At 43.0% G+C, this 230,686-nt stretch carries 186 protein-coding genes, 2 pseudogenes and 1 riboswitch (2 of these 189 only partly in view); of the genes and pseudogenes, 86 read left to right on the top strand and 102 right to left on the bottom strand.

Going from position 1 to position 230,686, the window contains the following annotated elements:
* Window positions 1–415 carry the 5' portion of a Fe(2+) transporter permease subunit FeoB gene (gene feoB / locus L884_RS0114760; RefSeq protein WP_028768215.1) on the bottom strand. The gene continues 1,880 nt to the left of window position 1, outside the view, so only the first 415 of its 2,295 coding nucleotides appear in the window; it begins with the start codon at window positions 413–415; its stop codon lies off the left edge, out of view.
* Window positions 408–647, bottom strand: a complete 240-nt coding sequence (locus L884_RS0114755) for a FeoA family protein (RefSeq protein WP_028768214.1) — start codon at window positions 645–647, stop codon at window positions 408–410. The genes feoB and L884_RS0114755 overlap by 8 nt, the downstream gene beginning before the upstream one ends.
* Before the next feature lie 437 nt (window positions 648–1,084).
* Between L884_RS0114755 and L884_RS0114750 the strand changes: the two genes are divergently transcribed.
* The 12 genes from L884_RS0114750 to L884_RS0114690 all read left to right on the top strand — a co-directional run bounded on the left by L884_RS0114750 (window position 1,085) and on the right by L884_RS0114690 (window position 22,364).
* The gene (locus L884_RS0114750; protein ID WP_425423495.1) at window positions 1,085–2,047 is read left to right on the top strand and encodes a DmsE family decaheme c-type cytochrome; all 963 of its coding nucleotides are present in this window, start codon (window positions 1,085–1,087) and stop codon (window positions 2,045–2,047) included.
* Window positions 2,048–2,062: 15 nt separating this feature from the next.
* Window positions 2,063–4,177 (top strand): MtrB/PioB family decaheme-associated outer membrane protein, encoded by a 2,115-nt coding sequence (locus L884_RS0114745; RefSeq protein ID WP_028768212.1) that lies wholly within the window; start codon window positions 2,063–2,065, stop codon window positions 4,175–4,177.
* A gap of 147 nt (window positions 4,178–4,324) precedes the next feature.
* Window positions 4,325–6,217 carry an OmcA/MtrC family decaheme c-type cytochrome gene (locus tag L884_RS0114740; protein WP_028768211.1) on the top strand — a complete coding sequence of 631 codons (1,893 nt, stop codon included), beginning with the start codon at window positions 4,325–4,327 and terminating at the stop codon, window positions 6,215–6,217.
* 98 nt (window positions 6,218–6,315) lie between these two features.
* Window positions 6,316–8,475, top strand: a complete 2,160-nt coding sequence (locus L884_RS0114735; RefSeq protein WP_028768210.1) for an OmcA/MtrC family decaheme c-type cytochrome — start codon at window positions 6,316–6,318, stop codon at window positions 8,473–8,475.
* A 448-nt stretch (window positions 8,476–8,923) separates the two neighbouring features.
* Entirely contained in the window at window positions 8,924–11,311 is a 2,388-nt protein-coding gene (locus tag L884_RS0114725) for an OmcA/MtrC family decaheme c-type cytochrome (protein WP_245603138.1), read from the top strand.
* A gap of 436 nt (window positions 11,312–11,747) precedes the next feature.
* Window positions 11,748–13,961, top strand: a complete 2,214-nt coding sequence (locus L884_RS0114720) for an OmcA/MtrC family decaheme c-type cytochrome (RefSeq protein ID WP_028768207.1) — start codon at window positions 11,748–11,750, stop codon at window positions 13,959–13,961.
* A gap of 359 nt (window positions 13,962–14,320) precedes the next feature.
* The gene (locus L884_RS0114715; protein ID WP_342665505.1) at window positions 14,321–16,330 is read left to right on the top strand and encodes an OmcA/MtrC family decaheme c-type cytochrome; all 2,010 of its coding nucleotides are present in this window, start codon (window positions 14,321–14,323) and stop codon (window positions 16,328–16,330) included.
* 111 nt (window positions 16,331–16,441) lie between these two features.
* On the top strand, window positions 16,442–17,428 hold the full coding sequence (locus L884_RS0114710; protein ID WP_028768205.1) for a DmsE family decaheme c-type cytochrome: 987 nt from the start codon (window positions 16,442–16,444) through the stop codon (window positions 17,426–17,428).
* A gap of 13 nt (window positions 17,429–17,441) precedes the next feature.
* Window positions 17,442–19,541, top strand: a complete 2,100-nt coding sequence (locus L884_RS0114705) for an MtrB/PioB family decaheme-associated outer membrane protein (protein ID WP_028768204.1) — start codon at window positions 17,442–17,444, stop codon at window positions 19,539–19,541.
* 215 nt (window positions 19,542–19,756) lie between these two features.
* Window positions 19,757–20,335, top strand: a complete 579-nt coding sequence (locus tag L884_RS0114700; protein WP_028768203.1) for a hypothetical protein — start codon at window positions 19,757–19,759, stop codon at window positions 20,333–20,335.
* A 31-nt stretch (window positions 20,336–20,366) separates the two neighbouring features.
* Window positions 20,367–20,996, top strand: coding sequence for a uracil-DNA glycosylase family protein (locus L884_RS0114695; protein ID WP_084221449.1), 630 nt, complete (start codon window positions 20,367–20,369; stop codon window positions 20,994–20,996).
* Window positions 20,997–21,203: 207 nt separating this feature from the next.
* Window positions 21,204–22,364: a sugar diacid recognition domain-containing protein gene (locus L884_RS0114690; protein ID WP_028768201.1), complete on the top strand. Its 1,161-nt coding sequence runs from the start codon at window positions 21,204–21,206 to the stop codon at window positions 22,362–22,364.
* A gap of 20 nt (window positions 22,365–22,384) precedes the next feature.
* Here the strand turns inward: L884_RS0114690 and L884_RS0114685 are convergent, their stop codons facing one another.
* The 8 genes from L884_RS0114685 to L884_RS0114650 form a co-directional block, all read right to left on the bottom strand.
* On the bottom strand, window positions 22,385–23,374 hold the full coding sequence (locus L884_RS0114685; protein WP_245603137.1) for an OmpA family protein: 990 nt from the start codon (window positions 23,372–23,374) through the stop codon (window positions 22,385–22,387).
* Window positions 23,371–24,462, bottom strand: coding sequence for a hypothetical protein (locus L884_RS0114680; protein WP_028768199.1), 1,092 nt, complete (start codon window positions 24,460–24,462; stop codon window positions 23,371–23,373). Before L884_RS0114680 ends, L884_RS0114685 begins: the two co-directional genes overlap by 4 nt.
* A 1-nt stretch (window position 24,463) precedes the next feature.
* Window positions 24,464–25,192 (bottom strand): fimbrial biogenesis chaperone, encoded by a 729-nt coding sequence (locus tag L884_RS0114675; RefSeq protein WP_028768198.1) that lies wholly within the window; start codon window positions 25,190–25,192, stop codon window positions 24,464–24,466.
* 3 nt (window positions 25,193–25,195) lie between these two features.
* Window positions 25,196–28,138 carry a TcfC E-set like domain-containing protein gene (locus L884_RS0114670; protein ID WP_028768197.1) on the bottom strand — a complete coding sequence of 981 codons (2,943 nt, stop codon included), beginning with the start codon at window positions 28,136–28,138 and terminating at the stop codon, window positions 25,196–25,198.
* Window positions 28,135–28,668, bottom strand: a complete 534-nt coding sequence (locus tag L884_RS0114665; protein ID WP_028768196.1) for a hypothetical protein — start codon at window positions 28,666–28,668, stop codon at window positions 28,135–28,137. Before L884_RS0114665 ends, L884_RS0114670 begins: the two co-directional genes overlap by 4 nt.
* A gap of 35 nt (window positions 28,669–28,703) precedes the next feature.
* Complete coding sequence (locus L884_RS0114660) at window positions 28,704–29,285, bottom strand: hypothetical protein (protein WP_028768195.1); 582 nt, start codon at window positions 29,283–29,285, stop codon at window positions 28,704–28,706.
* Between the two features lie 370 nt (window positions 29,286–29,655).
* Window positions 29,656–32,583, bottom strand: a complete 2,928-nt coding sequence (locus L884_RS0114655; RefSeq protein ID WP_028768194.1) for a hypothetical protein — start codon at window positions 32,581–32,583, stop codon at window positions 29,656–29,658.
* Window positions 32,584–32,888: 305 nt separating this feature from the next.
* Window positions 32,889–33,818: a helix-turn-helix domain-containing protein gene (locus L884_RS0114650; RefSeq protein ID WP_028768193.1), complete on the bottom strand. Its 930-nt coding sequence runs from the start codon at window positions 33,816–33,818 to the stop codon at window positions 32,889–32,891.
* 298 nt (window positions 33,819–34,116) lie between these two features.
* On the opposite strand from L884_RS0114650, the gene L884_RS0114645 reads away from it, so the two are divergent.
* From L884_RS0114645 to panP, 3 genes are all read left to right on the top strand, one after another.
* Window positions 34,117–35,475, top strand: a complete 1,359-nt coding sequence (locus L884_RS0114645; RefSeq protein WP_028768192.1) for a GntP family permease — start codon at window positions 34,117–34,119, stop codon at window positions 35,473–35,475.
* 135 nt (window positions 35,476–35,610) lie between these two features.
* Window positions 35,611–36,765: a glycerate kinase gene (locus tag L884_RS0114640; protein WP_028768191.1), complete on the top strand. Its 1,155-nt coding sequence runs from the start codon at window positions 35,611–35,613 to the stop codon at window positions 36,763–36,765.
* A gap of 288 nt (window positions 36,766–37,053) precedes the next feature.
* On the top strand, window positions 37,054–38,700 hold the full coding sequence (gene panP, locus L884_RS0114635; protein WP_028768190.1) for a pyridoxal-dependent aspartate 1-decarboxylase PanP: 1,647 nt from the start codon (window positions 37,054–37,056) through the stop codon (window positions 38,698–38,700).
* 63 nt (window positions 38,701–38,763) lie between these two features.
* On the opposite strand, the gene sigZ is transcribed toward panP, so the two are convergent.
* Entirely contained in the window at window positions 38,764–39,306 is a 543-nt protein-coding gene (gene sigZ, locus L884_RS0114630) for an RNA polymerase sigma factor SigZ (protein ID WP_028768189.1), read from the bottom strand.
* Window positions 39,307–39,503: 197 nt separating this feature from the next.
* Between sigZ and L884_RS0114625 the strand changes: the two genes are divergently transcribed.
* Window positions 39,504–40,322, top strand: coding sequence for a DUF2797 domain-containing protein (locus tag L884_RS0114625; RefSeq protein ID WP_028768188.1), 819 nt, complete (start codon window positions 39,504–39,506; stop codon window positions 40,320–40,322).
* Window positions 40,323–40,382: 60 nt separating this feature from the next.
* Here the strand turns inward: L884_RS0114625 and L884_RS0114620 are convergent, their stop codons facing one another.
* The 3 genes from L884_RS0114620 to L884_RS0114610 all read right to left on the bottom strand — a co-directional run bounded on the left by L884_RS0114620 (window position 40,383) and on the right by L884_RS0114610 (window position 44,575).
* Entirely contained in the window at window positions 40,383–40,799 is a 417-nt protein-coding gene (locus tag L884_RS0114620) for a hypothetical protein (protein ID WP_037411000.1), read from the bottom strand.
* A gap of 125 nt (window positions 40,800–40,924) precedes the next feature.
* Window positions 40,925–41,494 carry a DUF4136 domain-containing protein gene (locus L884_RS0114615; protein WP_028768186.1) on the bottom strand — a complete coding sequence of 190 codons (570 nt, stop codon included), beginning with the start codon at window positions 41,492–41,494 and terminating at the stop codon, window positions 40,925–40,927.
* Between the two features lie 165 nt (window positions 41,495–41,659).
* A complete protein-coding gene (locus tag L884_RS0114610; RefSeq protein WP_028768185.1) occupies window positions 41,660–44,575 on the bottom strand; it encodes a M9 family metallopeptidase in 2,916 nt (971 codons plus the stop codon).
* Between the two features lie 888 nt (window positions 44,576–45,463).
* Between L884_RS0114610 and L884_RS0114605 the strand changes: the two genes are divergently transcribed.
* From L884_RS0114605 to L884_RS0114585, 5 genes are all read left to right on the top strand, one after another.
* Window positions 45,464–46,057: a LysE family translocator gene (locus L884_RS0114605; RefSeq protein WP_028768184.1), complete on the top strand. Its 594-nt coding sequence runs from the start codon at window positions 45,464–45,466 to the stop codon at window positions 46,055–46,057.
* A gap of 19 nt (window positions 46,058–46,076) precedes the next feature.
* A complete protein-coding gene (locus L884_RS0114600; RefSeq protein ID WP_037410999.1) occupies window positions 46,077–46,643 on the top strand; it encodes a DUF1415 domain-containing protein in 567 nt (188 codons plus the stop codon).
* A 48-nt stretch (window positions 46,644–46,691) separates the two neighbouring features.
* Window positions 46,692–47,444, top strand: coding sequence for a ribonuclease H family protein (locus tag L884_RS0114595; RefSeq protein WP_028768182.1), 753 nt, complete (start codon window positions 46,692–46,694; stop codon window positions 47,442–47,444).
* A 122-nt stretch (window positions 47,445–47,566) separates the two neighbouring features.
* Complete coding sequence (locus L884_RS0114590) at window positions 47,567–47,977, top strand: hypothetical protein (RefSeq protein ID WP_028768181.1); 411 nt, start codon at window positions 47,567–47,569, stop codon at window positions 47,975–47,977.
* A gap of 232 nt (window positions 47,978–48,209) precedes the next feature.
* Window positions 48,210–49,571, top strand: coding sequence for a leucyl aminopeptidase family protein (locus L884_RS0114585; RefSeq protein ID WP_028768180.1), 1,362 nt, complete (start codon window positions 48,210–48,212; stop codon window positions 49,569–49,571).
* Window positions 49,572–49,716: 145 nt separating this feature from the next.
* On the opposite strand, the gene L884_RS0114580 is transcribed toward L884_RS0114585, so the two are convergent.
* The 6 genes from L884_RS0114580 to L884_RS0114555 all read right to left on the bottom strand — a co-directional run bounded on the left by L884_RS0114580 (window position 49,717) and on the right by L884_RS0114555 (window position 56,301).
* Window positions 49,717–50,748: an FAD:protein FMN transferase gene (locus L884_RS0114580; RefSeq protein WP_028768179.1), complete on the bottom strand. Its 1,032-nt coding sequence runs from the start codon at window positions 50,746–50,748 to the stop codon at window positions 49,717–49,719.
* Window positions 50,749–50,833: 85 nt separating this feature from the next.
* Window positions 50,834–52,588, bottom strand: a complete 1,755-nt coding sequence (locus L884_RS0114575) for a flavocytochrome c (protein WP_028768178.1) — start codon at window positions 52,586–52,588, stop codon at window positions 50,834–50,836.
* A gap of 29 nt (window positions 52,589–52,617) precedes the next feature.
* Entirely contained in the window at window positions 52,618–53,364 is a 747-nt protein-coding gene (locus tag L884_RS0114570; RefSeq protein ID WP_028768177.1) for an outer membrane protein OmpK, read from the bottom strand.
* A gap of 317 nt (window positions 53,365–53,681) precedes the next feature.
* A complete protein-coding gene (locus L884_RS0114565; protein ID WP_425423498.1) occupies window positions 53,682–54,845 on the bottom strand; it encodes a sensor histidine kinase in 1,164 nt (387 codons plus the stop codon).
* A 44-nt stretch (window positions 54,846–54,889) separates the two neighbouring features.
* Complete coding sequence (locus L884_RS0114560) at window positions 54,890–55,561, bottom strand: response regulator transcription factor (RefSeq protein WP_028768175.1); 672 nt, start codon at window positions 55,559–55,561, stop codon at window positions 54,890–54,892.
* Between the two features lie 2 nt (window positions 55,562–55,563).
* Window positions 55,564–56,301, bottom strand: coding sequence for a helix-turn-helix transcriptional regulator (locus L884_RS0114555; RefSeq protein ID WP_028768174.1), 738 nt, complete (start codon window positions 56,299–56,301; stop codon window positions 55,564–55,566).
* Window positions 56,302–57,076: 775 nt separating this feature from the next.
* On the opposite strand from L884_RS0114555, the gene L884_RS0114550 reads away from it, so the two are divergent.
* The 3 genes from L884_RS0114550 (at window position 57,077) to L884_RS0114540 (ending at window position 59,078) form a co-directional block, all read left to right on the top strand.
* Window positions 57,077–58,210: a hypothetical protein gene (locus L884_RS0114550; protein ID WP_245603136.1), complete on the top strand. Its 1,134-nt coding sequence runs from the start codon at window positions 57,077–57,079 to the stop codon at window positions 58,208–58,210.
* A gap of 235 nt (window positions 58,211–58,445) precedes the next feature.
* Complete coding sequence (locus tag L884_RS23405) at window positions 58,446–58,571, top strand: hypothetical protein (protein ID WP_281171847.1); 126 nt, start codon at window positions 58,446–58,448, stop codon at window positions 58,569–58,571.
* Between the two features lie 69 nt (window positions 58,572–58,640).
* Window positions 58,641–59,078, top strand: a complete 438-nt coding sequence (locus L884_RS0114540; protein ID WP_028768172.1) for a DUF2059 domain-containing protein — start codon at window positions 58,641–58,643, stop codon at window positions 59,076–59,078.
* A gap of 63 nt (window positions 59,079–59,141) precedes the next feature.
* Here L884_RS0114540 and L884_RS0114535 read toward each other — a convergent pair whose 3' ends face one another.
* The 8 genes and pseudogenes from L884_RS0114535 to L884_RS0114480 all read right to left on the bottom strand — a co-directional run bounded on the left by L884_RS0114535 (window position 59,142) and on the right by L884_RS0114480 (window position 66,129).
* Entirely contained in the window at window positions 59,142–60,350 is a 1,209-nt protein-coding gene (locus L884_RS0114535) for a NupC/NupG family nucleoside CNT transporter (protein WP_028768171.1), read from the bottom strand.
* A gap of 442 nt (window positions 60,351–60,792) precedes the next feature.
* Window positions 60,793–61,278: pseudogene (locus tag L884_RS22180) on the bottom strand (VOC family protein).
* A gap of 1,390 nt (window positions 61,279–62,668) precedes the next feature.
* The gene (locus L884_RS23075) at window positions 62,669–62,989 is read right to left on the bottom strand and encodes a hypothetical protein (RefSeq protein ID WP_156925694.1); all 321 of its coding nucleotides are present in this window, start codon (window positions 62,987–62,989) and stop codon (window positions 62,669–62,671) included.
* Between the two features lie 125 nt (window positions 62,990–63,114).
* On the bottom strand, window positions 63,115–63,687 hold the full coding sequence (locus tag L884_RS0114500) for a DUF308 domain-containing protein (protein ID WP_028768168.1): 573 nt from the start codon (window positions 63,685–63,687) through the stop codon (window positions 63,115–63,117).
* Window positions 63,688–63,799: 112 nt separating this feature from the next.
* Window positions 63,800–64,312 (bottom strand): Imm26 family immunity protein, encoded by a 513-nt coding sequence (locus tag L884_RS0114495; protein ID WP_084221447.1) that lies wholly within the window; start codon window positions 64,310–64,312, stop codon window positions 63,800–63,802.
* Window positions 64,313–64,435: 123 nt separating this feature from the next.
* Window positions 64,436–65,167: a leucine-rich repeat domain-containing protein gene (locus tag L884_RS22650; RefSeq protein ID WP_028768166.1), complete on the bottom strand. Its 732-nt coding sequence runs from the start codon at window positions 65,165–65,167 to the stop codon at window positions 64,436–64,438.
* A gap of 121 nt (window positions 65,168–65,288) precedes the next feature.
* The gene (locus tag L884_RS22645) at window positions 65,289–65,702 is read right to left on the bottom strand and encodes an energy transducer TonB (RefSeq protein ID WP_169731792.1); all 414 of its coding nucleotides are present in this window, start codon (window positions 65,700–65,702) and stop codon (window positions 65,289–65,291) included.
* Window positions 65,703–65,784: 82 nt separating this feature from the next.
* Complete coding sequence (locus L884_RS0114480; protein ID WP_028768165.1) at window positions 65,785–66,129, bottom strand: DUF7716 domain-containing protein; 345 nt, start codon at window positions 66,127–66,129, stop codon at window positions 65,785–65,787.
* Between the two features lie 756 nt (window positions 66,130–66,885).
* On the opposite strand from L884_RS0114480, the gene L884_RS0114465 reads away from it, so the two are divergent.
* On the top strand, window positions 66,886–67,857 hold the full coding sequence (locus L884_RS0114465; RefSeq protein ID WP_037410996.1) for an integron integrase: 972 nt from the start codon (window positions 66,886–66,888) through the stop codon (window positions 67,855–67,857).
* A 215-nt stretch (window positions 67,858–68,072) separates the two neighbouring features.
* Here the strand turns inward: L884_RS0114465 and L884_RS0114460 are convergent, their stop codons facing one another.
* Window positions 68,073–69,665: an ABC-F family ATPase gene (locus L884_RS0114460; RefSeq protein WP_028768163.1), complete on the bottom strand. Its 1,593-nt coding sequence runs from the start codon at window positions 69,663–69,665 to the stop codon at window positions 68,073–68,075.
* A 292-nt stretch (window positions 69,666–69,957) separates the two neighbouring features.
* Window positions 69,958–72,198, bottom strand: a complete 2,241-nt coding sequence (locus tag L884_RS0114455) for a heavy metal translocating P-type ATPase (protein ID WP_037410994.1) — start codon at window positions 72,196–72,198, stop codon at window positions 69,958–69,960.
* A gap of 140 nt (window positions 72,199–72,338) precedes the next feature.
* On the opposite strand from L884_RS0114455, the gene L884_RS0114450 reads away from it, so the two are divergent.
* Window positions 72,339–72,740, top strand: coding sequence for a MerR family DNA-binding protein (locus tag L884_RS0114450; protein ID WP_028768161.1), 402 nt, complete (start codon window positions 72,339–72,341; stop codon window positions 72,738–72,740).
* Between the two features lie 29 nt (window positions 72,741–72,769).
* On the opposite strand, the gene L884_RS0114445 is transcribed toward L884_RS0114450, so the two are convergent.
* The 9 genes from L884_RS0114445 to L884_RS0114405 all read right to left on the bottom strand — a co-directional run bounded on the left by L884_RS0114445 (window position 72,770) and on the right by L884_RS0114405 (window position 83,351).
* Window positions 72,770–74,803, bottom strand: coding sequence for a S9 family peptidase (locus L884_RS0114445; protein ID WP_028768160.1), 2,034 nt, complete (start codon window positions 74,801–74,803; stop codon window positions 72,770–72,772).
* A gap of 54 nt (window positions 74,804–74,857) precedes the next feature.
* Window positions 74,858–75,088: a hypothetical protein gene (locus tag L884_RS0114440; protein WP_028768159.1), complete on the bottom strand. Its 231-nt coding sequence runs from the start codon at window positions 75,086–75,088 to the stop codon at window positions 74,858–74,860.
* 256 nt (window positions 75,089–75,344) lie between these two features.
* Entirely contained in the window at window positions 75,345–76,103 is a 759-nt protein-coding gene (locus L884_RS0114435; RefSeq protein ID WP_028768158.1) for an SDR family oxidoreductase, read from the bottom strand.
* Between the two features lie 4 nt (window positions 76,104–76,107).
* A complete protein-coding gene (gene mmsB, locus L884_RS0114430; protein WP_028768157.1) occupies window positions 76,108–77,025 on the bottom strand; it encodes a 3-hydroxyisobutyrate dehydrogenase in 918 nt (305 codons plus the stop codon).
* 121 nt (window positions 77,026–77,146) lie between these two features.
* Window positions 77,147–78,289: an enoyl-CoA hydratase/isomerase family protein gene (locus L884_RS0114425; RefSeq protein WP_037410992.1), complete on the bottom strand. Its 1,143-nt coding sequence runs from the start codon at window positions 78,287–78,289 to the stop codon at window positions 77,147–77,149.
* Window positions 78,289–79,080, bottom strand: coding sequence for an enoyl-CoA hydratase (locus L884_RS0114420; RefSeq protein WP_028768155.1), 792 nt, complete (start codon window positions 79,078–79,080; stop codon window positions 78,289–78,291). The genes L884_RS0114425 and L884_RS0114420 overlap by 1 nt, the downstream gene beginning before the upstream one ends.
* Window positions 79,081–79,137: 57 nt before the next feature.
* Window positions 79,138–80,295, bottom strand: coding sequence for an acyl-CoA dehydrogenase family protein (locus tag L884_RS0114415; RefSeq protein WP_028768154.1), 1,158 nt, complete (start codon window positions 80,293–80,295; stop codon window positions 79,138–79,140).
* A gap of 194 nt (window positions 80,296–80,489) precedes the next feature.
* A complete protein-coding gene (locus L884_RS0114410) occupies window positions 80,490–81,989 on the bottom strand; it encodes a CoA-acylating methylmalonate-semialdehyde dehydrogenase (RefSeq protein ID WP_028768153.1) in 1,500 nt (499 codons plus the stop codon).
* A gap of 171 nt (window positions 81,990–82,160) precedes the next feature.
* Window positions 82,161–83,351, bottom strand: a complete 1,191-nt coding sequence (locus L884_RS0114405; protein ID WP_028768152.1) for an acetyl-CoA C-acyltransferase — start codon at window positions 83,349–83,351, stop codon at window positions 82,161–82,163.
* A 417-nt stretch (window positions 83,352–83,768) separates the two neighbouring features.
* Here L884_RS0114405 and L884_RS22160 point away from each other — a divergent pair, with 417 nt between their 5' ends.
* The 5 genes from L884_RS22160 to L884_RS0114380 all read left to right on the top strand — a co-directional run bounded on the left by L884_RS22160 (window position 83,769) and on the right by L884_RS0114380 (window position 89,223).
* On the top strand, window positions 83,769–84,467 hold the full coding sequence (locus L884_RS22160; RefSeq protein ID WP_051435646.1) for a helix-turn-helix transcriptional regulator: 699 nt from the start codon (window positions 83,769–83,771) through the stop codon (window positions 84,465–84,467).
* Between the two features lie 156 nt (window positions 84,468–84,623).
* Window positions 84,624–85,151, top strand: coding sequence for a hypothetical protein (locus L884_RS0114395; protein ID WP_028768151.1), 528 nt, complete (start codon window positions 84,624–84,626; stop codon window positions 85,149–85,151).
* 52 nt (window positions 85,152–85,203) lie between these two features.
* Entirely contained in the window at window positions 85,204–85,896 is a 693-nt protein-coding gene (locus L884_RS0114390; protein ID WP_028768150.1) for a fimbria/pilus periplasmic chaperone, read from the top strand.
* On the top strand, window positions 85,893–88,337 hold the full coding sequence (locus L884_RS0114385; RefSeq protein WP_028768149.1) for a fimbria/pilus outer membrane usher protein: 2,445 nt from the start codon (window positions 85,893–85,895) through the stop codon (window positions 88,335–88,337). Before L884_RS0114390 ends, L884_RS0114385 begins: the two co-directional genes overlap by 4 nt.
* Window positions 88,324–89,223 carry a hypothetical protein gene (locus L884_RS0114380; protein ID WP_028768148.1) on the top strand — a complete coding sequence of 300 codons (900 nt, stop codon included), beginning with the start codon at window positions 88,324–88,326 and terminating at the stop codon, window positions 89,221–89,223. The genes L884_RS0114385 and L884_RS0114380 overlap by 14 nt, the downstream gene beginning before the upstream one ends.
* A gap of 76 nt (window positions 89,224–89,299) precedes the next feature.
* Here the strand turns inward: L884_RS0114380 and metA are convergent, their stop codons facing one another.
* Both metA and L884_RS0114370 read right to left on the bottom strand, forming a co-directional pair.
* Window positions 89,300–90,238, bottom strand: a complete 939-nt coding sequence (gene metA / locus L884_RS0114375; RefSeq protein WP_028768147.1) for a homoserine O-acetyltransferase MetA — start codon at window positions 90,236–90,238, stop codon at window positions 89,300–89,302.
* Between the two features lie 74 nt (window positions 90,239–90,312).
* On the bottom strand, window positions 90,313–90,714 hold the full coding sequence (locus L884_RS0114370) for a YbaY family lipoprotein (protein WP_028768146.1): 402 nt from the start codon (window positions 90,712–90,714) through the stop codon (window positions 90,313–90,315).
* A gap of 276 nt (window positions 90,715–90,990) precedes the next feature.
* Here L884_RS0114370 and L884_RS0114365 point away from each other — a divergent pair, with 276 nt between their 5' ends.
* Complete coding sequence (locus L884_RS0114365) at window positions 90,991–91,764, top strand: SDR family NAD(P)-dependent oxidoreductase (protein WP_028768145.1); 774 nt, start codon at window positions 90,991–90,993, stop codon at window positions 91,762–91,764.
* Between the two features lie 82 nt (window positions 91,765–91,846).
* On the opposite strand, the gene ompW is transcribed toward L884_RS0114365, so the two are convergent.
* The 3 genes from ompW to L884_RS22155 all read right to left on the bottom strand — a co-directional run bounded on the left by ompW (window position 91,847) and on the right by L884_RS22155 (window position 93,521).
* Window positions 91,847–92,497, bottom strand: a complete 651-nt coding sequence (gene ompW, locus L884_RS0114360; RefSeq protein WP_028768144.1) for an outer membrane protein OmpW — start codon at window positions 92,495–92,497, stop codon at window positions 91,847–91,849.
* Window positions 92,498–92,875: 378 nt separating this feature from the next.
* Window positions 92,876–93,199, bottom strand: a complete 324-nt coding sequence (locus L884_RS0114355) for a hypothetical protein (protein WP_028768143.1) — start codon at window positions 93,197–93,199, stop codon at window positions 92,876–92,878.
* 142 nt (window positions 93,200–93,341) lie between these two features.
* Entirely contained in the window at window positions 93,342–93,521 is a 180-nt protein-coding gene (locus L884_RS22155) for a hypothetical protein (RefSeq protein ID WP_037410989.1), read from the bottom strand.
* A 909-nt stretch (window positions 93,522–94,430) separates the two neighbouring features.
* On the opposite strand from L884_RS22155, the gene hydA reads away from it, so the two are divergent.
* The 7 genes from hydA (at window position 94,431) to hydF (ending at window position 101,170) form a co-directional block, all read left to right on the top strand.
* Entirely contained in the window at window positions 94,431–95,663 is a 1,233-nt protein-coding gene (gene hydA / locus L884_RS0114345; protein ID WP_028768142.1) for an iron hydrogenase large subunit HydA, read from the top strand.
* Window positions 95,664–95,678: 15 nt separating this feature from the next.
* Window positions 95,679–95,999, top strand: a complete 321-nt coding sequence (gene hydB, locus L884_RS0114340) for an iron hydrogenase small subunit HydB (protein ID WP_028768141.1) — start codon at window positions 95,679–95,681, stop codon at window positions 95,997–95,999.
* A gap of 13 nt (window positions 96,000–96,012) precedes the next feature.
* Complete coding sequence (locus L884_RS0114335) at window positions 96,013–96,693, top strand: cytochrome b/b6 domain-containing protein (protein WP_028768140.1); 681 nt, start codon at window positions 96,013–96,015, stop codon at window positions 96,691–96,693.
* An 84-nt stretch (window positions 96,694–96,777) separates the two neighbouring features.
* Window positions 96,778–98,220 carry a [FeFe] hydrogenase H-cluster radical SAM maturase HydG gene (hydG, locus tag L884_RS0114330; RefSeq protein ID WP_028768139.1) on the top strand — a complete coding sequence of 481 codons (1,443 nt, stop codon included), beginning with the start codon at window positions 96,778–96,780 and terminating at the stop codon, window positions 98,218–98,220.
* A gap of 46 nt (window positions 98,221–98,266) precedes the next feature.
* Window positions 98,267–98,893, top strand: coding sequence for a hypothetical protein (locus tag L884_RS22150; RefSeq protein ID WP_211239205.1), 627 nt, complete (start codon window positions 98,267–98,269; stop codon window positions 98,891–98,893).
* Entirely contained in the window at window positions 98,893–99,930 is a 1,038-nt protein-coding gene (gene hydE / locus L884_RS22145) for a [FeFe] hydrogenase H-cluster radical SAM maturase HydE (protein ID WP_051435645.1), read from the top strand. The genes L884_RS22150 and hydE overlap by 1 nt, the downstream gene beginning before the upstream one ends.
* Window positions 99,914–101,170, top strand: coding sequence for a [FeFe] hydrogenase H-cluster maturation GTPase HydF (gene hydF / locus L884_RS0114315; RefSeq protein WP_028768138.1), 1,257 nt, complete (start codon window positions 99,914–99,916; stop codon window positions 101,168–101,170). The genes hydE and hydF overlap by 17 nt, the downstream gene beginning before the upstream one ends.
* 71 nt (window positions 101,171–101,241) lie before the next feature.
* Here hydF and L884_RS0114310 read toward each other — a convergent pair whose 3' ends face one another.
* The 5 genes from L884_RS0114310 to L884_RS0114290 all read right to left on the bottom strand — a co-directional run bounded on the left by L884_RS0114310 (window position 101,242) and on the right by L884_RS0114290 (window position 105,193).
* The gene (locus L884_RS0114310; protein ID WP_028768137.1) at window positions 101,242–101,976 is read right to left on the bottom strand and encodes a hypothetical protein; all 735 of its coding nucleotides are present in this window, start codon (window positions 101,974–101,976) and stop codon (window positions 101,242–101,244) included.
* A 155-nt stretch (window positions 101,977–102,131) separates the two neighbouring features.
* Window positions 102,132–102,761 (bottom strand): nucleotidyltransferase family protein, encoded by a 630-nt coding sequence (locus L884_RS0114305; protein WP_245603135.1) that lies wholly within the window; start codon window positions 102,759–102,761, stop codon window positions 102,132–102,134.
* A gap of 71 nt (window positions 102,762–102,832) precedes the next feature.
* Entirely contained in the window at window positions 102,833–103,231 is a 399-nt protein-coding gene (locus L884_RS0114300) for a YbaY family lipoprotein (RefSeq protein WP_028768135.1), read from the bottom strand.
* Between the two features lie 37 nt (window positions 103,232–103,268).
* Window positions 103,269–104,135 (bottom strand): acyl-CoA thioesterase II, encoded by an 867-nt coding sequence (gene tesB / locus L884_RS0114295; protein WP_028768134.1) that lies wholly within the window; start codon window positions 104,133–104,135, stop codon window positions 103,269–103,271.
* Between the two features lie 122 nt (window positions 104,136–104,257).
* On the bottom strand, window positions 104,258–105,193 hold the full coding sequence (locus L884_RS0114290) for an SDR family NAD(P)-dependent oxidoreductase (RefSeq protein ID WP_028768133.1): 936 nt from the start codon (window positions 105,191–105,193) through the stop codon (window positions 104,258–104,260).
* 325 nt (window positions 105,194–105,518) lie between these two features.
* Between L884_RS0114290 and L884_RS0114285 the strand changes: the two genes are divergently transcribed.
* On the top strand, window positions 105,519–106,403 hold the full coding sequence (locus L884_RS0114285) for a 1,4-dihydroxy-2-naphthoate polyprenyltransferase (RefSeq protein WP_028768132.1): 885 nt from the start codon (window positions 105,519–105,521) through the stop codon (window positions 106,401–106,403).
* Window positions 106,404–106,475: 72 nt separating this feature from the next.
* On the opposite strand, the gene gndA is transcribed toward L884_RS0114285, so the two are convergent.
* A complete protein-coding gene (gndA, locus tag L884_RS0114280; RefSeq protein WP_028768131.1) occupies window positions 106,476–108,014 on the bottom strand; it encodes an NADP-dependent phosphogluconate dehydrogenase in 1,539 nt (512 codons plus the stop codon).
* Window positions 108,015–108,262: 248 nt separating this feature from the next.
* Window positions 108,263–110,167 carry a propionyl-CoA synthetase gene (locus tag L884_RS0114275; protein ID WP_028768130.1) on the bottom strand — a complete coding sequence of 635 codons (1,905 nt, stop codon included), beginning with the start codon at window positions 110,165–110,167 and terminating at the stop codon, window positions 108,263–108,265.
* 372 nt (window positions 110,168–110,539) lie between these two features.
* On the opposite strand from L884_RS0114275, the gene L884_RS0114265 reads away from it, so the two are divergent.
* The 8 genes from L884_RS0114265 to L884_RS0114230 all read left to right on the top strand — a co-directional run bounded on the left by L884_RS0114265 (window position 110,540) and on the right by L884_RS0114230 (window position 119,265).
* Entirely contained in the window at window positions 110,540–110,935 is a 396-nt protein-coding gene (locus L884_RS0114265) for a MerR family transcriptional regulator (RefSeq protein ID WP_028768129.1), read from the top strand.
* A 94-nt stretch (window positions 110,936–111,029) separates the two neighbouring features.
* Complete coding sequence (locus L884_RS0114260) at window positions 111,030–112,199, top strand: isovaleryl-CoA dehydrogenase (RefSeq protein ID WP_028768128.1); 1,170 nt, start codon at window positions 111,030–111,032, stop codon at window positions 112,197–112,199.
* 84 nt (window positions 112,200–112,283) lie between these two features.
* On the top strand, window positions 112,284–113,891 hold the full coding sequence (locus L884_RS0114255; protein ID WP_028768127.1) for a carboxyl transferase domain-containing protein: 1,608 nt from the start codon (window positions 112,284–112,286) through the stop codon (window positions 113,889–113,891).
* A gap of 57 nt (window positions 113,892–113,948) precedes the next feature.
* Window positions 113,949–114,830, top strand: a complete 882-nt coding sequence (locus L884_RS0114250; protein ID WP_028768126.1) for an enoyl-CoA hydratase-related protein — start codon at window positions 113,949–113,951, stop codon at window positions 114,828–114,830.
* 1 nt (window position 114,831) lies between these two features.
* Window positions 114,832–116,925: an acetyl-CoA carboxylase biotin carboxylase subunit gene (locus L884_RS0114245; protein ID WP_028768125.1), complete on the top strand. Its 2,094-nt coding sequence runs from the start codon at window positions 114,832–114,834 to the stop codon at window positions 116,923–116,925.
* Window positions 116,926–117,822: a hydroxymethylglutaryl-CoA lyase gene (locus L884_RS0114240; protein WP_028768124.1), complete on the top strand. Its 897-nt coding sequence runs from the start codon at window positions 116,926–116,928 to the stop codon at window positions 117,820–117,822.
* 60 nt (window positions 117,823–117,882) lie between these two features.
* Window positions 117,883–118,596 (top strand): CoA transferase subunit A, encoded by a 714-nt coding sequence (locus tag L884_RS0114235; RefSeq protein WP_028768123.1) that lies wholly within the window; start codon window positions 117,883–117,885, stop codon window positions 118,594–118,596.
* 12 nt (window positions 118,597–118,608) lie between these two features.
* Window positions 118,609–119,265: a 3-oxoacid CoA-transferase subunit B gene (locus L884_RS0114230; RefSeq protein ID WP_028768122.1), complete on the top strand. Its 657-nt coding sequence runs from the start codon at window positions 118,609–118,611 to the stop codon at window positions 119,263–119,265.
* 57 nt (window positions 119,266–119,322) lie between these two features.
* Here L884_RS0114230 and L884_RS22140 read toward each other — a convergent pair whose 3' ends face one another.
* Entirely contained in the window at window positions 119,323–119,730 is a 408-nt protein-coding gene (locus tag L884_RS22140) for a DUF4156 domain-containing protein (RefSeq protein WP_051435643.1), read from the bottom strand.
* Window positions 119,731–120,252: 522 nt separating this feature from the next.
* On the opposite strand from L884_RS22140, the gene L884_RS0114220 reads away from it, so the two are divergent.
* From L884_RS0114220 to nrfA, 6 genes are all read left to right on the top strand, one after another.
* Entirely contained in the window at window positions 120,253–120,657 is a 405-nt protein-coding gene (locus L884_RS0114220; protein ID WP_028768121.1) for a type IV pilin protein, read from the top strand.
* A 2-nt stretch (window positions 120,658–120,659) separates the two neighbouring features.
* Window positions 120,660–121,142, top strand: coding sequence for a GspH/FimT family pseudopilin (locus tag L884_RS0114215; RefSeq protein WP_051435642.1), 483 nt, complete (start codon window positions 120,660–120,662; stop codon window positions 121,140–121,142).
* A complete protein-coding gene (locus tag L884_RS0114210) occupies window positions 121,139–121,579 on the top strand; it encodes a type IV pilus modification PilV family protein (protein WP_037410985.1) in 441 nt (146 codons plus the stop codon). The genes L884_RS0114215 and L884_RS0114210 overlap by 4 nt, the downstream gene beginning before the upstream one ends.
* Window positions 121,569–122,099, top strand: coding sequence for a PilW family protein (locus L884_RS0114205; protein WP_028768118.1), 531 nt, complete (start codon window positions 121,569–121,571; stop codon window positions 122,097–122,099). The genes L884_RS0114210 and L884_RS0114205 overlap by 11 nt, the downstream gene beginning before the upstream one ends.
* A gap of 11 nt (window positions 122,100–122,110) precedes the next feature.
* Window positions 122,111–124,039 (top strand): DUF7305 domain-containing protein, encoded by a 1,929-nt coding sequence (locus L884_RS0114200; RefSeq protein WP_028768117.1) that lies wholly within the window; start codon window positions 122,111–122,113, stop codon window positions 124,037–124,039.
* Between the two features lie 276 nt (window positions 124,040–124,315).
* Complete coding sequence (gene nrfA, locus L884_RS0114195; protein ID WP_245603151.1) at window positions 124,316–125,656, top strand: ammonia-forming cytochrome c nitrite reductase; 1,341 nt, start codon at window positions 124,316–124,318, stop codon at window positions 125,654–125,656.
* A gap of 90 nt (window positions 125,657–125,746) precedes the next feature.
* Here nrfA and L884_RS0114190 read toward each other — a convergent pair whose 3' ends face one another.
* Entirely contained in the window at window positions 125,747–126,085 is a 339-nt protein-coding gene (locus L884_RS0114190; protein WP_028768115.1) for a DUF805 domain-containing protein, read from the bottom strand.
* 240 nt (window positions 126,086–126,325) lie between these two features.
* On the opposite strand from L884_RS0114190, the gene L884_RS0114185 reads away from it, so the two are divergent.
* The gene (locus L884_RS0114185) at window positions 126,326–126,763 is read left to right on the top strand and encodes a hypothetical protein (protein WP_028768114.1); all 438 of its coding nucleotides are present in this window, start codon (window positions 126,326–126,328) and stop codon (window positions 126,761–126,763) included.
* Window positions 126,764–126,810: 47 nt separating this feature from the next.
* On the opposite strand, the gene L884_RS0114180 is transcribed toward L884_RS0114185, so the two are convergent.
* Window positions 126,811–127,158: a RidA family protein gene (locus L884_RS0114180; RefSeq protein WP_028768113.1), complete on the bottom strand. Its 348-nt coding sequence runs from the start codon at window positions 127,156–127,158 to the stop codon at window positions 126,811–126,813.
* 179 nt (window positions 127,159–127,337) lie between these two features.
* Between L884_RS0114180 and L884_RS0114175 the strand changes: the two genes are divergently transcribed.
* Complete coding sequence (locus L884_RS0114175) at window positions 127,338–127,823, top strand: hypothetical protein (RefSeq protein WP_028768112.1); 486 nt, start codon at window positions 127,338–127,340, stop codon at window positions 127,821–127,823.
* A 64-nt stretch (window positions 127,824–127,887) separates the two neighbouring features.
* Here the strand turns inward: L884_RS0114175 and L884_RS0114170 are convergent, their stop codons facing one another.
* From L884_RS0114170 to L884_RS0114140, 7 genes are all read right to left on the bottom strand, one after another.
* Window positions 127,888–128,613 (bottom strand): TorD/DmsD family molecular chaperone, encoded by a 726-nt coding sequence (locus tag L884_RS0114170; protein WP_028768111.1) that lies wholly within the window; start codon window positions 128,611–128,613, stop codon window positions 127,888–127,890.
* A gap of 79 nt (window positions 128,614–128,692) precedes the next feature.
* Window positions 128,693–129,358 carry a DMSO/selenate family reductase complex B subunit gene (locus L884_RS0114165; RefSeq protein ID WP_028768110.1) on the bottom strand — a complete coding sequence of 222 codons (666 nt, stop codon included), beginning with the start codon at window positions 129,356–129,358 and terminating at the stop codon, window positions 128,693–128,695.
* A gap of 14 nt (window positions 129,359–129,372) precedes the next feature.
* Window positions 129,373–131,895 (bottom strand): DMSO/selenate family reductase complex A subunit, encoded by a 2,523-nt coding sequence (locus L884_RS0114160; protein ID WP_028768109.1) that lies wholly within the window; start codon window positions 131,893–131,895, stop codon window positions 129,373–129,375.
* Window positions 131,896–131,934: 39 nt separating this feature from the next.
* Window positions 131,935–133,959 (bottom strand): MtrB/PioB family decaheme-associated outer membrane protein, encoded by a 2,025-nt coding sequence (locus L884_RS0114155; RefSeq protein WP_028768108.1) that lies wholly within the window; start codon window positions 133,957–133,959, stop codon window positions 131,935–131,937.
* 18 nt (window positions 133,960–133,977) lie between these two features.
* The gene (locus tag L884_RS0114150; RefSeq protein WP_028768107.1) at window positions 133,978–134,916 is read right to left on the bottom strand and encodes a DmsE family decaheme c-type cytochrome; all 939 of its coding nucleotides are present in this window, start codon (window positions 134,914–134,916) and stop codon (window positions 133,978–133,980) included.
* Window positions 134,917–135,462: 546 nt separating this feature from the next.
* Entirely contained in the window at window positions 135,463–136,956 is a 1,494-nt protein-coding gene (locus L884_RS0114145; protein WP_245603133.1) for a DUF1176 domain-containing protein, read from the bottom strand.
* Complete coding sequence (locus L884_RS0114140) at window positions 136,949–138,994, bottom strand: hypothetical protein (protein ID WP_051435640.1); 2,046 nt, start codon at window positions 138,992–138,994, stop codon at window positions 136,949–136,951. The genes L884_RS0114145 and L884_RS0114140 overlap by 8 nt, the downstream gene beginning before the upstream one ends.
* 336 nt (window positions 138,995–139,330) lie before the next feature.
* Between L884_RS0114140 and L884_RS0114135 the strand changes: the two genes are divergently transcribed.
* The 5 genes from L884_RS0114135 to L884_RS0114115 all read left to right on the top strand — a co-directional run bounded on the left by L884_RS0114135 (window position 139,331) and on the right by L884_RS0114115 (window position 144,688).
* Window positions 139,331–140,197 (top strand): hypothetical protein, encoded by an 867-nt coding sequence (locus L884_RS0114135; RefSeq protein ID WP_051435639.1) that lies wholly within the window; start codon window positions 139,331–139,333, stop codon window positions 140,195–140,197.
* A gap of 186 nt (window positions 140,198–140,383) precedes the next feature.
* On the top strand, window positions 140,384–141,052 hold the full coding sequence (locus tag L884_RS0114130) for an FISUMP domain-containing protein (protein WP_169731790.1): 669 nt from the start codon (window positions 140,384–140,386) through the stop codon (window positions 141,050–141,052).
* A gap of 331 nt (window positions 141,053–141,383) precedes the next feature.
* Entirely contained in the window at window positions 141,384–142,364 is a 981-nt protein-coding gene (locus L884_RS0114125) for a hypothetical protein (RefSeq protein WP_245603131.1), read from the top strand.
* Window positions 142,354–143,298, top strand: a complete 945-nt coding sequence (locus L884_RS0114120; protein WP_028768101.1) for a PA3715 family protein — start codon at window positions 142,354–142,356, stop codon at window positions 143,296–143,298. Before L884_RS0114125 ends, L884_RS0114120 begins: the two co-directional genes overlap by 11 nt.
* 115 nt (window positions 143,299–143,413) lie before the next feature.
* Window positions 143,414–144,688, top strand: coding sequence for a hypothetical protein (locus L884_RS0114115; protein ID WP_028768100.1), 1,275 nt, complete (start codon window positions 143,414–143,416; stop codon window positions 144,686–144,688).
* A 53-nt stretch (window positions 144,689–144,741) separates the two neighbouring features.
* Here L884_RS0114115 and L884_RS22135 read toward each other — a convergent pair whose 3' ends face one another.
* From L884_RS22135 to L884_RS0114075, 8 genes are all read right to left on the bottom strand, one after another.
* Window positions 144,742–144,924 carry a hypothetical protein gene (locus L884_RS22135; protein ID WP_037410982.1) on the bottom strand — a complete coding sequence of 61 codons (183 nt, stop codon included), beginning with the start codon at window positions 144,922–144,924 and terminating at the stop codon, window positions 144,742–144,744.
* A gap of 64 nt (window positions 144,925–144,988) precedes the next feature.
* Entirely contained in the window at window positions 144,989–145,411 is a 423-nt protein-coding gene (locus L884_RS0114105; protein ID WP_028768099.1) for a GNAT family N-acetyltransferase, read from the bottom strand.
* Between the two features lie 81 nt (window positions 145,412–145,492).
* Window positions 145,493–146,440 (bottom strand): alpha/beta fold hydrolase, encoded by a 948-nt coding sequence (locus L884_RS0114100; protein ID WP_028768098.1) that lies wholly within the window; start codon window positions 146,438–146,440, stop codon window positions 145,493–145,495.
* A 96-nt stretch (window positions 146,441–146,536) separates the two neighbouring features.
* The gene (locus L884_RS0114095; protein ID WP_051435638.1) at window positions 146,537–147,001 is read right to left on the bottom strand and encodes a GNAT family N-acetyltransferase; all 465 of its coding nucleotides are present in this window, start codon (window positions 146,999–147,001) and stop codon (window positions 146,537–146,539) included.
* A gap of 494 nt (window positions 147,002–147,495) precedes the next feature.
* Window positions 147,496–148,062: a LemA family protein gene (locus L884_RS0114090; protein WP_028768096.1), complete on the bottom strand. Its 567-nt coding sequence runs from the start codon at window positions 148,060–148,062 to the stop codon at window positions 147,496–147,498.
* 76 nt (window positions 148,063–148,138) lie between these two features.
* Window positions 148,139–149,401, bottom strand: a complete 1,263-nt coding sequence (locus L884_RS0114085) for a DUF3137 domain-containing protein (RefSeq protein ID WP_028768095.1) — start codon at window positions 149,399–149,401, stop codon at window positions 148,139–148,141.
* Entirely contained in the window at window positions 149,402–150,730 is a 1,329-nt protein-coding gene (locus L884_RS22130; RefSeq protein WP_084221445.1) for a DUF3137 domain-containing protein, read from the bottom strand. It abuts the gene before it with no gap.
* Between the two features lie 297 nt (window positions 150,731–151,027).
* Entirely contained in the window at window positions 151,028–151,606 is a 579-nt protein-coding gene (locus L884_RS0114075; protein ID WP_028768094.1) for a thymidine kinase, read from the bottom strand.
* Window positions 151,607–151,987: 381 nt separating this feature from the next.
* Here L884_RS0114075 and L884_RS0114070 point away from each other — a divergent pair, with 381 nt between their 5' ends.
* Window positions 151,988–154,123, top strand: coding sequence for a M3 family metallopeptidase (locus L884_RS0114070; protein ID WP_028768093.1), 2,136 nt, complete (start codon window positions 151,988–151,990; stop codon window positions 154,121–154,123).
* A gap of 342 nt (window positions 154,124–154,465) precedes the next feature.
* Here the strand turns inward: L884_RS0114070 and L884_RS0114065 are convergent, their stop codons facing one another.
* The 3 genes from L884_RS0114065 to L884_RS0114050 all read right to left on the bottom strand — a co-directional run bounded on the left by L884_RS0114065 (window position 154,466) and on the right by L884_RS0114050 (window position 158,219).
* Window positions 154,466–156,046, bottom strand: a complete 1,581-nt coding sequence (locus L884_RS0114065; RefSeq protein ID WP_028768092.1) for a Na+/H+ antiporter NhaC family protein — start codon at window positions 156,044–156,046, stop codon at window positions 154,466–154,468.
* 80 nt (window positions 156,047–156,126) lie between these two features.
* Window positions 156,127–156,350, bottom strand: a riboswitch (Lysine riboswitch).
* A gap of 196 nt (window positions 156,351–156,546) precedes the next feature.
* Window positions 156,547–157,470, bottom strand: a complete 924-nt coding sequence (locus tag L884_RS0114055; protein ID WP_028768091.1) for an electron transfer flavoprotein subunit alpha/FixB family protein — start codon at window positions 157,468–157,470, stop codon at window positions 156,547–156,549.
* A complete protein-coding gene (locus L884_RS0114050; RefSeq protein WP_028768090.1) occupies window positions 157,470–158,219 on the bottom strand; it encodes an electron transfer flavoprotein subunit beta/FixA family protein in 750 nt (249 codons plus the stop codon). The genes L884_RS0114055 and L884_RS0114050 overlap by 1 nt, the downstream gene beginning before the upstream one ends.
* Before the next feature lie 353 nt (window positions 158,220–158,572).
* Here L884_RS0114050 and L884_RS22125 point away from each other — a divergent pair.
* From L884_RS22125 to L884_RS0114020, 6 genes and pseudogenes are all read left to right on the top strand, one after another.
* Window positions 158,573–158,979 (top strand): annotated as a pseudogene (locus L884_RS22125) (H-NS histone family protein).
* A 153-nt stretch (window positions 158,980–159,132) separates the two neighbouring features.
* Window positions 159,133–162,174, top strand: coding sequence for an amidohydrolase family protein (locus L884_RS0114040; RefSeq protein WP_028768089.1), 3,042 nt, complete (start codon window positions 159,133–159,135; stop codon window positions 162,172–162,174).
* 8 nt (window positions 162,175–162,182) lie between these two features.
* Window positions 162,183–163,535, top strand: a complete 1,353-nt coding sequence (locus L884_RS0114035) for an amidohydrolase family protein (protein ID WP_156925706.1) — start codon at window positions 162,183–162,185, stop codon at window positions 163,533–163,535.
* 118 nt (window positions 163,536–163,653) lie between these two features.
* Window positions 163,654–164,034 (top strand): Rcs stress response system protein RcsF, encoded by a 381-nt coding sequence (gene rcsF / locus L884_RS0114030; RefSeq protein ID WP_028768087.1) that lies wholly within the window; start codon window positions 163,654–163,656, stop codon window positions 164,032–164,034.
* 29 nt (window positions 164,035–164,063) lie between these two features.
* Complete coding sequence (gene tsaA, locus L884_RS0114025) at window positions 164,064–164,813, top strand: tRNA (N6-threonylcarbamoyladenosine(37)-N6)-methyltransferase TrmO (RefSeq protein ID WP_028768086.1); 750 nt, start codon at window positions 164,064–164,066, stop codon at window positions 164,811–164,813.
* 2 nt (window positions 164,814–164,815) lie between these two features.
* A complete protein-coding gene (locus L884_RS0114020) occupies window positions 164,816–165,460 on the top strand; it encodes an acyltransferase (RefSeq protein WP_037410979.1) in 645 nt (214 codons plus the stop codon).
* 56 nt (window positions 165,461–165,516) lie between these two features.
* On the opposite strand, the gene L884_RS0114015 is transcribed toward L884_RS0114020, so the two are convergent.
* Entirely contained in the window at window positions 165,517–167,394 is a 1,878-nt protein-coding gene (locus L884_RS0114015; RefSeq protein WP_028768084.1) for a serine hydrolase domain-containing protein, read from the bottom strand.
* A 408-nt stretch (window positions 167,395–167,802) separates the two neighbouring features.
* On the opposite strand from L884_RS0114015, the gene L884_RS0114010 reads away from it, so the two are divergent.
* Window positions 167,803–169,515, top strand: a complete 1,713-nt coding sequence (locus L884_RS0114010; protein WP_028768083.1) for a proline--tRNA ligase — start codon at window positions 167,803–167,805, stop codon at window positions 169,513–169,515.
* A 191-nt stretch (window positions 169,516–169,706) separates the two neighbouring features.
* Entirely contained in the window at window positions 169,707–170,831 is a 1,125-nt protein-coding gene (locus tag L884_RS0114005) for a patatin-like phospholipase family protein (protein WP_028768082.1), read from the top strand.
* A gap of 2 nt (window positions 170,832–170,833) precedes the next feature.
* Here the strand turns inward: L884_RS0114005 and L884_RS0114000 are convergent, their stop codons facing one another.
* Window positions 170,834–171,550, bottom strand: coding sequence for an SGNH/GDSL hydrolase family protein (locus L884_RS0114000; protein ID WP_037410977.1), 717 nt, complete (start codon window positions 171,548–171,550; stop codon window positions 170,834–170,836).
* Window positions 171,551–171,587: 37 nt separating this feature from the next.
* Window positions 171,588–173,537: a monovalent cation:proton antiporter family protein gene (locus L884_RS0113995; RefSeq protein ID WP_028768080.1), complete on the bottom strand. Its 1,950-nt coding sequence runs from the start codon at window positions 173,535–173,537 to the stop codon at window positions 171,588–171,590.
* A gap of 205 nt (window positions 173,538–173,742) precedes the next feature.
* Here L884_RS0113995 and dgcS point away from each other — a divergent pair, with 205 nt between their 5' ends.
* Window positions 173,743–174,651 carry a diguanylate cyclase DgcS gene (dgcS, locus tag L884_RS0113990; protein ID WP_028768079.1) on the top strand — a complete coding sequence of 303 codons (909 nt, stop codon included), beginning with the start codon at window positions 173,743–173,745 and terminating at the stop codon, window positions 174,649–174,651.
* 58 nt (window positions 174,652–174,709) lie between these two features.
* Here dgcS and tilS read toward each other — a convergent pair whose 3' ends face one another.
* The 17 genes from tilS to rpsB form a co-directional block, all read right to left on the bottom strand.
* Entirely contained in the window at window positions 174,710–176,191 is a 1,482-nt protein-coding gene (gene tilS / locus L884_RS22120) for a tRNA lysidine(34) synthetase TilS (protein WP_084221443.1), read from the bottom strand.
* Window positions 176,192–176,208: 17 nt separating this feature from the next.
* A complete protein-coding gene (dnaE, locus tag L884_RS0113980; protein ID WP_028768078.1) occupies window positions 176,209–179,679 on the bottom strand; it encodes a DNA polymerase III subunit alpha in 3,471 nt (1,156 codons plus the stop codon).
* 200 nt (window positions 179,680–179,879) lie between these two features.
* Entirely contained in the window at window positions 179,880–180,497 is a 618-nt protein-coding gene (rnhB, locus tag L884_RS0113975; protein ID WP_028768077.1) for a ribonuclease HII, read from the bottom strand.
* Window positions 180,497–181,648 carry a lipid-A-disaccharide synthase gene (lpxB, locus tag L884_RS0113970; protein ID WP_028768076.1) on the bottom strand — a complete coding sequence of 384 codons (1,152 nt, stop codon included), beginning with the start codon at window positions 181,646–181,648 and terminating at the stop codon, window positions 180,497–180,499. The genes rnhB and lpxB overlap by 1 nt, the downstream gene beginning before the upstream one ends.
* A gap of 67 nt (window positions 181,649–181,715) precedes the next feature.
* Window positions 181,716–182,486, bottom strand: a complete 771-nt coding sequence (gene lpxA, locus L884_RS0113965; protein WP_028768075.1) for an acyl-ACP--UDP-N-acetylglucosamine O-acyltransferase — start codon at window positions 182,484–182,486, stop codon at window positions 181,716–181,718.
* Window positions 182,483–182,944 carry a 3-hydroxyacyl-ACP dehydratase FabZ gene (gene fabZ / locus L884_RS0113960; protein WP_028768074.1) on the bottom strand — a complete coding sequence of 154 codons (462 nt, stop codon included), beginning with the start codon at window positions 182,942–182,944 and terminating at the stop codon, window positions 182,483–182,485. Before fabZ ends, lpxA begins: the two co-directional genes overlap by 4 nt.
* Before the next feature lie 32 nt (window positions 182,945–182,976).
* Window positions 182,977–183,993, bottom strand: a complete 1,017-nt coding sequence (lpxD, locus tag L884_RS0113955) for a UDP-3-O-(3-hydroxymyristoyl)glucosamine N-acyltransferase (protein ID WP_028768073.1) — start codon at window positions 183,991–183,993, stop codon at window positions 182,977–182,979.
* Between the two features lie 4 nt (window positions 183,994–183,997).
* Entirely contained in the window at window positions 183,998–184,495 is a 498-nt protein-coding gene (locus tag L884_RS0113950; RefSeq protein WP_037410975.1) for an OmpH/Skp family outer membrane protein, read from the bottom strand.
* 59 nt (window positions 184,496–184,554) lie between these two features.
* Window positions 184,555–187,038 (bottom strand): outer membrane protein assembly factor BamA, encoded by a 2,484-nt coding sequence (gene bamA, locus L884_RS0113945; protein ID WP_028768071.1) that lies wholly within the window; start codon window positions 187,036–187,038, stop codon window positions 184,555–184,557.
* 31 nt (window positions 187,039–187,069) lie between these two features.
* A complete protein-coding gene (rseP, locus tag L884_RS0113940) occupies window positions 187,070–188,437 on the bottom strand; it encodes a sigma E protease regulator RseP (protein ID WP_028768070.1) in 1,368 nt (455 codons plus the stop codon).
* 13 nt (window positions 188,438–188,450) lie between these two features.
* Window positions 188,451–189,641: a 1-deoxy-D-xylulose-5-phosphate reductoisomerase gene (gene ispC / locus L884_RS0113935; RefSeq protein WP_028768069.1), complete on the bottom strand. Its 1,191-nt coding sequence runs from the start codon at window positions 189,639–189,641 to the stop codon at window positions 188,451–188,453.
* Between the two features lie 4 nt (window positions 189,642–189,645).
* Complete coding sequence (locus L884_RS0113930; protein ID WP_028768068.1) at window positions 189,646–190,503, bottom strand: phosphatidate cytidylyltransferase; 858 nt, start codon at window positions 190,501–190,503, stop codon at window positions 189,646–189,648.
* Window positions 190,504–190,523: 20 nt separating this feature from the next.
* Window positions 190,524–191,324 carry a polyprenyl diphosphate synthase gene (gene uppS, locus L884_RS0113925; protein WP_028768067.1) on the bottom strand — a complete coding sequence of 267 codons (801 nt, stop codon included), beginning with the start codon at window positions 191,322–191,324 and terminating at the stop codon, window positions 190,524–190,526.
* A gap of 251 nt (window positions 191,325–191,575) precedes the next feature.
* Window positions 191,576–192,133: a ribosome recycling factor gene (gene frr / locus L884_RS0113920; RefSeq protein WP_028768066.1), complete on the bottom strand. Its 558-nt coding sequence runs from the start codon at window positions 192,131–192,133 to the stop codon at window positions 191,576–191,578.
* Window positions 192,134–192,165: 32 nt separating this feature from the next.
* Window positions 192,166–192,894, bottom strand: coding sequence for a UMP kinase (gene pyrH, locus L884_RS0113915; protein ID WP_028768065.1), 729 nt, complete (start codon window positions 192,892–192,894; stop codon window positions 192,166–192,168).
* A 143-nt stretch (window positions 192,895–193,037) separates the two neighbouring features.
* Entirely contained in the window at window positions 193,038–193,889 is an 852-nt protein-coding gene (tsf, locus tag L884_RS0113910) for a translation elongation factor Ts (protein WP_028768064.1), read from the bottom strand.
* Window positions 193,890–194,022: 133 nt separating this feature from the next.
* Window positions 194,023–194,751 carry a 30S ribosomal protein S2 gene (gene rpsB / locus L884_RS0113905; RefSeq protein ID WP_028768063.1) on the bottom strand — a complete coding sequence of 243 codons (729 nt, stop codon included), beginning with the start codon at window positions 194,749–194,751 and terminating at the stop codon, window positions 194,023–194,025.
* 292 nt (window positions 194,752–195,043) lie between these two features.
* Here rpsB and map point away from each other — a divergent pair, with 292 nt between their 5' ends.
* The 4 genes from map to L884_RS0113885 all read left to right on the top strand — a co-directional run bounded on the left by map (window position 195,044) and on the right by L884_RS0113885 (window position 200,029).
* Entirely contained in the window at window positions 195,044–195,844 is an 801-nt protein-coding gene (gene map, locus L884_RS0113900) for a type I methionyl aminopeptidase (RefSeq protein WP_028768062.1), read from the top strand.
* A 218-nt stretch (window positions 195,845–196,062) separates the two neighbouring features.
* Window positions 196,063–198,621 (top strand): bifunctional uridylyltransferase/uridylyl-removing protein GlnD, encoded by a 2,559-nt coding sequence (glnD, locus tag L884_RS0113895; RefSeq protein ID WP_342665506.1) that lies wholly within the window; start codon window positions 196,063–196,065, stop codon window positions 198,619–198,621.
* A 35-nt stretch (window positions 198,622–198,656) separates the two neighbouring features.
* On the top strand, window positions 198,657–199,481 hold the full coding sequence (gene dapD / locus L884_RS0113890; RefSeq protein ID WP_028768060.1) for a 2,3,4,5-tetrahydropyridine-2,6-dicarboxylate N-succinyltransferase: 825 nt from the start codon (window positions 198,657–198,659) through the stop codon (window positions 199,479–199,481).
* Between the two features lie 206 nt (window positions 199,482–199,687).
* Window positions 199,688–200,029, top strand: coding sequence for a DUF3718 domain-containing protein (locus tag L884_RS0113885; RefSeq protein ID WP_028768059.1), 342 nt, complete (start codon window positions 199,688–199,690; stop codon window positions 200,027–200,029).
* A 58-nt stretch (window positions 200,030–200,087) separates the two neighbouring features.
* Here L884_RS0113885 and purU read toward each other — a convergent pair whose 3' ends face one another.
* The 4 genes from purU to L884_RS0113865 form a co-directional block, all read right to left on the bottom strand.
* Complete coding sequence (purU, locus tag L884_RS0113880) at window positions 200,088–200,921, bottom strand: formyltetrahydrofolate deformylase (RefSeq protein ID WP_028768058.1); 834 nt, start codon at window positions 200,919–200,921, stop codon at window positions 200,088–200,090.
* A gap of 290 nt (window positions 200,922–201,211) precedes the next feature.
* The gene (locus L884_RS0113875; RefSeq protein WP_028768057.1) at window positions 201,212–201,676 is read right to left on the bottom strand and encodes a flavodoxin; all 465 of its coding nucleotides are present in this window, start codon (window positions 201,674–201,676) and stop codon (window positions 201,212–201,214) included.
* A 356-nt stretch (window positions 201,677–202,032) separates the two neighbouring features.
* A complete protein-coding gene (gene truC / locus L884_RS0113870; RefSeq protein WP_051435655.1) occupies window positions 202,033–202,824 on the bottom strand; it encodes a tRNA pseudouridine(65) synthase TruC in 792 nt (263 codons plus the stop codon).
* Window positions 202,825–202,916: 92 nt separating this feature from the next.
* On the bottom strand, window positions 202,917–203,237 hold the full coding sequence (locus L884_RS0113865) for a YqcC family protein (protein WP_028768055.1): 321 nt from the start codon (window positions 203,235–203,237) through the stop codon (window positions 202,917–202,919).
* A gap of 124 nt (window positions 203,238–203,361) precedes the next feature.
* Between L884_RS0113865 and L884_RS0113860 the strand changes: the two genes are divergently transcribed.
* Window positions 203,362–204,375: a DUF3549 family protein gene (locus tag L884_RS0113860; RefSeq protein ID WP_028768054.1), complete on the top strand. Its 1,014-nt coding sequence runs from the start codon at window positions 203,362–203,364 to the stop codon at window positions 204,373–204,375.
* Window positions 204,372–204,767 (top strand): DUF3301 domain-containing protein, encoded by a 396-nt coding sequence (locus L884_RS0113855; RefSeq protein ID WP_028768053.1) that lies wholly within the window; start codon window positions 204,372–204,374, stop codon window positions 204,765–204,767. The genes L884_RS0113860 and L884_RS0113855 overlap by 4 nt, the downstream gene beginning before the upstream one ends.
* Window positions 204,768–205,997: 1,230 nt before the next feature.
* On the opposite strand, the gene L884_RS0113840 is transcribed toward L884_RS0113855, so the two are convergent.
* On the bottom strand, window positions 205,998–206,330 hold the full coding sequence (locus tag L884_RS0113840; protein ID WP_051435637.1) for an Mpo1-like protein: 333 nt from the start codon (window positions 206,328–206,330) through the stop codon (window positions 205,998–206,000).
* Window positions 206,290–206,928: a GNAT family N-acetyltransferase gene (locus L884_RS0113835; protein ID WP_028768051.1), complete on the bottom strand. Its 639-nt coding sequence runs from the start codon at window positions 206,926–206,928 to the stop codon at window positions 206,290–206,292. Before L884_RS0113835 ends, L884_RS0113840 begins: the two co-directional genes overlap by 41 nt.
* A gap of 235 nt (window positions 206,929–207,163) precedes the next feature.
* Between L884_RS0113835 and L884_RS0113830 the strand changes: the two genes are divergently transcribed.
* Window positions 207,164–207,412: a DUF2789 domain-containing protein gene (locus L884_RS0113830; protein WP_028768050.1), complete on the top strand. Its 249-nt coding sequence runs from the start codon at window positions 207,164–207,166 to the stop codon at window positions 207,410–207,412.
* Here L884_RS0113830 and L884_RS0113825 read toward each other — a convergent pair whose 3' ends face one another.
* On the bottom strand, window positions 207,413–207,784 hold the full coding sequence (locus L884_RS0113825) for a DUF3192 domain-containing protein (protein ID WP_028768049.1): 372 nt from the start codon (window positions 207,782–207,784) through the stop codon (window positions 207,413–207,415).
* Window positions 207,785–207,942: 158 nt separating this feature from the next.
* On the opposite strand from L884_RS0113825, the gene L884_RS0113820 reads away from it, so the two are divergent.
* Together L884_RS0113820 and L884_RS0113815 are read left to right on the top strand one after the other, a co-directional pair.
* Complete coding sequence (locus L884_RS0113820) at window positions 207,943–208,308, top strand: hypothetical protein (RefSeq protein WP_028768048.1); 366 nt, start codon at window positions 207,943–207,945, stop codon at window positions 208,306–208,308.
* Window positions 208,299–209,072 carry a Zn-ribbon-containing protein gene (locus L884_RS0113815; RefSeq protein ID WP_028768047.1) on the top strand — a complete coding sequence of 258 codons (774 nt, stop codon included), beginning with the start codon at window positions 208,299–208,301 and terminating at the stop codon, window positions 209,070–209,072. Before L884_RS0113820 ends, L884_RS0113815 begins: the two co-directional genes overlap by 10 nt.
* A gap of 109 nt (window positions 209,073–209,181) precedes the next feature.
* Here L884_RS0113815 and syd read toward each other — a convergent pair whose 3' ends face one another.
* The gene (gene syd, locus L884_RS0113810; RefSeq protein ID WP_028768046.1) at window positions 209,182–209,823 is read right to left on the bottom strand and encodes a SecY-interacting protein; all 642 of its coding nucleotides are present in this window, start codon (window positions 209,821–209,823) and stop codon (window positions 209,182–209,184) included.
* A 59-nt stretch (window positions 209,824–209,882) separates the two neighbouring features.
* Here syd and queF point away from each other — a divergent pair, with 59 nt between their 5' ends.
* Window positions 209,883–210,740, top strand: coding sequence for an NADPH-dependent 7-cyano-7-deazaguanine reductase QueF (gene queF, locus L884_RS0113805; protein WP_028768045.1), 858 nt, complete (start codon window positions 209,883–209,885; stop codon window positions 210,738–210,740).
* 66 nt (window positions 210,741–210,806) lie between these two features.
* Here the strand turns inward: queF and L884_RS0113800 are convergent, their stop codons facing one another.
* Window positions 210,807–211,727 carry a LysR family transcriptional regulator gene (locus L884_RS0113800; protein ID WP_028768044.1) on the bottom strand — a complete coding sequence of 307 codons (921 nt, stop codon included), beginning with the start codon at window positions 211,725–211,727 and terminating at the stop codon, window positions 210,807–210,809.
* Window positions 211,728–211,953: 226 nt separating this feature from the next.
* On the opposite strand from L884_RS0113800, the gene L884_RS0113795 reads away from it, so the two are divergent.
* Window positions 211,954–213,939, top strand: coding sequence for an alkyl/aryl-sulfatase (locus tag L884_RS0113795; RefSeq protein ID WP_028768043.1), 1,986 nt, complete (start codon window positions 211,954–211,956; stop codon window positions 213,937–213,939).
* A gap of 51 nt (window positions 213,940–213,990) precedes the next feature.
* On the opposite strand, the gene L884_RS22115 is transcribed toward L884_RS0113795, so the two are convergent.
* Entirely contained in the window at window positions 213,991–214,884 is an 894-nt protein-coding gene (locus L884_RS22115; protein WP_051435636.1) for a 4'-phosphopantetheinyl transferase family protein, read from the bottom strand.
* 447 nt (window positions 214,885–215,331) lie between these two features.
* On the opposite strand from L884_RS22115, the gene L884_RS0113785 reads away from it, so the two are divergent.
* The 4 genes in view from L884_RS0113785 to pfaC are tightly spaced (each overlapping or abutting the next) and all read left to right on the top strand, a layout consistent with a single transcriptional unit that may run on beyond the window.
* The gene (locus L884_RS0113785) at window positions 215,332–216,198 is read left to right on the top strand and encodes a helix-turn-helix domain-containing protein (protein ID WP_028768042.1); all 867 of its coding nucleotides are present in this window, start codon (window positions 215,332–215,334) and stop codon (window positions 216,196–216,198) included.
* Window positions 216,198–224,501 carry an eicosapentaenoate synthase subunit PfaA gene (gene pfaA, locus L884_RS22110; protein ID WP_037410968.1) on the top strand — a complete coding sequence of 2,768 codons (8,304 nt, stop codon included), beginning with the start codon at window positions 216,198–216,200 and terminating at the stop codon, window positions 224,499–224,501. Before L884_RS0113785 ends, pfaA begins: the two co-directional genes overlap by 1 nt.
* Entirely contained in the window at window positions 224,501–226,801 is a 2,301-nt protein-coding gene (locus L884_RS22105; protein WP_051435635.1) for a PfaB family protein, read from the top strand. Before pfaA ends, L884_RS22105 begins: the two co-directional genes overlap by 1 nt.
* Window positions 226,801–230,686, top strand: the 5' portion of a protein-coding gene (pfaC, locus tag L884_RS0113770; protein WP_028768041.1) for an eicosapentaenoate synthase subunit PfaC. It continues 1,973 nt past the right edge of the window; only the first 3,886 of its 5,859 coding nucleotides appear in the window; the start codon lies at window positions 226,801–226,803; its stop codon lies off the right edge, out of view. Before L884_RS22105 ends, pfaC begins: the two co-directional genes overlap by 1 nt.

Below are 230,686 nucleotides of genomic sequence, written 5' to 3'. Positions count from 1 at the left end.
TAGCCACGTCAATATTAATACCACGTTCTAGCGCGGCATCAATCTTATTGAGCACAACGACTAATGGAATGCCTAACTCACGAAGCTGTACGGTTAGATATAAATGACGTTCAATGTTAGTCGCATCAACTAGATTGATAATGCCATCGATTTGTTGATCGGCTAGGTACTGCTGTGCAATTTGCTCATCAAGGGAACAATCACAGCTGTTACCTGCAGGGAGAAGATCATAAATTCCCGGTAAATCCGTTAAAAAAACATCAGCGCCCTGCAGAGCAAACTGACCTGTTTTCTTTTCTACTGTCACACCAGACCAGTTACCAACCTGTTGGTTAGAGCCGGTTAATGCATTAAAAAGCGTAGATTTACCCGCATTTGGGTTACCTACAGTAACGCAGTTAAATTGTTTAGCCATTCGCTTTTTCAACCTCAATAATATCTGCTAAATCGCGACGCATACATAATTTACTGCCACGGATATCTAGTTCAACTCCAGAGCCCATCGGAGCTCTACGGGTAAGAGAGAATCGAGTATTTGGGGTGATCCCCATTGAAAGGAGTTTGCGTTTTACAACGGCAGGCAAGTCGATTTCACCGACTCGAGAAATTCTGGCGACATCGCCGGGATTCAATTCACTTAACTTCATGTACATTCCACCTATTTACAGGCCTCGACTCTCTTTGAATTGGCATAGATTCTAAATGAGCTAGATACGTAATAACTTTACCTAGATCAACATTTGAGCCTGTAAACGATAATAGTTTTCAATTGTGTTCACTATTATGTGATAAATCTCTCAACTAATAAACGCTTCTCTAAAAGATAAATAGCCGCTATAAATCCCCCTTAAATAATAATGGTTATTATTTACACTTCATCAATAGACGACCCATTTTGTAATCTTTACATACTAAAGTCTAAATTCATTCTAAAACTCAATAAAAACAGGCATCCCATTCGTTAAATACCCTACATTTGTTATGGATTTGTCACAAAAACTCGCTATTATTAAACATTAGTAATTTACAAAACTACTAATTTTGTTTACCAAAAAAATATCGTTAAAAAAACGAATGGGATGAGATGATGAACAAGAACACCGGATGGTTCTCAGGCAAATCTGCGCTCGGACTATTTTTACTGTCGTTAATTATTAGCTGCAATGTATTTGCCAACCCGTGGGCAGATCAAGACCCACAAGAAGTAGAAGCCATACTCGATAAGAAATTTTCCGAGGGTAAATACTCTCCTAAAGGTGCCGACTCCTGCCTAATGTGCCACAGACGAAGTGAAAAAGTCATGGCACTGTTCGATGGTGTTCACGGCAGCATGGCTTCAGGTTCACCGATGCAAGATTTACAGTGTGAAGCCTGCCATGGGCCACAAGGTAACCATAATCGCGGCGGTAAAGAGCCTATGATTACCTTTGGCGCTAACTCCCCTGTTCCTGCAGAAAAACAAAACAGTGTCTGTATGAGCTGCCATAACGATGACAAGCGTATGGCTTGGCAAGGTAACCACCACGATAATGCCGATGTCAGCTGTGCAGACTGCCACCAAGTGCATACCGGTCATGATCCTATTGCAGATAAAAGCACCGAAGTCGCTGTTTGTACTACTTGCCATACCGAGCAAAAAGCAGACATAAACAAACGATCTGCCCACCCACTAAAGTGGCAACAAATGGTGTGTAGTGATTGCCATAATCCTCACGGAAGCATCGCTGATGCAGGATTAAAGCAAATGAGTGTCAATGAGAATTGCTATTCTTGCCACGCCGAAAAACGTGGTCCTAAACTTTGGGAGCACGCACCCGTCACCGACAATTGTGTCAATTGCCATAACCCTCACGGTAGCGTTAACGAAGGCATGTTAATCAGTAAACCACCTATGTTATGTCAGCAGTGCCATGCATCTGTCGGTCATACCTCTAATGCCGTATTTGGCGGAAACCCAAACGCCTTCAATGCTGGACAAAGCTGCATGAACTGCCACAACCAAGTTCATGGTTCAAATCATCCATCTGGCAAATTATTGCAACGCTAACAAGGAGTGGCCGTCATGTTTAGATTCAATTCACAGTTCAACAGCAAACGCTCTTTATTAGCCCTAGCAATAAGTGCTGCAATATCTCCAGTTTACGCAGATGGCTACGGTTTGCAAAATGCTAACCGAGAAAAAGCTAATACCGAAAAGTGGGAGTGTAAACGCTGCGTTGTTGAAACAGGTTTTAACGGCACAATCAGCATCAATGCTGCATACAATGACGCCGATGATATCCATTTTGGTAATACGACAGGGACAGATAAAGATGGCTTAGTGGCTGGTGTCGACGCTGATCTGATAAACAAATCAAAGTCAGGCTATCAAACCACATTTGTCGCCGATAAGTTGGGATATGACGCAGGGAGTGCACGGTTAGAAACAGGCCGTGTAGGTCAATATAAAATAGGCTTAGGTTATCGTGGTTTAGCTCACTATGATACTAACTCAGCATTAAGCCCCTATGCTAACGCAGGTGATAGCTTAACCTTACCTGCTAATTGGCAAACAGGGGCTGTCACTGCACAAATGCCGACTTTATTCGATGATGCGAAACAAGTAGCTTTAAGCAGCCAGCGAGATCGGTTTTTAGTTGACGCTAACTATACTGGTGGCTTTTACCAAGCTGATATCAGTTATCAACATGAGAAGCGCCAAGGAAAACGCAGTTTTTCTGGTAATTTCCTAACCAATAGTGCGATGTTAGCCCAACCGATAGATGACAGCACTGATGAGTTTAACGCCAAATTATACTTTAACGGCCCCGGCTGGCTAATTGGTATCGATTCTAGTTTTAGTCAGTACAACAACGATCATGACTCACTCATTTGGCAAAATGCTTTCACACCCACTTTTGGTGCAGCCTACACAGGGCAAAGTGCTGTAGCGCCAGATAATAAAGCCTACCGAATTGGTACTAACGCCCAGATCAGTGGGAACGGTCATCAAGTATTAATGCACCTAGGCATGGCTAGTTTTACTCAAGATGATGCATTTTTGCCAGCAACAATTAATGGCCCAAGCCCAGCTCTGCCAACCACAAATTTAGACGGTAAAGTTGATACCACAGATATGCGACTAAAATACACTAGTCGACCGTTACGGCAATTAGCCATTCGTGCCAGCTACGATTACTCCGATAGAGATAACAAAACCGCCATCAAGCCTTTTCCGCAAGTAGTTACTGATAGCTATTACGCAGGGACGGCAATGAACCCTGAATATGATAGAACCAGACAACAAGCAAAAATTGGTGCCAAATATCGTTTTAGCAGAGCCATTTACCTCGATACTGAATACCAGTACGACCACAACGATTATAGCGATTTAGATAGAGACAGACTGCGTGAGAATGGTTTATCGGCCAAAGTTAACTACAAAATATCCTCTGCTTGGTCTGCGTGGTTAAAAGCAGAATTTAGTGATAGAACAGGCAGCACTTATGATCCCGTCAGCTCCACTAATAGCCAGAGTAACCCCTACTTAAGAAAGTCTTACCTAGCAGATAGAGAGAGGGAGCAATACCAAGTTAATGTAAGCTATAACACCAACTCTGCATTTTCTGCCAGCGCCAATGTGCGCGTCAGTAGTGACAATTACGACCAAACCTTAGTCGGCCTCACTCAAGTAGACACCCAAGGTTACGATATATCTGCCAGCTATTTGCTCAATGATAATTTCATTATCAATGCTTACTTAAATCAAGATTGGCGCGACAGTGACCAAGCCGGTAGTAGTAATTTCAGTTTACCAAATTGGTATGTCAACACAGACGAAGAATCAACTTTAGTCGGTGCCGGAATCGATTATCGAAACCTCATAGATAAAAAGCTCGACCTAGGTTTGGACTACAGCTATTCCGATGGCCAAAGCGACACTGAGCTCACTCAAGGGATAAGTTCACCTTACGGTGACTATTTTGCCAAGCGCCACAATATTAGCGCGTTTGCCAAATATCAATTAGGCGAAAAAATGGCGTTACGTTTTGATTGGATCTTTGAAGACTATAAAGATTCAGATTGGCTCAACCAAGGCCTAACTCTAGACGCGATCCCCAATGTTTTAATCTTTGGAGATCTTAGCCACGACTATAGTGCTCACTATGTTGGATTTACCTTTAGCTATGAGCTGTAGCAAAGGAGCTACCCCAAACTTGTCAGCTTAAGTCTGGGTAAGTTATGCCAAATAAAGGGAATTGAGGATATCAAATTGAACATTGAATTTAAGGCGTTAAGCCCAAAGTGCAAACAATCAATCACAAACAAATCAAAGGCTTTCAACATAAACAAAGCCCTAATTTCTTTACTATTTGTGAGTTCACTAGCCGCCTGTAGCGGAGACGATGGTACACCCGGTAACCCTGGAGAGCCCGGAGGGCCACCAGCAAGTGAGATCAATGCACTTAACATAGAAGTGAGTGAGGTCGTTTTTAGTTCAGAAATAGCGACGGTTAATTATCGAATAACCAACGAAAATGACGAGCCAGTTGTTGGAGTTCCATCAGCCACTTATCTTGCGGCCCAGTTATTACCTCAAGGCTTTACCAATGCAGGTGATGCTAGCCAATGGCAATACTTTACTTCAGAGTCATGCAGTAATAGTTGCGATGGTGACTTTGTTGATCACAAAAATGGTCAATATAGCTATACCTTTAGTGGTGCCTTTAATGGCATGAACAATATTGCATTTATGCCCGGTGCGACTCAGCGTGTCGTGATCAAAGTCGGTGGCGATACTCTACCCGACGGCACTGCGCTGCCGGTAACTAACCAGCACTTTGACTGGCAAGATAATGGCAGTGAACCTGCTTACACCCGCAACCTCATTGAGATGCAGACCTGTAATACATGTCATAACGATCTAGCATTTCACGGCAGCAAATATAATGAAGTCGAAACCTGTGTGACCTGTCATAACGCCGACAAAGTAAGCAACCCTGATAACGTGTTTGCCCCTATGGTACATAGCAAGCACCTTACAGGCTTCCCAGTATCACTTGCCGACTGCCAAACTTGTCACGTGGCAGATGAAACCTTAACAGAAAATATGAACTGGGCTCGGGTACCAACCATGCAAGCTTGTGGAAGTTGTCATACCAATATTGACTTCCCATCGGGTCAAGGCCATCCAGCCCAAGTCGACAACAGCAACTGTGTTGCTTGTCATAACCCAGACTGGACCATGAGTGCCCATAGTCAAGCAGATACCGATGCTGTACTCGCGCAATTTAATGCTGAAGTCGTTAGCGCAGAATTGAATGGTGATGCAGTAAACTTTGAGATCAGGCTATCCAACCCTGCAACCAATGAGGTGTATAGCGACAGCGCCGATAAATTGGACTTTATCAATGATTTGCGCGTTTATGCCAACTTCGGTATTAGTGTTGATTACACCACTCGCAGTGCCAAATCAATAAAACTACAAGATATTGAGCCAATATCAGGCAGCAATGGTACATATCAATATCAAATAGCTGGCTTAACCCTAAGCGATGATCCAACAACCGATAAAGGTACCCTCGCCCTCCAAGGCCGACTATGCAGTAATGGCGCAATGCTAGTGAATTGTGATGACACAGAAACAACCACAACCATTGACTCAAGCTATCAGTTCTTTAGTGCCACAGAGGTGACTGACCAAGGGCGCAGAATGGTCGTCAGCAATGAAACTTGTGGTAGTTGTCACGGCGATCAACAGTTGAATTATCACGGTTCACGCAATGACTTAGAACAGCAATGTCAGTTGTGTCATAACCCTAATATGCAAGCAGATGCAAGCGCAATCAACCCTGCCGCTTCAACTGCTGATTACAAGCACCTTGCACATACGTTACATGCTGGCTCCCGCGAAAGTTATCCAGATATTAACTACCCGGGCAATATCGGCAATTGTGCTCAATGCCATACAACAGATGAAGCCGGCATATTAACAGCTGCGCTACCGTTATCAGCAGCAGTGCAACCTTTGGCATTTAACGATGGCAGCTTTACCAGTGCTACATCAGCTATCTGCAGTGCCTGTCATCTAAGCGATAGTGCTAAAGCTCATATGACTCAACAAGGCGGAGTGTTTAATGGTAGTGAGGCTGATGCCACTGCGGGAACCGAAAGCTGCGCAACTTGCCACGGTCAAGGGGCTGCTGTGGATGTACTAAAAGTGCACCCAATACAATAACAATATAAGGCCTAGGCAAACTGCACTAGGCCGCTTTCATTTTAAATGAACAACCAATTTGTGATGCAGACCATGGGTTAAACAACTCATGACAAACAATGGAACGCAAAATTATGGATATAAAAACCAAACAATTAAAACTGAAGCTGCTTGCGCTTACCGCTTCGGCCTTACTTTTTGGCTGTAGTGATGGTAATGACGGTGCAGATGGTGCTGATGGCGTAGTCGGAGTCAATATTGATTCAGCTAGCAGTGTTCAAGCACAGTTTACTGAAGCAACTGTGGAAGAAGGCGTAGTCACCGTTAACTTTAATCTAGAAAATGCCAACGGTGTTGCTGTTCTTGGGTTAACTAAAGACTATGACTTGCGCTTTGGCATCGCTCAATTAGCAAAAGTCACCGAAGTTATCGGCGATGAAGAAGTTGATAGAGGCTATCAATGGCAAGCTTACATCAATCAACTTAAAGAGCCGGGCACTCCGCCAGATGACAGCAGTGGCCTTAATCCATCACCGCAGTATCAGGCAAATGTAGAAGCTGCCAGTAATTGTGATGACTGTCTTATCGATAACAATGATGGCAGTTACAGTTATACATTCCAGCAAAATATCGCCAATGTCACCGAGCCATTAACAATCACCTATGGCGAAGATAATACCCATAGAGCAACACTAGAGCTCAAACTTCCTCAAGCTACCGCTAATGCTCACTATGATTGGCAACCGTCAACAGGGGCAACTGAAGATATCCAAACTCGCAACGTGGTTAATATAAGTGCCTGTTATACCTGTCACCAGCCTGAGAGTTTAGCGCTTCATGGTGGACGTCGTATTGCATTAGAAAACTGTGCGAGTTGCCATACCTCAACCTCGGGGGATCCTGAAAGCGGTAACAGTGTGGATTATACGTATATGATCCATGCAATACACAAAGGGCAAGATAGACAAACCAGTACACCAGACGGCATGGTACCAGCGCCATATAAAATTGTCGGTTATGGCGGCAGCGTACATGATTATGGCAAAGTCATGTATCCGCAAAAGCCAGCGGCAGACTGCTCAGCCTGTCACGTTGAAGGTGAAGGAGCGCCAGCTAATGCAGACTTGTTCAAAGCCGATCTTAGCAATACTGCTTGCGTCAGTTGTCACACAGAAAAACCGTCTCAATCTCACAGCAGCACTAATTGTGTCGCTTGCCACAATTCAACCGATCCTTACCGAGGTACAGGTAGTGCAGAAAAACGTCACGGCGATGTATTAAAAGCTTATGTTGAAGCTGAAGCTATGGGGGTTATGTTCAGTAATATCGGATTAGACCCAAATGGTAAACTGAAATTTGATGTACAAATTCAAGACAGTAGCGGCACGGGCATAGGTTCAGAGTTTATCAAAACAAGTACTCGCGTCATTGTTGCTTGGGACAGTGATAAAGACTTCCCTGCCTATGCAGATGCGTCATACAGTAATCGTCGCTTTAAGCTCGAGGACGGCACATACGATGCAGCAACGAAAACCTTTACCATAGTCGCTGACACTTTCGACATGCCAACGGATGCGACAGGCAAAACCTTCGAACTATGGTCAACGGTTGAGGTTTGCTTTAATAATGGCGGATATGCTGTTGACGAAATTAAGATGACTGAGTGTTCTGACAGCACTCGTTCGGTAGCAGTAAAAGAAGCACCATACCATTTTGTATGGTCAGGCGCCGGTGTTGATGACACTATGCAAGCAGCTATGCGTCGCTCAATTATTGACGCAGCGAAATGTCAAAGCTGTCATAACCAAGAAAACTATCACTATAACAACGGCTATAACTGCCAAACTTGTCATACATCTGATAAAACAACTAAATCAGACGACAGTTATCCTGGTGGCAAAAAGCCAACAAGCTATGCCTTTAAAGCTCACGAGGCCGATGGTCACTACTTAAAGTATGCTGGTGTTCAATCAGGTACAGTCCTAAAAACAGATTGCTCAACTTGTCATACTTCTGATGGCATTCAACTGGGTCGAGCAAGCGACAGAGTGTGGCGCTATGGTGATAAAGAAACCGGTGCTGACATTTGGGTCTCATCTGATGCCGGCACATGTTTAAGCTGTCACCAAAAATACCTGAGTGACTCAGGTGCTAACCATATCGTTGCCAATGGCGGGATCTTAGATGGTATGAGCCCTGAAGATGCTAAAGGTCGTGCAGCAGAAGCTTGTGCAACTTGTCATAGTCCTCAGCAGTTACTCGAAGTGCATGGTAACTAATGCTTAAGTAACCGCTTGTATTAAAGGAGGCTTATGCCTCCTTTTTCATTTCAACTTGATCATCACCAACAATTTGCGCAACAAACAGCCATTGTGAGCAACAATCAAACAAAGACCAAGTAACAAGAGCTAAAGCCAAATGTAAGCAAAGTGTTAATGACAACAAGTTGAAGCCGCTAATTAACTTGATACAGATCAAGCTTGAGGCCAAATAATCACCGCAGTTTAAGCTTAAATTAATCTTATTACGCTCAAAATTAAACCAAGCTGAAAACCACAGTCACAACCCCCTCAACCAATTGAATAAATTGACTTTTAACATTATTTAACCATTAACAATAGCCTTATCGATCCAGCTCACATTTAATTCGCTACAACAAAGGTTGCTACCTCTTTATAGATAAGATCTTGCTGAGGCTCCCCTCATGCTTAAAGAGGTAAAAACCTCATGGCAAATAAAACCTATGCAGGGAATAACATGATGATGAATCAATATAAATTCACAAATGCTGTTAAAGCAGCAATCGGCATTAGCGCCTTATCCTTAGCGCTCGTGGGTTGTGGCAGTGATGGCAAAGATGGCGAAGATGGCGACAATGGCAATATCGGTGTTGATATCCAGCAAGCGACCAGCCTAAAAGCCAATATCTTACATGCAACGATTACAGAAGGTGTCGTCGCAGTTGACTTTGAACTACTCACCGCCAACGGCGTTGCGGTCTCTGGCTTAGAATCTTTTAAAGATATCAATGCTCTTGGTTTTGGCGTGGCTAAGCTTGATGCTTTACAAAAACGTTCACGCCCGTTGCCCGGCTTTGATTCACCAGCACCAGAAGCTGAACAATATAAAGGCGTCAAAGCTACGCAATGGACCAGTTACATAAATACCTTAAAGGAGCCTGGAAGTATTGCCGACGGTCAAGATCTACCTGAAGGCTGGGATAAACACCAAGGCCCGCAACTGCAAGCGAATATTGAAACAAGCTGTAAAACTGACTGCATAGAAGTACTAGGTCATGGCGAGTATCGCTATACTTTCTCCAAAGCACTCAGTGACTATGAGCAAATCGAAGGCCTTGACACTACATTTAATGCCGAACTAACACATCGTATAACGTTGGAACTCAAACCAACCAACGTGGTATCGAATGCAACCTTAATCAACACTCATTATGACTTTATCCCAGCGCTAGATAGAGCTGCTGAAGCTGATGAAACTCGTAATTTGGTTGATCTGCAAGAGTCCTGTATACGTTGTCATAATGATGATTACGAGCATGCTTGGGCGCCAAAGCTGTCACTTCATGGCGGTAAGCGAATTGAGATAGAAAATTGTGTGGTATGCCACACCAGCTATTCAGGCGATCCAGAAACTGGTGCAACAATTGACTTTGGTTCTATGCTGCATCAAATCCACAAAGGTGATTACTTCATGATTGGTTATGGCGGTAAAGCCCATGACTACAGCAATGCCACCTTCCCTGCAGACAGCAAAAGTTGTCAATCTTGTCATATTGAAGGCGAAACTGCGCCAGCACAAGCGGATAACTTCCACTTCCATCGCCAAGAAGCCTGCTTAAGTTGTCATGAGAAATTTGCAGCGCCAGAATGGGATGGCACCGCACGTGGACTATTTCACTCAGAGCAATTCCCACAATACATTGAAGGGGATTGTGCTGCATGTCATGCCGATGCAAGCAACCCTATGGGGGCCGCTAAGTTCCATTTAAATAAGGAGCTCACACTGACATCTGCAAAAGAAGCATACAAGTTCTCAGTAGCAAACGGTGTATATGATGCAGATCTGCAAACACTGACTTTCAATGTTAGCTTTAGTGGCCAAGGGGGGTTAGCACCACATGAAGATGAAGCGATAAATGCACTAAATGTTCAGATAGTTGAGAATCAACACAATGACTTTGCTGATGTTTGGAAGATGAGCCGTGGCGACTTAACAGCAACCCACAAAATGATTAATTTGGCTGACCAAGCAGCAATTGAAGCCGGTGAAATTAGTGTTGAAGCGAGTGCTGATGGTTACCAATACACAGTGCAGTTAACTGGGATCGAGTTTGAAACCGGTGCCCTAATGAGTCATTTAAATATTTGTGCATCCCGTGATACACAAGCGACTGTGGCATGCAGCGAAGAACACATTCTCGCAACAGTAACCACTAACCCAGCAGCGTTTGCCACCATAGGAGAAGTTGCATCACTACGTTTTAATAGCGCGTCAGAGTCTGCCTGCCAAGCCTGTCATGATGATGCGATTGATTTATCATTCCACCAAAGAACATCTTGTGGCTCATGCCATATGCCCGACAGTAAAGAGCAACCTCTATCATTAACCGATGGTAGCTGTGTATCTTGCCACAAGGGACAAGCTCTCCATGCTGTTGCTGATGGTGCATTTAAAGGCAGCCGCGTAGGTTTAGAAAACTCTCTTGACTATAAAGTGATGATCCACACTTTACATGCTAATAAGCGGACTAAAGTAAACAGCAATCGTAATGAAACCATTACCTTTACTAAGCATTATGGTGATTGTGCATCTTGTCATGAAAAGAGCCAATTAGCACTGGAAAACACCGCTAACCTACCTGCTGTATTAAACCAAGGTGAAAACGGCAGCGATGACATTCGCGAATACTCGCCAATTGCAGCGGCATGTGGCTCTTGCCATACCAAAGCAAGTTACCCTGCGCACGTTGAATCGAATGGCGGGGTATTTGGTGCGCCACTTGGCAGCTACAGCGGAAGCGAAAGCTGTGCAACTTGTCATGCTGAAGGTAAGTCTTTTGGGGTAGATAAAGTACACCCTGTTAACTACAAGTAGAACCTAACAGGCTCTGCGACCCATTTAAGCTTTACCAAGGCGAGGAGATAATCTCCTCGCCTTTTTTTGTAATCAAAGACGCATTTTAATGACGCTTGTCACTATGATGTATCAACAAGATAGCTAAAAAACAAACAATTTACTCTCTACCAAACCACAGTGGATTATCGCTACATTACTGCAACATTTGGGCATTTTTCACTGACTTATTATTAATCGATTCTTAAATTAGTGCTAAAACTGCATTTTTATTAATACCTCTAAAGAAATAGTCTGACATTAATCACATAAAGGGCTTAAAACACCTGCTAAAAACGTTGCGCTTATATAGCCTTAGCAATGGAACTAAAATTCCGCACACTGAACATAGTTTGATGAGAACTATTCTCAATAAAAACAGCAGCTCAGTGATGAATAAAACTATTGCAGGGAAAAAATGATGAACAAATTTAACTTAAGCGCTGCTTCAAAAGCATTGCTTACAGCCGGAGCGCTTTCATTAGCCGTTACCGGTTGTGGCAGTGATGGCAAAGACGGCAACGATGGCAACGACGGTGTAGTTGGGGTAAGCATTGATAACGCTAAAAGCCTTAACGCTATTTTCACTAATGCCACAGTTGATTCAGGTACAGTAACCGTTGATTTTAAACTTGAAAATGACAACGGCGTTGCAGTACTTGGTCTAACTAAAGATCATGATTTACGATTTGGTATCGCTCAATTGACTCATGTAACTGAGCTAATGGGTGAAAAGGAAGTTGATAGAGGCTTCCAATGGCAAGCTTATATCAATACTGAAAAAGCACCGAATGAAGATTGGATCCCAGAAGACGAATCACACATTAACCCGTCTAAGCAATTCCAAGCTGAAGTGGAAAAAGCCTCAAACTGCGAAACGTGTTTCGTTGACAACGGCGATGGTAGCTATACCTACACATTCCAACAAAATATTGCTGATGTAACGGCACCTGTAGCCGTTGCTTACAATGCTGAATTCACTCAACGTGCCACACTTGAGCTTGAACTACCTAAATTTGCAGCCAACGCGCACTTTGACTGGCAGCCATCAACTGGCATGACTGATGGTATTCAGACTCGTAACGTCGTTGCAATTGAAACTTGTTATACCTGTCACCAACCAGAAAGCCTTGCTTTCCATGGCGGCCGTCGTATCGACATTGAAAACTGTGCATCTTGTCATACAGCGACATCTGGCGATCCAGAGTCAGGCAACAGCGTAGACTTTACCTATATGATCCACGCGATCCATAAAGGTAGCGAAAGAATGACTAGCACTGCCGAAGGCATGGTTCCGGCTCCTTACAAGGTAATCGGCTATGGCGGCGGTGTACATGACTACGGTGACGTGGAATATCCACAAAACCCAGCTGCGGATTGTACTGCTTGTCACGTTGAGGGCGAAAATGCTCCAGCAAATGCAGATCTATTCAAAGCCGACTTAAGCAACACAGCGTGTATTGGTTGTCACACTGAAAAACCATCTAGCAACCACTCAAGCACTAACTGTATGGCTTGTCACAACGCTACAGATACTTACCCAGGTACTGGTAATGCAGAAAAGCGTCACGGCGATGTAATGAAGCGCTACCTAGATAGCCAAAACTACTCTGCTAAATTTACCAATGTGAAAGTCACTGGTAATGCACTGACATTTGACGTGCAGATCCTTGATGGCAATGGTGAGCCAGTAGCAAAAGAGTTTATCGCTAACCCAAGCAAATACACTAAATCTAGCATCTACTTCTCATGGGATATCGACAAAGATTACCCAGCTTATACCGATACTAGTAAGTACAGTGCTCGCGGCTTTGCGCTAACTAACACTGAAGTTTCAACTTACAACGAAACCACTAAAACATTTAGTATTGACAGCACAAACAGCAAGCTAGGATTACCTAGCGACCTAGAAGGCAAGAGTGTTGAACTATTTGCTGGTGTTGCCACTTGTTTCAAATCAAGTGGTTACGGTGTAGCAGAAGTGGTTCCAGCTGCTTGTGAATACGATGCAGATAAGCCAGATGTATTGCTAAACCCATCTGCTTATATCCAAGATCAGCCACTACGCTTTACTTGGAATGGTACTGACACCAACGAAGCAGCAAAAGTACGTCGTAGCATCATTGACGAAGCTAAGTGTACTAGCTGTCATAACCAAGAAATCGTGCACTACGGTAACGGTGTAAACTGCCAAGCTTGTCATACATCAGACAAGGGACTTTCTGAAACTTACTGGGGTTCAGGTAAGTTTGTTCCAACAAACTTTGCTTATAAAGCACATAAAGCGGAAGGTCACTACACAGGTACTGTTGTGAAATCTGACTGTGCAACTTGTCACGCGGCAGATGATAAAACAGGTAAGCTTGAAGGTATCGCTTTAGGTCGTGCACCGGGTCGTGTATGGCAAGATGTGAATGCAGCGGGCGAAGCAGTTTGGGCATCTTCTGATGCAGGTGCATGTTTAACGTGTCACCGCCCTACTGACCCTTGGTTTAAAGAGTCAACTCGTGCTCACATCGAAACTAACGGTGGTGTACTAGATGCACTTGATAAAGATACTGCGATTAACGCAACAGAGAGCTGTGCAACTTGTCACTCTCCAGAGCAAATCGTAACGGCTCACGGCCACTAGTTCATCAAGATTAACTGAACGTTAATTTCTATCAAAAAGGGAGGCTTAGCTTCCCTTTTTTATGTTTAGTTTTCAATAACAGCCTTAAAGTCAACTTAACAAAATCATCACAAAAAGCATTGAAATAGACAACTTTCCCGCTCCGTACCCATCGCTTTTAATACCTCTTTATAAATAGACAGATCCAAGTCACATCTTAGCACCTGTTATGCAGATTTTAGCCCTGCATTACGTTAGCCTTTCCTTGGGGAATCTTATTTCCAGCATTGACTTAAGCGGAAATTAAAAAATTACAGTCGACCCATGAAAAATCGGGTCACACGTTTAAGACAGTGCCAAACCTATGCAGGGAAAAAATGATGAATGTTAAAAAATCTAAAATAGCGCTGCTTCTAGCAGCAGGTGCTGTCTCCATGGCCCTAACCGGCTGTGGTGGTGACGATGGTAATGATGGTAATAATGGCAAGCCTGGTGGCCCAGCGGCTGAATATATCAACACACTTAACCTTAAAGTGACTGATGTAACTTACGCTGACGGCATCCCGACTGTTAATGTGTTTGCAACCAATGAAGAAGATCTTCCTGTGGTTGGTTTGCAAGATCTTGGGATCACTGGCGCACAGCTAACGCCTCAAGGTGCCACTGGTGCAGGTAATAGCGCACAATGGACTCGCACTGCGCGCGTTTCTGGCACTGACGCATACACTGACAACAAAAATGGTTCATACACTTTCACTTTTGAACCAAGCGAATACGACGCTGACTTAACTCAACGCTTCAACGTATACGCTGGCGGTGAAGGTTCAACACTTGCTGATGGCACTACTTCAGTTCCTCGCCAAGAAATCGTTGCTGATTTTGACGGCCAAGGCTATCAAGCTAAATACACTAAAAATATCGTTTCTCATGAAACTTGTACTAACTGTCACGCTGAAGGTAAGCCTCTAACCACACGCCATAGCAGTTACTACAAAGAAGAAACTTGTGCGACTTGTCATAGCAGCTCAATGTCTACTGAATCACAATGGAATCACCTGATCCATAACATTCACAATACAGCTAAGACATTTGAAGACAAGTACGGTAAAGAATACACAGGTGAAGCGGCTGAAGCGCTTATCCAAAACAACTGTAAGTCTTGTCACGTAGCGCCAGAAGAAGGCAGCGATGAGCTAAGCGAATGGGGCAACTGGTCAAGTGTTCCTACAATGGAAACCTGTACTAGCTGTCATACTGGTATCGACTTCAAAGCAGGCAAAGGTCACTCTCAACAAGCTGACAACTCAAACTGTATCGCATGTCATAATGCTAACTGGACAGAAGAGCTACACACAGCTGGCTTTGCTGATACGTCTGCTTTAATCAACCAATACGGTATCAATGCAGCTTCTATCATTGATGCAACAACTCAAGCTGCGACTATTAGCATCCAAGTTGTTGATAGCAATGGTGAGCAAGTTGATATCGATACCCTACTACCTAAGATCCAACGCTTTGAAGTGATCACTAACGTTGGTCCAAATAACGTGACTCTTGGTTACAGCGGTAAAGACTCTGTCAACGCAATTATGAATGGCGTTGTCGATGCTAAAGCTAAGATTGAAGCTGGCAAGCTAGTGTACACCACGACTAAAGATCTTAAGCTAGGTGCAGCAGGTGAAGATGCTGAAACTGCATTTACATTTGTTGGCTGGGCTATGTGTTCAGAAAATGGTGAATTTGTTACTTGTGACGATCCAAGCTTTGACGGCAAAGATACTAGCAAGTATACCGCTATGAAGTCAGATCTTGCTTTTGCCACACTATCTGGTGAAGCACCAAGCATGCGTCACGTTGACTCAGTGAACTTCACTTCATGTGCAAACTGTCACTCTGATGACTTCCAAATTCACAAAGGCGGACATCATGCAGGCTTCGTAATGACTGAGCAACTTGCTCACACTAACGATGCCAACGGTGAGCCGATTATCGGTGTAGATGCATGTACTACTTGTCACACTCCAGATGGAACATACGCAGGTGGTGCTAATCAAGGTGCATTAGAAATGAAACTGCACAAAGTCCATAGTCAAGGTGATTACGCAGTCATCCCTGGCTTGAACTGTGACCAGTGTCATAACGACTTTGACCGCGATGCATTCAAGAAGAAAGGCGCTATCGCTACTGACGGCGGCCAGTACTCAACGCCTATCGCTGCAACTTGTGTATCTTGTCACAGCTACAACATGGATAGCTTCAAAGCACACGTTGAAGGTCAAGGTGCATTAGTTGGTGTTTCTAAGCAAGAAGCAACTGATGCTGCACAGCTAGAAAGCTGTTTCTACTGTCACGCACCGACTCCAGGCGATCACACTTCTGTGAAGATGTAATTTGCGCAACTCAACTGGACTCAAGCCTTAATCACTTGAGTCCAAGAGTTTAGAAAAGGGGGAGGCCTCTCCCCCACTTCTCTTCAAATTGTGCAAATTTAGGAAGCTATTATGAAGATCACAAAAACAATCAAAAACCTACTACCAGCCCTAATGGCATCGGCAGTACTTTCACTTGGTTTTGCCCACACAGCAACAGCCTCAAAGTGGGATGCTAAGATGACGCCTGATGAGGTTGAAGCTACGCTAGATCAGAAGTTTGCAGAAGGTAAGTACTCACCTAAAGGCGCTGATTCTTGCTTAATGTGTCACCGTAAGTCTGAAAAAGTAACAGATATCTTTAAAGGTGTTCACGGCTCTGTAGACTCAAGTAAAAGCCCTATGGCTGGCCTGCAATGTGAAGCATGTCATGGCCCAATGGGTAAACATAACCGTGGTGGTAACGAACCGATGATCGCTTTCGGTCCAGAGTCAACGCTGGCACCTGAGCTACAAAACAGTGTTTGTATGAGCTGTCATAAAGACGACAAGCGTATGGATTGGAATGGCGGACACCATGACAATGCAGATGTAGCTTGTGCCTCTTGTCACTCAGTACACACAGCTAAAGATCCGGTTCTGTCTAAAAACACAGAAATGGAAGTATGTACTAGTTGTCACACTCAACAAAAAGCCGATATGAACAAGCGTTCAAGCCACCCAATGAAATGGGCTCAAATGGTTTGTAGCGACTGTCATAACCCACATGGCACCATGAGCGATGCCGATCTGGTTAAGCCAACGGTTAATGACACTTGTTACTCATGTCACGCAGAGAAACGCGGCCCAAAATTGTGGGAGCATGCACCCGTAACTGAAGATTGCGTGGCATGCCATAATCCACACGGCAGCGTTAACGAAGGTATGCTTAAAACTCGTGCTCCTCAGCTTTGTCAACAATGTCACTCTTCTGCCCACAGCGGACAAGCATTATTTGGCAACACTGAGCAAGGCTCTTCAGTTGGTGGCAACGCCATGACTGGTGGTCGTAGCTGTTTGAACTGTCACAACCAGATCCATGGTTCTAACCATCCATCTGGCAAGCTATTCCAGCGCTAAGGGAGACGAGAAGATGAAATTCAAATTAAATTTGGTCACGCTCGCTTTGATTACCCATGCCGGAATGCTATCGGGTGCAGCCGTTGCTGCTGATGGTTACGGTATTCAAAATGCGAACACCGAAAAAGTAAAGTTCGACAAATGGGTTTGTAAAAACTGTAAAGTTGAAAAAGGCGTATCAGGTACTGTAGGTATTGGCGCAGGCTATAGCGACAGTGACGACATCCGTTCAGCTAACGCTTTTGCAACCGAAGACGGTTTTGCTGGTAAAGTTGACGCAGATGTTAAATACACAGGCGAAAACGGCTATCAAGCAACAATCGAAGCTGACAACTTAGGTATGGAAAACGGCCGCGCTGACATCAATGTCGGTAAGCAAGGTCAATACAACCTCAACCTAAACTACCGCCAAATTGCGACCTATAAAACCGATAAGGCTATGAGCCCATATCAAGGTATTGGTGGCGATAACCTAACCTTACCGGGTGACTGGGTGCACGGTGGCAGCACACAAGATATGAGTACTCTGTACTCAAGTCTTAACCCACTTGAGCTATCACTTAAACGTGAACGCGCTGGTATTGGATTCGAATATCAGGCTGAAACACTGTGGAGCACTTACGTTAATTACCAACGTGAAGACAAGACAGGGTTAAAGCAAGCTTCTGGTAGCTTTTACAATCAATCTATGATGATTGCAGAGCCAGTTGACTACACCACAGACACTATTGAAGCGGGGATCCGTTTTGCTGGTGACAACTGGTACACAGCAGTTAACTATAACGGTTCAATCTTTAAAAACGCATATAGCGAACTATCATTTGAAAATGCGTTTAGCCCAACCTTTGGTGCGCAAACCACAGGCTATATGTCACTTGACCCAGACAACGAAGCCCATACTGTTTCGCTATTAGGTCAATATGTGGCAGGTCGCACTATCATGAATGGTCGGGTTTACTTTGGTCAGATGACCCAAGATCAAGACTTCAGCACATCAGGTTACGGCTATCAAATGCCTGCTGAATCATTAGATGGTCAGGTTGACACTCAAGGTGCTACGTTAAAAGTGGTCTCACGTATTAATCGCCAGCTTCGTTTAAACGCAAGCTATGATTATAGCGACCGCGATAACAAGACCAATGTTGAAGAGTGGACTCAAATCTCTATTGACTCAACTACAGGTCAAGCTGCTTACAATACGCCATACGACATCACAACCCATAAAGCTAAATTGGGTGCTGACTATCGTTTAGCACGCGGCCATAAGCTTGAAGGTGGCTATGACTACCGTAAAGATGAGCGCAGCTATCAAGATCGCGAAACCACTGAAGAAAGCACACTTTGGGCTAAGTACCAATTAAGCGCTTTTGCCAACTGGAATATGTGGATCAAAGGTAGCTACGGCGAACGTGATGGCTCGACTTATCAAGCCTCTGAGTGGACGTCTAGCGAGCAAAACGACCTGCTACGCAAGTACAACCTTGCCGACAGAAAGCGTACCCAAGTTGAAGCTCGTGTGACTCACAGCCCAATCGATAGCTTAACGCTAGATTTTGGTGCCCGTTACGCTCTTGACGATTATAACGAAACCCAAATCGGCTTAACTGAATCAAAAGATTTAAGTTATGACGCAAGTGTTAGTTACCTAATCAATGATGACATGACTGTTACGGCATTTTATAACCGTCAGAATATCGATTCAGAGCAAGCAGGTAGCAGCAACCTAGGTGCGCCAAACTGGTATGGAGTAGTTGAAGATCAAGTTGATGTACTTGGTGCAGGCTTTAGCTACAACAACCTATTGGAAAACAAACTACGTTTAGGCGTTGATTACACCTACTCAGACTCAAACAGCAATACACAAGTTAGCCAAGGTATTACCGGTGATTACGGTGATTACTACGCTAAAGTGCATAACGTTAATGTTTACGCCTTATACAAAGCAACCGAGAAAATGGATCTACGCTTAGACTATAAGATGGAAAACTACAAAGATAACGATGCGGCCAATGACATCACGCCTGATGGCATTTGGAATGTATTGAGCTTTGGTAGCAATAGCCACGACTATAATGCCCATTTCATCATGCTAAGCATGAGTTACCGCTTATAGTGCTCTAAGTAAACTTAACTATGTAAAGCCCGCTTCTAGCGGGCTTTTTATTATTTTGGCTTTAACGAGAAAAATAGACCAACTGCCATTATCGTGAAGCCGATCACCTTAAGCATACAAAAGCCGTTAAAAACCTAGTCAAATTCGCGAACAGCTTGAACTTATTGTGGCTTTAAGAGATCTTAATACTAATTAATATAAGCTAAAGTACTGCAATGACTCGTTCTATCAAAGCCTATCAATCACTGTTACTCGCTACATTCATTGCGCCATTACCAGCATTTGCCATGGCGTCAGACACCACCAATGTATTATTACTGGCTATTACTCTCGCAGGTTTTAGCATACTCAACCTGGTACTCAATGGTCTGTTTTACTTTACGGGTAAATATCACAGCCGCAATTTTGCCAAAATGCATGCGCTTATTGCGATAATTCCCGCCATTATTGCGCTATTTATTGCCCTAATTTATTTTGATACTGCTGGGGCTATTTCAATGAATATCGGCGTGATCATTGTTAGCATTGGTTTAAGCCTATTACCTCTGCAGCTAAACCTTTCTGCTCACAAAGCGCCGACTAAACACACGGCATTAATTATTGCACTAGCGGCAATAGTATTACTCTTGGCAGCCTACTACATTGCACCTATTGCAATACTTGCTATTGCCTGTGGCCATGTCGCGCTCACTAGCCAAGCAGATATCAAAGTTAAGTTTATCTCACTATCGACGTTAGCTATTGCCTATGGTTATTTAGGGTATTGGGGCTATCAAATAGTCCAGTTTAGTTAAAATTAGCGCGAAAACATGGAGGCAAGGCGTGATGACTCAACAATTCAGCAAACCAGTATTGAACAAACTCACCTTTGCTGAGCTACAAGAGAATATCGCCCAATGCCAACTATGCGCTGCAGACTTACCCTTGGGAGCAAAACCCATAGTCCAATTGAGCCCATCTGCCAAAATACTTATCGCAGGCCAAGCACCGGGGCGCAAAACGCATGATAAAGGACGCCCTTTTGACGATGCCAGTGGCAAGCGTTTGCGAAGTTGGCTTGGAGTAACAGAAGCACAGTTTTATAACCCACAACTGTTTGCAATTTTACCCATGGGCTTTTGTTTCCCGGGCAGCTACTCCAAAGCTGATAAGCAAAGTGGTGATAAACCACCACGAAAGGAGTGCGCCGTAAAATGGCGACAAGATGTTTTAGCTCAGCTCAAGCATGTTGAGCTGACTATACTCGTTGGAAAGTACGCCATTGAATGGCATTTACAGCAAAAAATGAGCGTGACTCAGTCTGTGGCTAACTGGCAATCACTTTGGCCACATACCTTAGTGATGCCCCATCCAAGCCCAAGAAATAATATCTGGCTTAAACAGCATCCCGAGTTTGAAGCTGAAATTATTCCCGTTTTAAAACAACGTATTGCTAGCTTAGTTGCGACGTCATAAATGCGACTTTACTACGCAGCAAAGCACTACACAGCTGCTATAATAGCCGCGACAAAACGAAATCAACCGATTAGTACCAACCAGTATCAACCTGTGATCTACTCCGAGCGGAAGCCGTTACTGAGGTAATCACCTCGCCTCAAAACCGTTACACTGGCGTAGAGTGACTAACCGTTTATATTGATTGGTAAAATGTAAGGAAAGCTTGTGTATTTTCTCGACAGCTCAATCGCAAGACAAATCGTCCAGCGGACAATGAAAATCATCGGTCATAATATTAACGTGATGAATAACCATGGTGTCATTTTGGGTTCCGGTGATCCCCATCGCGTTGGCGAGATCCATGAAGGTGCCCTACTCGCGATTAGTCAAAAGCGTACTGTTGAGATTAGCACTAAAAACACCGGTACCTTGCAAGGCGTAAAACCTGGGATAAATCTGCCGCTGCACTACAAAGGCGATATCATTGGGGTCATTGGGATCACTGGTGAACCTGAAGCACTAAAAAGTTATGGTGAGCTACTTAAAATGACCGCCGAGCTTATCGTTGAACAAGCCAATACACTTGAACAAGCACAATGGCATTATCGGCAAAAAGAAGAACTCATTATTGAGTTGATTAAATCTGAGGGCCCATATAGCCAACATCAACGAAACTGGGCATCCCAGCTCAATATTGACCTCGACATTCCCCGCGTTGTTGCCCTGATAAAAATTCAAAATGATGAAGAGGAAACCGCGGCTAATTCGATGTTAAAACAAGTGCTTCATCTACTGGAAAATCCATCTAGGGGCAACTTAGTCGCAATGACGTCTATGACAGAACTGGTGATCTTAAAACCCGCTTTCCTTGATGGTAAGGCTTGGGATCCCGCACTTGAAAGTGAACGTATTGATCAGTTACTTGCTCGCTTACCAACAAGACTTGCCAGCAGACTAAAAATATCATTGGGTCATTTTTTCCCAGCAACAGAAGATCTTAACCGCTCCTATCAAACCGCCATAGAGACCTTAGCAATTGGTCAGCAAATCAGGCCTGAGCAAAACAAGTATTTATATGAGGATTACTCCTTGTCGGTACTACTTTCGGCATTGAAAGACAGCTGGCGCGGTAAAGAGCTACTATCACCTTATCAAGCTTTACTCTGCGCGGATAAAAATGGTCAACTAGTCAAAACCTTAAGTGCGTACTTACAGCATTTTGGCGATCTGCAGCAATGTGCCAACAGCCTATTTATTCATCGAAATACGCTGCGCTACCGCCTCGATAAAATCCAAAGAATGACAGGTGTAAACATTGACCAACTCGATGGCCTGCTGCAGTTGTATATAGGTCAAGTGGTACTAACGAATCAATCTACAAGTTAAACAACACTTGTCTCACTCAACTAATTCAGCTCTATTTCAACCCGTCGATTACGCATTCGACCACTGTCGGTTAAATTACTCGATATTGGCGCCGCCTCGCCTTTCCAGTCGATTTGGATCCGACTCGGCTCTACACCGTTAGCAATAAAGTAGTTTCGAGTCGCTTCAGCCCGCAGTTTCGATAGCGCTAAGTTATACTCCTCTGTACCTAAATTGTCAGTGTAAGCGGTAATACTAAGTTCACTATCCTTGCTCGCTTTAACCTGTTTTAGCACCTCAGTTAGCTCTGCAGTTGCAATTAGCTTACTGCTATCAAATCCAAATAAACTTTTGGCACTGATTGATAACGGCTTTGATGTCGTCATCATGCTTGTTGTCGATGTAGCAGCAACTGCAGTTTGCTTTTTATGAATTTGATTAACCACTGGACGCGCAGGCTGATGTGAGACAACACCAAACTTATAATTAATCCCTAGCGTAAATTCATACAAATCATCGTCCGTGCTTGGGGTATCTTTAATCCAGCGATAGCCACTATCAAGCTCCCAGTTAGGTGATAGTCGATATTTGATACCTAAACCACTGCTAAGCGACACATTATCTTCAACCCAAGCAGGACCTAATTTAACATACAGCGCCGCATCATCACTGAGTCGATATCGAGTCGACAAATAAGCCCCAACAGCAAATAAGTTTTTATCTTCTGCAGAACTTTCATCTTGATATTGTCCTAGATAACTCATATCCGTTTCTACTGATAAGTAGGAGTTGATGTTATATCCAAGGGTCAAACCTGAGCTAAGGTTAACCGTTTTATTCTCCCCTGGCTCTAGCGGCTTTTCAGTATCTAGCAGTACTCCTCCGATTTTGCCACCAAAATAGAAATCGCCATCACTATAAAAACTTTCAGCAAGCGCAACATCCGAGCAGAGCAGTAATATACTGACAAAGCAGCTAGACTTTATCAGGCTTACTTTCATCGAACTCATTTTTTTCAGAGCAAACTTCACAACTGCACCTCAAACATCAGAGTAAAACTATCGCTATAACGTTGCTCTTCTACATCGTTTACAGAGACATTTTCAAAGCCAACATTAAGCATAAAGGGGATCATAGTGGCACCGGGCGCATCTATCTTTGCTTCCCCTTTATCAACTATATGACCATTGGCAACTATCTCTGATTGACTGCTGCATCCTTGGCAACTAATGCTATATGGGATCTGAGTAGCACTGCCAGACTCTGGCTTTAAGTTATAGTCAGCGGCATCTTTGTTAATTAACCGAAACCTCAGTCCATTTTGAAATTGACCTAACACCGATACCTTAAACCCAGTATTGCCACTCACCGTATGCTTGTAGGTGTCATATTCTGGAGTAATATGACCATTACCCAATACATTAATACGGCTAATGACACTCGGGTTATAAGCGATCTGCATCGAAAATGTGATGGGTATATTGCGATAAGTCTTTACCGCTTCAGAAATATTCGCCTTAAACCCATAGCTAATTACCCCTGTGACGGTACCTGAGTATATTCCTTTAGCCTTACCCTTTAAGCGATTAATAAGCTCTGCTTTATCGAAACGAATGATCGGCTGATAGCGCTTAAAAGGCGTTGTAGGGTTAGCAAACTGAATACTTTTATCAGCAATACAAAATCCGCTACGGCTAGTGTTCATGACGGTACTGGTTGCGGCAACACTCGACTGCTCACAAACAGGATAGCTATCAGCATATGGTATTTGCGAAAACTGCCCACTAAGCTGATACTTCACACCGCTTAATTTTATCGGCATAGACACATGCTCTGTACCGCTCGACAGCTCGATATTCAGCTGGGTAGGTGTTGTGTAAGTCCCCGGTACCCACATTGTTGTTTGCGGTAGTCGCACAGGAGTAAACCAGTAATTAGGCCGAATATATTCACCGTCGTTACTGGCATTAGCCCACTCGAGCTTATCACCTGTTAGCGTGCCATTAATGGTGAATGCGCTCGCTGACATAGATGTAGCAAGCAATAGACTCACTACCAACGACATCAACAGAAATCCAAAACTGGCCGTCACTGGCAGTTTGAAGGCAGCAAAGCGCATCTTACTCTCCTCGGCTCAAGCGGATCTCTTCACGATATGACTCATCGTGATTTAACACCATCACCTCTAGTTCATCGGCTTGTAATACCTCAGGTACGTGAACGTCTCGAGTTCTGCCAGCCAATATAGTGAAATTGGCTTTACATAATGCTCTGTCATCCTCCTCATCGATAATTCCATCTTTATCGCATTGATCTATGACGATATCTATCATGGTATTACCTGAATTTTTGGCTGTAATCGTGTCGCCTTTATAGTCGAGTAGGTATTCAACCTTACTCACTTTAGCGGGTACGATGTAATAAGGAGAGAAACCAAATAACATGTTGATTTTCGATTGCTGTTTGCCTTCAGTGGTGTAAGAAACAGGTTGGATATTGATCTGATAAACTTGGTCTTCGTCAATATCACAACGCTCGCCACAAATGCTTTCCACTTGGATCTCTTTTACCATATTTGGCTCAATGACCAATTTCGAAGGCTTAGTGGCTATGTCCCACGAGTCAAGGTTATCGCGAGTATAGGGCGTCTTGATAATCTTGTTATCAACAATTTCAACCTTTGATACAGATGTTTTAAGAAAATAGGTGATTTCATCTGTATTATCTAGGGTGAATACCCCAGCTTTAGCTTCCGAATTGGTCAGCATTAAACTGCTAATCGCCATCGCTGATGCATCGAAAACAAACAGAGATAATATGGTCAATAATAAAGGTTTAGTGATCTTCATAATTTAATTCCAGTTGTTAGCAAAGTTGTCATCGTCAATCAGACTCTTCGCATAAAGGCTTAATTCGTTTAATAGCGATACTTGGCTAGCGCTAAGACTTGATTCATTGGTCACGTACAGATATTGCCGCTGACCAACGATACGAGTGATGACCGCCAAACCCGCTTCTTCAAGTTTGCGGTTGGTGCTTGCTCGTTCATCTTCATTGGTAAAAACACCAATAAAGTAATATTCATTGCCATCAATTTTGACCGGCTGCAGCGACTTACCTTGTGCCAACATTAATGTGTCATCATTGTCTAAACCTGGTAGGCAATAGTTATTACCGGTATTAACAATATGAGTTGAATCTCTATCTAACGTTGGCGTCACACAGGTTTGATTTTCTGATACCAACTGATAGTCAGAGCCCGCAATCACAGAGATCTTAAACACGCCCTCTTCAACCTGTTCAACATCAATACAGCCCTCACCTGTGCACTCAACTTCGCCAATAACTTGATGATTCACATCATCAAAAGAAGAGATGAAGGTTTTGACTTTAACTAAGTCGAGATCCAGCGAGATAACGGTACCAGGTAAGCTATAACCAGAGACTTCTCGCGTCTGATCACTAATATAATTTGATGACTCCGTATCTAAACGCGCATTAAATGCCTTGTATTTATCGACTGGAATAATCGTCTCTTCTCGATCAATATTTTCGCTATAGTTCAGCGTGTTATCGTCATAAATAGACAGCAGACCACGGTGAGCGTCATCGCTCCCCTGATTGTTCGCATCGACAATAATGTATGCGTCACTTTGCTCAGAGGTAAAATAAACTTCCCCTTTGCCCGATAACACTTGAGTGCTATTAAAACTAGTGCTTACTGAATGAGTGCCATCAGAGCTGATATAGGCGTAGGTATCAGAGGCCACGTAACCATTGTTATAGTTAATATTGCTGGATAGATCGCTACTCATATTTCGCTCAATATCCGTGCCGTTATAACTGATCCCGAGTTCGTTATTCATCGACAAGTTACGGCTCAATTGTCTGTCATTCGCCACACTGTTTCTAAATTCATCGAGCCCTTGGCCACTCACCGATACCGATGAACTAGCTGTCCAACCGGCTGACAAAGGCACAGACCATAGCACGCCCGCATACCAGTCATCTTTAACGCCAAAGCTTTCGCCACCTTGAAATGTTGCAGAAAAGTTCAGCACCGAATCCGCTACAAACGAATGTGAAAAACCAGCACTCACCGACCAATAGTCACTTTGATCAATAAAGGCTTGCGCCACATTTTCAGTATCGAGCTTGTTATTTACATAAAGCACATAGCCCTGACCGCCCCAAAGCTCAGCAGAAAAGTTCACATTAAGGCGCTCATATCCAGTATTGGACAACATGAAGTTATCCAAACCGAAGTCGCTATCGGCTGAATCAAACTTCTCATAGCCAACACCGATATTGTAAAAACTCACATCTGCCGCAATAAATTGGCTACCATTTGAAAAAGAAGCGTATTTCAACTGTGCTGTAGAGGCATCACTCAATGACGTTTTAACACCTAGTTCAGATAAGGTGTTGTCTGAGTTTGATAAAATTCGCCCACCTATCATGGTGCTATCTGTGATCTGGTATGAAAGCTTACCTTCAACAAAGTTATTATTTTCCAGTTGCAACGAATAATGGTCCGTTAACGTTTTCAGGTAGGCATTAAGCCCGCCAGTACGTTCATAGGAATAATCGTTATCATGAATATAGCCATCGGCATATAAAAAGCTGTCAGGCCCAACTGAATAACCTAATTTAGCTTGTAACTTTTTAAGCTGAGTTTGCTCTATGGCGCTGTCATAACTATTTTCATATCTATCACTGAATCGTCCTGCCGAGAAACTATAGTCAAACTCACCTTTATTCAGTGAGAAAGCGCTATTGTTAACAATCTGCTGCCGCTCTTTTAAGATCTCACGACCAGCAGAGATCACCACGATTGAAGCCGTGTACGAACCATAGGGAAGATCACGAAAGGCGATACTCTGCTGCCCAGCATCCACATTTTTGCTATAGATTAAATTGCCATCTCGATAGACCTCAATACGCCCTTTGTTAGGCAAGATGTAAAATAAACGGCGATTATTTTGCTTACCTCCATCGAGCAAATTTTGCGAAGATGAATAGTTGATAATATCCTGAGAATAGCTACCGGATAGATCCATAAACGCTGTGGTATTTTGCTCATAACCATACTTAAAATGACCAAATTGAACCCGCCTATTTTGGCTTTCAAAGTCATAAGATAGCTGCTCAACTTCAAATTGGTTTGCCGCGGTATCCGTATAAAGACTCGACTTAACCGAGCCATATTTTAAACCAATCAAGGTTTCATCACGGCCGATAAGCGATGAACCACCATCACCAAAATAGTGATAGTTCAGGTTAACGCTATTAATCACACCGTACTGCTGATTAGTTGCCTCGTGAAACCGACGAGCCGTCTTTTGGCTATCAATTAAGTCAGCATTAATGAATAAGCTCAGTTTCTTATGCTCAAAGTCATAGGTGAAGGCATAGCGCTCAGGCATCAACTCACATTCAGACACCTTGCCCTGACATAGAGCCGATGTGGAAATATTTTCCATGGCTTTGATGATGTCTATCACCGCCTGTGGTTTCACATTCAAATGAGTCAAGTATTGTTCAACACTGACTTTGCTTTCTCTATTTAAAGAGGCCGAGGTGGGTGTGGAGTTGAGCTTAATCACTAACTGCTCTGTAGCGCTGGCTAATTGAAAATCAAACACCTCAGTGCTGCCAGAATAGAGTTCGGCAAACTCATCAGGGATGGCAATCCCCTCGCTCTTAACCGAAGCATAAACTGGTAAAGATAACTGTGGAGCAAGTGTGCAAGACAGGCCAAATAGGACTGATAGGGCGACTTTGTTGTATCTCATATTGCTAGCTCTATACTCATCTTAATCATGCCTTCGCAGTAGTCATCTTTTAAACTGACAGGTGCAAACTTAAGCTCAACATCGAACTGGCTGTATTTACCAACACGGTTAACGCCATCAAACTCCAAACTATCTAGCCCTTCTCCTTTATTAATAGGTGCACCATCAACGCTTACAGACACTAAGTTCTTACTATCTGTCGGCACGCCATTGACGTCGTAACAGGCGGAACTATTTTCAAGCAGATTGAGGCTATAAGTGTTTAGTGGATCACTCTTACCTATCGAGGTTTCTAATAGCAGCACATCTGAAATATCATTAAATTTGAAATTACGACCATCGAACTGCAGTTCCCAGTTCTGCTTAACAAACTCAAATTTAATAATCTCTCGGTCATAAAACTTATCCAGCTCTATTTGGGTATCAACATGAAACTCACGTTGCTCACCGGAAGCAGACATATCAAGAGCCAAGACATCACGTGCCGCAAATAGCAGACATGCGGAAAAGATAACTTTTATATAAGTCATAGTTGGCTCTTGATATATCTGAGGAAAAGGGAGTCTTAGATAGCTTTCGCTGAATTAATAACGGTGTGGACTTCGATATTTTGACCAGGCTTCAGCTCTGTACCCATTGCGGTTTCAACATTTTCAGTGTTTTCAGTAGTAAAGGTAACGGTACCGGTTGTCGCTGTAACTGGTTTAGATTTCTCCATTGGTGTACCTTCCATCTTAACAACAGTAGCTACACCTGTAGTGTCTAGCGTACCAATAATGGTCTCTAGTGAACTCATTGTCCAAGATGCATCAGGAATAATATCACCAACGGCTTCAGCAACCTCACCCTGCACAAATCCGCTAGCACATGCGCCTTCGATCGGTGTAGTACCATCAGTACATAAACGATAGTGCAGCTCTAAAGAGATCTGATCTGAAGTGAAAACACCCGTTGTATCTTTAACATTAAGTCCAGCGGTGTCGATATATGGAACACGTCCAGATGGACCTGTGATGATCACTCCAGCACCAGGCACAACAGTCGGTACAATTCCTTTCCAGTGAAGAGTCGTTGTTGCATCATCAGCAGCAAGAGCCGCTCCAGATAATGTCAATAACGCAAGGGGCAATACAATTTTAGTATTCATAGAAACATCCTCATTAAACATTTATTCGTCATATTTGCGTTATCAAAAAATAAATACCTAAATCGGTAATAAATCACTTTCTTTTGCAAATATGTCTGATAGGTAACTTTCAGCGCATATATTAACGAGTGTATATATTCACAACAGGTCAAAACTGATTTCAAAAAATCAAAAATGCCTATAGAAAATTATAAACAGGCAAAAACACACCACAAATTGATCTAAAAACAACAAAAATGAAACGTATAATAAGAAAAGAGAGAGGGGGGAGATTGGGTAAAATAATGGCAGCCCCCAACTTATATCAATCTATATAAGCTAAGTGCTGCCATTTTTTGCGATAAGGAGCTAAGGGTAGATTAGTAAAAGGTTAATTACTGTATTTATCAAGTTGATCATTACTATCAATGTCTTTATTACCATCGTAAGGGCCAAATTGATTATTTTTATAGTCACCAACAATGTGGCTAAAACGGCTTTGATAGTTACCTTTACCCGTTGCCTGATAGCGATATTCAAAACTATCTAACACATCATCACCATCGCTGTCAGATAAAATGGGTTGTGAACAATATTCGATATCACCACTATGGTACTCTGTACGCTCAGCTAAACACGCTTCAACTTCATATGCAGTCGACAAACCATCATTATCTAAATCGACTAAGTCAGGGTAGACCTTACCTGTAGCATCTTCATTAGCGAAGCGCACCTGCGGATAAACACTCACTCCAGAGCCCGTTAAGGGGATCACAGCTCCATTCATTTTAAAATCAATATAAGTACAACCAGTTAAAATATAGGGATAAGTTACATCACCCTGTTTGGGTTTTTCACAGGTTAAACTTGAGTGAAGCTCTTCCAGCGGACTGAACAACTGCCAATCTTCTTCAGCGCCGTTTTTATTGCCACGTGCAAAGAAAGTACTGAGTCCTTGACCAGCAGTTTCAGTACGGACACCATAAGAGTTGGCTGAATCACCTACGATATTATAATGATGATCTCTACCACCATACTCTTTAAGTCCCTTATTAGTCAGTATTTTTAATCTGTCATTTATGATTAAAGCAACCGCATTCGCCGTATTCTCATAAAACTTCACTTTTTTACGGTCACTACGACTTAACTTATTAAATTTTATGGTCATATCGACCTTTTGCCCGTTCGGCAATGCCTCTTGGTGATATTGGGCATAACCGTTAAATTCTAAATAATAACTATCCTTGGGCTTGCTGCTAGTCACATTCTCATCGCTGACTTTGGCGCGATCGTCATCTTCAACCATATGCATATAAGTCACATAATTGGCCGCTTGTTGGTAATCATTTACTCTCGTGGCGACTTTCTTGACTTTATAGCTTTCTCCATTGCTATCTTTACCATCAAATAACACATAAAGATCGCCATTTTGGGTTAATGCAGCAATACCTTTAGTAACTTGGGTACTTTTAACTATCTTCTTACCAGTGTTTTTAAAGAAATTGGCAAACTTAAGAAAAATATTGCCCTTCTCATCAATCTCGTGTGGGCCAACCACACGCACAAACGCCTGCTGAGTTTGATCTTTATTCAAACAGTAGAATGAGCCATGGGTTTTGCCATTATCTGGCGCATCCCAACATTGGGAAACTTTATCAATATATCGCGTCCAATCAGAGCTAATAAATTTACCTGTACTGCCGCAGTCAATGCTGTAATATTTTGCGGTTCCATTGCTTAAATAAACCACAGCTGAAAATGGACCAAAACTTTCGATCTTTTCAACACCGCTGAGATTCAAGCCATTAAACTTTTCAACAAAGTCGCCATAACAAGTATTGCTTGTACCGTATATTTGGTTATGTGCAATAGCGTCACCATACTGTGTGACCTCATAAACGATACCACCGTAACCCATGATGCGATCAGCATAGGTTAGTCCATAATAAACTTTGCTAGTGGCCGGCAACTCAATCAATGTTTCGATTGGTTGAAGTGCATTTAGTGCTGTAAATAAAACTATCTTATCTTCACCACCACTTTCACTACTCATATCAATACGGTAATTACCGAAACCGATATTTTTAAGCGCTGTCGCATAGTAACCATGATTTTCCATATATGGCAGTAGTGTCTCTTTAAAGGGTTTTATCAAGGTGTTACGCCCAACAGCCCCTAGGGCACCATCACCAAATAATTTAATAAAACCATTGAAGGAGAACTCTAAAATCCCTTCTCGTACAAAACCAGTTTCTATACTAATAAACCCGCTACTCACCCCATCAACTTCATGGTCATAAACTGTGTACTTGACTTCATAAAGCCCCTTTTCACTTGCTGAAAAAGTAAATTGAGTATTATTGACATCAGCAGGATTAACCAGACTCACATTGGCGTTATACACCTGCACGCCAACAAGTTGCACCTTATCGCCTTCCCTGTCGTTAACCAGTGAGCCAACCCCTGGAAAATTTAAAATATCTAATGTTAGAGAATCCTCAACAGCCACCAATCGACCATATGTCTCATCTTTTGTTACTGGCGCTGTATTACGGTTGCCTGAAACATCAATATTAATGACACCGGTAAACACTAGCTTATTGTCATCAACAACAGAATAAGTTACCGAAGTCAGTCCTATTTCAATGCCTTGATAGTTAAAATCCCCATCCTCACTAACATTAGCCGTACCGCTACCGACTACCACTGTTGACGTCTCAAACCTAGGGTTAGTCATGGTCAAAAACTCTGTAGCAAGTTCGTCTTGAATATTAAAACTAAGCGCTTCTCCTTGAGTCAGAGGCTTGCTGATCTCAGGTAAAACCCCACCTGCTGGTAACGTTAAACCCTGCTGCTCAGCAATAAGCTTAGCGCTATTGTTGGTAAATAAGATTGAAGCCAGCGCAGAGGTTTGCTCGGCACCATCGCTAACCGTATAGCGATAGTCACAACTGAGCGAATGATATGGGGTAACAGAGAAAGATAGGGCTAGTTGATCTAGCTTGGTGATCTCACAACCTGCGAGATTACCTAATACCTCGATCTTATCCAGACTCAACTTACTAGCCGCCATTAGGTCAGTATTTGCATCTAGTCTATTTCTACTACTGATATAGTTAGATAAATTGAAAGTGACTGGCTGAACGATATCATCAGCAATCGTTACAGACTGGCGAAAGTCCATCGCCGTGATACTTGATTTTACCACTGGTGGAGGCGGTGGCGGGACAACGCTTCCGTCTTCACCTTCTGAACCGCCGCCACAGGCCGCTAATACTAATAGGGGTAACAATAAGAATAATTTGGCAAAAAATCGCATCGCAAACCTTAATATCTGTTCGTGTAACACTCAGCACCTAAGGCTCTTTATGTGATGACTATGCTGCGCCATAGCCAAACAATGACCAATCGCAAGCGACCAGCTTACGCATAAGAATAATCAGCGATGGTCTAAACAGTAATTTGTGGAATTACACAATAGAGAGAAACAAGGTGCGGTAATTTTGAGCAGATGCTAACAGCAAGGAGCGAGCTTCTACAGGGCACTTTAGAAAAACAAAATCTAACTATGCCTATAAAAGCGCTAAAGCAAAATGTGAAGCCGGTGAATAATCGCTGCTCGAATCAAGCTTGGGCTTTCATAAAGTGTGCATGTTCTTTTAACCAAGTGATCACCCCATGATGTGATAAGTAATCATCGCGACTAATACCAATAAGCTTACGTATGCCTGCCAAAGGATTTTCTTCCTCATACTCGGCTAAGACTTCAAAACCAAAAGCGACATAAGGTTGTTCTGCATTTTTGTCACGAACAATCATAAAGATCTCTTTAATATCAGGATTGTCGAGTAAAAGTTTTAGTAAATGAAAAACACCAAACTCCCACCAGTGATAATTAAACTTCATGACTGAGTGAAAGAAAACGATTTTGTCGCCATTAATTTCTGGCTCTCTAGGCGTATTGTAAAAATTGACAAACTCATCGATTAACGCTGCTCTGTCACCAGCGTTATGTACAGAGACAATTGCGTGAGCATAGAGGTTATCTTGACTTCCTTCACAGGTCAGCATGTGCAACGCGCCTTGCTCTTGTAACTTTATGGCCCGCTCACATCTTTCTTGCACATCGCGTTCGGTTAAATTAAAAAACTTGGCGCTACTTTCACAAATTAGCGCCAATTTGCGCATATCAGTTAGCGGTGTAGATTCGGTATATTTATGAAAACGGGTGTCAGTGACTGGATAATAGGAAGCTTGAATTAAGTCTTCTTGACCAAATGCCAGAGCCTCAATACGCCTCACCTGATTAATCTTAGTTTTTGATAACTTAAGATCTAAGTCGATTAAATGACTTAATACATCATATTCAGCGAAAGTAAGCAGCTGAATAATTCGTAATGTTGAGGGCATCGACACCCCTCGCTCCCAGCGGCTATAAGTGATCAGATCTAGGTTAGCAAAAACCTTATGAAATAAAGATAATTTTTCCACCATTTCTGCTTGGGTCAAGCCATATTCATTACGAATTTTCAAAAGCAGCGAGAACAGTTCCATAAGTATGTGTAAACCAATATAAACTAACCAAAATCATTATGAGACATAGTAACAAGAATAAGACCTTAAATAAAAACCCTTAACAGCAAAAAACAAGCCACAACCTTTTGTGCTGACGCACAAATATAATCATTAAAACAGTAGAAAAATTAGTGAGCTTAACCAAAGAATTTATCTAGCTAGCACCGCATAATATTTCAGCCTGAAATACCTTGGTGCGCTACTTATCTCAGTGGTTCCCATTTGGCTTTAACAACATACCTTACATATAAATAATAAACCCATACAGGGAACTCCTATGAGCTTAGTATTGATTTTATTGGCAGTCATTGCGTTTATCGTTATTGCCACTGCTAAATTTAAACTCCATCCGTTTTTAACGCTGATTTTAGCGTCATTCTTAGCAGCATTTGCTTATGGCTTACCAAGTGCCGACATTGCCAAAACCATTACCTCAGGCTTTGGCGGGATCTTAGGTTACATAGGGTTAGTGATTGTACTTGGTACGATTATCGGTACCATTCTAGAGAAAAGCGGCGCCGCAATTACGATGGCGGATGTGGTCATTAAAGTACTAGGTAAACGCTTTCCAACATTAACCATGTCGATTATCGGTTATATCGTTTCAATCCCAGTTTTTTGTGACTCAGGCTTTGTGATTCTAAACTCGCTCAAGCAGTCAATGGCTAACCGTATGAAGGTCTCTAGCGTCTCTATGAGCGTCGCGCTAGCAACGGGACTATATGCGACTCACACTTTTGTACCGCCAACGCCGGGGCCGATTGCAGCTGCGGGTAACTTAGGGCTTGAATCAAATCTTGGTTTAGTAATTTTCGTCGGTATTTTTGTTGCCGCATTTGCCGCGCTAGCCGGCACATTATGGGCAAACCGCTTTGCCAACGTTCAACCAGATGGTGAAGGAGCTGAAGAGTTACTCAGTCACCAAGAGGACTTCAACAAGCTAAAACAAGCTTATGGTGAACTGCCTAGCCCAACTCGTGCGTTTGCACCTATTTTCGTACCTATTTTACTAATCTGTTTAGGCTCAATTGCTAACTTTCCGTCAGCACCCGTTGGTAATGGCATGCTGTTCGACATTTTGGCCTTCTTAGGTCAACCAGTTAATGCCTTGATGATTGGTCTATTGCTATCTTTATCTCTATTAAAAGGTAACGACAAAGTCAAAGAGTTTAGCGAGCGTATTAGCCAAGGCTTAGTGGTTGCTGCGCCAATTCTTTTGATTACTGGTGCAGGTGGCGCATTTGGTGCTGTTCTAAAAGCGACTGATATTGGTACCTTTTTAGGTGAGTCATTGTCAGCACTAGGGATTGGGATCTTTATGCCATTCGTGGTAGCCGCGGCGTTAAAATCGGCTCAAGGTTCATCAACAGTAGCCTTAGTAGCAACCTCTGCACTGGTTGCGCCTATGCTAGGTGATATTGGCCTTGCGAGCGATATGGGCCGAGTCCTAACTGTAATGGCTATTGGCGCGGGGGCGATGACAGTTTCTCATGCAAACGATAGTTTCTTCTGGGTTGTAACTCAATTTAGTCGCATGAGTGTTAAACAAGCCTATAAAGCGCAAACAATGGCAACGCTTATTCAAGGTATAACCGCTATGACGTTGGTTTACTTGCTAAGCTTAGTCCTACTTTAAGCGTAAATTACAGATTGAATTAGACGAGTGTAACAGCAAAACCTGCTCGTCTAATTCTCGCAGTAAACTCATCAAATCTTAACTTAAGTCTGCTTCATTCATAGCAAACAGCCACACTTCGCTATAGGAACACCCATGAAAATTGTGATAGCCCCAGACTCATTTAAAGAAAGCCTGACGGCGATGGAAGTGGCCAACGAAATTGAACGTGGATTTCGCACCGCCCTGCCTAATGCAGAATATATTAAAGTCCCTGTTGCCGATGGCGGTGAAGGCACTGTGCAGTCTATGGTTGATGCCACTCAAGGTAGCATAATCAAACTGAACGTCACCGGGCCTTTAGGCACCAAGGTACAAGCGTTTTACGGCGTTTTAGGTGCTGGATATCAAGGTAATAAAAAAACAGCAGTTATTGAAATGGCAGCAGCTTCTGGCCTGCACTTGGTAAATGAAGAGAGTCGTAACCCACTTATCACCACCAGCTATGGCACCGGCGAGTTGATTGTCGATGCATTAAATCGCGGTATCGAACATATTATTATCGGCCTCGGCGGCAGTGCAACCAATGACGGCGGTGCGGGCATGGCACAAGCAATTGGTGCTCACTTACTTGACGATACAGGTAAAGCCATCGCAACCGGTGGCGCTGCACTGGCTCAATTGGCTACTATCGACTTAAAAGACCTACATCCGCTAATCACAAAATGCAGTTTTGAGGTCGCCTGCGATGTCAATAACCCGCTGTGTGGCAACAAAGGAGCTTCAGCAATTTTTGGTCCGCAAAAAGGGGCTACCCCACAAATGGTTGAGCTACTTGACGCAGCTCTTGGTCATTACGCTGATATCATTGCGCAAACAGGTATTGTTGATAATCGAGATTATCCTGGCGTTGGCGCCGCTGGCGGCATGGGCTTAGGGGTTATGGCGTTTTTAGGCGCGCAGTTAAAGCCTGGCATCGATATTGTTATGCAAACCGTTAATTTGGCGGAATGTGTTAAAGGGGCTGACTTAGTGATTACAGGTGAAGGCCGACTAGACAGCCAAACCTTACATGGAAAAACCCCCATGGGTGTTGCTGGCGTGGCAAAAGCTCAAGATGTTAAGGTTATTGCTATCGCTGGGTGTGTCAGTGATGATGCCAATGTGTTACTTGAACACGGTATTGATGCGTTATTTTCTATTACCCCAAGAGCACTGCCACTTGCTGAGGTATTGGCAAGTGCGAAACATAACCTTTACTGTACATCAAAAAACATTGCCAATTTGTACGCATTAGCAGCAAACCGGTAGCACAGCGTTGTAATAGCATCATTGAGTCTCAATAAAAATAACCATTAAAGGGCGCAGCTAAGCGCCCTTTTGTTTTATATTCTATGCCTCAAGAAAAACTTGCTTATCCACCTCTATCAAACGACAAACTTTGACTCTCACGTTATCTGCGTTAGTCTGTGCCCTATACTAGCCAAAAGTATAATGCTGGCCATTTTTATGCTTGAAGCGCAAAAGCGCATAAAGTAAAGTGGCTTCCCATTTTGAAAGGCTGTAGTAACAGCGTGATAAGTAGAGATAGTTAGATCAATGACACCAAGAAAAGCAACCGCTTCAGAAGAGGCATTACTGCGGATTTTTACAGTTCCAGAAGCCCCAGACTCAACCCTGAGTGTCATTGAACAAAACATCTCGCAAAATTTAATGGGTTTTTTGCAAGAAAGCGTTGTCGCTGTAGAAAAACCGCTTTCAGAAGTTGAGTTAGATTTTCAGCAATACCATATTCCCTCTGCGCCGCAATTTGTCTCTGATTACGCCGATAATATGATGCAAACATTAGTGGCACACTCAGTGCACACCTCTGCACCAAGCTTTATTGGTCACATGACATCAGCGCTCCCCTATTTTGTTCTACCACTATCGAAAATGATGGTTGGGCTGAATCAGAATTTGGTCAAAATCGAAACCTCAAAAGCCTTCACACCACTTGAACGCCAAGTGCTGGGCATGATGCATCATTTAGTCTATAACCAAGACCAAGCTTTTTACCAAAGTTGGATGCATAGCGCTGATGTCTCTCTTGGTGCATTTTGCTCTGGCGGCACTGTCGCAAACATCACCGCTCTGTGGACTGCACGCAATCAGTTATTAAAAGCTGACGGCGACTTTAAGGGTATTGCTAAGCAAGGGCTGGTCAAAGGGCTGCGCCATTATGGCTATGATGATTTAGCTATTTTAGTTTCTGAGCGAGGCCATTATTCGTTAGCCAAAACCGCCGATCTACTTGGTGTTGGCCGTGAAAATATCATTCAAGTGCCAACATCAAATGACAATAAAGTTGATGTTGCAAAAATGCGACAACTCGCCGCTAAACTTGCTGCAGACAATATAAAAGTCATGGCTATTGTTGGCGTTGCTGGCACCACTGAAACGGGCAATATTGATCCACTTAATGAACTTGCCGACTTAGCGGCTGAGCTTAACTGTCATTTCCATGTTGATGCCGCCTGGGGCGGTGCGAGTTTATTATCAAACAAATATCGTCATCTGCTTGCAGGTATTGAACGTGCAGATTCAGTCACGATTGATGCCCACAAGCAGATGTATGTGCCTATGGGCGCGGGAATGGTGATTTTCAAAGATCCGACTTTTGCCAATGCCATTAAACATCATGCTGAATATATTTTACGTCAAGGCTCAAAAGATCTAGGTAGCCAAACGCTTGAGGGGTCTCGCCCGGGGATGGCTATGCTGGTGCATGCGTGCTTGCAAGTAATTGGTCGTGAAGGTTATGAGATTTTAATTAATAACAGCCTTGAGAAAGCACGATATTTTGCAGAGTTAATTAGCGCAGAAGCCAATTTTGAATTGGTATCTGAACCAGAACTTTGCCTGTTAACCTACCGCTATGTACCACAATCAGTGCAACTGGCAATGGCGAATGCTCGCGAAACCGGTGATACCGAAACCCTCAAGCAGTTTAATACCTTACTTGATGGCTTAACTAAGTTTGTGCAAAAAACACAACGTGAACAAGGTACTTCATTTGTATCTCGTACTCGAATCAATCCAGAGAACCACCAGCTAATGGATATCAAGGCCGTTGTGTTTAGAGTGGTATTGGCAAACCCGCTCACGACTCATGAGATCTTACAGCAAGTGCTTGCCGAGCAAACTCAAATAGCCAATAGTGATACGCGTTTCTTACCTAAACTATTACAACTTGCACAAAGCTAACCCTGTAAACAGCAGACTCGATTACATCATTTATTATCGAGTCTGGCTGTACCTAAATGCAAACTAACAGCCCTTACAATTGCTATCTTTAGGTTCAAAATCTACAACATTTCCCTGTTTATCCAGTGACAAGTGGCAGCATTCTTCATACAGCCCACGTAGCCGCTCACGGGATTTTTGCACTCGAGACTTAAGTGTTGAATAGCTAATACCATGCTCTGCAGCATATTGTTTTTGTGATTGCCCATGAAGATCAATTGCCGTTAATAACGCCGAGCTATCTTCAGGTAACGCATTGATAAATGGTTCAATACAGCGAGAAAGTGCCTGTTCGTTACTTTCCTCATCTTGTTGATACCATAACGCTTCACCTTCAAGTTGCGCCACACGACCACGTTTACGATAAAAATCTATGATCGCGTTATTGGCAACTTGATATAACCAAGACTTAATTTTTGCCTCTGACTGTACCGAATGCAGATTATCAAAAGTCTTAATCAAGATCTCCTGCAGTAGATCATCAACATCATCAGGGTTTGACACTTTGGCTTTGAGAAATGCCTTGATATTGTCTCGGTATGCCTGCCAAACGGTTTGAATGTCCATCTATTTGTTCGCCAATATCTATCACTGATTTAATACAAACAGTATAAATTAAAATCATCGGTTTCCAATAACACTTGTTATTCACGACCATGAGCTGAACATAATAATATGCCAATTCAGGCAATCGGAAAAACCATTCCAAATCTGGTTTAACAATCTGTTAGACTAAGGCAAATACTGATAAAAATAGAAATATCATGCTTGGAACGTTAAGAAAAATGCGCAGCCACTTAGATGAGAATAATGTGGTGCAATATCAGCTGCCTGTTGGTGAAGAGTTACTGGATTTAAATCCTCTTATTGGTAGCCAACTGACGCTAACTCATACAGGTAAAATTCTTTGCTGTAACTGTGGCAAAAAAACTAAAAAAAGTTACTCTCAGGGCCATTGCTATGTGTGTATGCAAAAGCTAGCTAGCTGCGATATGTGCATTATGAAACCTGAAACCTGCCACTTTGCTGCTGGAACTTGCCGTGAGCCATCATGGGGCGAAGCTAACTGTTTTGTGCCGCACTACGTTTATTTATCAAATACATCTGGTATTAAGGTGGGCATCACTCGACATACGCAACTCCCGACCCGCTGGATAGATCAAGGGGCAACTCAAGGTTTACCGATCTTTAAAGTAGAGACACGTTTGCTTTCAGGTCTAGTAGAAACCGCACTTGCTGAGTTAATCGCAGATAAAACCAATTGGCGTGCAATGTTAAAAGGCAATGCTGACGATATCGATTTGAAAGCTCAAGCAGCAAGCTTAGTACCACAAATTGCAGCACGGTTAACAGAGATCAGTGCAGAGCATGGTGAATTTGCGGTAACTGCGCTTGATGAAGAGATCCAAACGATTAATTATCCGGTAACGACTTTCCCTAGCAAAATTAGCTCACACAATTTTGATAAAAATCCCGAAGTGTCAGGTATTTTGTTGGGCATAAAAGGCCAGTATTTGATTTTTGATACCGGTGTCATCAATATGCGCAAGTTTGGCTCTTATGAAATAAGTGTCAGTCTATAAGCGCTAACAGACATCTTAGTAACAAGCCCTGTAACCAACAGGGCTTGTTTGCATAAATAGTTAATCTTTGTCAGCTTTAAGCTTAACCATCACCTCTAGTTTACCTTTCTTAGTAGCTCCAACTACTCCGAGTGTCTGGCTACCAATACTGTCATAGGTTAACTCAATCGACTTTAACTCGCCTTCTGGCACACTAATACTGCGGCTTGATAAGCCTTTGGTTAATACGCCCAAATTATTAACTTGCTTATCGCTACCGTCAGCCATCACTAACTCAATCTTATGCATGTTGACCGTACCTTGGGTGCAAACCAACTTTATATGGCTAGCCTGTCTTTGTGCTTTCTTAACACTAACTTTATCAGTCTCTGTTTTGTAGTTAACGGTTTTCTCTGCAACCTTGACCCACTCATCAGCGTAGCCTGTTAGGCTCATCATTAAACTGCTAATAAGTACTGCCGCTTTAATTAAGTTCATCAGTATTCCTTCTGCGTTTATGGCGATAACACTACAACAATATAGTCCTGATCTCAGTAATTGGTATCAAAGAGCTGTATTGCTTAAATCCTTATGTCACTATAATACTGCGTACCACTTACTCGCTATAACGTGGGTAATGGCTTAAGCATAGTAGCAAGCAACTGCTCAAAGCGCTGTTCTCGCTGTAATGGTGTTTTATCAAGGTCGGTAAATCCCTGTGCCAATACTCGCCAAACAGGCATTGGCGTCCTCGGGTTAAATAGTGCCACCAACACCGAGCCCTTTTCATATTTATCTGCAACCCCCTCGGTAGATAAGCCAGCTACCAAGCCCGCTTTTTGTAAGATCTCTTTATCACTCATTTCTGACTCTAGCGCTAAACCGTACCCCACCAGCACACTTGGGGTTTCATTGGCTTTAGCAAGATGATAGCCCTTAGTTTGCATCACTTTGGTGATCGCATTTCGCATATGCTGAATAATCACGTCACTATCAAGCGCGTCATTAGCATGTACCGCAAACATAGTGGGATGCCAAGCAAAGGCTTTTGAGCTGGTATTTAACGAGCTTAGATCACCACTTATCACCATAGTGGTGCGAGTTGCGGCCATTTGTTGTTGCTCACTATCAGTTGAACTGCAACCTAAAACTAAAACGAGTCCAACTAATATCATCAGTATTTTATTTATCATCAGTTTAAAGTCCTTCTTGTATCTGATTTCAGGCTATCACTACAACCATTAACCTAACCTGACTCGACCTTTGTGTCGACAGCCATAAAAAAAGCCGGCGCTTAAACGCCGGCTTTAAAAGGGTTAGCTTATATCGCTAGTCCCATGGTGCACTGCAATAATCTACTACTTAATGTTTACCACTAAGCTTGCCCCTGTGCTTGAAGGTGCACCATCAGCGCTAATGTAATACCAACCTTCGCTTGGTGTAGTTATGGTTAAGCTTTCAACGTTGCCTTGGTTTTCAGACTTAACCTCAAATGAGTTAGGTCCTGCCCAAGTTTGGCTATTACCGTATAGGTTTACATCGCCGCTACCATGGCCGCTAGCAACGGTTATCTCTGCTGTGCCTGCTGGTACATAGAAGTAGTAACTAGAATGACCATCAGCAATACAGATTGCCTCACCATATTCAACGCCACCATAGCTATATGGTGATTGTGTTGCGCACGCATCAGCAACTGCAACAGGTTGAGTGCCTGTATCACCACCATCCGTTAAGCTTACACTTAAACTTACACCGTCATACTCAGTATTTGCCACTAGACTGATATAAACCCAACCACGGTTTGCAATAACATTAAGCTGTTCATAGTTACCCTCAGTCGTTGCTTTTGCGGTATATGCTGATGGCTTAGCCCAAATAGTCTGATTGAAGTACACATCAACGTCACCATTACCACCAGCAGTGTTGATATAAAGCGGCGTGTTATCTTCATCTATATAAGTGTAGAAGTAGTTGATGTCGCGACCAGCCACACACTCAGTTTGATCTTGGGTGAGATTACCATCGGTAATTGTGGCAACACCACAATGCTCGACAGGCTCAACGGGGTCATCAATATCGGCATTATCTCCTATGCCATCACCGTCAGAGTCAGCCCACTCCGTTGGATCATTCGGGAAAACATCGGAGTTATCACCATAGCCGTCACCATCACTATCTGTGGTTTCGCTCGCATCGTTCGGGAATGCGTCAGCATTATCGCCGACTCCATCGCCATCGGTATCTCGAGTTTCATTAGGATCAAATGGGAAGTCATCTAAATGATCTGCAACCCCATCACCATCAGAATCCACCGGCTCAACAATACCTGGATCTATGGTTTCGTCATTGCTGCTAACACTTAATAACCAGTCATTCCACTCACTATTGTAGTTTTGACCAATCGTATTATCGATATATGCTAACCAGCCTGCAGCATCACCACCACGGGCAAGCACGAGCAGCGCATCAACATCAGCACGATGTTTTTCAAACATGAAACGCACTGCTAAATAACCCCAGCTGTACACACGCTCTGAGCCACTATTATATGTGTTAGCTAAGATCTCACTTAGGCTATAAGCTTGTGAGCGAGCTAACCCAATCGCACCATCATTGCGGTTTTGCTTAGAGATATATTCAGCTAAACCCTCAGACCACCACACTGATTTGCCGGTATCAATATCAAAGTAGTTGAATGCACCGTATAAGTTAAAGCGGCCGTCGAGATAGTGCACATATTCATGTTTGAGGTTCCAAACTAAAATGTCTTCCGTCCAAGTTGCTTCATGGGCAATAAATCGGGCTTGGTTCCCCTCTTGAGATGGCGTGCCCTCTAAATACATACCGCCATTATCGGTACTAATTCCAAAAATCACTCCAGCATATTGAGCATAGTCGTCGTAACTATCGAAGATATTAACCTCTAAGCTTTCGTTAAGATCATCTGCCACTGGTTGATAACCCGTTGCCAACACATTATGGAATAGGGTTTCTTCTGCTCCCATAAGATCACATGAGTCTTGCAACTCACTATTCGTTAGCTGCTGGGCACGAATATAAATCGTGTCGCTACAGTTGTAATTAATTGGTAGTGCCGTTTGCTCTAGCTCTTCCTCCCAACCACAAATACCAAACTGCTCGCAATCACCAGGATTATAGTAATCAAGGTATCCAGCACCATCAGCCCACTCAGCCGACATACGCTCAAACTTGCTCATGTATAACTGCACGCCATCATTAAGGCGAGTTTTTAAGCTTTGCGGTAAGTTCCAGTACTGCTGATATTCGTAGAAGCGACCAAACTCATGAAAGGCATCTGTTGACTCATATTGATAAGCAGAATTAATGATGTAGTCGCTGGTCGCAATATTTAGCAGAGCGTCAATCAAGTCACCATGTTCCATGGCCTTTTTGTTGTAATCTTCAGCCCAACTACCGTAATACAGTGTTGTTAACGCACTTGTTAATGCCGCACGATGGCGATTACTCGCTAAGAAATCTGCATTAAAGCGTTGTAGATAATCGGTAATAACCGGCACACTTTCTAGAATATGATCGGCACTTGACCAAGAAGTAAAGAACTCGGATAAGGTATCACCTGCATTTTGGCTCAAATCAAATAAATGCGGGTTTTTAGCATACTCAGCCAGTGCCGAGTAAACAGCATCAGCTGCTTGGGTATCACTATAAGTTAAATCATCATTATAGAATTCGATATAAAATGCGCCGCGTAAAAAATAGAACAAGTTACGCATTTCAAGGCCATTGCGGCTATCGTAGCTTGCAGCAATATTCTTGGTTTGGTTAGCAACCGCAACCACATTTTCCACTTGATAGGCAGCTACAGATGCAGCATCGTTACGCGAGTAAAGCTCAGAAATACAAGAAATATCAGCTTGTCGAACAAAGTCGAATAACGCCTGTCCTGTTAAATTAGCAAGCTCACTGCTACAAACATTACTTTCTGCTTCAGCAGCAGGCCCAAGGTTGCCCATTGGTCCTTCAATCTTTTTTGCAGGCTTACTCTTCGGCGCTTGTTGACGCGTACTGGTATCAACACCACGTTGTTGGCCGGGGATATTTGCCCCTTTCTCAAAACGCTTATTTTTATTAGCAACACCATGAGCAGGTTTTGCAGCTTCGGTCACTTTTGCAGTTTGTTGATCTTTAGCAACCGCGATACCCGGCAGCATAACCGCTGAACAGGCAAGAGCAATAGCATGCATTTTAAACTGCGTTTTCTTTATCCATACATTAGATGACTTGATTGACATATGTAACTCCAATTCTGCACGGTCGTTTGGCGAAATCACCTAATGCTTAAAAGTGATCAATGCTGTTTTTAGCACTGCTTACCGTGTTTAGACTGTTATATTTTTATAATTGTTAATCTTTTGTTAAAAAGACATTTAAATTTATAATTTATACAATATTCACAATCAAGTGCTAAAAATGGCAAAACTGGAGTTAGATTTATGAAGTGAATATGACAATTGAATGAAGATTCAACAGTCAAAAATATGGCTATCACTGCCGTTATACCTTTGTACTCAGCTAAATCAACTCAGCAAAACAGGCTTTAAAACTAAACAGAAATGAGTCAATAGAAGCAAGAGACATTCAGACAAAGACGATAAATTAACCCGCCAGCAACCAATAACAAACTGAAACCTGATTACTAATTAACCGCTGAATTTATTAATAGTTTTGGTAACTTCGGCTGACACAATCAGGATTAAAACGCTAAATTCACTTACCTCTATATGCAATTGAACTGCAACTCTGTTAATGCGCTATTGAAAACAATACTGCCTACCAATTCGTCAAAAAATATTTTTATTTACTTTTACACACTAAAATGCGCCTAAAACAGCGACACAAGATGACTAAATATGCAGTAGAAACTCATCAAGCCCTTGTTATAACAAAAAGAAATACCTTATTACTACCAAGGCTTAACGCTAGCTATTAATTACGATTAAGCTGTCACGACTAAACAGCTGAAAAGTCGCAACAACGATTGTGTCCACCATGAAGAGCAATCCAGATAAATGCTTTAAGCTTTCGCTGCAAACTCGCTCATCAAGGTATAAAGCATAGATCTGGCGTGTTTTATACCGCTCGGTAAACTTATTTTTCTATTCGTCGTTTATGAGTTTTTTATGGAACTAATTTTAACCATTGCGCTTTTTGCTTTTTCTTCCGGTATCACGCCTGGGCCAAATAACATTATGTTGATGTCATCAGGGGTTAACTTTGGCGTGAAGCGCAGCTTGCCGCATTTAATAGGGATCTGTATCGGTTTTCCAACTATGGTGCTCGGTATAGGGTTAGGTTTAAGTGCTATATTTCAAACCTACCCCGTTTTACACAGCATCATAAAATATGTCGGCATTTGCTACTTACTCTATTTGGCTTGGTTAATTGCCAGTAGTAGCGCCAAAATGAATGGTAAAAATACCGCAAAACCACTTAGCTTTTTGCAAGCGGCGGCATTTCAATGGGTCAATCCCAAAGCCTGGATAATGGGGATTGGTGCCATTGCAACCTTTACAACGATGGCGCAACCTCTAACTCCACAAGTGATTACGATTGCATTAGTGTTCTTTTTTGTGGCCTTGCCAAGTGCTTTTGTGTGGTTAGGTTTTGGTGTCGCATTAAAGCGCTTACTAAAGAATCAAAGACAACAAAAGATTTTTAATGTCACCATGGCGCTATTGCTTGTGTTGTCGATCCTGCCTATGATCGCCCCATAGCCCTTCAAAGATAACTCCTATGACTCAGGTGATCCCCCAGCAATTACAGCCCTATGCGACTGAAACCGAAAACTGGGTAAAGCAAGTGATTATGAAATATAACATTTGCCCTTTTGCACGACGTGAAGTTGAGCGCGCTAGCATACGTTATGCTGTAATTGATGAATCACGTATGCAAGATGTGCTACAAGCACTTATCGACGAATGCGCTTATTTAGATGAGCATCCTGATGTTGAAACAACGTTGTTTATCATGCCTCGCGGATTTGAAGGATTTTATCTGTATTTAGACTTAGTCGATATTGCCAACGATTTACTCATTGAGCAGGGCTATGAAGGCGAATATCAGTTAGCCAGTTTTCATCCTGATTATTGCTTTGAGGACGAACCACAAGATTCAGCCGCTAACTATACTAACCGTGCGCCTTACCCGACTCTGCATATCATTCGCGAATCGAGCATGGAGCAGGCTTTAGCAAACTATGATGATCCTGAAACTATTCCTGAGCGCAATATTGCTTTTGCAGAGCGTAAAGGGACACAGTTTTTCATCGATCTACTCGCCAATTGCAAAAAAGATCTGTAATTCGATTATAGAACGCCATTATTCAATTAAATTTAGGACATTCGCCTTATGGCTAAAAAGTATTATGTTGTGTGGGCTGGGCGTGAAACAGGGATTTTTACCAGCTGGGATTACACTAAAAAACAAGTGGATAAGTTTCCACAGGCAAAATATAAATCTTTCGCAACTGAAGCTGAAGCCAAAGCCGCATTTGCTAAAGCGCCAAGCTACAGCACTGCAACCAAAAAACCATCCACAAGCAAAACTGCAGCTAAAGCTAGCCTAGATATAGATTTAAGCCGTTGTGATGTTTCTATTTTCACCGATGGCGGCTGTGAACCGAACCCAGGTAAAGCAGGCTCTGGCGTTGCTGTATATATAAACGCTAAGCTGGCGGAACTTTACTATGGCTTGTATAACCCAAACGGCACTAATAACTCAGCCGAATTAAATGCATTACATCAAGCGCTATTGATTGCAGAAAAAGCGCTTAAACAAGGTCTAACGGTACAGATATTATCGGACTCACAATATTCACTTAACTGCATTACCAATTGGGCTTATGGTTGGAAAGCTAAAGGCTGGAAACGCAAAGTTGCCGGTGATATTAAAAATTTAGATATTATCCAGCAATCTCATGCCTTGTATGATGCAATTAAAGATAAACTCGCAATACAACACGTGGCGGCTCATGTTGGTATTGAAGGAAATGAATTAGCTGACCGCATGTCAATTTACGCGATTGATCAACAAAATAGCGCATTCTGTCGCTATCCGGAGCCGATAGTATTAAGCGATATTCTGAGTTTACGTGCAGGCTAAACCGCCCCTGTGCCAGCAAATACAGCAATACTGATTTGAAACCAAGCAGTTGACACTTTTTTACCTTTTAATTTCCAATAGAAGTTAGGGATAAGTTGTCGACTGTGGCACAATCGCCCCCCATGAAAATTTACATCCACCTACATAAAGCACCTATTCGCGTTCTCCGTATTGGCAGACGTCGTTTTTGGCTGCGCTTAAAACGCGATATGTTGGTGTTAAAAGATGCGCTTGCACAAGAAAAGCAAGAGACTAAAGATATGCTAGTCACTTATAAGCGCTATACCTGCAGACAAGCATCAAAAGAAGAACTCACTGAAGCCAACAAGCAGTTTGCTGATCTCCTCAAAGGCTTAGGTCTTGGTATGTTCGCCGTTTTGCCTTTTGCACCAATTACCATTCCCTTAGTGGTAAAACTTGGCCAAATCGTTGGTGTCGATGTACTACCTAGCTCATTCAACAATATGTCTGAACGCAAAGCCAACATGATGCGCATAGCAAGCAAGGCAAACTTAGAGTCTAATGCTGACTAAAGTCATCGGCGAACCTCTCTTAGCCCCTTGACTTGGCTAATAAAATCTCTCCCCTCCTCCGCGAAAACAAAAAACTGTACAGTTACAACAGCGGTTATCCACGCAGAAGTAAGCTGTTTAAACCGCCACTATGTGGCGACCATATATTTATATTGATTGCTTTCTCCAAAATCCAAGGCCTGATACTCTTAATAGCAATTGTCACTATTTATAACAAATACGAGTCCCTTACATGAGCAAGCTTATTATTTCTGGTGCATCCGGCATCCCTTTACTCATTTTTAATAACGACAGCTACAACACATGGCGTGAACAACAAGCACCACGAGTCACTAACTGGTTAGATAACACTAAATACAGTGGCACCGGTGCCAGCTTAATTCCCAATGCCGAAGGTGAATTAGAACAAGTTATTTTTGTGAGTAAAAGCGATGACTCATATTGGTTATGTGGCGATCTCGTCAACCAGCTTCCTGCCGGCCAATATGAATTGCACGCGCCTGACGCACAAATTCACGCAGCGGCCTTTAGCTGGGGACTGGGCGCTTATAAGTTCGACCGATACAAACAAAACACCAAAGAATTACCTGTGCTAATTGTGCCAACCCAAGCTCAAGCTGACGAAGCAAATAAGTTCATTCGTGCCGTTTCTTTAGTACGTGATCTCGTCAACACGCCTGCTGCTGACATGATGCCACAACACCTTGGCGACACCATGACAGAAATGGCAAACGAGTTTGGCGCTGAAATAAAGCAAATTGTTGGTGATGAATTACTTGAGCAAAATTACCCGACTATTCATATGGTTGGCCGAGCAAGTGATAACCAACCGCGTTTAATCGACCTAACTTGGGGCGATGAATCAGCACCAAAACTGACTTTAGTCGGTAAAGGCGTATGTTTCGACTCTGGCGGATTAGATTTAAAACCTGGCTCAGGTATGCGCTTGATGAAAAAAGATATGGGCGGTGCGGCACATGTTATTGGTTTAGCACAGCTCATTATGGCCCATAACCTGCCAGTTCGATTACGGGTATTAGTGCCAGCTGTTGAAAACGCGGTATCGGCCAACGCCTTTAGACCAGGTGATATCATCACTACCCGTAAAGGTATTACTGTTGAAATTGACAATACCGATGCTGAAGGTCGCTTAGTCTTATGTGATGCATTAGCTGAAGCCAATAATGACAAGCCTGAACTGATGATTGACTTCGCAACACTAACGGGCGCTATGCGTATCGCTTTAGGCACAGAGCTACCTGGCTTTTTCAGCAATGACGAGGCCGTAGCCGCTGGCTTTACAGCATCAGGTCTTAAAGTTGATGATCCAGTATGGCGCATGCCTTTACACAAGCCTTATCTTGATTTAACCGGCAGTGATATTGCAGATCTTGCTAACTGCGCTAAAACGCCATTTGGTGGTGCGATCACCGCTGCGCTTTATTTAGAAGAGTTTGTTGATAAAGACATTAGCTGGAGTCATTTCGATGTTATGGCTTATAACGTTCGAAAGTTACCCGGCCGACCTGTAGGTGGTGAGGCATTTGGTATTCGAGCGGTATTTGATTATTTACAAAATCGCTTTCAAGCCTAGATAACCTCCAACGCGTTTAATTCCAGTGAAAATAAAGGCCCGTAAGGGTCTTTATTGTTAACCGAGCAACATTAAGCCCCCCAACAGCAAACTTGCGCATATTGCCAGCAAAGCACTGAGTAGAACTATAGCCCGTAGGGTTTGATTAAACTCCATTTAACCTATCACTATGGTTTAGCAAATAAGGATACATTGCATCACTAAAGCGTGTTTTAAAGCCCTGTTCATTTTGTTCAATGAGCATTACAGCTAAGCCAAGTTGATTAGCTATCTCTATTGAACGGTTTGAATTGAGCACCATAAAAGCCGTTGCAAAAGCATCTGCTACTGCGCACTGACGATGCAATACTGTTGTGGATACCACAGTATTTCTGATTGGCATTCCCGTTGATGGATCAATAATGTGACTTAATGTTCGGCCTTGACTTTCAATGTAATTGACATAGCTTCCTGACGTCGCCAAAGCCATATTGTTTACACTAATGATCTGTTGGTATTGCAAACTGAGCCTTTCTGGCCGAGTTATCGCAACTCGCCAAGGACGGTCTAGTTCATGGTGTCCTTTTGTCACAATTTCTCCACCAATTTCAATAAGGTAATGGTTAACCCCTGCTTGGTCGAGTAATTGTGCAACACGATCAACACCGTAACCTTTTGCGACTGCAGAGGGATTAATCATTAAACTAGGAATAAGTTTTTCGAGCGTATTTGCACTCAAAACAAAGCCATCCATCCCAGTCTTTGAACGAGCAACTTCAAGTTGTCCACGGTCTTTTTGTTGCAAATCTCGCGGCTTAACACCAAATCCCCAAAACTCAATGACCGGACCTAATGTAATGTCTAGCGCACCATCAGTTTGCAGTGAAACCTGTTGAGCTATCTCAAGTACATCATGGAGTTGCTTGGATAGCATAATAGGTGACTTTGAAGTAAAGCGGTTTACTTGAGTTATTTCAGAATCTTCAATAAAAACGGATAATGACTGATTCACCTCAGCTAACTCAGTTTCCACTCGTTTTTGTAACTGTTTTGCAGTCAGTTCGACATTGGTTAAGTCCGCCTGTACCGAGTAAGTCGTCCCCATTGTTTTACCACTAAAATATGCCTTCTCACCCATTGCCCATGCTTGAGGTAAGCATAAACAAAATGCTAAACATACTAATTTGAGTTTGTTCATCAGACCCCTTCTATAAGCCAAATTAGCGAATAAAAAAGTGCCGCTCACAAATGTGTTCGGCACTGATAATAAACACGAATAGGTGTTAGTGAGCTGCTGCTTCTTTGCCAGCGATACGACCAAATACAGTGATATCTGTAATAGCGTTACCACCTAAGCGATTAGAACCATGTGTCATCCCCGTGACTTCACCAGCAGCATATAAACCATCGATGACTTGACCTTCAGTATTTAGTACTCGAGTCTTAGTATCTGTCATCAAACCACCCATAGTATGGTGAACCGATGGTTTGGCTACTAGCATATAGAATGGTGCTTTCATGATAGGCTTTAAACCACCACGATGATTAAATTCGCCATCTTTACCTGATTTAGCAAACTGATTAACGCGCTCTACTTGAGCCATTAATGCATTTTTATCAACCCCAAATTTATCGGCCAATTCCTCTATCGAGTCAGCTTTATACATCATCCCTTTGCGGTTTAACTCAGCAAACTCATCTTTGTGCACTTTGACTGTTTCTGCAATTTGCTCAATTTCACTGCCCCACAACACATAAGCTTGCTGATTAGTTTGAGCTAAGATTGCGCGACTAATGACATCTCGACGCTCAAGCTCTTCAACAAAACGCTTACCTTCTTTGTTAACTACAATCGCACCAAAGAAACGCGAGTCTGCAATAAGTGAAATAACACCAGTATCCGTATGACAAATCGGGTAAGTCTGAATTGACTCCATATTGTGAGTCTTAGCATTTAACTTCTCAGCCATCACAATGCCATCACCCATAATGCCGCGGGCGTTTGTTGTACCGTAACGTTCATCTAACTCAGGTACATACTTAGTGCGCATTGCCACGTTCGCACCGAACCCACCTGTAGCCATCACTACGCCACGATCTGCCATATAAGTAATTTTTTGACCATTTTTTTCAGCTTCGACACCAATCACTCGACCATTTTGATCTTGAATAAGAGCAGTTGCTGTCGTGCGGGTATGAATTGGGATCTCAAGTTCATCGGTTTTTGCCATAAACTTACTGATCCACTCTGCCCCTGTGTGATTTCTTGGGATCAAGCCACGCTTAACGCTGTGACCGCCAAACTGGAATAACTGGTCTTGGTAAAAATCAACTTTAATATAATCGCGTAACCATTCTGCAGCTGGCAACGCTTGTTCAGCCATAAGCTGAACCATTTCAGGATCACCTAAATAGTCTCCGCCTTTGAGCGTATCTTTAACGAAAATATCAATGCTATCTTCAATCCCCATTGATTTTTGCACCCAGTTACCCGGAACATTCATTTGTCCACCAGTGATCAAACTATTGCCACCAACTGTTGGCATTTTTTCAATGATTACGACATCAGCCCCAGCATTTTTGGCTGTGATCGCTGCGCTAAGGCCTGCACCGCCAGAACCAATAACAACCACATCAAAGTTTTGCTCTGTCGCAATCACCTCTTTGTTAGCGTCATTAGTCTTAGCCAAACCTGCAACTAAAGTCACCCCAGCAGCAGCCAGTGAATTTTCTACCGCCTCTTTAAAGGCTTTACTGGTTACCGTTGCACCGCTAATAGCATCAACTTCAGTGCTATTTTGATTGATCATGTCATCTTTCATTTCAGTGTAAACAGAGGCTGCTAATACCTTGTTTTCTTTCTGCTTAATAACATTGATTTCAAGCAATTGCCCATCTTTAGTCGAGGTTTGAACTTTTATCTCACCATGCTTACCAAAAGCAGCACCTTCACTTGTGATAACTTTGCCCGAATCAGGTACAGAACAACCCACGGTTAGTGCCAAAATCGCACTTGCAATTAACGTTTTTTTAATCACGATTAAATTCCTATTTTGTCTATCAAAGGCTAAAAACTAAAACCAACTGCAACGCCATACTCGATACCATCGTTAGGCGTCGATCCCCAGCTATCAAAATGCGTTAAATGTAATTTGGTATAAAAAGAATCTGTAATCTTGGTTTTAAGCGTGGTAATAATTTGATGACCGTAACTGTCATAACCTAAGGTACTCATATGCTCTTCATCGCGGTCAAACTGGCCTTCATAATTAACTGACAAAGCATTTTTTAAACCAAAAGCTGAAAATGGATAACTGGCATTAATTACTGCGGCATAACCTGTCATGCCGTCAAAACTTGCACCCGTAGGAGAAAAACTCGCAGCCGAATAATTAAAACCAATACCTGTATTAATAAACAAATCACCATATTTACGGTTGGTTGTAACACCAAGGTATAGATTGTCCTCCATTACTGTGCGGTTAGATGAAAGGAAGTTTTGTGCCCAATAGTTATAACTTGAGTCACCAATCTGCTTATCGACAATCACTAAAGATTTAACGGTTAACTTCCCTGCTTTATCATCTTGTGCATCCTGCACTTCACCTGGGTTTTCCAGTTTTATGTAAGCTAGCAATGTACCCCAATCCGCTTTATTAAAATGCGTCAATTTAACAAAGGGCTGATCGTAAGCTCCACCATTGTCATCTTTAGTTTCTGAGGTGTAAGCCTTGTAACCAATATCAACAGACGTCGCAGACATTGCAGGGGCAACAAGGAAAACAGAAAGTGCTGTAATAAGTTGCTTTTTCATATGCTGTTCCTAAATGATAAATTCAGCGATAGATTAAACAATCAAGCAACTGACTTTGTGAGCACTATCTCTATCTATGCTCTTTTTAATCATCACTGTGGTTTTAGGAAGTAAATAATTAAAAAACCATAAAACTGACTTAAAAATACTTTCATACAACGTGAAATATTCGTCAAAATATTTCTACTCAATTTTTTACAACGTCAAATTAGTGTCAAAACCAATTAAAACTATAACGTTGTAAATAAATAAGTAATTCACAAAAAAGGGCTAAGCAATATTAACTATTGCTTAGCCCTAAATCAGACCGGTTAAATTTAATCTTTGATAAGTAATGTCGCTCTAAATTCATTATTATCTCTTGTAAGATAATAATTCCAATGCAGTTGTTTTGCTAAACGCTCAACTAGCATCAAGCCTAATCCAAAGCCACTACTATTATATGGAGACATAGAGTTAACTATTTCAATTTTAGTTTTATTCTGATTAATAATGACACTTTCAGTTCCATGCTCCAAACTATTACGCACAAGATTATTCAAGATGATTGTAAGCGGCTCCCGTTGAACACTAACCTTTGTATCATCACATGTCAGAGTAATTGGCTGGTAATCCCCTTTAGCCGCTTGCTGATCACAGATAACCTGTCGCAGCAGCTCTGCCAGCTCAACTTCACTATAATGTAAAGATGTACACTCTGAGCTCATCAACCACAATAAGGTTTCGGTAATCGACCTCATTTGCCGTGTAGCTTGGCTAGCGTGCAACAAAGGCCCTTCCAACTTGCCATGCTGCAGAGTCAAAATATCAAAAGAGGACTGACAAATCGCAATCGGCGTTCGTAACTCATGACTGGCAAAACGTAAAAATGTTAGTTCACGTTGTTGTGCATCCTTTAACTGTTTTATCGATATATCTAGTGCATCCACAATCGACTGTAGCTCTGCATAACATTGTTTTGGAAAGTTTAAGCTTTGCATTTTTTGCCAGTCATGCTGTTTAATTGCTCTGCTGATTTGATGAACTGGCGAGATCACCCTTCTTTGTAAATGAAAAGCTAAACTTGCTACCACGCCAAACGTCATGATAATCAGCAACGAAATAGCGGCCATATTTTTAGGAGCAAACTCTAAATCATGGGTTGCATTATAATTTAGCCAAACGTATAAGTTCTCTCCCGAACTTTGCTTATATACCATTAAGGCATCAATAAATTTTCCGTGACAATGCTGATATTGCACTTCATTTATTTGCGTAGGAGCGACTCCATTTGTTATTGATTTAACTTGCTCAGGAGCAGTATTCCAATCGCTGAATACTTTTATATTATCTGTTTGATAAAGCTTGCCTGTGTCAGCCAAATATAACTCTGCAGCTTGAGCTGCGCTTTTCATTGTAATGCTATGCATACTAAACATCCCAGTACACATCATACAAAGCGGGATAAAAATATTAATTAGCAAAGTAACAGCTAAAAACATCACCCCATAAAATTGATATACACGCTTTAAACTTACCTTGTTGCTTATCGACATGGGCTAACCTTCAAACATAATCCTACACCACGAATGGTATGCAGATATTGTTGCTCAAAAGGTTTATCGACTATTTTTCTTAGCAAGTGCATATGACTTCTCAAGCTGTCACTATCAGGTGGGCTGTCCGGCCATAACATACGCTCAATCTCTTCGCGTTCAACAATTTCAGGGCTGCGTCTAGCGAGTAGAGACAAAATTTGCCAACCGGTACGTGATAAAGCCAACTCTTTACCTAATCGGTGCACAGTATGCCCTGCAAAATCAAATTCGAGTTCTCCCAAACGTAATACCTTTGGCGCCGGCCTTCTTTCAGCAACAACCCTGAGTCGCGCAACCAGTTCAGGCATTGCAAACGGTTTAATCAAGTAATCATCTGCACCAACTTCAAAGCCTAATAGTTTGTCTTGTAATCCGCTTCTCGCGGTCAACATAATAACTGGCGACACAACGCGCTGTTCTTTCCATCTTTTACACGCATGCACACCATCACCATCCGGTAGGTTTAGATCTAAAATGATCGCATCATATGGACGACTATAAACTTGCTCTTCAGCAAGTGTCATTGAACCAGCATAATCACACTCAATATCAATAAGCTCTAAATATTGAATTATGTTTTTAGCCAATAACTGATTATCTTCAACGAGCAATACTAGCATTTCTATATGATCTCCAGTTGATGCGCTTTATAAACCAAGTGGGCACGATTAGTTGCCGCCAATTTATTTCTCATTGATTCAAAATGATATTCAACACCTCGAATCGTAATATCCAACTCATTGGATATCTCTTCATTCAACAAGCCCAAAGCAGCCAACTCTAATGCTCTAATCGCGGTTTTATTGAATAGTTTATGCTGCCTGAAAGGAGTCACTTCATGATGATAGTGTTCAAGTAAGGTCATTTGCGCTTGCTTTAACACGGCTTCCACACCGACTAGATCTAGCTCTTCGCAACAAAGCTTAGATAGCAAGGTAAACCTGCCACGCCACATATTCGATGCAAAATGCTTTAATGGCCAACTAACCACAGAGTTTACGCCATACCGAACAAATAGCTTTTTAGCTTTGTTTTGCTCAATATCGTTCCATGTATAAAAATAAGGTGCGTCAACTTTGAGTGCTTCAGCAAAGTTATGGTCACTTGCAGCAATGCGACTCAAATATTGTTCGTGAAGGTGGCGCACACTCAAGGATGAAGTTATTACCCCATCAGGACTTAACAGCATCTTTCTTGTTAAAAGGCTATTTTGTCCTCTGTTGTAATCCTCATAAGCACTATTGGCGACACCCTGAAACCAAAAGCCGGAAAAACCATACTTTCCAACTGCTTGCTTTACACAAGTAATCGGGTCTATAGCCAAGTCATCCATCACTCTATCGTCCAGTACAACCTTCATAAAACTACAACCTCATAGTTAGCCAAACAGTTTTATTAATACCTATCATTTAAGGAGTCCTGCTAACTAGACACTAAATGATGTAAAAACCAACTAAGTTAAATTTATGATTTAAACATTACTCAAATCAGTTACACATATATAGAAGATTAATTAAGACTTATTAGCTAGGCGGCAAAAAAAACAATTTTGAGTGGAGCGTAATGGTTTTTGACGAACTTTTGACGTTAATGCCTTTATACTTAAATTAACGTCTAAATTTTGTAATGTTTGTCATTGTACCTACGCTAAAAAGATAAGTTGAAGCACTGATAGCTTTTACGATTTGACAAATAGATACAGCATCAATTTTAAGCGTTGCAGGCGCACTTCCCGCTTATGCAACATAAATTTTTAGAGCTATTGTGTACTTTTTGTCAGCGGCAAACACAATAATAAAGTTAACTTTACGTTTCTTGTTGATGATAAAAAACACTGTTTTATCAATGTATCTAAAGTGACTAGTAAAACTATTGCAGCTCGAAAAATATACGAGATTGACACTTACTGGTACCCCTCGTTACTTTTTATAACTTGTAAGTCTCATTTATTCTAATGTTGAGTTAGCAACTGCTTATATCACTACTCCTAAAAAAGTATCACCGACTTCACAATATTAATCAAATGGCACTTTGTTGCTGCTGTGATTGCGTATTCAGTCACAATATCCCGCATAAATATAGATATTATTCGCCTTCTTAATCCAATGTCGGATTTCATTTAGCGAGAATAAAAAGTGAAAAAGTTAAAGTTATCGATTCTTATTGGTGCATTACTTGGCGCGCCTACCGTTGCTATGGCTGACGATTTTCAACCTTCTGTTGAATTAGGTGGCGCATTAAAAGTTAAGTATTTTGTTGATGATGCTAACCAAGCTTCTAAATCAAATGGCGGTGAGTTTGCATTCGACGCATTAGAATTAGATATCGATAGTCAAATTAGTGAAAACTGGACTGCTAGCGCTAAGTACATTTTCAAAAACTCTTCTAGCAACCATTTCGTTAAATACGCTTACGCGGCATACAACGGTGTTGAAGATTGGCAGTTCCAAGGTGGTATCGTTAGCAAGCCTTTTGGTAACAAGAGCTTCATTTCTCACAACTGGTGGGAAAGTATCAACTACTACATGGGCTTTGAAGACGATTACGACTTAGGTGCTAAAGCTATCTATAACTCTGGCGCTTGGACTTCAGAAATCGCATTCTTCAAAAACAGCGAATACGCTGCTAATGACACTCGTAGCTACGCTGCTGATACCTTCTCTGGCACAGTAAATGGTACAGAATACAACAACGAAGAAACTAACACTTTCAACATTCGTCAGTCTTACGTTTTAGACTTCGACAAGCTAACAGTACAACTTGGTGCGTCTCTAGAATACGGTCAAATTTACGATTCTCTACATGATGATCACGGTACATCAACTGCTTACGCAGTACATTTAGATGCACAATACAGCGGCTACCAGCTACAACTACAAATGGTTGATTATGACTACGACCAATTTGATAGCGAAGGTAAAAACGGCCTATACGCTATGAAGATGGGTGAAGGCGCTTATGAAGTTGCTGCAAAAGGCCAAATCTTTGCTGCCAACATCGCCAAGTCTATCGGTTATGACTGGGGTACTGTGACTGTTTATAACGACTACAGCCACCTAACACCAGATACCGACGTTAATCCTAAGCTAAATGACTCTGTGATTAACACGACGGGTGTGAGCATTGCTGTTTCTGACTTCTTCATCTACGTTGACCATATCTATGGTAAGAACGCAGTATGGATTGGCGGTCAATCAGGTCTAGGTATCGAAAACCAAGATGATGATTTCCACTCACTATTTAACATCAGTGTTGGTTACTACTTCTAATTCTGAGTGATAGATGACTTTGAATGTGTATGTTTAGCATGTGAACAAATATCGGCATGTTCTAAACCACGCGTGAAGTCTAGTAGGTGTGCCCTCACCTACTAAACAACAAGGCCTGTACTAAAATACAGGCCTTTTGTTTTTGATGTTAAGCTAGACTCTATGACTACAAACCGTTACCGGCATTGCCACTGATACCTGTAGAAATCCCCACAAGCAGCACTGTATAAAACTAATGCCAGATACCGGTAACAAACAAGTCTCAGCTAAGCAAACCTCAACCTTAGTGGTACTTGATAATATTGCCAGCATGCATGTTTGTATCGACAATCCACATATACGTGATATTAAATTTGATTAAGTTTTGGCTATTTTGCAACTCACTTTCATAGTAGAGTGAGCCTTAATCACTTAACAGCAGGACGCAGTAATGAAACTTGCACTATTACCTCTTTTCGCCGTACTTAGTTTTTCTTCATCCACCTATGCCGAGCAAGCTTCTGCTGAAAGCGTAAAAATATTAATGGATAAAACAGGTGCCGGAGAGCTTGGAGTTCAGGCCATGAACCAAATGTTACCCGCTTTAAAAAACATGGTACCGAATGCTCCAGAAACATTCTGGGATGACTACATGGCAGAGTTTAATCCTGATGATCTGGTAAATATGACACTGCCTATTTACCAAAAGTATCTCACTGAGGAAGAAGTGCAGGCGATTAATGCTTTTTATGATACTCCTGCAGGTAAAAAGCTCATTTCAGTGCAACCTAAAATCATGCAAGAGTCGATGATGGCAGGACAAGAGTGGGGGCGAGCCGTAGCAATGGATGTCATTAAACGTTACGAGCAGCAAACTCAAAAGCAGTAACACACTGCTTTACCTGAAAACAAAAAAGAGCAGCTCAGCTGCTCTTTTAGTTTTAAGGCCAGTCTATAAGCTAATGAAAATACCCGCTAATACCGCACTCATTAGGTTGGCGAGTGTTGCAGCAAGTACCGCTTTTAAGCCTAGGTTTGCCACTTCAGCGCGGCGCTCTGGTGCCATTACCCCAATACTACCCAACTGAATCGCAATTGAGCCAATATTCGCAAAGCCACACAACGCAAAAGTGATAATAACCTGAGAATGCATCGACAGTTGCTCTTTAACTGCGGTGAAGTCCATAAATGCCACAAACTCATTTAGGATTAACTTTTGGCCAATGAAACTACCAGCCAGCATGATTTCATTAACAGGCACGCCAATTAAGAAGGCAACAGGGGCAAACACATAGCCCAGTATGCTTTGCATGGTTAATCCATCAACATTGAACCATGCGCCTACTTGTTCTAAACCCGCATTAAACATTGCAATAACGCTAATAAACGCCAGCAACATAGTACCAATAGCAAATGCCACATGCATACCGTTCATGGCACCCGATGCCAACGCATCAATCACATTGCCATGTTCGCTTTTACTCATATCCACTTCCTGTTGATGAGTAATATCCCCCGTTTCAGGTACTAATAGCTTTGCCATCATCAAACTACCTGGCGCGGCCATAAAACTTGCCGCAATCAAGTATTTCAGTTCAACGCCTAAACCGGCATAACCACCTAATACGCTACCAGCAACCGAGGCCATACCACCGGTCATAACCGCAAACAGTTCTGAGCGAGTCATTTTAGCTAAAAATGGCTTAACCAATAATGGCGATTCACCTTGGCTTAAAAAGATATTGCCAGTTGTGACCAGAGACTCAGCACGGCTGATCCCAAGTAACTTTTGTAAGCCGCCGCCAATAACCTTAATGATCCACTGCATAATGCCGAAGTAATACAACATTGAGATCAAGGCACTAATAAAGATAACCAGTGGTAACACGCGAATGGCAAACACAAAGCTATTGGTTGCCAAATCACCGAACAAGAAGTTAATCCCCTCATCAGCAAAACTTAGAACAGAAGCAACGCCTTGACTCACAGCGCCTAAAATATTTTGCCCCATTGGTACATACAGCACTAATGCTGCTAATACAGCTTGGAGTAAAAACGCAGCCCAAACAGTACGCCACTTAATTGCATTACGATTTTCAGAGAAAATCCAACCACAAAGAATTAAAAAACCAATTCCTAAAAAGCTTATTAACAACGACATCATTTATCCCTAGAGAGAGCTAAAAAGGTAAGTTGTTGGTACTTTGGTTGGATCTAGGCAAAGAAGAGGCAGTCAAAACTACTTTTGGTGGACGCCTGCAATTGTCATCACCTGAGGACAGTTACAAACATTTTAATTTCCCGGCCATTGATACAAGGTAAGCACCTAAACTTACATAAGTTTTGCCGGTCCAGCTCCGTGGGTTGGTCACTTGTCCATGTATCGGCTTGCATATAATTGGCAATAAGAGCAATGCTCTAGCCGGAGCGGAATTATACAAACGCAAACGAACATTAAAAGCGATTAATCTAATTTAGTTACACTCTGTGCTGCTAAAGCGATCTACCACCACCCAAAACGAGATCACGATCACGTAACTAAACTACATAACAATAAAAAGGGGTTAGCAATGCTAACCCCTCAATCTAGATCCTGTTGTTATCTACTCATAATCTGAAGCGTAAGTTTCTTCATATGTATGTGAATAAAGCTCAAACAAGTTGCCAAATGGATCTTCTAAATACACCATTTTAGCTTGCTTACTGTCATCTTCAGGATGATAACGCATGATATCCATGCGTACTTTGCCACCATATTGTTCAGTACGCTTAATTGCGCCTTCAAAGTCATCAGTTTGTAGTGAGAAATGGAAAATACCAATACGCGAAAAGTCCACTTCATGACGCTATTGGCGGTCAACCATCTCAAATAACTCAACCCCAATACCGTCGGTTGTGACTAAATGTGCAATGTTAAAACCTTTAAAGCCTTCGCCAAATACGGCAATACACATTCTGCCAATTGCAGTTTCGCGCTCCTCAACAACTTTAGTATTGCCCATTACCACTTTCAGGCCTAAAGCATGGGTATAAAACTCAACAGCTTTGTCCATATCGCCAACCATAATACCTACATGACTCATCTTCATAATCTTGCTCCACTGTTAACTTTATAACGGGTTATTCGTTTCGATGGAGAGATTATAGGTAGTACAGCATAAAACTAAAAATTATCATTAATTATAAAAATGATTAATTTTAGTTATCACTATCATTCTGTAGTTGGTTTGACGCTTGTTGATAAACGCGCGTTAGTCGTTATTACCACTGGGAGAGTAAACTCAATTTTGGAGCAATACTGATAGAGCCAATGCATTGGGAGTGAGGGCTTTTATAACCCCCCAACAAGGGAGGTTGATAGCCAGCTAAAACTGTTGAATGCCGTGAAACCAGCCTACAGCAGGTTTTGCAGCTTGATCGCCTTGCTAGCAGTACCCTATTTCGTTTCTTTTTTGCTAATAAGAGAAAGCACAATAAAAACAAAGATAAACATAAAAATAGCTTTGTAAAAATCAATGGTTAAATTAGAACTAAAGAGGACATCATATAATAATGAGCCCACTGCAACTCCTAAACTAACCTGAATATTATATTTCATAACAATACTTATCCTTGTACTGCGAATGCCTTACTAATGGCTGGCTAACCAGTAGCGCGTCCTAAATCATAATGCCCAAATTAGAGGCTGAAAATGCTTGGCTAAACTTGCGTAACGCAGTGAAGCCGAGCCAAACTTTAGCAGTCCACACTTAATTGGCGTGTTATAACTCACTTGTTACTTTGGGGTTCTTTTTTGACCAATACCAGCAATAGAACCAACTAGCTGGGAAGAAAAGAAAACTTAGAAGAAAGGTATAAAAGCCCACAAGTGGCAGATTTTCAGACTTTCCTTTTGCAGATTTCAAAGTTAAATACATCATAACTAAGAAATTGATGAATATGACTTGGCCGACAACTGTTGCGTTTATGTTCATTTGTGTATCCTTACACTCGACAGTGTTGTGAATTATAACCCCTACAACAACTGCATTTATGGAGTGCTTACTTTAGGTTTAAAAAGCGAACCTTACCCAAAATAAGCCGCGGAATATAATGTAGGCTTGGTGGCACTCGTTATACATTATTTGGAGGCAATTAATTTTTCACGGTATTCGGTTAAATATTTCCATGCAATAATCAATTCTTCTTCAGATCCACTTCTATCGCAGTCTATACTGGTATCTTGTTTAATTAATTCAACGATTTTAATGCGATTCAAATTTGCTAAATTCGACACTTTGTTCATGCATGATCGAAAATGTGACCACCGATTTTTAATTGCTAAATCCTTATTCAATACATTTCTTGCGTGAGTATTAAAGCTACTCATAATGCCTCACTTAAAATATAACGCCCTGCTAATAAGTGAACCAAGTGCTGGCGGGCGATTTGCTCAGCAAATGGCATGACAGCCTTAGTGAATCTGGATTTAGCAGCTTGTTATACACCGCGATTGATAAAGGCAAAGCGCCCAGTAACACGCTGCCCTCTTTTTTTACCGCACCAAAATTTGTAAAAGGGATATATGCCAGCAGAGCCAAAAAGTGAAAAAAGGAATCCTAAAAAACCATACACTGCGGAGGAGAACAGAAACATTGATGATTCAACCTCTGTCGAGGTTGCCGCTGTGGTGACAACTAAATGCATTGCTAAAGTTGACGTAATAGCAACACCAAAACATACCCATATCGCAACAGCCATAAAGGAATAGAAGTCTAATTGTATTCTTGCTTCCTGACTGTATTGCTCATTAACTTCCATTGTTAATTTAAACTCCACTTGTGGGGTATAACGCCCTCGTTAATGGGCAAAAAATTGTTGGCTAAAATGTTGAGGAACGAAAACAGCCAACTGTTTTTTGTCCTTATTAATTAGCTTGTTATATTTCAATTGAGCACTCTTTCCGGAGTTTTAGTATCTTGACCGATTTCAAGCTTTACTGTCTTGAATTCATCGTCTGAAATAACTTTTTTGTCCAGTAGCCATTGAAATTTGTTTAGTTCATTTTGTGGATCATTCTCATAATTTACCGAGCCATACCAGAGTTTCCATTGCTTCTTTCTACGCTCAGAAATTTCATCAAGTATTTTTGAATGTTGATCATCTTGAATGATGAATATTCTACCTTTTTCTGCGTTAACAATTGTATAGCTTGTAGTTTTAAACCGATAAGTAATTAAACAAATAATTCCAAGCGTTAACCACATTGAACCAGAAAAAGAACCTGACTCCATAAAGCGGTTAGCAATTTGGAATACACCTATAAGCACCCACAATATGCCAACATTTCTAAACCAAGCATTTTTCTCTTCCAATTCGTCAAAATCCTCATCAGAAATAGAACCGTATTCAGTTGAGAATGTTTTCTTTCCCGAAGCATCTTTAATTGAGTATTTAAGCTTTTCTTCACCAAACTCGAATGTTGTTTGATTTGATGACTTTTTCTGAGTTAACTCCATAACCTTCCTTGAAATATAACGCCCGCATAAGGGGCTAAAAATAGTTGGTTATAATTTAGCGAGGAACGAGCAAAAGACCAACTGTTTTGTGTCCCGTTACTTAATGCGCTTGTTAGGTACTTTTTACACCCAACTCTTCGCTACGATATTTATTGCGTGCTTCTTCACTCAAGATTTTAACTGAGCTTGGGCGAGAATTTCCTGTATTTAAGTATTCATCCCAATAATTAGGGTCAAACATGGTATTCCACGGAGTTAAACCAAAACATGCTGCTAAAAAATTTGAGTATAAGCCTGCATCCGATGTAACTGCACCGACATAACCGTCTTCTGCAAATTCTTCATTTGGGAAGTCTGATTTCACTACAACAGGTTCGCATTTACCTAATGATGCCCATGTTCCATTGTTTAACTCTTGCTTCCATGTTGCGCCCAGAGACAAAATATCACTTTTATTTAATGACGGGATAGTTTCAGGAAGTTCTTTAAATTTATAAGAAAATACTGCGATATATACAACATTGGGCATCATTAAATCTATTGCTTGGCAAACACCAAAGCTTCCGTCTTCCAGAGGAATTGCATAAACGCTTCCTTGTTCCCATCGCGCTCTTTTAAAACTCATAACTTCGATAAGTACCTAACGCCCCAATAAGGGGCTGATAAATGCATGGCTATAATGTGAAGCGAAGCGGAACCGAGCCATGCTTTAGCAGTCCCGCTTGATTGGTTTGTTATGTTTTCTTTGCTACCAATCTCGCCATTCTTTCCAGTTTTTAAGTAACCTAGGGTTAGCTTTTTGCAGAGCGCTAATCTGATCCTCAGGCCACCATTTAGCTAAATCAACACCTTTCAATCTAGGTAAACCGTGCAGCGGTTCAAGGCTTTTATCAAGTACCTTTGTATTAACCAGTGTAAGTCGCTCTAAGTTAATTAAACTTTCTATTGGAGAGAGTGTATTTAGCTTTTGAGTGGTCCAAATACTTCCGTTTAAACAAAGAACTTTTAAGGTTGTTAATTTAGCAAGTTCGCTGATATCCGAAATACTCTTTATGTTTTCAAACTCCAACCATTTGAGCTTACTTAGACTTTCGATACCATCAAACGAATTTAGATGAGTTGAACTACCCAAATTAAAATAAACCAAGTTAGACAATTTTTTATAGTCGATGCTCTTAATGTTGGAGTGTTTTATCCATAGTCCTTTTAAGTTTGGCATTTCACAAATAGCATCAAATAACTTTTGATTCACTTTAGGAGCTACCCACAACATTTCGACGCTTTCTAAAGTCGGTAATATATTAGCCCAGCCATCTCTCACCTTTTTTTCTTGGTAAGCACTTAAAGCAAGTTTATTGGGAGCACCACACAATATAAGTCTGTCACTATCAAAGCAATCCTCAATATAAAACTGCTCTTTGGGTTTATCTAAAACCCATTCATAAGTTGAATAGTCAGTTTCATTCCAATTGATCGACAAATGTTTACTCTCCTGAAAACATAACGCCCTAATAATAGGCAAAAAATTGTTGGCTAAAATGTTGAGGAACGAAAACAGCCAACTGTTTTTTGTCCTTATTAATTAGCTTGTTAGAGCTACTTTACCCCATGTTAAAATCAAGTTGAATACTATGACAGCTGCTAGGTTTAGGCTTGTAACGCCAACTAGAAAAAGATTCGACAGCAGCAGAATTAAAAACTTCTGATGGATATGCTTCTATCACATTGATATTTAATGGTTTTCCATCATGCGATATATCAAACTCTAGTTTCGTGTAACCCTGTATTCTATTGCGAGCTGCTTTTATTGGGTATTTAGGAGCCTTTGTTGAAAGCAGCATATCGTGAACTGAATCTGCTAAGTTTTGTTCTTTCGTGTACTCATGCTTCCCACAGCGAGATTCGTATTTAATTACACCATTATTTTCTGAAATTATTTCACTTTGAGTACTTGCGCAACCGACTAAAATTGCTGTGGCAGATATTACCGTAATAAAAATTTTGTATCCTTTCAATGTATACTCCATAGTTTGAATCTGCAGTAGCTCTAACGCCTACAGCACCAATTTTTCTAACTGCCTATAATTGTTATGTTCTTTATAATGTGATGAAGGCGTCGCGTTTATCATAATGATTTATTGCAGCCTCTAAATCCATGTCTGAATAGTTATTTTTCTGTGACTCAATATTTAGAACAACATCTACTAGCTGATCATTACTGAGGAGGTTTCCATAACCCAATTTCTCAGACAATACGGCCTCCTCGATTTTCTCATACTCCTCAGGCTCAAGATCCCAGTCATCTAAAATTACGGGATACACCATCATTTCTAGCGAGTAATCGGGCTGGCTAAATATCATCCACTCAAAGTCAGTGCTTTCATCAATGCAATTCTTGATATGCTCTCGAAGTGTAATACCTAGACCTATTTTAAAACTCATAATCTATCCGTGACTCAGGAACATAACGCCGCCAACAACCGTGGAGTAGTTGGCACGATTTGTTGCGGCCTTTGCAAGAAACGCGACAACTGACGAAGTCGGATTGCTTGGCCTTGTTAAGTCTCGGCTGACTGATAACGCAGCTAATAGATTTATAAATCAATTTTCTTGCAACATGTATAGCAGTTATCCGTTGGCAAACGATAGTTAAAGAAACCAAGCATGATTTGATGTTTCCCACAATGGGGACAAGCATAAAAAATCGCCTTTAGCATCAAGAAGCCCCCAAGCGCCATACCCACAATATAAAAAGGGTTCATATAAAACGTAAGCTCGATAGGAATCGTATTGAACATTATCGTGACAATTATCTGGATAAAAATGAGCAGCTTAAACACTTTAGCCCGGGTCATTCCATTTACCTTACTAAGTAGACTTAACAGTATATTAGGCTGAATTCCGAATAAGAACAGACAGCCGAGTAACTTGAATGTTAACAGGCTAACCTTGAATTTTTACAAATTCAATACTTTACACCTTCATTGTCTGTACTTTTACTCGCTCTTTTCATGGTAAAACTCAGAATTTGCATATTTGTGACAAATTGAGGGTTAATCATCATTGAAAATTGCTTTTAAACAGTCACTTATAAACATCCTACTTGAAATACCTTGCTTGTTTGTTCTCAAACAATGGCAAAAATGTCCAACACCCATTATAACTGTATATACATACAGCGCTAATAAGTGAGGAGCTATGCCATCGTTTTTTATTGAATCCATTCGACAAGTGTTAAGAACTAAACACTACAGTTTGAAAACTGAGAAAAGCTATCTGTATTGGGTACGTTATTTCATTAAGTTTCATCAGTATATGCACCCAAAAGATATGCAAAGCTGTCATATAGAGCAATTTCTTACGTTTCTTAGCTGTAACCGTGGTGTCAGTTCGGCAACACAAAACCAAGCCTTATGCGCACTAATTTTTATGTTCAAACATGTGCTCAGTATGGAATTTGAAGGTTTAAAATATGGCTATGCTAAAAAGCCAAAGAACTTACCAACAGTATTGACGCCTACCGAGGTCGCATCAATATTAAGGCACCTTAACGGTCCATATTGGTTAGTCACTTCATTGTTATATGGTTGTGGGTTGAGGCTACGGGAAGCTCTAACATTAAGAGTTCAGAACGTGAATATTGAAGCTCAATCTTTATTCATTTTTAGAGGAAAAGGTGCAAAAGACCGATATACACTGTTACCTAAGCAATTAAATCAACCTTTGCAAAAACAAATACAGTTAGTCAATCAAATCCATAAAAATGACTTAAATAGTGGAAATGGCCTCACTTCAGTTCCTTCTGCTTTACACCGGAAATACAAATCAGTTTTAAAAGACTTGAGCTGGCAGTACTTATTTCCATCGACAACGACATGTTGCCACCCCATTGACGGATACCTTTGTCGCCATCATATTCATGAATCGAGCTTTTCGAAAAACCTGAGAAACGCAGTAATAAAAAGTAATATTCAGAAACGAGTAACTGCCCATACTTTTCGCCATTCATTTGCTACACAACTATTGGGTCAAGGCAGCGATATACGCACAGTACAAGAGTTATTAGGGCATAAAGATCTGCGAACGACAGAAATTTATACACATGTTCTTGGGCAAAATAGAGCAGGAACAATCAGTCCTTTTGATCGTTTATCGGATATTGTAAGTTAAGAGGATATATCGAAACTTAAAAGCTTGCCTCGCAGTACAAATAAAAACAGCTGAAACAGTTAACTAAAAATATGCTCAGCCTTCATTCCAAGCTAACCAACTTCCAGACACAACGGAAAATTTTTGCCATCCATAGCAATTTTCCATAAATGTTCCAGACACAAAAAAGCCCGATTAACTCGGGCTTAATTTTATCGAACTAGTGTAAAGGTAAATTAACCTTCAATACCTTTGCTCGCTAGGAACTCATCGTAAGTACCTTTGAAATCATTAACGCCGTTTGGTGTGATCTCAAGGATACGGTTCGCTAGTGACGATACGAATGCACGGTCATGACTGACGAAGAACAGTGTACCTTCGTACATTTCAAGCGCGTTGTTCAATGACTCGATTGATTCCATATCCATGTGGTTTGTTGGTTCATCAAGTAATAGGATGTTTGGCTTTTGCATAATGAGCTTACCAAACAACATACGTCCTTTTTCACCACCAGATAGCACTTTAACTGACTTTTTAATGTCATCTGAGCTAAATAGCATACGGCCTAAGTAACCACGAACTGATTGATCATCATCTTCTGGTTTACGCCATTGGCTCATCCACTCAAACAATGTCATGTCGTTAGCAAAATCTGACTCATGATCCTGTGCGTAGTAACCAATCGATGAGTTTTCAGACCACTGAATAGTACCGCTGTCTTGTGGGATATCGTGTACTAATGTACGTAGCAGCGTAGTTTTACCCACACCGTTCTCACCCAAAATTGCAATACGCTCACCCACTTCAGCAATGATGTTTAGATCTTTAAATAGCGTGTGATCAAAACCTTTCGCTAGATCTTCTACCACTAGCGCGTTACGGAACAATTTCTTCTCTTGTTCGAAACGAATGAATGGGTTCACGCGGCTAGATGCTTTTACTTCGTCTAGCTTAATCTTATCGATTAGCTTAGCACGTGATGTCGCTTGCTTAGCTTTAGAAGCGTTAGCAGAGAAACGGGCAACGAAGCCTTGAAGTTCAGCAATTTGTGCTTTCTTCTTAGCGTTGTCAGACATTAAACGCTCACGAGCTTGCTGCGCAGCCATCATGTACTCATCGTAGTTACCAGGGTAAACACGTAGCTCACCGTAGTCTAAGTCAGCCATGTGAGTACAAACTGAGTTCAAGAAATATCTATCGTGCGAGATGATAATCATGGTGCTGTTACGTTGGTTTAGCATCTCTTGTAACCAACGAATGGTATCGATGTCCAAGTTGTTGGTTGGTTCGTCAAGTAGCAATACATCTGGATCAGAGAACAATGCCTGCGCCAAAAGTACACGTAGCTTAAAGCCTGGAGCGATTTCGCTCATTAAGCCAAAATGCTGCTCTACACCAATACCCACGCCCATTAGCAGTTCACCAGCGCGAGATTCAGCGGTATAACCGTCCATCTCAGCGAACTCCATCTCAAGCTCAGCAACTTTAATACCGTCTTCTTCAGACATTTCTGGTAGTGAATAGATACGGTCACGCTCTTGCTTAACTTTCCAAAGCTCTGCATGGCCCATAATTACAGTATCTACCACACTGTATTCTTCATAACCAAATTGGTTCTGGCTCAACTTACCTAAACGCTCGTTCACATCGAGTGACACGTTACCAGAGGTTGGCTCCAAATCTCCGGCAAGGATCTTCATGAAGGTTGATTTACCACAACCGTTGGCGCCGATCAGACCGTATCTGTTTCCGCCGCCAAACTTAATTGAGATGTTTTCAAACAGTGGCTTAGAGCCAAACTGCATGGTGATATTAGCTGTAGTAATCAAAGTGACAATTCCGCTTTTGGTTATATGATTAACGTCATCATAGATAAAACAAAAACCAGTAACTCGGTAACAAGATTATCTCGATACCGACCTACTGGCCGAAGGTTGACGCCGCATGGCACCAAGCCTATAAAATTAAGCGCGATACTATAGCATTTTAGCCTACTTTATCAACTGCCAATGGCCTGCGATGATGACATTTTAGTGAATTATCCTGAGCATGCTTGCGGCTTAAATCACTATTAGCATACTCAGCTATCAATCATCGCTTGGCAATGAGTTAATCAAGCTGCTAATTCAGCTTTGTTCGCCGAAGTCGATTAGCATTGCTGACCACAGTTAATGAAGAAAGCGCCATCGCCGCCCCCGCAACGACAGGGCTTAGCAACATACCGGTAAATGGAAACAATAGCCCAGCTGCTAAAGGGATCCCCAAACTATTATAGATAAACGCGCCAAATAGATTCTGTTTAATGTTTCTCATACTTGCTTTTGCCAATGCTAAGCTGTCGTTAATCACCATCAACCGACTTGATAACAAGGTAAAGTCAGCACTTTCAATTGCAATATCCGTTCCCTGCCCCATTGCAAAGCCAACATCAGCACTGACTAAGGCGGGGGCGTCATTAATGCCATCGCCTACCATAGCCACAACCTCGCCCGCTTGCTGCAGCTCTATAACTTTAGCTTGCTTTTGCTCTGGCAACACATTGGCAATTACCGAATCTATGCCGACTTTGTGCGCCACCGCATCGGCAGTAGCTTGATTATCGCCTGTAAGCATCACAACTTTTAAGCCTTTAGATTTCATAGCACTAATCGCTTCAAGCGCATCAGTTTTGATCGGATCTGCTATCGCCATTATGGCAACCAGCTGTTTATCTACAGCGACAAATATCGGTGTTTTTGCTTGACGACCAAACTCTTCGCTTAACGTCTCACAAGATTGCCATTCACCTATGTGCAACTGCTGCATCAAACTGGCATTACCCACGCTGTATTGCAGCCCATTAACCAGCCCGGTGATCCCTTTCCCTTGATGGTTGGTAAATTGCTCAGGTTCGACCAAGACTAAACCATCTGTTTTCGCTTTAGTGATAATCGCACTCGCAAGTGGGTGCTCAGAGTGTTGCTCTAAAGAGGCCACATTCTTTAAAAGCTCGGCTTTATTAACTGTTGTTGCTAATGCCGTTTCTCCCAACACCAGTAGATCAGTAAGCTCTGGTGTACCTTGGGTGACTGTGCCTGTTTTATCAAGCACCACGGTTGTCACTTTACTCGCCGTTTGCAGTGCTTCACCATTGCGGACTAACACGCCTAACTGCGCTGCACGGCCAACTGACACCATAATCGACATCGGCGTTGCTAAACCAAGTGCACAAGGACAAGCAATAATAAGCACGCTAGTGAGTACGACTAATGCGTGAGACAGCGCTGGCTCTGGGCCAAAGCTATACCAAACCAGCGCACTGATAATCGCTATCATCACCACGACCGGCACAAAATAAGCAGAGATTTTGTCCGTTAAGCGGCCTATCGGCATTTTTGATATTTGTGCCTGTTGCACCAACTCAATAATTTTTGCCAGCTTAGTGTCGGCGGCTTTGGCGGTCACTTTGTAGATTAAACTACCATTAGTATTCACTGTGCCTGCATTGACTTTATCACCTTGCGCTTTGGTGACTGGAATAGGCTCACCGGTTAACATGGATTCATTTATCAAGCTTTGGCCACTTTCGACCTCACCATCTAGTGCGACTTTATCGCCCGGACGTAAGCGTAATCTGTCACCCAGTTGCAGCTGCTCAATAGGCACTTGCTCATCACCCGTGTCGGTAATACGCGTTGCTGTGCTTGCTTGTAATCCTAGCAAAGCCTGCACTGCTTCACTGGTTTTACCGCGGGCGCGCAGCTCTAATCCATGGCCTAAATTAATTAAACCTAAAATCATCACGCTGGCTTCAAAGTAAACATGGCGAGTATCTGCAGGAAACCACTGCGGTGCCAGCACTACCATCATAGAATATAGCCATGCCGCACTAGTACCTAACGCAATGAGGGTGTCCATGTTCGCGCTTTTGGCTTTAATTGCGCGCCACATACCTTGATAAAAATGCCGACCAGTTAGCAGCATAACCAATACTGTAACTACACCAACAGCGCCCCATGCCCATTGCTGATTGTGGTTATTGACCATCATCTCACCGCCGAGCAAGCCCCAAAGCATTAAAGGTATCCCAAGGCCTAACCCTACTGCCGCTTGTATCATTCGCAACCGATATTCTTTAACTTCATCAGCCGCCTTTTGCTCCGCAGCCGTCTTAGCGTCGATAACTAATTCAGCATCGAATCCAACCGTTTTAATAATCTTGAGTGCGGTGGTGCTATCTATATCTCCAGAAACTAACACTAATTTGTCAGCCAGATTCACTGTCGCCGATCCCGATGCACTTGATTGCGCAAACGCGTTCTCAATCTTTGCTACACAGCTGGCGCAAGCCATTTTTGCTACATACAGATTGAAGTTAGCCATCAAACTTTCCTTATTGAACCGCTCTTACATCACAGTCAATAACTGTTAAACATAAAAGACATTAAACTTGTATAATTGATGCTAATGTCTCCCATTAGGGGAGAGTCAAACGCTAAATAAGATTGGTAAAAGGAAGTGTGATGAAGATTGGCGAAGTCGCTAAAATAACCGGGCTTTCGGTCAAAAGTATCCGTTATTACCACGATATCGGTTTAGTGGTAGGCCAACGTAATGACAATGGTTACCGAGAATATAACCAGCAGGCAATCGAATCATTAGAATTTATTCAGCACTGCCGCGCACTGGGTTTTACCTTAGATGACAGCAAAGCCCTGCTCGAACTACAAAATAACACCAGTAGAAATGCTGCCGACGTTAAAGCGCTAGCAGAGCATCACTTGCAAGATATCGACACTCGTATCCAACAAATGATGGCACTAAAAGCGCAACTCGCTGAACTAATCAATGAGTGCCAAGGTGGTAATCAACCTAATTGCGCCATTTTAAGTGGCTTAAGTAAGCACACATGTAAAAAGTGCTAGTAGCCAGCCATACAGTGCAGCATTCGAGCTTATCGCCTGCGCAAATTATCGATATTTTCAATTGCTAATGCTGGCATGCTACCGGCTGGCGTAAAGCCAAATATTTGTCCATAAAACGATAACTCAGCTTCAAGTGCCTGCTTTTTACTTTGTGGTGATACGCGGTTGGCTGCATCATCACTGAATGCCAAATAGGTGACAGGCACACCTTTAGCTTTTACAGCCTCATAGATAATCAGCGACTGCTCAGCTGGGATAAGTGAGTCATTGACCCCTTGGATGAGAAGCAGCGGCTCATTAATCCCTTTTAAGTTGGCCATAGCGGAGCGCTGGCGGTAATTATCTATGCTGCCCAATAGTCGCAGTAAATAATGGGATTCAAATTTATGGGAGTGACGCTTAAACTCTTCCATATCGCTGATCCCCGAATAACTCACTCCTGCACCAAATGTGCTGTAGTTAGCCACTGCCGATAACGCAGTAAATCCACCAGCACGGTTGCCCCTAATCGCGAGTTTACGTCCATCGACATCACCACGATTAACCAGAAACCCTGCAGCCCTTACAGCATCTACAACGTCAGATTTCCCCCAATTGCCATAAAGGCTATTACGATAATCGCGGCCAAAACCAGTACTACCACGATAATTAACATCAAACACCGCAAAACCGCGGCTAGTCCAGTATTGAACATCGCGCCTAAAGGCACGGCTGGCTTTTGCTGTCGGGCCTGCATGCATCATCAATACTAATGGCGGCTCTTTATCGCTTGGCCCTCTAAAGTTTGGATTTTTAGGCGGATACAAATAGCCATGAGCCAGCTCGTCATTCGCGGTTTTGTAACTGAGACTTTGTGGTCGTGAAATAAAGTGAGGGTCCATCACAGGTAAGTTTGGTGCATAAACTAACTGCGCCGCTCGACCTTGGATTTTATATATGCCCTTTTCAGGTGTTTCTTTGGCACCAACAAAAAACACATCATTACCATGTTGAGTCACGTAATCTATCTCAGCAAACTCAACCGCAATAGGCTCGGTCACACCGCTGTGAGTATCAATGCGGATCAACTGAGCTAAACCATCGTTATTGTATGTTGCAATCAACCTATGCTCATTTTCAAAGGCATAGCTGTAGTTACCAATTTGCCAATCTGCATCGGCAAACTCGGCCTGCTGTGCTAATACGATTTCAGGAACATACTGTGGATCTAAACGATAAATGTTCCACCAATTATTAAAATCAGCAATGAAGTAAAGCTGTCCTGTAGGGCTAAATAGAGGCTGAGTAATTGCACCTTGTTGCGCTGTATCTATCTTACGTGGGTTAACAACTGCGCCTTTTGTATCAAGATCAGCTAACCACAACTCAGTCTTATCCCAAGGCATGTTGGGATGGTTCCAAGCGATCCAAGCAAGCTGAGTTTGATCAGGTGACAGCACAGGCATACTATAAAAATCTGCGCCAATCGCCAGTGTTTGCCCTTCATCTGCATAGCTTAAATTAATCCCGACTAAGCTATGCACAGGTTCGCCATCACCACGATGATCTTCACGGACACAAATAAGTCTTGATGCCTTAGGGTTAGAGATACAACCCGCGTGACGGGTGCCATTAGGTGTTAATGCAAATGGTGCTTGATTCGGTGCAATGCGATATAGAATTTGATCAGAAAACTTAGTGGCAAATAAACTGTTACCAATAGCGGCAAAAGGCGCGCCACCGTATTCGTTCACTCTGCTGCGAATATTAAAGTCAGAAGAAACAACTTTTGTGAGGCCTGCTTCTGTATCAAAACGATATACCGCTTTTTTGCCTTCGTTATTTGCGTTACTTTGTACAAAGTAAATGCCCTGAGTGGTAGCGCGGACATCACTGATATCATCGGACAAATCATAGACATCTTCAGGCGTCACAGGCGATGCCCAACTGCCGAACTCAGCGACATAAACGCCATCAACTTTCGGTGCAGTAGGAGTTATCTCAGATGGTTTAGTCGCATTATCGCAGCCTATCAATGACAACAGGCCTACAAATACTAGCAATGTAATGGATATCAGTTTCATTTCTTACCTAACCTGCAGTCCCAAAACGACCATTAGCTTATTTATTATCAATACCTAAGATTTACGACGGAATTTATTCACAAACCAATTAATCACACCGATTTGCTTATGGCGACTTAAACCAAAATAGATACACACCCATGGCGATAACAGAATATACCAAGGGATAGCTGCCGTGCTTTTACCTGTGAATAATAGATAAAAAAAACCGAAATAGATCACCGCCAGACCGACACAACCCACAACTAACATCATTATTTTTGTCGCTCTTTCAAGCTTATCCATTTCGTTCTCACACTCCTTTCAATACTGTTCAGTATATACATTTGGTCGCTCAGCGAGATTGCTGTTATTCGAATTGAATAAGCTTGCCAAAAATCCCCTGAGTCGCTTAGCGGCTTAAGCTATTATGACCCAACACTAAAACATTATTCAAATTCTGATATTTAGCTATAAAAAAACGGGCCAACGCCCGTTTTTAAACTGCAATAGTACCAGCTGCACAACCTCGGCATTGGCACCATTTTCATAGGCAGTAAGCTTACAAACGGATACCACCGTCGATTTCAAATACGCGACCATTAACATAATCGTTTTCGATAATGAAGCGCACAGTTGAAGCGATTTCATCCGCTTGACCTAAACGGCCAACGGGTACCATTTTCTCTAAACGCTCTAGTGCTTCTGGCTTCATCGCCGCAGTCATTTCAGTTTCAATTACGCCCGGTGCCACAGCGGCGCTACGAATATTGTAACGTGCCAGCTCTTTTGCCCAACCCACGCTCATTGCGGCTACACCCGCTTTTGACGCAGCGTAGTTTGATTGGCCCATGTTACCTGCTTTAGCAAGGCTTGAAATATTGATGATCACGCCTTGCTGACCGGTTTCAATCATAGCTGCTGCCGCTTCACGACCACACAAGAATGAGCCAGTCAAATTAACATTAATTACCGATTGGAATTGATCAAACGACATACGGTCATACACTTGGCCCTCTTTTGCTTTAAGCAATAAGCCATCACGTAAAATACCCGCGTTATTCACCAATACGTTTACTTGACCAAAATCCTCTTTAATAAACTGGAAGGTGGCAAATACATCCTCTTCATCAGTAATATCAACCGCATAACCTTGTACTTCAGTAGTGGCACCAATGTTTGCACAGGCTTTTTCCAACTTCTCTTGGTCAACGTCGATAAGTGCTAATTTGGCACCTGCGGCCGCTAAATTCTCCGCCATCGCGTAACCTAGCCCACCAGCACCGCCAGTAATAACAACAACCTTATCTTTTAAATCCATTGGATCACCCTTTATTTTTTATCTGTTCTGAATGAGCAAACTGCTCAAAAATGCTCGAAAAATCACGCTTACCGTTGCCTTGCTTAGCATGATTAACATAAAGACTACGCGCTAAAGCGCCCATCGGCGTGCTTGAATTAGATAGTAGCGCTGCTTCTTGCGACAAACCTAAATCTTTTACCATCAAATCAACCATAAAGCCGCCTTGGTAACCATTTGATGATGGCACAGACTCCATGACACCAGGACAAGGATTATATTTATCCAAAGTCCAATTGCCACCACTACTGACTTTCATAATATCAGACAGTATTTGCGGGTCGAGTCCATGATCTATCCCCATCTGCAAAGACTCAGATGTAGCAACCATAAGTACCGACAGCAGCATATTATTACATATTTTAGCGACTTGCCCAGCACCCGCAGCACCTGCGTGGAAGATATTGCCACCCATGGCATTAAGTACGCCTTGCGCTTGCTCAAATGCGCTATCACTACCACCACAAATAAAGGTTAACGTGCCTGCTGCCGCACCTGCAGTGCCACCCGACACGGGTGCATCAATAAATGCCAGCTCTTTTTCAGCTGCATGTTTTGCCACAAAACGTGCACTGTCGGCATCAATGGTTGAGCAGTCAATGAGTAAAGTACCGGCTGCGACAACATCGATTAAACCTTTAGCGTTATCATCACCCACATACAGACTACGTACATGCTTACCAGCAGGCAGCATAGTGATCACTATGTCAGCTCCAGCAGCTGCGCCACACGCACTATTTGCTGTTAACGCCCCCTGCTCTGCAAGTGTCTGCATGGCCGCAGGAACCAAATCAAATACTTTAACGGTAAAACCCGCTTTAATTAGATTGGCCGCCATCGGCCCGCCCATATTTCCTAAACCTATAAATGCTACTGTACTCATGTCTCGCTCCCGCTCACGTATGTGAGTAATTGGTAAGGATTGTGCTCCCTATTGCGGCTAAAACTACTCACCGCTAGCGTTTAGCTGTTAATCCGTTTAATAAGCTCATCTTGGCTATTAATTAGTGCAAATCCTTTAGTGGATGCAGGCTCTCTTCCCATGGAGATTGCAATAAACTTGCGACAAAGCCATCAGGGATAGCTGCCACATCACTAAACAGCCACTTTGGATTACGATCTTTATCAATGAGTAAAGCTCGCACTCCCTCGCTAAAGTCAGCCTTAGCGCAGCAATTAACACTTAGCCCCAATTCCAACTTAAAGCACTGAGCTAAGCTCAGCTCAGAACTAAAGCTTGACTGCAAATGCACTAAACTCAAGCTAATAGGGCTACCTGCCAGCATGGTTTTCAGTGCCTTAGCTAGCCAAGGCTTATCTTCTAAGACATGCTTTTGTAGTTGCTGCACTTTGGTTTGAATGTCAACAAGCGAACCCGTCATCAGTTCATCAATTAACGATTGATGTTGTTCAAGCTGGCTGACACCTGCTTGAGCAAGCCCGCCAGCACTAATACTCTGAAGCATATAGCTTAATAATTGGTGGTTAGTGTCGGCATCATCTTGCCAATCAAGCTGCGATAACTGCGCCAGCAAGGTGCCTTTGTGGTCAGAGTTAAGGTAGTAGTTGCCTATCCCTACATACAACGCATCGCTAGCCGACATGTTGTAAGCGGTCATACCTAAAAATAAGCCACTTTTGCCCGGCATACGATTTAAGAAGTAACTGCCACCAACATCAGGATATAAGCCGATAGTGACCTCTGGCATCGCAATACGTGAACGTTCAGTAACGATACGATGGCTTGCTCCCGCCATTAAACCTAAACCGCCGCCCATCACAATGCCGTCACCCCAAACAATAACGGGCTTACCAAAGGTATGTAGCAAGTAATCTAGCTGATACTCTTGGCTAAAAAACTCCGTCGCAGATTGAGTTACTTCTCCCGGAGAAGCAATTGATGCTTGATGAATTGCTCGTACATCACCGCCAGCACAAAACGCTTTTTCACCTGCGCCATCAAGTATCACTGCAACAATTGAATCATCTTTTTGCCAAGCGCTGAGCTGCGCAGCTAATAACTGCACCATATTCAGGTTTAATGCGTTAAGGGCTTTTTCGATATTTAACGTCGCCACACCAATGCGCTTAGTCGATGGGGTTTGCAAGGTGCTAAACAGCACTTGCTCGCTATTAACCTCACTCATTAGGCATTCTTCCAATTTGCTTTGCGCTTGTTCAAAAACGCATTTACCCCTTCTGCTTGATCTTGGGTATCAAACAGCTCAACAAATAACTCTCGCTCAAGAGGGAGCGCTTGTGAACGCGGCATACTGCGGCCAGCTTGAACTAGCGTTTTGCAGGCTTTAACACTGCTCGGGCTTTGATTGGCCACTTTTTCAGCCAGCCCCATAGCTGCATTAAAGCCATTACCCTGTGCAACCACTTCTTCAACTAAGCCGATTTTTTCTGCTTTTTCAGCTGAGATGCGCTCACCACACAAAATCATACGTTTTGCCCAACCTTCACCCACAAGAGCGGTTAAGTTTTGGGTACCACCAGCACAGGGCAGTAAACCAACAGTCGCTTCAGGCAATGCTAACTGTGCCTGCTCTTCACAAATACGTAAATCACAAGCCAGTGCCACTTCTAAGCCACCGCCCATGGCGTAGCCGTTAATCGCAGCAATAGACACACCACGAAAAGCACTTAATGTTTCAAAAGCTTCACCAAAATAACCTGCCATTTCAGCGGCATTTTGTTTATCGCCATCAGCAAACAATTTTAAATCAGCTCCCGCAGAGAAAAACTTATTGCCCTCACCAGTGATCACCAAGGCGTAAACGTCTTTATTCTCATTTAACGCTAATACTTCATGTTTTAGTTCTTGTAAGCTCTCAGCGGTCCATGTATTGGCTGGCGGATTATTGATACTAATTACCGCGGTATTGCCAACTATTTGCTGCTTCAATAAGCTATTATCTGTTGCTACTGTCATAAAAACTCCTGTTACAATCCTGAAATCAAGCAAGTGACGACTTGTTAGCGTCAATCTCTATAAAATTGCGCCCGCGTTTTCATCTAACAAACGACGAGAAATAATTAAGCGCATGATTTCGTTGGTTCCCTCTAAAATTTGGTGTACTCGCACGTCACGCATATGGCGCTCTAATGGGTATTCACGAATGTAGCCGTAACCGCCGTGGATCTGTAATGCTTCGTCACACACTTTAAAGCCGATATCTGTGGCAAAGCGTTTCGCCATCGCGCAATAGGCTGTAGCTTCAGGATCTTGAACGTCTAACTTAAACGCTGCTAAACGTACCAATTGACGCGCAGCGACCAGTTCTGTTGCCATGTCAGCAAGTTTGAACTGTAACGCTTGAAACGCCGCCAGCGGTTTACCAAACTGTTTGCGCTCATTCATATATTCAGTGGCACGCTCAAGGGCTGCTTGCGCTGTACCGATTGAACAAGTTGCAATATTGATCCGTCCACCATCAAGACCTTTCATCGCAAAGGTAAAGCCTTGACCTTCTTCGCCAAGTAGATAAGCCACTGGCACACGCACATTTTCAAAGGTGATTTGCCTAGTTGGCTGTGCATTCCAGCCCATCTTGTCTTCAGCTTTACCATAAATAATACCTGCAGCATCTGCTGGCACAGCAATGGCTGAAATACCTTTTGGTCCCGCTTCACCGGTACGACACATCACCACCAACATTTCGGTTGCGCCTGCACCTGAGATGAATACCTTTGAACCTGAAATCACATATTCATCGCCTTCACGCACCGCTTTGGTTTGTAATGATGCCGCGTCACTTCCAGAACCGGGTTCAGTTAAACAGTAAGAGGCAAGCTTTTCCCCTGTGGTTAATGATTCAGACCACTCTTGACGCAATACTTCAGAGCCAAAACTGGTGATCATCCAAGTCGCCATATTATGAATGGTTAGCATCGCAGTGGTTGCGGTACAGCCCATAGATAGCTGCTCAAAAATAATCGATGCATCTAAGCGAGACAGTCCCATGCCGCCTTCTGATTCAGGCGAATATAAGGAGCAAAAACCAAGCTCGCCGGCTTTTTGGATCACGTCTTTCGGGAAGTGATGCTCTTCATCCCATTTCGCAGCAAAAGGTGCAAGCTCTTCTTTGGCGAACTGCTGTGCCAGATCGGCAAATTGGCGTTGGTCTTCATTGAGGTTGAAATCCATCTGGGTACTCCTATTTATACTGTCTCATGCTCTAAACACCACTTAATGTGGGTCAAAGCTTTGGGTCTTGTAATGCCTGCAGCTAAGCAAGCTGACCTCTATTGATTATTAATTTGTGATATTTGCTTGTTGCAGCGACTAATTACACTTATCAGCTCAAAAAGCTCGCCACCATTAAGGTGGCGAGCTTATGTTTATTTAAGGTCAATAGTCATATTCGGTGTTGATGCCACGGCGATATCAGACTCAAACCAGCGCGCTGTAATGGTTTTGGTTTCTGTGTAAAAACGCACTGCTTGCTTACCATAGGCATGCTGATCACCATAGAAACTGCCTTTCCAGCCTGTAAATGAGAAGAAAGGTAGTGGCACAGGGATCGGCACGTTTATACCCACTTGGCCCACTTCAATTTCATGTTGATACTTACGCGCAGCCGCGCCGCTTGCTGTAAAGATTGAAGTGCCGTTGCCATAAGGGCTATCGTTGACAATGGCAATCGCATCTTCCAGGGTGTCGGCATTCATGCAACAAAGCACTGGTCCAAAAATCTCTTCTTGGTAGATGCTCATATCCGTGGTCACTTTATCGAACATGGTTGGCCCAACCCAGTTGCCCGACTCATAGCCCGCGACAGTATAATCGGTGCCATCAAGTAAACATTCAGCCCCCTCTTCCTTACCTTTAGCAATTAAGCCAATAATGCGCTGTTTCGCTGCCGGACTAATGACCGGGCCATAAGCGGCGTCTTTATCATTCCAAAGTCCAGGCTTAACTTTAGCAATCGCCTCTTTCAGCTCAGGGATCCATTCTTTCGCCGCACCAACAAATACCGCTACTGATAGCGCCATGCAGCGTTGACCTGCCGCACCTACTGATGCTCCGACTAAGTTGTTAATCACTTGCTGCTTGTTAGCATCAGGCATGATCACGCAGTGGTTTTTAGCGCCGGCAAAAGCTTGCACACGCTTAAGGTTATCGGTACCGGTTTTGTAGATGTATTGACCTACGTTGACTGAACCAACAAATGAAATCGCTTTGATATCATCATGGCTGAGTAAAATATCCACTGCGCTTTTATCACCATGGATTAGTTGCACCACGCCTTTTGGCGCCCCCGCTTGTTCAAACAACTCTATTAAGCGTTGCGGCGTCATTGGATCTTGTTCTGATGGCTTAAGCACAAATGTGTTACCACAGGCAATGGCTAACGGGAACATCCATAATGGGATCATCGCAGGAAAGTTAAATGGTGTAATACCTGCACACACTCCTAAAGGCTGCGTGTAGCTATAGGTATCGATAGAACGAGCCACATTTTCAACGGTTTCGCCCATCATCATAGAAGCGATATTACAAGCGTGTTCAGCTACCTCAATACCACGCCAAACATCGCCTTTAGCATCATCAAAGGTTTTACCAGTCTCTTGCGCTAAAATGGTGGCAATTTCATCATGGTGCTCTTTTAACAAGTGCTGATACTTAAGCATCACCCGAGCACGTTCTGAGACCGGCACTTCTTTCCAACTTTGAAACGCCTCTTTAGCACCAGCAATGGCACTGAGCACTTCGGCATCCGTTGCCGCATTGACCACAGCTATCGTTTGGTTATTAGCAGGGTTAGTTACGGCGATTTGCTTGTCACCTTGACCTAATACCCATTCGCCATTGATGTAATGCTTCACTTGAGTTGTCATATCGCTTCCTAATTTGGCAAAGTCAATCACTGACATTTGCACCATAGTGAACCTGCTTGGCCTTATTGTTTGGCTATGTTTGCCGTGGCTGTGCGCAGGTTCGGTCTTGTTGATTATTTGATTTACTTACTCGCTCTATCATTTCCCCAATAGAGCGTTAACAGGCTTAAATTACAGTTCAATCGCCATAGCTGTTGCTTCACCACCACCAATACAAAGTGATGCCACACCACGCTTAAGGCCACGTGCTTTAAGTGCATAGATTAGGGTGACTAACACACGAGCGCCCGAGCAACCTATCGGATGGCCTAATGCGCAAGCACCGCCATTAACATTAACCTTGCCGGCATCAAGTCCAAGCTCAGAAATTGCCAACATTGTCACCATGGCAAAGGCTTCGTTGATCTCGAACAGATCAACATCTTGTTTATCCCAGTTCACCTTATTAAGGAGTTTGTTCATGGCACCAACGGGTGCAGTGGTAAACATTGATGGCTCTTGTGCGTGAGTGCTATGGCCCTTAATTGTGGCCAATACATCCAGCTTTAATTCATTTGCTTGGCTACGAGTCATGAGCATTAATGCTGCTGCACCATCGGAAATTGAGCTGGAGTTGGCTGCGGTAATGGTGCCATCTTTGGCAAAAGCGGGACGCAGAGTTGGGATTTTATCAGGGCGTGCATTACCCGGTTGTTCATCGGTATCAACCACGATGTCACCGCGGCGGTTTGCAACTGTCACAGGTGTAATTTCATCGGTAAAAGCGCCAGAGTTAATTGCTGCATTGGCTTTTTCGAGTGAGCTTAATGCAAAACTATCCATCTGCTCTCGGGTTAACTTAAAGTCATCTGCTGTATTTTGTGCAAATGTCCCCATCGCGCCACCAGTGTAGGCATCCTCAAGACCGTCAAGAAACATATGATCTAGCACTTTACCATGCCCCATACGCATTCCACCGCGGGCTTTATCCAATAAATATGGTGCTTGGCTCATACTTTCCATACCACCAGCAACCACAACATTTGCGCTACCAGCTTTAATTAAATCATGCGCCAACATCACGGTTTTCATCCCTGAGCCACAGACTTTATTCACTGTGGTTGCGCCAACAGACAATGGCAACTCTGCCCCAAGCGTTGCTTGACGTGCAGGTGCTTGACCAAGACCTGCGGGAAGCACACAACCCATTAAGACTTCGTCAACCTGCTCACCAGCTAAACCCGTTTGTTGCATAACGCCCTTGATTGCTGTCGCAGCAAGCTTTGGTGAAGCGACACTTGATAGCGCGCCTTGAAACCCACCCATAGGAGTGCGCTTGGCTGCCACAATAACAATATCTTGATCTAACTGAACTGAACTCATAATTACTCCGCTAATACGCTAGTTAACCTTTACTTAAACGACGCCAAAGCCATATAAAATTTGGGGTACAGGGCTTTGTTGTTGAGTCGTTCCGAGGTTATTCTCTAGCCAATATAAATGTGATCTTGCTCAATATTTACCACTCTGACGTTTACGCGAACGTAAAGCAAGTACTGATTGGTCAATTTTATACCTAAGCATGAGTAAGGGTTGTCACTTAATATTTACAAACAAGTTGCGCCAAGAATATTTGATTAATTCAAACCCGCTCAAACAAGCCAATTACAATCTTTGCTAGCAAAATAGCCTAAAGAAGGTAGGTGAAAAAGCATAATAGTGAGCAGCGTCAAGGATTTATTTATCACAACATGACTTAATGCAAGCTAGCCTAAATAGGGTTAATTCAAGGAATGAAAGATGACCGTTCAAAACGAACAATGTATATATATCGTATCAACCAATGACACATGGAAAGCTGTTGTAGCGGCTATTTTAGCCAGCAGATTTGACACTCAAAAAATTATTCAACAACAGAATACCGAAAACCTTTTCCAATTAACGTCAGACACAATTGTGATCCTTGATAACGCGACTTTTGGTACTAATGTTGTAAATGGCATACCTCCAATTCAACGTGGAGGGCAATGGCTATTAGTTAATGCTACTCATATTGACGAAGCGAATGTCGCAGAGATTATTTCTAAAGGTTTTTCAGGTTTAATTACCACTGAACTCACACTAGAAATGCTTATTAGAGCATTACGCACAATCGAAAATAAGCAGTTATGGTTTAGTCGAGATGCGATGTCACTAGCACTAAAAGTCTTGGTTAATTCATCAGAAACCGGTCAGCATTCTTTAAATCAATTAGGTGATAAGTACTTACTTTCTTGTAGAGAGAAGCAAGTTTTTTTCCACCTTTTAAATGGCAGTAGCAACAAGGAAATTGCCAACCAACTTCATTTAAGCCTCAGCACCGTCAAATGCCATGTGTCCAGTATATTGCTGAAAACCGGCAAGCGTAGTCGCTCACAGATAAATAGCTTATTAATGGAGCCAGAAAACAGCAGTGCACAAAGTGCAGCGGTAGCAAACATCAGCTTTCAATGCGCTTAGCCACTAAACAATCTTTCAATCAACTTTTCTTCTCCCTTAAACTAGTTCCAAATTAGTTCTTTTTATAGCACCTAACCATCCCTATGGACGATAACAAACCATACCTCTTTATAGATACACTCAAATTGTCCAAGCCAAACCTCTAAGGTGAATAAAATGAAAACGTTAATCAGTAGTGTTGTGGTTGCTTTGCTTTTTTCAGCTGGTGCAGCAGCAAATAACTGGTCTAGCAACCCTGATGAACATCCAGATGGCGCAAGTCAATTTAATGTCAACTTAACTGGAGAGATCCCGCAGCGTTGCTACATGTATTCAACGCAAGATCAATCCATTGAGTTAGATGTAAAAACTCCCTATGAAGCCGCGAGTGAGTTTAAGTTCCAAGCATGGTGCAATAACGATAATGCCAAAGGTACATTAGTTGTTGGCGCACAAGCGTTTAAAAATAGCAACGGTGTCGATGTTATTCCCCTTGAAGTCTCATTTAATGGAACTTCAGGAACAATTGATTCAGAAAACAATGCAAGTAATAGCCATGCCATTGAGGTGGGGATGGACGTCAGCAACAGCACTGAAGGTTATTTAAGTGCGAACAATACGCTGACGATTAAGCCTGTTATTAACGGTTGGGAAAAGGCCGGCGAATACAAAACATCAATGTATGTTGCACTTTATCCAAGATAAATAACCAAGGTGTTCAATCATTCCGGGGCCTTATGGCCCCGTTTGAGGACTTATGCGAGCATTCATATTTCTATTTATTTCGTTGTTATCCCCATTGGTTCAAGCTTTTGAACTATTTCCTATGGTGAGCTTTTTCTCCGCTCAAGGCAGCAAAACTGAGCAATCGTTTCAAATAAACAATACAACAAATCAACCATTGCCATTAGAGGTCTTTGTTAAGCAAAGACAGGTATCAGATAGCAATACAGAGAAATTGATTGATACCGAGGATTTTTTTATTTTTCCACCTCAAGTACTTGTTCCACCGAGTAGTACGCAAATGATTAAGGTTAAGTACATTGGCGACGATGTTTCTCGTTCTCAATCATATAGAGTGATATTTAGCCAACTCCCAATCAAAGACGATGTCGCTCAAAGCAGCATCAAGATGTTGTTCCAAATCGGTGCATTAGCCTTTGTATCTCCGGACAATGTCACCAATTTAATGTCAGCGAATATCACTTACAAAAATAAAGTACCAGTTGCTATGGAACTTGCTAACGATGGTAATGGAGTGGTGATTATACCGCAGCTATCTTTTACGGTTACAAGTGAACATCAGACTTACCACTGGAAATGGCAGGATATTCAACATCTACTAAGTCAACAATATCTAGTCCCAGGTGAGTCGATAAGTATAGCTATGAACACTTTGCTATCGCCACAAGATAGACAAGTAAAGGTGGAAATAAAGGAAATCTGGTGACGAGTATTCCAGCTTTACCCTTATGGATCAGTTTACTGCTGACATTGCTACTGCCCTTACCTACCCAAGCAATGAGCTTGTCATTGCCGCTAGAAATTGATGGAAGAGTTCTTGGTGATATAGCAGTCAACTTAGATGGAACTGTTGTTGATTCAGTTTCATACCACTCACTAAAATCTTTACTTGGCCCAAAGATCACCGATGAAGTTTGGCAGAGTATTTTAGCGGCAAGCCAAGATAGCAACGGAATGATCTCCCTTAAAGCATTAGCCCAAAAAGGGTTAGATATCACTTTTAATCCATCGACTTTATCTTTAGACCTTAGCGTTAAGCCCGAAGCTTTTGGTTTATATGACGTAGACTTCAGTGATCCATTTAGCTCATTTATTCCCTCAAAAAGTGGTTCTTTCAGCTGGCTCAACAGTATCAATTTTAACCACTCTCAAAATTGGGAAGCAAGGGACAATAGCCATTTTTCGAGCATTGATTGGTTAGCTCAAATGAACTTTGGCGGTGCAACTGGAGTGAACCTCTCGTTAGCAAACCATATAGAAGTCACAGATGAAACGAACAACTTCTTACGTGGAGAATGGGTCGCTTTTTACGATAAACCTAATATGCCCTTCAGACTCTCGATAGGGGATGTTGGCTCTGGTACTAATGTCGCTGGTCATTTGTCAGGGATCAGTATGGGGGGACTTTCTGTATCAAGTAATTATGCAGAACTGCAACCCGATCGTGTTATTGGGCCTAATAACAATCAAGAATTAATTCTTAAAGAAAGCGCTGAAGTTGAAATAACGGTCAATGGTCAGCTAATTTTCAGTGGTAGACAAGAAGCCGGCCGTTTTAATCTTAACAACCTTCCAATGACCAACGGAGCCAATGACATCATCGTCGATGTTACCTATCTTTCTGGAAAATCTGAACGTTTTGTATTCAGTCAATTTTATAATAGCAAGCTGTTAAATGAAGATATGCTCAATTTTGGGTTAAGCGCTGGAGCCCCATCTATCTATGCCGAAAATGGCGTAGATTATTTAGATACGTGGACCGTAATGGGTTTTGCTGAATATGGTGTATCGTCATGGCTAACTCTTGGTGTGAATGGCGCGATAGCACAATATGGACAAATACTTGGAGCAACAGCCACTCTCGGAACTTCTTGGGGCAACCTATCCAGCCGTGTTTCATTAAGTAATTTAGATGACACTGGTGTTGGTAGTGTCGTGTCATTTACATTTGAAAGCACTGTTGCCGGCAACTCTAATAACACTCCCAATCTCAGAGTAAGTGCCGATTTTGCAGACTCATTTACTTCATCACCTTGGGATATTGAAGTTTTACCCACCTCCTATGAGCGCTATTTAGCCAACTATGTCTGGGTAATAAATAATGCATGGGACACAACAATATCGGGCTCCTATTACAAAGACACTCACGATACAGCCCAAAGTAACCTCTCAATGACCATTAATTGGCGTTCAGGTGATTGGACTCTAGGCTCAGGGGTCACCTATAACGATGCCGCGGCTTACAACGATGACAATGACGAAGTAGAGTACTTTTTCACTATTGACTGGCGGCGCTCAAATACTCAAAACAGGCTAAACCTTGCCGCTAACTACAATAGCGCTAACCAATACGCTCGCCTTGAGGCAAGTAAAACCAATAATGACCGAGTCGGCAGTCTTGGCTATCGAGCACAACTAGAATATGAAGATGGACGAGATAGCCAGAACGCTCAATTTGATTACACTGCAAATCGCCTTAGAGTTGAGCTCGAAGTTGAACGAAATAACAATAGCAAAACCAATAACGAAGCAAGTTACACAGCATCAATAAGAGGCAACACCGCAATAGGCATAGTTGATGGACATATAGGCTGGGGACGATCGAAAGAAGGGCCTTTTGTTATTTCTAAACTCCATCCATCACTGTCAGAGCAGGAGATTCTTTTAGGTGTCGATCAAAACCAGCAATATGAAGCCTCTGGCACATCGAATATAGGCGCATTATTGCCACTCGATGTAGCTTATATTACGAACACAATTGATTTAAATGTACCTAATGCCCCTATCGGATATGACTGGGGAGAAAGTCGACTGACAATATCTCCCGGCGCAGCTACTGGCCACGTTTTTATGATTGGCTCCAATCGCTCATACACTGCAAAAGGCGTGTTACAAACAAGTAATGGTGAACCTATTAGCTATTTGCAAGGCACTATTACTAGTAAGGATTTCACGTTAGCGTTTTTTACCAATAAGTCTGGCCGTTTTTATATTCAAGGCATCGAACCAGGTGAGTATGAGATTAAAATTTCGAGTCAAAAATATAAATCCAAGACACTTACGATTACCCAGAACAATAGCCACTTAATCGATCTGGGTACGCTCTATATCTCATGTATTAAGGAGAACTGTAATGAAAGTATGTAGCTTCAATAATACGATCTTAATGCTGGCGATATCTTACCTTAGCTTTACTAGCCTTGCTTATTCACAGTCTCAAAAAGAGCGAGACTCATGTAACGGTGTTTGGCAGGTTGAGTTAAAAACTCAGTCAGCAATAGCAGAAAGCAAGGGCCAAAAAGGCATATGGATCCCAGGTAATATTTATCTCGACAGGCAATTATCTGCTTGCGCAAAAGAGATTGTGATTAGACAACCAACGGGAGGAGAGCCATTGCTCAAAGGGAGCACGTCACAACATCGATATGAACTCAAAAATAAGTTACGCCAGCCACTAACACAAACCGGTAGAAGCGATTATATCCTACCGGTTTTAGGGCAGCGGAAAATAAACTTATGGGCATACATTCCTCATGGAGGCACCTTTTATCCAGGTGCATATCGAGGCATATTGGATATCGAACTCAAAAGTGATGCTAATAGTGTCATAGCGACAAACAACTATTCTTTTAATTATCAAGTCGCTCCGTATGTTCGCGCCAAAATAAGCAATACAAACGACAGTTGGCTTCCTCCAACTGGTACCTCGATTAGAATTGACTTGGGTAATTTAACTCAAAAAAACCGTAAAGAGCTCCCGCTTTTTATCGAAAGTAATAGTTATGTTGATATATCAATGTCGTCATCAAATAAAGGCAGCTTAGTTAACCTAAAAAATAAACAAAACAAAGTTCCATATCAGGTATTGTTTCTTGGTCAACAGGTAAGCTTAATCAATGAAGCAGAGTTCAGTATCAGTAACCGTCTTTTAGATGGGCAGAAAATGGCAATATACTTCGAAAACTCACCTATGCCTTTTGCTCGAGCGGGCTTATATGAAGACATTATTACCATTAACCTATTTGCTAAATAAAGCCTATTTATTACTCAATGCCAATAATTAAAAGTTCATTATTGGCATTTATTTAACATGGTAGCGTCTCACAAGCTTATGACTCCCATGGCGTAATAGCGCTCATGTCATCAAGGTTGTAAGGTGTTAACTGATAGACATAATAATTTAACCAGTTACTGACTAATAGGCTGCCATGACTGTGCCATCGAGCAATTGGTGACTTTTCAGGGTCATTATCACTAAAGTAATTTTCAGGGATCTCAGGCTTAAGCCCTTGGGCTAAATCACGTAAATATTCATCTTTTAACGTCGACTTTTGATATTCAGGATGCCCCATCACAAACAAGTTACGATTATTTGTACTCAGCACCATGTAAGCGCCAGCTGTCTCAGATTCCGTAAGAACCTCTAGCTCAGGATGCGCTTTCAATAAGGCTACATCCATTTCTGCAAAGCGTGAATGCGGCGCGAAAAACTCATCATCAAACCCTCGCAATAATGGGTAGTGCTTAGTTGTTCGTTTATGAGTAAACACCCCAGAACGTTTAGTTGTAAGTAACTTGCGATTTAACCCGTACAGATGAAATAGCGCTGCATGCGCCGCCCAACATAAAAACAGTACAGAAGTGACGTGTTGCTGCGACCAATCAATAATCTCGCGAATATGGTCCCAATAAGACACATCTTCAAATTCAACTTGGCCTAGTGGCGCACCAGTAATAATTAAACCATCGTAGTTTTTGTGGCGCACTTGCTCAAAATCACGATAAAAGTTGTTCATATGATCAATCGAGACATGTTTGGATGCTTTATCGTGGATGCGCAGTAAGTCGACATCAACTTGCAAAGGAGTGTTACCTAAAAGGCGCAGAAGCTGGGTTTCGGTTTCAATCTTATTTGGCATTAAATTCAGTATTAATACCTTCATCGGACGAATATCTTGATTTGCAGCTCGAGTTTCTGACATCACAAAGATGTTCTCAGACTCTAAGATCCCAGCCGCTGGAAGATTGTCAGGAATTTTAACCGGCATATCGCGCCTCTTTACTAATTTGAGTGACCAACCAGAAAGAGACGCACCGAGAGTTGCTAAAGTTTAGCTCTTAGTTAACGCGCCACCTTCTGCACTAGAACTGACATAGGCTCAATGGAGTCCAAATCAATTCGGTAAGCTTGGGTATTAATAAACATCAATTCGCCGTTATAAGTAATGCGCGCACCTATGTTGTAGGTATGCCCTGGTTCAAATTGATCTCTATTAATTAAAAACTGAAACGGTACTGGTGTACTGACATCGTTACGTTCAAACTCTGCAATAACTTCGGCAGGTGCATCAGCTAAAGAAACATCCTGAACTTGAACAGTAATAACTGCATCTTCAGGTAGCATCATGCGCTCCTTGTACCAAACCTCACCATGGATCTCCACCACTGCATTAGGTGTTGCACAACCCGTTAAAATGCCTGCTACAACCGCTAAAGATAAGAAAGGTTTAAACCACTGTTTCATTTTTATGCTCCTAATAATACATCAAGACTTCTAGAAGTCTATATGTCCGAACTTGAATTTTATATTAGTTAACGATCAAATAGTGAATAACAAGTTATTTGACCACTATGTTGAGTTACAACAATCAGATAAATATACGTAAACCGGTTTAACTTACGTGGTTATGGACGCGCATCATCCATTCTCACAATCCGTGTCACAGCAAACGACAATTAATCTTGTTCTAATACACATATCTTTCTATGATAAGTTACCTATTCGAAGTCGAATACCCATATGACACAAGCAACTGCAATAATTGTGGGCGCTAGCTCATTACTTAGCCGTGAAATTGCAAAACAACTTGCAGAAGACGGCGTTGAACTGGCCCTATTAGCACAAGATCCACAATCGCTTACCGAGTTTAGTCAATCATTGCCAACTAAGGCACAGGTTTTTCCACTGCAAATTGACGACCCGCAAGCTGTGATAGCCAGCCTAAATGCCGTTTGGCAATCTTTAGGTGGTGCCCATCTCGTTTTGGTCAATACCGGCCTTACCCATTATGATCCTGAACTGCCTTGGCAACCTGAACAAGATATCATCACAGTTAATGTGCAAGGCTTCTCGGTAATTTGCAATACGGCCTTTAGGCTATTTCGTGAGCAAGGTTATGGCCAACTCGCAGCAATAAACTCTATTGCTGGTCTGCGTGGTGGCCCAAGTGTTGCCTACCATGCCTCAAAAGCCTATGCCCAAAACTACCTAGAAGGTTTGAGCATGCATGCCCAGCGCTTGAAATTGCCAATCACCATCACTGATATCCAGTTAGGTATGTTAGATAAAGCGGCTATGCAGCAAAATCGTTTATGGCTCTCGCCACCTAATGTTGTCGCAAGCCAAGTCATCAAGGCAATGAAGGCTGGAAAGCGCAAAGCCTATGTAACTAAGCGTTGGCGTTTAGTTGCATGGCTAACTAAAGGGCTTCCTGAGTTTGTTTACAATACTCGGCATTGGAAAACCAAAGAGCAGAAAAAAGCAGAACGTGCCGCTAAGAAAGCATCTAAATAACGCTAAGTCTATATAGTTTATAAGTAAAAAGGAGCCAAACGGCTCCTTTTTCATGGGTGGGATTTGTCCAATTAAAATAGGCTTAGAATGTGTAACCCACACTCACCATATAAACCCATGGGTCGATATCGGTTTCAACCTTCTGCGGCGCATCACCTAAATTAAACTTAACGTCAGTGCTGATCTGCGCGTACCAAACAGAAGCGTTAACTAACCAGCTATCATTAATTTGATAATCTAGACCAACCTGAGCCGCAACGCCCCATGAATTAGACATGCTTAGCTCTGATAAACCTAGCTCTTTTGCTTCTGCGGTGAATTCATTGTCGAAAAAGTTAGTGAAGTTAACACCCGCACCAATGTATGGGCGAAGTTTTGAATTAGCATCGCCAAAGTAATACTGAGCAACTAATGTTGGTGGTAGGTGCTTAGTTTCTGCAATCTTACCTAGTGAACCTAATGAAACATCGTGACTAAAAGGTGTTGCCGCTAATAACTCAATACCGATGTTATCAGTGATCATATAACCAAAATTTAAACCTAGCTGTGTGTTGTCGTTGACTCCAAATTCAGCGATATCAGCAACAACTGGGCTAGACTCATTTGGTGCAACAACTACTGCACCAGCGCGAACGATAATATCGCCCGCTTGGTGAGCTAATACTGAAGAAGTGAAACCGGTTGTGAGAAGGGCGGTGGCGATCATGCTAGAAACGATTTTTTTGTTCATCATACTACTCCATTAATACAACAATTAGCGCTGTCTTTATTTTCAATTTCCTTACATTTGCGCAAATCCTGCCAGATCCACTTTTAACAAAAGTTGATCTAAATCAATTCCAAACCCAGATACCCAATTTGATATACAGTTAACCGATCTCGATCACAAAAATAGAACGTATATCGCTATTGCAGCTTTAAATTATGTGACGCCCGCACACCTTGATCACTAAACGAGCAAAGTGTGACAACAATGCAATTAACAAAAGAGCAACGTCCAGAATGTAATAGCAATTGATATTTAGCTGTTCAGCGAGAGTTTAATAACCAAGAAGTGAAGATGAAGCTAAGTTGAAAAGCCTTGAAACGGCATTGAAACGATAAGCGTAAGTTACCAAACAAATATTTTAAAACACAATAAGATGGCAAATACCAATGCCAGCCCTATCCAGCCCAAGCAACGAGTGACAATTTCGGGCGATTGCTGATTAAAATGAGGAAATAAAACGGCAGATACCGATACAGCGGGAACCAAACCATACAGTAAACCCATCTGGCTCGAACTGGCATTCGCAAAAGGTGGCACAAACAGGTAAACCACAATATAAATAGCGTAAAACCCCAGAGCAAACATAGCTTCTACTGGTGAGATCTCACTTTCCTTTGACCAGAAATAGAAAACCACAATTGCGCAAAACACCAGTAAGTTGATCAAAAGCCACCTGCTAAATGAAATAAGACTGAGCTAAAACAAGCCAGCTTTAATAAAGCTAGCCACAAGTATAAGTCAATCAGCACCTATTGTGTTGTTCAATTTAGTCTTGCATCAAGAAACGACTTAAACGCTATGATGGTATTCACTTGTATTCACTATTTTTACGCTTAACAAGCGCCAAGCCTAAAAATGCTATGAAAAATAGAGAGAAAGCCGCTACGCCAAATAGATCCTTTTCAATCAAGTTATAGGCTAGGCCTAAAAGCATTACCCCTGAACCGATAAAGTAGTCTTTTGACGTCGATAGTAAATTTATTTTCAAAACCGATTCCTTTCATGTTGAAAGACGTTAAATTAACCTAATACCATTAAACAAAGATTAAGCTAACAATGATGCTCAACTGCACTCGACTGCATTCTTTGTAAATAGTGCGCTGACATAAAACCATGACGTTCATATAGTCAAGTGCACTAATCGCCAGCGCACTCAAAGTATAAAATAATATTGTTAGCTATTTATAATAATATTTTCATACATAGCTTAAAGCTTACAAATAAAAACAAAACCAAAAATAAAATAACAACCAAAAGAATCCAAAATAAAAAGAGCATTATAAAAGGCAGTTTAAAAATAAATAAAAGTAGCTCAAATAAATTCCCAGCCTAAACCCATAAATAGTATACAACTTAATAACTAAAGTTTAAACCACACCACTTAATTAAGCGAGATATATTGTAGCACCCGATAAATTAGCAATGACAAGCCAAGCTCCCACTTATTTAGCAACTTCAAATACAGCCAAAATAAAAAGGCAAAAAACCGTATAAGCACTGATTATACCTACAGGTGAGCGGTATCACGCCTATCAAGTACTTATGCGGACAATATGTCCCACATCAAAATGACGGGCAAGTATGCTTCAAGTCGATTCAAAACAACAACTTAAGCTTTAAAACGCCTTTATCGCAAAGAATTTAAAGATAATAAAAATTAACTAACCATTATAATTAAAATGAATTTAACCAGCTAAAATATATAGTTCCTCCTCAAAAACAACCCCAATATAAAAAACAGTTATCAATAAATAAAATATCAATAATTTGATCAGCAAAACATTTTAAAAAATATATTTACCCTATATTTTTGCGTCTTTAATTCATCGTAAAAATAATAACCACTAGAAATGCTTTTTATTAAAGCATTATCTAATGACTGAGAATAAGGAACGCTATGACTGTCACCAGCTATCAACCTGGAGAGATCCAAGGTCTGATTGAGATAGATGCATCAAAATGTAAAGGCTGTGATGCTTGCCAAAAGTTTTGCCCAACCAACGCTATTGAAGGCGCATCAGGTGCGGCACATTCAATTAACAAAGATAAGTGCTTAAGTTGCGGTCAGTGTTTGATTAACTGCCCTTTTGGTGCGATTAAAGAAACCCACTCAGCACTCGAAACAGTTATTGAGAAACTTGCCGATAAAGATGTAAAAGTCGTGGGGATTATTGCTCCAGCAGTGCGAGTCGCAATCGGTGAAGAGTTTGGCTTAGGCTCTGGAGAATTGGTCACTGGCAAGTTATACGGCGCTATGAACAAAGCCGGTTTTAAGATCTTCGATTGTAACTTCGCCGCTGATTTAACCATCATGGAAGAAGGTAGTGAGTTTATCCATCGCTTACATGCAAATGTAAAAGGCGAAGCTGATGCTGGTGCACTGCCGCAATTTACCTCTTGCTGCCCAGGCTGGGTGCGTTATTTAGAAACCAACTACCCAAGTTTACTTGCCAATTTATCAACCGCAAAGTCTCCGCAACAAATGGCAGGAACCGTCGCGAAAACCTACGGCGCTGAAGTATATAACATGCAGCCTGAAAAGATTTTCACAGTTGCAGTAATGCCTTGTACCTCAAAGAAACTAGAAGCCTCGCGGCCAGAATTTAACTCTGCATGGAAATATCATCAACAACACGGAGCCAACGTAGCTTCTTATCAAGATGTTGATGCCGTACTCACCACCCGAGAAATGGCTCAACTACTGAAATTACTTGAAATAGATTTAGCTCACACACCTGAATTTAAGGGGGATAGCTTATTTTCCGAATATACCGGTGCGGGCACTATCTTTGGCACAACAGGCGGAGTAATGGAAGCCGCGTTGCGTACTGCGCATAAGGTACTGACAGGCAATGAAATGGCCAAGTTAGAGTTTGAGCCTGTGCGTGGTTTAGCCGGAGTAAAAGCAGCCTCTGTGACTTTGTTTGATCAACAACTATCTCAAGATGTCACCGTCAATGTCGCGGTTGTACATGACATGGGCAAGAACATTGAACCTATTTTACGTGATGTCATGGCTGGCACATCCCCTTATCACTTTATTGAAGTAATGAACTGTGCTGGCGGATGCGTTAACGGTGGTGGTCAGCCTATCGACGGTAATGGGTCATCTTGGATTGCAAACATCTAATTAAGGAGCAACATCATGAACAACAATAAGCATGAATTTGCTGAAGATAGTTTCTTTATATCACGCCGTAAATTTATGGCCATCGGCAGTGCATTCTTAGCAGTAATGGCGATACCTGTAGGCTGGTTTGCAAGCAAAGTGGCTAGCCGCAACGATTACATCAAAAGCCGCAGCGCCGGCTTATACAAAGATGACAGCATTGCAAAATTGCGCGTGAGCCACGCCAACCCTGCCGTTGAAAAGTATTACAAAGAATTTGGTGGTAAACCTCTTGGGCATATGTCTCACGAGCTACTGCATACCCACTTTGTTGACCGCACCAAGCTGAACTCTTAAGGGAGATATGACAATGCATCATGACCAGCATGATATGAGACCAATTCAAAAACACCCACTGAATGTGAGAGTGTTTCACTACATTTTATTACTGAGCTTTTTACCTTTAGCTGCTACTGGCTTACTACTGTTTTTTAAACCTTTATCCCAAAGTGGCATGCAACTCACTTACGATATCCATATCGTAGCAGGTGTTGTTTTAAGCTTAGATGCACTCGCTTTCACCTTGATAGCTTTCGACCGCGTAGTGCTATTTATCGCTCGCGTGTTCAGTTTATCTGAACGAGATGTGAAGTGGTTTATGGTTTTGGGTGGCTACCCACAAAAGTTTTTACTTGGTAAGAAAGTCCCTGTTCCACCAATGAACAAGTACAACTCCGGTCAAAAACTGTTTGGCGCATGTGTAGTCATTGGTGGCACGGTACTCATTTTATCCGGTTTAGTTTTGTGGCTAATTCCACATGCAGCTCCACGTGACGCGGTTTGGCTATTGGGTCAGGCACATTTAGTTGCCGGCTTACTTCTAACTGCATTCTTACCGGTGCACTTGTTCCTTGCTGTATATCGTTTTGATGATTTCAAGGCCATGATGATCCACGGTAACGTACCCTACCACGATGCGGCAGAGTACACGCCTTTATGGGTTGAGCAAGAAATTGTACCTGTTACAGCTAATCAACAACGCAACAAGTAAATTGCGTTAATCCAGCCTAATAACGACAGAGCAGCGGTTATTGAGCCGCTGCTTTGATTGCTAGCAAATAGAGTTTTCCTCATTATGACTACACATGAACACCCGCACACAATTTCTATTGCCGATTACAATGCCAACAAGAGCTTTATTGACGAACAAGCTATTTGGTCAGTTATCAATAATGCTGCTAATCCTTCTGCTGAACAAGTCCGCCAAGTCCTTGCCAAAGCTAAGCAATGCCAAGGGCTAAGTATTGAAGAAACAGCCATACTATTACAAAACCAGCATCAGCAATTAGATGAGGAACTTTTTGCCGTTGCACGCGAAATAAAAAATACTATTTATGGCAATCGTATCGTTCTTTTTGCACCGCTTTATGTTTCAAACCATTGTGCAAACAGCTGCAGCTATTGCGGCTTTAATGCTGACAACCACCAACTAAAACGCAAGACATTAAACCATGAAGAGATAGAGAAAGAGGTCGCGATTCTTGAAGCCATGGGGCACAAACGCATTTTAGCTGTCTATGGTGAGCATCCACGCAACAATGTCACAGCCATTGTTGACAGTATACGCACTATGTATAGCGTAAAAGACAACAAAGGCGGAGAGATCCGTCGCATCAATGTCAATTGTGCACCAATGAGCACTGACGATTTCAAAACACTAAAAACAGCAGCCATTGGCACTTATCAGTGCTTTCAAGAAACTTACCATCAGCCAACCTATGAAAGTGTACATCTAAAAGGCAAGAAAAAAGATTACCTGTACCGGCTCTATGCCATGCATCGTGCAATGGAAGCTGGCATTGATGATGTCGGCATTGGTGCCCTGTTCGGTTTGTATGACCACAGGTTTGAACTACTCGCTATGCTAAAGCATGTTGAAGAACTTGAAACCGTATGTGGCATTGGCCCACACACCATCTCATTTCCACGTATTGAGCCCGCCCATGGTTCGGCAATAAGTGAAAAGCCTCCTTATGAAATCGATGATGCTTGCTTTAAACGTATAGTGGCAATTACGCGCTTAGCCGTTCCTTACACAGGACTGATTATGAGTACCCGTGAAAGCGCAGCACTGCGCAAAGAGCTATTGGAATTGGGGGTCTCACAGATAAGCGCTGGCAGCCGCACTTCACCAGGTGGCTATCAAGACAGTGAGCATGAACAATATGATGCTGAACAATTTAGTTTAGGCGACCACCGCGCCATGGATGACATCATTTATGAACTGGTTACAGAGTCAAATGCTATCCCGTCATTTTGTACCGGTTGCTACCGTAAAGGCCGTACTGGCGATCACTTTATCGGCTTAGCAAAGCAACAGTTTATCGGTAAGTTTTGCCAACCTAACGCGTTAATCACCTTTAAGGAGTATTTAAACGATTACGCCAGCGAAAAAACCAGCGTTGCCGGCAATGCCCTAATTGAATCTGAACTTGCTGCAATGAGTCCTGCAAGAGAGCGTAATGTACGCATTTGCCTTGCAAAAACCGACTCAGGCGAACGCGATATTTACCTATAACAATGTCTCTATTCATCAAAATCACAGCCTTGGGTGACAATGCACTATGAATGGAGTGACAACTTCAGCAGGGTTAAATGTAACGGCACTACTGACCGCCATTGAAGAGGCGAGTTTTATTGTGTTACATGCGGCAATCTACAGTAACTTTGCCAACTCAGAGGTAGGTGAAACAATCCGCCAGCAACTCATCAATGGTCGTTTGCAGCAACTCGATATTATCGAACTTAAGCCTCACCCAGCTTGGCAACAGGAATTTGCGGCAATATTACGGCCGCAAATGCCAACTGATAGCGTCAAACAGTTATTCGTAGAATCCAGTATTTGGGGGGCGCAACTGCAAGCAGAGTTTCCTGTACAAGTGAAAAGGATCACCACACAAGCACTGCCGTTACAGCCGATATTACTTGTAGGCGATAGTGTATTTGTTGGCCAATATGCTCACAGCACTCTCACTTCTGCAGCTGGACTATGGCTGCAATTGCACAGCCCTAGCTTGGGACTAAAGCCGTACATGTTGCAGCATTGGTACCAAAATGGGAGTCCTACTGAGCTCAGTGATAATTACCCATTAGCCATTAGCCGCTATGTAGAAGAGTGCAGGCAAGCAGCCGCGTTTTATGCTCACTCGCAAGATCCTGTAACTCGCCAACTTGAAGAAGGCAATAAATAATGTCAGCGCCTAGCTCCCTTTTAGCTGCCAAATTTAGTCAACAGCAGATTATTGAATTCCTAAGCGGAAAGCACGATGAGTGGCTATTTGAGCAAGCAAAATACGTGACTCAACAGGTATTCAACAACCAAGTATATATTCGCGGTATCGTCGAGTTTTCTAATCATTGCCGCAACAACTGTCACTATTGCGGTCTACGCAGCAGTAATCGTCAAGTTAGCCGTTATCGCTTAACAGATATTGAAATTTTTGATGCCGTCAGTGATATCGCTCAACTAGGAATAGGCACTGTAGTATTGCAGTCTGGAGATGACTGGCAATATAGCGCTGAAAAAATTGCCAAGCTGATAGAGAAGATTAAGCAAGATTTCGATATTGCGATCACTTTGTCCCTCGGTGATAGAAAGCACCACGAGCTCAAACTATGGCGAGCAGCAGGCGCTGATCGCTACCTGCTAAAAATGGAAACTTTTAATCAATCGCTATTTAATCAATGTCGCCCCCATGGTGACTATAACGAACGATTAGCTAGGCTGGAATGTATCCAGTCACTCGGTTATCAAACCGGCTCTGGAGTGATCACCGACCTGCCCGGCATGACTGATGAAATACTTGCAGCGGATATTATTACCTTGTCGGAAATGACACTCGATATGTTGGCATGCGGCCCGTTTATCGCTCATCCACAAACCCCCTTTGCCCAGCATGCCAATGGTGATGTGCTTAGAAGCCATCGAGTCAGCGCGATTTTACGCTTGATGAATCCCGGCGCAAATATTCCGGCAACCAGCTCGTTAGCCGTTCTTCAGCCCGATGCACGCGAACTCGCTCTCATGCGTGGTTGCAACGTTATCATGCCGTCATTTACCCCTGCAGGTGTATACCACAATTACAACATTTACCCTGGCAAAAATGCTGCAACCAAGCAAGTTACGCAACGCGTAGCCAGTATATTTGAACAAATTCAACACCATGGTTTACAGCCAAACTTAAGCCGTGGTGACTCAAAAAGGAATCACTATGTGTCAAGGTGTTAACCCCGAAACCAATCCCGCACAACTTACGCCAAGAGGCATGCGTTACCAAATTGCACTGGTTGGCCGGCGCAACGCTGGAAAGTCATCGCTACTGAATATGTTAGTTGGCCAACAAGTGGCGATAGTATCAGATGTCAAAGGCACCACTACTGACGCAGTGGCTAAAGCTTATGAGCTACAACCTATAGGTGCTGTCACCTTTTTTGATACAGCCGGTATTGATGACGTAGGTATGCTCGGTAAGCAACGAGTGCAAGCGACTCGCAATGCGCTATATCGTGCAGATCTCGCTTTGTTGGTCATAGATGAACAAGGATTAACTGAGCATGATATTCAACTTGTTGACGAAATGACGGCATTGAAATTGCCGTTTGTTATCGTGTTTAACAAAATGGATAAGCGTATGCCTGCAACTGACGATTTAAGTTTTTGTCAGCTCAATAATCTGCCTCATATCAGTGTATCGGCAAGTAAACGATATGGTACGAGTCAATTAAAACAGCTCATTGCTGAATATATGCCTGCAGAATTGACCGCCAAAGCCAATATTGCTGCAGATCTTTATACTAATGGTGCACATATCCTATGTGTAGTCCCCATCGACACTGCAGCGCCTACCGGCAGATTGATCCTGCCACAAGTGCAAGTATTAAGAGAAGCGCTCGACAATAACGCTATAGCAACAGTGGTAAAAGAGTCACAACTGCAGCAATTATTAGCCTCTCTTGTTAACCCGCCGGCTTTGATTATTTCCGATGCGCAAGTGATAAAACAGGTCGCAAGCTTGGTGCCTGAGTCTATTCCATTAACCACATTTTCAACTTTATTCGCACGCTTTAAAGGTGATCTTTCGCCTATGGTTTCAGGGGCAAATACCTTAGACAATCTAACCGATGGCAGTAAAATTCTTATTTGCGAAGCTTGCAGCCATAACGTGCAAGAAGATGATATTGGTAGAGTAAAGTTACCTAACTGGATCCGCAAATATAGCGGCAAAGATGTAAGCTTTGACGTACTTAGCGGCCATGACTTTCCTGAAGACTTAGAGCAATATACGCTTGTTATACACTGCGGTGCCTGTATGTTTAACCGTACAGAAATGCTAAGGCGGATCAGAGAGTGTGAACGCAGAAATGTACCTATAACTAACTATGGCGTTGCCATTTCTAAGCTTCAAGGCGTGTTACCACGCATTGTAGGCCCATTACTAACAGCCAACACAAGGCTTTGTAGTCAGTAAACTTTGCGACTCACAAGGATGTGGATCTCATAACTCACAAAGCTATTTACTTTCCCGATAGATAAATGCGTTTAACTAGCTGTCGGATTGGCATATTTGTGAGAAATCGGATCGGTAATAACTATGGTATCGCCTCTGAGCATATAGTTACCACCATGCAGATCCATTACCCCATGTTCATCAACAAAGCTCAGCACCTCAAACAAGGTGTTAAGTAGCGCTTCATGATCATCAATAATCTGATCATCAATCACCACAGGTTTGCGCTCGTCAGCATTCATATAAAAATGTGAGCGCGGCTCTTGGATCTGCTCAACAAACTCATCAGCCGTTTGTATCTGCTCATTAAACTGCTTTTTAGGATCCGCGAAAGGCAAAGTTAAGGTGCGTAAGGTGCCCCATAGCTTGCCAAAGTCATAATCATGGAAGTGGCTTGGCCGCGTAGGCTCTGTGCCATCGTCGCTAATGTCTTCAAGTCGTTCCATCACATAAAAACGTACGATTCTGCCACTACTGAGTTCGACAGTATCTTCTCTATGAATGGTAGGAACATGGGGGTTATCTTGATTTTCAGGACGCATGCACCAACGTGCAAACAGGTAATAGCCGTCAATTTTACTGTTGCATAGCTTAACAACTTTATCTGGCTCCCCCGGCATCTCATATACTTCGGCGTAGATCCCAGTCGCAATGAGGTCCAGATCGGTAAAACGTTCTAAATAGATAGACACATCATCAACCCGATGGATCTCTTCTGCGTCAGCTAACTCTTTAATCTCTTTAATCGCATCAAGATAAGGTTCCATCGATTACGCCACCATTTACAACAAGTCTCAAATCCGAACTATAGGCAGTCAGCAATCTAAAAAGGTTGCCAGCAAACCAACATCGAGCTAAGGCTAAAATCCCATATCGCTACCGTTACTCACTATAATGCGTAACTTCAGCGGCGCTCATAAGTTCACCAGTTTTTATTATCTCGCAGCTTCGGGTAGGTTTGCAACCAGCGCTTATTTTTCACTCGTTGTTCAAACAATTCATAAGCCGATTTGCTATTGTGCTTAATCGCAAACTCAAATAAACAAGTTAACGAAAACGGCGTATGCAAGGTTAATTTATGAGTTAAATTTAACTCCTTGATTGCGTTCGATTCAACATCGGCTAAAACGCCTGATTGACAACTTACAGCCACAGCCGTTTGCACTTCAGGCCAATAGCTCATTGCGTCAACACTGGATTGATATTGTGAATGACCATTACGTAGATGCATTCTTGCTTGGTTCTTCACTGACCATGGAAGCCTAGGTGCAATCCGTTTTAATTCAGCTTCAATCGCCTTGTCACGCTCAACAGTGATATCACTTAAGTCAAAATAGATGAGGTCTATATCATTCAGTGGTGTTTGTAGCCCGTGCAGCTTATCCCACACCAAATTACGTACAAACCCTGCAGCGAGCATCCAGTCATTGAGCAGCATCTGCTCTGCAACCTGCAGCGCTTGCATGCGCTGGTTATCGGCCAACAGCCAATCTATGATCAGCCGCCGACAACCATTTTCATCTCGCTGTAGCTTCATAAAGTCAACAATCATGTTATTCACTCAAACCATGGACAAATAAAAAGGAGCCTAAGCTCCTTTTCTAGATTATCACTGGTAAAGATTTAAGGTGCAGGCACCGCTTTCATCAATACTTCAGTGGTGTATTTATTATTATTTATCACCGGAAAACGATCATAGGTTTGGAAGATCACCTGTCCTTGATACTGGATCATTGCTACTACACCGTAATTCACACTGCTATCAATGCTGTCTGCTGGTAGTAAGAACTTAAACGGTACTGGCGCTCTGACAATATCAAAACTCTTTTGTGCAATAATTACACCCGGTGTATCTAAATCAATAATCGCAATCGTGATCGCACTACCTTGTGGTAGCGCCAATCTTTCTAAATATCCCGCAGCACCATTTATCACCACAGGAGGTTTTTCTTCTACAGTAACGCATGCGCTAAGTAGCATGACACATAACAATACTATGCTTTTTTTCATCATTGAAATCATAATCTTGATCCTATTTCCCCAAATCATTTATCTCTAACTAGTCTTTTTTTGTCATCCGAATAAGCCCTTCTTGGGTTGCCGATGCAACAAGCTCACCTTGCTGGTTAAAGAATTGACCTTTAACAAAACCACGACCACCGCTAGCATTTGGACTTTCAATGCTATAGAGCAACCACTGACTCAAATCGAATGGACGGTGAAACCACATCGCATGATCAATTGTCGCCATACGCATACCCGGCGTTAAAAACGACACGCCATGGGGCTGAGCTGCCGTCACCAAGAAGTTAAAATCAGATGCATATGCAAGCAAATAATCGTGAACGCACATATTATTAGGCACTTGCCCATTAGCGCGGATCCAAACATGCCTTATTGGCTCGCTTGGTTTTGGTGCTATCGGATCACTTGGATTAACAAGGCGCATCTCAATAGGTGTATCAGCCATAAACTTCTCAAGTACCTTTGACGGTACCTTGTCACGCAAAGTCATTGCTAGCTCTTGCTGATTTAACAAACCTTCAGGGCCGGGAACATCTGGCATCACAGCTTGATGCTGATAACCTTCTTCTGCGGTTTGAAATGAACATGTCATGTAAAAGATAGGCCGACCTTTTTGAATCGCTTTGACTCTGCGAGCGCTGAAACTACCACCATCACGCATAATTTCAACGTCATATACGATCGGCAGCTTTTCATCGCCTGCACGCAAAAAGTAGGAATGGAGTGAATGTACTTTGCGATCAGGGCTAACAGTTTGCTTAGCAGCGCTTAGCGCCTGCCCCATCACTTGCCCACCAAACACATGACCAAAACCTAAATCTTGGCTCTGCCCTCTAAATAGACCTTCTTCAATTTGCTCTAAAGAAAGTAACGCGAGTAAATCATTTAAAACTTGGCTCATTGCAACCTAACACTCAACTAATTATGCAATAAGCTTAACTCAAGAGCGGTGAGTCCTGCTAGCTTTTAGCTAATCACCAACAAAGCAGACTTATCTTTTGCGGATTTTTTGTAGTGCTGAGCTTATTCTAATGGGATATGACGCTTATCGGCTTGGGCTTTTGCCCATGCCAACACTTGCGCTTCCCCACTTTTATGTACTGTCACAGGCTTAGCCTTATAGATGTCAGACCAACGGTCACAAATCACCTCTGGCGTACACTCTTCAGCATTAAAACGACTGGGTGAAAACTCAACCATAGCTGCATGACTAATTCCGCCAGCAGCCGCCAGCAAATGCTGCCCAGAAGGACACTTAGAACTGCATAGGTAAAGCATGGTTGCTGTTACCGTTGTTTTAGAAAATAGTGGTCTGACTGCTGGCGCTAAATGGGCGGCTGTCATAGCAGTGACAGCATGGGGAATAATACTGTTTACAGCAATACCGTACTCTTGACCTTCTAAATGCAGACTATTAACCAGACCGATAACCGCCATCTTACTGGCACTAAAACTAGTTTCGTGCATATCACCATATATTGAACTTGCACCACTCATAACGATTCTGCCATAGCCTTGACGTGTCATATGCGGCCACACAGCCTTGGTCATATAAAAAGTACCGTTGAGATCAACATCCAGTTGATGTTTCCAACTTGCGACACTCATATGTTCAAAGGCACAGGGATGGTGCACTCCAGCATTGTTGATTAAAATGTCTACCCTGCCCCAACTGGCGATAACACTATCAACCATAGCGCTAATATCATCTGAGCAGGTAACATCAATACTGTAGGATTGGCACTCACCACCAATCGCCTTTATCGCCTCACAACAAGATGTAAGGCCAGACTCAGGTGCCATATTGATTACGGGTTTATCACTAACGCCTTCTGTTTGAGCACTCTCATTATCAACAAGGATCACTCTCGCACCACGCTCAGCAAGCGCTATGGAGTAGGCTCTTCCTAAGCCAGATGCAGCCCCAGTAACTATGGCGACTTGTCCCTCAAAACGCATAGTGTTGGTCCCCTAAGCAAACTTTATCTCAAAAATGGCAATATAAAAGTACTAATTAATAACTTACTAAACAATGAATTAGCACGCTTTCAAAACTAGCAAGTGCAATATTGCATAGACGGGTGACTATCAATGTGCGCTGGTTCAAATTTATTAAAGCCTAACAATGAAAAATAGTTAACACACAGAAAAGTGTTAACTTGACCACTTTATCAGCAACAAAATCCGCTTTTTAGCAGATGTTAAATTTGCTATGCTATAGCTCATTCTTTTTATCTTTATGTCATCCCTCTTTGACGTAAACCTCTGTAAGTAAATATAAGCGATGAATCCTTGGATACTTGCCATACGCCCACGCACCTTGCCTGCGGCGATTGGACCACTATTGGTTGGTAATGTACTGGCATTACAGCTAGAGCAATTCAGCTCATTTATTGCTGTAATTTCAATGCTATGTGCCTTGTTACTACAAATTGCAGTAAATCTAGCTAACGACTACTTTGACTTTAAAAGCGGCGTAGATACTGAAGAGCGTTTAGGGCCTGTGCGTGTGACACAAAGTGGAATGCTTAGCCCTACCACCGTGCGTAATGCAATGATTTTATGTTTAGTTTTAGCATTGATCGTTGGTTCGTTTTTGATCTACCACGGCGGCATTGTGATAGCCTTTTTAGCGGCAGCTGCAATACTTGGCGCACTAGGATATAGCGGCGGCCCATACCCTCTGGCCTCCCATGGTTTAGGTGAAGTTGCCGCATTTGTATTCTTTGGTCTTGTTGCGGTTGTGGGCAGTTATTTCCTACAGGCTGGTGATACTGCAACCAGTGCGTGGTTATTAGGCTCTGCCATCGGCTTTCTCAACGCTGCAATCATGTTAGTCAATAACACCCGTGATATGGAAACAGATATCAAGGCGGGCAAGAAAACACTTGCGGTGCGCATGGGGCTAGAGCAATCGCGCATTTTCTATCAAAGCTTTGTGTATTTGCCGTTTGCTATCATTATCGCCGGCTTCTTTATGGGAGCATTACCGGGGATCCCGGTATTATTAGCCGGCCTTGCGTTTATAATGGCGAGAAACCTAAGCCGCGATTTTAATGAAGTAAAAGGTGCAGCATTAAACCCACTGCTCGGCCGCACGGCAAAACTGACTATGATATTTAGTGCCCTATTCAGTGCGGGCTTGCTGATCGATATTTTGCTCGGTTAATCTTATTAAAATCAAAAAAGCCTATCAAATGATAGGCTTTTTTGTAGGTGTCGTATTTTTTGCTTATACCAATTACAGCTTATTTAGCTTGCGGTCACTGCTCCAGTTAAGGTGGTATTTTTCACCTGCTGGCTTATCGGTACGCTCAAACGTGTGAGCACCAAAGTAATCACGCTGGCCTTGCAATAAGTTAGCCGGTAAAACTGAACTGCGATAGCTATCATAATAAGCGAGCGCCGAGCTAATACAGGGGACAGGCACTCCACTCATCACTGCTTGTGAAACAGCAATGCGCCAATCATCCTGTTTAGCTGATAGTTGTTTAGCAAACACATCAGCCATTAATAGGTTTTCTAATTCACTATCTTGCTGATAAGCTTGAGTAATTGATTGCAAGAAGGTGGCGCGAATAATACAACCGGCTCGCCAGATCTTGGCAATCTCAGCAAAGTCTAACTGCCAACCCATCTCTTTTGCTTGCATCGCCATTAATTGGAAGCCTTGAGCGTAACAACTAACCTTGGCGCAATAAAGGGCATGTTCCAGTTGATCAATAAAAGCTTGCTTATCGAGTTCGCTACTCAGAGAAAGGCTTGGGCCAGCAAGCAACTTACTCAATTGTTGCCTTTGCGTTTTTTGAGTACTCACTGCCCTTGCATAAACCGCTTCAGCAATAGTTGGCGCTGGGCAACCTATTTGTAGGCTGCTTACGGCTGTCCATAGTCCAGTGCCTTTTTGACCCGCTTTATCTAAGATCATTTCGACCAAAGGTGCAGCTGTTAATGGATCTGCCTGTTTTAGTACATCGGCACTAATCTCCATTAAGTAACTATTTAAACTGCCTTTATTCCAACGTTCAAACACATCACCCACTTCGCTAGCACTAAGGCCTAAACCTTGGCTCAGCAGGTGATAAGCTTCACAGATGAGCTGCATGTCAGCATATTCAATCCCGTTATGCACCATTTTGACATAATGACCGGAACCTGCAGGTCCAATATAAGTGGTACAAGGCTCTCCTTCAGTAACCGGATTGCCTGGTTCAAATCGCTCAATAGGTAAACCAGTCTTTGTATCCACTTTCGCTGCAATTGCCTGCCAGATTGGTTCAATTCGACTCCAAGCCGTCAAGCTACCGCTTGGCATCAAAGAAGGCCCAAAACGGGCACCGACTTCACCACCTGACACTGCACAACTAAAGAAATGAAAGTCTTGATTGTAACTTAGCTCACGATCAACGGTATCAGTCCAAAGGCTATTTCCGGTATCGATAACGATATCGTCACTTTCGATTCCCGCTTCAATTAACGACTCGCACACACCATCGACGGGTGCACCAGCAGGTACTGAAAGCAACAAAATACGTGGTTTTTCTAAACTGGACAACAGTTCAGAAAGATTGTTACAGCCAAGTATTCGAGCTTGAGTAAGGTGTTTTAAGTATTGTTTCCGTTCGAGTTCTTCTTGTCGAACAGTCTCTTTTACTTTGAGTTCATCAAGATCAAACGCAGCAACCCTGTACTGGTTATCCGCTATATTAAGTGCAAGGTTTTTACCCATTACACCTAAACCTATAACACCGATATCATAAAGCTGATTTTGGTTATTCATATAGATTAATTCCGTAGGTCACAGAGAATTACCTATCAATTATTTTTTATACACAACAATAATTGCTGTTAAACATTGAGATGATAGGTCTAATTTTGTTAGTGATTATACAGAGTTTGGTAACTTAATTACCAGATAAAGACTTAGGAGTTAATAAATCGTTGCAATCTACTTTTCCTATTGGCAATAAAAAAGCTGAAAACTCTGTTTCAGCTTTAAAGCTAGGTTAATTATAGTAGAATCAACTACTAAACATGAGCATCAGCATAGCCCATACGGGTTAAGGTATTTCGAACAATATCTAGTGTCGCCGGATCTTCAATAGTCGCAGGTACATTGTAGTCTTGATTGTCAGCAATATTGCGCATCGTACCGCGCAAAATTTTACCGCTGCGAGTCTTGGGTAGCTTTTGTACTGCGCTAACCAGTCTGAAGGAAGCAACAGGGCCTATTTCTTGACGAACTAATGTCATCAATTGTTGATTAAGCTCGTCATCACTTAGGTTAATGCCTTTTTTAAGTACCACTAAACCTAAAGGGACTTGTCCCTTTAAATTGTCCTTCACACCTATGACTGCGGCCTCAGCAACGGCGTCATGCTGACACAGCACCTCCTCAAAGCGACCGGTAGATAATCGATGCCCAGCCACGTTTATGATATCGTCGATACGACTCATAATATAAAGATAGCCCTGTTCATCTTTATAGCCTGCATCTCCAGTTAAGTAGTAACCGGGATACATTGACAGATAACTATCTTGATAGCGCTGCTCATTTTGCCAAAGTGTGGTTAGTGTGCCAGGGGGCAAAGGCAGCTTTATAACTACGTTGCCAGTCTCATTTACTGCAACTTTCTCGCCTATAACATCGACTATATCAATCTGATAACCCGGTACTGCTAATGCAGGCGAACCGGCTTTTACCGCCACCGGAGCATAACCCATTAAATTAGCTGCAACAGGCCAACCAGTTTCGGTTTGCCACCAATGATCGATCACTGGCTTCTGCAATTGCTGCTCAGCCCAATGTAAGGTGTCGGGATCGCAACGTTCCCCTGCCAAAAATAGGTTTTCAAGACAAGTTAAATCAACCCCTTGCAGAAACAGCCCATCAGGATCATCGCGCTTGATAGCCCGAATAGCGGTTGGCGCAGTAAAAAAGCTTTTCACTTTATATTTGGCTATCGTCCGCCAAAATGCGCCCGGATCCGGTGTTCCCACAGGTTTACCTTCATACAGTACGCTTGTTGCACCCACTAATAACGGTCCATATACAATATAAGAGTGGCCCACAACCCAACCCACATCTGATGCCGCCCAAAAGCTATCACCTGCACTAATGTCATAAATGTGTTTCATTGACCAAGCGAGTGCTACTGCGTGCCCACCGTTATCACGCACAACGCCTTTTGGCTGCCCTGTCGTACCCGAGGTATATAAAATATAAAGTGGATCTGTGGACTCAACAGCAACGCAATCAATATCAGGAGCTGTCGCCACAGCTGTTTGCCAATCTATATCTCTGTTTGCTTGCAGCGTTGCCTCACACTGGCTCCTGTTTAATATGATGCAATGCTCTACTTGATGACTAGCTTGTAATAAAGCGGCATCAAGCAAAGGTTTATAAGGCACAACACCTGAAGGCTCAATACCACAGGAAGCTGACAACACTAATTTAGGTTTCGCATCATCAATACGAGTTGCCAGCTCATTAGCAGCAAAGCCCCCAAAAACCACAGAATGAATCGCGCCAATACGCGCACAAGCCAACATGGCAAAGGCTGTTTCCGGCACCATAGGCATGTAAATCACGACTCTATCGCCTTTTTTAACCCCTATGGAATCCATATATCCTGCCAGTCTGCTTACCTGAGCTAGCAGTTCACGATAGGTAATGCCGTACTCACAGTCAGTTATAGGGCTAACATATTGCAGTGCGACTTGCTCTCCCCGCCCCGCTGCAACATGCCTATCAACCGCGTTATAACAAGTATTAAGTTTGCCACCAGCAAACCAGCGATAAAACGGTGCTTGCCGATCATCGAGGATCGATTCCCATGTTGAGTGCCAGTCTATAGCGTCGGCAGCTTGTGCCCAAAATGTCTCTGGATGGTTAATAGATTGAGCATGCAATTGCAGATGTTTATTATTCACTATGAGGTCTCCCCTTGCTAAAACGCGGCGCTAATACGCTCTCTTCTTTAGCCAGCTTTAGTCTATTTTATAATCACCTGCATTATGTAGCTGTGGCCAATAAATCCCCATTAGACCTTAGAATAAGTAAGTATTTAGCGAGTAAACCGTAGATAAACATGACGCAAATCCAATGCAAAGCATTGTTTATAAATAACAAATAAAACCTAAAGCAAAAGCTTGAATACCGTCAGTCGCCACAAGCTCATGACTCTGGAAAGCGCAATTGACATTACTTAAGTTGAAAATACCGATAAGACCAGCCCACAAACTTTACCTTTACGTAAACTTCATATATCGTGCACTAAATGTAAATAATTATGGTGTTATTTGATGTCTGAGAGTCAGCTGCAACAAACGACATACTCAATCAGTGATTTATCAAAAGAGTTTGATATCACCACCCGAAGTATTCGTTTCTATGAAGATCAAGGTCTTCTTAAACCTAAACGCCGTGGTCAAACACGGATCTACAGCCTTAAAGATAAGGTCAGGCTCAAACTCATATTAAGGGGTAAACGTTTAGGTTTTTCATTAGCAGAGACTAGACGTTTATTCGAGCTTTACGATGCCGATAAAAACAGCAGCAGTCAACTGCACACCATGCTTGAGTTAGTTGAGGAGAAAAAAGTCTCACTACAACAGCAGATGGATGACATCAAAGTCGTCTTAATGGAACTTAACTCTGCCGAGCAGCAATGTCGCGAGGCGCTAAAAAATAACACTTAGCAAATATAAACAATCACTTAAGCTTAAAATAATCTAAGTATCACGGCAAAGATCAGTGGACTTAACAGCAAACAAATTGACAGGACACAAGCAAATGACCCAACTCTACACATCTCTAAACTTCGGCCTAGGTGAAGACGTCGATATGCTGCGTGACGCAGTACAGAGTTTTGCAGCGAATGAAATTGCCCCTATCGCCGCAAAAACAGATCTTGAGAACGCCTTCCCTAATGAGCTTTGGCCTGTGTTAGGTGACATGGGTCTACTAGGCGTGACGGTATCAGAAGAGTACGGCGGCGCCGACATGGGCTACCTAGCTCACGTTGTTGCAATGGAAGAGATCTCCCGTGCCTCTGCATCTATAGGCTTAAGTTATGGCGCGCACTCAAACCTTTGCGTTAATCAAATCAACCGTAACGGTAATAGTGAGCAGAAAGCTAAATACCTGCCAAAGCTGATCACAGGTGAACATATTGGCGCACTGGCTATGAGTGAGCCTAATGCGGGCTCAGATGTAGTTTCAATGAAACTGCATGCTCGTAAAGAGGGTGACAGATACATACTCAACGGCAACAAGATGTGGATCACCAACGGTCCTGATGCTGACACTTATGTGATTTACGCTAAAACCGATTTAGATAAAGGTGCTCACGGCATTACTGCATTTATTGTTGAGCGAGGTTTTAAAGGTTTTACCCAAGCGCAAAAGCTCGACAAGCTCGGGATGCGTGGTTCAAACACCTGTGAGCTAGTATTTGAGAACTGTGAAGTACCAGAAGAGAACATTCTTGGCGGCCTGAATAATGGCGTAAAAGTACTCATGAGTGGCCTAGACTACGAGCGCGTGGTGCTATCTGGCGGCCCACTTGGCATTATGACTGCCTGCATGGATATCGTGGTGCCATACATTCATGAGCGTGAGCAGTTTGGTAAATCAATTGGTCAATTCCAACTCGTTCAAGGCAAGCTTGCGGATATGTACACTGGCATGAACGCAGCCAAATCTTACATCTATAACGTAGCTAAGTCGTGCGATCGTGGTGAAACCACCCGTAAAGATGCCGCTGGGGCCATTCTTTATTCTGCAGAGCTTGCCACCAAAATGGCATTGGATGCGATTCAGCTTCTTGGCGGTAATGGTTATGTTAATGAATACGCTACAGGTCGACTACTGCGTGACGCCAAGCTGTACGAGATCGGTGCAGGAACTTCTGAAATTCGCCGTATGCTAATTGGCCGCGAACTGTTTAACGAATCTAAATAGCCTAACCCGCTCGACAAACAGACAAGCATCAAGGCGGCTCGCTTAACGCCGCCTCACTCAAACAGCTTCAAAAGGATTGAAATTGTGACGCAACTAAGCAGCCGTATAAATGCCCGTAGCGATGAATTCAAAGCCAAGTTTGATGACATGGCAAGCGTGGTTCAAGACTTAAAACTAAAACTCCATCAAATTGAACAAGGCGGCGGTGAAGTCGCTCGCAACCGTCACCTTTCTCGTGGCAAACTGCTGCCACGTCAGCGCGTAGAAAAACTGCTCGATCCAGGCTCTCCGTTTTTAGAGATCTCGCAATTTGCCGCCTATGAGCTTTATGACGATGTAGTACCAGCGGCAGGTGTCATTGCCGGAATTGGCCGAGTAAGCGGCGTTGAATGCATGATTATTGCAAACGATGCTACGGTAAAAGGTGGCACTTACTATCCCGTCACCGTTAAAAAACACCTGCGAGCCCAAGATATTGCCAGCCGCTGTCACTTACCTTGTATTTACCTTGTTGACTCCGGTGGCGCTAACCTGCCCCGCCAAGATGAAGTATTCCCAGATAGAGATCATTTCGGTCGTATCTTCTATAACCAAGCGCAGATGTCAGCCAAAGGTATTCCGCAAATTGCAGTAGTGATGGGGCTATGTACTGCGGGTGGTGCCTATGTACCAGCCATGGCAGATGAGTCGATAATCGTTAAAGAACAAGGCACCATCTTCTTAGCTGGTCCGCCGTTAGTAAAAGCGGCAACCGGTGAAGAAGTGAGTGCAGAAGAGCTGGGCGGCGCTGAAGTACACACCAAAATATCGGGTGTTGCTGACCATATGGCGCAAAACGATGAACACGCATTAGAACTTGCGCGCAAAGCGGTGACTCGCCTCAACCATCAAAAAGAAATTCGCGCCCAACTAAGCCCTGTAAAACCGCCAAAGTATGATATCAACGAGCTATACGGCATCGTCGGTACCGATCTTAAAAAGCCATTTGATGTCAAAGAGGTCATTGCTCGTCTAGTAGATGATTCAGACTTTGATGAATTTAAAGCTAACTATGGCAATACCTTGGTTTGTGGTTTCGCCCGTATTCACGGCTACCCAGTAGGGATTGTTGCTAACAACGGCATCTTGTTCTCTGAATCTGCACAAAAAGGCGCGCACTTTATTGAGCTATGTTGCCAACGCAAAATTCCACTCCTGTTCCTACAAAATATCACCGGCTTTATGGTGGGTAAAAAGTATGAGCACGAAGGCATAGCCAAACACGGTGCCAAGATGGTAACCGCGGTGTCTTGCGCCAATGTACCTAAATTTACCGTAATTATTGGCGGCAGTTATGGCGCAGGTAACTACGGTATGTGTGGTCGCGCCTTTGAACCAACCATGATGTGGATGTGGCCAAATGCCCGCATATCAGTAATGGGCGGTGAGCAAGCAGCAGGCGTATTAGCCACAGTAAAACGAGATGGTCTGGCTCGCAAAGGCGTTGACTGGCCTGACAGTGAAGAGCAAGAGTTCCGTAAACCCATTGTAGAGCAGTACGATAAAGAGGGTCACCCTTATCATGCCAGCGCTCGCTTATGGGACGACGGCATTATCGATCCAGCGCAGACCCGAGATGTAGTCGGTTTAGCCTTGTCTGCAGCGCTAAATGCGCCGATTGAAGACACTAAGTTTGGTGTGTTCCGTATGTAATCCACTCCTGGGATACATAGAAAACATCGACTTAGAAAACACAATGGACAGATTACAATGAATAACTCAGTCACAATGGATACCGCACTGCTCAGTCAGCAATTACAGTATGTAAGTTGTGAGCTCGATGGCGGCGTAGCACAGATGGTGCTCAACCGAGCCGACAAGCATAACGCGTTCGATGAAGTGATGATTAGCGAAATGATCACTGTGCTGGAGCATTTTGCACTTAGCCCTGAGTGCCGAGTATTAGTGCTAAAAGCCAATGGCAAAAACTTCAGCGCTGGCGCCGATCTTAACTGGATGCGCAAGCAAGCCAAAATGGATTTCTCGCAAAACCTTAACGATGCCAATGAACTAGCTAAGCTCATGTCGGTATTGGATAAATTTCCAAAACCCACTATCACCTTAGTCCAAGGTGCAGCCTTTGGTGGTGCACTTGGCCTTATTTGCTGCAGCGATATTGCTATTGCTAATGAGCGCGCCAGCTTTTGTTTAAGCGAGGTGAAACTTGGGTTGATCCCTGCTGTGATTAGCCCTTATGTCACCCGCGCTATGGGCCAACGTGCAGCGCGGCGTTACATGATGACAGCCGAGCGTTTTGACGCACAAAAAGCACTCGAGCTACAAGTTATCCATGAGATAAATGACGATTTAGACGCTGCTGCCGAGCCAATAATTAACGCACTACTGAGCAATAGCCCACAGGGAATGGCGTGGGTTAAATCACTACTTTCCACTTTAGAAGATGGCGTCATAGATCAAAGCACGTTAGAGCACACCAGTGAGCGCATCGCCCGCATCCGTGTTTCTGATGAAGGCCAAGAAGGCCTAAATGCGTTTTTTGAAAAACGCGCGCCACAATGGCCAACTACTACAGACTTTCACGCGGCAACGAACAACAATGACCACAACGCCAGCGGGCAAGGAGCCAAATAATATGTTCACTAAATTGCTAATTGCTAACCGCGGCGAAATCGCTTGTCGGATCATCAGCACAGCCAAAGCCATGGGGGTGCGCACAGTCGCACTGTATTCTGATGCAGATATCAATGCTCGCCATGTTGCCATGGCCGATGAAGCCTTTTATCTTGGGGGCAGCGCACCTGCTGACTCATACCTAAAAGGCGATCTTATTATCGACATCGCCAAAAAATCTGGCGCCCAAGCAGTGCACCCAGGTTACGGCTTTTTATCAGAAAATGCCGAGTTTGCACTTAAGTGTGAACAAGCCAATATTACTTTTGTCGGCCCAAGTGCTGCAGCAATTGACTCGATGGGCAGTAAAAGTGCTGCCAAGGAGATTATGGGCGCAGCCAATGTGCCGTTAGTCCCCGGCTATCACGGTGATGCCCAAGACGATGACTTACTGGTTTCTGAAGCCAATAAAATGGGCTTTCCTTTATTGATTAAAGCCGCCTTTGGCGGTGGTGGTAAAGGTATGCGCATCGTTGAAAATAGCAGTGAAGTACTCGATGCAATTCACTCTGCAAGACGTGAAGCCATTAGCTCTTTTGGTAACGACAAACTTTTGATGGAGCGTTATCTCAGACAGCCTCGCCACGTCGAAGTACAAGTATTTGCCGACAGCCATGGCAATTGTATTTACTTGTCTGATCGCGACTGCTCGATTCAGCGCCGCCATCAAAAAGTAGTAGAGGAAGCGCCAGCTCCGGGTCTAAGTGACGCCTTGAGAGTAAAAATGGGACAAGCGGCAGTTGCCGCAGCTAAAGCGATTAATTATGAAGGTGCTGGTACGGTTGAGTTTTTATTAGATACCGATGACAGCTTCTATTTCATGGAGATGAATACCCGTTTGCAAGTAGAGCACCCAGTAACTGAACTGGTAACGGGCCAAGATCTGGTTAAATGGCAGCTTATGGTTGCCAGTGGTAGTAAATTGCCGCTTAAACAAGATGAAGTAAAAATCACTGGTCATGCTTTTGAAGCCCGCATTTACGCAGAAGATCCACAAAATGATTTTTTACCCGCCAGTGGCAAGCTCGAGTTTTTACGTGAACCGACACAAAGCCAATTTGTACGTATCGACTCAGGTGTGCGTGAAAATGATGTGATCAGTAACTTTTATGATCCGATGATCTCTAAACTTATCACTTGGGATGAATCACGCCCGCGCGCATTGCAGCGTTTAGTGCACGCATTAGATGATTACCAAATCAGTGGCCTGAAACACAATATTGAGTTCTTAGCCAATATTGCCAAGCATACAGCTTTTAATGATGCAAACTTTAGCACTGACTTTATCGAGCGCTATGGCGACGAGTTATTAACCCAGTCAGCCGTTAGCCCCGAGCAACAAAAAATCGCCCTTAGCTTGGCAGCACTTTATCAACTTTGTGTTCGCAAACAACAGGCAAAAGTTGCCGCACAAGCAAGCCGTGATCCCTACTCGCCATGGAGTAACAACAGCGGCTTTAGACTTAACAGCGCCAGCCAACATCAAGTGGCTCTATTAGATGACAATCATCAGATTAATCATCTTGATTTAATCGAATCTCAAATCGCAGGCCAGTCGCAATATCAGTTACAGCTTGATGATGAACTCATCACCCTTTCAGGTGAATTGGTGGCTGAGACGCTGCATGCAGAGATCAGCTTACAACCCCTTAATTCAGAACAAACCGAAATGGGTAAATCTAACGGTCATAAAGTCAGCCTACCTGTTAGCCAAGTCGGAGATGACTTTACCCTGTTTATTGATTCCAGCAGCTACCACTATCGAGCACTCGAGTCAGAAATCGTTGAAGAGCAAGATAACCTCGAGGATAAACTCAAAGCGCCTATGAATGGCACAATTGTGACCCAACTTGTTGCTGTCGGCGATAACGTCAAAGCAGGCCAAGGCATTATGGTGATGGAAGCCATGAAAATGGAGTACACAATAGAATCGCCCTTTGATGGCGTAGTCAGTGCATTTTTCTTCAAACCTGGTGAACTTGTTAGTGACGGCGAGCTTTTAGCCGAAGTAGAGGCGACTGAAGTTGAACTGGCTAAAACTGAGGAAACTGCATAAATGGCTGCTTATCCCAACAAGGTCAGCATCTTTGAAGTGGGCGCCCGTGATGGTCTACAAAACGAAAAGCCGGTGACCACTCAAGATAAAATCATACTCATTGAAGATTTGGCTGCAGCGGGTTTAACGCGCATTGAAGCAGCCAGTTTTGTCTCACCTAAATGGGTACCGCAAATGGCGGACTCTGCTGAGGTACTCGCAGGGATCACACGTCATGAAGGGGTCACTTATAGTGCTCTGACGCCAAATTTAAAAGGCTTGGAACTTGCGCTTGACGCTAATAGCGATGAAGTTGCCATTTTTGGTGCGGCCTCAGAGAGCTTTAGTCAAAAGAATATCAATTGCTCGATTGCTGAATCGATTGAGCGCTTTGCTCCAGTAATGGAGCTGGCTAAAGCCAAAAATGTACCTGTTCGTGGTTATGTATCCTGCACTTTAGGCTGCCCCTATGAAGGTGAAATAGCCGTCAGTGAAGTCGCTCGGGTGTCTGAATTACTTTACAAAATGGGCTGTTATGAGATTTCACTTGGCGACACCATAGGCGTTGGCACACCACACAAAGCCCGTAAAATGGTTGAAGCTGTAGCAGAGGTCGTGCCAATTGATAAGCTCGCGCTACATTTTCACGACACTTATGGACAAGCACTGGCTAACATTCTGGCATGTTTAGACACTGGCGTGAGCGTAATTGACTCATCGGTTGCAGGTCTTGGAGGCTGCCCTTACGCTAAAGGCGCATCGGGTAATTTAGCCACAGAAGACTTAGTTTATATGTTGCATGGATTGGGCATAGAAACAGGCATAGATTTAAATAAACTCGCCATCGCTGGCAATAAGATCAGCCAAGCCCTTGGCCGCGGATCAGGTTCGAAAGTTGCTAAAGCATTAAGCGAGTAGAGAGCAAGAAAATCCTAGGACCTAGGACCTAGCATTTGGCAGAATCAGGAGATAACAATAATGGCAGGACTCAATAAAGTTGTCGCAAGCTATGACGAGGCGCTTGCAGGCCTAACAAACGATATGACGGTCATGGTTGGCGGTTTTGGATTATGCGGTATACCGGAAGGCTTAATCGCGCAAATGGTTAAAACCGGAGTCACCGGACTGACCGCTATCTCAAACAATGCCGGTGTCGATGACTTTGGATTAGGCTTGCTATTAAAGAGCCGTCAAATCGATACCATGATAGCTTCATACGTTGGTGAGAACGCCACCTTTGAACAACAGATGTTATCGGGTGAGTTAAACGTTATCTTGACCCCACAAGGTACCTTAGCTGAAAAAATTCGTGCCGGTGGTGCAGGCATTCCGGCATTCTTTACCGCAACGGGTTACGGCACTCCCGTAGCGGAAGGTAAAGAAACTCGTGAAATTGATGGCCGTCATTATGTATTAGAGCCAGCACTAACAGCAGACTTCGCATTAGTACGTGCGTGGAAAGCCGATACCATGGGTAACTTAGTGTTTCGAAAAACCGCAGCCAACTTCAATCCAATGATGGCAACAGCGGGTAAAGTTACCGTGGTTGAAGCTGAGCATATTGTTGAGCCCGGTGAGCTTGACCCTGACCATATCCACACCCCAGGCATTTATGTTGATCGAGTGATTCAAGGTAAGTTTGAAAAACGTATCGAGCAACGCACCGTAAAATCAACCACAGACAAAGCGTAAGGAGGCTACACCATGGCATTATCAAGAGAGCAACTCGCTCAACGTGTAGCCCAAGAGCTGCAAGATGGTTTTTATGTCAACCTAGGTATTGGGATCCCTACATTGGTGGCTAACTATATCCCTGAAGGTATGCAGGTAATGCTGCAATCGGAGAATGGTTTATTAGGTATGGGCGAATTCCCGACTGAAGAAACCATTGATGCAGATCTTATCAACGCAGGTAAGCAAACCGTAACCGCAGTAGATGGCGCATCGTTTTTCTCATCAGCAGAGAGCTTTGCTATGATCCGTGGCGGCCATGTAGATTTAACGGTTTTAGGCGCATTTGAGGTTGATGAGCAAGGATCGATTGCATCTTGGATGATCCCAGGAAAACTGATCAAAGGCATGGGCGGCGCCATGGACTTAGTGGCTGGCGCTGACAATATTATCGTGACTATGATGCATGCCGATAAAAAAGGTAACTCTAAGCTGCTACCTAAGTGCGAACTGCCACTAACCGGATTTGGTTGCATCAAACGCGTATTAACCGATTTAGCCTTTATGGAAATTAAAGACGGCGCGTTCCATTTATTAGAACGGGCTCCCGGTGTATCTGTTGAAGAGATTGTTGAGAAAACAGCAGGAAAACTAGTTGTACCAGAACATGTGCCTGAAATGACGTTCTAGTTAATATAGAGATATCGGAATCAAAAACGCAGCCAATTGGCTGCGTTTTTATATAGCCTATTTTGCAGCAGTCGGTTGTGCAGTGCTAACAGAGTCCGCCGTTGCACCTGTAGTAGACTCTATTTCAGTTACTGCAGCGTCACAATCATAAGCGTTAGCTATCATAGTTACCGAACCAGTAAAACCAAGCGGCTTATATAGATAAATCGTATCCGCGTTCAATTTGGCCGCTTTAATTCGCATCTCATTAAGTGTACCCCACACCATATCTTTATCGGCATGCAGCCAATAGTCATAGAAATGCCCTTGGGAACCGATCACAGTCCCCTTATGCTCACAGCCAACAAGCGCGTCAGTATCGTCCCAAAGTACTTTTACCGTGTTAGATTCATCTGTTGGAAAAGTGATACAGCCAGAAAGGTTTGCGCACAATAGTGCCAAAGCAGCCGGTTTTACAAGTTTCATTATTTGCAGTCAAAAATTAAAGGGAGGCGATAATATAGACTTTTTGAGTTAAAGGAAATGCCAGTTTGCAAGTTTCATCTAACCTAATAGCAACTGCTAAGTGAATCCTTTAATTTTACATGGCAGAAAATTAGCCTACTGCCTTTCTGTTACATAGCTACACATATAACGTTATAAACTATCTTATATAAATAAAAGCAGCATTTGTTAGCAACAAATATAAACCAAGCTTAAAATTTTAAGGTTACGCTAAGTCAACTAGGGTACGAAAGTAAATTAAACCATATAAAATACTGTTTTATAAGGCCTGAAGCATAAAACCCTTTTGATTACCCACCGAGTATAACGCAATCATTGCAGCCTAAAAAACAATCATAAATATCGATTTCACACTACTAATGATGATCCTAAACCATATATTGTATCGTATTTATATTACGAGCCTGTTTTTTGTTTACATTTTGTTTACACAAAGATAGTCTTTTACTGCTGACACAATGGACTGGTTAGACTAAGGGTTATATGAAAGTTTACTCGCAAGGATTTACCTTAATTGAACTGATGGTGGTTATTGCCATTATTGGGATTTTATACGCCATAGCCCTGCCTGCTTACACGCAATATGTGCAAGAGGCTCGCCGTGCTGATGCACAACAATTCCTATTACAACAAGTCTCTATTTTAGAAAGGCAATTTACTCGGCTTGGCGGATACCCTGATAGTTTCACTCCAGATGCAAGTGACTACTACCGTTTTGAATATAGCCCTTCAAATGCAGCAATCGCAACGCCGAGTAAACTTAATGACTCTAGCATATTCGTCCTTATCGCCAGTCCTATTAATGCACAAGCTAATGACAAGTGTGGCAGCTTGAGCATAGATCACACTGGTGACACTACGGCGTTACAACCAGAGTGCTGGAGATAGCAATGAGGCTATTTGTCAAACAACCACGGTACGTATCGATCAGGATTCAAGGACTCACCTTGGTAGAGATGATTGTGGTATTAGCAATTATCGGAATTTTAGCCCTTGTTGCTCTGCCGTCTTTCTCCTCACAAATCAAAAACGATCGCATCATCACTAATGCCAATCAGCTACAAAGTATTGTTAAATTTGCCCGCAGTGAAGCCGCCAAACGCGATCAACAAGTCGATCTCGTCGTCGCTGGTTCAAAGTGGTTAGTCAAAATAGATAAAGATACAGCTCAAGAGCAAACCCTAGCGCAGTTTTCTGCAACCCACCCATCAATTAGTGTTAATAATCTGCAAGATATGGTGATTTCAAATACTGGCGCAATGGCTGCTGCTAACTTAATCATCACAGATAACGATTACCAAACTGATGATAGATACCTATGTATATTTATCAGTGGTCAAACGCTATTAACCAAGTCGATGAACTGCCAATGAAACAGACGCGCTCGCCTCATAGAGGCTTTTCATTAATTGAAGTAATGATTGCAATGTTCGTCTCTTGTGTCGCCCTACTCTCTTTAGCTGCTGGACAACTAAAGTCTCTACAGTACGCCAGCAATAGCTTTCAATATACCGTTGCCTTGATCCAAGCAAACAATGCAGTAGAAAGAATTTGGGCTGATGCTTGCGATTTACAACTGGGAGCTAAGACATTTGATCAAGCCTATATTGACAATGTACTCGCACCCGATGTCAGTGGTTACTCTATGACTTTAATAGGTACAGCAGCTAACGCCTTTAATAATAATTTTACTATCAATGTTAGCTGGGTTGATGAAAGAGTAAACAATGAAAACCCTGCTATAAACGATAATCAGATCAATATAAATGCCGCATTTCCTCAGTTGCCGAGTAGCTGCAATGCGCCTTAATGATTCATCACAGACAGGCTTTACTATCATCGAGTTACTTATCGGCATGCTGATTAGTACCACGTTGATCTTGGGGGTATCTATGGCATACACCTCAATAAATACTGTCATATTAAGCAGTAAAAATATTGAGAATGCGCAAGAAGTATTGCGCTTTAGCGCGCAAACCTTCACCCGCAGTCTCAAACAAACAAGCTTAGTCACTATTAACTCGCCTACTGAGTTACATGTTAGCCAAGCGGCTAATACCATTGCTTGCGATGGCTCTCGCCCTATCGTCGCTTATGTCGAGAAATATAGCCTTAATGGCATTCATCTCGTTTGCGATATTGGTGCCAACCCACAAACCATTCTAACTGGCATTGAAGACATTCTATTTTCCCGAGCCGGTGATTTGGTCTCGATAACAATCACTCCCAAAGCTCAGCTAGGAGAACCTGCGGGGATCGGCGCAGCAGCACCAATGCAGATTGATATCGCCCTTACAGGCATTATTTTAACAAAAGCCACCGGAGGTTAGTTTTGCAAGGAATGCACACTCGAAGCCTAAAGGGATCTCAACAAGGTTTTACACTAGTCACTGTGCTCATCATGAGTATGATGGCTGGCGTGTTAGTTCTTAACTCGTTAAAAGATAACGCAGCACAAGAGCGATTAAGCGGTAACTTTCAAAAGAAAATGAATGCGCGTCTAGTGGCTGAAAAAGGCGTATTCGACACCTATAACTATCTCAATGGCCAACTAGCTGCAAACCCTAATCAAAGTTTAGAGCAGCTAATTGCGGCGATGCAAACCAGTGGCTCTGCAACTGGCATTTCAAATATGTCCTATAAACTCACTGCCAATATTACAACCGGTTCAAACCGACTATCACTGCAAAGCGACGGGTTTCGTTTTGATGGTGAAACAAAATTAAAAGCAAACTTTGAACTAGTCAGTGCATCATCACAGTCATCATCCGCATTTGGTGGCGGTATTATTGGTTGTGATGGTGTCACCATAAGCGGTAGCGGTAAAATTGACAGCTATGATTCTAGCCAAGGCGATTATGCGACCACGCTGCCTAGTGGCAATAAAAATATCAATACTGACGTCACTGTGAGAACCCTAAATGACAATGACAAAATAATTCTCTCGGGCACGGGTAACATTGACGGCAACCTAATTGCTATCGGTAGTGTCGAGTTTAATAGCTCAGCCCACATTGCGGGTAATGTTTTCAGTAACGGTGCTATTGATATGTTTAACAATAGTACCATCGGTGGCAATGCGACTGCTTATAGTTATTTCAACCAACAAAACGGCTCAGTAGCGGGCAATATCCACACCAATAGATACGTTAACCTAAGGCAAACCCAAGTCGATGGCAACATCACCACTGGCGGATATGTATATGCATTAGGCAACACTATTGGTGGCGACATTTTAGCTGCAGGTAATATCGATCTTCGCCAAGTCAATGTTAACGGCGTCGCGCAAACTTACGCTAATTACGCGCAATATGAAGGTAGTGTTTTTGGCGTAAGGGCTAAGCAAGGTGTCACTCTATCAAGCACTTATTCACAGATCCGCAATAATAATTTAGTTTACGCAGGCAACGGTGACTTTGCCAAAGAGTGGTCTGGAGCTCCCGACTCTGCATACCTAAATCCGCCTTATAAAGTACAAGCACCAGAGCCAACATTGCAGCAAGTCGAGTTAGTTGAGAAACTGCCAGTCGATGATGGCGTGCTTGACCCGAATGATCCCAACGACATAACCTGCGATCCGCTGGATATTGAAAATGCCGTGTTAACCCTTGATGCTTTCGCTGATAACGCTCAAGATCTAGACGTGAGAGACATAGGTTCTGCCGCTACTGTTTATACCCTAAGCAATACCGAAGCGGACTACAACTATTGGCCAAGTGCTTCAAGCAAGCCTGCTGCAATACCTGCTACCAATGCCCGTTTTTTAGGTAAAACTCAGTCCATCCTTATGTATGACAACGTCAATATTAAAGGAAATATTGCGGTCAAAGCCGGCCATAATGCCGTGATGTACGTTAAAGGTAACTTTTCCTTATCTGGAGCTAGCACTTTAACCATCCCCGATGACTCCAGCTTAACTTTAATTGTAAAAGGCGCACTCATTATTGGCTCAGGTTCAACAATAAACACCCCAGCGAAAGGCCTAACTAAAAATGGCATACCTGTATTTTCAATATTCAGTTCTTACAGCGGTACGGGAGTTGATATTTTAGGTGGTGTTGAGCAAATTTACGCGGCAATTTACGCTCCGTTATCAGATGTCCATATCGCCTCTGCCGTAGATTTTAAAGGCTCGGTGTTGGGGAAAAAAGTCAAAGTATCTGGTGCTGGCGGCATCCATTATGACGAAGCTCTTGGTTTAGCTAAGGTAGGCAATGTATCGACGAACTCACCAGCGAGTTTAGTATTTAAAGGCTGGCAATCTTATTAATCACTCCCTCTTCATCTAACTCAGTTACACCTAAAAAGTCGCTAAAAATAGCAAGATTAAACCTATCGATAATAGGGTGAAGCTTTATGCAATGTCGGTGTTTAACTAACGCCCTAAACTAAAAGTAAATTAATTGTAAAAAATACTCGCCAATTACTTTTGACAACATAGCAACAGCGACTACATTTTACATATAACTAAACCCTTATATAAAAGGATTAAACTAAAATGAACGCACTAAAAGCCCCCTTAGTGATTGGTGTTTGCCTAGGTTTGATGAGCCTAAGCGTCACAGCAAAAACTAACCCTGCAGACAGCTCACAATATGAAAAACGCTTTCCAAAGCAATATCAAAGTTGGCAAAAAACAGCTGAGAGTAAAGAGATCACCGATGCATTAGCCGAGGATCCTAACTTAGTCATTTTGTGGGCGGGTTACGGTTTTGCCAAAGACTACAATGCACCACGTGGTCACCAATATGTGATTACCGATCTAAGGAACACCTTACGTACTGGCGCACCTATGAAAGCAGATGAAGGGCCGATGCCGATGGCTTGTTGGAGCTGTAAGAGCCCCGATGTCCCTAGAGTGATTGAAGAGCAAGGTGAAGCTGAATACTTTAAGGGGAAATGGGCTAAAGGCGGCCCGGAGATCGTCCATGTATTAGGTTGTGCAGATTGTCATAAACCGGGTACACCAAAGCTCCGAATTGCAAGACCATTTGCCGAAAGAGCCTTCGCAACCTTGGGAACGCCTTTTGACAAAGCCGACAAAACAGAAAAACAAAACATGGTTTGTGGTCAGTGTCATGTTGAATACTATTTTGAAAAAAACGAAGAACACCCAAACTGGGTTAAGTTCCCATGGGATGGCGGGACTTCTGTAGAAGCGATGGAAGCCTACTACGACAAGCTTAAGTTTAAAGACTGGACCCATCAGCTATCAAAAGCGCCAATGCTGAAAGCACAGCATCCAGGTTATGAAACCACAGCGAAAGGGTTACACGGCGACATGGGCGTTTCCTGTACCGATTGTCACATGCCACGTGTGACGAATGCTGAGGGCAAAGAGTACACAGATCATAATGTCGGCAGCCCATTTGATAAGTTTGAATTTACTTGCGGTAATTGCCACGACCAGAGCAAAGAGCAACTGCAAGCACTAGTTAAAGCCAATAAAGACAAGGTTAACAGCTTAAAGCTGCAAGCTGAAGAAGAGCTAGTTAAAGCCCACTTTGAAGCTGCTGCAGCATGGAAAGCTGGAGCTAACGAAGAGAAGATGGCTGCAGCTCTAACCGATATTCGTCATGCTCAATGGCGTTGGGACTTCGCTATTGCCTCTCACGGTATTGCAGCTCATGCACCGGAAGAAGGTATTCGCATTCTTAAGACCTCACTTGAGAAATCAGCAGAGGCACGCAAAAAGCTAAGTGAAATTCTGAATTCGCAAGGTGTCGTGTCTGCCGTCGCAATCCCAGATATCTCAACCAAAGAGAAAGCACAAGCGGTATTGGGCATGGATATGGACAAGATGCGTGCCGACAAAGCTATCTTTATCGAAAAAGTGGTACCAAAATGGGAAGCAGAATACAAAGCCAATAACGGTGCTAACGAATAGCCTAGGCTAGCAATTATTTGCTTTAATACGCCAACAACAAAAAACCGGGGATGACCCCGGTTTTTTTATGTTAACACTTAAATAAAGCGGTTAAGCGGGTACACCCTCTTTAGGGTTTGCACCGTAATTGTTTGCGCTGTGGCTATCTTGGGCCCAGAACACAATAAGCACGATAAAGCCAATAAGCGGAATGAGTAGCAACAACTGCCACCAACCTGAACGGCCAGTGTCATGAAGTCGACGCGCACCAATACTCAAGTTTGGTACGATTAGCGCTAAGCTTAACAGCATTGAAATGGTTTCTAAACCTAGAAGTGTTAAAACTAATTGAATACCGAAACAAATTAGCATAAACATCCAAAATTCAGTTCGACGCGCACGCCCACTAAATTCAGCATATTTTTTAAGTGGTCCGATGAAATATTCCATATCATGATTTCCTTATGATGTATAAAACGGCCTTAAAGTATCACCCTAGCCCTAGGTGAGCAATAGCCACGACTAATATAAAAGTTGTATACAATAAAATTAACAGATACATGCAGTTAGGCCGTTTCCCACTTAAACAGATCAGACCAGTGGCAAGCCGATTTAAATCAGCAATAAACACAGAGAAACCTGCAGCTGTTGGCTAAACTGAAACTATACAAAGCTAAACAGGGGTAATAATTGAAAATAGCAATTTCTGGCGAGCGAACTGTTTCGGTATTTCAAATAACGGCGGTATTTAGCATGCTATTTGCCCTTATAGGCTTTAGTTACAACGTCTGGCGCATGGAAATCACCGAGTACAATAACAATGTCCGCGCAGCGAGTTTTGAGCTGTTACTGCAACTATCAGAACTCGAATCGATTGTGTTTGCTGCCCATTATGATAACGATAGCGTTTTAGGCAATCCACGCAAAGGCTGGGTGAAGGTTAATTTGATTGCCGATTTGAGCATGATAACTGAGCCTGAGCTCAATGTCGCAGCAGAGAAGCTAAAACAAAGCTGGCAAATAAATTGGCAGCAACTACCTGATGATGAAAGCAGTGCCCAAGCCATTATTATCAAGATAGATGAAACCCGAGCACAAGTACGGCAGCTGCTTAAGCAACTAGATTAAACGGCTGACCAAGCTTGTGTGATCAACCGTAAAACTGATATGCAGTCTTACTTAACCGCTGCAACAAAAGCAATCTCTACTAGATAAGCAGGATCGGCAAGCTCGACTTTCAAACATGCACGGCTCGGTGCACAACCTTCAGGTAACCAAGCTTGCCACGCTTTATTAAATACGCCCACGTTAGCAAAGTCTGTTACGTAAATAGTTACTGATAATAAACGTGACTTATCGCTGCCCACACTAGCAAGCGTGGCCTCAGCTTGGGCAAATAATTGCTCAGTTTGGCTAAGCATATTACCTTCAGGATCTGCGGCAATCTCAACAAAATGCACCATGTTGTTAAATACTGTTGCATCTGACCAATTTGCACACGGATTAATACGTTGGATATCCATTTTTAACGCCTTGTAAATAATCTTAATTCAGCGCTAGATTCTAGCAGAAACCGATTTAAACAAGCGCGTTTTTAGACGCTCATCTGACAATATTGCCGCGCAGCGCACATAAGTTCATTAGCGCTTGCTGTTACAATGCTAGTTTATTGTTATCTTCGTTCACTGAGACATGAAACGTTATGACCTTAAGACGATCCATAGGCCAGCAATGGAGTAAGTCTATTCTTGCCCACCGCCTCGCATTAACTTTAAAAAACTCCGATAAAGTTCAGCAGCTTTTTGGTGGCGCAACATCATTACCAACGGTGACTAACACGATCTCGGCATTAGTCTTCGTCGAAGGCGAACCTGTATGGTTACCGCCAATGGAAGCTGAAGAGCAAACCCCACTGCCTAATGAGCTTGCCCTGCACTGCTTATTTGCCGCTAGCCGCTTGTTGTTTGTCAAAGAGATTGAGCAAGGGGAGTTAGGTCAGTCTGAGCATCTAGTATTGGCTATTGCTTATCAATGGAGCCAATCACTGATTAAGAACAATGTTGAACAAATAACCCTTAGCGAAAACGCCCAGCAGCTTTGCCAGTTGTTACAGACAATCAATACCCAACTAGAAAAAGTACGCAGCGAAAAACGCCAATCGAGCCGCAATATGGGGAGCTATCGATAGCCAATGAGTGACATAAAAAAGCCCGCAATTGCGGGCTTTTTTATATTTCAGAGCAAGTCATCAATTAGCGAAATAAACGCTTATCAATAGCAAGCACTTGAAAGTCTTGTTGCAATTGCAACAAGAAGTCTGAAGTTAATAGCGCTAGACCGCGATAAAAATCGCTGTTGGCATGCTCTACCGCTAATTCACAACAGCGTGTTGCCCATGGTAATAAATGTTGTTGCAATAACACTTGCACAAAGCGGATTAACGCTTGGTTATCTACTTCTGTCTGTAAGCGACCAAAGCTTTGATCTAATACCGCAAAAAATAAGCCGATATGGTCAATAGGCTGCTTATAATCCAGTTGCAATTCAACACCATGAGCGCGATAAAAATCCATCAGTTCAACTGTGGTTCTATCGTTGATCAACTGCTCTTCACACAGATAAACTGAGCCTTGCGGCACAGCTGTCGGTTCACCTGGTCCAAAGAAAAGTTGGCCGTAATCTAGCTTCAAGGTAATTAATGCTTTCTCTGCCTGTGCAGTGTCAGCCTCGTTTGGCCATTGCTGTAAAAAACCTTGCAGCAATTTACGTCCAGTACTATTTTCTGTGCGTTGATTAAATTCAGGCCAACTGCCTGCTACATCGCACTCTTTTAGTCCTTTGATAAAATCGGCTTCAGGATAACGAATAAGGCTATGATGCAATATTCGCGCAAGCCCTTGATACTCAACAAAGTCAATATTGTTTATAGACGATTGAGTCAGCGCTGATGGTGTTAACGGCTGCGTGTTTGAAGACATAGTTTACCTTAAAAGCTAAGCGGGCCATTCAGCCCGCTGATATGTTACATAAAGACGTTTGTTATCCAAGCAACTGACATTAAACTTCAGTTGGGTTTAGGATATCGCCGCCTTGTCCACCATTCACGTTCGCCTTAATGATTAGGTTTGGTGAAGTGATTGACTCTGGTGGTAATGGTGCAATGTGACCATCGCCGTTACCGTATTTAGCGCGTAGGTTATCCATAGTGTCAAAGTCTAGAGCACGAAGTGGGCAAGACTCAACACATACAGGTTTACGGCCTTCAGCGATACGCTCAAAACAACCATCACACTTAGTCATTACTTTACGTTCACGGTCGATTTGTGGTGCATCGTATGGACATGCACGAGCACAGCTTTCACAACCGATACATAGGTCTTGTGCTACGTGTACTAGACCATCTTCACGACGTTTATGCATAGCACCTGTTGGACAAGCTTTAACACATACTGGCTCTGAACAGTGGTTACAACCAATTGACATGTAGTAAGCAAATACACTTTGCTCGAAACAGCCATTTTGGCCTTCAGTCCATTGTCCACCACCATATTCATACACACGGCGCCAAGTTACGCCATTTAGTGCAGGAACACCATTTTGCTCTGGGTTGGTGTTATTACGGATCTCGTTACCTTGACGGTCTTTACAAGATACATGACATGCTTTACAGCCAGTACACTTAGTGCTGTCTACGTAAAAACCGTATTGAGTTGCTTCAGTCATAATTAACTACTCTCTTAAATCTTTTTAATGGCAACACGAATAGTGTGCTGTGGGTTACCTTTAGCGACAGGGCTTGGCTGGTAGCGTGTTAACGAGTTAATCGCGCCGCCTTCATCAATAATGTGACCAGTGCTGCCACGCTTGTTACCTGGGTTGTACCAAGCACCTTGACCTAGTGCGAATACACCTGGCGCTACACGTGGTGTGATACGTACTGTCACTTCAACAGAGCCGCGTTCGTTGTACATTTCAATCTTGTCACCAGAACTTAAGCCGTGCTTAGCACCATCCATTGGGTTAACCCATACTGCGTCTTCTACCGCTTCACGTAACCATGGCACGTTGTGGTAGCTAGAGTGAGTACGACCCTTAGTGTGGTAACCCGCTAACTGAATTGGGTAATCTTGTTTAGCGTCTTCATCTTCATAACCATCCCAAGTCACTGTGTACTGTGGAATCGCGGTAATAGTGTCACCTTTTACGCCAGTTGGGTTTTGAGCACTATTCTCTTGATCCCAGTTAGCTGCACGCCATGCTAACTCAGCAGAGTAGATCTCAATCTTGCCACTTGGTGTAGACAGTGGTTTACCATCTTTAACGAAGCTTTGTAGTGAAACGTGGTTATCGTTCATGTTCTTACGGAAGAAACCAATTTTTTGCGCTTCTTTGTAAGTTGCTGGGAACGCTGGAGACACGTTGATGTTGTTGCTATTCGCTTTAGTGCTTTGGTAAAGCTCTTCTAGCCACTCTTCTTCGTTTTTGCCATCTCTAAATGCTGCGCCAACGCCCATCTTATCGGCGATCATTGCAGCGGCTTCGTACATAGACTTACAATCCCACATAGACTCCACAGATGAAGACATAGCAGTTAAGTAACCTAATGAACCAGAAGCGTATGAATCGTTAACTAAGTCGTTTGATTCTAACCAGCTGGTGTCTGGAAGAATGATGTCTGCAAATTTAGCGCCCGGCGTCATCCAGCAATCACAAGATACGATGAATAGATCTTCCGCATTACGGAAGATATCTGCAGTCTTGTTAATTTCAGCATGCTGGTTCAATAGTGAGCTGTCTGATGCTGACAAAATGAACTTAATGTTAGCGCCAAGCGGCGTGTCTAAACCGTCAGTACCACGAACACCGTGACTACGTGCAGTCATAGTTTCACCGTGGTTAATCGCTTCAGACCAAGTAAAGAATGAGATGCTTTCTTTAACTTCGTTTTTGCCTGTTGGGATACCAGCGCGTGACATGCTGCTCATTGACGGTAGTTCACCGTTTGAAGCACCACGAGTACCAAGCTTACCGGTTAGCACTGACAGCATGTAAAGTGCACGCATGCTTTGCTCACCGTTTGCTTGACGGTTAACACCTGCACCAACAACTATGTATGGCGCTTTAGCAGTCATTAACTTGCCAGCGATGTAACGGATTTTCTCTGCAGAGATACCACAGATTTTTTCAGCCCATTCTGGTGTTTTAGCGTCAGTGTAAATACCTTTACCTAAAATGTAGTCTTGGTAGTTTTCATCTGAGTTCATTACCTTAGCGTATTCTTGCTTAGTCGCATCATCGCTAGCAGCAAAAATGGCTTTTTGATCTTCAATAGACTGCTTGTTGAAACCAACTGAGTGCTCAAGAACAAACGGTAGTGATTGGCTATCGAAGTTTGCGTGGTTGATCATCTCATGAGCTACCGCTTCAGCAAACGCTGCATCAGTACCTGGACGAATTGGTAACCAGCTTGATTCTTTACCTAACATAGAGTCAGTGTAACGTGGGTCAATCATAACTACTTCAAGGCCGTTATTTCTTTGTAGCGCTTGTAGGTAGTCGTAACCTTCACCAGAACCTGATTGACGAATTTCGCTTGGGTTGTAAGCAACACCTAAGAAGAAATCACTGTCTTCGATAGTAATCGTTGATGAACCAGCAGTACTGCCAGTACCGAAAGTGTGCTTCGCCGCTTCCATCTGCTGCGCCCAAGAGTAGTTACCGTAAGCGTTTAGGCAGCCACCATTTAGGTTAAATAGACGGTTGAAACATGCATTTGATGCAAAGCCATAGTAAGCGCCTGAGCCGTAGCTACGGAATACTGATTTAGCACCATTTTCTTGTGCGTAAACAGCTGAAAGCTTTTCAGCAATAATGCTAGTCGCTTCGTCCCAGCTAATTGGTACGAATTCAGCTTTACCACGCTCACCAACACGCTTCATTGGTGTTTTTAAACGGTCTACTGCGTAGTTTCTTTGACGCAGTGAACGGCCACGAGCACAAGCACGAACTTGGTGTAGACCATAATTATCTTCTACTTCGTGATCAGTTTCTACACGGGTCACGATACCGTCTTTAGTGAAGACTTTAATTGGACAGTTAGAACCACAGTTAACTAGGCAAGATGACCAGTTCACCACTTCGTCTGTAACAGGCGGCTGTGGTGGAATAACATTGGCATCATCAGAGCTAGAATTACAGCCGGTAACTGTTGCGGCGCAGCCCAGCGCGGCACTCATTTTTAAGAAACTTCTGCGTTCCATAATTTTGTTTTCCTCAAACTTATTAGTGACTGAGTCGAGTTATTTCAGCTTGTAGCTGAAGGTCAACATCAGTTGATGGGCGTTGTAATTGTGGTTCAGGTCACCCAAGGTGATTAAACCTGGAATGCTATCGGGTGTAACCGCAGCACTGTCGGTATCAAAATAACGTTCAAATTGGTAAGCCAACTTAACTGCTATCTGCTCAGAGATCAGGTATTGACCATACAAACTCACACTGTGGTTGTACGAGTAATAGCTACCGTAATCGTAAGTATTTGAGCTGCCAGTGTTGTAACCGTTGACGCCAGTGTTACTTGATGAATTAGCAAATAGGTAATCTGTACCTAGAATTAATCTGCCATCCATTAAGCCGCTATAGGTCGCGCCTAGGCCTAAGTTAATGAACTCATCATTAATCTCTGTGTGCCAAATCGATGCTTGGTCGCCACTTTGGTCTGAATCGATCCACTGCTGACCAGCAAAGGCATAAACAGATAGCGGTGCAGAAATTTGTGCATGAACGTTAATGTCGTAACCGTAATCTTTAGCCTGAGTTAGGCCGATTACAGTGGCGTCATAGTCATCGTTTGCGTAGTAAGTGCTAACATCGAAAGTTAACCACTCTAGTGGCGCATAGTTCGCACGGGCATTTACTTCAGTGCGCTTACGATCAGCTAGGTTGTATTTGCGCAGTAACGACTCTGTTTCATCGCTAGTCAGCTCGTTAGCTTGGTATTCACTACCGCCACGCTCGCCATAGCTCACACCAAAATCTAGAGTTAGCTTGTCAATAGCGCGAATATTTAGCTTGCTCCAAAACTCGTTATCACGGGTTTCTTCACGCTCGCCATAGCTTCGCTCAACTTGTTTGTAATCGTAACCAGCTTGTAAGCGATAACCACTAGCAATACGGTAGCTTGCGTTAGTCTTGAATGTTTGACGCTCGATATCCATTGGTGTGTTTTGCTTAAACGCACCAGACATTGAATCAAACTCATACTGTGCAAAATCAAACACTGATGAACGATTGTCACGCTTGCTGTAGTCATAGCTTGCACCAAGACGTAAGCGATTACTTACTCGAGTGCTAGCTGCTAGATTTGAGCTTAAGGTATCAACCTGACCATCCCAGTTTTGAATAGGGTTGCCGCTCATCTGGATAAGATCTTGATCTTGGATCATACGACCGGTAACCACGCGACCACTAAATACACTTGACGCTAAACGGTACTGGCCAGATAGCGACACTTGATGCGCTTGGTTATCTGGTGTTGCGCTGTATACATCGTAAGCGTAAGGCAGACTTAAATCGCCCATGTTGTTGTCGTAGCGTGAGCCGTTATAGCTAAGCTCTGACAACCAGTTCGCACCATCAAGTACGATACCTGCACTGAACTTGTCTGTAGTTTCATCAACGGCTTCAGCAAAGTTCGTTGGGCGTGGACTCGTTAGACTTGCACTGCGGTGACCGGTTTTATCTTCACGGTCATAACGAGCATAACTACTTAAACCTAGGCCCATCACTTCTGAGAAGTCATATTCAAAACCAATCCCGCTACGCTGTCTTTGTAACTCAAGATCAAGCACGCGAGTCTGGTCACTTGGTGTTAGCATGCCATTGTTTTGCCATAGGTTTGTTGCTGCATTACTGCCTTGATTAGTGGTAATCGTTTGGAAATCTACATCAAGTTTATAATGGCCGCTTTTACCTGCTTCCATAGTAACAAAGCCGTTTTGCATACCAAGTTGGTGCGCTTGTACTTTAGCTTTGTAACCACTTTGCTGGTATGCAAGATCGGCATTCACACCTGCAACAGCACCGTCATCACCAGTACCAAACTGGTTGATAGCATGATTGTCATCGGCGTCAATCGCGCCAACACTCACACCTACACTACCTGTGTAGCCTTGCGGCTCAACACAACGCTTACATTGATAGTTTGCGGTTTTACCTGCAGCGATATTGGCGTTTTGCACACCAAAGTCTGCCGCATACACGCTAGTACCTGCACCCAATAACGCTAGGGTGATCAGGTTTAATGAAAAAGGTTTAATTAAACGCATATAGAGTCACTCCTAGACTTAACGGGCAAAGTTGCTGCCAGCAGGATGGTTAGAACCATGGATCTTGCTGTGACAATTTAAACAACTCTTACCTGCACTGAACGCATCTAGTCCCGCTTGGCTTGCCATACGGCTTGCGTGGCCATCGTCGGCGTGACATTGCTGACACAACTGCGGTGTACGAGATTTAAGAAGGTTGTCATTTACACTGCCGTGCGGTGTATGACAGCTTGAGCAGTCTTCCATCACTGGCGCATGCTCCCATAGGAATGGGCCACGTTTGTCAGCATGACACTCAGCACAAGTTTCATTTAGGCTAGGCTTGATAAGTGCGCTTTCTGTCATTGAACCGTGTGGATTATGACAATCGATACAGGTCATCTGATCCCACTTCATTGGGTGTGATGAACGCTTGTTCATGTCAGCTTTAGCGCGGGTGTGACAAGAAGTACAAGTGTCGTTAACCGTTAAACGGTCAAGTGCAGGATCTTTAGCTGCGTGAATATCGTGACAGTCACTACAAGCCACTTCTTCAAGGTTATGAGTGCTGTTATGCCATGCCATTTGCTTAGGATCGTTGTGACAGCCCTGACACACACTATTTTGGCTAGCAGCAGAAAGCTTGCTATCTGGACTAAAGCTAATCATTGGCTCTTTACCACCACGATTATGCTTACCTAGCGGGCCATGACATGCTTCACATTGAATGCCAGCCATCGGTGATTTGCTATTGCTCATATCACCATGGACACCATCAAAGATCGCCATGACTTTGTCACTCTTCTTGTGACACATCAGGCAAGAGTCCGCTCCTTTTGGAGAGTACTTACCTTCGCTAAATTTCTCTGTTAATTTTTGTTCGAGTTGCGTTGAGTCAAGCTTATCCCATGGAGTTGCTTGCGCAGGCAAAACACTGATGAGCATAGTGAGTAAACTGCTAGCCATTAATTTGGCCATAAAATTCACTGACTTTACGGTTTTTATTGTGGACATTAACTACAGGCCGGTTGTATATCGAAGGTGGTATTTTATTCTTCGGATATATCTGAATTCAATAATCCGCATATCTGCCAATAACTTGAGGCATACCGCTAACTTTATTGAAATACGTTGACTGGCTCACAATATAAAAAGGTATCTAAGAAGCAGCTTTTAGATGTAAAAATCAATCTAAATTATTAAAATCATACACATGTGCACTAGATGAGAATGATTAGCATATTCATGAGTTACTAATATAATAATTAATTGTTAACGGATTGATTTGAGGTGATTGAATTTTTGAAGCTAGATCACGAAGAAATTTTGCAAGGTTCAGCTAGTTAGAAGGAATACCTCCAAATAAGTAACAAAATTGTATAATTAATCGACTTATTCAGTTATATCGACAAAACGAGTTATAACTTTTTCTTCTGAAATGATGATAAAAATAGCGAGTCAACAAACTATTCACCTGTCTACTCGCTACTTACGCTTATTTAATATGGAAGGTTATAGTCGCTTTTAGTACATTAGCGATTGCTTGGTTAACTGTAGTTGCTGTAAACGCTTTTGGGTTAAATCCACTTGGCAACCAACAAAGAGTGGCAAACTCATCGAGCCTTCTGCTGCACTTAGTTGCTGAGCTTTGCACTCACTTTTACGAAAAGTACGCCACGCCTGCTGTGCTTGGGCAATAGCCGCTGCAGCCTCGCGGCTTTCATCTGCCTTTGTGTTATATTCTGCATGCGAAAATCGTTCAATTTCTGCTAATTGCTCGCTCATTTGCCACTCAAGACCTGCTAACTCACGTTGAGCACATTTCACCATACCTTGGGTGCTATAAGCTTGCTCAGACTCACAGTCGATCCCTGCTGCGGGATCAACACCATTTATTACAGTGCTAACCGTCGTCGGAATATACCATGCACCACCCGGCGCAATTTCACGACACGCTCCTGTGGTATAGGAATCAGCTAAAATAAACTCACTGCCATTCCAAATATAGCGCCTAGCAGAGAGGCAATCGCCAACTCCTCGGCCCCGCATAAACTCATCTATCACGCCATTAGCATAACTCACCGCACTATCGGTCACTAACACAGGTTCAATCTCAGCGTTATCATCAACCAGCCATACAGCTTGACCATAGTTATATGCAGCTGACCAACACATGGTTGATACAACAAGCTTATTTGGTGTCAGTCTGGCTAGCTCAAGCTCTAATGGTTGGTCTTCTGCTGGGACGTTATCACAAGCGTTATTAAGTGCTGTTCTTATTCTCTGGTTAAAATCAGCATCTGTTGCCAATGCAAGATCTGCCGCTGTTGTAACCGGTATTGGCTGATCTGGTATCGAAATAACCGGAACTTGCTTAGGTTGCACAATCCCTTTGCTAACTTGGCCTTTTTTCACAATCGCAAAAGGTGTTTCAACTAGCCCTTGGTAGTCATCCATTTTTAATAAAACCGCAGTAGAGCCTTTAGTCGATAGATACCACTCATCGCCTGTGTTGCTATCAAATTTAATCGATACTCGGCCTTTCATAGTAAGCGCCTTAAGTAATTCGCTGACCTGATTATCAGTCAACTGACGATCGCCACTAAAGCGAATGCCTTTTTGCTCATAACTTGGCAATTCAGGCAACAAAACACTTTGGTAAGTATCATTAATACTCAAGGTAATAGTGTCATTACCAGCGTGCTTATCCTCACCATCAAATGACAGCGCACCAAACTTCACTCTACCCGTAACTTTTGCATTCTCACCTGCTGCGCGCGTGAAAATCACCGAAACCGGACTGTATTCCCCTGCAGTATTTCTTTGCTCGGGATTGTGGTAGCCAACGGCGCGGCAGGTATGGGTGTTATCACATGTTACCTCCCAGTCACCATGAAAAAAGCTTTGCACTTCAGTTTCAAATCCGTGCGCTGGCGTCACCAAGGCAGACATAGATAGCAAGGCCAAACTCGTAGCGACTGTATAGCCATTAGCAATACGCTTTAAATAGTTATTCATCATAATCTCCCACATTTGGCACAGTAAACTCAGCATCATTCCATGGCCAAGGTAATCGTTGTAAAAATCGAGCCAATTCTGGTGTATCCGCATGGGTATCACGGATCACAGCCATAGTGCGGTGCACATGAAACGGGTGAATAGGAGGCTGATTATCAAGCGCATTAAAATACTCGGCTAACACATCTAGATATTCTAGTTTAAAGGCCAGCGACAATACTGCTTCGGCGAACACAGGGATCCCCTTTAAGCCTTTAAGATGACCACCCACACCCCAACTAGCAAATTGCTTGACGATGTTAGCCAGTACACATGCACATTTGTCATCATAAGCAGCCGATGCAAAGAAATCATACTCGCTTTGCGAAATACAACCTGCTATTTGCTGTTCAATAAACGCGAAATAAAGCGCCTCACTCTGGGGATGAGCTTGATAATACAGTCGCAGCTGTGGCATGAGTGCTTCAAGTTGTTGCAACGCCGCTAACCGCGCAGTGTTACAGCTTAGATCTCGGCACACTATGTCAACTTGGCCCGTGGCACTTGGCTGGAAATGCTCCGCACTGTCGATAATGAGATTAACCTCAGGGCGCTCGCAAACTAAATGCGTGTTAGTTGCGCCATCAAAAGTAAACTCATCAGGGTTAACACTAGGCACAGTGCACTGCCATAGGCTGGCATCTTCCTCCTCCCCCACAGCAGCAAACAGACACTGATTAATTTGCCCTTGAATTGTCAGCAAGTCATGGTCATAACTCAAGCCACGTTGTTCACCCGCTTGGTTTAATTGAACCAATTGATATAAAGGCGAGATATTGTCGCCTTGCAGTGACAATTGCTGCGCAACACCATCTTGCCAAGCTAGCCAAATACTATTGCCATCTTTAGCAAACACCGCACTGGTGAGACACTCTATAAACGTTTGTAACCCCTCATGATGTTCTGAGTCGAGATCGCCTTGGGCTATTGCTATTAAAGCTTCAACTATGTCTTCAGCCTCATAATCACTGCAAATTTGCGATACATGAAGTGAACGAACTGTACGGCTCCAACTGACCTGCTTTTGATTTAAATCGATAAGCTGCAGTGAATAATCAAATCGCTGCTGCTGATGGTTGTCACCTTGAAGATCGGTATCTACTTTTGAGCTTTCATTTGATAAGCCTACGGTTTCTGCATTGGCTAATAGCACTAAGCCACGGGCTTTATCTTGAAAAAAGGTGTTACGTACAGATATATCATCAGGCGCGGGTTTGCCCGTGAGTGGGATTTCCTGCACATGAGCGGTGACCGGATTGAAACACACCAACTGATGCGAGCCATGCTTGGAACGTTGATAAAACACCAGCTCATTGTGAGCAGTACAGACCATAGTGTTTCTTGCAAAATCAAACGGCACATCATATTCGCTAACCCACTTACTAAAATGGTCGCCTAACTGTATTTGCATAAGGTTCGATAATGCGCCTACAGCTTGAGTTAAATCCACCACAAAAAGTTGTTTATGACTAAAGCGCCCTGATTGCTTGGCAGCCACCAGCCAAATCTGGCCTTGATAAAAGCAGATATCCTCAGTGGGATAAACAGCCAATGAAAAACAAGCCGACAAGTTATATTTGCCCGGCTTACTCAATTGACCAATAAAAAATTGACCGACATTATCAACCGCCACAAAGTAGGCAGAGCCTTTAGCTGATGAAGCTCCATCAAAGTCTAAGCCATCGATAGCCAGCCACTCTGTTATCACCACATCACCTGTGCTACCGATTAACTCAAACTGACTGTGTAATACAACCCCTTGCTCAGTATCCTCAACCACCTGCAGTTGATTAGTGCCACCGTGATATAATTGGTGCTGCTGAAAACGATACTTTGCAGCAACCTCTTGCAGCGCCTTGCCAACAGTTAATCCTTGATTAGTCATGGCGATATTTTTGAGCTCTGTCGTTTGCTGTGTTGTATTTAGCGCGGCATGTTCGACCTCATCAGCACTAGCAAAACGCTTGAAAAGGGACTTAAGATTACTGCTTAATGTCATAGGGACTCACTTAAGATTTGGCAATTAAGGGCAAGGTTAACGTGTTCAGATTAGTTAACAGCGTTAATCTATCTCAACTTCAAGCTTTTAACTTCTAGCTGTTTTATTTGCAACGAATTATCCATACAATCCCCCAAATATCAATCAACAAAGTTCAATATTATTCTAGAGTTACATCAATAGTCGGCGTTATCTATTAGTGTCATACCTCTTGTAATATTAACAACCATGCACCTTGGCTTAATGCCGTAGTAAGGACACACTCATGAGCAAAACGCTAACAACTGCCACTCGTTTAGAGCATGTGCAACAAGCCTTCCCACAAGTGAGCTTCCAATGTTAATGCCGCTGCGCACAGTAGCGCTTGGACTAACCATAAGCTTACTACCGGGCTGCTCGCTGCTATCAAACAACAATCCGCAAATACAAACCTTAATGACCGACTTAGGTAGTTGTCAGTTTGATGAGAGTGAACGCAAAGCCATGTATCAAGCGGCACAAGCAGGCAATCGTATCCCCTTCCCTTTACTGATCTGTGAGGGTAAGCGAAGTGACTCGTTTAACAAGCGATGGTTAGCAAGCCGCAAAAGTGTTGATTACAACATTCTCGGCAGCTACTTTGAGGCGATAGACACAAAATCGAATGCCAATAATGCGGTATACGGTGCAGCACTGATTGAAATTACTATGCCTGACTGGGGCGCAGTATGCAGCAACCAAGGCTATGACGAAATAACCTGTGACCACATGGTTTATGGCATCAATGCACCGCACATAGATAAAGTCTCAAAAAACAAAGCACTGCAGTTTGAGCTTTATCAAATGAAATTAGCGCAAGTCAAAACGATCCCTTTGATTAAAGACACTATTTTAATGCCACTAAAGCACAATGCTGCCGGCCAATTAGTCGCTAATTGGGTAGAAGATGCTGGCGCACAAAGAACTGCAAAAGCCCTTGCCGACAAACTGGGTGAACCGATTAATAATAACGGTAAACCGTTACCTATCAGCAGCTATAACCTTAAATATGATCTGCTGCAGCAACAGGATTTGCCTGCGCAATATCGTGGTGTGTTTTATTACGCTACGCCGCAATATATTGACTACAGCAACCGTCCGCTAGCGCAATACGCCATACCACTACGTAAGGGCGTACAAGTTAGAGGTTACAAAACCACAATTTATCGCGCCCTTGCTAATTAATAAAATCACGATTTGATCTGCTCTGAGAGATTTTTTAGCGAACATAAGTCAAAGCAAAAAACAGAAAAGAAAAACCATCGGCCAGTCATTATTCAGTTACTCAATAGCACAACTGTAATTGGACTGTATTCCATGGTCAAAGTACCCTACTTAGTTAAAGGTAACCAATTGGTAATGGAGCGATTAATGGGCAAATTATATAATCTTGTTTACTTACTTTTATTAGCACTACCAGTTAAGTCTGCAGCAATAGATACTCCCCCTTCAAGCGGAACTATCACCGATAGTCGGGATGGACGACAATATCACTGGATACGTATTGGTGAACACAAGTGGCTTACTGAAAACATGGCTTTTGAGCTAAAGGAAAGCTATCCGAAATGCGAACTATGTGATGTTAATGACGGTACCGCAAATAACGAAGGTATAACCAAACATGATTATATAGAAAACTATGGCAGACTATACCCATGGGAGTCAGCGCTATCAGTCTGTCCTGATGGGTGGCGCTTGCCGACAATCGAAGAGTGGCAGCACGCGATTGAAGCACATGGCCCCCTATATCTGTCAGGCCGAAAAATGAGTAAAAATGCCGCCGAACTGTCCAGCTGGGGCAATTGGAATGGTTACGCCTCAAATGATCTTGGCTTTTCGGTTTTACCTGCAGGTAGAATTGAGGTTAGCTGGGATAACTTTATTAACTATATGAAAGGCTTTGCTTTCTTTTGGTCTGCAACTACATCATCTAAGGAGCATGCTTATAGTGTAAGTATGAACCACTTTCAAGATGGCGTTGAGATAAGACCAAGAGGCAAATATATATACGCTATGAGTGTTCGATGCATCAATGAATAAAGAAATTGCTCATTTTAAATAGGGCACGTAATACCAATTAGTATAAGAAGCTGATCTACTCAGAGCGATTTTGGCAAACGAATTCAAAGCGAATAACTGAAGGAATGGTTGTTCCCTTGTGACGTTTTTCAACGCAGAAGTAGGCAGCCAAAAGTACTCCAGAATGGCGACCAAATCTTTATACTGCTCCGCTCAAGCATAGTAGCTGGTCGCTATTGATGCCATTAACTAAGACTATCTATGTATTTATATACAAGTTAGAGGTTACAAAACCACAATTTATCGCGCCCTTGCTAATTAATAACATCACTAGGACAAGCTAATCGACCTTATGAATAAATCATTAATTGTTTTTACCGCATTACTATTGACCACTATCTGTAGCGCCAATAGCTACGCACTCGGCAGCTTAAAAAAAGACACTCCTGAACAAGCGTTATATGAGCAACAAAAATCTCAACAACAAGATTGTGCATTGAATCAATTAGGCAGCGTGATCGATTTTGATGCAGCACTCCTCAGCAGAAAGCACGGTATTAGCTCGTCATTATACTATCCTGTGTGCTGGGTGTTGCCACATAATAAAGAGCAAGCGTTACTCTCTTATTTCCAGCCCTACAAAGAAATCGAGCATAACTACACAAGCTATCTATGGCGAGTAATCCTCGTTAACCGCTATAGCAATAAAGTTGAAGCACGCTATACCGGGATCATTAATGAAAATAGCAACATTAAGGTGCATTCTGACACAAATAGTATTGTCCACCGCGAATACGCTTTAAACGACAATACCCCTGCATTGGGTTTAATACTCGACCTCGTCAACTACGACAACTCACCACAAAGCCAACAACATGGCGACTATCAAGCCTTTAAAACCAACCGCTTTATGACCTTGTTTGTACAACAAGGTGATAAGTTACGCCCAGTGCTAAAACACCTACCACTGGATTACGAAATTGAAGGCACAGATCTCGCCGGAAGTAACGGTGGCGTATACCTGCACTATGGTGTTGAAGGTGAAGTAGAGGTGTTACCAACAACTAGCCATGGCTACCATGATTTAAAGTTAATAACCCAAGGTCAGCAATACCGTACCGATGGCGAATACGATCAAATAGAGCCAATCAATTTTAGCAGCGAGCTTAAATATGATGGCAAGCGTTACCCGGTTATCACCGAGCGATTACCCTCCCCAGAGTTTTGGCAAATAAACCAAACTGGCGTCAATTTTTTAAGTGAAAGCGACGATGAGAGCGCGTCGAAAATAGTGCCAAACAGCAATCAACCGGAGAGCCAAGATGCTAACTAACAAGCATAAAACCAACCCATTTTGCTGCAGATTAACCGCGCTATTTAACAGCAGCCTTTTGACTTGTGCGCTTTTGAGTTGCACGTTAGCCTTCTCGTCAACAAGCCATGCCAAGCAGGAGTGCAGCATAGATGCCCTTGAAGCAATGGAAAATGACAGTGGTGATGTTCGAGGGTTCAGCGCCGCGGTATGTAAGCAACTGCCACACCAAGAACAGTTCACCATGGGTGCATACTTGCAATGGACAGGCGGAAGCTATGCAGGTGAAAGGCGTTACACCCTGCGCACCGTCATTATGGACACTCAGACTCATGAGGTTATCGCTCGTCATACTGGTAGTTTATATGAGCGAGCTGGATTAACCATTGTTGCTGACACGCCAGATAACAAAGATCCAAATTCGCCAGCGCCCCTTTGGATTGATACAGCTAACTACAAGCTCAACAGTGATACCCGCGCACTCGGGGTACGAGTACAAGCGCAACAACACCCTGAGGGCGCAAATGAGTATAAATCTGATTATTTAAATTTATTTGTTCATCAAGGGCGCTTTTTAATCCCCGTGGTGGAAAAACTGCCCCTGTACTATTGGAAAGTCTGGAAAAACGAGCCAAGTGGCTACCATGTTGCCAGAACACCTGAGGTCATTAAAAGTGAAACTAACGATAAAGCGGGTTTGACAAAGCGCTATATCGTGGAGAGCGGCAAAGGTGCGCTGCATATTGAGCCCAAACAATACAAAGGCTTTGCCGACCTAAAATTGCTCACTAAAACTAAGCTGTCAGGTGCTTTGCCCAAACGCACAGATAGTAGCCAAAGCCGTACCATTATTACCCATTTGCGGTTTAATGGTGAACGTTATTACATTCTAGAGTCCAAATTTAGTGATAAAAGAGACTGGCAACACAGCGAGCGATGGTGGAAACCTTGGTAAGAGTTTATTGCTACCACATTAAATTCGAATTCAATAGCAGTGAATATTAATACCAAAACGCCTACAGATAGGCGTTTTACTCTGTTCGCACAACAGCGCGACTAGAAGGAATAAAATGAACCACAATAAACGAGTGAAAGCCAATATTGAGCAAATAAAAGCAAATGTTGAGGCCGCCACCACCGAGGCACAACTGATTGAAATTGTTGAATCCGTTAAGCATCATCCCGGCCCACTTGATTACAATGACAAGCTACCTAGTATACTAATGTGGTTACTGCTTGCATTTAGCAGCTATGGTATTTTGGTTAATTATGTCTACCCGCAATTTACCAGCAGTCTTGTTCATTTAGTGTTTGATGTTATTGAGAGCTCTGTCTATTGGCTACCGACAATCTCGGCTCCCTTATTAGTCACTTATCTCGAACGCCAAGGTAAACGCATACCACTGTTTCACTCCATAAGCCGCCCTTGGCTTAGAATGGCAGCCATTGCCGCCTGTCCCTTGCTTGTAGCAAATATTTTTCCTCAATGGCATTTGGCTTATTGGTTCGTATTTGAAAAGCTCATTCAACTCATTAGCCTAAATGGGCAAATTAAAATTCCGATTAACCTAGCGTTATTGGCTGGTGTTATTGTTCCTATTCTGTGGGTTTGGTTACGTATGCGCAAACATTGGCGCGAGTCTGTGTCTGATCGCATCTACCATTTAGACATACTACACGACAACAATTTAACTCAGGTCAAGATAATCCCAGAAGCTAAATCAAAAGCACTGGAAGCTCAGTTCAAAGAGTTTCACCGGGGCAATCACCGCCGAACTATCGATGCCTTTTACGAAGGACAGTATCAAGGTAAAGCACACAGTTTTCAGTTTAATCTGTACCACTTTCATTACGTGATAAAACGCAGACAAACTGATACCGACGCCAATGGTAAAACCACAAGAACCACAGTGTACGACCATTACCATCGCTACGGACTGTTATTTGATTTCCCTTATGTAAAAAGCGTTGCGCTTGATGCTGACGGCCTACCCGCCATAAAAGGCAACAAATATACCGATGCATCCAACGCCTTTAACCAAAGCTATAAAGTCGTTTGCCAACATAAAATGCAAGCCGCTAAATTGTTAAAGCCAGCAACAGTAGAGAAGTTTCTTGAGTTAAAAGGCGCATATCGCCGCTTAGTATTTGAGGTGAACGCCAACGGTAAGTGCTGCTTAGCTATTGACGATGATGATTTACTCACTCTTAGGCGCCAATACGGATTGGCGAGCCCTACAGAGTTTGCCGAAGAGCTAGCTGGTCGCAGTGAATTGAAAAAGTTAAATCATTTACTCGAAGCTGTAGAGCAACTCATGCGGCTCAGCGACAACAATTTTCGATGATGTATCGCTAAAGCCCATCTCTCAGTCCTGTGCGGCACTGAGAGATGGAACTTTTAACAACGCATGCTCGCCTCTAAATGAAATGTTGTTTCAAAGGTACAGCACAAATTCCAAAGTGCACGTTGCTCGGCTTGCTCTTCAATATCGAGCTTGTCGCTATCACTAAATCGACGAACAAACTCAAAAAGTACCCAAGCTTCATCTTCGGTTAGCTTAATCTCAACTCGCTTGCTCATTTACTTTCCATAGCTGCTATCGACACCTATAGATTAATTACAGCTATAGATTTAACAGGTAATGCTAGCTGCCAGAATCTTTGATATAACCTAAAGACTCATAAAGTCTTTGCGCATTTACATTGTTTACCCCAGTTTCTAAGAGTAAGCCCTTAACTCCAGTTTTAATGCCAAGCTCCTTAGCAGCATGCATCAGCTGTGTCGCCACACCTTGGCGACGGGCATTAACGTTAACAAACAGATCATTCAGTACCCAGATTCGTACAGCCGACACAGATGAAAAGCTAGGATAAAGCTGAGTAAAGCCTAAAGCCTTGCCGCTGCTATCAACTGCAAGCAAAATCACCGACCCGTTATTTGCTAAGCGCTCTGCAATAAACTCTTCAGCTAACGCTAAGTTACTCGCCTGACCATAAAAAAACCGGTATGCGTCAAACAAGGGGGCTATCAAGGCTACATCGGCTGGAGTGGCTTTAATAATATCCATATTTATGTATCCGTTTTATCGAGGGTAAGTTATAAACGCCTAACTAAAAGCATCAAACAATAAAGCTGCTGACGATTAAGCTCATTGTTTTAACGCGAAAGCGATGAAACTGTTCGCAGTTTCTTTAGGTGCCTCCATCATAGGCAAATGACCAATTTGCGCCATAATGTCAACTTCAGCACGGGGGATAGTATCCTTCAACTTAGTCGCTCCAGAAACATGTAACACCCTATCTGCTTGCCCCCATGTAACCAAAACTGGCCCCTTGTAACCTTTTAAAACATGATCAAGTGGCGAGTCAGGGTGAGCCTCTCCATTTCGCATTCTATGGATTTGCTCATATATTTTGGTATTCAATACAAGCCGTTGCTCAGCTTGATGAGCTAAATGTGACACTATCGGACTCGGGATATAAGGCGGCTCAACAAATAAAAAATCAACTAACTGAATAAACTCTGCTTCGTTTCTCGGTAACACCATTGGTTGATGACCATTTTTAATTGCAGAAAACATCTCGCTCTTTTCTGAATCAACAACACCAAACGGGCTGATTAACCATAGGTTTTTTACCTTACTAGGATATTTAGCTGCAAAATTACCAGCAATATAGCCGCCCATAGAGCTGCCCGCTAAATTAAACTCTGTAATGTTGAGCGCATCCAAAGTTTTGCTCAACCTCGCTACTTGTGAAAACAGATCATAATCAAGCTCAATATTGTCGGTACTATTACCAAACCCCGGTAAGTCAATTGCAATAACATCAAAGTAAGCAGTGAGATAATTTGCAATACGATTCCAGTTATCTTTATCGGCCCCAAAACCATGCAGTAAAACAAGAGGTGTGCCACTGCCGCCTCGGAGATATTCAATATCTAGCTCATCAATTTTCAACGTATGTAGCGCCAATCCTGAGACACTTCTCTCGGCATTTATCATGTAGCTAACGAGTGTTGAACGGGGAGTGATCAGGTACAAAGTAACAAGCAGTAATACTAAGCAAGTAATAACGAGGCAGATCCTTTTTAGCATAAATATCTCCGTATTCAATCTTATTGCTACTAGCCTACTAAACTCAGGCGCACCGACACAAAGCCCAGCTAAAGCTTTAGTGATTTACCAATAAAGTTAGGCTTCCAATAACATAGGTATATCAACCATACCTTTTTCTCGCCTAATACCTGCGATCCGCTTAAAACCAAAATTCAAATAGACAGTTTCAGCGCCAAGCGCAGAGTTAACGGTAAAACGACCTTGATTGCCTTTTAGTATTGCTTGCTGTTTTGCGGCCTGCCAAAGCTTGCGAGACAACCCGAGCCCTTGAAAGTTATCGTGAACAAATAAATGGTATAGATGCGAGTTATCACGAATGCCTGCAACACCAATAACCTCTTTATTCTGCGATACAGCAACAAAATAGCAGTAGTTACTAGATATATAGGATTCAATACGCTGTTCAGACATAGAGCCAAGCAACACATCATGCACCGATGCGTCGCAGTCTGGACAAACGTATTTTTTTACTAACGGGACAATTAACTCACTTATCGACTTTGCATCACATAATTGTGCTTCTCTGATCTGAATATTCATTATTTGCCCCCGATAAACTACTGCTAAATACTGTTTTACGCGCTTGCTTCAGCCTACAGCAACAACATGATATTTTTAAGCTTGGGGAAACAATTAGTAACCAGATAATCAATGTCAGCCATGCCTGCATAAAGCTAGTATCACTCCGTGTAATACCGCTAAGTTCTAAGACCTGCAAACCAAACACTAACTTTATGCTTTTATCAAAAAAAATAGCAAATGTCGTAGAGGCGTCATGGATGATGGCTCAGCCTCAGCGAAACATGGATGTCCCACCTCAGCCGTTAGGCGATTTTTATTAGAGAATGAAGATTAACAACGCCATAGGGGCGGCTAGGACTCTTTATAAAAAAATAGGCAAGAACGGGAAGCTGTTACCCCCATCTTGCCTAGGTGTGGGATGGAATCCCACGACGTTTATCAAGCGCAGTTTAATTGCTTAAGCTCAGGCGCAGCCTGTTACCCTAACTAGGGCTAAAACCCAGCCCAATGGGTTAAAGGTTCGGCTTATACTCAAACCCTGCTTGTGCTTCACTATCGCTAAAGCTGGCGATTTTTTGCTTACGCACCAACATGCTGTTGATAAGCGAACCTGGGAACATCTCAATCGCGTTATTAAAGTCTTCAACGTTAGCGTTGAAAATACGGATCGCTGCGCCAATTTGCTCTTGTTGCTCACTGATTTCAGCCATTAACTTCATATATACATCAGACGCTTTAAGCTCTGGGTAAGCTTCAACTGTCACTTTAAGGCCTTGCATTAAATCTTGGGTGCGCTGCTCTGCGGCGGCAAGTTTTGCCGTGTCTACACCTGAACTCATCTCGGCAATCGCGCTACGCAGCTCAGTAACCTTAGTTAACACTTCAGACTCGTGCAGTTTGTATTGCTCGACTAACTGCTCAACCATTGGAATGATCTTGTTTTTTTGGCGCTCTTGAGTCAGTACCGACGCCCATGCGCGATCAACCGCATTGTGTTTACCAATAATGCCGTTGTACAACATGATGATAGCGACGACCACAACGGCAATAACAATCAAGCCTATTACTGAACTATCCATTTAACTTTCCTTTTTATCTTCTATTTAACTGGGTAAACATTTTTGGGCGAAGTGACTAATCACTTTGCCCTACTATTTAAGCGCTAGCCTTAAAGTTGTTATCACTAAAGCGCATAATTTCATGCACAAGCTCTAGCATTTCGCTCATTAACTTCAATTCAGTATGACCGGCCAACTCTTCAGCAAAAGCTTTAGGGTTTTCTAATCCATGCACTCGTTTAATCGCTAACAGATCATCGGTTACCGCTACACATAGTCGACCTTGCTGACTAAATTCTAAAACTGGCTTTTTCAACTTCTTAGCAAATAGACTGAGCTTTTCTTCAACCACAGGAGATAGCAAACGGGCAGCTGTCATCAGCTCGGCTGCATGAACTCGATATTGGCGATTAAACTCATTCGAGGCACTTTTATAGCGTTCACCTCGGCGTTTGATACCAAAGTCATTACTGATGCTCATGTCCGCTGCAAACGGAAAATCTAATAACACACCGTGGCGATAGTAATGGTCTCTAACAGTACGAGTAGTCGTTTTACCATTAGCGTCTGTGGTAGTTTCGGTACGTTTTTCTACGTAGTGAAAACGGTACAGCTGATAGTCAAATTGATGCACATCGCCTTGATAAGTGCTTTTGTATAGACTTTGAATTTCGCGTAAATCGTTGCCGCGCTTAAACTCCCTAAAGCTAGCTTCTAGCTCTTTGGCCAGCTTTTTGCCCTCAAACGGAACTGCCTCTAGATTATTATTAAATAGAGCATCTTTTAAAAATATCTTATCTGATAACTTATTACGCCAATTCATTCGGCCTCGAAGCCAAAACAGCATTAACAAGCCTATCACGCCATTATGTGCTGCGAACCCTGAGCTTGGGTACCAGAAACCTAAAAATGACGCCAGCGTATCGAAATACAGATCCCAGTACCAATATGGCCAAGCAGGAATAAAATTTAAGCTGGCACCGACTGCCGCCATTAACGCCATCCGCCCCCATATTGGGCCAGGGATAGGTAGGCGCTTGCCCTTATCCTCACAAAAGCGAGTTATTGTGGCCAAGCACAACATTGGATACCAAATGACACTGTAGCCAAGCGCTGCGCTAAGTATTTGCATAATAACGTCTGGCAGCACTAATCCCAGCTCAAGGGCTACGGGTAACAGGGCAAAAAACAGCGATACTACGCAGAAGAAACGATACCAATTATCGCTATAATCCAGTGGGCCTTCGTGCTGCTCTACCCTGCGAACTAGCGCAATTAAATCATCTTGGCTAGCTGCTTGGTTAACCTCACTACGGATCTGTTCAATATTGCGAGTGACTTGTTGGTTATGGGCAATCATCTAATTATTAACTTCCATTTTAATACTGCTATCTACAACCGTTTCATGGGCAGCTGTTGTTTGTTGATTAACAAAATTATTATCAGACAAACGCATGAGTTCATGAATAGCGTCGAGTAACTTTTGTACCCGTTTTAGCTCAGTATGACCCGCGATTTCTTTATAAAACTCATCAGGTTTTGCCAATGAATGTTTACGCTTTTCAATAATGAGCTTACTGCTAGAGGCGATACACAAGCGACCATCGGCAGTAATTTCCACCATAGGTGAAATAAAATTTTGATTAAGCTTTATAAGCGACTCAATCACCGCGGGACTTAACAAGCGGGCAGCACTGATTTTATCGCAAGCTTGTACGCGATAAATATCATTGAATGCATTGGATTCTGTTTGATACTTTTCTTGATAAACTGAACCTTTAAGCTTTACCTCGTCTTCAGCATCAATGCACAAGCCTTTAGCAAATGGGAAATCCAGCAACATACCGTAGCGATGACGGTCTTCATACACGGTTTTGGTCTTATAGCCCCCATTACCATCTGAGCTAGTTTGCTTACGCTTTACCGTGTATTGAAAGTGATAAAGCTTATAACTAAAGCTGTGTTGCTGACCTTGATAATCTCCTTCAAACATCTGCAGTATATCGCGGCTACCATTACCACGACGAAACTCAACAAACTGCTTTTCAAGTGCATCAAGTTTGTCTTCAGGGCTTGGTTTAGTTTGTTTTAAGCCATTATTAAATAAGGCATCACGGAGGAATATTTTATCAGAAAGGTGTTTACGCCAATTGGCGCGGTAATCTAACCATACCCAAGCAAGGGAGCTAACAATAATCAACATTAACCACAGCGAAAACTGCTTGTCGTCAATCTCACCAGCACTAATTAAATAACCAAAGCCATACATCAACGCCCAATAAATTTTCGGCCACTCTGGCACATATATCGCTACAGCAACCATAGCCGCCACCAGCAGGCTAACATTGACAGACATAGGTACAGGCAACCAACCACGCTCATGACAAAAACTCACTAGCAATGAACTCAACGCGACAGGAAACCAATAACAAGAGTAATCAATCACTAACTTGGCTAATGGCTCTACTTGTTCGTACCCAAGTCGCATAAATATCAGAACGATACTCAGCACACTAGCGCTGATCAATAGCCACTTAATCCCGTGGGTGATCTTATCGCGGTAATCTAACGGACCTTGGTGATTTTTAACTTGAGTGATGATATCGAGCAGATCATCTTGTGAGGTAGCGGCATCAACATCACTGCGTAACTTGGCAATATGTTTAGCTACTATTTGGTTATGCTGCATTCAAAATCCTTGTACAACCACAGACTAAGCGCTTACGGGTAATGGAAAACAAGGGACGCATTATGCAGCAAAATAGCAAAAAATACAGATGATTAAGTCACTATTTACAAACTCAAACTAACATGGGGATTTTATAAAATATAAAACACTTGGTAGGCTTTAAAACTTAGTTATATTTCATCGCAATTAATATAAATAATTGGTCGCTCAACTAAAGTTTAGCGCCATAGAGTCAAGCTAACAAAAAAGGCCAACATTAATAAAATATTGGCCTTTAAAGGTTACGGAAAGCTCAATTTAGTCCCAAATAAACTCTCTAAAATGCTTACGGCATACCGACTCATAACTTTCGTTACCGCCAATCGCTACCTGCTCACCTTCCCGCATTGGCTTACCATTGCCATCAAGGCGCACCACCATGTTCGCTTTGCGACCACAGTGACAAATGGTTTTTAACTCAACTAGCTTGTCTGCCCACGCCAATAAGTACTGACTACCGCTGAATAACTCACCTTGGAAGTCGGTTTTCAGGCCATAACAAAGTACTGGAATATCAAGTACGTCAACCACATAGGTTAACTGCTTGACCTGCTCTTTGCTCAAAAATTGAGATTCATCAATCAAGATGCAATGCAGTACTTGCTGGGTAAGACTTTCACGTACCATCTCAATAAGGTTATCACTCGCGCCAAAAACTTGGGCATCGGTTTCAATACCAATGCGTGAAGCAACCTTACCGACACCGTATCTGTCATCGATTGACGCCGTCATTACTAATGTGTTCATACCGCGTTCACGGTAGTTATAAGACGATTGCAATAACGAAGTTGATTTACCTGCATTCATTGCAGAGTAATAAAAATAGAGCTGCGCCAAACTAAAATCCTTAATGGTGAATTCCGCGCTAGTTTAGCACTAATTTCTATACAAAATCACCTGAAGCACACCGATGTTTCAATAAAGTCACAAAAACCTGTTTCGTGTTAATCTCTACACAACTATCTGGATAATATATGTACTTTAGTGACAAATTCTTAGCTTTTTAGACCAAACACTTATTTTAACTAGTTTTTATGTTTTAACTCGCTACAAACCCAGTATTCACATGCAATTGCAACAAAAAGTAAATGTGTGACATATACAACAAAACCAACACAAAACCCTGCATTAGCGCACAAGATGACTCACATTAAGACAGATTTAATAGCAATGTATTAAATTAAAACCACAATTATAATAAAGGAAGTCTTAATCACTATGCATAAGTCACTCATCGCCGCAGCGATTGCTGCAACATTAACTTTGAGCGCATGTTCATCAACCACACCAACACAAGATACAGATCTTGTTATGGTGCAAGCACAAAACCCATTTTTACAAGCAAGCACCTTGCAGTACCAAGCTCCCGACTTTACCAAAATTAAAGATGAGCATTTTCAGCCAGCATTAACTCTTGGCATGCAGGCGCAGTATCAGCAAATTCTGGATATTGCTAACAATCCACAAGCACCGACTTTTACCAACACGATTGTTGCTATGGAAAAAAGTGGTGAGCTACTTACCCGCACCTCAAAAGTGTTTTATAACTTAGCCGGTACAGATAGCAACCCAACGCTACGCAAAATTCAAAGTGAAATGGCGCCAAAAATGGCGGCTCACTCAGATAACATCAACTTAAATCCGGCGTTATTTAAGCGAATTGAAACCTTATATAACCAGCGCGCTGATCTTGGTTTGTCTGCTGAAGAAACTCGCCTAGTTGAAGTTTATTACAAGCGTTTTGTAAGAGCTGGCGCCAAACTTACCGAAGCGGAAAAGCAAAAAATCCGTGTACTCAATGAAGAGCAATCAACACTAACTAACGAGTTTGCTCAGCGCCTAATGCGCTTAACTAAAGAGATAGCAATTGTTGTTGACTCAAAAGAGCAATTAGCAGGTTTATCTGAGAGTGCAATTAACGCGGCTGCAGCTGACGCAGCTGCCAATGGTCATGCAGGTAAGTATCAACTTAATATTACCAATACCACACGTCAGCCAGTACTCACTCAACTCGAAAACCGCGAGTTACGCCAGCAGATCTGGCAAGCCTCTGCAGAACGTGGCCTTAAAGGCGCTAACGAAACGGCCTCTTTAGTGGCTAGACTTGCCCAACTACGCGCAGAAAGAGCTGAGCTACTTGGTTATAAAAATTGGGCTGAATACCGTTTAGAACCGCAAATGGCGAAAACCCCAGAAGCGGTATACAAGATGTTTGGCTCTATGGTGCCAGCGGTGGTTAAAAACACCGAAAAAGAAGCTGCTGATATCCAAGCTATGATCAATAAAACTGGCGGTGACTTTGAGCTAGCACCTTGGGATTGGGCTTACTACGCAGAGCTTGTACGCCAAGAAAAATACGACTTAGATGAAAGTGCGATTACCCCCTACTTTGAATTTGATCGTGTATTAGAAGATGGCGTGTTCTTCACTTTAAAAGAGTTATATGGCGTAACACTTAAGCCACGCCCAGATCTGCCTGTATACCATGAAGATGTAAAAGCCTACGAAATGTTTGATGAAGATGGCAGCAGCATGGCAATTTTCTATGCTGACTACTTCTCACGTGAAGGTAAGCGCGGTGGTGCATGGATGAGCTCGTTTGTAGCGCAGTCTGAACTACTGCATAACAAGCCTGTTGTCATTAACGTGATGAACATTAAAAAAGCTCCAGCGGGTGAGCCAACATTCGTGAGCTACGATGAAGTCACTACCATGTTCCATGAAATGGGTCACGGCACTCACGGTATGTTCTCTAAAGCTGTGTACCCGACCCTTTCAGGCACCTCGGTTTCCCGTGACTTTGTTGAGTTCCCATCAACTTTTGAAGAAGATTGGGCCGCGCACCCTAAGGTGTTAGCTAACTACGCTAAGCACTATGAAACTGGTGAACCTATCCCACAAGAGTTACTCAGCAAGCTATTAAAGTCTCGCAGCTTTAACCAAGGCTTCGACACCTTAGAATATATGTCAGCTGCACTTTTAGATTTAGAGTGGCACACATTACAAGCAGGTAGCCCACTACAAGATGTTGCCAGCTTTGAGGCTGCGGCACTTAAAAAGCACGGTGTTGATTTGCCGGCCGTGCCGCCACGCTATAAGTCGACTTACTTTGCCCACGCCTTCCCAGGTGGTTACTCAGCAAGTTACTACGCCTATATGTGGAGCGAAATCTTAGCGGCAGATGCATTTGCTTATGTTCAAACTCAAGGTGGACTGAACCGAGAAATCGGTATGAAGTTTAGAAAAACGATCCGTGAAGTAGGTAATACCGTTCCACCTATGGAAGCGTATAAAGCCTTTAGAGGCCAAGAACCAACAACTGAAGCACTGCTAGAGCGTCGTGGTTTAAACTAACCATAGAGCGTCGTGGTTTAAGCTAACGATAGAGTGTCGTGCTTTATAAACCCAGTTAGTCAACAATAAGTAAAAAGCTCCCTTTAAAGGGAGCTTTTTTATTTCCGCTCATTTCTCGCTAGCACCTAGTACTTAGCTTTATTGAAAAACAATCATTGCAGCCATTCGCCTTGAATTTGTTTGCCAAAATCGCTCTGAGTAGATCAACTTCTTATACTAATTGGTCTAACTTCTTATACTGATTAGATATTAAGACCAATAAAAAACCGCTCGTTAAAGAGCGGTTTTTTATTTAAATAAGCTTACTATTTTTCTAATACAATTACTTTATTAGCAAGATATTTATTGCTTGCACGCAGCATCTGGCGAGCAAGATTTAATACGCAGTACGATAATGCTCAGCGCGAATAATACGCTACAAGCAATCAAACCAGCCATTACAGACTCAGTAAAACCAAGCACTAAATAGCCCACCATACTGATCCCTGCAACAATAAGTGCATATGGAAGCTGTGTCATAACGTGGTCAATATGGTGACAGTTAGCACCTGTTGACGACAAAATAGTGGTATCAGAAATTGGTGAACAGTGATCACCAAATACCGCACCCGCAAGTACTGAAGCTAACATAGGTAGCATCATTCCCGTGTGGCTACCCATAGCCATATCAGCAGCGATAGGCAACATGATACCAAAGGTACCCCAGCTAGTGCCGGTTGAGAACGCCGTTAAACCTGCAAGAATAAATAGCACAGCAGGTAGCATAGCAAATGGAATATTACCGGTTGCAAGGCTTGCCATGTATTTACCTGTTTCTAGCTGACCAATTACGCCTGCAATTGTCCAAGCAAATAGCAAAATATAGATTGCAGGAAGCATTGACTTAGCGCCTTCAAATAGGCCTTTTGCGATCAACGACTTTTCAACACCTTGATAAATAACAAGAGCTAGAGTAACCACTAAGCCAATAGCAGCACCAAAGAATAGCGATGAGCCTACATCTGTATTTTCAAATGCGCCAATTAAGCTAAACTCCGCACCTTTTGCTGCTAGTGCATCTCCACCGCTACTAACCATGAAGTAGAAGGTAGCAAATACAAGTACAGTGATTGGCAAGAATAGCCCCATAATTTTACCAGAATCAGCTTCTGGTAAGTCTGAGTTAGCGCCTGGTGGCAATCCTTTAGAGTCATCAAATAGCTCGCCTTTTTGCGCCTTTAACTCATGTTGGCGCATTGGACCAATATCTAAGCCCATCAACGCAACACAAAGTAGTAATAGCAACGCAAAAATTGCATAGAAGTTCATTGGGATCATCTGCACAAACACACTTAAGTGGCCTGTATCAGTAAAACCATGAGCCGTTAAGATCCCGCCAATCAATGCGATGATATATGCCCCCCAGCTTGATACCGGTGAGATCACACAAATTGGCGCAGCTGTAGAATCCAGTAAATAAGCCAACTTACTGCGAGAAATGTAATATCTGTCGGTAAGCGGTCTTGCCACACTACCAACAACTAGACTATTGAAGTAATCGTCGATAAATACCACACAACCTAAAAACATGGTCAGTAGTTTGGCGTCGCGTTTATTACGAATATGGTTACGTGCCCAATCAGCAAATGCTCTTGATGAGCCGCTCACAGTGATTAAAGCAGTGATCATTCCAAGCAACACAAGGAAGCCTAAAATATAAAGGTTCCAGCTATTTAGCGCACCATCATCCCACACTAGCGCTGAAACTTTCTCACTTAGGTATTGCACTGTTTGCATGGCAGAGAAATCGGTAAGCAGTAACGCCCCCAATACAATCCCCACACCCAGTGACAGTAGAACACGACGGGTTAACATCGCAAGTACGATTGCCGCAACTGGAGGTAGCAGCGATAAAGCCGAATCGGCGTAGCTTATAATTGTCATTGTTTTAGTTTCTTCGTTAAATACGAATGGAGGCCGACTGAACTGGTGGGATATAGCAATAGATATCTGATTACACCTGTCCTATCAGTAGCGCTCCATAGCCATATTAATGGTTCGTCATTAATATAAAAATTTCTTATCTTCCAGATAAGAAAATACTATGGCAGTGCTGTCCCTATTCGATCACAGCCCCAGCAACTAGCCCCGATATGCTATGTCACTTCGGCATCAAATCCTTTCTCGATAGATCAGCGGCATCACCCTACTTATCGATACTAATATTTAATGCGCCTCTACTTCTCAGGACGCAATTTAAGACTGGCTCAAAAAGCGTGACGGACATAAAAACATAAGCGGCTTTAGAGATGCTACTCTAAAGCCGCTTATCGTGACACAGATCACGCACAATACCAAATGAACACCAAAGGCGTTAACCAGTTTAACACTAAATTTAAACAACTCACTGAGTTGCAGGGACTGCGCCTAACCCTGTGGTTTAATTAAAGCTGCTCTAAAAGCTGTGGTACCGCATCAAATAAATCAGCCTCAAGACCATAATCCGCTACTTGGAAAATGGGGGCTTCAGGATCTTTATTTATCGCGACAATCACCTTAGAGTCTTTCATACCTGCAAGGTGTTGAATCGCGCCAGAAATACCCACTGCGATGTAAAGATCTGGCGCAACAATTTTACCGGTTTGACCAACCTGTAAATCATTAGGAACAAAGCCAGCATCAACCGCTGCGCGAGAGGCGCCTAATGCCCCACCAAGCTTGTCAGCTAATTGCTCTAAAATAGCAAAGTTCTCACTGTTACCTAATGCACGACCACCAGATACAACAACTGAAGCACTACCAAGCTCTGGACGCTCTGACTCAGTCAAACTTTGTGTAACAAACTCAACTTGTGGGGCAATATCTTGTGATAACGTTACAAGCTCAGCACTGCCATCAAAAGCCACTGCATCAAATGCACTTGAACGTACAGTCATTACTTTCTTGTCATCTAAGCTCTGTACAGTAGCTAATGCATTACCTGCATATACTGGGCGTACAAAAGTGTCGCTGCTTACCACTTCAATCACTTCAGATAACTGAGAAACATCTAATAACGCAGCCACTCGTGGCAATACGTCTTTACCAAAGCTTGAAGCTGCCGCTAATACATGCTCGTAATCAGCTGCAATGGCTAGCATAAGATCTGAAACGTTTTCAGCAAGATGGTTGGCGTATGATGCACTATCTGCAACTAATACATTGCGCACACCACTCAGCTTTTGTGCCTCACTAGCAACGGCGCCACAATCTTGCCCCACTACTAATACATCAATTTCGCCGCCAATGGCTTGTCCGCATGCAACCACTTTTGCCGTATCAAGTTTTAAGCTGGCATTATCATGTTCTGCTAATACTAAAATCGCCATTAGATCACCTTCGCTTCATTTTTTAACTTTTCAACTAACTCAGCAACTGAGCTAACCATCACGCCACCGCTACGCTCCGCAGGAGGTGTCACTTTAATAACCTTTTGGTGTGATTTAAGTGTTACATCAAAGTCTGATGGCGTTAGTGATTCAAGCGGCTTACGCTTAGCTTTCATGATATTTGGTAGTTTGGCATAGCGAGGCTCGTTAAGGCGTAGATCCGCAGTTACTACCGCTGGTAAGCCTAAATTAACCGTTTGTAGGCCGCCATCGATCTCGCGGGTAACCACTAACTTGTCACCATCTAGCTTAACTTCTGATGCAAATGTCGCCTGAGGCATTTTACCTATAGCCGCTAACATTTGCCCTGTTTGGTTATTATCGCCATCAATAGATTGCTTACCAAGGATCACTAAGTCTGCTTGTTCTTTTTGTTGTACCGCATGGATAAGCTTAGCAATAGAAAGTGGTACCAGATCTTCATCAGTTTCAATATGAATCGCACGATCAGCACCTAGTGCTAAAGCGGTTCTCAATTGTTCTTGCGACGCTTTAGGTCCTATGCTTAACACGACAATTTCAGAGGCGCTACCGGCTTCTTTCAAACGAACGGCCTCTTCAACCGCAATTTCACAAAATGGGTTAATCGCCATTTTTAAGTTTGCGGTATCAACGCCGGTATTGTCAGCATTTACCCTGACTTTTACGTTGGCATCGACGACCCGTTTCACTGGCACCAATACTTTCATAGGGCTTCCTTCTTACGTCTCTTTTAATGATCAGGATTAAGCAATCACAGTCAAAATTTGATATAGCCTAGATTGCTAAAATTAAGCTCACTTTACGTGCTGTTAACGTTAACGTCAACTAACATTCAAACACCTGTTCACTCAAGTTGACACTACATAATGTTTGCTTGAATTAAACAGGCTGAAAACATTTATTAACCCAACATCATTTGTTCTGTTATTCAATTTAACTATTAATGGATATAAAATGAGAATATGTTTAATTCAAAAATATTATTTGATCCCTAAGCAAATAGTTTCTATTATTTAACGCAATAATGTAATTACCACCTTATTAATCGGAACTAAATAATATGAGCGATTTTCTTGAAATATTGACCCATGGTCGTCGTTTTAAGGCTGCAGTAAAAGAACTATCACTTAATGACTTAAAAGAACTGACTTAAAAGAACTGGCAGTAAAATTAGATAAAATTATTGAAGAAAAAGCTTCTCAAGAAGCCGAAGAGCAAGAAGCATTAGCTGAACGCAACGCTAAAATTGAAGAAATTCGCAAGCAAATGGAAGCTATTGGTTTATCTGTAGATGATATTGGTGGCGCAGCAATTAAAGCAGCTCCTAAAAAGCGTGCTCCTCGCCCACCTAAATACCAAATTGAAGTTGATGGTGAAATGGTACAGTGGACAGGTCAAGGCCGTATGCCAACAGTATTTAAAAATCAACTTGAACAAGGCAAGACAATGGAAGACTTCTTGATTTAATTTCAAGTCTCGCCATAAAAGCCCGCTTTATGCGGGCTTTTTAGTTTTTAGGTTAAATTTTCACATCGATAGTTACAAATACCGCTTAGTCTTTGTTAATAAGTTAGGATATGCTCTACACACTCCTGTTTATCTAACAATAATAAGTAGAATATGCGTAAACATATAATCAAAACCCCTATCGCAATACTAAGCTTGTTATGCACTCAAGCAGCTATTGCCAATGACCAGCTCACTGACAACACTCCACGGCTCACCGCACTAACCCATGCATCATTGATGCTATCGCCGGGAGAGATGATAGAAAACGCCACATTATTAATAGAAAATAATAAAATTAAGGCCATTGTTAAAGATAACGACATTCCCAAAAATGCGTTTGTGATTGATTTAACTGGCCACACCGTTTATCCGGGCTTTGTTGATCCTTTTACTGATTATGCCATTGAGTATGAACCTGTTATTGAGGATAAGTCGGGACCTGTATATGAAATTAAACGCATTGGTGGCAATGCTAGTAATGGCGCTATCCACTCTGAAAAGCAGTGGTTCAATTATGTCTATCCAGATAAAAAACAGGCAAAAGAGTGGATAGACAACGGATTTACCAGTGTCCAATCGAGTTATTTAGACGGTATATTTCGCGGACAGGGCGTCACCTTATCTTTAGCCGATAAAAAAGCTAACGATGTTATATATAAAGCAGCCACCAGCCAGTTTATGGCATTTAACAAAGGTTCATCTATTCAAGATTACCCGCAATCTTTAATGGGAAGTATGGCATTAATTAGACAAACCTTTGCTGACGCCAACTGGTATAACGCCAACAAGGGTAAGGCTTCTAACTCAAATAATACTGTTGAGTTTAATATCGCTTTAGAGCGGCTCAATGATCTAAATAAACAAAGCTTCATCTTTGACACCAAGAATTTAAATAATCAACTCCGTGCTGCAAGACTTTTAAATGAACATGAACTTAATGGCAGCTTATTAGGTAATGGTCGAGAGTATGCTAGATTATCCGAATTAAAAAACTACCCATTCAGCCTAGTACTTCCGCTTAATTATCCAGCGGCACCAGAGATTATTGATGGAGATAGCGAGCGCGAAGTTAGCCTAGCAGCCTTAAGACACTGGGAACGTGCACCTAGCAATCTATCTATGGTGGCAAATGCCGACATTCCGTTTGCTTTAACTCAACATGGTATTGATTCTGATAAATTCTGGCCACGACTAAAATTAGCAATTAAACGTGGCTTATCAGAACAAACCGCATTAGCAGCTTTAACAACAGAAGCAGCAGAAATATCCGGTATTGGTAATCTTGCTGGTAAAATCAAGCCTGGCTATATGGCGGACTTAGTCGTAACTGATGGCAATATTTTTGCTGACGGCAAAATTGTCAGCATCTGGTTGCAAGGTGAAGAGCAACAATTAATTAATCGTGATAGAGCCTTGCTTGATAATCTTTATCAACTGCAAATTGCCGATCTCAGCTTAGATCTAAAGATTAATCAAACAACTCCACTTAGCGGTACGTTATCGAGCGGCGAGCAAGAGGTCACACTAGCAAACCTGAACTATCAATCCGGTCGCCTAACCTTTAGTGCCGATCTGTCTGAGGCTGGTTTTGAAGGCATTAGTCGCTTTACCATTTGGCTAGATAACCAAGGTGTTAGAGGCACAATGCTAGATGCACACAATCAAGCATTACCGTTTGGCGGCCTCAAGTTAGCCAATGAGGTTGAGGATGAACAAACTCAACAACCTAATTCTATTGATACGTTGATTTCACAACAGACTTCACCGAATGTAGCTTATGGCCTTAAGGCGCAACCTAAACTCGATAAAGTACACATTAAAAATGCCACTATCTGGACTTCTGATAAAGCTGGCGTGCTAGAAAATAGCGACTTAATTATCGCCCGCGGTCAGATTAAAGAGATTGGCAAAAACCTAAGAACTCCTTCTGGCTACAGCGTCATTGACGCAACCGGTAAACATCTTACCGCCGGCATTATTGACGAGCACTCGCATATTGCCCTTAACGGTGGAACAAACGAAGGCACAGACGCTATCACCTCGGAAGTGCGCATAGGCGACATTATTAATCCAGATGATATTGCAATTTACCGTAGCCTAGCCGGTGGTGTAACCACAGCACAATTGCTGCACGGTAGCGCCAATCCAATAGGCGGCCAAGCACAAGTGATTCAGCTCAAATGGGGCGATAATGCTGAGCAGATGAAGTTTGCTGACGCTCCTGCCAGTATTAAGTTTGCACTCGGTGAAAACGTTAAACAGAGCAACTGGGGCGATGACTATAATCGCCGCTTCCCTCAAAGCCGGATCGGGGTAAAGTCTCTGTTTAGCGAAGCCTTTAACGAAGCACTAGCTTACCGTAAGGCTCAAGAAGACTACAAAAAAATGCGTTCTAGTGAACGCCGACGCACTGTAGCGCCGCAATACAACTACCGTTTAGAGGCGATAGCTGAAGTATTAGAGCAAAGTCGCACCATTCATATTCACTCTTATGTGCAGTCTGAGATCTTAATGTTTTTACGTCTTGCTGAAGCCTATAACTTCAAGGTCGGCACCTTTACTCACATTCTTGAAGGCTACAAAGTTGCCGATGAGATGGCTAAACATGGCGCACACGCCTCTACTTTCTCTGATTGGTGGGCGTATAAATTTGAAGTGTATGATGCTATCCCACAAAACACCTGTTTAATGCACAACAATGGCGTACTCACCAGTATTAATTCTGATGACTATGAAATGCAGCGCCGGTTAAATCAAGAAGCGGCAAAGTCTATGATGTATTGCGGTATGTCTGCTGTTGATGCGTGGAATATGATCACCATCAATCCAGCAATTCAATTAGGTATTGCCGACAAAGTTGGCTCCCTTGTGGAAGATAAACAAGCAGATATTGTTCTATGGGACAGCAACCCTCTTTCTGTTTACGCCAAAGTTGAATCAACATGGATTGAAGGCCGCCGTTACTTTGATCGCGAGCAAGATAAGCGTGCACAAGCTAGCGTAGCAACAGAGCGCGCCGCTTTGATTCAAAAAGTCCTGCTCAGCGACGATGAACATAAACAAGGGGAAACACCGATAGATCTCATGGAGCCTGAATGGCACTGCGACACTCACTATAATGCTTGGCAACAGACTGCTAAAGGAGCGCTGTAATGAAATCAATGACCTCTTTTAAGCAAGTAACAGCCCTGCTGTGTTTACCAATAAGCTTTATGGCAAGTAGCCATGACATGTTGCCTGCAGCTCCTCAAAGCCAAGCAGTACTGTTTACTAATGCAACGGTACATACTGTGACAAATGGCGTGTTAGAACAAAGTGATGTACTCGTCGCTAATGGTGAAGTTATCGCTGTTGGTCAAGATCTTGATAAACAGGAACAAGTTAACAGCAATAACGCCACTGGTAGCGAACTCACTCAAGCCGCAAAAGCGGACTATTTAGCTGAGTTAGAGACAGCGCACATAATCGATGCTAGCGGCAAACATTTGTACCCAGGGTTAATTGCCCTAGATACCACCATGGGTTTAGTTGAAGTTGAAATGATGCGCCCAAGTAACGACGCCTATGAGGTCGGTTTTATCAACCCACAATTAGAGGCGATTACGGCATTTAATCCTGATTCGGAAATTATCCCCACAGTTAGAGTGAATGGTATTACTCACGCGCAAGTTGTGCCGCAAGGCGACGGACTAGCGGGACAATCGGCATTAGTCTCAATGGATAGCTGGACCATTGAAGATGCATTGGTTGAGTCTGATAAGCAGTTTCACCTTTATTGGCCTCACGTACGTTGGCTATCTACCGATGAAGATAAGCGCAAAGAGCAGCTGGCAGATTTAGAACGTCGTATCGACAAGGTGTTCAATGCTTTTGCTGACGGTAAACGTTACCTACTCGCTCAACAAGCGGGTAAAGTTGAAAAAATCGATCTTCGCTGGCAAGCACTAGCACCACTTTATGAAGGCAAAGGCCAACTCTTTATCCACGCCCAATCACAACAACAAATTGAACAAGCGATAGCGCTTGCTAAGCTGTACAATTTTAATATCGTGATTGTGGGTGGCTACGATGCTTGGCGCGTAGCCAGTGCATTGGCTGAAGTGAATGCTAAAGTCATTTATACCCAAACCTTAGCACTACCAAAGCGTAAAGATGAGCCAATTGATCTTGCCTTTAAGATCCCTGCGCTACTCAAACAAGCTCAGGTGCCTTTTGCATTAGGTTTCTCATCCGATTGGAATAGTCGTAATTTGCCTTTTGCTGCAGGGCAAAGTGTTGCCTACGGATTAACCAAAGATGAGGCATTGCAAAGTATTACTTTAGATGCAGCAAAAGTATTGGGTATTGATAATATGGGAGCGATTGCTCCCGGCTATAAAGCGAATATTATTTTAGCAACTGGCGATATTTTAGATCCTATGCAAGCTGGAATAGAGTCTATCTATATTGATGGCCGCAAAATTGATTTGAATAATCGTCATCAACAGCTTTATCAAAAGTACCTAAAGCGCTAGAATTTCTAACTTAAAGCGCTACAACAGCCTAACCGTAAAAAGTGCTCTTAATGAGCACTTTTTTATTTGCCACAAAATGTGGATTACCATTACTTCAATAATAAAATAGGCCTGCACCATGAAAAACTTACTTTTGTCTGCAGTCATCATCGCTGTTAGCGGCTGTGCTGGTGACTACACCTTTAATAGTAACCTTGATAGCGATGCCATTAATGATTACTTCAAGGCGTCTGATGTCACCGTTTATGAAGGCACATTACAGCCTGTAGGCCCTTTTGAGATAAAAGGCTTAGTTGAAGGTGAAACCTGTCAGATTGCAGATAATGATGCGCCCGCATCAATTGCCGAGGCTCGCACTCTTGCTCGCCGAGCAGCAGCAGACAAGCAAGCCAATGGGTTAGTCATCAAGAACTGCTTATTTATTGAAGAGGCCAGCCAAAACTGTGTTAGCCGCGCAATTTGCATTGGCCAAGCGATTGTAACCACCAACCAACAGTAATCACTTTTACTATTTTAGAAGTAACCTAAATGTCTTTTAATAGCCAAATTCAAGCCGTCGCGTATTGCCGAACTCCCTATAAACAAAAGTTTGGTATTCCCAGACAACCAGGGCTGGTTAGTGCTGCCCGCGGCTTTGTTGAATTAGCGCCGCCTTTTAATCAAATAGATGCTGTTAGAGGCTTAGAGCAATACTCGCATTTGTGGCTACTGTTTTGCTTTCATGAAAACTTAGCTGCGGGCTGGAAAACCACGGTAAGACCACCAAGGCTTGGCGGTAATGAAAAGCTGGGTGTGTTTGCAACCCGCTCAACATTCAGACCTAACGGTATCGGCCAGTCTGTGGTTAAACTGCATGCTGTGCACAATCATAACGGTAAAGTGAGTCTTGAGATCTCTGGCATGGACTTACTCGATGGTACGCCGATTATTGATATCAAACCTTATATTCCGTTTTCTGATGCCATTGCAAATGCGCAAGGTGGGATTGCCCAAGAAGCGCCAGTTTTAGCGAATGTTTACTTTAACGAGCAGGCAAAGTCACAACTTGAACTGTACCAGAGCAATCCAGCTTACCCTCGCCTACAGGCACTTATTGAAGGGGTATTAGCCCAAGATCCACGACCAGCCTATAAAAAAGCTAAGGAAGATCCAAAGCTATACCAAGTGGCATTATACGATTTGGATATTCTTTGGATTGTCACGGCTGCAGGTATTGAAGTCATAGAATTAAGAGCTTCTACCATTGGCCAAAAGCTGACTTCACAGGCCCATGACTAACTATGCCAGCCTCAAACATGTCTGCTAATTTGCAAGCTAAACCTGACTACCGCACTCAGCATAAAAAGCGCTTGTCTTATATGCCGTGGTTATACTTTTCACTTAAAGACAAACATCTTGAGTGGGCCAAACCTTGGCAGGATGAGGTACAAGCACATTTTTGCGCCGTTGAAACAATAACCATAGGTGAACGCAGTTTTGTTGCCCCAGAAGCGAATTTATTTGCCGAACCTGGACGTAATATTTCTATTGGTGCCCAATGTATGATTGCCGCAGACAGCTTCTTACATGGACCCATTACTATGGGTAATGAAGTGGCGATCAACCATGGGTGCTCTCTCGATGGTGGGCGTCATGGGATCACCATAGGCAATCAAACTCGCATTGCTAATAACGTCACCATTTATGCCTTTAACCATGGTATGGCACCCGATACACCTATTTACCAACAAGCATCAAACTCCAAAGGCGTGGTCATAGGTGAAGACGTGTGGATTGGCGCTCAAGCAGGCATAGTTGATGGCGTGACCATAGGCAATCATGCAGTGATTGGCATGGGCGCTATCGTAACTAAAGATGTGGCCGATTACGCTATTGTTGCCGGTAACCCAGCTCGAGTCATTGGTGATAGGCGTGATAAAGCCTAAGCGAGTCAAAATAAAAGCCGCGTGAATAGCGCGGCTTTTAAATTTATAACTAACCACTACGCCCAGGTTTGTAAGCCAATAATACCAAACCAAGCTAAATAGCAGCCAACCAATAAATGAATAAAAGATGCTAGGCTGCAATACCAATAATTCACTTTATTCATCTCGCTTGCCTTTGCAGTTAACGCGACATACACACCTAGAACCGCAAACACAAAGAAGGTGATACTTGAAATAAGAATACCAACAGAAACGTAAGTAACCGCACCCAACAATTTAAATGGATCAGCACCACCTAGCTGAAACATCACCATAAAATACAACAAAGATAAGCTGGCCAATAAAGGCCACAATCTAATCAACAGTGATTTTCCGGTAATTTGCCTACCCATAAATTTACGAACACCCCATACAAGAGCATAAAGTAAACTGCTGACATTTATGACTAGCCAAAGCGCTAAGACAGCAAATTGACCAAACACGACCACTGCACTTACAGGTTTATAGACTGATGAACCTGAATGGAAAACTGGTCCAGCTATAGGATCTTCAACAAATGCAAGATTGAATTCACCTGACTCTGTAGATTTAAACAACACTTCTGATGCCGCGAAATATTCTTTAGGTTCTCCACCTAAAAGATTACTGCGCACAAGTTTATTATCGTGAATTTCAAATTTATAAATATTGAGCACTCGCTCAAGAAAGTGGGTCAATTGCATGCGCGAGTTAATAGGATAGTAATAACCTTCTAACCTTTTCATTGACTCAGTGATGTCCATGTCTGCATTTATCTGCTTAATCGCCAAATCTTGAGTTTCAAACGCTCTAATAAGCCCGACAATCTTATTCATTGCCTTGCCGTTATCTGAGTTTATCATCACAACATGGCCTTTATTGGCTTCAGGCAAATACTCGAGTTTAGAAATACCGCCATTTACCCCGCCATCGTGCCCACGGTAAACCCACTGTTTGTAAGGAGTCGTATAATTACTCAACCCATATCCGGCTGTTTGGCCCGCTTGCGCCCCCGGAGTTGAAGTCACCTGCTCCATTCTTGAAAACGAAGCTGCTGAAATTAAAGCCTGACCGTCTACATTTCCCCTGTTAATAAAAAATTTCAACAGCTTTGCCATATCATTTGCTGAAGCATTAATCGAGCCTGACGGACGCATAATAATGTGCCAATACTCTTGCTCTTTTCCGTTGGAATATAACGTCGCTCCTTTATTTTTAACATCATCGGTTTGAAAATAAGTCATTGTTTCCACGCCTATAGGTGTAAAAAAATTATCAGCAACATAATCTTCAAAAACTTGCCCTGAGATCTTTTCAACTATCAAAGCCGCAACTGGAGGACCTGCATTACAATAAGCCATTCGACTACCCGGCTTCCAGCGTGAAACTCGAGAGTGGGGGTGATAATCCAAACCTTGTTTGAGTGTTGCAGGCTTAGGATCATTGTGTGCATACTCAACAATATGAATGTCATCCCAACCAGTCGTATGCTCTAATAAATGAACCACGCGAACAGGATCTGATGCCTCCCATTGATTAGTAAAAACAAAATTTGGCAACAAATCCGCAAGCTTATCATCGAGAGATAACTTTCCCTCTTCTACCAATTTCAGTATTGATAATGAGACAAACATTTTAGATGTAGAGCCAATACGAAATAGAGTATCACTGTCTGCGGGAGTTTGATTAGCGATATTGGCAAGCCCTAATGCCTCTACCCAAACAGGGCCATCTTTGTCTACCATAGCGATCGATACAGCTGGTAACTGTTCTGCTTCAACAATGTCACTAATTGCTATCTTTAATTCAGATAAGGTCGTTGGTGTTGTGTCTATCTTAACTTTTTGCTGCGGAGTTTCTGCTAACAATTGATGCGACCATAAGATTGCGATCAATGTAAATAAAACACGCTTCATAATTAATCCTTTATATGAGCTTATTTTGCTAATGCGACAACATCCCTGATTCTTTACAACAAAGAACAACATTAACGTGATTAAATTAAAACCATACAAATAGTTACATATTGCTACAATATTAGCTACAAAAGTAATATCTACTCTTTATGCTGTACATTTCTTCCTTTACAAAACTCTTTCAAGACTATTTCACTTCTGCTCAAGCTGACAAATTCAAATAGCTATATTTAATGAACAGCTAAAACTTTGTTCCAAGAAGCCTTAACTTTGCCTACTAGCAGCAGCTATCGTGGCCTCAAAAACAGGCAAAACGAATAAAATAGGGAAATAGCCTCAATCCGTAGGTGACAGAACCTCTACAAGTGATAAAATAGCGCCCATTCAACTCAAATTTGGACACCGGTAATGCGCGTAAGCAAGTACCTGCTATCAACTCAAAAAGAAACTCCTGCCAATGCAGAAGTCATTAGTCATCAATTAATGTTACGTGCGGGTATGATCCGTCGTAACGCATCAGGCTTATACAGCTGGTTGCCGTCAGGTTTACGTGTTCTACGTAAAATCGAAGCTATTGTTCGTGAAGAGATGAACAAAGCTGGCGCAGTTGAAATTCTGATGCCTATGGTTCAACCTGCAGATCTTTGGGTTGAAACTGGTCGCTTCGAAAAGTTTGGCCCAGAACTACTTCGTTTCCAAGACCGTCACAACCGTGACTTTGTACTTGGTCCAACTCACGAAGAAGTGATCACAGACATTATTCGTAAAGAAGTCAGCTCTTATAAGCAATTACCGCTAAACCTTTACCAAATTCAAACCAAATTCCGTGACGAAGTTCGTCCACGTTTTGGTGTAATGCGTTCACGTGAGTTCTTGATGAAAGATGCCTACTCTTTCCATATCGATCAAGAAACCATGGATGAAACTTATGACGCAATGTTCAAAGCGTATTGCAACATTCTTGAGCGTCTAGGTTTAGCTTTCCGCCCTGTAATGGCTGATACAGGCTCAATCGGCGGTAGCTTATCTCATGAATTCCACGTATTGGCTAACAGTGGTGAAGACTTAATCGCTTACTCAACTGAAAGTGATTACGCAGCAAACATTGAAAAATGTGAAGCGCCAATGCCAACTGAAACTCGTCAAGCTGCTAGCAGCGAAATGACATTAGTTGACACACCAAATGCAAAAACTATTGCAGAACTTGTTGAACAACACGGTATTGCGATTGAAAAAACCGTTAAGACACTAATCGTTAAGGGTGCAACTGAAGAAGCGCCATTAGTGGCTATCGTTATCCGTGGCGACCACGAACTAAACGAAGTGAAAGCTGAAAAGCTAGATGCAGTATTAGCACCATTTGAATTTGCTGATGAAGCCGCTATTCGTGCTGCAGTAGGTGCTGGCACGGGTTCTATTGGCCCTGTAGGTCTAAACATGCCAGTATTTGTTGACCATAGCGTGAGCATCATGAGCGACTTCGGCGCTGGTGCAAACCAAGATGGTAAACACTACTTTGGCATCAACTGGGAGCGCGATCTTCCAGAAGCACCTGCATTCGATCTACGTAACATCATTGAAGGTGAGCCTAGCCCATGTGGTAAAGGCACTATCGCCCTGCTTCGTGGTATCGAAGTTGGCCATATTTTCCAATTAGGCACTAACTACTCAGAAGCAATGAACGCTAGCGTGCTTGACCAAAACGGTAAAGCGCAAACCTTGCTGATGGGTTGCTACGGTGTCGGTGTTAGCCGTATGGTGGCTGCCGCAATCGAGCAAAACCACGACGACCGCGGTATTATCTGGCCAGATGCGATTGCGCCGTTCACTGTTGGTATTTTACCAATGAACATGCACAAATCTCATCGCGTTAAAGATATCGCAGAGAAACTATATCAAGACCTAAACGATGCCGGTATTGAAGTGATGTTTGACGATCGTAAAGAGCGTCCAGGCGTCATGTTTGCAGATATGGAACTCGTTGGTATTCCGCATGTAGTGGTTGTTGGCGATCGTAACATCGACAACGGCATGTTCGAATACAAGAACCGTCGTACTGGTGAGAAGCAAGATATTCCACTAGACCAAATCGTTGAGTTCTTAAAAGCACAACAAGCTTAAACGAGCAATAACTTAATTAAAAACGCCGATCTTAGTATCGGCGTTTTTTTATGGCTAACGTTTCAACTCGCACTTTTTTTCACAATAAAATTTATGCTTTTTTCTTGAACAAGCCTATGGAGTCACATATGCTGAAATTAATACCAACATTATAAATACCTTGTATTTTTCAAACGATAAGGAGCGTCGACTTGCCACAAAAAACGGCGTTAGTACTTGGCGGAGGTGGTGCTAGGGCAGCCTATCAAATTGGCGTGCTTAAGGCGATTGTACAGTTCTACCCACGTAACCATGGTATTCCGTTTAAAATCGTCTGCGGCACTTCAGCCGGTGCAATTAATGCCACGTCATTAGCCACCCATGCTTCATGCTTTCACCTAGGCGTAAGAAAACTCGAATGGGTTTGGCGCCATATTCATGCCAAAAAAGTTTACCATGCCTCCATTGGCGGCGTATTAAAACACTTAAGTAAAATGGCGTTAAAAGGATTACAAAGCAATAGTGCATCTAATAGTGCTGCCAGCTTATTCAATAGTGATCCACTGCGACAACTGCTTAATAATCTAATCAGTTTCGAGCGCATAGACCGTAACATTAATAACGGTGCCTTAGAAGCGGTGAGTCTAGACACATCTTGTTATAACAACTCTCGCTCAGTCACCTTTTTTCAAGCAGATGCCCACATTGATAACTGGCAAAGAGCCAGACGACATGGCGTGCGCACCAGGCTTAATACTGACCACTTATTAGCAAGTGCAGCAATCCCTTTAGTGTTTCCATCAGTAAGGGTAAATCAAGAGTACTATGGCGACGGTTCAGTACATCAATTGGCGCCGTTAAGTGGCCCAATTCATCTGGGTGCTGACAAAATTATGGTGATAAATCTTGAAAGCCCACATAAAGTACAAGCTAAAGAGTTAGCCCATCATCCCAAAACAGCAACCATTGCAGGTCATTTACTCGATACCATTTTCTCTGACACCTTAAATAGCGATCTTGAAAGGCTTGAGCGAATTAATAGCACCCTTGAATTGATCCCAGAAGAAAGCCGTAATCAGCTGGCCTTGAAACGCATAGATACCTTAGTGATTAAGCCCAGTGAAGATTTAAGCGCCATGGCGTCGCGCTATTTTGATGATATGCCTTTTGCGATTAAAATGATGCTCAGAGCCCTTGGCATAAACCAGCATTCAGATTCGAGTATCGTGTCATATTTATTATTTGAGCAGGGATATTGCAGCTCGCTAATTGAGCTTGGTTATCAAGATGCGATGTGCCAAATTGATGACATCAAACGCTTCTTTGATATTAACTGACACTAAACTTGTTTATGTTGCAATATCGCTTTAGCAGCGGCTTTGCCCCAATCTTGATATATAACAGCACCAGGGTGAAAGCCGTCTGATGCCATAGCCTTGCTATCAAGTTGCTCACCAAAATCGAGTAAAGTACAGCGTGGTTCACTCGCAACATAGCGAGCTAAGTGCCGATTAAACTCTTGGCTGCGTTTACCTAAAAACCAACGCAGTGGCTGCGGCAACAGCGGAAAGTCTCCCATAGGTGGTACTCGGGTTATAATTAACCTCTGACAACCTGTTTGCTGCGTTAACAGCTCAACTAACATCCGCTGCTGCTTAATCCAAGTTTTAGCCGATAATGGGCTTAAAACATCGTTAACCCCTAACGAAACCACGACTGCGTCAAGTTGCAACTCAGGTGCTGCAAGCAATTCTTTTTGCAACATGCGCAGTGCTTTTTCTGTGTTATAACCGGATCTAGCCAACAGCTGCCAATTAACCTGATAAAGCTCAGCTAAAGACTGGCTAACAACGCCAAGTAAAGCCTTTGATTGATGCTCAACCCCAACTCCAGCTGCCGCAGAATCACCAAAAACCAGCAGTGAAAACGGTTTTCCCTGCCCAGACTGACCAGCCCTTTCTCCTTGTGCTTCAGCGAGTCTTGGCGCTGAGCGCTTGACTCGTTTACCTTGGAGTATAAATAAAGGCGCTAACACAATTAAAATGAAGTAGTGCATCAATTTTCCTTAGTCAATTCGAGTCGTCTATGCGCTATCAACCTTGCAAAAGAAAGATCTCAGCCTTTTCAATTCGTCTTGGTTTACCAAGCAGTATCAAGATATCTCCAGCCTTGATCTGCCAATCAAGCTCAGGACTTTCAACCTCGGCGCCAGCGCGTCTTACCGCTCTTAATTCCACCTTTAATTTTTGCCACGGAATATCTGCCAAGGTTTGACCAACGGCATTGGAGCCCTTGGGCAAAGCCACTGCGTGCAGCAATTCAAGGGTAAAGTCGGTTTCTGCACCCGAGAAAAAGCCATGTAAATATTGGTAATGGTTACGCCGCTCAATCTCAAGCCGTTTTAAAATGCGTGCTAATGGTACGCCACATTGATACAAGACCTGCGACACCAACATTAAACTGCCTTCTAAGGTTTCAGGGATCACTTGGCTAGCACCCGCCTCTTCTAGCGCTTCCATGCCTGAATCATCACGCGTTCTTACCAAAATATTAGCGTCTGGAGCTAACTGACGGCATAAAGGCAATACTTCCTCTAAAATTCGCTCACTGCTGAAGGTGATCACAATTAGCTTTGCGTCACGCACTTTAGCCTGCTTTAAAATACTTCTTTTCGACACATCACCAAAATATACCGGCTCGCCTGCAGCTCTTGCCTCTGAGACTCGTGTTGGATCAAGATCGAGCACTAAGTACGGAATCGCTTCGGTTTTCATAAATCTAGCAATCGTTTGCCCAACTCGGCCATAACCTAAGATCAGTACTAAATCTTCTTTAGCGTCAACAGTGACATTAAGCGACTCTTTATTATCCGCCTTAGGCTTAAGCCCTTGTAACATTCTGGCGATATCGACACTGTGGCGAACTAGCCATGGCGCTAATGCCATAGACAGCACTGCTACCATCACTAAAGTGGTGCTGGTTTTACCGTCTAACAACTGATAATTAACTGCTAATGCCAACACCACAAAACTAAATTCGCCCACTTGCGCCAAGCTTAGGGCTGTTGCGACAGAGGAACGAAAAGACTCTTTAGCAATCTTAAGCAAACCGAAAATCACCAAGGCTTTACCTAAGATCACCGCGATAAGAATAAAGATGATCTGCCACCAATATTGAGCCACCAGCTCAAAGTCGAGTAGCATGCCGATAGAGATAAAGAACAGTCCCATAAGTAGATCGCGAAATGGTCTAATATCGGCTTCTAATTGGCGACGGTACTGGCTTTCTCCCAGCAGCATACCAGCCATAAAAGCGCCCAGTGCCATAGATAAGCCTAACCACTGAGTTATTGCACCTGTTACCAGCGCAACCACTAAGGTAGATAAAACGAAGAGCTCATTTGAACGAGAGCGGGCAACTTCATCGAACAGTTTTGGTAGTGCCCATTTACCAAACGCCATCAAGGCGATAAACGCTAACACCCCTTTGAATAGAGCAAAAACCACATCATTCCACAATAATGCTTCACCGTCGCTGGCCAGCAAAGGCAGCAAAATGAGTAGCGGCACAACTGCAATATCTTGGAATAACAATACACTGACCGATAGCTCACCATGACGCCGTCTTAACCAGCCCTGCTCATTAAGCAATTTAAGTACAATTGCAGTAGAAGATAAAGCGATAGCTGATCCCACAACCACTGACTCGGTAACGCTTAAGTTGCACAGTAAAGCGATTGCCATGCTTATAATCGTTGTCACAATCACTTGGGCACTACCTAAACCGAACACGGTGCGACGCATCGCCCAAAGCCTTGGCAAAGAAAACTCAAGCCCTAAGCTAAACATGAGTAAAACAACCCCAAGCTCAGCAACAGATTGCATTTGATGTTGAGTAAACCAATGAAAACCACTCGGACCGCTAATTACCCCGGTGATTAAATAAGCCAATATCGCAGGCAACCCCGCTCGCCTCAAAATGGCGATAGACACAATGGCAATCACCAACATCAGCAAAATCTGGATCAAAAAGCTGTGTTCCATCGGTATTGTGTCCTCCTTGTTAAATCTGCACTCGTCAAAATGCCGACACTATTTTATTCCATATCGTTAACTAGAGAGTAACCTAATGACAAATAAAGACAAATATTATTACCCTCAACTATGGCGTGATTTTTGCTTTTAATTATTACAACTAAGGTTAACTCACAGTTAAAACAGTAGCGCGATATACGGGGAGAAAACAACTATGGAATTTGGCTTAGCGACCGAGTCTCTGCCTATTGAATACCGTAAGCCTATGGGCGCAGGAATAGCGACGCTACCTGAGGTTGATCTTGTCGATATTATCCAGCAACTGCATCAGCATCTTGACCCACGGTCAGTATTTGCCTGTTTCGGAAAAATCATGGGGCAACACTTGCCGCTTTATGGTATTTGCCTTGAACACAAAGGTCAGTTGTTGCATTGGGGACAACAGCAAGGCTACGCCATCGAGCAAAAACTTAGCTTCGCTGAGCGTCAATTTACCATCAACTATATGTTAAAAGCGCCATTAGTACCGTCTCAAACTCAAAGGCTAATCCAGCTACAAAAATTAGTACTGCAACCCCTATTTAATGCGCTGCAATATCAAGAAATGTCACAACAAGCCATGTATGATGCGCTGACAAAACTGGGTAATCGACACTACTATCGTGAAAGCCTTAGAAAAGAGATCGCCCGCGCCGAAAGGAACCAACAACCGTTAAGCCTTATTGCATTAGATTTAGATAACTTCAAACAACTCAATGATGATTTTGGGCATCAACTGGGAGATAACGCCCTCATTGAGTTTGCACAATTACTCAATGCTACCATCAGAGACACTGATTTGGCGTTTAGAATTGGCGGTGATGAATTCACTATTTTATTGCAGGCTGACAGCCAAGTTGCAGCGTTACTTTGCCAACGGATCTTAGATGCCCTCGCCAACCATGACTACCTCGAAAAATACCAAGTCAGCACCAGTATGGGGATCGCGCAATGGCGTACTAACGACTCAGAACAAAGCTTATATGCACGAGCTGATAATGCGCTTTACAAAGCCAAAGCTGCCGGCAGACAGTGCTTTCAAACCGATAGTAATCGAGAGGCTAACAAGATAATAATAGACTAACCATCAATAGCTAAAGCAAAGGGCGCCAGCCTATTTTGATAGTCATATCGATATTCAATTAACTGAGCTGAAAACTCAGACCTAAGCTTGTGTCACTGTTTTCAGTGTGTAAATCAGCTTGTGCAGACGTCTGCTTTGTAAAGCCCGCATCAAGCAAAAAGCGTTTTTCCACCCAATAGCCTATCGCAGCGACGAGTTCACCGTTGTAGCACAATAATGGTACCCGGCCTCGTTTCCATGGCGGCAGTTGTAACTCTTGCCACAGCTTCTTAAGTTCACGACCTTTATTTCTATAATGTGGCTGACAGCGTGTACTACCGGGTAAAGCATATACTATGGTGATCTTTTCAGAGGCGAGTGGTAATCGACATAATACTCGGTCTGAATCCGCTTGAGGTTCAAATGAACTATGCTCTTCCCCTTGCCGACGCGTCAACTCAACCAAGCTGGCAGTTAAGCTTTCCCCGCTCGGCAACTGTAACTTGCCACTGGTTAATTGCTCAATGCTAATTTCAATTGGGGCAAGCGGCTCTGCACTATTCTTTACACTGCTTAATGCAATAAAATAACCTGCTTGTTTAAACCGTCGAATTACCACATCGGCTAAGCGGATCTCAACCTTGGCATCATCTTTTGCCCTTAGTAACTGGGCAAGTATTTGCTCGCATTGCACTTTAGAAGGCGGAGCAAAGCCATGCTCATCCATAAAGCCGCGCAATAATAGCGACTGCCACGCTGCTGAGTATTGTGCTAAAACATCGAGCTTTAACACCCAATCATTAGCGGACTGCTGCTTGACTAAAGGCAATTTAGCAGCGATCTCTTCATCAAGTACTGACTGTTGTAAAGCGCATAGCTCAGCACTGCGGCTAGCCGTTGTTGCAATCGCGCTCCAGCGCTGTTTGAGCTTAGGAATGATGGCTAGGCGTAAAAAGTTACGATCGTACTTATCATCAAAATTACTTTCATCTTCGATGTGAATGATGTTGTGCTTAGCCGCATAGGCCTCTACTTGCTCTTTGCTATAGTCCAGCAATGGGCGGAGCAACCAATACTTTTGCTGTAGTCGTTGCACTTTTCCCATTGCTGCTAGACCTTTCGGCCCTAAACCACGTTTAAGTGCTAACAATACTGTTTCTAACTGATCATCTTGATGATGAGCGGTGATCAACACATCATCTTCGTTAAGCTCTTCAAGTAGTGCCTGATAACGAACCTGTCGCGCTTCAGCCTCAATACTTAAGCGCGGTGCTCGCTTTACGCTAACCTGTTTAACTTTGCACTCAAGCGCATAATTTGTGCTTTGGGCACGACAGTGGCTAGCCCAACTATCTGCGTTAGCACTTAAGCCATGATGCACATGCACCAGCAAGCATTCAAAACCGCTATGACTATTGTTGAACTGCGCCAAACCATAGGCCAACACCTCTGAATCCACACCACCACTATAGGCAAGCACCAGCTTACGCCTAGCCTGCTGCGGAGTTGGGACACTTGGTAGCTGCGCTAAACAATTTTGAATGAGAGCGTTAATATTCATGTTAGAAAATCATTAACCTAAAAAACAATCTTAACCTTGTCTGAGCCGGTCAACGACTCAAGTGCAAGCATAAGCTCATCGGTTGGATTAACTCGCCAATCATCACCTAAGGTAAACTGCGCTTGTGATTGTGGCTGCGCATAGTTAATCACTACAGGTACAGCTCCCGCTTTCCAAGGCTCAACGGCGGATTGAAATTGGTTCAACCATTGCTCATTGACTTTATCTGCTTCTAAGTCAATTTCGACAGCATGGGCAAAATGGCTACGCGCCTCCCCCATGTCGATAATGTTACGTGCAGTCATGCGGTTGCCACCGGAGAAATCATCAAAGCTCACTTCACCTTCGATGATCAAGATCCGGTCTTTTTCAAGCAAGTGATTAAACTTCTCGAACGCTTCAGTAAATAACATCACCTCTAAACGCGCACTTTTATCATCAAGGGTAACGAGCCCCATTTTTGAGCCACGTTTGGTCATCATCACTCGAGTAGCCACCACAAGCCCAGCGGCCTTCATGGTTTTACCACGATCAGTTGGATGCACATCTTTCAGTCTGCCAGAAGTGTAATGTTTCAGCTCTTTTAAATATTGATTGATCGGGTGGCCTGTTAAATAAAGGCCTAAGGTATCACGCTCACCTTCAAGCCAAACTTTATCCGGCCACGGTGTACAATCAACAAACTGCTGCTTGCTGTCTTCCGGCTCACTATTGAGTAAACCAAACATATCATGTTGACCAATCGCTTCTGCCTTGGCATGTTGATCGGCGGCTCGAATCGCTTCAGGCAAAGTAGCCATCATTGCTGCGCGGTGTGGACCTAGATTATCTAAGGCGCCGGCACATATTAGTTTTTCGATCACGCGGCGATTAAGCTTCTTTAAATCAACTCGAGCACAGAAATCAAATAGATCAATAAACGGCCCATTTTCACGGGCTTTTAGAATAGACTCGACAGGACCTTCACCAACACCTTTTACTGCGCCAATACCATAAACAATGTTTAAATCATCATCTACCGTAAACCTAAACAAACCTTTGTTTACATCTGGCGGCAGTAATGGCAAGCCCATACGCTCACATTCATCCACCAAGGTCACGATTTTATCGGTGTTATCCATATCAGCCGACATTACCGCTGCCATAAACTGTGCTGGATAATGGGTTTTTAACCATAGCGTTTGGTAAGAAACTAATGCGTATGCTGCCGAGTGGGATTTGTTAAAACCATAGCCGGCAAACTTTTCTACCAAGTCGAAGATTTTCATCGCCAACTCGCCATCGACACCGTTTTTAATCGCACCTTCTTTAAAGGTACCGCGCTGCTTTGCCATCTCCTCAGGTTTTTTCTTACCCATTGCACGACGCAACATGTCAGCGCCACCTAGGGTATAACCAGCAAGTACCTGAGCAATCTGCATCACCTGCTCTTGGTACAAAATAATACCGTAAGTTGGTGATAATAATTCTTTTAGCGACTCATGCTGATACTGCGAATCAGGATAAGATACCTCTTCACGACCATGTTTACGCTCAATAAAGTTATCAACCATGCCTGACTGTAACGGTCCGGGTCTAAATAGTGCTACCAGTGCGATCATATCTTCAAAGCAGTCTGGTTGTAGACGCTTAATCAAATCTTTCATACCGCGAGATTCAAGCTGGAATACCGCTGTCGTTTCATAGCGTTGCAACAACTTAAAGCACTTAAGATCCGTTAATGAGATCGATTCAATTCTTACTCGCTCTTCACCGTTTTTATCTTTGACGGCGTTAACCATCTGCAGTGCCCAATCAATAATAGTCAGCGTTCTTAGTCCTAAGAAGTCAAACTTAACTAGACCTGCGGTTTCAACGTCGTTTTTATCAAATTGGGTTACTGGGTTAAGGCCTTCGGTATCACAATAGATAGGCGAGAAGTCAGTAATTTTGGTTGGCGCAATAACCACGCCACCAGCATGCTTACCCGCATTTCGAGTCACCCCCTCCAAAATGCGACACATGTCGATGAGATCTTTAACTTCCTCATCAGCATCATAGGACTCTTGTAAACCCGGCTCGACTTCAAACGCTTTTGCGAGTGTCATACCTGGCTCTGCTGGGATCATTTTTGAAATGCGGTCAACAAAACCATAGGGATGCCCCAGCACACGACCTACGTCGCGAATTACCGCTTTTGCGGCCATAGTACCAAAGGTAATAATCTGCGATACCGCGTCACGACCATAAAGATCTGCAACGTGATCAATAACCTCATCACGTCTATCCATGCAGAAGTCGACGTCGAAGTCGGGCATAGATACACGTTCTGGGTTGAGGAATCGTTCGAACAGCAAGTCGTATTCAAGCGGATCCAAGTCAGTAATTTTAAGTGCGTATGCCACGAGCGAACCCGCACCCGAACCACGCCCCGGACCAATAGGAATATCGTTATCTTTACCCCACTGAATGAACTCCATTACGATGAGGAAGTAACCCGGGAATCCCATTTGGTTAATAACTTTGAGTTCAACATCAAGGCGTTCATCATACTCTGGACGGCGTTCAGCGCGAACTTCAGGATCTGGAAACAGGAACTCAAGGCGCTCTTCTAAGCCTTTTTCAGATACATCAACCAAATAATCTTCAATCGTCAGATCACCCGTTGGGAAATTAGGCAGGAAGTATTCGTGTAGACGCACCGTAACGTTACAGCGCTTCGCGATCTCAACTGTGTTTTCAATCGCTTCAGGAATATCTTCAAACAGCTCACACATCTCTTCGCTGCTTTTAAAATATTGCTGATCACTGTACTTCTTTGGCCTACGTGGATCTGCAAGGGTAAAACCATCGTAAATCGCAACCCTGATCTCATGGGCGTCAAATTGATCAGGTTTGGCAAATACCACTTGGTTAGTTGCCACAACAGGCAGATCTTTTTGCTCTGCTAGCTCGACCGCCATATGCAAATAGCGTTCTTCATCAGGTCGACCTGTACGCAAAAGTTCCAAATAATAGCGATCTGGAAAGTGAGTTTGATAGAAACTAATTAAGCTATCTACTTGCCCACGGTTCTCTTTCAGAAGCGCGCGGCCAACATCCCCATCTTTACCGCCCGACAGCAAGATCAAGCCTTCACTGTATTTTGCTAACCACTCTTGATCAATAACAGCTTTATCATTGATGTTACCACGCAGGTAAGCATCACTAATCAGCAAAGTCAGATTTGAGTATCCAGTGTTATCCATTGCCAGTGCAGTAATCGAACAAAAGTCATCAAAACCCGGTACTCGCAACCAAAAATCTGTGCCAATAATCGGCTTGATCCCTGCATCATGGCAGCCACCATAGAACTTTACTAGACCACACATATTGGTTTGATCTGTTAATGCAACAGCGGGCATTCCAAGTTCTGCCACTTTACCGATAATAGGCTTAACTTTAGAAAGTCCATCTGACATAGAAAAATCACTATGGACGCGTAAATGCACAAAACGTGGATCTGACATAATTATGGAGTATCTTTAATTTTTGATAGATGAAGACTGCTGGTCAATCTTACAGGGTAAAACATGGGCTAACAGCAAACAAGTTAAACTATTAGCCCGAGTGATAGATGTGTTAGTTTTCGCGCAAGTTAGCCTTAGTTAAACCGATTAACCACAATATAATGGTTATAGCGCTAGTTATTGAGCACTTAAGAGATGTACTAGCTTTGTTCTAACGCTTCACGCACAGGTCTAAAGCTCTTGCGGTGTTCAGGCAATACGCCATGCTCAGCTAACGCTTCAAAATGTGCTTTCGTTGGATAACCTTTGTGCTTATCAAAACCAAATTGTGGATATTGAGCTGCTAACGCATCCATTTCACGATCGCGCACAACTTTGGCAATGATAGATGCCGCACTAATGGCATCAATTAAACCGTCACCTTTTACAATTGCGTGGCTCTCAACTCCGAAGTCAGGGGTTCGATTACCATCGACAAGCACACTTGTTGGTTTCACATTGAGCCCGGCTACTGCGCGCTGCATAGCCAGCATAGTGGCGTGTAAGATATTAAGCTCATCAATCTCAGCTGGCGTTGCTGAACCGACACTGATACTTAGCGCTTTTTGCTGGATCTGCTCAAACAATAACTCACGTTTTTTCTCAGATAATTTTTTAGAATCGTTCAAGCCCTCTATCGGGTTGTTTGGATCTAAAATCACTGCGGCAGTTACCACATTACCCACTAATGGGCCACGGCCAACTTCATCAACACCGGCATAATGACCCACACAAATTTGCGCGACTTGCTCAGGAGTAATCCCCTTAATAACTGCCATTATGCTTGCTCCTCAATTAACTTAATCACCGCATCTGCTGCTCGTGCACTGGCGTCGCATTTCAGGGTTTTATGCATGTCCATAAACCGCTCATAAGTCGGAGTGAAATCATTATCCAACTGCACTGCTACTGCCTGTGCTATTTTCTCTGGTGTACAGTCTGCTTGGATCAGTTCATCAATCACATCATCATTTGCCAATAAGTTTGGCAAGGAGTAACGCTTAGTTAGCATCATCCCTTTAGCAATTCGATAGGTAATTGGGCTAACACGATAAGCAACCACCATAGGGCGCTTAACGAGCATGGCTTCTAGGGTTGCGGTACCCGAAGCTAACAAGATGCAATCAGCTGCGGCCATCACTTCACGAGACTGACCTTCTACTAAATGAATTTCAAGATCTGGCGCGTACTCTTTTAGCGCTTGCTCAAACTGTGCTCGCCTTGCTTGATTAACCAAAGGCGTCACAAATTTGATATCCGGGTAGCGCTGCTTGATTAAAGTCGCAGCCTTAACAAAGGGTTCTGCCAACATTTTTAGCTCGCCACCACGAGAACCCGGTAAAATAGCAAGATATTCAGCGTGCGGTTCTAAACCAAGTACTTGCCTTGCCTGCTGCTTATCACTAACTAGCGGAATATCGTCAGCCAGCGTGTGACCAACAAAGGTACAAGGAACTTGGTACTCGTCATAAAACGCTTTTTCAAACGGCAAAAGCGACAGTACCATATTGGTGGCCTTAGCAATTTTGAAAATACGTTTTGGTCGCCATGCCCACACAGATGGACTAACGTAATGCACCGTTTTGATGCCTTTAGCTTTTAACTTTAATTCCAGCCCGATATTAAAATCAGGGGCGTCAATTCCGATAAAACAATCTGGTTGTAAAGCAGTGATCTCATCTACGAGTGTAGCGCGGACTTTTAACAGTCGTGGTAGCCGTGATAACACCTCGACAATCCCCATAACAGCGAGTTCTTCATAAGAGAAGATTGACTCAAAGCCTAAGGCGTCCATACGTGGCCCACCTATGCCAACGAACCGAGCATCAGGGTACTGTTTCTGCAGTGCCTTGATTAGACCTGCTCCTAAAATGTCACCGGAGATCTCTCCAGCAACCATAGCAAAAACACGAGGATTGTTTGAACTCATAAAGTAAAGTCTATTATTGAAAGGTGGGAAACAAAGAACCCGCTTTTACACGGGTTCGATAATTGACTTAGCGGATAATGCCCCGTTGGGAGGAGGCTACAAACTCAATTAGCATTTGAACCTGTTCATCATCAACTGCAGCTTCTTTAAGCTGCTCAATCGCTTCGGCAACAGTTAAGCTACTGCGATATAGGGTTTTATATGCACGGCGCACTGAAAGCTGAGATTCTTTTGAAAAACCTCGACGCTTAAGGCCTTCAATATTTAAACCGCGTGGGATAGCTGGCGAACCTGACGCCATCACAAATGGCGGAACATCGTTCAATATCAGTGAACTACCCGCTGTAAACGCGTGAGCACCAATATGCACAAACTGATGCACACCAGTCATGCCGCCTAAAATAGCCCAGTCACCAACGTGCACATGGCCAGCAATTGATGCGTTGTTTGCCATAATCACGTTGTTACCAACAACACAGTCATGGGCAATATGTACATATGCCATAAACAGGTTATTTGAGCCAATACGCGTTTCCCACTCATCTTGAGTGGTACCACGGTGAATGGTTACCGACTCACGGATAACGTTATTATCACCAATAATCAGACGAGTTGGTTCACCTGCATATTTTTTATCTTGGCAGTCTTCACCCACTGAAGCAAATTGGTAGAACTTGTTGCCTTTACCAATAACAGTTGGACCTTTCACCACAACGTGTGAGCTAAACCAACAATCGTCACCAATCTCAACATCCGCACCAATGTATGTCCAAGGACCAATTGTTACGTTTTTGCCAATTTTGGCATCAGGATGGATATAAGCTAATTTATCTATCACTTAGAAATCTCTCTACGTGCACACATGATTTCTGCTGAACAAACAACCTCGCCATCCACTTTTGCAACGCCAGTAAACACGCCAATCCCGCGGCGCTCTTTAATCATCTGTACTTCAAAATGAAGTTGATCACCTGGCTCAACAACGCGCTTAAAGCGAGCGTTATCAATACCAGCAAAATAATAAAGCACATCATTAGATGGCTCTGTGCTCATGGTTTTAAACGCTAGAAGGCCGGTAGCTTGCGCCATAGCTTCTAAGATCAACACACCAGGCATCACAGGTTGAACCGGGAAATGTCCCTGGAAAAATGGCTCATTAATCGTGACGTTTTTGATAGCATGTAATGATTCACCTGGAGTGAAATCTAAAACTCTATCGATCAATAAAAATGGATACCTATGAGGTAAAAATTTTAAGATCTCTTTAATATCCATTGTATTCAATTGATTTGACACAAAACTTTCCTTTCTCTGCTTAAAGCAGTTATTTACTTTACGTTATTTTCCAAAGCTTTTACGCGTTGGAATAGCGTATCTAGCTGTCTAAAACGAACTGTATTCTTGCGCCATAGCTTGTTATCCATTGCAACCGTAGCAGATGAGTAAACACCCGGTTCGCGAATAAGGCCAGTAACATTAGTACTTCCGCTGATGTGTACACCGTCACAAATACTCAAATGTCCTGAGATTGCGCAGTTACCACCAATAATACAGTGCTTACCAATAGTGACACTACCAGCAACAACCGTACTACCTGCAATCGCAGTGTTAGCACCAATGATATCGTTATGCGCGATTTGAACTTGGTTATCTAAAATAACACCGTCATGGATTTCAGTGTGCTCAATTGCACCACGATCAACAGTAGTATTTGCACCAATTTCGACACGGTCGCCAATACGAACACCACCAGTTTGTGGGATCTTAATCCATTGACCACGCTCATTGGCATAACCAAAACCATCTGATCCTAAAACAGCACCAGAGTGAATAATACAGTCTTGGCCTAAATGCACATTATGATAAATAGTCACATTGGCCCATAAGCGTGTGTTAGAGCCAATGACACTGTCTTGACCGACAACGCAGCCAGCACCTACTTGCACACCATTGCCTAAAATAACGTTTTCACCAATCACTGCATTAGCACCGATAGCTACATCATCACCTAGCATAGCAGATGCTGCTATTTGTGCTGATGGGTGGATGCTGTCTGCTGCTTTTGGTGTTGTATCAAGAAATTGTGCAATGCGTGCGAAACCCACATATGGGTCGTTTAGTACGATCGCATTGCCTACAAAATCTTCAGCATCTTTTGGCGTCATTAAGATCGCAGACGCAGCTGAACTTGTCAGCTGCGAACGATACTTAGAATTAGCCAAGAAAGAGATTTGACCAGAACCTGCACCATCTAAGGTGCCAACAGCTGAAATCTCAACTGTTTCGTCACCTTTGATGTCTGCATTTAAATGGTCAGCCAATACTCTTAATGTATAGCTTTTCATCTAATTAGTTGCCTTTACCTAAAGCTTCAACCACTTTGTTACTGATGTCAGCACTTGGCTTAACATAGATAACTGCACCACGTTGAAGCACCATGTCATATTGCTCTTTTTCAGCAATAGAATTGATTGTCTTTTGAACTTGCAATAACAGTTTGTTTTGCTCTTCGCCGTTACGACGACGCATATCTTCATCTAGCGCTTTGCCCTTTAATTGTAGCTCAGCTTTCATAGATTCCATTTTTCGAACCATTTCAGTCTTTTGAGACTCGCTCATCAAGGCTGCATCACGTTGCTGCTTTTCTAGCAGACCACGAAGCTCTTCCTGCATTTTTTGCACAGCAGCAACACGATCACCAAATTCAGCCTTCAACGTTTCGTTTACCTGTTCACGCTGTGGTAACTGCTCAAATACTGCTTGCATATCAACAACTGCGATTTTTTCAGCATGCGCCGCTAAAGGTGCACCTAAAAGAACCAAAACCATCATTGCGCGATTTAACATCTTATTCAAAACAAACTCCTTTATCTCAGCAAAACTTGCCGACTTTTATAAACTGATTTTTAGAAAGTTTTACCAATATTAAACGAGAAGATCTCTGTTTCATCATCCTCGTATTCCTTAATTGGCCATGCAAGGCTAAATACCATAGGTCCCATCGGCGATAGCCATTGCACGCTCATACCCCAAGAGGCACGAATACGGCCCGGATCGCTATAATCTTGCAGTTTATCAAACTCTTCAACAGGAAGATAACGATACGAATCGTAGTCAAACTCAGTATCCCATACGTTACCTGCGTCAACGAAGAAACTGGTACGTACAGAATTTGTATAAGCCTCATCCAAGAATGGTGTTGGCACAATCAATTCTAAACTGGCTGTTGCGATAGCATTACCACCAATAGAGCGACCCGAACTCACCTGAATTTGGTTAGGATCCCCAGGTAAGCTACATCCATCTCCTGAAGGATCAGGCGAACATGGCTCACTGCCGCGGTATAGGTAGAATGAACGCGGACCAACAGAGTTTGATTTAAAGCCACGTAATGAACTGCTACCACCAGAATAATAGTTTTCCCAGAACGGTAAGATTTGATCATTATCGTTGAATTGACCATAGCCATTACCATAACCAAGACGACCGCGGGCTAACACAACAAAACTGTGTTTACGGTCAATTGGGAAGTAAAAGTTAGTATCAAAGTCAGCTTTAAAATACTGTAGATCAGAACCTGGTACCGTCATCTTACCATTTAGACGCTGTGAAGAACCGTCAGATGGGAAGGTACCTCGGTTTAAGCTACTACGTGACCAACCTAGACTGACCTCAAAGTTATCAAAGCTTAAGCCAGCGTTAGGGTCATCACTATCACGATAAATATCATAGAATCGGATCGCCTGCTCATAGGCTGAAATTTCAGAAATTTCGTTATGACGATAACCGATACCACCGTTAATACGGTTATATTCGTTGATTGGGAAACCTGAATTTAACGCGATACCGTATGAGCTGTTCTTATAGGCTTCTAAGTTTGCTTCATCGGCGTCGAACTCACTCCAATAAATACTGCCACCTAAGCTCACGCCATCTTTAGTAAAAAATGGGTCGGTATAGTTAATATTGACGTTCTTCGAGTATTTATTGGTATTTAAGTTAACACCAGCTTGGTTACCTGTACCTAAGAAGTTACTTTGCTGAACACCAAACTGTAAACTTAACCCAGACTCGGTACCGTAGCCGACACCAGCGTTAAATGAACCTGATGGCTGCTCTTTCACATTAAATGAGACGTCAACCAAATCATCAGTACCCGGTACTTGTACAGTTTCAGTATCAACCGTTTCAAAGTAACCTAGACGGTTTAGGTTAGATTTTGACAACTCAACTTGAGCAGAGTTTAGCCATGCACCTTCCATTTGACGTAGTTGACGACGCATAACTTCGTCTTTGGTTACTGTGTTACCAGAGAAGTTAATATTACGTACATAAACACGTTTACCCGGCTTAATATTGATGTTGAGGTTAACCTCTTTAGTCTCATCATCAATTTCCGGATAAGTCTTCACCTCAGGATAAGCGTAACCAAAGCGGCCTAGGTATTTACCGTACATCTCTTCAGTAAAGGTAACATCACCACCGTTATACATATCACCTGACTTCAATGGCAAAATGGCTTCTAACACCTCTTCTTTACCCATCAAGTCACCGGTTAGGTTAACTTCTTTAACCTTATATTGCTCACCTTCATCAACGTTAATGGTGATGTATAAGCCCTTACGGTCTGGTGTCATTGCAACCTGAGTTGAAGTGACATCAAAGCGAATGTAACCACGGTTTTGGTAGTAAGTTTTAATGGTTTCAAGATCAGCTTGTAACTTTTGCTTTTGGTAGCGGCGCTCACCAAATAGATCCCACCAAGCAACGTAGTCTTTAAGCTCTAACATACCGATAAGCTCAGCATCGCTAAACTCAGTATTACCCACTACGTTAATTTGACGGATTTCTGCAGCTAAACCTTCAGTAAAGGTAAATTTCAGCTCGACTCGATTTCGAGGCAGATTAATAATCTCAGCCTTAACTTTCGCGCCGTATTTACCCACACCGTAATAAAAATCCTGCAGACCTTTTTCAATGCCTGACAGCATAGTGCGATCGAGTGACTCACCAACTTTTACACCAGAGCCATCAAGACTCTCTTGTAATTGCTCATCTTTAATGTCTTTGTTACCTTCAAAGGTAACTGAGCTAATTGTTGGACGTTCAGTCACTTTGACGACAAGAACGTTGCCATCACGCAGCACTTCAATTTTTTCGAAGTTGGTTGATGCATACAAGCTTTTAATCGCTTGCTGCAGTTTTAATTGATCAACAGTATCCCCTACCTTTACAGGCAAGTTAAGCAAAGCCGCACCGAGCGCAACTCGCTGTAAACCTTCAACTTGGATATCAGCTACTTCAAAAGGCTGGAATGTTTCTGCCCAACCGTTCCCTGAAAAAGACGCTCCGACTAATAACATCGAGGCAAAAAGTTTATTCAATCTCATAGAGCACTTCTAATTATTTGTCTGTCCTTGCTCAGAGTCGGGAAAAGTCATTAAAGAGTGCAACACTCATCAACATCAGCAGCAAAGCTGCCCCAATTCTGAATCCAATTTCCTGTACCTTCTCCGGTACAGGTCTGCCTGTAATTACCTCTATGAAGTAATACAAAAGGTGTCCTCCATCGAGCACTGGCAAAGGCAATAAGTTAATAATGCCTAAGTTAACGCTAATCAATGCAAGAAAACCTAAAAAATATACCAGTCCAACGTCTGCGCTATTTCCCGCACCTTGTGCAATCGAAATAGGGCCGCTTAAATTTTTAACCGAAACGTCACCAGTAAATAACTTGCCAATCATCTTAATGCTGACAGAGACAAGTTGCCATGTTTTATCGACTGCAACCGGAAAAGATTCAAAAAATCCGTATTCTAGTTGCACTTTCATATTATCTGGCCACGGTTGAGCTGTTGGTGCAACTCCAATAACCCCCTCAAGTTTGCCGGCGGCATTTTCTCGAGATTTAGGCGTAACATCAAAACTTAGCTGCTCACCATCGCGGCGCACTGTAATACTAACAAGCTTATTAGCTGAGTTTTGAATGATTTCTACAAATCTTGGCCAATCAGTGTATTTTTCGCCATTAATAGCGACTAACGTATCACCAACTGCTAATCCTGCAAGCCCAGCGGCACCATCTTTACTCACCATAGCCAGTTCAGGTAATACTGATGGGCGGAACATACCAAGCCCAATTGCCGTAATTGGCAGTTGTTTTTCAGGATTTACCTGCCAATCCTTAGTATTGAGAATGTAGTGTTGGCCATTGTCACTGCCCTCAAGACGTTCGAGCGGTGCTAAAGTAATCTCGACTTCACTGTCACCAATATGTCCAGCAAGCGCTAAATTGACTTCTTCCCAATCTCTCACCTTTTGGCCGCCAACGGCCATCACTTGCATAGGCTCTTTAACCACAATTTGTGCTGCGGGAGTGCCTGCAATCGTTGAATCAATGACAGGTTTTATCGCCGGTACGCCAATCAAATACATGGCATAAAGCGCGACTATTGCAAACAAAAAGTTAGCAATGGGCCCAGCACTGACTATGGCAATTCGTTGCCATACGCTTTTGCGATTAAACGCTTGCTCTTTTAACTCTTCAGGTACGTCTTCTACACGCTCATCGAGCATCTTCACGTAACCGCCGAGGGGGATCATCGCAATGACATATTCAGTACCATCTTGGCCTGTTTTACGCCAAATGGCTTTACCGAAGCCAATTGAGAAACGCTCAACTTTAACGCCGCATTTACGTGCAACCCAAAAGTGACCATACTCATGGGCCGCGATCAAAATCCCTAACGCTACAACAAAGGAACCTAGGTTCCATAAAAAATCTATCATCCTTCCCTCGGGACTAATTCAGCTTGCTGATGGCTTCTAACGTATATCGACGACTTTGAGTATCTAAAGCAAGAATGTCTTCAATATTATTTAATGGATGCGTTGCCGTATTAATTAAGCTCTGTTCGTTTATTTTAGCTATATCAGTAAAACGAATCTTACCGTCTAAAAATGCTTGCACTGAAATTTCATTAGCCGCATTGACAACTGTCGTTGCCTCCTGCCCTTGTTTACACGCTTCAATTGCAAGTGCTAGGCATGGAAAACGGTTAAAGTCCGGTTCTAAGAAGCTTAACTGTCCGACTTTGAAAAAGTCTAAAGGTTCAACTCCTGAGGTAATTCTCTCTGGAAAAGACATACAATGCGCAATTGGTGTACGCATATCAGGGTTACCAAGCTGGGCAAGTACCGAACCATCGCGATACTGAACCATGGAGTGAATAACGCTTTGCGGATGAATAACAACCTTTAATTGCTCAGGAGAAGCATTAAACAACCAGCGAGCCTCGATATACTCAAGACCTTTATTCATCATGGTTGCAGAGTCTACCGAGATTTTTCGCCCCATTGACCAATTGGGATGCTTACACGCTTGCTCAGGTGTCATCGCAGGCAGCAAAGATAAATCTGAAGTCAAGAATGGTCCGCCTGAGCCGGTTAACAATATATGAGAAACGCCGGCGCCAGCTAAGTCACAGCGACCAATTTCAAGTTGAGAACGCTCAGATAGGCACTGAAAAATGGCATTATGCTCGCTATCAACTGGCAGAACTTGTGCCCCAGAGTGCTGCATTGCTTCAATAAATAATTGTCCCGACATCACCAAGGACTCTTTATTCGCTAGCAGTACTCGTTTACCTGCTTTTACCGCAGCCAATGTTGAGGGTAAACCCGCAGCACCAACAATAGCAGCCATCACAGTATCGACTTCGGCAGCACTGACTAGTGCTAACAATTCATCTTCACCGGTTGTGACTTCAATATTAAGCGAACTAGGCAATTGTGCCTTCAGTGCGGTTGCAGCTTTGCTATCAACCATATGGGCAATTTTAGGCTGATGCGCAATACAGATCTGCAGCATCTTTTCGACATTAGTATGAGCAACTAATGCGTACACTTTATATTGCTCTGGATTACACGCAACCACACTCAAGGTGCTAGCTCCAATTGAGCCTGTTGCGCCTAAAATCACCATATTTTGCATTTAGTTACATCCAAAAAGCTATATAGATTAAGGTAAATACCGGTAAGGCTGCAGTTAAACTGTCGATTCGATCCAACACGCCGCCATGCCCAGGTAAAATAGTGCCGGAGTCTTTAATTTTAGCTACGCGCTTAAACATACTTTCAGAGAGATCGCCCACTGCAGATGCGAGTGCGGTAAATAGCGTCACCGCAATCAATAAGCCAAGCTCTTGTTCCGGCGATACATACATAACACCAGCAACAATCAACATCGTTGTCAGCAAGCCGCCTAATAAACCCTCTATGGTTTTTGCAGGACTCACATTCGGCATCAGTTTACGCTTACCAAATGTTTTACCTGCAAAATAGGCTCCAGAATCCGTAGCCCATACAACTAGCATAACTAAAAATACCAATGTTGCACCGTAATAGGGTGAACCTTGTGTACCAAGTGCTTTAAGCGAGAGTAAAGAAACAAAGCAAGGGATAAGTGTTAGTTGACCAAACATGGACTTGAACATATGGCTTTTCTCCCAAAAGCTTGCACTTTTAGGGAAAGATAACACCATAACAAATGACAGGAACCACCAAAAGCCACCGATAATGATCACCGCTAAATAAATAGGGTGTAACATGCCTCGGTTCCAGATTTCATCGGCAGGTACCAATAAATTAAGAGCGGTTAGTAATACACCAATAGTAACCGTAAAACTCCATTGCGTCATTTGACAGCGACTATCAATAATACGCCCCCATTCCTTAGCGGCAATTAAAAAGACTCCCAATAGTGCCCAACAAAAATACTCTGTCGGTAAACCGAAAATGGCACCAAAAACTAAGGGGATTAACCAAATTGCTGTTATTATTCGTTGTTTTAGCAAAAAACTTCCCTCACTAATTATTACAAAGAGCGGATGCTGTCGATTTGAGTCCCTGTTAGACCAAATCGGCGTTGGCGATTTGCAAATATAGCGATCGCATCTTTAAACGCATCCTCATCAAAATCTGGCCACAGGGTGTCAGTAAAGACTAACTCTGCATATGCTGCTTGCCATAACACAAAATTACTGATGCGATAGTCACCACCAGTGCGGATCATTAAATCAACTTCAGCTTGATTTTGCATGCATAAATGTTCACTTAACGCTGCTTCGGTGAACTGACTGCTGCTCATTTCACCAGATTCAACTTTTAGCGCAAGCTTTTGGGCTGCTTGCATAATATCCCAACGGCCACCATAGTTCGCCGCCACATTCAGCACTAAATCATTATTGTCTGCGGTTTTTTCTTCTGCGGTTGCAATTTGCTTTTGCAAACGCGCTGAAAAACGGCTGGTATCGCCAATAATATTAAGGCGAACACCATTGTTGTGTAACAACTTAAGCTCACGTTGCAAAACCGTAAAAAACAGTTCCATTAACAAGCTGACTTCTTTGTCAGGTCTGCGCCAGTTTTCACTTGAGAACGCAAATAACGTTAATGACTCTATACCTAAGTTACGGGCAGTACTCACCGCTCGTCTAACGGCCTTAACACCGGCCTTATGACCCATAACACGAGGTTTTCCCTGAGCCTGTGCCCAACGTCCGTTACCATCCATAATGATAGCAACGTGTTTAGGAATAGACTGTTTCACCAAGGATGAAATCTCACTTGGTAATGTCTGAACTGCTTCAGTATCAGACTGGGAATCGATTGACATCTATTACAACCCTTAAAAATAGACAAACGCCGTGTAGTATAACTCTACACGGCGTCTGAACTCTAGGGCATGTTGACCGTTCAAGTTTAATTTTTGTTCGAGTTAGCCGCTTTTATTGCAAGGCGTGAGCTATGAAGCCTTATGCCCTCTATAAAAATATTGCTAATTCTCATTAAAATACAAAATCTGTATCTACACTAAAAAATATAAACTCACATTATCAACAGCACTACGCACTAATGAAAGTCTAATTAGAACTCCATTAGCTCCTTTTCTTTTGCAGCTAAAATTTCATCTACTAGCTTAATGTGCGCATCAGTAAGCTTTTGTACGTCATCTTCACTACGACGAACATCATCTTCTGTACACTCTTTTTCTTTTTCAAGTTCTTTAACACTTGAGTTAGCATCACGGCGTACGTTACGGATTGCAATACGACCGTTTTCAGCTTCAGCACGCACAACTTTAATTAAGTCTTTACGACGCTCTTCAGTCAATGCTGGTAACGGAATACGAATAGTCGCGCCAGCTGACATTGGGTTAAGACCCAAATCTGAGCTCATGATTGCTTTTTCAACTGCGGCAATCATCGTACGGTCAAACACAGATACTGTTAACGTACGCGCATCACCAATAGAGATGCTAGCTACTTGCTTAAGCGGAGTCAGCGAGCCGTAGTAAGGTACTTGGATGGTATCTAATAAGCTTGGGTGTGCACGGCCTGTACGAACTTTAGCCATTTGAGTTTTGGTAGACTCAACACACTTTTCCATGCGAACTTTCGCATCACTTTTGATTTCGTTTATCACGTTATATGTCCTTTTAAGTCACTAAATATAGCTTAGTCAGCTTTAATCAAGGTGCCTTCTTGCTCGCCCATGATCACTCGGCGCAATGCACCTGGCTTATTCATGTTAAATACTAGCAATGGCATATTATGGTCTCTGGCCAAAGTGAATGCAGCCAAATCCATTACTTTCAATTCTTTTTCGAGTACTTCGTTGTACCCCATAACATCGTACTTGACGGCTTCAGGATTCTTAAATGGATCATCTGAATAAACACCATCAACTTTTGTGCCTTTAATCACAACTTCTGCTTCGATCTCAATACCACGTAAACACGCAGCAGAGTCAGTTGTACAGAACGGGTTACCTGTACCAGCAGCAAAAATAACAACACGGCCAGATTTAAGCAAACTAATTGCTTCAGCCCAGTTGTAGTCATCACAAACGCCTTTAAGCGGAATGGCTGACATCAAACGCGCATTTACATATGCACGGTGCAATGAATCACGCATTGCCAAACCGTTCATCACGGTCGCCAACATGCCCATGTGGTCACCCACAACGCGGTTCATGCCTGCATTTGCTAGGCCTTCACCTCTGAACAAGTTACCACCGCCAATGACAACACCCACTTGAATACCTAACTCTACTAGCTCTTTGATCTCCTGTCCCATACGATCAAGTACTTTAGGATCGATGCCGAAGCCTTCTTCACCCATTAGGGCTTCACCACTTAACTTTAAAAGAACACGACGAAATGCAGGTTTAGGATTGGTACTCATATTTATTAGTCCTGATTATGGCGATAGGGAGTTATATACTTAACGCATTTTCCATACAGAGCTAAGCCTGCACAAAAACCTGTTGAGTATATACGATAAGACCGCAGCAATTGCTACGGTCTTATGTTTGCTAACTAAGGAGATTAAGCCTTAGAGCTAGCAGCGATTTGTGCAGCTACTTCAGCAGCAAAATCTTCTTCTTTTCTTTCAATACCTTCACCAACTTCTAAACGGATGAAGTTAGATACTGAAGCGCCTTTCTCTTTTAGGAATTCGCCAACAGTTTTCTTTGGTTCCATGATGAAAGCTTGGCCAGTTAGAGAAACTTCGCCAGTGAACTTCTTCATACGACCGATAACCATTTTCTCAGCGATATCAGCAGGCTTACCTTCGTTCATTGCGATTTCGATTTGAAGAGTCTTTTCTTTCTCAACAACTTCTGCAGGAACGTCAGTTGGGTTTACGTACTCTGGCTTAGAAGCAGCAACGTGCATTGCAAGGTGCTTTAATGTTTCTTCGTCAGCGTCACCAGTAACAACAACACCGATACGGTCGCCGTGACGGTATTCAGCTAGGTTAGAACCATCGATGTACTCAACACGACGTACGTTGATGTTTTCACCGATCTTAGCAACTAGAGCAACACGAGTTTCTTCAAACTGCTCTTTAAGTGCTTCGATAGTAACTTTTGATGCAGCAGCAACGTCTAGAACTTCGTTAGCGAAAGCTAGGAAGTTAGAGTCTTTTGCTACGAAGTCAGTTTGGCAGTTAACTTCTACAAGAGCAGCGAAACCTTCGCCTTTCTTGATTAGAATTGTGCCTTCTGCTGCGATGTTACCTGCTTTTTTAGCAGCCTTAGCAGCACCGCTCTTACGCATGTTATCAATCGCTAGTTCGATGTCACCGTTAGTTTCAGTCAGTGCTTTTTTACAGTCCATCATGCCCGCGCCAGTGCGGTCACGAAGTTCTTTAACTTGGGCAGCAGTAATTGCCATTGCTAAATCCTCTACAGATAATTCTTCAAATTCAATAGATATAGAGCAGGGGCTAGTCACCTTTAGTCACTTCGCCCCTGCTCACCAATCATATACCTTGGTTAATAAGGGTGATGAAATTCATCAACCGTTATTATTCAGCTTCTACGAAACCGTCTTGCTCAGCTTGAACAGCTAGGTCTTGACCACGGCCAGCTTTTGCAGCAGCAGCAACAGACTGAGTGTAAAGACGGATAGAACGCATAGCGTCATCATTACCAGGAATGATGTAGTTGATACCGTCTGGAGAAGAGTTTGTATCAACAACAGCAACAACAGGAATACCTAGGTTGTTAGCTTCTTTAATAGCGATATGCTCGTGGTCAGCACCGATAACGAAAATTACGTCAGGTAGGCCAGCCATGTTCTTGATACCACCTAGAGATTTCTCTAGCTTCTCAAGTTCACGAGTACGCATTAGCGCTTCTTTCTTAGTTAGCTTGTCGAAAGTACCGTCTACAGACTGGCTTTCAAGGTCTTTTAGACGCTTGATTGATTGACGAACTGTTTTCCAGTTAGTCAACATACCACCTAACCAACGGTGATCAACGTAGTACTGGTCACAAGAAACAGCAGCTTCTTTGATAGCTTCGCTTGCAGCACGCTTAGTACCAACAAAAAGAACCTTACCTTTCTTAGATGCAACGTTGCTGATGAAAGCAAGTGCTTCGTTGAACATAGGTACAGTGTGCTCTAGGTTGATGATGTGTACACCGTTACGAGCGCCGAAGATGAATGGCTTCATCTTTGGGTTCCAGTAACGAGTCTGGTGACCGAAGTGAACACCGGCTTGTAGCATGTCGCGCATTGAAACTGTAGTCATTTTATTTACCTTAAAAATGGGGGGTTAGACCTCCACATATCCCATATCTTCGACCCGATTATGGGCACCCCGAAGAACGTGTCGATATGTGTGTGATTTAGTATTTTTCAATAGCCATGTATAATGGCCGCCATCTTAACTCGAACGAATCACCTAAAGTGACATCGGCAAGAGTCAAACATAACGGCGCGCTTTATACCATAATATGAAAAAAAGCACAAATATTTACGTCGTTTTTCATGCATAATCGTCACATTGAAAGACGACAATTTTAAGACTAAGAGACAGCAGAATGAGTATAGTAATTAAGACAGCGGAAGAGATCGAAAAAATGCGCGCAGCCGGCAAGCTAGCCGCACAAGTACTTGAGATGATCGCTCCACATGTAGTTGCAGGTGTTACGACCAACCAATTAAATGACATTTGTGCAAAATACACTGAAGAGCAAGGTGCCATTTCTGCTCCACTTGATTACCATGGATTTCCAAAATCAATTTGTACCTCAATTAATGAGGTAATTTGTCACGGGATCCCTGAAGACCGTCCATTGGTTGATGGCGATATTATCAATATCGATATCACTGTTATCAAAGATGGTTACCATGGCGATACCTCTAAAATGTTCTTGATCGGCAACGTTAGCCCTAAAGACACGCGCCTATGCCGCATCGCACAAGAAGCATTATACGCCAGCATTAAAAAAGTTCGCCCAGGTATGAAACTAGGCGAAATCGGTACCCTTATTGAAAAGTTTGTTAAGTCGAAAAAAACTGGCCTTGAGAAGTACAGCATTGTAACTGACTATTGCGGCCACGGCATCGGTGCAGGCTTCCATGAAGAACCGCAAGTGATGCACTACAAAAACAATGATAAAACAGTATTGCGCCCTGGTATGTGTTTCACCATCGAGCCAATGATTAATGCCGGTCGCCATACTAGCGTACTGGATAAAAATGATAACTGGACAGTGACAACTGCCGATGGAAAAAACTCTGCACAGTGGGAACATACTCTTCTTGTCACCCAAACCGGTGTTGAAGTATTAACGCTTCGTGAAGAAGAAACCGAGTTGCCTCGCGTAATTAATCACTAATTACAATTTGAAAAAGCATTTCAAAGGCGTGCCTTAGGCGCGCCTTTTTTGTTTGTGCATTTTGAAATATGAGTAATCAAATACAGCGCAATGACTGCACTAAAATAAAGCATTGCAAACAAAAGCTCATTTAAGCATGACTAATCGTTATAAAGCCCTTTAAATTAGTTTTTTTTGCATAGATAATCGGTGCAACGGATCCGTTTTTGAAAAGAGATTTGATGAATAGTGCTCAGTCAGCCAAACAGGCGTTAATCGAATTAAACCAAACGATACTCGATAGCTTTAATGCAAAATCAGATGTTCGTTCGATAGTGAGCACTCGCTGCCAACATGTCGATAAGTTATTACAACAACAGTGGCACGCCCATCATTTAGAACAGTACCCTATCGCCCTAGTTGCAGTTGGCGGCTACGGCCGTGGCGAACTGCATCCACAATCAGATGTCGATCTTTTATTTCTCACAGAGGCTGAACTTTCAAACGATGCCGAGCAAGCATTGAGTGCTTTTATCGCGTTTATTTGGGATGCTGGCTTAGAAGTTGGGCATAGCGTACGTTCAATTGAACAAACCCTTGAGCAAGGCCGCGCTGATATCACTGTAGCCACTAACTTGCTCGAATCGCGCTTACTTTGTGGTCCTCAAGCGCTTTACACTCTGCTCTATCGCGCTATTCGTCAGGAGGACTTCTGGCCAAGTAGTGAATTTTATCTGGCAAAGAAACACGAGCAAATGACTCGCCATAGCAAAGCCAGCGCCTTCGATTTAGAGCCTAACTTAAAAAGTTGCCCTGGGGGATTGCGTGATATTCAAACCGTCGCTTGGGTTGCCATGCGTCATTTCAATGCCGAAAAGCTAGAAGAACTGGTTCATCACGGCTTTTTAGAGCCAGTTGAACTTGATGAGCTAATGGAAGCACAGCACTTTTTATGGCAATTGCGCTGCTCATTACACTTAATCTCAGGCCGAGACGAAAACCGTTTATTGTTTGACTTGCAGCCTCAAGTTGCCAAATTAATGGGTTATGAAGATGGTACTCAGCTCGCTGTTGAGCAGATGATGAAAAACTATTACCGCACTGTAAGGCGAGTAATGGAGCTCAATCAGATGCTATTACAGCTATTTAAGCGTGCAACCTTAGAGCATGGTAAAACCCTTGATATCGTAGCAATTGATGAGCATTTTCAGCGCCGCGGTAAATTTATCGAAAGCCTCAGTAACGATCTATTCGATAATCCAGAAAACATACTTAAGCTATTTTTGTGGGTAGCAAAAAACTCCAATATTCAAGCTGTATACGCCGCAACGCTACGTAGTTTGCGTCGCGCTCGGCGCGCACAACCTCAAGCGCTGATGTACCATGAATCCTGCCGTAAATTATTTATGCAGATTTTACGTCATCCACGAGGAATAACGGCCTTATCTTTAATGCATAAACACGGCGTATTATCAGCTTATCTGCCGGCATGGCGTGCTATTGAAGGACAAATGCAGTTTGACCTTTTCCATGCCTACACTGTAGATGAACACACCCATAGGTTACTGCTTAATATCGAACGCTTTGCTCAACCAGAACAAAAAGAGGAGTTCCCTTTAGGCTCAGTACTTATCAATCAGCTGCCTAAAAAAGGCTTATTGGTACTTGGCGCTATTTTTCATGATATCGCCAAAGGACGTGGTGGCGATCACAGTAAACTCGGTGCCACTGACGCGTTAGAATTTTGTAAGTTACATGGTATGAATGATCATGATGGTCGTTTAGTCAGTTGGCTCGTAGAAAATCACCTCGTGATGTCGGTAACAGCCCAGCGCCGCGATATATCAGATCCTGATGTGGTTGCTGATTTTGCTGAGCGAGTGCGAGACGCAGTACATTTGAGCTACCTTTACTGCTTAACGGTTGCCGATATTTGCGCAACTAACGAGCGTACTTGGAATAATTGGAAAGGCTCATTACTAAGAGATCTTTACTTTTCGACTCAACGCGTACTTGCCAGAGGTAAAGAAAAGCCCATCGATATTCGTGCCCGCGTTCGTGAACACCAAGCAAAAGCCAAAAAAGAACTGTTACGCCGTGGCATAAAAGAAAAAGATTTAGATGCACTATGGCTGCGCTTTAAAGCTGATTATTTTTTACGTAACCAACCAAACCAGATCGCTTGGCATGCTGAAGCCATCATAAAACATAAACAAGATGAAGCCTTGGTACTCATCTCTAAACATGCAACTCGCGGGGGCACAGAGTTGTTTGTTTATGGCAAAGATAAGCCTAAATTATTCGCCACTGTGATGGCTATTTTAGATAATAAGAATATTACTGTACATGATGCCAGCATTATGACCTCGAAAGACAATTACGCACTAGACTCTTTTGTCATTTTAGAACAAGATGGCCAACCGGTAACTCAGCTATCACGGATCCAAGGGATCAAAAAGACGTTAATCAAAGCGTTAAGTAATGAAACACCAAAGTTGCCAAAGTTTAGAAATCTTTCAAGAAAGATGAAACCTTTTAAAGTTAGGACCCAAGTCAGTTTCCCTACAACCCGAAGCCATGGTAAAAGTATGATGGAGCTAATTGCTCTTGATTCACCTGGGCTACTAGCAAGAGTTGGGGAAGTGCTTTATCGCTGCGAAATAACCTTGCTAGCAGCGAAGATCACCACCATAGGTGAAAGAGCCGAAGATTTCTTTTTGTTGCAAACCGCAGACGGACAACAGTTGGACGAGCAGCAGCAAAACAAATTACGTGAAGCGCTCACTAGCGCTTTATAGACTTTTATATTTAACCGGAATATTGGGAGAAGTTAATGGAGGCTTTACGCCAACGTATTGAGGCGGCTTTTGAAGCACGCGCAGAAATCACTCCAGCAACAGTTGACGCTAGCGTACGTGCTGATGTTGAGAAAGTCATTACAATGCTAGACACTGGTGAAGCCAGAGTGGCTGAAAAAATTGATGGTGAGTGGCACGTACATCAATGGCTAAAGAAAGCAGTACTGCTTTCGTTCCGTATTTTCGATAACCAAGTTATCGACGGTGCAGAAACTAAATACTTCGACAAAGTTCCAATGAAATTTGCTGACTACGATGAAGCTCGTTTTCGTAAAGAAGCGATCCGTGTCGTGCCACCAGCAGCTGTACGTAAAGGTTCATTCATTGCTAAGAACACAGTATTGATGCCATCTTACGTTAACCTAGGCGCATACGTCGATGAAGGCTCTATGGTTGATACTTGGGCGACTGTTGGTTCTTGTGCTCAGATCGGTAAGAACGTTCATCTTTCTGGTGGTGTTGGTATTGGCGGTGTTTTAGAGCCATTACAAGCAGGCCCTACCATTATTGAAGATAACTGCTTTATCGGCGCACGCTCTGAAATTGTAGAAGGCGTGATCGTTGAAGAAGGTTCTGTGATTTCTATGGGTGTGTACATTGGTCAAAGTACACGAATTTTTGATCGTGAAACCGGTGAAATCCATTACGGTCGTGTTCCTGCGGGTTCTGTTGTTGTTGCTGGTAACTTGCCATCGAAGTGCGGCACTTACAGCCTTTATGCAGCCATCATCGTTAAAAAGGTTGATGAAAAAACTCGCGGTAAAGTGGGCATCAACGAACTATTACGCATCGTAGACTAGTTTAGTTCGAGCATGAACCACTAAAAATCCCGCATTTATGCGGGATTTTTGTTTTTATTTATTCACAATTGACATACTTTGTAACCCACAGACACACTCTGTGCTGCTACCAATATCTTGATACAAGTCTCTAGCAATTTTTCAAGCAACTGCTGTAAGTTGCACTTTACTCAAGCATGAACCCCAACATCATGCAGGAGCATAATATGATTAAAACAATCGTTTTGGCTGGAGCTGCCTTAGCTATATCATTCAGCAGTAGCGCAGCAATGTCGCCTCAGATTGAACACACCTTAATTCAAGTCTGTAAAGCAGGAGCAAGTAATAATACTTTTCAGTTTAATAGAACGATGAAAGACTATCGTATCAATAAAAACAGAGTATTCCCTCGCCTAGTTTGTAATGGTGAGAGCTTCTATAACTTTGCAGTCAATGCGGGTGCCGATAAGACAGCTAGAAAAATAGCCCCTTATAACCAAGGTACAGTCACTATTAAAGATCTTGCAGCACTAAAATCCAATACTGACTTATATGTAATTAACTATTAATTGCTAAAACCAGAAGAGGCTCACGCCTCTTTTTTATTATTGGCTTGGTAAACTTTGGTTAAAACACCACTGTTTTATTGCCGTATACGATGACATCTTCATTGATAACCAATTGCAACGCTTTACTCAATACACTTTTCTCTACATCTCTGCCACAACGGGCAAGATCTTCAGCACTATAACTATGATCCACAGGAATCACATCTTGCTTAATGATCGGGCCTTCATCTAAAGAGTCTGTGACAAAGTGCGCTGTGGCACCAATAATTTTAACGCCTCTTTCCCAAGCTTGTTTATAGGGCGAAGCCCCAACAAATGCAGGTAAAAAAGAGTGATGGATATTGATGATTTGACTAGGATATTGACTGACAAACTCAGGCGTAAGAACCCGCATAAACTTGGCTAGTACAATGTAATCTGGTGCATGTTGCGCAATGATTTCAAGTATTTTTGATTCATGTTCGCTGCGGTTTAGGTCTTGATGGCTAACGTAATAAAACGGAATATCAAACTTATCTACCAAAGGTTGTAATACTTGATGGTTACCAATCACTGCAGCAATTTCAATATCAAGTGCACCAGAGTATGACTTAATCAGAATATCACCTAAACAATGAGCCTCTTTGGTCACCATAATCACTACACGCTTTTTACCCGAATCAACCAAACGAATACGGCTACGCTCAGGTAAAATGGCTTGAATGTCATTAGCAAGCGATGGTGAAAAACGCTCCCCTTCAAGCTCTGTACGCATAAAAAATCGCCCCTGAGCATTATCAACAAACTCACTGTTCTTAATAATATTTAGCCCATTGGCAAAACACACTCCGGTTATTTTAGTGATCAGCCCAGAAGCGTCCGCACAATCAATTATTAATACTTTTCTTTGCATAATCCCCTCAAGCTTCTGAAACGTTTTTCTAGCTATACCTTGTGAGCTATCTAGATTCAATATCAGTGCGATATTTACTGAGATCTTAGCCAGTAAACTAAAGATTGTGGAATTATCAGCTATGATAGTTATCAAATTAGCAATAACTTAAAGAGAGTTTTAAATGAGCTTTGACTATCTGATATAAAACGAACCGCTAGGTGAAAAAATTCTTATATTGATGGTATAAAACTGATATGAAAAAGCGCGACTAAAAAGCCGCGCTTCAATTAAGCTAGCATGCATTTTAGTTAAGCTGCGCGCTCTTTAGCGATCAACTCTATCCAATTAGGCAACCAAGCGAGCGCTTCAACCTCTGGCTCCATGGTCTCCCCTGCATCGACCTTAAGGAAATCACCTAAACGTTTAGCACCTAACTCTTCAAAAAGTGCTAAAAACTGCTCACTGGCACCACAGAACGTCTCATAACTCGAATCACCTAAACCAATCAAACCAAACTTCAAATTAGGTAGGTAAGGCGCTTTTTGCTGGATCTCATAAAACCAAGGCTGAATATCATCAGGAATATCTCCCTGACCCGTTGTTGAACACACTATTAGCAATAACTCATTTTCTGGGGGAATAAAGCCGCCAAGTTGGTCTGGTTGATACAGAGTCGCTTCAATACCTGCATCAGTTAACCCTTGCTGTAAATTCTCGGCAACAAATTGGGCACCACCATAAACTGTTCCAAAAACTAGATTCACTTTTTCCATGTTTTACTTCGCCTAAAAGCCATTTAGTTATATCCTTAACATACTGGATCAGCAAACATTGCTGCAAGCCTTTGTAGCAATTATAAGTGACCTCAAAAAGGGCGAACACATGAAGCATTCTTGTCGACAAAGGCACCGTAAACATCTTCAACGTAGTGCTCATATTCGAAGAATGTGCTATTTCAATACAATACAATGTTTTAAGTCTGCGCAGGCGACAATAAACGACGACAATGAAAGTCGGGATATAACCAGTAGCTTCAGCCCGTTTCCCAGTAAAGCTAATCAAGTGAAGCCATAAAAAAGCTGGAGTCTTAACAAGTACTCCAGCTTATTCAATTAGCGTTTATTATCGGCTAAACAAACTCAATTGATAATTTGTCAGTTGCTAACTCTGTATCACTCCAACCAAGGCCAGTGAACAAATCTAGCCACTCTTGTTCTAGCTCTGTTTCAACACTAATACGCTCACCAGTTCTTGGGTGATTGAAGCTCAACTTCTTCGCTATCAACCACAAGCGGTTAACGCCAAAATGAGTGCGGAAGAACTTATTCTGCTTACCATCTCCATGGGTTGTATCCCCAAGGATTGGATGGCGTAAGTGAGCCATGTGTCGTCTTAACTGATGTTTGCGACCAGTATGTGGAGATAGATGCACTAAACCATAACGACTAGTTGGATAGCGACCCGAAGCATAAGGGATCTCACTATTTAGCAGTGGTTTATATGAGGTAACTGCATCTTGGGCTGCTTTATTAGGATCCACATCTTTATCACCCAAATCATCCAGTTCCTCTTTTAACGGGTAATCAAGGGTCGCAGCTTGGTGCATATTCCCCCTAACTATCGCCAAATACTCTTTATCAACTGTGTGCGCAGCAAACTGTTCACATAATACATTGGCCATTTCACTGCTTTTAGCAAACAGTAAAATACCTGATGTTGGTCTATCTAACCTATGTACAGGGAACACATGGCAACCAACAAGATCACGGGTTAATTGCATGGCAAAAAAACGTTCGCGACGAGCAAGGTAGCTGCGGTGAACTAATAGCCCGGCAGGCTTGTGGATCACAACCACATCGTCATCTTCAAATAATATTTCAATATGCGGCGCAACTTCTTGCTCTTCATTTGCATCCGCCATCTCAATAGGCTGTTGCTCAATCAAAGTCGCATTTTGCTGCTCGGTGAGTTGTGTGATTTTATCACTCATTAAAAAGCTCTCTTATTAACCGACTATCTCGCCTTACTAACAAGCCTATCTAACTCTGCAAGAAGCGAAATAATATTCTGGTAGTTAGTTTTATCAGCCCAAACATGCTCAGCCATCGGTGCAACACTCATTGCGGCGGGCAACGACATACCGTTATCTAGCAAATAATGCATTTTTGGTAAAAATATAAACTGCAGCCATTGCTCAAATGGCATTGCATCACAGGCAAAAGGCGCTGTACTTGCCAAGGCTTGCTCACTTGGCGGCGTTTCACTTAATAAGCCCTGCTTTGCAAGCTCACCCTCTAAAATTCGTAACTTATTTCGCGTGCTATCTGCTACCAAACTCGCCTCTCTCAACGTAGTTTAAAGTCACTATGCTCAGCGTTGGAAAATTAACGCGCGATGATACCATCTGTTCAGAGTTATCCCTATAATATGCGCTAATTTTCCTACACTCGATAACGATATGACACAAATAACGACCCTAAGCGACTTTTTAAAAACGGCTAATACTCAATTCCAAGTCTATGACATGGGGCGTCGAGTACAACATATCGATATGATGGCGTTTCATCAGATAGAAGAATTACATTGTCCTTATCCATCGCCAATTCAAGGACATGCGCAATTTGCAATCGTATTCTGGGACGCCAGTCAGCAACATTATATTTGGTTTATTAAACTGCCTCTTGATGAACGCGGATTACTGTCTCCAGCGCCACGGATCCAGTTTATTAAGATGATTGTTGAAGCATTAGGCCGAGATCCTACCCAGCCATTAACCGAACAACAGCAAGAACAGATGGCCAACCACCCATTTAATTTTAAGCCAACTCAAGAAAAACTTGCGGTATTTAATGCACTAGTAAGAAAGCAATTAGGCCAAAAAGCATCACCGCAATATGAGTTTGCTTATCAATATCTATCAGGCCAATACCCGAGTGAACAATGGCAAAATATTGGCTTACAGGGTATTGCTGATGTCTGCGTAAGAAGCCAACAACTGGATCATCAAGATATCTTAGCTAAAGGTTTTGATAACTGGGCGTTAGAAGTAAAAATTGCCGTTTGTCAGTGTTTAGAACACTTAAATATTGATGAGTCGTTAGCACAAAAGCTAGTTGAACATCTGCAAGCTGCAAAAGTTGAAAATAAGCCATTTTTCCTGAGAGGAATTGCATCACAAACTAAACTCAGCCAGCAAGCAATCGCTGAATTAGATGCAGCTAACCAGCTCGGCGATGAAATGCTAGTGACCATTGCAGCCCGAAACTGGTCAGCCTTAAAAGATGAGCAAACTCTCACTATCTACTTAGAAGCCTTAGCAAAACAGCCGCAGCACTTCTTTAACCAGATTTTTGCTGATATTGTGGCGATACCATTAATTCGCACGCAGCTTCTTGGGCAACTGCGAAACCCTAACCGCAGCGCAGAGCTTGCAGCTGCAATTGGCGGACTTTTCAAGGTAACAAAAGGATGATGACTGATTTTTTGATAATTGCCGCAGTAGTCATGATTGCTGCATTTTTTTGGCAATTGCGACAAATGGCTGAGCTAAGCCGAATATTTGCCAATAAAGAGTGTAAAAAGCAGAAAGTTCAATTACTTGCAATCGCTCAAGAATCTGCAAAGCCTAGCTTAGGTGGCAGTAGTGGCCTCACTTGGAAAGTCAAATACCTATTTGAGTTTAGCACCGACGGTATCAACCAATATCGTGGCAGTCTGTGGATGCACGGTAAGAAAATCCAAAAAATTCAATGGCCAATCTTCCCTGAGCCTGAATGGCATGAGGCACCTGAAGCAAGAGGCTCGGTTGGTGGCGGTTGTGGCGGTCGCTCTCGCGGTAATTGTAGCTCAGGTGGCTGTAAGTAGGTTTTAAGCAAGGATAGTCGGCAAAACTAGCTAAAAAACTAGAAGCTCATAGAAAAGTAAAGGCACGGCCCCGAAGGGTCGTGCCTTTTCTATCATTGTGTAAGCTCATCCCGCTATATATGAGTGCTCCCTGCACCATCCTTGCGTAACTTTGCTCCTGCATCTTCCTTATCCAATGCTTCCATGTACTTTACAGTACGATTCCTTTCTCTTGATAATTCCTGTATCAAGCATACTCAACCTTGAGCGTGTCCCGTTTCTTCCTTGAGCATCCTTTCAGCTACTGTCCTTAGCATGTACCTTCCTAGGTAACACAGTCCATCCTGGATTATTTGGCTATCCTCTAGCTGTTGTGGCAATCCATCCTTAATCGCCTCCTTGATTTTCATCCTTTAAGTGCCATTCCATCGACACTGTGTTTATCCCTAAACCTTATTACTTCCTAACGTGCTTCCTAGCACAATTAAATAATAGACCAAAACATCCACCTTGATCTTGAGCTGAACATTTATTTAACATGCACTTTAATATTAAATTGCAGATGAAAACAAATAAGTTGCTGTATTTATTAATTTAAAATTAATTTAAGCAGATAAATCACTGATACTAAGTATGTATTTCTTACGAGCTTGTAGGAGATCTCTTACAAACATGCGAGCAATTGCGTTCAAATGACTATTAACACAAAGTAAGGGCGCACCTAATGGTGCGCCCTTGGTACTGCTTTATTTTAGCTTTCCCGCTATATTATGTGCATTCCCTGCATCATCCTTGGCTAACTTGCTTCCTGCTTCTTCCTTGTAACTCCCTGTATATCCTTGTACTTGCGTACCGAATCCTTTCATTAGCTTTCCCTAAGCTAAACTCCTCATCCTGAGGTTGTCCTAGTAGCATCCTGCTAATTATCTTCAGCTAATCTACATTCTTAATCCTTTAACGCACTTAGCTCAAAATAATGAAACATCTTACAAAAAACCGATTAAAACCAAATCCTTTCAGTTCAAATCAATTTCTGGTTCCCAGTTTACCTAATTAGGCGTACTTGTTTTGACAAAAAACACCAACAAACAAAGAGACAACAATGACGCAACAAGAGATTTTTACGTTAAACCTCTAATATTAAACAGTTTAATATCTATTGAACGCTCTATACAGCCAATAAACCTATCGATATCCCACACCATCGTAAGAGATCTCGCACAAACAAATTATCTCAATGTGAATTCAAGCTTAATTTCGTTTGGTTATCGCTTGAAACAACATCACCCAATCAGCCATAAAACTATACAAAGGGTACTCAAAAGTAGCAGGACGATTCTTCTCAAACACAAAATGACCAACCCATGCAAACCCATAACCAATAACAGGTAAAAGCAACATCAAGCTCCAGCGCTGACTCAAGCAAATATAGGCAAACAACATTATGACTAAACTGCTACCTATATAATGCAAAACACGGCAAATTTTGTGCTGGTGCTGAGATAAGTAAAATGGGTAAAACTCGCTAAAAGTCTGATAACCTTTATTCACTACTAGCCCCCTTATAAAACAGTAATTCTCCATCCACTTTGCCGATTGCAAGTGACTCAATTTTTTCAAAATGGTGACTAGAAAATAGCTCAATATGTTGTTGATGATTAGCAAACACACCTATCCCATCTAAATGAGGTTGTTCGTCACACCAACTCAGAACGGCATTAATTAACTTACTACCGTAACCTTTGCCTTGCTCTACATTTGCGATGGCAATAAATTGCAACACACCACACTGGCTACTAGGCAAACTTTCTATAATTTGGGTTTCCTTATTCATCAATGCTTGAGTTGAGTACCATCCAGTACTAAATAACATTTTCAAGCGCCAATGCCAGAAGCGAGCCTCTCCTAGGGGAAGCTGCTGAGTAACGATACAAGCAACACCAATAAGCCTCTCACCAACAAACATCCCTATCAATGCTTGCTCTTGCTGCCAGAGTTCATTGAGTTCTTCCCTGATCGCCCCGCGAAGCTTTTGTTCGTACTGAGCTTGGTCGCCACTAAAAAGCGTGTCGATAAAAAAAGGATCGTCATGATAAGCGTTATAGATAATTGAAGCGGCAATGCGCAGGTCTTCTGCCGTGAGATATACTGCGCGGCACTCTTCCATGGCTTGTTGTTCCATTGTTGTGGTCCTTGCTTTTTTCACACAATACCAATGTAACAAGAATGTAAATAAGTGCAATTAATAATCAACTATCGTTCCGATAACCGCACTCGCTGAGTACAGATTTTACAGAGATATAATTGATAAATAGATAAACTGAACGAAGAAGTCGTAAATAATGAAGCATGACTTTTCAACAACTAATTAAGTTATCGTCCATACTAAATAGAGGGTACTTTGAAATGAGTCTGCTATGGATACCACACCGCAAGATCTACCTCATCTTTTTTCACAATTAGGACTAGCGAATGACGATGAGGCTATCGAAAAGTTTATTCACGAGCATCAATTACCTAGTAATATATTGCTACAACAAGCGGCTTTTTGGACGGTGTCTCAAAAACATTTTTTAGCGGAGTCGTTAAATGAAGATGCCCAATGGACAGAAGTTATCGATCAATTGGACACCTTATTAAGACAAACTAAAAGCAAAACTTTGTAGCTAAATCTTGCTGTAAGCCATTTCGCCCCAGCCTACAACAGCGTTATTGCTAATCACAACTGGTGTACATTCATCTTTAGTCGTTTTACCGTCACCTTGTGTGCGTTGAGTCCGATAAAAAAGAACATAAACTTCTTTGTCAGCTTGGATATAGGCTTCATTAAAGTCAGCTGTACCCATTAATGTAACGACCTGCTCTTTACTCATTCCTAAAGATATTTTAGCTAAATTATCACGATTTTTATTTTGTGTTTTTTCCCATCCGCCATGGTTATCCCAATCAGATTCACCATCACCAACATTGACCACACAGCCGGTTAGCCCTAAGCTTGCAATCCCAAAAAACACTAAACTTAATAATTTGTTTTTCATTTTTAACTTCCTGTTATGACGTTTATTTTTTGTTTTGATAAAGCAACTAGCATGCCAAAACACAAGTTATTGTTTTAAGTGATTTTATTTGTTTTAACACGTTTTTAGTTTTCGAACTGTTTGATAAAAATGCTAATTTTTAAGGAATTTGACTAATAATGACTCCTATTGAGCAAGTGCTAACCGCAGCCAAAAAAATCTATAATGACGGCAGAGAGCCTACATTAGCATTAATTAAAACTAAACTTGGTAATAGCATTCCAATGAGAGAGCTCATCCAAGGGTTACAACAATTCAAATCTATGACCGAAGCAGACAAGCAAGCAATACCTGCTGATTTAGCATCTACAAGTCCCTCAAATAATGAGCGAACAAACTTATCCCAAGCCGAACAGGCTGATAGAATTGTGCAGTTAGAAACAGCGCTTAATGAGTTAAAAGCCGAATTCATTACACTTAAAAGCCAATTTGAAGAATTACAACAAAGCCAAATGAAACAAGAGCGTGATACCCAATGCATGTAATTGAGCTTAGATTTGAATGTTTTGACAACACCACAATTACCGCTGCTGAGAAAGCAATAAATGGTTTACTCGAAGCGTATCGTGCGAATGGGCAAGTGCTAGGACGAGAGTTTGCGGTAGCTTTTAATGAAGGTGAATTCAAAGCCCGCATGTTAACCCCAGAAAAAAGCAGCTTAGCTAAACGTTTTAATAGCCCTTGGGTTAATGCAGCACTCAACCAACTCACTGAAGCCAAACTGCTAGCACCACGCGAGAAATATATTGGCCAAGACATAAACTCTGAAGTCTCTAGCCAAGACACACCAAGCTGGCAACTGCTTTATACCAGTTATGTCCATATGTGCTCTCCGCTCAGAAATGGCGATACCTTGCAGCCTATTCCGCTGTATCACATTCCAGCAACGGCGAATGGCGATCATAAACGCATGATCCGTTGGCAAACCGAGTGGCAAGCATGTGATGAATTACAAATGGCGGCTGCAACTAAGGCTGAATTTGCCGCACTTGAAGAATTAACTAACCACCAAAGCGATCTATTTAGACGAGGCTGGGATCTACGTGGCAGAGTCGAATATCTAACGAAAATCCCAACCTATTACTATCTATATCGCGTCGGTGGAGAAAGCTTAGCAGCTGAAAAACAACGAGCCTGCCCTAAGTGTGGCAGTAAAGAGTGGCTACTAGATGAGCCTTTATTAGATATGTTCCATTTTCGCTGCGAGCCGTGCCGCATAGTGTCTAACATCTCTTGGGATCATTTATAATACCAATTGATATAAAGCAGCACTTGTCACGTTAGAGTTTAGCCACCATAAATAAAAATGGCGCCTATCTACTTCTCCTAGATAAGCGCCATTTAGATATAACAGCAGATTATTTTCCGCGTAAATTAGCCCACATGATTTTCATTCTTTGCCAAATACCTGGATGCTCTAATTGTGGCATTGGTTCCTCAACGGGTTTAATCGCAGGGGTAACTTTTGGAGTTAATTGACTTATAAATTCATCTAGACTGTCACTTAATTTTACAGTCTGTACCTCTCCAGCAACTTCAATCCATACGCTGCCATCATTATTATTAACTGTCAGCATTTTATCTTCTTCATCTAAAATACCAAAAAACCAAGTCGCTTCTTGCTTCAGCTTTTTCTTCATCATTAGGTGACCAATGATATTCTGCTGCAAGTATTCAAAATCCGTTTGGTTCCATACTTGAATAAGCTCACCCGCTCCCCAAGGAGAATCAAAAAACACTGGCGCAGAAAAATGTTTGCCAAAAAATGAATTGATCTCTGCCGATAAAGTTAACTCAAGCGCAGATTCAACATTGGTAAACTCTCCAGACTGTTGGCGAACAACGGCTTGCCAAAACACAGCCCCATCAGCGCCCGCTTCAGCAATAACACAGTCAGATGTTTGTCCTTGAGGGTAATATCTTGGCTGTTCACCAAGCTTATCCATATAGGCTTGTTGATATTTAGATAAAAAAAGATCTAAAGCAGGTAAAGAAGACACTTAAGCCAGTTCCAAAATCAGTTATAATAGGGGTCTATTTTGACATGGAAACCGTATTGATGACACAACATCATGATCCCTACAGTAACGCCCCCGAACTTTCAGAATTAACCTTAGGAAAGTCGACAGGTTATCAAGAGCAGTATGATGCATCTTTACTACAAGGCGTACCACGCAAATTAAATCGTGATGCCATTGGCCTCACCAATGAACTACCGTTTCATGGTTGCGATATTTGGACTGGTTATGAATTGTCTTGGTTAAATGCCAAAGGCAAACCTATGGTTGCGATTGCTGACTTTAATCTGAGTTTTGATAGCAAAAACCTGATTGAGTCTAAATCATTCAAACTTTATCTGAATAGCTACAACCAAACACGTTTTGATAGTGTGCAAGCAGTTCAACAGCGCTTAACTGAAGATTTAAGTGCCTGCGCCGAAGGTGAAGTGAGCGTTAAGGTTATCGAGCCTAAACAGTTTAATCACCTACGAGTCGTTGATATGCCTGGTAACTGTATTGACGACTTGGATATCGAAGTTGATGACTATAGCTTTAATCCAGACCATCTAGCCGATAGTGTTGATGAAAAAGTCATGGTAGCTGAAACCCTGACCTCAAACCTATTGAAGTCAAACTGTTTAATCACCTCTCAGCCTGACTGGGGTACAGTGATGATCCGCTATCAAGGACCAAAGATTGATCGTGAAAAACTGCTAAGATATTTAATCTCATTCAGGCAGCACAATGAGTTTCACGAACAATGCGTAGAGCGTATTTTCGTTGATCTTAAACGCTTCTGCCAATGCGCTAAACTAACTGTTTATGCTCGTTACACCCGTCGTGGTGGTTTGGATATTAATCCATATCGTAGTGATTTTGAGCAACCAGCCGAAAACCAACGTTTAGCTCGTCAGTAATCAAGCCTCAATAATTACCTGTAGTGCTAAGCATTACAGGTATTTTTTTGCCTACTATTCGATTATTTAAAAACGATCACTCCGAAGTGCTATCGCTCGATTTAACAAGCCTCTTAACCAAATATTGGCTGGATTTTGTTGTAATTTATGGCTCCAAACCATGTGGTATTCAATCGGCTCTGTATCAAATGGCAGCTCAAATACCTGTAAACCAAACATCTGTGCATACTCATCAGCATAGGACTTAGAAGCAATAGCTAAGGCATCACTTTTAGAAGCTAAAGCCATCATACTTAAAATTGATGATTGTTCGCTGTACATCTTGCGCGCGGGTAAAACCTGCTTAGTCAGCAGATCGGCAACACTTAAATTATCGCGGCGCATCTTAAAGATGATGTGTTTTTCATTAAAGTACTGCTCATGTGTGATACTGCCTTTAATCCGCGGATGCGCTTTCCTTGCGACACATACCAATTTGTCTTGCATCACCTTTTCACTTTTAAAAGAGCTCGATTCAGGCAACCAAATATCTACGGCTAAATCGACTTTTTGCAACTGCAAATCCATCTGCAGTTCCTCCTCAATAAGTGGCGGCTCACGAAACACAATACTCATCGACAAGTTATCAAGTAAGCGCTCTACAACAGACTGTAGTAAAAGAATTGCCGACTCACTAGCATAAACATAGAAAGTTCGCTCGCTGGCGCTGGCGTCAAATAACTCAAAGCTAGTAGCAACCTGCTCCACCTCTGACATAGGTGCAGCTAATTGCTGATATAAATTCATCGCACTTGCTGTAGGTTTAACTCCCCTGCCAACCCGAATAAACAACTCTTCTCCCATTGTGCTTTTCAGTCTAGAGATAGCGTTGCTAACTGAAGACTGAGTTAAATCAAGCTCTTCAGCTGCTCGGCTAAAGGACGAGGTACGATAAACCGCGGTAAAAATTCGAAATAAATTCAAATCAAATGCTTTTTGCTGCGACATAAATCTAATCACTCCTTTGCCCAAACAGAAAGGCTCAATTAAGTCGATTATTTAACACCTACACATTCATAATATAAATATTAAATCTTAAGTTAGCGCTAATTATTAATCAGTTCAAGTTACCTATACTGACCTCAATTAAGCAAATGTCTCATCGGTTGCAACAAGATATTTAACACATGAGGCATCAAAGCTTTGAACTGAGTCAATCTTACGAGGCTAACCTATGAAACAGACTTTAATCGCCATCTCAATCATGTCGGTATTCTCATTCAATGTACTAGCAGCTCAACATGAGCATGACCACATCACAGTGCATTACCAAGGTAAAGAAGCGACAGAACATACCATTGCCCACAACAAGGCGATAGCCGAGACACTTAACTTTGCTGATACCCGTGCATTTGAGCAATCTTCTAAAAACTTAGTCGCAAAATTTGATAAAGCGACAGCTGAGATCTTGCGTGCTGAATTTGCCTTTATTAGCGATGAGATCCCAGACTCAGTTAACCCATCATTATATCGCCAAGCTCAACTTAATATGGTGCCTAATGGCCTATACAAAGTCAGCGAAGGAATTTATCAAGTGCGTGGTACCGACTTGTCTAACCTCACACTTCTCCGCAGCGACAACGGCTGGATAGCTTACGATGTATTGCTCACTAAAGAAGCAGCAAAAGCTTCGCTAAAGTTTGCGCTAAAGAACCTACCAAAAGATGGTGATTTACCCGTTGTGGCAATGATTTACTCCCATAGTCATGCGGATCACTTTGGTGGTTCTCGTGGTGTTCAAGAGATGTTCCCCAATGTTAAAGTCTACGGTTCAGATAACATCACTAAAGAAATTGTCGATGAAAACGTACTTGCTGGTAACGCTATGAGCCGCCGCGCTGCATATCAGTACGGGGCAACGCTGGGTAAACATGATCACGGTATTGTTGATGCAGCCCTTGGCAAGGGCCTATCAAAAGGCGAAATCACCTACGTCGCACCAGACTACACGTTAAACGGTGAAGGCAAGTGGGAAACATTGACTATTGATGGTCTAGAAATGGTGTTTATGGACGCCTCTGGTACCGAAGCCGAGTCTGAAATGATCACTTATATTCCATCAAAGAAAGCGCTATGGACTGGCGAGCTAACTTACCAAGGCATGCACAATATCTACACACTGCGCGGTGCTAAAGTACGTGATGCGCTCAAGTGGTCAAAAGACATTAATGAAATGATTAACGCCTTTGGTCAAGATGTCGAAGTATTGTTTGCCTCTCACTCAGCACCGGTGTGGGGGAATCAAGAGATCAATGCGTTCTTACGTTTACAACGAGACAACTACGGCTTAGTACACAATCAAACCTTGAGACTCGCTAACGACGGTGTAGGCATTCAAGATATTGGCGATGCAATTCAAGACACCATTCCTGAGTCAATTTATAACGCATGGCACACCAATGGCTACCATGGTACCTACAGTCATAACGCCAAGGCAGTTTATAACAAATACCTAGGTTACTTTGATATGAATCCAGCTAATCTCAATCCGCTACCCACCAAGCAGGAGTCTGCCAAGTTTGTTGAGTACATGGGCGGTGCAGATGCAGCAATAAAACGCGCTAAAGACGACTACGCCCAAGGGGAATACCGCTTTGTTGCTACCGCATTAAATAAGGTTGTAATGGCAGAGCCTGAAAATGACGCAGCTCGTCAATTACTAGCCGATACGTATGAGCAACTTGGCTATCAAGCTGAAGGCGCAGGTTGGAGAAATATCTACTTAACTGGCGCCCAAGAGCTACGTGTCGGTATTCAAGCTGGCGCCCCTAAAACGGCATCAGCAGATGTGATCAGTGAGATGGACATGCCAACACTATTTGATTTCCTTGCAGTCAAGATTGACAGCCTAAAGGCTGCAAAACACGGACTCGTTAAGATGAATGTGATTACACCTGATACCAAAGACATTCTCTATATAGAGTTAAGCAACGGTAACTTAAGCAACGCAGTGGTCGACAAAGAGCAAGCTGCCGACGCCAACCTTATCGTCAATAAAGCTGATGTAAATCGTATTCTACTAGGGCAAGTCACACTAAAAGAGTTGCTAGCAAATGGCGATGCCAAACTTACAGGCGACAAATCAGCCTTTAGTAAAATAGCAGAGAGTATGGTGGAGTTTAATCCAGCATTTGAGATTGTACCGACTCCTGTACACTAAATATTATAGCTAATACTTAAACTAAAAACGGGGCCATGATGCCCCGTTTCATCATTTGTAAACTGTTAATAATTCATTTAAGTTCATTTGCTTAGCGTTTAAATTGAGTTTATCACAGCCGCCAACACTGACCGCAAAGCGATAATCTTCATCTAAGTGACCAAGCACACACTGCCAGTTTTTAGCAGCGCTTATGCCGTCTTCTGATATTTGCCCAAGCACTGGCTCATCTATCTGGTTATCATTTAATAAATTTAGCTGTATCTGACTATTAAGATCTATACCGACCGGCTTAATAACTGCTTGTGGACTATCACTTTGGCCAAGCTGCAGCGGCAAGCTACTTTTAACTGCCGTTGAAAAATCAAAAGCAAAAGACTTAAGTGATAAAGCAAGACCAAGCCCTTTGGCTTTTATATAAGATTCCTTAAGCGCCCATAAATCAAAAAAACGATCTCGCTGTAATGCCTCTGGTAACGCTAACAAGGCTCTTTTTTCAGGTTCAGAAAAGTAATGACTCAATATCGAGTGAATGTTAGTCGTGCTGCGACATCGCTCTATGTCGACGCCAAATTCGACAGCATCGAGTTCATTATTGGCCGTTTTAGGTACACAGATGCCAACCAATAGCCAAGCACCACTGTGACTCAAATTAAAATGAATACCAGTTTGCTCAAATTGGGGATCTGTTAATCTCGGCTTCCCTTTATCACCATATTCAAAACACCACTCATTGGGCAATAAATCACTGTGCCGCGAAAGTATGCCACGTAGATAGCCCCTCACCATTAGTCCTTGGGCTTTAGCCTCTTGTTTAATGTAACGGTCAACCTTGATCAATTCGTCTTCAGGCAACCAAGACTTCAACAATTCAGAGGCTTGGCTATCACACGCTTTTATGGTTAACGGACAAAAGTAAAGGTTGATCGAATAAGATTCTGACAAGAGATCCTCTATCACAAACTGGTCTTGTCACTATTGTGACTTGTTTACTTTGAAAAAACAGCAACCTAACTAAAGAAAGTTATTATTAGACCAACGCTGCCACTAGTAAATGTTATCAGCACAAATAGCATTTGCTACCTACAAACACTCTTTGAGTAAGCAAAGTGTAAATATATATTTATCAAACATAGCTCACACTTTTTATTTCACCCTTGATTTTACTACATAAAATATCACTTTAGCGCACAAGTGTTCTCTCAATCTGGTCGTATCTGTGATTAATCAGTCCCAGGTGATTGTATTGCCACATCAGCTCAGGTAGTCTGCTCTGCCATTAGCTAAAGAATATTGACTAAATAACGGTAAAATGTGGCTTAGCGCTAAGTTCATCTTTACTCATATCGTTATTCAGTCCCAACAGATTATTAACGGATACCCGCTAAACTGATGGCAAAAATTAATAGCGAACACTTAAATGAAGCCAATATTTCTTCGAATAAGTGTACGCAAATAGAAAATGAAGCTAGGCATCGCAATGCCACAACCACGCCGGAGATGCGCCGATTTATACAAGAGTCGGATCTCAGCGTGAGTCAGTTGTCGAAGATTTTAAATATCAGTGAAGCCACCGTCCGTAAGTGGCGCAAACGCGACTCTATCGAAAACTGCCCCAATACCCCACATCACCTCAATACCACGTTAACGCCATTACAAGAATATGTGGTGGTTGGTTTGCGTTACCAATTGAAGATGCCGTTAGATACCTTATTGAGGGCAACACAAAAATTTATTAATCCCAATGTTTCGCGTTCTGGACTAGCAAGGTGTTTAAAGCGTTACGGCGTATCCCGCGTCAGCGACATAGAGAGCCCAAGTGTGCCTATGCGTTACTTTAACCAGTTACCAGTCACTCAAGGTAGCGATGTACAAACCTATACCTTGCATTATGAAACACTGGCTCAAACCTTAGCCCTACCAAGCAACGACGGCGACAATGTGGTGCAGGTGGTGTCACTTACCATTCCACCGAAATTAACCGAAGAAGCGCCCAGCTCAATTTTGCTCGGAATAGATCCACACAGCGATTGGATCTATCTCGACATATACCAAGATGGCAATACACAAGCCACGAATCGATATATGGCCTACGTACTCAAACATGGGCCATTCCATTTACGAAAGTTACTGGTACGTAACTATCACACCTTTTTACAGCGCTTTCCTGGTGCGGCGCCAAACCGTCGCACCTTTAAAGAAATGCCTGAAACAATCAACAAGACGCCTGACACTCAGGCACCCAGCGGAGACTCATAATGAGCCAGACCTCTAAACCTACAAAATCAGCAAAAGCGACTGAGCAAGCACAAGACTCACAAGCTGATTCACGCCTAAATAAGCGCCTTAAAGATATGCCTATCGCTATCGTAGGCATGGCAAGTATCTTTGCCAACTCTCGCTACCTAAATAAGTTTTGGGACTTAATCAGTGAGAAAATCGATGCGATTACTGAGTTGCCATCGACGCACTGGCAACCAGAAGAGTACTATGATGCCGATAAAACTGCGGCAGACAAAAGCTACTGTAAGCGTGGTGGCTTCCTACCGGAAGTTGACTTCAATCCCATGGAGTTTGGCCTACCACCAAACATTTTAGAACTTACCGATTCATCACAGCTGTTATCGCTGATCGTTGCTAAAGAAGTGTTAGCCGACGCAAATCTACCTGAAGATTACGACCGAGATAAAATTGGTATCACCTTAGGTGTTGGTGGCGGTCAAAAAATTAGCCACAGCCTAACAGCACGTTTGCAATACCCAGTATTGAAAAAAGTATTCGCAAACAGTGGTATAAGTGACACTGACAGCGAAATGCTGATCAAAAAGTTCCAAGACCAATACGTGCACTGGGAGGAAAACTCATTCCCGGGCTCTTTAGGCAATGTTATTGCTGGCCGAATCGCTAACCGTTTTGACTTTGGTGGTATGAACTGTGTAGTTGATGCCGCATGTGCCGGCTCATTGGCTGCGATGCGCATGGCGCTTACTGAGCTGACTGAAGGTCGCTCTGAAATGATGATCACAGGTGGTGTATGTACCGATAACTCACCATCTATGTATATGAGCTTTTCAAAAACGCCTGCCTTTACGACTAACGAAACCATTCAACCATTTGATATCGATTCAAAAGGCATGATGATCGGTGAAGGCATAGGTATGGTGGCGCTAAAACGCCTAGAAGATGCCGAGCGAGATGGTGACCGAATTTACTCAGTTATTAAAGGTATTGGTGCCTCATCTGACGGTAAGTTTAAATCTATCTACGCTCCCCGTCCGTCGGGCCAAGCCAAAGCACTTAACCGCGCGTATGATGACGCCGGTTTTGCGCCGCATACTTTAGGTCTGATTGAAGCTCACGGCACAGGCACAGCAGCCGGTGACGCAGCAGAATTTGCCGGACTTTGCTCTGTGTTTGCTGATGGCAACGATACCAAGCAGCACATTGCACTAGGCTCAGTTAAATCGCAAATTGGCCATACTAAGTCAACTGCAGGTACCGCAGGCTTGATTAAAGCAGCTCTTGCTTTGCATCACAAAGTACTGCCGCCAACCATTAACGTCAGTCAGCCAAGCCCTAAGCTTGATATCGAAAACTCACCGTTTTACTTAAACACTGAAACCCGCCCATGGCTGCCACGTGTTGATGGTACGCCACGCCGCGCTGGTATTAGCTCATTTGGTTTTGGTGGCACCAACTTCCACTTTGTACTTGAAGAGTACAAGCAAGAACACAGTCGCGATGACAGCGAAAAAGCCAAATATCGTCAACGCCAAGTCGCACAAAGCTTCCTTGTTAGCGCAAGCGATAAAGCATCGCTAGTTAACGAGTTAAACACGCTAGCAGCCTCTGCAAACCAAGACGAGTTTATTCTCAAAGATGCAGCAGCAAACTATGGTATGCGTGAGCTTGATAAAAATGCGCCACGTATCGGTTTAGTTGCAAATACCGCTGAAGAGTTAGTAGGCCTAATTAAACAAGCGCTTGCTAAACTCGCGAGCAGTGACGATCACACTTGGCAGCTACCTGGTGGCACTAGCTACCGCGCCGCAGCAATTGAAGGAAAAGTTGCCGCACTGTTTGCAGGACAAGGTTCACAATACCTCAATATGGGCCGCGAGCTGGCTTGTTACTACCCTGAGATGCGTCAGCAATTTGTATCTGCTGACAAAGTTTTTGCCGCAAATGATAAGACACCACTTTCTCAAACTCTGTATCCAAAGCCAGTATTTAATAAGGATGACTTAAAAGCCCAAGAAGCGATTCTGACCAATACCGCCAATGCCCAAAGTGCCATCGGCGCAATTTCAATGGGTCAATACGCCTTATTCAGCGCTGCAGGTTTTAATGCCGATATGGTAGCGGGTCATAGCTTTGGTGAATTAAGCGCACTGTGCGCTGCAGGTGTTATCAGCTCTGATGATTACTATAAGCTGGCCTTTGCCCGTGGCGATGCCATGGCGACTAAAGCTGAAGCCAAAGACGGCGTTGAAGCTGATGCAGGTGCCATGTATGCAATCATCACCAAGAGTGCTGCTGATCTTGAAACCGTTGAAGCCACTATCGCTAAATTTGATGGTGTAAAAGTCGCTAACTATAACGCGCCAACGCAATCGGTAATCGCAGGTCCAACAGCAACTAGCGCTGATGCGGCTAAAGCACTTAGTGAGCTTGGTTATAAGGCAATAAGCCTGCCGGTATCAGGTGCATTCCATACCGAATTGGTTGGTCATGCCCAAGCACCATTTGCTAAAGCGATTGATGCAGCCAAGTTTAGTAAAGCCAGCCGTGCCCTTTATTCAAATGCAACTGGCGGGCTCTATGAAACCACAGCCGCAAAGATTAAAGCCTCGTTTAAGAAACATATGCTTCAATCAGTACGCTTCACTAGCCAGCTTGAAGCCATGTACAACGACGGTGCCCGCGTATTTGTTGAGTTTGGACCAAAGAACATCTTACAAAAGTTAGTTCAAGGTACTCTAGCCAATACCGAACAAGAAGTATGCACCATCTCTATCAACCCAAACCCTAAGGGCGATAGTGATCTGCAGCTTAAGCAAGCGGCAATGCAACTGGCCGTATCAGGCATAGTGCTAAGTGAAATTGACCCATATCAAGCTGATATTGCCGCACCGGCGAAGAAGTCTCCTATGAGTATTTCACTGAATGCTGCAAACCATATCAGCAAAGCGACTCGTGCAAAAATGGCCAAGTCTTTAGAAACTGGCACTGTAACCTCACAAGTTGAGCGAGTAGTTGAAGAAAAAGTGGTCGAAGTTGAAAAACTTGTTGAAGTCGAAAAAATCGTAGAGAAAGTGGTTGAAGTCGAAAAGGTTGTAGAGGTTGCAGCCCCGACTAATACAACTCAAGCCACCTCTGTTGTCGATCCCCGTATAGAGAGCCAAATCGTGTCTAAAAATAGTAAGCCAGCAACTCATAGCGTTAGCGGTGATGCATTAACTCATTTCTTTGCAGCGCAGCAACAAACGGCGCAGTTACATCAGCAGTTCTTAGCGATCCCACAACAATATGGCGAGACTTTCACAGCATTAATGACTGAGCACGCTAAGTTAATTAGTTCTGGTATTGCTATTCCTGATAGCCTACAGCGCTCAATGGAGCAGTTCCACCAGTTACAGGCACAAACATTACAAAGCCACACTCAGTTCCTTGAGATGCAAGCTGGCAGCAATATTGCGGCATTAAACCTGCTTAATGGCGGCCAAGCAACTTACGCTGCAGTTATTCACAATCAAGCGATTCAAAGCCAAGTTGCAGCTCAACCTGCGATTGTAGCGCCAGTTAACAATGCGCCAGTGCAGTCAACTCAAGCTCCGCAATCACAATCTGCACCAGTAACGGCACCGACACAGACAGTAGCTGTACAACCAGCTCCTGTGGTAAATGCACCAGCAACACAAGTTGTCAGTCAAGCCGCCCCTGCTCAAGCTGCTATTGAACCCACTCATGCAAGCGCAGCATCCCCAGTTGTCGACATTAGCTCAGATTCAGCCTTGAGCGCTGCAAAGGTTCAAGCCACCATGCTTGAAGTGGTTGCCGAAAAGACTGGCTACCCAACAGAAATGCTAGAGCTTGAAATGGATATGGAAGCCGACTTAGGCATCGACTCTATCAAGCGCGTAGAAATTCTTGGCACAGTACAAGATGAGTTACCGGGTCTACCTGAACTGAGTCCAGAAGATTTAGCTGAGTGTCGCACCCTTGGCGAAATCGTGGCGTACATGAACTCTAAACTGGCTGACGGCTCTGAGCTTTCTACAAGTGTCGCTGAAGGCGCAACGCTTTCATCAGCATCTGCAGCGACCATGAGTGATAGCGCCGCGGCGGCTGTTAATATTAGCGCTGACAAGGTACAGGCTACTATGATGTCAGTGGTTGCAGAAAAGACTGGCTACCCAACGGAAATGCTAGAGCTTGAAATGGACATGGAAGCCGACTTAGGCATCGACTCTATCAAGCGTGTTGAAATTCTTGGCACAGTACAAGATGAGCTACCGGGCCTACCTGAACTTAGCCCTGAGGATTTAGCTGAGTGTCGCACCCTTGGCGAAATCGTGACGTACATGAATTCTAAACTCGCTGATGGCTCTGCTAATACAAGTGCGGCTGCGGCGCCTCAAGCTGCTGCGACACCTGTCACGAATAGCCTCTCTGCGGAGAAAGTTCAAAAGACCATGATGTCAGTGGTTGCCGAAAAGACTGGCTACCCAACGGAAATGCTAGAGCTTGAAATGGATATGGAAGCCGACTTAGGCATCGACTCTATCAAGCGCGTAGAAATTCTTGGCACAGTTCAAGATGAGCTACCGGGCTTACCTGAGCTTAACCCTGAAGATCTAGCCGAGTGTCGTACCCTTGGTGAAATCGTGGCGTACATGAACTCTAAGCTATCTACAAGTGCCGCTGAAGGCTCTGCTAATACAAGTGCCGCTGCGGCGCCTCAAGCTGCTCCGACTCCAGTCGCGAATGGCCTCTCTGCACAGAAAGTGCAAAGCACTATGATGTCTGTGGTTGCTGACAAAACCGGCTACCCAACAGAAATGCTAGAACTAGGCATGGATATGGAAGCCGACTTAGGCATCGACTCTATCAAGCGCGTTGAAATTCTAGGCACAGTTCAAGATGAGCTACCGGGCTTACCTGAGCTTAACCCTGAAGATCTAGCTGAGTGTCGCACTCTTGGCGAAATCGTGGCGTACATGAATTCTAAACTGGCTGACGGGTCTAAACTGTCTACAAGTGCCGCTGAAGGCTCTGCACTTTCATCTGCGACGATTGCACCAGCTGTAAATGGTCTAAGCACAGAGAAAGTACAAGCAACCATGATGTCTGTGGTTGCTGACAAAACCGGCTACCCAACAGAAATGCTAGAACTAGGCATGGATATGGAAGCCGACTTAGGCATCGACTCTATCAAGCGCGTTGAAATTCTTGGCACAGTACAAGATGAGCTACCGGGCTTGCCTGAGCTTAACCCTGAAGATCTAGCTGAGTGTCGCACTCTTGGCGAGATCGTGGCGTACATGAACTCTAAACTCGCTGACGGCTCTAAACTGTCTACAAGTGCCGCTGAAGGCTCTGCGCTTTCATCTGCGACTATTGCACCAGCTTTAAATGGTCTAAGCACAGAGAAGGTACAAGCAACCATGATGTCTGTAGTCGCAGAAAAAACAGGCTACCCAACTGAAATGCTAGAGCTAGGCATGGATATGGAAGCCGACTTAGGCATCGACTCTATCAAGCGTGTAGAAATTCTTGGCACAGTTCAAGATGAGCTACCGGGCTTGCCTGAGCTTAACCCTGAAGATCTAGCTGAGTGTCGCACTCTTGGCGAGATCGTGGCGTACATGAACTCTAAGCTGGCTGAAGGCTCTCAACTGGCTGAAGGCTCTCAACTGGCTGAAGGCTCTAAGCTGTCAACAAATACAGCTGACGGCGCTGCTAATACAAGTGCAGCAAATGCTGCAAAGCCAGCTGCTATCTCGGCAGAGGCAAGAGTGGAGCTTCCTCCTCATAGCGAGGTGGCGCTAAAAAAGCTTAATGCGGCGGACAAGCTAGAAAATTGTTTCGCCGCAGACGCAAGTGTTGTGATCAACGATGATGGTCACAACGCAGGTGTTTTAGCTGAGAAACTAATTAAACAAGGTCTTAAAGTTGCCGTTGTGCGTTTACCGAAAGGTCAGCCTCAATCGCCACTTTCAAGTGACGTTGCCAGCTTTGAGCTTGCCTCAAACAAAGAGTCTGAGCTTGAAACTAGTATTACTGCGGTTATCGCACAAATTGAAGCTCAGGTTGGCAAAATTGCTGGCTTTATCCACCTGCAACCAGAAGCTAATACTGCCGAGCAAACAGCAGTCAACCTAGATCCGCAAAGCTTTACACACGTGAGCAATGCGTTCTTATGGGCAAAACTGTTGCAACCAAAATTAGTTGCAGCAGCAGACGCGCGCCGCTGTTTTGTAACAGTAAGCCGTATTGACGGTGGCTTTGGCTACTTAAATACGGATGCTCTACAAGGAGCAGAACTTAACCAAGCAGCACTGGCAGGCTTAACTAAAACCTTAAGCCATGAATGGCCACAGGTGTTCTGTCGCGCGCTAGATATTGCCACAGATGTTGATGCAAGCCATCTTGCTGATGCCATCACCTGTGAACTATTTGATAGCCAAGCTCAGCTACCTGAAGTCGGCTTGAGCTTAATTGAAGGCCAAGTTAACCGCGTAACACTGGTTGCTGGAGAGGCCGCTAATAAAACCGCACCAGCCGAGTTAAATAGCTCAGATAAAATACTGGTGACCGGTGGCGCAAAAGGGGTGACATTTGAATGTGCGCTAGCTTTAGCGGCTCGCAGCCAATCACACTTTATCTTAGCGGGTCGCAGCGAGTTACAAGCATTACCAAGCTGGGCTGAAGGTAAACAAACTAGCGAGCTAAAATCTGCGGCAATCGCGCATATTATCGCAAGCGGTCAAAAGCCAACGCCAAAACAAGTAGAGGCCGCGGTGTGGCCGGTGCAAAGTAGCATTGAAATCAACGCTGCCTTAGCCGCCTTTAGCGAGGTTGGCGCTACAGCTGAATATGTCAGCATGGATGTGACCGATAGCGCAGCAATCAAAGCGGCACTTAATGGTCGCTCGAATGAGATCACCGGTCTTATTCACGGTGCAGGCGTGTTAGCCGATAAGCATATTCAAGATAAAACCCTTGCAGAACTTGCACGTGTTTACGGTACTAAAGTTAACGGCCTAAAAGCATTACTAGCAGCGCTAGAGCCAAGTAAGCTTAAGTTACTTGCTATGTTCTCATCTGCTGCAGGTTTCTACGGCAACACAGGTCAAAGCGACTACGCGATGTCGAATGACATTCTTAACAAGGCAGCATTGCAGTTCACTGCTCGCAACCCACAAGCTAAAGTCATGAGCTTTAACTGGGGGCCTTGGGACGGCGGTATGGTAAACCCTGCACTTAAAAAGATGTTTACTGAGCGCGGTGTATACGTTATTCCACTCAAAGCGGGCGCAGAGTTATTTGCCACCCAGCTATTAGCTGAAACTGGCGTTCAGCTGCTGATTGGTACGTCAATGCAAGGCGGTAGCGATACCAAAACAACTGAGACTGCTTCTGTAAAAAAGCTTAATGCGGGTGAGGTGCTAACGGCATCGCATCCGCGTGCTGGTGCACAAAATTTACCTTTGCAAGCGGTAACCGCAACGCGCACATTAACCCCTAGTTCGATGGTCTTCATTGAAGATCACCGCATTGGCGGTAACTGTGTGTTGCCAACGGTATGCGCCATCGACTGGATGCGTGAAGTTGCAAGCAACATGCTTGGCGCTAAAGTTAAGGTACTTGATTACAAGCTATTAAAAGGCATTGTATTCGAGACTGATGCGCCACAAGAATTAACCCTTGAGTTAACGCCAGTTGATGCAAACCAGCCGACACTGCAAGCATTAATCAGCAGTAACGGCCGTCCGCAATATAAGGCGACACTTGTCAGTGATAATGCCGATATTAAGCAACATAACAAGCAGTTTGATTTAAGCGCTACGGCAATGACTACAGCTAAAGAGCTTTATAGCAACGGTACCTTGTTCCATGGAACGCGCTTACAAGGCATAGATTCTGTAACACGTTTCGATGATCAAGGCTTAATTGCCAAAGTCGTCCTGCCTAAAGTTGACCTAGCAGATTGTGGTGAGTTTAAAGCGCAAACCCATGTTGGCGGTAGTCAGCCATTTGCTGAAGATTTGCTGCTACAAGCCATGCTAGTGTGGGCTCGCCTTAAAACTGGCGCAGCAAGTTTGCCATCAAGCATCGCTGAGTTTACCTCATACCAACCTATGGCATTTGGAGAAACTGGCGTTATTGAGCTTGAAGTGATTAAACACAGCAGCCGCTCACTCGAAGCAAACGTTGCGCTATACCGTGATAACGGTGAGTTAAGTGCCATGTTTAAGTCCGCTAAAGTCACTATTAGCAAAGGTTTGAACTCAGCATTTTTACCTGCTGCGCTCATCACTGATAGTGAGGCTAAATAGTGGAACAAACGCCTAAAGCTAGTGCGATGCCGCTGCGCATCGCACTGATTTTACTGCCAACGCCGCAATTTGATCTTAGCACTGTTGAGCCATCAGTATTAGCCAACTATCAAACGCTGCAGCCAGAGCTAATCCCTCTGCTTAAAGCGGATGCGCCAGCTGATATGATGAGTATCACTATCTCTGATGACAGTGATACCAATAACTTTGAGTCGCAGCTAAACGCTGCGACCGAAGCGATCAACAATGGCTACATGGTTAAGCTGGCTACTGCGACTCATGGTTTGTTAATGCTACCTGCTTTAAAAGCGGCGCAAATGCGGATCCATCCTCATGCACAGCTTGCTGCTATGCAACAGGTTAGCCAAGTTGATGTTAACGAACAGCCATTTCAGCCCGGCTCTCACGCGCTAAATCAAGCCCTTGATCAAGCATTAAACCAAGCTAAACGTAACTTAAGCGATGTCAGCCTGAATGAGTCTTTTGAAGCGCTTAATAGTAAACAACAGTTCACTGCGGTCTATTCACTTATTCAACGGCTTGCTAGCCGCACCCATGTAAGAAAAGCTGTCGAGCTCGGCCCTAAACAGGCTAAAAGCCATTACTGGTTTAGCGAATTTCATCAAAATCGTGTTGCCGCAATCAACTTTATTAATGGCCCACAAACAACCAGTTATGTGCTCACCCAAGGCTCAGGTCTGTTAGCACCAAAGTCGATGCTAAACAGCCAAAGATTGATGTTTGTGTTACAGGGCAATAATCAGCAACAAATTGCAGCATCAATAACTTTGTTAAAACAGCAATTAGACAGCGTACAGATAACAGGTTCTGATGAGCTTTATTTAGAGCAGCAAAAAGTGCTACTTGGCATAATGCAAGACAATTTAATTGATGCAGCCAAACTCATCGAGAGCGATAATAGCAGCGCTTATCATGCCGTCATTCAAGCAAGCTCTGTGAGCGCGGCAAAACAAGAGTTAGCTGCGCTTAACGACGCATTGCCATCGCTTTTTGCTGAGCAAGCAGACTCCAGTTTAACCAGTAAAGGTTTAATTCAATACAAAACTCCGGCGGGCAGTTACTTAACCCTTACACCACTAGGCAATAGCAATGACCACAGCCAAGCGGGTCTCGCATTTGTCTATCCAGGTGTAGGAACGGTATATGCCGATATGCTTAATGAGTTGCATCAGTACTTCCCTGCTCTTTACGCCAAACTTGAGCGTGAAGGCGATTTAAAGTCGATGCTACAAGCTGAGCATATTTATCACTTAGATGCTAAACATGCCGCCAATATGAGCTTAGGTGATTTAGCCATTGCTGGCGTAGGTAGCAGCTACTTGTTAACTCAGCTACTAACCGATGAGTTTAATGTTAAGCCTAATTTTGCGTTAGGTTACTCTATGGGTGAAGCCTCAATGTGGGCAAGCCTTGGCGTATGGCAAAACCCCCATGCACTGATCAGCAAAACCCAAACCGACCCGCTATTCACTTCAGCTATTTCCGGCAAGTTAACCGCGGTTAGACAAGCTTGGCAACTGGATGATGCCGACGCTGAGATCCAGTGGAACAGCTTTGTGGTTAGAAGTGACGCGGCGCCAATTGAGGCATTGCTAGAAGATTATCCCCACGCTTACCTCGCGATTATCCAAGGCGATACCTGTGTAATTGCAGGTTGTGAAACTCAGTGCAAAGCATTACTTGCGGCGCTGGGTAAACGTGGCATTGCAGCAAATCGCGTCACTGCCATGCATACGCAACCAGCGATGCAAGAGCACCAAAATGTGATGGATTTTTATCTGCAACCACTAAAAGCAGATCTTCCTCGTGAAATCGGCTTTATCAGCGCAGCAGATCTGCAACAGTCGCAAGAGTTCAGTGTCAGCCACTGCGCACTCAATAGCCAAGTGGTAGCAAAGTCGATTGCCGACACGTTTTGCCAGACATTAGATTTCACCGGGTTAGTTCATTACGCCCAAGAGCAAGGCGCTAAGCTTTTTGTTGAGATCGGTGCTGACAGACAAAATTGCACCTTAATAGACAAGATCGCTAAACACGATGGCGCCAACGAACCACAACGTCAGCCTTGCTGCACCGTGCCTATGAACGCAAAAGGTAGCCAAGATATTACTAGCGTGATTAAAGCCATTGGCCAATTAATTAGCCACCAAGTGCCATTATCGCTGCAACCATTTATTGATGGACTCAAACGTGAACAGGCTAGCTGTCAATTAAAACTAGCCAATGACACAACCGCCGCAGCGTCAAACGAACATCATATACTGAGAGAGGAAGTCTAATGTCGTTACCAGACAACACTTCTACGCATACTTCAAGTAAGCAGGCTTCACATCCCAGCAAGCAAAGTAAAATTGCCATTGTTGGCTTAGCAACACTCTACCCCGATGCTAAAAGCCCACAAGAGTTCTGGCAAAACTTGCTTGATAAACGCGATTCTCGCAGCACCTTAACCGATGAAAAGCTCGGTGCGAGTTGCAGCGACTATCAAGGCGTACAAGGCCAATCAGACCGCTTTTATTGCAATAAAGGCGGCTATATTGAGAATTTTCAATTTAACCCTGCTGGCTACAAGTTGTCAGAGCAGAGCTTACAAGGCTTAGATGACAGCTTTCTGTGGGCGCTAGATACCAGTCGCAACGCGCTGATTGATGCCGGAGTTGATATCCATAGCGCTGATTTAAGTCGCGCAGGTGTAGTGATGGGCGCATTGTCGTTCCCAACTACCCGTTCTAACGATCTATTCTTGCCGATTTATCACCGCGCCGTTGAAAAAGCGCTACAAGATAAACTCGGCGCAAAAGCATTTAAGTTAAGCCCAACCAATGCCCATACTGCTCGCGCCGCAAATGAGAACAGTCTTAATGCTGCTAATGGTGTCATTGCTCATAACAGCTCAAAAGTGGTTGCCGATGCACTGGGTCTTGGCGGCGCACAGTTAAGCCTTGATGCCGCCTGTGCAAGTTCAGTGTATTCGTTAAAGCTGGCGTGTGATTACTTAAGCACAGGCAAAGCCGACATCATGTTAGCTGGCGCGGTATCGGGCGCGGATCCTTTCTTTATCAATATGGGGTTCTCGATTTTCCACGCTTATCCAGATCACGGTATTTCGGTGCCATTTGATGCCAACAGTAAAGGCTTATTTGCCGGTGAAGGCGCTGGCGTATTAGTGCTTAAACGCCTTGAAGATGCTGAGCGCGACAATGACAAAATCTATGCAGTGGTCAGTGGCGTAGGTCTATCAAACGACGGTAAAGGTCAGTTTGTACTAAGCCCTAACCCTAAAGGTCAGGTAAAAGCCTTTGAACGCGCTTATGCTGCCAGTGACATTGAGCCAAAAGACATTGAAGTGATTGAGTGCCATGCAACTGGCACGCCACTAGGTGATAAGATTGAGCTCACTTCAATGGAAACTTTCTTTGAAGATAAGCTGCAAGGCACTGACGCACCCATAATTGGATCTGCTAAGTCTAACTTAGGCCACCTATTAACTGCAGCGGGCATGCCGGGGATCATGAAGATGATCTTCGCTATGCAAGAAGGTTACCTGCCGCCAAGTATCAATATTAGTGATGCTATCGCTTCACCAAGAAAACTCTTTGGTAAAGCAACCCTGCCTAGCATGGTACAGGGCTGGCCAGATAAGCCATCGAATAATCATTTTGGTGTAAGACGTCGTCACGCAGGCGTCTCTGTATTTGGCTTTGGTGGTTGTAATGCTCATCTTTTGCTTGAGTCCTACAACGGCAAAGGCACTGTAACAACAGCAGCCACTCAAGCCCCACGTCAAGCAGGACCGCTAAAAGTGGTTGGTCTAGCCTCACACTTTGGCCCGCTTAGTAGTATCAATGCGCTCAACAACGCGGTGACTCAAAACGCTAACGGCTTTATCGAACTGCCGAAAAAGCGCTGGAAAGGCCTAGAGCAACACCGTGAGATCTTATCAGAGTTTGGTCTTGATGCTGCTCCAAAAGGTGCTTATGTCGATAACTTTGAGCTGGACTTTTTGCGCTTTAAACTGCCGCCTAACGAAGATGATCGTCTGATCTCACAGCAGTTAATGTTGATGCGAGTGACAGACGAAGCGATTCGTGATGCCAAGCTTGAGCCTGGGCAAAAAGTAGCGGTATTAGTGGCAATGGAAACCGAGCTTGAACTGCATCAGTTCCGCGGCCGGGTGAATTTGCATACTCAGCTAGCTCAAAGCCTCGCTGCTATAGGGGTAAGTTTTTCAACTGATGAATACCAAGCCCTTGAAGCCATCGCCATGGACAGCGTACTGGATGCTGCCAAGCTAAATCAGTACACCAGCTTTATTGGCAATATTATGGCGTCACGCGTAGCGTCACTGTGGGACTTTAATGGCCCAGCCTTCACAATTTCTGCTGCAGAGCAATCGGTGAGCCGCTGTATCGATGTGGCGCAAAACCTCATCATGGAAGATAACCTAGATGCGGTGGTGATTGCAGCGGTCGATCTCTCTGGTAGCTTTGAGCAAGTCATTCTTAAAAATGCCATTGCACCTGTCGCAATTGAGCCAAACCGCGACGCTAATAAGTGGAATGTCGGTGAAGGTGCCGGCGCGGTAGTACTGGTTAAAGACGAAGCAACATCGGGCTGCTCATACGGCCAAATTGATGCGCTTGGCTTTGCTAAAACTGCCGAAACAGCGTTGGCTACCGACAAATTACTGAGCCAAACAGCCACTGACTTTAATAGGGTTAAAGTGATTGAAACCATGGCTGCACCAGCAAGCCAAATTCAATTGACACCAATGCCAGACTCTCAAGTGACTCATACTGCTGCAGAGCAGCGTGTTGGTCACTGCTTTGCTGCTGCGGGTATGGCAAGCCTATTACATGGCTTACTTAACTTGAATGCCCTAGCCCAAACCAATACAGCCAATTGCGCGCTTATCAACAATATCAGTGAAAACCAATTATCACAGCTGTTGATTAGCCAAACCGCGAGCGAACAACAAGCGTTAACGGCGCGTTTAAGCAATGAGCTTAAATCCGATGCTAAACACCAACTGGTTAAGCAAGTCACCCTAGGCGGCCGCGATATCTACCAGCATATTGTTGATACGCCGCTAGCAAGCCTTGACGCGATTACACAAAAAATGGCGCAAGCGACAGCATCGACAGTGGTCAATCAAGCTAAACCAATTAAGGCTGCTGGCTCAGTCAAAATGACTGACTCAGTAGCACCACAAATAACAATTGCAGCACAACAGACTGCAAACATTGGCGTCACCACTCAGGCACCCAAACGTGAATTAGGTACCCCACCAATGACAACAAGTACAATAAGCAATTCAAGCAACAAGACTCTCAATACTGATTCTGGCGATCTCGCTAGTTTTCAACACAATCAGCAACTCACTCAGCAAGCTCATTTAGCCTTTTTAGAAAGCCGTAATGCCGGCATGAAGGTCGCTGACGCGCTGTTAAAACAACAACTCGCACAAATCACTGCTCAGACAAATAGCCCTGCCGTTACCGCAAGCGCAGCAGCAATGGTTAGCAGCCCAAGCCAAACAGCTGCAGTAGCTAGCAGTGTAGTTGAACTCAAGCCAGATCACGCTAACGTGCCACCTTACACGCCGCCAGTGCCTGCACTCAAGCCATGTATCTGGAACTATGCCGATTTAGTTGAGTACGCAGAGGGCGATATCGCTAAAGTATTTGGCAGTGATTATGCCATTATCGACAGCTACTCACGCCGCGTTCGCCTGCCGACCACAGACTACTTACTGGTCTCGCGCGTCACTAAGCTTGATGCGACCATGAATCAATTTAAACCTTGTTCAATGACGACTGAATACGACATCCCTGTCGATGCGCCGTATCTAGTTGATGGACAAATTCCTTGGGCGGTCGCGGTAGAGTCAGGCCAATGTGACTTGATGCTGATCAGTTACTTAGGCATCGACTTTGAGAACAAAGGTGAACGAGTTTATCGTCTACTCGATTGTACTCTAACCTTCTTAGGCGATTTACCACGTGGCGGCGATACACTGCGTTACGATATTAAGATCAACAACTATGCCCGTAATGGCGACACCCTGCTGTTCTTCTTCTCTTATGAGTGTTTTGTTGGCGACAAGATGATCCTCAAGATGGATGGCGGCTGTGCTGGCTTCTTCACTGACGAGGAGCTTGCCG

The organism is Shewanella fidelis ATCC BAA-318 (genome assembly GCF_000518605.1).
GTDB lineage: Bacteria > Pseudomonadota > Gammaproteobacteria > Enterobacterales > Shewanellaceae > Shewanella > Shewanella fidelis.
This window is presented reverse-complemented; position numbering and strand designations above follow the sequence as displayed.

Coding starts and splice junctions, on each gene's coding strand:
- L884_RS0114755 (WP_028768214.1), bottom strand. CDS start 647: ATGAAGTTAAGTGAATTGAATCCCGGCGATGTCGCCAGAATTTCTCGA.
- L884_RS0114750 (WP_425423495.1), top strand. CDS start 1,085: ATGATGAACAAGAACACCGGATGGTTCTCAGGCAAATCTGCGCTCGGA.
- L884_RS0114745 (WP_028768212.1), top strand. CDS start 2,063: ATGTTTAGATTCAATTCACAGTTCAACAGCAAACGCTCTTTATTAGCC.
- L884_RS0114735 (WP_028768210.1), top strand. CDS start 6,316: ATGGAACGCAAAATTATGGATATAAAAACCAAACAATTAAAACTGAAG.
- L884_RS0114725 (WP_245603138.1), top strand. CDS start 8,924: ATGGCAAATAAAACCTATGCAGGGAATAACATGATGATGAATCAATAT.
- L884_RS0114720 (WP_028768207.1), top strand. CDS start 11,748: ATGATGAACAAATTTAACTTAAGCGCTGCTTCAAAAGCATTGCTTACA.
- L884_RS0114715 (WP_342665505.1), top strand. CDS start 14,321: ATGAATGTTAAAAAATCTAAAATAGCGCTGCTTCTAGCAGCAGGTGCT.
- L884_RS0114710 (WP_028768205.1), top strand. CDS start 16,442: ATGAAGATCACAAAAACAATCAAAAACCTACTACCAGCCCTAATGGCA.
- L884_RS0114705 (WP_028768204.1), top strand. CDS start 17,442: ATGAAATTCAAATTAAATTTGGTCACGCTCGCTTTGATTACCCATGCC.
- L884_RS0114700 (WP_028768203.1), top strand. CDS start 19,757: ATGACTCGTTCTATCAAAGCCTATCAATCACTGTTACTCGCTACATTC.
- L884_RS0114695 (WP_084221449.1), top strand. CDS start 20,367: ATGACTCAACAATTCAGCAAACCAGTATTGAACAAACTCACCTTTGCT.
- L884_RS0114680 (WP_028768199.1), bottom strand. CDS start 24,462: ATGCGCTTTGCTGCCTTCAAACTGCCAGTGACGGCCAGTTTTGGATTT.
- L884_RS0114675 (WP_028768198.1), bottom strand. CDS start 25,192: ATGAAGATCACTAAACCTTTATTATTGACCATATTATCTCTGTTTGTT.
- L884_RS0114670 (WP_028768197.1), bottom strand. CDS start 28,138: ATGAGATACAACAAAGTCGCCCTATCAGTCCTATTTGGCCTGTCTTGC.
- L884_RS0114665 (WP_028768196.1), bottom strand. CDS start 28,668: ATGACTTATATAAAAGTTATCTTTTCCGCATGTCTGCTATTTGCGGCA.
- L884_RS0114660 (WP_028768195.1), bottom strand. CDS start 29,285: ATGAATACTAAAATTGTATTGCCCCTTGCGTTATTGACATTATCTGGA.
- L884_RS0114655 (WP_028768194.1), bottom strand. CDS start 32,583: ATGCGATTTTTTGCCAAATTATTCTTATTGTTACCCCTATTAGTATTA.
- L884_RS0114650 (WP_028768193.1), bottom strand. CDS start 33,818: ATGGAACTGTTCTCGCTGCTTTTGAAAATTCGTAATGAATATGGCTTG.
- L884_RS0114645 (WP_028768192.1), top strand. CDS start 34,117: ATGAGCTTAGTATTGATTTTATTGGCAGTCATTGCGTTTATCGTTATT.
- L884_RS0114640 (WP_028768191.1), top strand. CDS start 35,611: ATGAAAATTGTGATAGCCCCAGACTCATTTAAAGAAAGCCTGACGGCG.
- panP (WP_028768190.1), top strand. CDS start 37,054: ATGACACCAAGAAAAGCAACCGCTTCAGAAGAGGCATTACTGCGGATT.
- sigZ (WP_028768189.1), bottom strand. CDS start 39,306: ATGGACATTCAAACCGTTTGGCAGGCATACCGAGACAATATCAAGGCA.
- L884_RS0114625 (WP_028768188.1), top strand. CDS start 39,504: ATGCTTGGAACGTTAAGAAAAATGCGCAGCCACTTAGATGAGAATAAT.
- L884_RS0114620 (WP_037411000.1), bottom strand. CDS start 40,799: ATGAACTTAATTAAAGCGGCAGTACTTATTAGCAGTTTAATGATGAGC.
- L884_RS0114615 (WP_028768186.1), bottom strand. CDS start 41,494: ATGATAAATAAAATACTGATGATATTAGTTGGACTCGTTTTAGTTTTA.
- L884_RS0114610 (WP_028768185.1), bottom strand. CDS start 44,575: ATGTCAATCAAGTCATCTAATGTATGGATAAAGAAAACGCAGTTTAAA.
- L884_RS0114605 (WP_028768184.1), top strand. CDS start 45,464: ATGGAACTAATTTTAACCATTGCGCTTTTTGCTTTTTCTTCCGGTATC.
- L884_RS0114600 (WP_037410999.1), top strand. CDS start 46,077: ATGACTCAGGTGATCCCCCAGCAATTACAGCCCTATGCGACTGAAACC.
- L884_RS0114595 (WP_028768182.1), top strand. CDS start 46,692: ATGGCTAAAAAGTATTATGTTGTGTGGGCTGGGCGTGAAACAGGGATT.
- L884_RS0114590 (WP_028768181.1), top strand. CDS start 47,567: ATGAAAATTTACATCCACCTACATAAAGCACCTATTCGCGTTCTCCGT.
- L884_RS0114585 (WP_028768180.1), top strand. CDS start 48,210: ATGAGCAAGCTTATTATTTCTGGTGCATCCGGCATCCCTTTACTCATT.
- L884_RS0114580 (WP_028768179.1), bottom strand. CDS start 50,748: ATGAACAAACTCAAATTAGTATGTTTAGCATTTTGTTTATGCTTACCT.
- L884_RS0114570 (WP_028768177.1), bottom strand. CDS start 53,364: ATGAAAAAGCAACTTATTACAGCACTTTCTGTTTTCCTTGTTGCCCCT.
- L884_RS0114565 (WP_425423498.1), bottom strand. CDS start 54,845: ATGTTTTTAGCTGTTACTTTGCTAATTAATATTTTTATCCCGCTTTGT.
- L884_RS0114560 (WP_028768175.1), bottom strand. CDS start 55,561: ATGCTAGTATTGCTCGTTGAAGATAATCAGTTATTGGCTAAAAACATA.
- L884_RS0114555 (WP_028768174.1), bottom strand. CDS start 56,301: ATGAAGGTTGTACTGGACGATAGAGTGATGGATGACTTGGCTATAGAC.
- L884_RS23405 (WP_281171847.1), top strand. CDS start 58,446: ATGCCAGATACCGGTAACAAACAAGTCTCAGCTAAGCAAACCTCAACC.
- L884_RS0114540 (WP_028768172.1), top strand. CDS start 58,641: ATGAAACTTGCACTATTACCTCTTTTCGCCGTACTTAGTTTTTCTTCA.
- L884_RS0114535 (WP_028768171.1), bottom strand. CDS start 60,350: ATGTCGTTGTTAATAAGCTTTTTAGGAATTGGTTTTTTAATTCTTTGT.
- L884_RS23075 (WP_156925694.1), bottom strand. CDS start 62,989: ATGGAAGTTAATGAGCAATACAGTCAGGAAGCAAGAATACAATTAGAC.
- L884_RS0114500 (WP_028768168.1), bottom strand. CDS start 63,687: ATGGAGTTAACTCAGAAAAAGTCATCAAATCAAACAACATTCGAGTTT.
- L884_RS0114495 (WP_084221447.1), bottom strand. CDS start 64,312: ATGAGTTTTAAAAGAGCGCGATGGGAACAAGGAAGCGTTTATGCAATT.
- L884_RS0114480 (WP_028768165.1), bottom strand. CDS start 66,129: ATGAGTTTTAAAATAGGTCTAGGTATTACACTTCGAGAGCATATCAAG.
- L884_RS0114465 (WP_037410996.1), top strand. CDS start 66,886: ATGCCATCGTTTTTTATTGAATCCATTCGACAAGTGTTAAGAACTAAA.
- L884_RS0114455 (WP_037410994.1), bottom strand. CDS start 72,198: ATGGCTAACTTCAATCTGTATGTAGCAAAAATGGCTTGCGCCAGCTGT.
- L884_RS0114450 (WP_028768161.1), top strand. CDS start 72,339: ATGAAGATTGGCGAAGTCGCTAAAATAACCGGGCTTTCGGTCAAAAGT.
- L884_RS0114445 (WP_028768160.1), bottom strand. CDS start 74,803: ATGAAACTGATATCCATTACATTGCTAGTATTTGTAGGCCTGTTGTCA.
- L884_RS0114440 (WP_028768159.1), bottom strand. CDS start 75,088: ATGGATAAGCTTGAAAGAGCGACAAAAATAATGATGTTAGTTGTGGGT.
- L884_RS0114435 (WP_028768158.1), bottom strand. CDS start 76,103: ATGGATTTAAAAGATAAGGTTGTTGTTATTACTGGCGGTGCTGGTGGG.
- mmsB (WP_028768157.1), bottom strand. CDS start 77,025: ATGAGTACAGTAGCATTTATAGGTTTAGGAAATATGGGCGGGCCGATG.
- L884_RS0114425 (WP_037410992.1), bottom strand. CDS start 78,289: ATGAGTGAGGTTAATAGCGAGCAAGTGCTGTTTAGCACCTTGCAAACC.
- L884_RS0114420 (WP_028768155.1), bottom strand. CDS start 79,080: ATGACAGTAGCAACAGATAATAGCTTATTGAAGCAGCAAATAGTTGGC.
- L884_RS0114415 (WP_028768154.1), bottom strand. CDS start 80,295: ATGGATTTCAACCTCAATGAAGACCAACGCCAATTTGCCGATCTGGCA.
- L884_RS0114410 (WP_028768153.1), bottom strand. CDS start 81,989: ATGACAACTCAAGTGAAGCATTACATCAATGGCGAATGGGTATTAGGT.
- L884_RS0114405 (WP_028768152.1), bottom strand. CDS start 83,351: ATGAGTTCAGTTCAGTTAGATCAAGATATTGTTATTGTGGCAGCCAAG.
- L884_RS22160 (WP_051435646.1), top strand. CDS start 83,769: ATGACCGTTCAAAACGAACAATGTATATATATCGTATCAACCAATGAC.
- L884_RS0114395 (WP_028768151.1), top strand. CDS start 84,624: ATGAAAACGTTAATCAGTAGTGTTGTGGTTGCTTTGCTTTTTTCAGCT.
- L884_RS0114390 (WP_028768150.1), top strand. CDS start 85,204: ATGCGAGCATTCATATTTCTATTTATTTCGTTGTTATCCCCATTGGTT.
- L884_RS0114380 (WP_028768148.1), top strand. CDS start 88,324: ATGAAAGTATGTAGCTTCAATAATACGATCTTAATGCTGGCGATATCT.
- metA (WP_028768147.1), bottom strand. CDS start 90,238: ATGCCGGTTAAAATTCCTGACAATCTTCCAGCGGCTGGGATCTTAGAG.
- L884_RS0114370 (WP_028768146.1), bottom strand. CDS start 90,714: ATGAAACAGTGGTTTAAACCTTTCTTATCTTTAGCGGTTGTAGCAGGC.
- L884_RS0114365 (WP_028768145.1), top strand. CDS start 90,991: ATGACACAAGCAACTGCAATAATTGTGGGCGCTAGCTCATTACTTAGC.
- ompW (WP_028768144.1), bottom strand. CDS start 92,497: ATGATGAACAAAAAAATCGTTTCTAGCATGATCGCCACCGCCCTTCTC.
- hydA (WP_028768142.1), top strand. CDS start 94,431: ATGACTGTCACCAGCTATCAACCTGGAGAGATCCAAGGTCTGATTGAG.
- hydB (WP_028768141.1), top strand. CDS start 95,679: ATGAACAACAATAAGCATGAATTTGCTGAAGATAGTTTCTTTATATCA.
- L884_RS0114335 (WP_028768140.1), top strand. CDS start 96,013: ATGCATCATGACCAGCATGATATGAGACCAATTCAAAAACACCCACTG.
- hydG (WP_028768139.1), top strand. CDS start 96,778: ATGACTACACATGAACACCCGCACACAATTTCTATTGCCGATTACAAT.
- L884_RS22150 (WP_211239205.1), top strand. CDS start 98,267: ATGAATGGAGTGACAACTTCAGCAGGGTTAAATGTAACGGCACTACTG.
- hydE (WP_051435645.1), top strand. CDS start 98,893: ATGTCAGCGCCTAGCTCCCTTTTAGCTGCCAAATTTAGTCAACAGCAG.
- hydF (WP_028768138.1), top strand. CDS start 99,914: ATGTGTCAAGGTGTTAACCCCGAAACCAATCCCGCACAACTTACGCCA.
- L884_RS0114310 (WP_028768137.1), bottom strand. CDS start 101,976: ATGGAACCTTATCTTGATGCGATTAAAGAGATTAAAGAGTTAGCTGAC.
- L884_RS0114305 (WP_245603135.1), bottom strand. CDS start 102,761: ATGATTGTTGACTTTATGAAGCTACAGCGAGATGAAAATGGTTGTCGG.
- L884_RS0114300 (WP_028768135.1), bottom strand. CDS start 103,231: ATGATTTCAATGATGAAAAAAAGCATAGTATTGTTATGTGTCATGCTA.
- tesB (WP_028768134.1), bottom strand. CDS start 104,135: ATGAGCCAAGTTTTAAATGATTTACTCGCGTTACTTTCTTTAGAGCAA.
- L884_RS0114290 (WP_028768133.1), bottom strand. CDS start 105,193: ATGCGTTTTGAGGGACAAGTCGCCATAGTTACTGGGGCTGCATCTGGC.
- L884_RS0114285 (WP_028768132.1), top strand. CDS start 105,519: ATGAATCCTTGGATACTTGCCATACGCCCACGCACCTTGCCTGCGGCG.
- gndA (WP_028768131.1), bottom strand. CDS start 108,014: ATGAATAACCAAAATCAGCTTTATGATATCGGTGTTATAGGTTTAGGT.
- L884_RS0114265 (WP_028768129.1), top strand. CDS start 110,540: ATGTCTGAGAGTCAGCTGCAACAAACGACATACTCAATCAGTGATTTA.
- L884_RS0114260 (WP_028768128.1), top strand. CDS start 111,030: ATGACCCAACTCTACACATCTCTAAACTTCGGCCTAGGTGAAGACGTC.
- L884_RS0114250 (WP_028768126.1), top strand. CDS start 113,949: ATGAATAACTCAGTCACAATGGATACCGCACTGCTCAGTCAGCAATTA.
- L884_RS0114245 (WP_028768125.1), top strand. CDS start 114,832: ATGTTCACTAAATTGCTAATTGCTAACCGCGGCGAAATCGCTTGTCGG.
- L884_RS0114240 (WP_028768124.1), top strand. CDS start 116,926: ATGGCTGCTTATCCCAACAAGGTCAGCATCTTTGAAGTGGGCGCCCGT.
- L884_RS0114235 (WP_028768123.1), top strand. CDS start 117,883: ATGGCAGGACTCAATAAAGTTGTCGCAAGCTATGACGAGGCGCTTGCA.
- L884_RS0114230 (WP_028768122.1), top strand. CDS start 118,609: ATGGCATTATCAAGAGAGCAACTCGCTCAACGTGTAGCCCAAGAGCTG.
- L884_RS22140 (WP_051435643.1), bottom strand. CDS start 119,730: ATGAAACTTGTAAAACCGGCTGCTTTGGCACTATTGTGCGCAAACCTT.
- L884_RS0114220 (WP_028768121.1), top strand. CDS start 120,253: ATGAAAGTTTACTCGCAAGGATTTACCTTAATTGAACTGATGGTGGTT.
- L884_RS0114215 (WP_051435642.1), top strand. CDS start 120,660: ATGAGGCTATTTGTCAAACAACCACGGTACGTATCGATCAGGATTCAA.
- L884_RS0114210 (WP_037410985.1), top strand. CDS start 121,139: ATGAAACAGACGCGCTCGCCTCATAGAGGCTTTTCATTAATTGAAGTA.
- L884_RS0114205 (WP_028768118.1), top strand. CDS start 121,569: ATGCGCCTTAATGATTCATCACAGACAGGCTTTACTATCATCGAGTTA.
- L884_RS0114200 (WP_028768117.1), top strand. CDS start 122,111: ATGCACACTCGAAGCCTAAAGGGATCTCAACAAGGTTTTACACTAGTC.
- nrfA (WP_245603151.1), top strand. CDS start 124,316: ATGAGCCTAAGCGTCACAGCAAAAACTAACCCTGCAGACAGCTCACAA.
- L884_RS0114190 (WP_028768115.1), bottom strand. CDS start 126,085: ATGGAATATTTCATCGGACCACTTAAAAAATATGCTGAATTTAGTGGG.
- L884_RS0114180 (WP_028768113.1), bottom strand. CDS start 127,158: ATGGATATCCAACGTATTAATCCGTGTGCAAATTGGTCAGATGCAACA.
- L884_RS0114175 (WP_028768112.1), top strand. CDS start 127,338: ATGACCTTAAGACGATCCATAGGCCAGCAATGGAGTAAGTCTATTCTT.
- L884_RS0114170 (WP_028768111.1), bottom strand. CDS start 128,613: ATGTCTTCAAACACGCAGCCGTTAACACCATCAGCGCTGACTCAATCG.
- L884_RS0114165 (WP_028768110.1), bottom strand. CDS start 129,358: ATGACTGAAGCAACTCAATACGGTTTTTACGTAGACAGCACTAAGTGT.
- L884_RS0114160 (WP_028768109.1), bottom strand. CDS start 131,895: ATGGAACGCAGAAGTTTCTTAAAAATGAGTGCCGCGCTGGGCTGCGCC.
- L884_RS0114155 (WP_028768108.1), bottom strand. CDS start 133,959: ATGCGTTTAATTAAACCTTTTTCATTAAACCTGATCACCCTAGCGTTA.
- L884_RS0114150 (WP_028768107.1), bottom strand. CDS start 134,916: ATGGCCAAATTAATGGCTAGCAGTTTACTCACTATGCTCATCAGTGTT.
- L884_RS0114145 (WP_245603133.1), bottom strand. CDS start 136,956: ATGAATAACTATTTAAAGCGTATTGCTAATGGCTATACAGTCGCTACG.
- L884_RS0114140 (WP_051435640.1), bottom strand. CDS start 138,994: ATGACATTAAGCAGTAATCTTAAGTCCCTTTTCAAGCGTTTTGCTAGT.
- L884_RS0114135 (WP_051435639.1), top strand. CDS start 139,331: ATGTTAATGCCGCTGCGCACAGTAGCGCTTGGACTAACCATAAGCTTA.
- L884_RS0114130 (WP_169731790.1), top strand. CDS start 140,384: ATGGGCAAATTATATAATCTTGTTTACTTACTTTTATTAGCACTACCA.
- L884_RS0114125 (WP_245603131.1), top strand. CDS start 141,384: ATGAATAAATCATTAATTGTTTTTACCGCATTACTATTGACCACTATC.
- L884_RS0114120 (WP_028768101.1), top strand. CDS start 142,354: ATGCTAACTAACAAGCATAAAACCAACCCATTTTGCTGCAGATTAACC.
- L884_RS0114115 (WP_028768100.1), top strand. CDS start 143,414: ATGAACCACAATAAACGAGTGAAAGCCAATATTGAGCAAATAAAAGCA.
- L884_RS22135 (WP_037410982.1), bottom strand. CDS start 144,924: ATGAGCAAGCGAGTTGAGATTAAGCTAACCGAAGATGAAGCTTGGGTA.
- L884_RS0114105 (WP_028768099.1), bottom strand. CDS start 145,411: ATGGATATTATTAAAGCCACTCCAGCCGATGTAGCCTTGATAGCCCCC.
- L884_RS0114100 (WP_028768098.1), bottom strand. CDS start 146,440: ATGCTAAAAAGGATCTGCCTCGTTATTACTTGCTTAGTATTACTGCTT.
- L884_RS0114095 (WP_051435638.1), bottom strand. CDS start 147,001: ATGAATATTCAGATCAGAGAAGCACAATTATGTGATGCAAAGTCGATA.
- L884_RS0114090 (WP_028768096.1), bottom strand. CDS start 148,062: ATGGATAGTTCAGTAATAGGCTTGATTGTTATTGCCGTTGTGGTCGTC.
- L884_RS0114085 (WP_028768095.1), bottom strand. CDS start 149,401: ATGATTGCCCATAACCAACAAGTCACTCGCAATATTGAACAGATCCGT.
- L884_RS22130 (WP_084221445.1), bottom strand. CDS start 150,730: ATGCAGCATAACCAAATAGTAGCTAAACATATTGCCAAGTTACGCAGT.
- L884_RS0114070 (WP_028768093.1), top strand. CDS start 151,988: ATGCATAAGTCACTCATCGCCGCAGCGATTGCTGCAACATTAACTTTG.
- L884_RS0114065 (WP_028768092.1), bottom strand. CDS start 156,046: ATGACAATTATAAGCTACGCCGATTCGGCTTTATCGCTGCTACCTCCA.
- L884_RS0114055 (WP_028768091.1), bottom strand. CDS start 157,470: ATGGCGATTTTAGTATTAGCAGAACATGATAATGCCAGCTTAAAACTT.
- L884_RS0114050 (WP_028768090.1), bottom strand. CDS start 158,219: ATGAAAGTATTGGTGCCAGTGAAACGGGTCGTCGATGCCAACGTAAAA.
- L884_RS0114040 (WP_028768089.1), top strand. CDS start 159,133: ATGCGTAAACATATAATCAAAACCCCTATCGCAATACTAAGCTTGTTA.
- L884_RS0114035 (WP_156925706.1), top strand. CDS start 162,183: ATGACCTCTTTTAAGCAAGTAACAGCCCTGCTGTGTTTACCAATAAGC.
- rcsF (WP_028768087.1), top strand. CDS start 163,654: ATGAAAAACTTACTTTTGTCTGCAGTCATCATCGCTGTTAGCGGCTGT.
- tsaA (WP_028768086.1), top strand. CDS start 164,064: ATGTCTTTTAATAGCCAAATTCAAGCCGTCGCGTATTGCCGAACTCCC.
- L884_RS0114020 (WP_037410979.1), top strand. CDS start 164,816: ATGCCAGCCTCAAACATGTCTGCTAATTTGCAAGCTAAACCTGACTAC.
- L884_RS0114015 (WP_028768084.1), bottom strand. CDS start 167,394: ATGAAGCGTGTTTTATTTACATTGATCGCAATCTTATGGTCGCATCAA.
- L884_RS0114010 (WP_028768083.1), top strand. CDS start 167,803: ATGCGCGTAAGCAAGTACCTGCTATCAACTCAAAAAGAAACTCCTGCC.
- L884_RS0114000 (WP_037410977.1), bottom strand. CDS start 171,550: ATGCACTACTTCATTTTAATTGTGTTAGCGCCTTTATTTATACTCCAA.
- L884_RS0113995 (WP_028768080.1), bottom strand. CDS start 173,537: ATGGAACACAGCTTTTTGATCCAGATTTTGCTGATGTTGGTGATTGCC.
- dgcS (WP_028768079.1), top strand. CDS start 173,743: ATGGAATTTGGCTTAGCGACCGAGTCTCTGCCTATTGAATACCGTAAG.
- tilS (WP_084221443.1), bottom strand. CDS start 176,191: ATGAATATTAACGCTCTCATTCAAAATTGTTTAGCGCAGCTACCAAGT.
- dnaE (WP_028768078.1), bottom strand. CDS start 179,679: ATGTCAGATCCACGTTTTGTGCATTTACGCGTCCATAGTGATTTTTCT.
- rnhB (WP_028768077.1), bottom strand. CDS start 180,497: ATGGCAGTTATTAAGGGGATTACTCCTGAGCAAGTCGCGCAAATTTGT.
- lpxB (WP_028768076.1), bottom strand. CDS start 181,648: ATGAGTTCAAACAATCCTCGTGTTTTTGCTATGGTTGCTGGAGAGATC.
- lpxD (WP_028768073.1), bottom strand. CDS start 183,993: ATGAAAAGCTATACATTAAGAGTATTGGCTGACCATTTAAATGCAGAC.
- L884_RS0113950 (WP_037410975.1), bottom strand. CDS start 184,495: ATGTTAAATCGCGCAATGATGGTTTTGGTTCTTTTAGGTGCACCTTTA.
- bamA (WP_028768071.1), bottom strand. CDS start 187,038: ATGAGATTGAATAAACTTTTTGCCTCGATGTTATTAGTCGGAGCGTCT.
- rseP (WP_028768070.1), bottom strand. CDS start 188,437: ATGATAGATTTTTTATGGAACCTAGGTTCCTTTGTTGTAGCGTTAGGG.
- ispC (WP_028768069.1), bottom strand. CDS start 189,641: ATGCAAAATATGGTGATTTTAGGCGCAACAGGCTCAATTGGAGCTAGC.
- uppS (WP_028768067.1), bottom strand. CDS start 191,324: ATGTCAATCGATTCCCAGTCTGATACTGAAGCAGTTCAGACATTACCA.
- pyrH (WP_028768065.1), bottom strand. CDS start 192,894: ATGAGTACCAATCCTAAACCTGCATTTCGTCGTGTTCTTTTAAAGTTA.
- tsf (WP_028768064.1), bottom strand. CDS start 193,889: ATGGCAATTACTGCTGCCCAAGTTAAAGAACTTCGTGACCGCACTGGC.
- rpsB (WP_028768063.1), bottom strand. CDS start 194,751: ATGACTACAGTTTCAATGCGCGACATGCTACAAGCCGGTGTTCACTTC.
- map (WP_028768062.1), top strand. CDS start 195,044: ATGAGTATAGTAATTAAGACAGCGGAAGAGATCGAAAAAATGCGCGCA.
- dapD (WP_028768060.1), top strand. CDS start 198,657: ATGGAGGCTTTACGCCAACGTATTGAGGCGGCTTTTGAAGCACGCGCA.
- L884_RS0113885 (WP_028768059.1), top strand. CDS start 199,688: ATGATTAAAACAATCGTTTTGGCTGGAGCTGCCTTAGCTATATCATTC.
- purU (WP_028768058.1), bottom strand. CDS start 200,921: ATGCAAAGAAAAGTATTAATAATTGATTGTGCGGACGCTTCTGGGCTG.
- L884_RS0113875 (WP_028768057.1), bottom strand. CDS start 201,676: ATGGAAAAAGTGAATCTAGTTTTTGGAACAGTTTATGGTGGTGCCCAA.
- truC (WP_051435655.1), bottom strand. CDS start 202,824: ATGGCGGATGCAAATGAAGAGCAAGAAGTTGCGCCGCATATTGAAATA.
- L884_RS0113860 (WP_028768054.1), top strand. CDS start 203,362: ATGACACAAATAACGACCCTAAGCGACTTTTTAAAAACGGCTAATACT.
- L884_RS0113855 (WP_028768053.1), top strand. CDS start 204,372: ATGATGACTGATTTTTTGATAATTGCCGCAGTAGTCATGATTGCTGCA.
- L884_RS0113840 (WP_051435637.1), bottom strand. CDS start 206,330: ATGGAGAATTACTGTTTTATAAGGGGGCTAGTAGTGAATAAAGGTTAT.
- L884_RS0113835 (WP_028768051.1), bottom strand. CDS start 206,928: ATGGAACAACAAGCCATGGAAGAGTGCCGCGCAGTATATCTCACGGCA.
- L884_RS0113830 (WP_028768050.1), top strand. CDS start 207,164: ATGGATACCACACCGCAAGATCTACCTCATCTTTTTTCACAATTAGGA.
- L884_RS0113825 (WP_028768049.1), bottom strand. CDS start 207,784: ATGAAAAACAAATTATTAAGTTTAGTGTTTTTTGGGATTGCAAGCTTA.
- L884_RS0113820 (WP_028768048.1), top strand. CDS start 207,943: ATGACTCCTATTGAGCAAGTGCTAACCGCAGCCAAAAAAATCTATAAT.
- L884_RS0113815 (WP_028768047.1), top strand. CDS start 208,299: ATGCATGTAATTGAGCTTAGATTTGAATGTTTTGACAACACCACAATT.
- queF (WP_028768045.1), top strand. CDS start 209,883: ATGACACAACATCATGATCCCTACAGTAACGCCCCCGAACTTTCAGAA.
- L884_RS0113800 (WP_028768044.1), bottom strand. CDS start 211,727: ATGTCGCAGCAAAAAGCATTTGATTTGAATTTATTTCGAATTTTTACC.
- L884_RS0113795 (WP_028768043.1), top strand. CDS start 211,954: ATGAAACAGACTTTAATCGCCATCTCAATCATGTCGGTATTCTCATTC.
- L884_RS0113785 (WP_028768042.1), top strand. CDS start 215,332: ATGGCAAAAATTAATAGCGAACACTTAAATGAAGCCAATATTTCTTCG.
- pfaA (WP_037410968.1), top strand. CDS start 216,198: ATGAGCCAGACCTCTAAACCTACAAAATCAGCAAAAGCGACTGAGCAA.